At 58.7% G+C, this 180710-nt stretch carries 164 protein-coding genes and 6 pseudogenes (1 of these 170 running past the window's edge); 67 read left to right on the forward strand and 103 right to left on the reverse strand.

From position 1 onward, the window contains the following. Together V6607_RS32275 and V6607_RS32280 are read left to right on the forward strand one after the other, a co-directional pair. On the forward strand, positions 1-56 hold the 3' portion of the coding sequence (locus tag V6607_RS32275; protein ID WP_017476743.1) for a hypothetical protein. The gene continues 142 nt to the left of window position 1, outside the view; 56 of the gene's 198 nt are visible here — the last part of the coding sequence; its start codon lies off the left edge, out of view; it ends in the stop codon at positions 54-56. Positions 57-190: 134 nt separating this feature from the next. After that, complete coding sequence (locus V6607_RS32280; protein WP_134327542.1) at positions 191-565, forward strand: DUF4259 domain-containing protein; 375 nt, start codon at positions 191-193, stop codon at positions 563-565. 109 nt (positions 566-674) lie between these two features. Here the strand turns inward: V6607_RS32280 and V6607_RS32285 are convergent, their stop codons facing one another. The 3 genes from V6607_RS32285 to V6607_RS32295 all read right to left on the reverse strand — a co-directional run bounded on the left by V6607_RS32285 (position 675) and on the right by V6607_RS32295 (position 2506). Next, positions 675-950 (reverse strand): HU family DNA-binding protein, encoded by a 276-nt coding sequence (locus V6607_RS32285; protein ID WP_003213368.1) that lies wholly within the window; start codon positions 948-950, stop codon positions 675-677. A gap of 191 nt (positions 951-1141) precedes the next feature. Beyond that, a complete protein-coding gene (locus V6607_RS32290) occupies positions 1142-2290 on the reverse strand; it encodes an FAD-dependent oxidoreductase (RefSeq protein ID WP_003213371.1) in 1149 nt (382 codons plus the stop codon). 48 nt (positions 2291-2338) lie between these two features. Beyond that, complete coding sequence (locus V6607_RS32295; protein WP_003213373.1) at positions 2339-2506, reverse strand: rubredoxin; 168 nt, start codon at positions 2504-2506, stop codon at positions 2339-2341. 195 nt (positions 2507-2701) lie between these two features. Here V6607_RS32295 and V6607_RS32300 point away from each other — a divergent pair, with 195 nt between their 5' ends. Both V6607_RS32300 and ubiA read left to right on the forward strand, forming a co-directional pair. Further along, entirely contained in the window at positions 2702-3265 is a 564-nt protein-coding gene (locus V6607_RS32300; protein ID WP_008439472.1) for a chorismate lyase, read from the forward strand. Further along, positions 3265-4155: a 4-hydroxybenzoate octaprenyltransferase gene (gene ubiA, locus V6607_RS32305; RefSeq protein ID WP_003213378.1), complete on the forward strand. Its 891-nt coding sequence runs from the start codon at positions 3265-3267 to the stop codon at positions 4153-4155. The genes V6607_RS32300 and ubiA overlap by 1 nt, the downstream gene beginning before the upstream one ends. 33 nt (positions 4156-4188) lie before the next feature. Here the strand turns inward: ubiA and V6607_RS32310 are convergent, their stop codons facing one another. Then, the gene (locus tag V6607_RS32310) at positions 4189-4569 is read right to left on the reverse strand and encodes a hypothetical protein (protein WP_003213380.1); all 381 of its coding nucleotides are present in this window, start codon (positions 4567-4569) and stop codon (positions 4189-4191) included. A 152-nt stretch (positions 4570-4721) separates the two neighbouring features. On the opposite strand from V6607_RS32310, the gene phoB reads away from it, so the two are divergent. The 4 genes and pseudogenes from phoB to V6607_RS32330 all read left to right on the forward strand — a co-directional run. Then, positions 4722-5411, forward strand: coding sequence for a phosphate regulon transcriptional regulator PhoB (gene phoB / locus V6607_RS32315; RefSeq protein ID WP_003195617.1), 690 nt, complete (start codon positions 4722-4724; stop codon positions 5409-5411). 43 nt (positions 5412-5454) lie between these two features. After that, positions 5455-6777, forward strand: coding sequence for a phosphate regulon sensor histidine kinase PhoR (gene phoR / locus V6607_RS32320; RefSeq protein WP_003213382.1), 1323 nt, complete (start codon positions 5455-5457; stop codon positions 6775-6777). 124 nt (positions 6778-6901) lie between these two features. After that, positions 6902-8242, forward strand: coding sequence for a hemolysin family protein (locus V6607_RS32325; protein ID WP_003213385.1), 1341 nt, complete (start codon positions 6902-6904; stop codon positions 8240-8242). A gap of 24 nt (positions 8243-8266) precedes the next feature. Continuing rightward, positions 8267-8353 (forward strand): annotated as a pseudogene (locus V6607_RS32330) (outer membrane lipoprotein carrier protein LolA); the annotation flags it as partial. Between the two features lie 6 nt (positions 8354-8359). Here V6607_RS32330 and V6607_RS32335 read toward each other — a convergent pair. The 8 genes from V6607_RS32335 to V6607_RS32370 form a co-directional block, all read right to left on the reverse strand. Further along, positions 8360-9010, reverse strand: coding sequence for a peptidoglycan DD-metalloendopeptidase family protein (locus tag V6607_RS32335; RefSeq protein ID WP_134327543.1), 651 nt, complete (start codon positions 9008-9010; stop codon positions 8360-8362). A 236-nt stretch (positions 9011-9246) separates the two neighbouring features. Then, entirely contained in the window at positions 9247-10146 is a 900-nt protein-coding gene (locus V6607_RS32340; protein ID WP_003213389.1) for a response regulator, read from the reverse strand. A gap of 124 nt (positions 10147-10270) precedes the next feature. After that, positions 10271-11032 (reverse strand): phosphate signaling complex protein PhoU, encoded by a 762-nt coding sequence (gene phoU, locus V6607_RS32345; RefSeq protein ID WP_003213392.1) that lies wholly within the window; start codon positions 11030-11032, stop codon positions 10271-10273. A 72-nt stretch (positions 11033-11104) separates the two neighbouring features. Further along, positions 11105-11938, reverse strand: coding sequence for a phosphate ABC transporter ATP-binding protein PstB (pstB, locus tag V6607_RS32350; protein WP_003213395.1), 834 nt, complete (start codon positions 11936-11938; stop codon positions 11105-11107). Positions 11939-12077: 139 nt separating this feature from the next. Further along, the gene (pstA, locus tag V6607_RS32355) at positions 12078-13748 is read right to left on the reverse strand and encodes a phosphate ABC transporter permease PstA (RefSeq protein ID WP_008439475.1); all 1671 of its coding nucleotides are present in this window, start codon (positions 13746-13748) and stop codon (positions 12078-12080) included. Between the two features lie 15 nt (positions 13749-13763). Continuing rightward, the gene (locus tag V6607_RS32360; RefSeq protein WP_174717804.1) at positions 13764-15797 is read right to left on the reverse strand and encodes an ABC transporter permease subunit; all 2034 of its coding nucleotides are present in this window, start codon (positions 15795-15797) and stop codon (positions 13764-13766) included. A 430-nt stretch (positions 15798-16227) separates the two neighbouring features. Beyond that, the gene (locus V6607_RS32365; protein ID WP_003213401.1) at positions 16228-17217 is read right to left on the reverse strand and encodes a phosphate ABC transporter substrate-binding protein PstS; all 990 of its coding nucleotides are present in this window, start codon (positions 17215-17217) and stop codon (positions 16228-16230) included. 329 nt (positions 17218-17546) lie between these two features. Then, entirely contained in the window at positions 17547-18836 is a 1290-nt protein-coding gene (locus V6607_RS32370) for an MFS transporter (protein ID WP_003213403.1), read from the reverse strand. A 457-nt stretch (positions 18837-19293) separates the two neighbouring features. Here V6607_RS32370 and V6607_RS32375 point away from each other — a divergent pair, with 457 nt between their 5' ends. Next, complete coding sequence (locus V6607_RS32375; RefSeq protein WP_003176975.1) at positions 19294-19698, forward strand: acyl-CoA thioesterase; 405 nt, start codon at positions 19294-19296, stop codon at positions 19696-19698. Positions 19699-19756: 58 nt separating this feature from the next. Then, the gene (locus V6607_RS32380; RefSeq protein WP_134327545.1) at positions 19757-20656 is read left to right on the forward strand and encodes a D-hexose-6-phosphate mutarotase; all 900 of its coding nucleotides are present in this window, start codon (positions 19757-19759) and stop codon (positions 20654-20656) included. Between the two features lie 120 nt (positions 20657-20776). Here the strand turns inward: V6607_RS32380 and V6607_RS32385 are convergent, their stop codons facing one another. From V6607_RS32385 to V6607_RS32405, 5 genes are all read right to left on the reverse strand, one after another. Continuing rightward, positions 20777-21310, reverse strand: coding sequence for a DUF3299 domain-containing protein (locus V6607_RS32385; RefSeq protein ID WP_023659290.1), 534 nt, complete (start codon positions 21308-21310; stop codon positions 20777-20779). A 78-nt stretch (positions 21311-21388) separates the two neighbouring features. Beyond that, the gene (locus V6607_RS32390; protein WP_003213408.1) at positions 21389-21634 is read right to left on the reverse strand and encodes a GlsB/YeaQ/YmgE family stress response membrane protein; all 246 of its coding nucleotides are present in this window, start codon (positions 21632-21634) and stop codon (positions 21389-21391) included. A 103-nt stretch (positions 21635-21737) separates the two neighbouring features. Continuing rightward, the gene (locus V6607_RS32395) at positions 21738-22823 is read right to left on the reverse strand and encodes a 5-(carboxyamino)imidazole ribonucleotide synthase (protein ID WP_102370181.1); all 1086 of its coding nucleotides are present in this window, start codon (positions 22821-22823) and stop codon (positions 21738-21740) included. Positions 22824-22835: 12 nt separating this feature from the next. Further along, complete coding sequence (purE, locus tag V6607_RS32400; RefSeq protein WP_003213411.1) at positions 22836-23327, reverse strand: 5-(carboxyamino)imidazole ribonucleotide mutase; 492 nt, start codon at positions 23325-23327, stop codon at positions 22836-22838. Positions 23328-23643: 316 nt separating this feature from the next. After that, on the reverse strand, positions 23644-24567 hold the full coding sequence (locus V6607_RS32405; RefSeq protein ID WP_134327546.1) for a LysR substrate-binding domain-containing protein: 924 nt from the start codon (positions 24565-24567) through the stop codon (positions 23644-23646). A gap of 181 nt (positions 24568-24748) precedes the next feature. Between V6607_RS32405 and aspA the strand changes: the two genes are divergently transcribed. The 6 genes from aspA to V6607_RS32435 all read left to right on the forward strand — a co-directional run bounded on the left by aspA (position 24749) and on the right by V6607_RS32435 (position 32392). After that, entirely contained in the window at positions 24749-26173 is a 1425-nt protein-coding gene (aspA, locus tag V6607_RS32410; RefSeq protein WP_003213415.1) for an aspartate ammonia-lyase, read from the forward strand. A 392-nt stretch (positions 26174-26565) separates the two neighbouring features. After that, on the forward strand, positions 26566-28017 hold the full coding sequence (locus V6607_RS32415; RefSeq protein ID WP_003213417.1) for an alanine/glycine:cation symporter family protein: 1452 nt from the start codon (positions 26566-26568) through the stop codon (positions 28015-28017). 77 nt (positions 28018-28094) lie between these two features. After that, positions 28095-29072, forward strand: coding sequence for an asparaginase (locus V6607_RS32420; RefSeq protein WP_134327547.1), 978 nt, complete (start codon positions 28095-28097; stop codon positions 29070-29072). A gap of 50 nt (positions 29073-29122) precedes the next feature. Beyond that, positions 29123-30115, forward strand: coding sequence for an AraC family transcriptional regulator (locus tag V6607_RS32425; protein WP_003213421.1), 993 nt, complete (start codon positions 29123-29125; stop codon positions 30113-30115). Positions 30116-30269: 154 nt separating this feature from the next. Beyond that, positions 30270-31304: a histone deacetylase family protein gene (locus V6607_RS32430; RefSeq protein ID WP_134327548.1), complete on the forward strand. Its 1035-nt coding sequence runs from the start codon at positions 30270-30272 to the stop codon at positions 31302-31304. Beyond that, on the forward strand, positions 31301-32392 hold the full coding sequence (locus V6607_RS32435; RefSeq protein WP_093203570.1) for a polyamine ABC transporter substrate-binding protein: 1092 nt from the start codon (positions 31301-31303) through the stop codon (positions 32390-32392). Before V6607_RS32430 ends, V6607_RS32435 begins: the two co-directional genes overlap by 4 nt. Positions 32393-32413: 21 nt before the next feature. Here the strand turns inward: V6607_RS32435 and V6607_RS32440 are convergent, their stop codons facing one another. Continuing rightward, the gene (locus V6607_RS32440; RefSeq protein WP_134327549.1) at positions 32414-33976 is read right to left on the reverse strand and encodes a PLP-dependent aminotransferase family protein; all 1563 of its coding nucleotides are present in this window, start codon (positions 33974-33976) and stop codon (positions 32414-32416) included. 90 nt (positions 33977-34066) lie between these two features. Between V6607_RS32440 and V6607_RS32445 the strand changes: the two genes are divergently transcribed. From V6607_RS32445 to V6607_RS32455, 3 genes are read left to right on the forward strand one after another with little or no spacing between them, the layout of a single operon-like run. Beyond that, the gene (locus V6607_RS32445; protein WP_134327550.1) at positions 34067-34702 is read left to right on the forward strand and encodes an FMN-binding negative transcriptional regulator; all 636 of its coding nucleotides are present in this window, start codon (positions 34067-34069) and stop codon (positions 34700-34702) included. Continuing rightward, positions 34699-35145, forward strand: coding sequence for a GNAT family N-acetyltransferase (locus V6607_RS32450; RefSeq protein ID WP_003213433.1), 447 nt, complete (start codon positions 34699-34701; stop codon positions 35143-35145). The genes V6607_RS32445 and V6607_RS32450 overlap by 4 nt, the downstream gene beginning before the upstream one ends. 13 nt (positions 35146-35158) lie before the next feature. Next, a complete protein-coding gene (locus V6607_RS32455) occupies positions 35159-35830 on the forward strand; it encodes a GNAT family protein (RefSeq protein WP_087694597.1) in 672 nt (223 codons plus the stop codon). Positions 35831-36052: 222 nt separating this feature from the next. Here the strand turns inward: V6607_RS32455 and V6607_RS32460 are convergent, their stop codons facing one another. Then, positions 36053-36328, reverse strand: a complete 276-nt coding sequence (locus V6607_RS32460; RefSeq protein WP_087694596.1) for a helix-turn-helix transcriptional regulator — start codon at positions 36326-36328, stop codon at positions 36053-36055. Between the two features lie 87 nt (positions 36329-36415). Between V6607_RS32460 and V6607_RS32465 the strand changes: the two genes are divergently transcribed. Further along, the gene (locus tag V6607_RS32465) at positions 36416-39388 is read left to right on the forward strand and encodes an autotransporter outer membrane beta-barrel domain-containing protein (protein ID WP_134327551.1); all 2973 of its coding nucleotides are present in this window, start codon (positions 36416-36418) and stop codon (positions 39386-39388) included. Between the two features lie 111 nt (positions 39389-39499). Then, complete coding sequence (locus V6607_RS32470; RefSeq protein ID WP_134327552.1) at positions 39500-40828, forward strand: autotransporter outer membrane beta-barrel domain-containing protein; 1329 nt, start codon at positions 39500-39502, stop codon at positions 40826-40828. Between the two features lie 70 nt (positions 40829-40898). Here V6607_RS32470 and oadA read toward each other — a convergent pair whose 3' ends face one another. Next, the gene (gene oadA, locus V6607_RS32475) at positions 40899-42707 is read right to left on the reverse strand and encodes a sodium-extruding oxaloacetate decarboxylase subunit alpha (RefSeq protein WP_102370189.1); all 1809 of its coding nucleotides are present in this window, start codon (positions 42705-42707) and stop codon (positions 40899-40901) included. Between the two features lie 11 nt (positions 42708-42718). Further along, on the reverse strand, positions 42719-44134 hold the full coding sequence (locus tag V6607_RS32480; protein ID WP_003213442.1) for an acetyl-CoA carboxylase biotin carboxylase subunit: 1416 nt from the start codon (positions 44132-44134) through the stop codon (positions 42719-42721). Positions 44135-44328: 194 nt separating this feature from the next. Between V6607_RS32480 and V6607_RS32485 the strand changes: the two genes are divergently transcribed. After that, complete coding sequence (locus V6607_RS32485) at positions 44329-45303, forward strand: LysR family transcriptional regulator (RefSeq protein WP_003213443.1); 975 nt, start codon at positions 44329-44331, stop codon at positions 45301-45303. On the opposite strand, the gene V6607_RS32490 is transcribed toward V6607_RS32485, so the two are convergent. From V6607_RS32490 to V6607_RS32500, 3 genes are all read right to left on the reverse strand, one after another. Further along, the gene (locus V6607_RS32490; protein WP_003213445.1) at positions 45233-45430 is read right to left on the reverse strand and encodes a hypothetical protein; all 198 of its coding nucleotides are present in this window, start codon (positions 45428-45430) and stop codon (positions 45233-45235) included. The two genes, V6607_RS32485 and V6607_RS32490, sit on opposite strands and share 71 nt — an antisense overlap. A 221-nt stretch (positions 45431-45651) precedes the next feature. Further along, complete coding sequence (gene hexR, locus V6607_RS32495) at positions 45652-46518, reverse strand: transcriptional regulator HexR (RefSeq protein WP_003213447.1); 867 nt, start codon at positions 46516-46518, stop codon at positions 45652-45654. Between the two features lie 162 nt (positions 46519-46680). Next, entirely contained in the window at positions 46681-49554 is a 2874-nt protein-coding gene (locus tag V6607_RS32500; RefSeq protein WP_134327553.1) for a GGDEF domain-containing phosphodiesterase, read from the reverse strand. Between the two features lie 279 nt (positions 49555-49833). Between V6607_RS32500 and uvrD the strand changes: the two genes are divergently transcribed. The 3 genes from uvrD (at position 49834) to V6607_RS32515 (ending at position 53628) form a co-directional block, all read left to right on the forward strand. Continuing rightward, a complete protein-coding gene (gene uvrD / locus V6607_RS32505; RefSeq protein WP_003213452.1) occupies positions 49834-52017 on the forward strand; it encodes a DNA helicase II in 2184 nt (727 codons plus the stop codon). 191 nt (positions 52018-52208) lie between these two features. Further along, positions 52209-53084: a Tim44 domain-containing protein gene (locus V6607_RS32510; protein ID WP_003213454.1), complete on the forward strand. Its 876-nt coding sequence runs from the start codon at positions 52209-52211 to the stop codon at positions 53082-53084. A gap of 136 nt (positions 53085-53220) precedes the next feature. Continuing rightward, positions 53221-53628, forward strand: coding sequence for an SMI1/KNR4 family protein (locus tag V6607_RS32515; protein ID WP_003213456.1), 408 nt, complete (start codon positions 53221-53223; stop codon positions 53626-53628). Positions 53629-53708: 80 nt separating this feature from the next. Here V6607_RS32515 and V6607_RS32520 read toward each other — a convergent pair whose 3' ends face one another. Further along, entirely contained in the window at positions 53709-55472 is a 1764-nt protein-coding gene (locus tag V6607_RS32520; protein WP_003213459.1) for a cation:proton antiporter, read from the reverse strand. A gap of 295 nt (positions 55473-55767) precedes the next feature. Here V6607_RS32520 and V6607_RS32525 point away from each other — a divergent pair, with 295 nt between their 5' ends. After that, positions 55768-56253, forward strand: coding sequence for an acyl-CoA thioesterase (locus V6607_RS32525; RefSeq protein WP_003213461.1), 486 nt, complete (start codon positions 55768-55770; stop codon positions 56251-56253). A gap of 27 nt (positions 56254-56280) precedes the next feature. On the opposite strand, the gene V6607_RS32530 is transcribed toward V6607_RS32525, so the two are convergent. Continuing rightward, entirely contained in the window at positions 56281-57327 is a 1047-nt protein-coding gene (locus V6607_RS32530) for a hypothetical protein (RefSeq protein ID WP_134327554.1), read from the reverse strand. A gap of 81 nt (positions 57328-57408) precedes the next feature. Further along, positions 57409-58281, reverse strand: a complete 873-nt coding sequence (pdxY, locus tag V6607_RS32535; protein ID WP_003213465.1) for a pyridoxal kinase PdxY — start codon at positions 58279-58281, stop codon at positions 57409-57411. 117 nt (positions 58282-58398) lie between these two features. Between pdxY and V6607_RS32540 the strand changes: the two genes are divergently transcribed. Then, a complete protein-coding gene (locus V6607_RS32540; protein ID WP_003213466.1) occupies positions 58399-58797 on the forward strand; it encodes a DUF3301 domain-containing protein in 399 nt (132 codons plus the stop codon). On the opposite strand, the gene V6607_RS32545 is transcribed toward V6607_RS32540, so the two are convergent. From V6607_RS32545 to dksA, 4 genes are read right to left on the reverse strand one after another with little or no spacing between them, the layout of a single operon-like run. Then, a complete protein-coding gene (locus tag V6607_RS32545; protein WP_134327555.1) occupies positions 58791-59753 on the reverse strand; it encodes a CobW family GTP-binding protein in 963 nt (320 codons plus the stop codon). The genes V6607_RS32540 and V6607_RS32545 overlap by 7 nt on opposite strands. Before the next feature lie 45 nt (positions 59754-59798). Beyond that, positions 59799-60443, reverse strand: coding sequence for a DUF1826 domain-containing protein (locus V6607_RS32550; RefSeq protein WP_134327556.1), 645 nt, complete (start codon positions 60441-60443; stop codon positions 59799-59801). Continuing rightward, positions 60443-61648, reverse strand: coding sequence for a zinc metallochaperone GTPase ZigA (zigA, locus tag V6607_RS32555; protein ID WP_102604033.1), 1206 nt, complete (start codon positions 61646-61648; stop codon positions 60443-60445). The genes V6607_RS32550 and zigA overlap by 1 nt, the downstream gene beginning before the upstream one ends. Before the next feature lie 27 nt (positions 61649-61675). Continuing rightward, positions 61676-62080 (reverse strand): RNA polymerase-binding protein DksA, encoded by a 405-nt coding sequence (gene dksA / locus V6607_RS32560; protein ID WP_003213474.1) that lies wholly within the window; start codon positions 62078-62080, stop codon positions 61676-61678. 127 nt (positions 62081-62207) lie between these two features. On the opposite strand from dksA, the gene V6607_RS32565 reads away from it, so the two are divergent. Continuing rightward, complete coding sequence (locus V6607_RS32565; protein WP_003213476.1) at positions 62208-62576, forward strand: hypothetical protein; 369 nt, start codon at positions 62208-62210, stop codon at positions 62574-62576. Here the strand turns inward: V6607_RS32565 and V6607_RS32570 are convergent. Beyond that, on the reverse strand, positions 62573-63796 hold the full coding sequence (locus V6607_RS32570) for an N-acetylmuramoyl-L-alanine amidase (RefSeq protein ID WP_003213478.1): 1224 nt from the start codon (positions 63794-63796) through the stop codon (positions 62573-62575). The genes V6607_RS32565 and V6607_RS32570 overlap by 4 nt on opposite strands. Before the next feature lie 128 nt (positions 63797-63924). Here V6607_RS32570 and folE2 point away from each other — a divergent pair, with 128 nt between their 5' ends. The 7 genes from folE2 to V6607_RS32605 are packed head-to-tail and all read left to right on the forward strand — an operon-like array spanning position 63925 to position 69567. After that, positions 63925-64821 (forward strand): GTP cyclohydrolase FolE2, encoded by an 897-nt coding sequence (gene folE2, locus V6607_RS32575; protein WP_134327557.1) that lies wholly within the window; start codon positions 63925-63927, stop codon positions 64819-64821. Further along, positions 64818-65486 (forward strand): ATP-binding cassette domain-containing protein, encoded by a 669-nt coding sequence (locus tag V6607_RS32580; protein ID WP_338742808.1) that lies wholly within the window; start codon positions 64818-64820, stop codon positions 65484-65486. The genes folE2 and V6607_RS32580 overlap by 4 nt, the downstream gene beginning before the upstream one ends. Further along, entirely contained in the window at positions 65486-66352 is an 867-nt protein-coding gene (locus V6607_RS32585; RefSeq protein ID WP_134327559.1) for a metal ABC transporter permease, read from the forward strand. Before V6607_RS32580 ends, V6607_RS32585 begins: the two co-directional genes overlap by 1 nt. 11 nt (positions 66353-66363) lie before the next feature. Beyond that, positions 66364-67248, forward strand: coding sequence for a metal ABC transporter substrate-binding protein (locus V6607_RS32590; RefSeq protein WP_003213485.1), 885 nt, complete (start codon positions 66364-66366; stop codon positions 67246-67248). Beyond that, the gene (gene hisI / locus V6607_RS32595) at positions 67245-67670 is read left to right on the forward strand and encodes a phosphoribosyl-AMP cyclohydrolase (protein WP_134327560.1); all 426 of its coding nucleotides are present in this window, start codon (positions 67245-67247) and stop codon (positions 67668-67670) included. Before V6607_RS32590 ends, hisI begins: the two co-directional genes overlap by 4 nt. Beyond that, positions 67667-68227, forward strand: coding sequence for a DapH/DapD/GlmU-related protein (locus tag V6607_RS32600; RefSeq protein ID WP_087694587.1), 561 nt, complete (start codon positions 67667-67669; stop codon positions 68225-68227). The genes hisI and V6607_RS32600 overlap by 4 nt, the downstream gene beginning before the upstream one ends. 2 nt (positions 68228-68229) lie before the next feature. Further along, the gene (locus V6607_RS32605) at positions 68230-69567 is read left to right on the forward strand and encodes a dihydroorotase (RefSeq protein WP_134327561.1); all 1338 of its coding nucleotides are present in this window, start codon (positions 68230-68232) and stop codon (positions 69565-69567) included. Between the two features lie 142 nt (positions 69568-69709). Here V6607_RS32605 and V6607_RS32610 read toward each other — a convergent pair whose 3' ends face one another. Next, positions 69710-70231 (reverse strand): DUF3617 domain-containing protein, encoded by a 522-nt coding sequence (locus V6607_RS32610; protein WP_003213494.1) that lies wholly within the window; start codon positions 70229-70231, stop codon positions 69710-69712. 130 nt (positions 70232-70361) lie between these two features. On the opposite strand from V6607_RS32610, the gene cls reads away from it, so the two are divergent. Further along, a complete protein-coding gene (gene cls / locus V6607_RS32615; RefSeq protein ID WP_134327562.1) occupies positions 70362-71801 on the forward strand; it encodes a cardiolipin synthase in 1440 nt (479 codons plus the stop codon). Between the two features lie 145 nt (positions 71802-71946). Here the strand turns inward: cls and cfaB are convergent, their stop codons facing one another. The 8 genes from cfaB to V6607_RS32655 all read right to left on the reverse strand — a co-directional run bounded on the left by cfaB (position 71947) and on the right by V6607_RS32655 (position 81128). Further along, positions 71947-73131: a C17 cyclopropane fatty acid synthase CfaB gene (gene cfaB / locus V6607_RS32620; protein ID WP_008439517.1), complete on the reverse strand. Its 1185-nt coding sequence runs from the start codon at positions 73129-73131 to the stop codon at positions 71947-71949. 87 nt (positions 73132-73218) lie between these two features. Further along, a complete protein-coding gene (locus V6607_RS32625; RefSeq protein WP_102370194.1) occupies positions 73219-74004 on the reverse strand; it encodes a DNA-binding domain-containing protein in 786 nt (261 codons plus the stop codon). Continuing rightward, positions 73995-74840, reverse strand: coding sequence for a DUF692 domain-containing protein (locus V6607_RS32630; protein WP_087694584.1), 846 nt, complete (start codon positions 74838-74840; stop codon positions 73995-73997). The genes V6607_RS32625 and V6607_RS32630 overlap by 10 nt, the downstream gene beginning before the upstream one ends. 66 nt (positions 74841-74906) lie before the next feature. Beyond that, the gene (locus V6607_RS32635; RefSeq protein ID WP_003213503.1) at positions 74907-75158 is read right to left on the reverse strand and encodes a hypothetical protein; all 252 of its coding nucleotides are present in this window, start codon (positions 75156-75158) and stop codon (positions 74907-74909) included. Positions 75159-75265: 107 nt separating this feature from the next. Continuing rightward, positions 75266-77161: a cation-translocating P-type ATPase gene (locus tag V6607_RS32640; protein ID WP_008439522.1), complete on the reverse strand. Its 1896-nt coding sequence runs from the start codon at positions 77159-77161 to the stop codon at positions 75266-75268. Further along, a complete protein-coding gene (locus V6607_RS32645) occupies positions 77158-78192 on the reverse strand; it encodes a protease modulator HflK (protein ID WP_003213508.1) in 1035 nt (344 codons plus the stop codon). The genes V6607_RS32640 and V6607_RS32645 overlap by 4 nt, the downstream gene beginning before the upstream one ends. Continuing rightward, a complete protein-coding gene (locus V6607_RS32650; RefSeq protein WP_166742208.1) occupies positions 78189-79187 on the reverse strand; it encodes a protease modulator HflC in 999 nt (332 codons plus the stop codon). Before V6607_RS32650 ends, V6607_RS32645 begins: the two co-directional genes overlap by 4 nt. A 9-nt stretch (positions 79188-79196) precedes the next feature. Further along, a complete protein-coding gene (locus V6607_RS32655; RefSeq protein WP_134327564.1) occupies positions 79197-81128 on the reverse strand; it encodes a protease modulator HflK in 1932 nt (643 codons plus the stop codon). 184 nt (positions 81129-81312) lie between these two features. Between V6607_RS32655 and V6607_RS32660 the strand changes: the two genes are divergently transcribed. From V6607_RS32660 to V6607_RS32685, 6 genes are read left to right on the forward strand one after another with little or no spacing between them, the layout of a single operon-like run. Then, positions 81313-81936 (forward strand): CDP-alcohol phosphatidyltransferase family protein, encoded by a 624-nt coding sequence (locus V6607_RS32660; RefSeq protein WP_003213515.1) that lies wholly within the window; start codon positions 81313-81315, stop codon positions 81934-81936. A gap of 10 nt (positions 81937-81946) precedes the next feature. Continuing rightward, positions 81947-83701: a bifunctional alpha/beta hydrolase/class I SAM-dependent methyltransferase gene (locus V6607_RS32665; RefSeq protein ID WP_134327565.1), complete on the forward strand. Its 1755-nt coding sequence runs from the start codon at positions 81947-81949 to the stop codon at positions 83699-83701. Positions 83702-83704: 3 nt separating this feature from the next. Then, complete coding sequence (locus V6607_RS32670; RefSeq protein WP_134327566.1) at positions 83705-85003, forward strand: phosphatase PAP2/dual specificity phosphatase family protein; 1299 nt, start codon at positions 83705-83707, stop codon at positions 85001-85003. Then, positions 84993-85436: a hypothetical protein gene (locus tag V6607_RS32675; protein ID WP_003213520.1), complete on the forward strand. Its 444-nt coding sequence runs from the start codon at positions 84993-84995 to the stop codon at positions 85434-85436. The genes V6607_RS32670 and V6607_RS32675 overlap by 11 nt, the downstream gene beginning before the upstream one ends. Positions 85437-85445: 9 nt before the next feature. Beyond that, on the forward strand, positions 85446-86066 hold the full coding sequence (locus tag V6607_RS32680) for a lysophospholipid acyltransferase family protein (protein ID WP_003213522.1): 621 nt from the start codon (positions 85446-85448) through the stop codon (positions 86064-86066). Between the two features lies 1 nt (position 86067). After that, positions 86068-87000, forward strand: coding sequence for a phosphatidate cytidylyltransferase (locus tag V6607_RS32685; protein ID WP_134327567.1), 933 nt, complete (start codon positions 86068-86070; stop codon positions 86998-87000). A 254-nt stretch (positions 87001-87254) separates the two neighbouring features. Here V6607_RS32685 and V6607_RS32690 read toward each other — a convergent pair whose 3' ends face one another. Next, positions 87255-87728: an Lrp/AsnC family transcriptional regulator gene (locus V6607_RS32690; RefSeq protein ID WP_032899927.1), complete on the reverse strand. Its 474-nt coding sequence runs from the start codon at positions 87726-87728 to the stop codon at positions 87255-87257. A gap of 145 nt (positions 87729-87873) precedes the next feature. Here V6607_RS32690 and V6607_RS32695 point away from each other — a divergent pair, with 145 nt between their 5' ends. From V6607_RS32695 to pbpC, 3 genes are all read left to right on the forward strand, one after another. Next, a complete protein-coding gene (locus tag V6607_RS32695) occupies positions 87874-88503 on the forward strand; it encodes a LysE family translocator (protein WP_134327568.1) in 630 nt (209 codons plus the stop codon). A 79-nt stretch (positions 88504-88582) separates the two neighbouring features. Beyond that, positions 88583-94426, forward strand: a complete 5844-nt coding sequence (locus V6607_RS32700; RefSeq protein ID WP_134327569.1) for an alpha-2-macroglobulin — start codon at positions 88583-88585, stop codon at positions 94424-94426. After that, entirely contained in the window at positions 94407-96704 is a 2298-nt protein-coding gene (pbpC, locus tag V6607_RS32705; RefSeq protein WP_134327570.1) for a penicillin-binding protein 1C, read from the forward strand. Before V6607_RS32700 ends, pbpC begins: the two co-directional genes overlap by 20 nt. Here the strand turns inward: pbpC and V6607_RS32710 are convergent, their stop codons facing one another. The 4 genes from V6607_RS32710 to V6607_RS32725 all read right to left on the reverse strand — a co-directional run bounded on the left by V6607_RS32710 (position 96705) and on the right by V6607_RS32725 (position 100217). Continuing rightward, positions 96705-97871 carry a hypothetical protein gene (locus tag V6607_RS32710; RefSeq protein ID WP_134327571.1) on the reverse strand — a complete coding sequence of 389 codons (1167 nt, stop codon included), beginning with the start codon at positions 97869-97871 and terminating at the stop codon, positions 96705-96707. It lies immediately after the preceding gene. After that, positions 97868-98449: a LemA family protein gene (locus V6607_RS32715; RefSeq protein WP_003213535.1), complete on the reverse strand. Its 582-nt coding sequence runs from the start codon at positions 98447-98449 to the stop codon at positions 97868-97870. Before V6607_RS32715 ends, V6607_RS32710 begins: the two co-directional genes overlap by 4 nt. Before the next feature lie 367 nt (positions 98450-98816). After that, the gene (locus tag V6607_RS32720) at positions 98817-99209 is read right to left on the reverse strand and encodes a hypothetical protein (RefSeq protein WP_143513845.1); all 393 of its coding nucleotides are present in this window, start codon (positions 99207-99209) and stop codon (positions 98817-98819) included. Between the two features lie 369 nt (positions 99210-99578). After that, entirely contained in the window at positions 99579-100217 is a 639-nt protein-coding gene (locus V6607_RS32725; protein ID WP_224793261.1) for an antitoxin Xre/MbcA/ParS toxin-binding domain-containing protein, read from the reverse strand. Between the two features lie 227 nt (positions 100218-100444). Between V6607_RS32725 and V6607_RS32730 the strand changes: the two genes are divergently transcribed. Then, entirely contained in the window at positions 100445-100993 is a 549-nt protein-coding gene (locus tag V6607_RS32730) for a 3'-5' exonuclease (RefSeq protein WP_032856644.1), read from the forward strand. 28 nt (positions 100994-101021) lie between these two features. Here the strand turns inward: V6607_RS32730 and V6607_RS32735 are convergent, their stop codons facing one another. From V6607_RS32735 to V6607_RS32790, 12 genes are all read right to left on the reverse strand, one after another. Continuing rightward, a complete protein-coding gene (locus V6607_RS32735; RefSeq protein ID WP_019334922.1) occupies positions 101022-101504 on the reverse strand; it encodes a Mov34/MPN/PAD-1 family protein in 483 nt (160 codons plus the stop codon). Next, positions 101501-103285, reverse strand: coding sequence for a ThiF family adenylyltransferase (locus V6607_RS32740; protein ID WP_032856643.1), 1785 nt, complete (start codon positions 103283-103285; stop codon positions 101501-101503). The genes V6607_RS32735 and V6607_RS32740 overlap by 4 nt, the downstream gene beginning before the upstream one ends. Next, on the reverse strand, positions 103269-104519 hold the full coding sequence (locus V6607_RS32745; RefSeq protein WP_019334920.1) for a nucleotidyltransferase: 1251 nt from the start codon (positions 104517-104519) through the stop codon (positions 103269-103271). Before V6607_RS32745 ends, V6607_RS32740 begins: the two co-directional genes overlap by 17 nt. Next, complete coding sequence (locus tag V6607_RS32750) at positions 104519-105685, reverse strand: SAVED domain-containing protein (protein ID WP_032856642.1); 1167 nt, start codon at positions 105683-105685, stop codon at positions 104519-104521. The genes V6607_RS32745 and V6607_RS32750 overlap by 1 nt, the downstream gene beginning before the upstream one ends. A 291-nt stretch (positions 105686-105976) precedes the next feature. Then, positions 105977-109120: an efflux RND transporter permease subunit gene (locus V6607_RS32755; protein ID WP_032856641.1), complete on the reverse strand. Its 3144-nt coding sequence runs from the start codon at positions 109118-109120 to the stop codon at positions 105977-105979. After that, on the reverse strand, positions 109117-110601 hold the full coding sequence (locus V6607_RS32760; protein ID WP_032856640.1) for an efflux RND transporter periplasmic adaptor subunit: 1485 nt from the start codon (positions 110599-110601) through the stop codon (positions 109117-109119). The genes V6607_RS32755 and V6607_RS32760 overlap by 4 nt, the downstream gene beginning before the upstream one ends. Continuing rightward, positions 110598-111854 (reverse strand): TolC family protein, encoded by a 1257-nt coding sequence (locus V6607_RS32765; RefSeq protein WP_032856639.1) that lies wholly within the window; start codon positions 111852-111854, stop codon positions 110598-110600. Before V6607_RS32765 ends, V6607_RS32760 begins: the two co-directional genes overlap by 4 nt. A 99-nt stretch (positions 111855-111953) precedes the next feature. Next, positions 111954-112295, reverse strand: coding sequence for a hypothetical protein (locus V6607_RS32770; protein WP_080761980.1), 342 nt, complete (start codon positions 112293-112295; stop codon positions 111954-111956). 74 nt (positions 112296-112369) lie between these two features. Then, a complete protein-coding gene (gene copD / locus V6607_RS32775; protein ID WP_019334915.1) occupies positions 112370-113308 on the reverse strand; it encodes a copper homeostasis membrane protein CopD in 939 nt (312 codons plus the stop codon). A 3-nt stretch (positions 113309-113311) separates the two neighbouring features. Further along, the gene (gene copC, locus V6607_RS32780) at positions 113312-113695 is read right to left on the reverse strand and encodes a copper homeostasis periplasmic binding protein CopC (RefSeq protein WP_017341635.1); all 384 of its coding nucleotides are present in this window, start codon (positions 113693-113695) and stop codon (positions 113312-113314) included. A 339-nt stretch (positions 113696-114034) separates the two neighbouring features. Further along, a complete protein-coding gene (gene copS / locus V6607_RS32785; protein ID WP_032901844.1) occupies positions 114035-115423 on the reverse strand; it encodes a copper resistance membrane spanning protein CopS in 1389 nt (462 codons plus the stop codon). Beyond that, entirely contained in the window at positions 115420-116115 is a 696-nt protein-coding gene (locus tag V6607_RS32790; protein ID WP_032856637.1) for a heavy metal response regulator transcription factor, read from the reverse strand. Before V6607_RS32790 ends, copS begins: the two co-directional genes overlap by 4 nt. A gap of 206 nt (positions 116116-116321) precedes the next feature. Between V6607_RS32790 and V6607_RS32795 the strand changes: the two genes are divergently transcribed. From V6607_RS32795 to V6607_RS32815, 5 genes are all read left to right on the forward strand, one after another. Continuing rightward, positions 116322-116675: a co-regulatory protein PtrA N-terminal domain-containing protein gene (locus V6607_RS32795; RefSeq protein WP_019334912.1), complete on the forward strand. Its 354-nt coding sequence runs from the start codon at positions 116322-116324 to the stop codon at positions 116673-116675. A 163-nt stretch (positions 116676-116838) separates the two neighbouring features. Then, positions 116839-117375, forward strand: a complete 537-nt coding sequence (locus V6607_RS32800) for a plastocyanin/azurin family copper-binding protein (RefSeq protein WP_019334911.1) — start codon at positions 116839-116841, stop codon at positions 117373-117375. A 95-nt stretch (positions 117376-117470) separates the two neighbouring features. Beyond that, positions 117471-117716 (forward strand): DUF2933 domain-containing protein, encoded by a 246-nt coding sequence (locus tag V6607_RS32805; RefSeq protein WP_050587200.1) that lies wholly within the window; start codon positions 117471-117473, stop codon positions 117714-117716. Between the two features lie 89 nt (positions 117717-117805). Further along, on the forward strand, positions 117806-120076 hold the full coding sequence (locus tag V6607_RS32810; RefSeq protein WP_159440117.1) for a heavy metal translocating P-type ATPase: 2271 nt from the start codon (positions 117806-117808) through the stop codon (positions 120074-120076). Between the two features lie 111 nt (positions 120077-120187). Next, complete coding sequence (locus V6607_RS32815) at positions 120188-120388, forward strand: heavy metal-associated domain-containing protein (RefSeq protein WP_074321237.1); 201 nt, start codon at positions 120188-120190, stop codon at positions 120386-120388. A 30-nt stretch (positions 120389-120418) separates the two neighbouring features. On the opposite strand, the gene flgB is transcribed toward V6607_RS32815, so the two are convergent. Beyond that, on the reverse strand, positions 120419-120832 hold the full coding sequence (gene flgB, locus V6607_RS32820) for a flagellar basal body rod protein FlgB (protein WP_080761982.1): 414 nt from the start codon (positions 120830-120832) through the stop codon (positions 120419-120421). Between the two features lie 382 nt (positions 120833-121214). Between flgB and V6607_RS32825 the strand changes: the two genes are divergently transcribed. From V6607_RS32825 to V6607_RS32845, 5 genes are all read left to right on the forward strand, one after another. Then, on the forward strand, positions 121215-121421 hold the full coding sequence (locus V6607_RS32825; protein WP_032856636.1) for a co-regulatory protein PtrA N-terminal domain-containing protein: 207 nt from the start codon (positions 121215-121217) through the stop codon (positions 121419-121421). A 178-nt stretch (positions 121422-121599) separates the two neighbouring features. Further along, entirely contained in the window at positions 121600-123528 is a 1929-nt protein-coding gene (locus V6607_RS32830; RefSeq protein ID WP_032856635.1) for a copper resistance system multicopper oxidase, read from the forward strand. Positions 123529-123540: 12 nt separating this feature from the next. Then, positions 123541-123786 carry a hypothetical protein gene (locus V6607_RS32835; protein ID WP_099170805.1) on the forward strand — a complete coding sequence of 82 codons (246 nt, stop codon included), beginning with the start codon at positions 123541-123543 and terminating at the stop codon, positions 123784-123786. Then, positions 123758-124759: a copper resistance protein B gene (locus V6607_RS32840; protein ID WP_032856634.1), complete on the forward strand. Its 1002-nt coding sequence runs from the start codon at positions 123758-123760 to the stop codon at positions 124757-124759. Before V6607_RS32835 ends, V6607_RS32840 begins: the two co-directional genes overlap by 29 nt. A 162-nt stretch (positions 124760-124921) precedes the next feature. Continuing rightward, positions 124922-125389 (forward strand): DUF411 domain-containing protein, encoded by a 468-nt coding sequence (locus tag V6607_RS32845; RefSeq protein ID WP_032856633.1) that lies wholly within the window; start codon positions 124922-124924, stop codon positions 125387-125389. 319 nt (positions 125390-125708) lie between these two features. Here V6607_RS32845 and V6607_RS32850 read toward each other — a convergent pair whose 3' ends face one another. Genes V6607_RS32850 through V6607_RS32860 form a run of 3 tightly spaced genes read right to left on the reverse strand, consistent with a single transcriptional unit; the run spans position 125709 to position 127187 of the window. Then, positions 125709-125891 (reverse strand): DUF1289 domain-containing protein, encoded by a 183-nt coding sequence (locus V6607_RS32850; protein ID WP_017341650.1) that lies wholly within the window; start codon positions 125889-125891, stop codon positions 125709-125711. Between the two features lie 43 nt (positions 125892-125934). Next, positions 125935-126900 carry a CDF family Co(II)/Ni(II) efflux transporter DmeF gene (dmeF, locus tag V6607_RS32855; protein ID WP_032856632.1) on the reverse strand — a complete coding sequence of 322 codons (966 nt, stop codon included), beginning with the start codon at positions 126898-126900 and terminating at the stop codon, positions 125935-125937. 11 nt (positions 126901-126911) lie between these two features. After that, positions 126912-127187, reverse strand: coding sequence for a metal/formaldehyde-sensitive transcriptional repressor (locus V6607_RS32860; protein WP_025992775.1), 276 nt, complete (start codon positions 127185-127187; stop codon positions 126912-126914). Positions 127188-127546: 359 nt separating this feature from the next. Here V6607_RS32860 and V6607_RS32865 point away from each other — a divergent pair, with 359 nt between their 5' ends. Continuing rightward, positions 127547-128857: an MFS transporter gene (locus V6607_RS32865; RefSeq protein ID WP_032856631.1), complete on the forward strand. Its 1311-nt coding sequence runs from the start codon at positions 127547-127549 to the stop codon at positions 128855-128857. 41 nt (positions 128858-128898) lie between these two features. On the opposite strand, the gene V6607_RS32870 is transcribed toward V6607_RS32865, so the two are convergent. The 4 genes and pseudogenes from V6607_RS32870 to V6607_RS32885 all read right to left on the reverse strand — a co-directional run bounded on the left by V6607_RS32870 (position 128899) and on the right by V6607_RS32885 (position 131531). Further along, positions 128899-129642, reverse strand: a complete 744-nt coding sequence (locus V6607_RS32870; RefSeq protein ID WP_050593284.1) for a TraX family protein — start codon at positions 129640-129642, stop codon at positions 128899-128901. Next, positions 129639-130076 carry a YqaA family protein gene (locus V6607_RS32875; RefSeq protein WP_032856630.1) on the reverse strand — a complete coding sequence of 146 codons (438 nt, stop codon included), beginning with the start codon at positions 130074-130076 and terminating at the stop codon, positions 129639-129641. The genes V6607_RS32870 and V6607_RS32875 overlap by 4 nt, the downstream gene beginning before the upstream one ends. Before the next feature lie 12 nt (positions 130077-130088). Next, positions 130089-131224, reverse strand: a pseudogene (locus V6607_RS32880) (nickel/cobalt efflux protein RcnA). Positions 131225-131231: 7 nt separating this feature from the next. Further along, positions 131232-131531, reverse strand: a complete 300-nt coding sequence (locus V6607_RS32885; RefSeq protein WP_032856629.1) for a metal-sensing transcriptional repressor — start codon at positions 131529-131531, stop codon at positions 131232-131234. A gap of 513 nt (positions 131532-132044) precedes the next feature. On the opposite strand from V6607_RS32885, the gene V6607_RS32890 reads away from it, so the two are divergent. Both V6607_RS32890 and V6607_RS32895 read left to right on the forward strand, forming a co-directional pair. After that, positions 132045-132782, forward strand: coding sequence for a HupE/UreJ family protein (locus V6607_RS32890; RefSeq protein WP_032856628.1), 738 nt, complete (start codon positions 132045-132047; stop codon positions 132780-132782). A gap of 12 nt (positions 132783-132794) precedes the next feature. Continuing rightward, positions 132795-133442: a hypothetical protein gene (locus V6607_RS32895; protein WP_032856627.1), complete on the forward strand. Its 648-nt coding sequence runs from the start codon at positions 132795-132797 to the stop codon at positions 133440-133442. A 265-nt stretch (positions 133443-133707) separates the two neighbouring features. Here the strand turns inward: V6607_RS32895 and V6607_RS32900 are convergent. The 7 genes and pseudogenes from V6607_RS32900 to merR form a co-directional block, all read right to left on the reverse strand. Continuing rightward, positions 133708-134113, reverse strand: a pseudogene (locus tag V6607_RS32900) (potassium transporter Kup); the annotation flags it as partial. A 164-nt stretch (positions 134114-134277) separates the two neighbouring features. Further along, on the reverse strand, positions 134278-135603 hold the full coding sequence (locus tag V6607_RS32905; protein WP_019334884.1) for an OprD family porin: 1326 nt from the start codon (positions 135601-135603) through the stop codon (positions 134278-134280). Positions 135604-135821: 218 nt separating this feature from the next. After that, on the reverse strand, positions 135822-136154 hold the full coding sequence (locus tag V6607_RS32910; protein ID WP_019334883.1) for a DUF2790 domain-containing protein: 333 nt from the start codon (positions 136152-136154) through the stop codon (positions 135822-135824). A 318-nt stretch (positions 136155-136472) separates the two neighbouring features. Then, positions 136473-137735, reverse strand: coding sequence for a hypothetical protein (locus V6607_RS32915; protein ID WP_032856625.1), 1263 nt, complete (start codon positions 137733-137735; stop codon positions 136473-136475). A 2-nt stretch (positions 137736-137737) separates the two neighbouring features. Next, positions 137738-138871, reverse strand: coding sequence for a nucleoid-associated protein (locus V6607_RS32920; protein WP_034152178.1), 1134 nt, complete (start codon positions 138869-138871; stop codon positions 137738-137740). Between the two features lie 1455 nt (positions 138872-140326). Then, the gene (locus tag V6607_RS32925) at positions 140327-142000 is read right to left on the reverse strand and encodes a TniQ family protein (protein WP_080761983.1); all 1674 of its coding nucleotides are present in this window, start codon (positions 141998-142000) and stop codon (positions 140327-140329) included. A gap of 466 nt (positions 142001-142466) precedes the next feature. Further along, positions 142467-142898 carry an Hg(II)-responsive transcriptional regulator gene (gene merR, locus V6607_RS32930; RefSeq protein ID WP_003425050.1) on the reverse strand — a complete coding sequence of 144 codons (432 nt, stop codon included), beginning with the start codon at positions 142896-142898 and terminating at the stop codon, positions 142467-142469. Between the two features lie 71 nt (positions 142899-142969). Here merR and merT point away from each other — a divergent pair, with 71 nt between their 5' ends. From merT to merB, 5 genes are read left to right on the forward strand one after another with little or no spacing between them, the layout of a single operon-like run. After that, positions 142970-143320, forward strand: a complete 351-nt coding sequence (gene merT / locus V6607_RS32935; RefSeq protein ID WP_003425049.1) for a mercuric ion transporter MerT — start codon at positions 142970-142972, stop codon at positions 143318-143320. A 17-nt stretch (positions 143321-143337) separates the two neighbouring features. Next, the gene (merP, locus tag V6607_RS32940) at positions 143338-143613 is read left to right on the forward strand and encodes a mercury resistance system periplasmic binding protein MerP (RefSeq protein WP_003425048.1); all 276 of its coding nucleotides are present in this window, start codon (positions 143338-143340) and stop codon (positions 143611-143613) included. A gap of 12 nt (positions 143614-143625) precedes the next feature. Next, complete coding sequence (merC, locus tag V6607_RS32945) at positions 143626-144060, forward strand: organomercurial transporter MerC (protein WP_003425046.1); 435 nt, start codon at positions 143626-143628, stop codon at positions 144058-144060. 35 nt (positions 144061-144095) lie between these two features. Continuing rightward, a complete protein-coding gene (merA, locus tag V6607_RS32950; protein WP_003425044.1) occupies positions 144096-145778 on the forward strand; it encodes a mercury(II) reductase in 1683 nt (560 codons plus the stop codon). A 12-nt stretch (positions 145779-145790) separates the two neighbouring features. Beyond that, positions 145791-146429, forward strand: coding sequence for an organomercurial lyase MerB (gene merB / locus V6607_RS32955; protein WP_003425042.1), 639 nt, complete (start codon positions 145791-145793; stop codon positions 146427-146429). 95 nt (positions 146430-146524) lie between these two features. Here merB and V6607_RS32960 read toward each other — a convergent pair. The 25 genes and pseudogenes from V6607_RS32960 to mnmG all read right to left on the reverse strand — a co-directional run. Then, positions 146525-146821 (reverse strand): annotated as a pseudogene (locus V6607_RS32960) (plasmid pRiA4b ORF-3 family protein); the annotation flags it as partial. Positions 146822-146824: 3 nt separating this feature from the next. Then, the gene (locus tag V6607_RS32965; RefSeq protein WP_003425038.1) at positions 146825-148330 is read right to left on the reverse strand and encodes an IS66 family transposase; all 1506 of its coding nucleotides are present in this window, start codon (positions 148328-148330) and stop codon (positions 146825-146827) included. A 37-nt stretch (positions 148331-148367) separates the two neighbouring features. Then, positions 148368-148712 (reverse strand): IS66 family insertion sequence element accessory protein TnpB, encoded by a 345-nt coding sequence (gene tnpB, locus V6607_RS32970; protein ID WP_003425037.1) that lies wholly within the window; start codon positions 148710-148712, stop codon positions 148368-148370. Positions 148713-148909: 197 nt separating this feature from the next. Further along, positions 148910-149098: pseudogene (locus V6607_RS32975) on the reverse strand (transposase); the annotation flags it as partial. A gap of 216 nt (positions 149099-149314) precedes the next feature. Beyond that, entirely contained in the window at positions 149315-150472 is a 1158-nt protein-coding gene (locus V6607_RS32980) for a TnsD family Tn7-like transposition protein (protein WP_306108736.1), read from the reverse strand. Between the two features lie 54 nt (positions 150473-150526). Next, positions 150527-151000, reverse strand: a pseudogene (locus V6607_RS32985) (TniQ family protein); the annotation flags it as partial. 15 nt (positions 151001-151015) lie between these two features. Then, a complete protein-coding gene (locus V6607_RS32990; RefSeq protein ID WP_032857199.1) occupies positions 151016-152485 on the reverse strand; it encodes an ATP-binding protein in 1470 nt (489 codons plus the stop codon). Continuing rightward, entirely contained in the window at positions 152482-154650 is a 2169-nt protein-coding gene (locus tag V6607_RS32995) for a Mu transposase C-terminal domain-containing protein (protein ID WP_032857197.1), read from the reverse strand. Before V6607_RS32995 ends, V6607_RS32990 begins: the two co-directional genes overlap by 4 nt. Next, positions 154647-155504: a TnsA endonuclease N-terminal domain-containing protein gene (locus V6607_RS33000; RefSeq protein WP_032857196.1), complete on the reverse strand. Its 858-nt coding sequence runs from the start codon at positions 155502-155504 to the stop codon at positions 154647-154649. The genes V6607_RS32995 and V6607_RS33000 overlap by 4 nt, the downstream gene beginning before the upstream one ends. Positions 155505-155784: 280 nt before the next feature. Next, positions 155785-157617 (reverse strand): glutamine--fructose-6-phosphate transaminase (isomerizing), encoded by a 1833-nt coding sequence (glmS, locus tag V6607_RS33005; protein WP_003213537.1) that lies wholly within the window; start codon positions 157615-157617, stop codon positions 155785-155787. 10 nt (positions 157618-157627) lie between these two features. Further along, complete coding sequence (locus V6607_RS33010; RefSeq protein WP_003213539.1) at positions 157628-158395, reverse strand: DeoR family transcriptional regulator; 768 nt, start codon at positions 158393-158395, stop codon at positions 157628-157630. A gap of 228 nt (positions 158396-158623) precedes the next feature. Further along, a complete protein-coding gene (glmU, locus tag V6607_RS33015; protein ID WP_102370203.1) occupies positions 158624-159991 on the reverse strand; it encodes a bifunctional UDP-N-acetylglucosamine diphosphorylase/glucosamine-1-phosphate N-acetyltransferase GlmU in 1368 nt (455 codons plus the stop codon). Between the two features lie 115 nt (positions 159992-160106). Continuing rightward, positions 160107-160532 (reverse strand): F0F1 ATP synthase subunit epsilon, encoded by a 426-nt coding sequence (locus V6607_RS33020; RefSeq protein ID WP_008439541.1) that lies wholly within the window; start codon positions 160530-160532, stop codon positions 160107-160109. 44 nt (positions 160533-160576) lie between these two features. Continuing rightward, entirely contained in the window at positions 160577-161956 is a 1380-nt protein-coding gene (gene atpD / locus V6607_RS33025) for a F0F1 ATP synthase subunit beta (protein ID WP_003213545.1), read from the reverse strand. A gap of 27 nt (positions 161957-161983) precedes the next feature. Further along, on the reverse strand, positions 161984-162844 hold the full coding sequence (atpG, locus tag V6607_RS33030) for a F0F1 ATP synthase subunit gamma (protein ID WP_003213547.1): 861 nt from the start codon (positions 162842-162844) through the stop codon (positions 161984-161986). 50 nt (positions 162845-162894) lie between these two features. Continuing rightward, positions 162895-164439: a F0F1 ATP synthase subunit alpha gene (atpA, locus tag V6607_RS33035; protein ID WP_003213549.1), complete on the reverse strand. Its 1545-nt coding sequence runs from the start codon at positions 164437-164439 to the stop codon at positions 162895-162897. 21 nt (positions 164440-164460) lie between these two features. After that, on the reverse strand, positions 164461-164997 hold the full coding sequence (locus tag V6607_RS33040) for a F0F1 ATP synthase subunit delta (RefSeq protein WP_003213551.1): 537 nt from the start codon (positions 164995-164997) through the stop codon (positions 164461-164463). 12 nt (positions 164998-165009) lie between these two features. Beyond that, a complete protein-coding gene (locus V6607_RS33045) occupies positions 165010-165480 on the reverse strand; it encodes a F0F1 ATP synthase subunit B (RefSeq protein WP_008439543.1) in 471 nt (156 codons plus the stop codon). A gap of 56 nt (positions 165481-165536) precedes the next feature. Then, a complete protein-coding gene (atpE, locus tag V6607_RS33050; protein ID WP_002555987.1) occupies positions 165537-165794 on the reverse strand; it encodes a F0F1 ATP synthase subunit C in 258 nt (85 codons plus the stop codon). Positions 165795-165927: 133 nt separating this feature from the next. Beyond that, entirely contained in the window at positions 165928-166797 is an 870-nt protein-coding gene (gene atpB / locus V6607_RS33055) for a F0F1 ATP synthase subunit A (protein ID WP_003213554.1), read from the reverse strand. A 16-nt stretch (positions 166798-166813) separates the two neighbouring features. Next, on the reverse strand, positions 166814-167221 hold the full coding sequence (locus tag V6607_RS33060) for a F0F1 ATP synthase subunit I (protein ID WP_134327609.1): 408 nt from the start codon (positions 167219-167221) through the stop codon (positions 166814-166816). Between the two features lie 148 nt (positions 167222-167369). Then, positions 167370-168242, reverse strand: coding sequence for a ParB/RepB/Spo0J family partition protein (locus V6607_RS33065; protein WP_063033750.1), 873 nt, complete (start codon positions 168240-168242; stop codon positions 167370-167372). A gap of 9 nt (positions 168243-168251) precedes the next feature. Further along, complete coding sequence (locus tag V6607_RS33070; RefSeq protein ID WP_003213559.1) at positions 168252-169049, reverse strand: ParA family protein; 798 nt, start codon at positions 169047-169049, stop codon at positions 168252-168254. 18 nt (positions 169050-169067) lie between these two features. Beyond that, positions 169068-169712: a 16S rRNA (guanine(527)-N(7))-methyltransferase RsmG gene (gene rsmG, locus V6607_RS33075; protein ID WP_003213561.1), complete on the reverse strand. Its 645-nt coding sequence runs from the start codon at positions 169710-169712 to the stop codon at positions 169068-169070. Next, complete coding sequence (gene mnmG, locus V6607_RS33080) at positions 169709-171601, reverse strand: tRNA uridine-5-carboxymethylaminomethyl(34) synthesis enzyme MnmG (protein WP_003213563.1); 1893 nt, start codon at positions 171599-171601, stop codon at positions 169709-169711. Before mnmG ends, rsmG begins: the two co-directional genes overlap by 4 nt. 586 nt (positions 171602-172187) lie before the next feature. Here mnmG and V6607_RS33085 point away from each other — a divergent pair. The 3 genes from V6607_RS33085 (at position 172188) to V6607_RS33095 (ending at position 176173) form a co-directional block, all read left to right on the forward strand. Then, a complete protein-coding gene (locus tag V6607_RS33085; protein ID WP_008439546.1) occupies positions 172188-172694 on the forward strand; it encodes a sigma-70 family RNA polymerase sigma factor in 507 nt (168 codons plus the stop codon). Then, the gene (locus V6607_RS33090) at positions 172694-173638 is read left to right on the forward strand and encodes a FecR domain-containing protein (protein WP_087694576.1); all 945 of its coding nucleotides are present in this window, start codon (positions 172694-172696) and stop codon (positions 173636-173638) included. The genes V6607_RS33085 and V6607_RS33090 overlap by 1 nt, the downstream gene beginning before the upstream one ends. 93 nt (positions 173639-173731) lie before the next feature. Then, the gene (locus V6607_RS33095; protein ID WP_134327610.1) at positions 173732-176173 is read left to right on the forward strand and encodes a TonB-dependent siderophore receptor; all 2442 of its coding nucleotides are present in this window, start codon (positions 173732-173734) and stop codon (positions 176171-176173) included. 22 nt (positions 176174-176195) lie between these two features. Here V6607_RS33095 and mnmE read toward each other — a convergent pair whose 3' ends face one another. From mnmE to rpmH, 5 genes are all read right to left on the reverse strand, one after another. Beyond that, a complete protein-coding gene (gene mnmE / locus V6607_RS33100; RefSeq protein WP_134327611.1) occupies positions 176196-177566 on the reverse strand; it encodes a tRNA uridine-5-carboxymethylaminomethyl(34) synthesis GTPase MnmE in 1371 nt (456 codons plus the stop codon). Positions 177567-177646: 80 nt separating this feature from the next. Then, on the reverse strand, positions 177647-179329 hold the full coding sequence (yidC, locus tag V6607_RS33105; protein ID WP_003213572.1) for a membrane protein insertase YidC: 1683 nt from the start codon (positions 179327-179329) through the stop codon (positions 177647-177649). A 2-nt stretch (positions 179330-179331) separates the two neighbouring features. Continuing rightward, on the reverse strand, positions 179332-179577 hold the full coding sequence (gene yidD, locus V6607_RS33110; RefSeq protein WP_003213574.1) for a membrane protein insertion efficiency factor YidD: 246 nt from the start codon (positions 179575-179577) through the stop codon (positions 179332-179334). Next, a complete protein-coding gene (rnpA, locus tag V6607_RS33115; protein ID WP_010168490.1) occupies positions 179570-179974 on the reverse strand; it encodes a ribonuclease P protein component in 405 nt (134 codons plus the stop codon). The genes yidD and rnpA overlap by 8 nt, the downstream gene beginning before the upstream one ends. 16 nt (positions 179975-179990) lie before the next feature. Further along, positions 179991-180125 (reverse strand): 50S ribosomal protein L34, encoded by a 135-nt coding sequence (gene rpmH, locus V6607_RS33120; protein WP_003213577.1) that lies wholly within the window; start codon positions 180123-180125, stop codon positions 179991-179993. Positions 180126-180710 lie beyond the last annotated feature (585 nt).

Genomic DNA, 180710 nt, shown 5'->3' on the forward strand with positions numbered 1-180710 from the left:
GGACTGCTGAGTTCATCGCCGACAAAATTATTTCGTACATCCCCATAGTATTATAAAGTGCAATCCTTATAGGGTGAGCACTAGGCCTGAGAACTATAAAATGGGCAGATTTATTTAGGCCAATCATCATCAGGTAAATTAAATAAATCCGTGCCGGTCACCGGCGGAAAAGTTTTCTGAGAAGTAAAAAATGGGCACCTGGAATTACAATCCTTGGGAAAACGATGAAGCCGCCGACTGGTTTCAAGAATTTTGGAAACAACAGAATTTCGCAGTCCTGATCAACGAAATTAACCAGTTTGATCCCACTGAAGAACGTTATGACGCCTTTAGGGCTGCCTGTTATCTATTACAAACCCTGGGCAACCCCTATATATGGCCAGCGGAGCATTTGGCAGAACTGAAGCCCCTGATCCAGCACGCGATTTCAATACTGACCCAAATGATTGACCCAACCAATGAAGACTGGGGGTTTCTTGATATGTGGGGAGGCAGTGCTGATGTCATCAAGGCAGTGGAAGAGCAAGTCGACGCTCTAAAAACGCGTTTAGGCGAACTGGCTTAATCTGGCATACGTACCAGCCCCCAACAAAAAATGGGCACCCGACCCAGTCGGCGTGCCCATTTTTCATCCCGCGTTCACACTCGCATGTGCGTAGCGCAGGCTTCTTTACTTACGGATTGACGCTGTCTTTAAGCGACTTGCCTGGCTTGAACGCAACGGTGTTGCTCGCCTTGATTTTCACCGGCTCGCCGGTTTGCGGGTTTTTGCCGGTGCGGGCGCCGCGGTGGCGCTGCAGGAAGGTGCCGAAGCCTACCAGGGTGACGCTGTCCTTGCGATGCAGCGCGCCGGTGATTTCTTCGAGTACGGCGTTGAGTACGCGGTTGGCCTGTTCTTTGGTCAGGTCTGCTTTTTCTGCAATAGCGGCTGCGAGTTCTGGTTTACGCATAAGTGAAGCCTCTTTGACGGTTTTTTGTTGTTATGTCCGTGCTGCTCTCTATCGGAGCAGCGCCCAAGGCGCCGCAGGCTCTACTCTGCGGCAGACGGGAGTGAGGATGGCATGCCATCGGGGCCTGCGCCAGTCTCACGGCGACCTTTCTACGGTCAAAATGATGCTTATTCCGACAGAACGACCAGCATTTACGCCAGCAGCGGCGGAAGTTCTTTGTTGAGGGCCAGTTTTTCCATCACGGCCGTGCCGGTCAGGGCGTACCCCAGCAGGCGCCCGCTGGCGTCGCGGCACAGGGCCTTGATGTCGCCGCCCTGCCCTTCGACGCTCCACACGCCTTCGGTGCCCCGTGGCGGTGGCGAGACGACCAGCGGGCAGATCGGGGTTTTTACCGTGACGGGCATAGGGCCGTAGCTGACGGCCGTCGCGTTACCCGCCAGGGTCTGGGCCAGGGCGCGGGCGCAGCTCATCAGGGGCATCACGTACAGCAGGTTCAGGCCATCGACCTCGGCGCAGTCGCCCAGGGCGTAGATGTTGGCGTGGGAGGTCTTGAGGTGGCGGTCGACCATGATCCCGCGGTTGATCTGCAACCCGGCGGCGGCGGCCAGGTCGACACGCGGGCGCAGGCCGATGGCAGATACCACCAGGTCGCACTGGATCACTTCGCCATCAGACAAGTGGGCTTCCAGGCCGTCAGCGGTGCGCTGCAGGCGATTGAGCACCGGGCCCAGGTGGAAACGCGCCCCCAGGCCTTCCAGACCGGCCTGCACCGCTGCGGCGGCGGCCGGGTGCAGCAGGGTCGGCATGACTTGCTCGCACGGCGCCACCAGGTCGATCTCGTAGCCGCCGAGGATCAGGTCGTTGGCGAACTCGCAGCCGATCAGCCCGGCCCCCAGCAACAGCACCCGGCGTTTTCCGGCCGCAGCGGCACGAAAGCGTGCGTAGTCTTCGAGGTCGTTGATCGGGAAAATCAGCTCGGCGGCGTCGCCCTGTACCGGCACCCGCACGGTTTCTGCGCCCCAGGCCAGGATCAGGTCGCGATAGGCCACCGCTTCCTCACCGATCCACAAGCGCTTGTGGCCCGGGTCGATGCCGCTGATGCGGGTGTGGGTACGCACTTCGGCCTTCAGTTGCTCGGCCATGGCGCCCGGTTCAGCCATGCTCAGGCCATCGGCTTCCTTGTTCTTGCCAAAACCGGTGGAGAGCATGGGCTTGGAGTAGGAGCGCCCGTCATCTGCGGTGATCAGCAACAGCGGGGTTTCGCTATCGAGCTTGCGAAACTCCCGAGCCAGGTTGTAACCGGCCAACCCCGTGCCGACGATCACGACAGGTGCGTTCATTCCTTTCTCCTTGTAGTACGTTTCTTGAATTGCGATTTAAATCAGCAATCAGCCGATTTCGATCATTTCGAAATCCATTTTGCCCACGCCGCAGTCCGGGCACAGCCAGTCTTCGGGGACGTCCTGCCACAGGGTGCCCGGCGCGATGCCGTCATCCGGCCATCCGTCTTTCTCGTCGTAGATCAGGCCACAGACGACACATTGCCACTTCTTCATTACTTGTTTCCTCAGGTCCAGGCGCGTTGGCCGACGGTCGATAGATGCAACCTTGCCGTGCGGCTCAGGGCGTTTTGTACTGATCAGCAGGCGCAGATGCAAGCATGATCGACGCATGGGCCTGGCGCACTCCGGCAAAAGTCCAGGGCACCATGGTAAGCTCGCCGCCTCATTAACTGCCAATAATGACCCTCCGTGCCGCATTCAAACGCCCTTCCCGATGCTTGCCGATGGCTGACCCAGAGCCTTCTGAGCCCACTGCCCGCGCCGCTGACACTCAACTGGCTGTTCGATGAAGGTTCGCTGACCCGGCGCCTGACGCGCCTGTCCGACGATGGCTTCAGCGTGACGCCGTTGTTCGAAGGCTGGCAGCCACTGCGAGACGACGAATGCGCCACCCTGGACTTGCCCGCCGCCAGCATCGGCTGGGTGCGCGAGGTGTATTTGCGTGGCCATGGCCAGCCGTGGGTGTTTGCCCGCAGCGTGGCGGCCCGCAGCGCCTTGCAGGGCGACGGCTTGCACATGGATGAGTTGGGCAGCCGGTCTCTCGGGGAATTGCTGTTTTGTGACCACGCCTTCACGCGCCAGGCCATCGAGGTACGCCGCTACCCACGGGAATGGCTGCCCCCGGCGGACCAGGCCGATCACCTGTGGGCACGCCGCTCGCGCTTCGACCGCGGGCCGCTGAGCGTGCTGGTGGCCGAGATCTTCCTGCCCACCCTGTGGCAAGCCGTGCACGACCATCCGGAGCGTTTCTGATGTACCAGCGCCTGCTCAAATCCCTGAATCACCTGAACCCAAGGGCCTGGGACTTCATCCAGTTGACCCGCATGGACAAGCCCATCGGCATTTACCTGCTGCTATGGCCCACGCTGTGGGCGCTGTGGATAGCCGGCAAGGGTTCGCCATCGCTGCTCAATATCCTGATCTTCGTGCTCGGCGTGGTACTCACCCGGGCCGGCGGTTGCGTCATCAATGACTGGGCCGATCGCAAGGTCGACGGCCATGTGAAACGCACCGAGCAGCGCCCGCTGGTCAGCGGCAGGATCAGCTCGAAAGAGGCCCTGGTGTTCTTCGCGGTGCTGATGGTCATCAGTTTCCTGCTGGTGTTGCTGACCAACTCCATGACGATCTGGCTGTCCCTGGGCGGCCTCGCGCTGGCGGCCAGCTACCCGTTCATGAAGCGCTACACCTATTACCCGCAGGTGGTATTGGGCGCGGCGTTCTCGTGGGGCATGCCGATGGCGTTCACCGCCGAGACGGGCAGCCTGCCCGCCGCGGCATGGCTGTTGTACATCGCCAACCTGTTGTGGACGGTGGGTTACGACACGTACTACGCGATGACCGATCGCGACGATGACCTGAAAATCGGGGTCAAATCCACCGCGATTCTGTTCGGCGATGCCGACCGGGTGATCATCCTGACCCTGCAGGGCCTGGCACTGGTGTGCCTGTGGCTGGCGGGGATGCGTTTTGAGTTGGGCGGCTGGTTCCACCTGGGCTTGCTGGCGGCGGCCGGGTGTTTTGCCTGGGAGTTCTGGTACACCCGGGACAAGGACCGGCTCAAATGCTTCAAGGCGTTTTTGCACAACCACTGGGCCGGGTTGGCGATTTTTGTCGGGATTGTCGCGGACTACGGATTTCGGTGAGAGGCCAAGCCCCTCACCCTTATCCGGCTCACATCAAGGCTTGGCGACCTTCCACGCCCCGTCCATTTTGCCTTCGCCGGTCATGTCACCGGCCTTCTTGTCCATGATGAAGGTGTAGAGCGGCTTGCCGCTGTAGGCCCACTGGCTTTTCTGGTCGTCACGGGTGATCACGGTCCACTTGCCCATGGGCTTGTCGGTGGATTCTGCCATCAACGGCGGCCAGTTGGTGGCGCACTTGTCGTTGCACATGGATTTGCCATCAGCGTCCTTGGCAAAGGTGTAGAGGGTCATGCCGTTGTGGTCCACCAGCATCCCGTCCTTGGTCATCGCCGGGTCTGCCGCAAACGCCAGTGTCGGCAGCGTTAACGCGGCCGTTACCAGCAGGGCTTTCCAGGAAAAAGTACTGTGAGTCATGGGAACCTTCCTTTTGTGGTTGTCAGGATTCGGACCCAAAGCGTAGTCCAGAGAGGCAAGGATTGCCCAAGCGACTAAATTACTGTCACACGACTGCAATAATTCCGTTATCTAATGCGGCGCAAGACAGTTAAATGACAAGAGGATTTAGCATGGTTGGCAGGAGCATTCTGATCGTTGACGACGAAGCGCCCATTCGCGAGATGATCGCCGTTGCGTTGGAAATGGCCGGCTATGACTGCCTGGAGGCGGAGAACTCCCAGCAGGCCCATGCCATTATCGTCGACCGCAAGCCGGACCTGATCCTGCTGGACTGGATGCTGCCCGGCACCTCCGGCATCGAACTGGCCCGCCGCCTCAAGCGTGACGAGCTGACCGGGGATATCCCGATCATCATGCTCACCGCCAAGGGCGAAGAGGACAACAAGATCCAGGGCCTGGAAGTCGGCGCCGATGACTACATCACCAAGCCCTTTTCCCCACGGGAACTGGTCGCCCGTCTGAAAGCCGTTCTGCGCCGTGCCGGCCCCACCGATGGTGAAGCGCCTATCGAAGTCGACGGCCTGATCCTTGACCCGATCAGCCACCGCGTAACCATCGACGGCAAACCCGCCGAGATGGGCCCCACCGAATACCGCCTGCTGCAATTCTTCATGACCCACCAGGAGCGCGCCTACACCCGCGGCCAACTGCTGGACCAGGTCTGGGGCGGCAACGTGTATGTGGAGGAGCGCACCGTCGACGTGCATATCCGCCGCCTGCGCAAAGCCTTGGGCGACGCTTACGAGAATCTGGTACAAACCGTGCGCGGCACCGGCTACCGGTTTTCCACCAAAGGCTGAGCCAGCCCGAACTGCCCAGACAGCTGAAAGGACGCGTGTTTAAGTGAACCAAAACTGGCATGGCACCCTGATCCGCCACATGCTCCTGTTGATCACCGGCTGCCTGCTGGTGGGCCTGGTCAGCGGCTATTACGGCTGGAGCCTGGCCGTCGGCCTGGGCCTTTACCTGGGCTGGACCCTCAAGCAACTGCTGCGCCTGCACGAATGGCTGCGCCAGCACAAACCCGACGAAGCACCACCCGACGGCTACGGCCTGTGGGGCGAGGTGTTCGACAGCATCTACCACCTGCAACGCCGCGACCAGCGTGTACGCGGGCGCCTGCAAGCGGTGATCGACCGGGTGCAGGAGTCCACCGCCGCACTGAAAGACGCGGTGATCATGCTCGACAGCGACGGCAACCTGGAATGGTGGAACCGCGCCGCAGAGACCCTGCTGGGTCTCAAGACGCCCCAGGACAGCGGCCAGCCGGTAACCAACCTGGTGCGCCACCCGCGTTTCAAGGAGTATTTCGAGCAGGACAACTACGAAGAAGCCCTGGAAATCCCGTCACCGACCAACGACCGCGTGCGTATCCAGCTGTACCTGACGCGCTACGGCAATAACGAACACTTGATGCTGGTGCGTGATGTCACACGCATCCATCAGCTGGAACAGATGCGCAAGGACTTCGTCGCCAACGTCTCCCACGAACTGCGCACACCGCTGACAGTGATCTGCGGTTATCTGGAGACGCTGCTCGATAACGTCGAAGACGTGAACCCGCGCTGGACCCGTGCCCTGCAACAGATGCAGCAGCAAGGCTCGCGCATGCAAACCCTGCTTAACGACCTGCTGTTGCTGGCCAAGCTGGAAGCCACCGATTACCCCTCGGACAACCATCCGGTGCCGGTGCAAAGCCTGTTGCAGACGATCAAGAGCGACGCCCAGGCATTGTCCGGGCAGCGTGAACAGCAGATCACCCTTGAAGCCGACCCATCGATACTGCTCAAGGGCAGCGAGGGCGAGTTGCGCAGCGCGTTTTCCAACCTGGTGTTCAACGCCGTCAAATACACCCAGGACAAAGGCAACATCCGCATCCGCTGGTGGGCCGACGACCAGGGCGCACACCTCAGCGTGCAGGACTCCGGGATGGGCATCGACGCCAAGCATTTGCCGCGCCTTACCGAGCGTTTCTACCGCGTCGACTCCAGCCGCAACTCCAACACCGGCGGCACCGGGCTCGGCCTGGCCATCGTCAAACATGTGCTGCTGCGCCATCGCGCGCGGCTGGAAATCAGTAGCGTGCTCGGCCACGGCAGTACCTTTACCTGCCATTTCCCGCCGGCCCAGGTGACACATTCCCGGGTCCTTCATCAGGACGAGTGACCCTCCGCCCGGCAGCCGCCACTAGGCAAGCGCCCCGTCAGCCGCTACATTGGCGGACTTGCGCCTGCCTTTCAGGCCCACCTGCTCACCCTTTTCGATTAGACGGAACCCGCAAAACCCCATCATGGACCCTTCCCCTGGCATCACCCTCGCGACACTCTTCGCCGACTTCGGCATGATTCTTTTTGCACTGATCCTGGTACTGCTCAACGGCTTTTTCGTTGCGGCGGAATTTGCCATGGTCAAACTGCGCTCGACCCGGGTCGAGGCCATCGCCCACAAGAACGGCTGGCGCGGGCAGATCCTACGCACCGTACACAGCCAGCTCGACGCCTATCTGTCGGCCTGCCAGTTGGGTATCACCCTCGCCTCCCTGGGCCTGGGCTGGGTCGGTGAGCCGGCCTTCGCGCACATCCTCGAGCCGTTGCTGGGGGCGATCGGTGTGCAGTCGCCGGAAGTGATCAAGGGCGTGTCGTTCTTTGCCGCCTTCTTCGTGATCTCGTACCTGCACATCGTGGTTGGTGAACTGGCGCCCAAGTCCTGGGCCATTCGCAAGCCCGAGTTGCTGTCGCTGTGGACCGCCGTGCCGCTGTACCTGTTCTACTGGGCCATGTACCCGGCGATCTACCTGCTCAACGCCAGTGCCAACGCCATCCTGCGCATCGCCGGCCAAGGCGAGCCTGGCCCGCACCACGAGCACCATTACAGCCGTGAAGAACTGAAACTGATCCTGCACTCCAGCCGCGGCCAGGACCCGAGCGACCAAGGCATGCGCGTGTTGGCCTCCGCCGTGGAAATGGGCGAGCTGGAAGTGGTGGACTGGGCCAACTCCCGGGAAGACTTGGTGACCCTGGACTTCAACGCACCGCTCAAGGAAATCCTGGCGCTGTTCCGTCGCCACAAGTTCAGCCGTTACCCGGTGTACGACGCCGTGCGCAACGAGTTCGTCGGCCTGCTGCACATCAAGGACCTGCTGCTGGAACTGGCGGCCCTGGACCACATTCCCGAGTCGTTCAACCTGGCCGAGCTGACCCGCCCGCTGGAACGCGTATCGCGCCATATGCCGCTGTCGCAACTGCTCGAGCAGTTCCGTAAAGGCGGCGCGCACTTCGCCCTGGTGGAAGAGGCCGACGGCAAGGTCATCGGCTACCTGACCATGGAAGACGTTCTGGAAGTACTGGTAGGCGACATCCAGGACGAACACCGCAAGGCCGAGCGCGGCATCCTCGCTTACCAGCCGGGTAAATTGCTGGTGCGTGGCGACACGCCGCTGTTCAAGGTGGAGCGCCTGCTGGGCGTCGACCTGGACCACATCGAGGCCGAAACCCTGGCCGGGCTGATCTACGACACCCTGAAACGAGTGCCGGAAGAGGAAGAAGTGCTGGAAGTCGAAGGCCTGCGCATCATCATCAAGAAGATGAAAGGGCCGAAGATCGTGTTGGCCAAGGTGCTATTGCTCGACTAGGGCACACCCCCTGTAGGAGCGAGCTTGCTCGCGAAGGACGTTAACGATAACGCTGGGATCCTGACACCCGGCAGCGCCCTCAGGTTTTTCGCGAGCAAGCTCGCTCCTACAAAAGCCTTATCGCGTGCCCAATGCAAAATTGGGCAACGCCTGCACCGGTTGGTTGAATTCATAGGGAATCGACACCAGCCCCGACGCCGTCGTGCGCTGCACCACAAAATGCAGATGCGGCCCGCTGCTGTTGCCGGTATTGCCCGACAGCGCCAGCGGGCTGCCCACCGCCACGCGCTGCCCTTCCCTGACGCTGACCGACCCTTGCTTGAGGTGCAGGTACACGCCTTGCGTGCCGTCATCGTGCTGCACCCGCACGAAATTGCCCGATGGATCGCTGCCGCGCCCGCTCTGCTCGTTCTCGGTTTTCAGTACGACACCGCCACGTGCCGCGATGATTGGCGTGCCTTCAGGCATGGCAATGTCCATCGCATAACGGCTTTTGAGCTCGGAGTGGCTGAAGGTACCGTTGGGGCCTTGGGTGAGACGGAACGGACCGCCACGCCAGGGCAAGGGATAACGATAGGAAGCGGGTTGCGACGGATATACAGGCCTGGGAATCACCCGCTCCTGATACACAAACGCCTGCGCCCCGGGCGTGTACCGGTCGCTGAAGACCACAGCGCCGTCGGCGTCGATGGATTTGTAGAGGGTCATGGACATCGCCGGCATGACAACGGCGAACAGTCCACACAGCAGCAGTGAGCGCACGAGCATCGGGTTGGCCTGCCAGGGACGACTGAATGGCAGGCTAACAAGGGATCATGACAGTGCTATGTGAACCAAACACTAACCCTGTGGCGAGGGGGCTTGTCCCCCGTTGGGCTGCGCAGCGGCCCCAGTAGAGTTATCGCGCAGGGTCAGGCAGAACTCAATTACAGGGTTTGGGGCCGCTACGCAGCCCAACGGGGGACAAGCCCCCTCGCCACAGGTTTTTTGGAGACCCCATCAAGTCACGCACCCGGCACAAAATGCTTCTGTGCGGTCCCGCGGGCGATCAGCCGCGAAATGTAGTCAAGCTTCTGCGCATCCTGGTCGATAAACCGGAAGGTCAGTTGCAGCCAGTCACTGTCGGGCTTGGGCTCGTAGGCCACCACGGCATGCAGGTAGCCATTCAGACGCGCCACTTCAGCGTTCTCACCCTGCTCCAGGTCGAGCACGGCGCTTTCCAGTACCTGAGGCAGGATTTCACCACGACGTACCACCAGCAGCGCCTCCTTGATACTCAGGGCCTTGATCACACACTGCTGGGTGCCACTGGACAAGCGCAGCTGGCCCTGGCCACGACCGCTGGCAGGCGACGCTGCCGCAGCCACCTGCACCGGCGGGCTGTTGAGCAGGCCTTTGCTGGGCGCGGCCACCGGGGCCGGCTTGACTGCGTCAGGCTTGCCACCAGTGAGGGCGCTGAGGGAATCGTTACCGAACGCCGAGTTCATCTTCGTCGGTGCGCTGGCGATCAGCGCGTCGAGGCGGCCAATCTTGTTCAGTGCCTGCTTGACCTTGTTCAGCAACTGCTCGTTGGTGAATGGCTTGCTGACGTAGCCGGAAACCCCGGCCTGGATCGCCTGCACCACGTTTTCCTTGTCGCCACGGCTGGTCACCATGACGAAAGGCATGGCTTTGAGATGAGGCTGTTCACGGCACCAGGTCAACAGTTCCAGGCCGGACATTTCCGGCATTTCCCAGTCGCACAGCACCATGTCGAAGGTTTCGCGCATCAGGATGGCCTGGGCCTTTTTGCCGTTCACCGCATCTTCGATCTTGATCCCCGGGAAGTAGTTACGCAGGCACTTCTTCACCAGGTCGCGAATAAACGAGGCGTCATCCACCACCAATACACTGACTTTGCTCATCGACCCTTCATCCTATAAAAACCCCGGCAAGCATAACGCTTCGCTGATGGCGTTTTGCCAAAAATTCCAACACCACAAACGAAAACGCCCGACCAAAGGCCGGGCGTTTATTTCTCGGGCAATCTTACTTATCGTCAGGAACGCCCGGAACATTAGGGATTTGATCGGTCGTACCTTCAACTTCTGCTTTCATCCGCTTGAGGCCCATGTGCCGCACGTCGGTACCCCGCACCAGGTAAATCACCAGTTCCGAGATGTTGCGTGCGTGGTCGCCGATGCGTTCCAGCGAACGCAGTACCCAGATGATGCTCAGTACCCGTGAGATAGAGCGCGGGTCTTCCATCATGTAGGTCGCCAGTTCGCGCAGCGCCGTCTTGTATTCGCGGTCGATGGTCTTGTCGTATTGGGCCACCGACAACGCCAGCTCGGCGTCGAAACGGGCAAACGCGTCGAGGGCGTCGCGAACCATGTTGCGCACCTGGTCACCGATGTGGCGCACTTCGACATAACCACGCGGCGCTTCGCCTTCCTCACACAACTGGATGGCGCGGCGGGCGATCTTGGTGGCTTCGTCACCGATGCGCTCCAGGTCGATCACCGACTTGGAGATGCTGATGATCAAACGCAGGTCGGACGCCGCCGGCTGACGACGGGCCAGGATGCGCAGGCATTCTTCGTCGATGTTGCGTTCCATCTGGTTGATCTGGTCATCGATCTCGCGCACTTGCTGGGCCAGGCCCGAGTCGGCCTCGATCAGCGCGGTGACGGCGTCGTTGACTTGCTTCTCCACCAGCCCGCCCATGGCCAGGAGGTGGCTGCGCACCTCCTCAAGCTCGGCGTTGAACTGCGCGGAGATGTGATGGGTAAGGCCTTCTTTGCTAATCATGTTGGCGTCCTTGGAACGTCCAGTAAGGTGCGGTCGACCGCAGCATCAGTTCAGTGAGCAACCAGCCACCTGCTAGCCGTAGCGACCGGTGATGTAGTCTTCGGTCTGCTTCTTCGCCGGGTTGGTGAACAGGGTATCGGTGTCGCCAAATTCCACCAGCTTGCCCATGTACATGAACGCGGTGTAGTCGGAAACCCGCGCCGCCTGTTGCATGTTGTGGGTCACGATGACGATGGTGAACTTGGATTTGAGTTCGTAGATCAGCTCTTCGACTTTCAACGTGGAGATGGGGTCGAGTGCCGAGCACGGTTCATCGAGCAGCAGCACTTCCGGCTCCACGGCGATGGTGCGGGCGATCACCAGACGTTGCTGCTGGCCGCCGGACAAACCGAGGGCCGACTCGTGCAGGCGGTCCTTGACCTCGTCCCACAGCGCCGCGCCTTTCAGTGCCCACTCAACGGCTTCGTCGAGGACGCGCTTTTTGTTGATGCCCTGGATGCGCAGGCCGTAGACCACGTTTTCGTAGATGGTCTTGGGAAACGGGTTGGGCTTCTGGAACACCATGCCCACCCGGCGCCGCAGCTCGGCTACGTCTTCGCCCTTGCGGTAGATGTTGGTGCCGTACAGGTTGATCGCGCCCTCGACGCGGCAGCCGTCCACCAGATCGTTCATCCGGTTGAAGGTGCGCAGCAGGGTCGACTTGCCGCAACCGGACGGGCCGATGAAGGCGGTCACGCGCTGCTTCGGAATGTTCATGCTGACGTCGTACAGCGCTTGCTTGTCGCCGTAGTACAGGCTCAGGCCCGGGACTTCGATGGCCACGGTTTCCTGGGCCAGGCTCAGGCTCTGCTTGTCGCGACCCAGGGCTGACATGTTGATGCCGTGGGAATGGGTTTCATGTTGCATGGGATGCTCCCTGTGCTACCAATTCGTTTTGTGGGAGCGGGCTTGCTCGCGAAGGCGTCAGGTCAGTTGACCCATGTATGACTGATACACCGCATTCGCGAGCAAGCCCGCTCCCACATTTAGTCCGCGTTCACTTCAATTAACTGTCCAGCGCTTTGTATTTTTCGCGCAGGTGGTTACGAATCCACACCGCCGACAGGTTGAGCGTGGCGATCACCAGCACCAGCAGCAAGGCGGTGGCGTACACCAGCGGCCGCGCGGCTTCGACGTTGGGGCTCTGGAAGCCGACGTCATAGATATGGAAGCCCAGATGCATGATCTTCTGGTCCAGATGCAGGTACGGGTAGTTGCCGTCCACCGGCAGCGACGGCGCCAGTTTCACCACACCCACCAGCATCAGCGGCGCCACTTCACCGGCGGCGCGGGCCACGGCGAGGATCATGCCGGTCATCATCGCCGGGCTGGCCATCGGCAGCACGATCTTCCACAGCGTTTCCGCCTTGGTCGCGCCCAGTGCCAAAGAACCTTCACGTACGGTGCGAGGAATCCGCGCCAGGCCTTCTTCAGTGGCCACGATCACCACCGGTACCGCCAGCAGCGCCAGGGTCAGGGATGCCCAGAGCAGGCCAGGCGTACCAAAGGTCGGTGCCGGCAAGGCCTCGGCGAAGAACAGCCGGTCAACCGAGCCGCCCAGTACGTACACAAAGAAGCCAAGGCCGAACACGCCGTAAACGATGGCGGGTACACCGGCCAGGTTGTTCACCGCGATGCGGATGATCCGCGTCAGGGTGTTCTGCTTGGCGTATTCACGCAGGTACACCGCCGCCAGCACGCCGAACGGGGTCACGATCATCGCCATGATCAGGGTCATCATCACGGTGCCGAAGATCGCCGGGAAAATCCCGCCTTCGGTGTTGGCTTCCCGTGGATCGTCGCTGAGGAATTCCCAGACCTTGCTGAAGTAGAAGCCAACCTTGGTCATGTAGCCCATGGCGTTCGGCTGGTAAGCGTGCACCACCTTGCCAATGCCGATTTCGATTTCTTTGCCGTTGGCATCGCGGGCGGTCAGGCTGTCGCGGTTGAACTGGGTGTGCAGGTCGGCCAGGCGGGCTTCGATGTCCTTGTAGCGGTTGTTCAGTTCGGCGCGGCCGCTGTCCATGTCGGCCTGGGCGGTGGCGTCCAGCTTGCCTTCCAGCTCCAGCTTGCGACCGTGCAGGCGGATGCGTTCGAGGCCGGCGTTGATGGCGCCGATGTCGGACTTCTCGAGGGTCTTGAGCTGGGCCGCGAGCTTGTTGACGCGGTCTACGCGGGCTTGCAGTTCCGGCCAGGCCGCCTCGCCTTCGGCGATCACCTTGCCGTCCTGCTTGACGTTGACCAGGGTGCCGTAGAAGTTGCCCCACTCACGACGCTCGATGGCCATCAACTCGACCGGCTTGGTCTGGTTGGTCAGCCACTCGCCGACGATCCAGGTGAAGTCATTGCCGTTCAAGTCACGGTTGCCGACCTTGATCAGCTCGCGGGTCATGAACTCCGGGCCTTGGTCCGGCACCGGCAAGCCAGCGCTTTTCAGGCGCTCGCGGGGCACTTCTTCTTTCTGCACCACTTCGCCGACGACGATGTGATTTTCCTGGCCCGGCACGTTGTAGTTGGCCTGGATCAGGTCGGCCGGCCAGAAGTGGCCCAGGCCACGCACGGCGATCACGGCCAGCAGACCAATGGTCATGATGACCGCGATGGACACCGCGCCACCGCTGATCCAGACGCCTGGGGCGCCGCTCTTGAACCATCCATTCAGGGAGTTCTGTTTCACAGACTTCTACCTTTCTTAAAGCGACGAGTATTTCTTGCGCAGACGCTGACGAATCAGCTCGGCGAGGGTGTTCATGATGAAGGTGAACAGCAGCAGCACCAGCGCCGAGAGGAACAGCACGCGGTAGTGGCTGCCGCCGACTTCCGATTCGGGCATTTCCACCGCGACGTTGGCTGCCAGGGTTCGCAGGCCTTCAAACAGGTTCATCTCCATCACCGGCGTGTTGCCGGTGGCCATCAGCACGATCATGGTTTCACCGACCGCGCGGCCCATGCCGATCATCAGCGCCGAGAAGATGCCCGGGCTGGCGGTCAGGATCACGACGCGGGTCATGGTCTGCCATGGCGTGGCGCCCAGGGCCAGGGAGCCCAGGGTCAGGCCGCGCGGCACGCTGAACACGGCGTCTTCGGCGATGGAGTAGATGTTCGGGATCACCGCGAAACCCATGGCCAGGCCGACTACCAGGGCGTTGCGCTGGTCGTAGGTGATGCCCAGGTCGTGGGAGATCCACATGCGCATGTCGCCGCCGAAGAACCAGGTTTCCAGGTACGGGCTCATGTACAACGAGAGCCAGCCCACAAACAGGATCACCGGGATCAGGATCGCGCTTTCCCAGCCATCCGGGACCCGCAGGCGGATCGACTCAGGCAGGCGGCTGAAGACGAAGCCGGCCACCAGGATGCCGATCGGCAGCAGCATCAGCAGGCTGAAAATCCCCGGCAAATGCCCTTCGACATACGGCGCCAGGAACAGGCCGGCGAAGAAGCCGAGGATCACCGTCGGCATCGCTTCCATCAACTCGATCACCGGCTTGACCTTGCGGCGCAGGCTCGGGGCCATGAAGTAAGCGGTGTAGATCGCAGCGGCAACGGCCAGTGGCGCGGCCAGCAGCATGGCGTAGAACGCGGCCTTCAGGGTACCGAAGGTCAGGGGCGCCAGGCTCATCTTGGGTTCGAAGTCGGTGTTGGCGGCGGTCGATTGCCAGACGTATTTAGGTTCGTCGTAGTTTTCGTACCAGACCTTGCTCCACAGCGCGCTCCAGGAAACTTCAGGGTGCGGGTTGTCCAGCAGCAGCGGTTGCAGCTTGCCGCCGGCCTCGACGATCACACGGTTGGCCCGTGGCGACATGCCGAAGATACCGTTGCCGTCGACCACCTGGTCCACCAGCAACGTACGGTGGGCAGTGCTGTGGAACACACCGAACTTGCCGGAAGCGTCGAGGGCGGTGAAGCCTTTGCGACGTTCTTCAGCAGTGATTTCAACGATAGGCGCGGTGCCCATCTGGAAGGTACGGATCTGCTTCAGGCGTTGTTCGCCGTCCGGGTCGCGGGCCATGAACCACTGCGCCAGGCCACCGCTGGAGTTACCGATGATCAGCGAGATGCCGCCCACCAGTTGGGTGCTGGCCGTGACTTGCGCCACGCCGTCTTCCAATAATTTGTAGCGACCGTTGAGGCTGTTGTCCCGCAGGCTGAAAACGTCGGCCTGGGCGCGACCGTTGATCACGTACAGCCACTGCTGGCGCGGATCAACGAAGATGGCTTTGACCGGCTCGGTCATTTGCGGCAGCTCGATGCGTTTCTGCTCGGTGGTGACTTCCTCGGTCATCATGTTTTCTTCACGGCTGATGGACAGCACGTTCAGATGGGCACCACTGGAACCAGCCACCACCAGCGTCGAGTCGGTCGCATTCAAGGCGACATGCTCAAGGGAGCGGCCCTGTTCGTCGAGGACGATCGGTGTTTCGCCGTAAGGGTATTCGACGGCGGGCGAGATGGTCTTCTTGCCGTCCGGGTACGACACTTTATAGGTGTGGCGGAACACCAGGGACTGGCCGTTGGACAGGCCCAGGATCACCAGCGGGCTGCCGGGCTGGTCTTCACCAATGGAGGCGACTGTCACGCCCGCCGGCAACGGCAGGTCAACGCGCTTGAGTTCGGCACCCGTGTCAACGTTGAAGAACAGCGCCTGGCCCTTGTCGGAAACCCGCATGGCGACCTGGTTCTGTTCTTCCATGGAGATCATCAGCGGCTTGCCGGCGTCCTGCAGCCAGGCAGGCGCGAGGGCCTCTTCCTTGGTCAGGTTGGCGCCGTGGAACAGCGGGGCGACCACGTAGGCGAGGAAGAAGAAGATCAAGGTGATCGCGCCCAGGACGGCGAGGCCGCCAATCAGCACGTACCAGCGGGTCAGGCGATCCTTGAGCGCGCGGATGCGGCGCTTGCGTTGCAGCTCAGGCGTATTGAAATCAATGCGCTTGGGGGGAGAAGTCGTCGTCATGGTGGAATTGGCCAGATCATTCATGCGCACACCCTAGCGATCCTGTATGACAGAAAGATGACAATGCAGTGACGCAAGAAATCCGCCGCGTAGCAGGGCTGGCAGCGGATTAAAAAATGGGAGGCGAGGTCCAGGTCTTACAGACCCCGCCCGGGCCTTGAACCGTGGGTAAACCGCGGTTCAAGGCAGGTTTACCGGCGGCTTATTTGCCACCTTCTTTCAGGCCCAGGTCAGCCAGTGCCTTGGCGGCAACTTTGGCTGGCAGCGGGATGTAGCCGTCTTTCACTACCACTTCCTGGCCCTGTTTGGACAGAACCAGCTTCACGAACTCGGCTTCCAGCGGGGCCAGAGGCTTGTTCGGGGCTTTGTTGACGTAGACGTAGAGGAAGCGCGACAGCGGGTATTTGCCGTTCAGGGCGTTTTCTTCGCTGTCTTCGATGAAGTCAGTGCTGCCTTTCTTGGCCAGGGCCACGGTTTTCACGCTGGCGGTTTTGTAACCGATGCCCGAGTAACCGATGCCGTTCAGCGAGGAGCTGATGGACTGCACAACCGACGCCGAACCAGGTTGTTCGTTCACGTTAGGCTTGTAGTCGCCTTTGCACAGGGCTTCTTCCTTGAAGTAGCCGTAGGTGCCGGATACCGAGTTGCGACCGAACAGTTGCACTGGCTTGTTGGCCAGGTCGCCGGTCACGCCCAGGTCGCCCCAGGTCTTGACGTCAGCCTTGGCGCCGCACAGACGAGTCGAGGAGAAGATCGCGTCGACTTGTTCCATGGTCAGGTGCTGGATCGGGTTGTCCTTGTGCACGAACACGGCCAGGGCATCCACGGCAACCGGGATCGCGGTTGGCTTGTAGCCGTACTTCTGCTCGAAGGCAGCCAGCTCGGTGTCCTTCATCTTGCGGCTCATCGGGCCCAGGTTGGAGGTGCCTTCAGTCAGTGCAGGAGGTGCAGTGGCGGAGCCGGCGGCCTGAATCTGGATGTTGACGTTCGGGTATTCCTTTTTGTAACCCTCAGCCCACAGGGTCATCAGGTTTGCCAGGGTATCGGAACCAACGCTGGACAGGTTGCCCGACACACCAGTGGTCTTCACGTAAGCCGGAATCGCCGGGTCAACACCAGCGGCTACCGCGTTAGCGGTCGCAACGCCAGCAGCGACAAAAGTCATTGCCGCCATCAAACGTTTCAGTTTCATGCCTTGCTCCTAGCAGATAGGGATAGTTGGATCGGGGCCAAGTATCGGTAGGCCGTGTGAACACTCTATGTCTGGAATATGACAATTAGATGAAAGGCCAGCATTTATGAAAAAGCTGACAGGAAGGAGAAACGCCAATAAATCCGGGGCTTGCGAGGAGGTTGGAGCGATTTCGTGGAAACAATCTGTAATCGTTGTAAGGCAAAATCTGTGGCGAGGGAGCTTGCTCCCGTTGGGTCGCGTAGCGGCCCCCAGAATGGAACGGCTGCGCAGTTCAACGGGAGCAAGCTCCCTCGCCACAAGGTTGTCCGGCAGTTTTCAAAAACGTGTCAGCGCCCGCGCTTCCACAGGTACCCACCCACCGCCATCCCCATCACGCACAGGGCCGCCACGTAGTAAGCAGGGCCCATCGGGCTTTCCTTCATCAGCAGCGACACCGCTAACGGCGTCAGGCCACCGAATACGGCGTAGGCGACGTTGTAGGAGAACGACAAACCGCTGAAACGCACCACCGGCGGGAACGCTTTCACCATGACATAGGGCACCACGCCAATGGTGCCTACAAACAGGCCGGTCAAGGCGTACAGCGGGAACAGCCAGTCCGGGTGAGCCATCAGGCTGTGATAGAGCGTCCAGGACGTTGCCAGCAACAAGGCACAACCGATGATCAGCACGCGCCCGGCACCAAAACGGTCGGCCAGGGCGCCGGAAGCAATACACCCCAGGCTCAGGGTGACGATGGCCAGGCTATTGGCCTGCAGCGCCACCGTTGGGCTGAAGTGGTAGATCGTTTGCAGCACGGTCGGCGTCATCAGGATAACCACGACCACACCGGCCGACAGCAGCCAGGTCAACAGCATCGACAGTACGATGGCGCCACGATGGTCACGCAACACCGCGCGCAACGGCAGCTCGGCCGCCAGGGTCTTGCGCTGCTGCATCTCGGCGAAGATCGGGGTTTCGTGCAGCCAGCGACGCAGGTACACCGACAACAGGCCGAACACACCCCCCAGCAGGAACGGAATGCGCCAGGCGTAATCCGACACCTGTTCCGGGCTGTAGAGCGTGTTGATGGCGGTGGCCACCAGCGAACCCAACAGAATGCCGGCCGTCAGGCCGCTGGTCAGGGTGCCGCAGGCATAACCGATGTGACGGGGCGGCACGTGCTCGGACACGAACACCCACGCGCCCGGCACTTCACCGCCAATCGCCGCGCCCTGGATCACGCGCATCAGCAGCAACAGGATCGGCGCCCACAGGCCGATCTGCGCGTAGGTCGGCAGCAGGCCCATGATCAGGGTCGGCACGGCCATCATGAAGATGCTCAGGGTGAACATCTTCTTGCGCCCCAGCAGGTCGCCGAAGTGCGCCATGATGATCCCGCCCAGCGGCCGCGCCAGGTAGCCGGCGGCGAAGATGCCGAAGGTCTGCATCATGCGCAGCCATTCGGGCATGTCCGCCGGGAAGAACAGCTTCCCGACTACCGTCGCAAAAAATACGAAGATGATGAAGTCGTAGAACTCCAGCGCCCCGCCCAAGGCAGACAGCGACAGGGTTTTGTAGTCGTTGCGGGTCAGCGGGCGCGAAGGTTGCGCACTGCTTGCGGGCACGGAGGACATGGCAAGGCTTCTCTTATAGTAGTCAGGACGGCAAGCCCGGGACTTGCGGCAGGCTTGGCAAGATAGCAAATCGCTTGAAAAAGCACAGCGTTGAGCCGTTAACAGTTCAGATCCGCGAAATATTTCCGTAGCAGACGTGCAATTAATATGAGCAGGAGCACAGTTGCCGGAAAAAGCCGCGATACAGCGTCTATTTACCGACCAAATGAGCGACGGGAGGTCGTCGTGGCGCCGACGGCTCGATATACTCGGCCCTTGCAAGCGCCAGACCCGCATCCTTGAGGGGCTGCTGTGCCAAAACGCCGTTGGTTATACACCAGCCGATTTGGCAGAGTTTCCCTTTAGTACGCCTTACGAGAAACGCATCGAGCGGTGTATGTTGGTGCTGAAACGTTTTTCCAGAAGACGGCTATCCACTTGAAATACCCATGAAGCGTCACGGGTCAGAGGCACCGGCATGATCGAACTCGAACAAGAAGATCCTATCCCGCAAGGCGATCTCGCCCTGCAAATCACCGCACTCCCGCGTGAGACCAACGGTTTCGGCGACATCTTCGGCGGCTGGCTGGTCGCGCAGATGGACCTGGCCGGCACCGCCATGGCGAGCAAGGTTGCCGGTGGCCGCGTAGCCACCGTGGCGATTGATCGCATGGCATTCCTGGTGCCCGTGGCCGTCGGCGCACAGTTGTCCTTCTACACCCAGGCCCTGGAAATCGGCCGCAGCTCGATCCAGATGATGGTCGAAGTGTGGAGCGACGACCCGCTGTCCAGCGAATGGCGCAAAGTCACCGAGGCGGTGTTTGTGTTCGTTGCCATCGATGGCAGCGGCCGCACCCGCTCGGTTCCGTCGCGGGCGCGTTAAACATCGCGACGTTTTGACGGTCCATTGCCCCATTGTCTGCCATTGAGAGCGCGCGCCTATGTCTACGCCCAACGTTGAAACCGTAAAACTGGATGAGCTGAACGCTTGGCGCATCCGCCACAACGGCGCCGAATTGGTGGTGGCCCAGCAAGGCGCGCATATCGTCAGCTACCAGCGCGCTGGCGAGAAGCCAATCATCTGGCCCAACGATCAGGTGGTGTTCAAGAAAGGCAAAGGCATCCGTACCGGCGTGCCGGTGTGCTGGCCGTGGTTTGGTGTGTTCGATCGCAACCCGCAGAGCGTCAAGGCCATGTACCAGGGTGCCGAGCCGGCCGGTGCCCATGGTTTCGTGCGGACCGCTGACTGGACGTTGGCTGGCGTTGAGGCTGAAGGCACAGCGCTGAGGGTTGAGCTGGAACTGCCAGTGCCTGAAGGTGGCTTCCCGGGTTGGCCGCATCAGGTTGACCTGAAGATGAGCATCCTGCTGGATGATCAACTGCACATCCGCCTGACCAGCCACAACCACGGCGCCGAGACCGTCAGCCTCAGCCAGGCGCTGCACAGCTATTTTGCGGTCAGCGATGTACGCAACGTGCAGGTCGACGGCCTGGACGGGCGGGACTATATCGATACCGCCGACGGCTGGACCCAAAAGCAGCAATCCGGGCTGCTGCACTTCACCGCCGAGACCGACCGCATCTACCTCGACACCCCGGCTCAGCTGAACATTGTCGATAAAGACTGGCAGCGCCGCGTTCAGCTCACCAGCACAGGCTCGCGCTCGACGGTGATCTGGAACCCGTGGACTGAACGCGCCAAGGCTTTCAGCGACATGGCCGACGACGGCTGGCAGGGCATGTTGTGTATCGAGACCGCGAATGTGCTGGACGATGTGGTGACGCTGGCGCCGGGTGAAAGTCATACCCTGGGCGTGAGCATCGCCGGTATTGCCCTGTAACCCCAATCAAAAATGTGGGAGCGGGCTTGCTCGCGAATGCGGTGTTCCAGTTAGTGCATGTGCTGACTGACACACCGCATTCGCGAGCAAGCCCGCTCCCACATTAGGTGCTGCGTCAGATCAGAGATCCGATTCCTTGACCGCCCGCACCTTCCCCGCATCCAACGCATACGCCGCATCGGCCAGGTCATTGTTGACCTTCTCCACCTTCAGCGTGCCCGTCACCCACAGCGGCGTGTAGATGTCATCCAGCTTCAAGCCCTTGGGATAACGCACCAGCACCAACTGGTTGGGCGGCGGTGGCGGCACGTGGATGCAGGCGCCCGGATAAGGCACCAGGAAGAACAGCGTGCTGCGGCCCTTGGCGTCGGTTTCCAGCGGCACGGGGTAGCCGCCAATGCGAATATTCTTGCCGTTCATGGCAGCCACCGTCTTGGTGGAATACATAACCGCCGGCAAACCCTTGCTCTGCTTCAGGCCACCCTTTGCGGTGAACGTGCCTTGGGCTTCCGGGGAGTTGTGGTCGATTTCCGGCATTTCTTCGAGGGCTTTCTGGTCCGACTTGGGCATCAGTTCCAGCCAGTCGGTTTCCGGCAGTTCGCCAGCGTGGGCCAACCCGGTGCATAGAAGAAGGGATAACAGAAGACGGCGCATGGAGAGGCTCGGCAAGGATTACAGTGCCGGCATTCTAGCCCTCTGCGCCTGCGCAGCGCAGAGGGCCTGGTCGCTAAATTACTTCTTTTTCAGCAGACCGTAGATCACCAGCAGCACCACGGCACCCACCAGCGCACCAATGAAGCCTGCGCCCTGGCCCGCCTGATAGATACCCAGTGCCTGGCCACCATAGGTCGCAACCAGCGAACCGGCGATACCCAGCAGGATGGTCATGATCCAGCCCATGCTGTCGTCGCCTGGCTTCAGGAAACGCGCCAGCAGGCCGACGATCAAACCGATAAAGATGGTCCCAATGATACCCATGGCATTTCCCTCTGATTGAAGTGAATTCAGTCAAAGCCTAGTCAGACTTTGGCTTCCTGCAATCAGAGGGTGGCGGGTACCAATGGTTCCGCCCGGCCTTGGGTTATTGCTCGGCGATCAGCGCTTCGACCTTGAGGATCTGCGCTTGCAGCGTCGCGCGATCCTTGCAGCGCAGGTTGGCGTGGCCGACCTTGCGCCCGGCCTTGAACGCCTTGCCGTAGTGATGCAGATGGCAGTCATCAATCGCGATCACGCGATCAACCGGCGGCACCACGCCGATGAAGTTGAGCATGGCGCTCTCGCCGACTTTTGCCGTGGAGCCCAATGGCAAGCCCGCTACCGCCCGCAGGTGGTTTTCGAACTGGCTGCACTCGGCGCCTTCGGTGGTCCAGTGCCCGGAGTTGTGCACGCGCGGGGCGATTTCGTTGGCCTTGAGGCCACCGTCGACTTCAAAGAACTCGAACGCCATCACGCCGACGTAATCCAGTTGCTTCAGCACACGGCTCGAATAATCTTCGGCCAGGGCTTGCAGCGGGTGATCGGTGCTGGCCACGGACAGCTTGAGGATGCCGCTGTCGTGGGTGTTGTGCACCAGCGGGTAGAAACGCGTTTCGCCATCGCGGGCACGCACGGCAATCAGCGAGACTTCACCGGTGAACGGCACGAAGCCTTCCAGCAGGCAGCCGACGCTGCCCAGTTCGGCGAAGGTACCGACCACGTCGGCGGCGGTGCGCAGGACTTTCTGGCCCTTGCCGTCGTAACCCAGGGTGCGGGTCTTCAACACGGCCGGCAGGCCGATGGAGGCGACCGCGGCGTCCAGGTCAGCCTGGGACTGGATGTCGGCGAAAGCCGGTGTCGGGATGCCCAGGTCCTTGAACATGCTCTTCTCGAACCAGCGGTCACGAGCGATGCGCAAGGCTTCGGCGCTCGGGTATACCGGCACGAACTGCGACAGGAAGGCCACGGTTTCAGCCGGGACGCTTTCAAACTCGAAGGTCACCAGATCGACTTCATCGGCCAGTTGGCGCAGGTGATCCGGGTCGCTGTAGTCCGCACGCAGGTGTTCACCCAGGGCAGCTGCACAGGCATCTGGTGCCGGATCCAGGAAAGCGAAGTTCATCCCCAGCGGCGTACCCGCCAGGGCCAGCATGCGGCCCAGTTGGCCGCCACCGATTACACCGATTTTCATCAATCAACCACCTCAGGCAATGCGTGGGTCTGGATTGTCCAGGACGCTGTCTGTCTGCTCAGCACGGAATTTTTTCAGCGCCGCGTGGAACTGCGGGTGCTTGGCGCCGAGGATGCTGGCGGACAACAAGGCAGCGTTGATCGCGCCGGCCTTGCCGATCGCCAGGGTAGCCACCGGAATACCGGCGGGCATCTGCACGATGGACAACAGCGAATCCACGCCCGAGAGCATCGACGACTGCACCGGTACGCCCAGCACTGGCAGGTGAGTCTTGGCCGCACACATGCCTGGCAGGTGAGCTGCGCCGCCGGCACCGGCGATGATTACCTCGATGCCACGGGATTCTGCTTCATCGGCATACTGGAACAGCAAATCCGGAGTGCGGTGGGCGGAAACCACCTTCACTTCGTAGGGAATGCCGAGTTTTTCCAGCATATCGGCGGTGTGGCTAAGGGTGGACCAATCGGACTTGGAGCCCATGATCACGCCAACCAATGCACTCATCGTCGTGCCTCTTCTCTCTGGGCGCCCGCAGGCGCGTCAAAAAACAACAAGCCACGCGGGAAATCCAGCGTGGCTTGTTGTACGAATTAAGGCCGGTTGGACCGGCCGAAGGCCGCGCAGTATACCGTAATAACGCAGATAAACAGCCCCTGGAATGACCATCTGTCTTACACCTCAAACAGGCGGTTTTATTGACTTCCAGGTCAGCGAACACACCACAAAATACTGTGGGAGCTGGCTTGCCTGCGATGGCGGAGGGTCAGTGCCTGAAATGTCAGCTGATACACCGCTATCGCAGGCAAGCCAGCTCCCACATTTAACCGCGTTCAGCCGCCGGTGCCTGCGCCGCGCCGCCTTCCAGCTTGCGCCACAACAACCGCACGTTCGCCTTGCGCACCAACGCACAGCGATACAACCGGATCTCCAGCGGCACATGCCATTGCGGGCCGCCGCACACCACCAGCTCACCCCGGGCCAGCTCGGCGCGCACGCTCAACTGCGGCACCCAGGCAATGCCCAAGCCCTCAAGGGCCATGCTTTTCAGGCTGTCGGCCATGGCCGTTTCGTAAATCGTGGTAAAGCGCAGCGCCCGCTGGCGCAGCAGCAGGTTTACCGAGCGCCCCAGGAAAGCTCCGGCGCTGTAGGCTAGCAGCGGCACGCTGCCCTCGCCTTCCAGGTCGAACAACGGCTTGCCGTCGGCATCGGCGGCGCACACCGGCAGCATCTCGGTGTTGCCCAGGTGCAGCGACGGGAAGATCTCCGGGTCCATCTGCATCGCCGCATCCGGGTCGTAGAACGCCAGCATCAAATCGCAACCGCCTTCACGCAGCGCATGCACGGCGTCGCCCACGTTGGTGGCGACCAACCGCGTGGCGATGTTCAGCCCTTCGTTGCGCAACTGCGCGATCCAGCGCGGGAAGAAACCCAGGGCCAGGGAGTGCGCCGCCGCCACTTGCATGACTTCGCCCTGCCCGCCTTCCAGGTGATGCAGGTGGCGCAGCACCTCGCCGAGTTGCTCGACCACGGTCCGCGCGGTGACCAGGAACAACTGCCCCGCCGCCGTCAGTTCGACCGGCGTGCGCGAGCGATTGACCAAGGTCAGCCCCAGCGCCGCCTCCAGGCTGCGGATGCGCCGACTGAACGCCGGCTGGGTGACGAAGCGCCGCTCAGCCGCCTGGGAGAAGCTGCGGGTGGCAGCCAGGGCGCTAAAGTCTTCCAGCCATTTGCTTTCAAGGTTCATCACATCCTCCCGGGGCACGCACCATTTTGGCACACACGTCCGTCATGGTAACGGGGTCACACCGACATTATGCCGTTTATGCATAGGCCAGTGTTTAACAGCATTGGCCCAAAATCTCCTGCAAGCCTAGCATTCACAGCGTTCCGGCCTAGCCCGGGTCCATATCGAGATGATTTCCGTCATGTCCTCCGCTGCATCTTTCCGCACAGAAAAAGACCTGCTTGGCGTACTCGAAGTACCCGCTCAAGCGTATTACGGCATCCAGACCCTGCGAGCGGTGAACAACTTCCGTCTCTCGGGCGTTCCGATTTCGCATTACCCGAAATTGGTGGTCGGCCTGGCAATGGTCAAGCAGGCAGCTGCTGACGCCAACCGCGAGCTGGGCCAACTCAGCGAAGCCAAGCACGCTGCCATCAGCGAAGCCTGTGCCCGTCTGATCCGCGGCGATTTCCACGAAGAGTTCGTGGTGGACATGATTCAAGGCGGCGCTGGCACTTCAACCAACATGAATGCCAACGAAGTCATCGCCAACATCGCGCTGGAGGCCATGGGCCACAGCAAGGGCGAATACCAATACCTGCACCCCAACAACGACGTGAACATGGCGCAGTCGACCAACGACGCCTACCCGACCGCGATCCGCCTGGGTCTGCTGCTGGGCCACGACGCGCTGTTGGCCAGCCTCGACAGCCTGATCCAGGCGTTCGCTGCCAAGGGTGAAGAATTCAGCCACGTCCTGAAAATGGGCCGTACCCAGCTGCAAGACGCCGTGCCGATGACCCTCGGCCAGGAATTCCGTGCCTTCGCCACCACCCTCGGTGAAGACCTGGCCCGCCTGAAGACCCTGGCGCCTGAGCTGCTGACCGAAGTGAACCTGGGCGGCACCGCCATCGGTACCGGCATCAACGCCGACCCGCGTTACCAGGCCCTGGCCGTCCAGCGCCTGGCGACCATCAGCGGCCAGCCGCTGGTACCGGCTGCCGACCTGATCGAAGCCACCTCCGACATGGGCGCTTTCGTGCTGTTCTCCGGCATGCTCAAGCGTACCGCGGTGAAGCTGTCGAAGATCTGCAACGACCTGCGCCTGCTGTCCAGCGGCCCACGCACCGGCATCAACGAAATCAACCTGCCGGCGCGTCAGCCAGGCAGCTCGATCATGCCCGGCAAGGTCAATCCGGTGATCCCGGAAGCCGTGAACCAGGTGGCGTTCCAAATCATCGGTAACGATTTGGCGCTGACCATCGCGGCCGAAGGCGGCCAGCTGCAACTGAACGTGATGGAGCCGCTGATCGCCTACAAGATCTTCGACTCGATCCGCCTGCTGCAACGCGCCATGGACATGCTGCGCGAGCACTGCATCGTCGGCATCACTGCCAACGAAGCCCGCTGCCGCGAGCTGGTGGAACACTCCATCGGCCTGGTCACCGCGCTGAACCCGTACATCGGCTATGAAAACGCCACCCGCATCGCCCGTATCGCCCTTGAAAGCGGCCGCGGCGTGCTGGAACTGGTGCGCGAAGAAGGCTTGCTCGACGACGCCATGCTCGACGACATCCTGCGCCCCGAAAACATGATTGCCCCACGTTTGGTCCCCTTGAAGGCCTAAGCGTTTGTTGCACCGCTCACCAGGTTGAGGGACTAGACACCTCTCACCTTTTGAGGGCCTGAAGGCTCGTTCTTCAGGCCCTTTTTTTTGCCTCAAGGTTGTGAAATGACGCCAATAAAAACTCCAAGATCGCCCAACAAACCCGCCTTGCCCGTAACGCCTTGGCTGAAACCTTTAATCGCCTCGTGCAGACGGATCACCCACTCCTAGGTATAGTGCCGCCCCTCTTCGCGTCAGCGGTCGTCGGTAACGAGACCCTGGGAAGCGCGAAACCGCATGAATAACAACACCCGCAAAAGGATTGGGGTCGAAGCGTCGTGCACTGCCTGGTGCCGAGCGATGCGTCGGACCGTCCTGCGTTTGCCATTAGAAAAATCAGCGAGGAACACTCCATGCTAGAAGTCATCAACGACTTCCTCTCAGGGAAAGTATTGATCGTGCTCATTGTCGGGCTCGGTGGTTACTTCACGATCCGCTCGCGTTTCGTTCAGTTGCGTCACTTTTTCCACATGTTTTCGGTGTTTCGCGACAGCCTGAAAAGCAGCGCCGGCCAGCTCAGTTCGTTCCAGGCGCTGATGCTCAGCCTCGCCGGGCGCGTGGGTGCCGGCAACATCGCAGGCGTCGGCATTGCCGTGACCCTGGGTGGCCCGGGCGCCGTATTCTGGATGTGGGTCACCGCACTGGTGGGCATGTCTTCGAGCTTTATCGAGTGCTCCCTCGGCCAACTGTACAAACGCACCGACGCTGAAGGCACCTACCGTGGTGGCCCGGCGTATTACATCCAGCACGGCCTGCACAAACGCTGGCTGGGCATGGTGATGGCGTTCCTGCTGCTGGTGACTTTCGGCTTCGCCTTCAATGGCCTGCAAGCCCACGCCGTAACCCACTCGCTGAACAACGCATTTGGCCTCGACACCACCTACACCGGCCTGGCCCTGGCGGTGTTGCTGGGCCTGGTGTTCATCGGCGGGATCAAGCGTATCGCCTCGATCGCCGACCTGCTGGTGCCGGTCAAGACCCTGGTCTACATCGCGGTGACCCTGTACGTGATCGTGCTGCAATTCGACCACGTGCCGGCCATGCTCGCGACCATCGTCAAGAGCGCTTTCGGCCTCGACCAGGCCTTCGGTGGCCTGGTGGGCAGCGCGATCATCATGGGTGTGAAACGCGGCGTGTTCGCCAACGAAGCCGGCCTGGGCAGTGCGCCTAACGTGGCGGCAGTCGCCTCGGTTGAACACCCGATCGCCCAAGGCGTGGTTCAGGCGTTCAGCGTGTTCCTCGACACCTTCGTCATCTGCACCTGCACCGCGCTGCTGATCCTGCTCTCGGGCTTCTACACCCCGGGCTTTGAAGGCGACGGCATTGCCCTGACCCAGAACTCCCTGGCGGCGGTGGTCGGTGACTGGGGCCGAATGTTCATCTCGGTGGCCCTGGCGTTGTTCGTGTTCACCTCGATCATGTACAACTACTACCTCGGCGAGAGCAACCTGCGCTTCATCGTGGGCGACAACCGCAAGGTGCTGATGGGCTACCGCGCGCTGGTGCTGGTGCTGATTTTCTGGGGTTCCATCGAGAACCTGAGCACCGTGTTTGCCTTCGCCGACATCACCATGACCATGCTGGCGTTCGTCAACCTGTTCGCCCTGGCGTTCCTGTTCAAGATCGCCATGCGCATCCTGAATGACTACGACGGCCAGCGTGCTGCGGGCATCAAGACCCCGGTGTTTGATTCCAGCAAGTTCCCGGACCTGGACCTGGACCGCAAGGCCTGGCCGGCAAATCCGGTGAAGCCTGAGCCAGCCGCTCAAGCGACGGCAGAACTTAACGCTCAAGCGCAACGCTAAACCTAGATAGATGACACGCCGCCCGGCCTTGGGCATGCTCTGGGCCCGGCGGCGTTTTTCGTTCAGGAGATTCTTCAATGCAACCAGCCAACAACGTCATGGTGCTCTACACCGGCGGCACCATCGGCATGCAGGCCAGCGCCAACGGCCTGGCCCCCGCTTCGGGGTTTGAAGCGCGCATGAGCGAAGCCCTCGCCCAACTGAATATGCCAGCCTGGCGCTTTCGGGAAATGTCCCCGCTGATCGACAGTGCGAACATGACCCCCGCCTATTGGCAGCGCCTGCGCGCCGCCGTGGTTGAGGCGGTGGACGAGGGTTGCGACGCCGTACTGGTGCTGCACGGCACCGACACCCTGGCCTACAGCGCCGCGGCCATGAGTTTCCAACTGCTGGGCCTGCCCGCGCCGGTGCTGTTTACCGGCTCGATGCTGCCGGCCGGTGTGCCCGACAGCGATGCCTGGGAAAACGTCAGCGGTGCGCTGGCGGCCCTGGGCGCTGGCCTGGCGCCTGGCGTGCAACTGTACTTCCACGGTGCACTGATGGCCCCGACCCGTTGCGCGAAAATCCGCAGTTTTGGTCGCCACCCGTTTGCCGCGTTGCAGCGTAACGGCGGCGTCGCCCAAGCCGAGTTGGTTCCGGCGGCGCTGCATTACCGCCAGGCCAAGGCGCTGGCCAATGTGGGTGTGCTGCCACTGGTGCCGGGCATCGCACCCGCGCAATTGGACGCGTTGATCGACAGCGGCATCCAGGCGCTGGTGCTGGAATGCTTCGGCAGCGGCACCGGGCCGAGCGACAACCCGCAGTTCCTCGCCAGCCTGCAGCGCGCGCAGGATAACGGCGTGGTCGTGGTGGCAATCACCCAATGCCATGAAGGCGGTGTGGAGCTGGACGTGTATGAAGCCGGCAGCCGCCTGCGAGGCGTCGGGGTGTTGTCGGGTGGCGGGATGACCCGTGAAGCCGCGTTTGGCAAGCTCAATGCGTTGATCGGCGCCGGGCTGGACACCGCCGAAATCCGCCGCCTGGTCGAACTCGACCTGTGCGGCGAACTGAGCTGACCGGCATATAACTTGCTCCTCTTCCAGCCATCCCCTGGCTGGAAGCACCCATGCTGCACTCCCACCTCACCACCCTCAATGCCGTCTCGTTGGTGCTCAATACCTTCAAGGCCGAAGGCCAACCCGCCGAGGCCTTGCTGGCCGGCAGCGGTATTTGCGCGGCGGACTTGAGCCGCGCCGACACCCGCATCACCACCAACCAGGAGATGCGCGTGTGTGCCAACGCCGTGGCCCTGCGCCGGGATATCGGCCTGGAGCTGGGCCGGCAAATGCACGTTTCTTCCTATGGCATGCTCGGTTACGCACTGCTCACCAGTGCCACCTTCGGTGACGCTTTGCGCCTGGCGCTGCGGTATCCGGCGCTGCTGGGAACACTTTTCGAGCTGGACCTTGAGGAAGACGGCACGCGCATCTGGTTCAGCGCCGCGGATTACCGGGAAAATCCGGCGCTGGAAACGTTCAACGTCGAACTCTGCCTGGCCTCGTTGAAGGTGATCTGCGACGACCTGCTGGGGCATGCCCTGCCGCTGCTGGGGGCGCGCTTTGAACACGACGCCCCGGATTACCGCGCACGGTACGCCGAAATCTTTGCCTGCCCGCTGCAATTCGGCGCCATCGCCAACGCGTTTGCCTTCGACCGAAGCTGGCTGGACCAGCCCCTGCCATTAGCCGACGCCGTCACCCACCAGGCCATGGCCGAGCGCTGCCGCAAGCAAAACACCGAGTTCACCGGGCGCCAGGCCTGGCTGGGCAAGATTCGCCACCTGCTCGCCAGCCAACTCAGCGCCGCGCCGGGCCTCGACGGCCTGGCCGAGCAGATGAACTGCTCCCCGCGCACGCTACGCCGGCACCTGCATGACTTGGGCTGCAGCTATCAGGAGTTGCTGGACGAGCTACGCTTCGAGCGGGCCAAGCGATTGCTGGGCGAGGATGAGCTGCCCATTTACCGAATTGCCGAGGCGCTGGGCTTCAGCGAAACCGCGAGTTTCCGTCACGCCTTTGTCCGCTGGAGCGGCGTAGCACCCAGCCAGTTCCGCCCCTGAAGCCACTTGCTGGGGCGTGGCCGCGCCATTTCGGGGCGAATTGCGGTCACACACTTTGGCCATATTTATCCCCTTTTGGCCGCTCCTGCCATTCTCATTAATCCCACCCGCCGCAAGACTGGACTCACCGATTCAGCCTGCGGAGAACAACAATATGCTGACGATCTACTCGGACGATCACCACCTGCACCATGGCCGGTGCGAGTTGATGGACGGGCAACTGATGCCCTGTTTTGAAATGCCCGCGCGCGCCGACCATGTGTTGCAACGGGTCAAGGACCGCGAACTGGGCCCGGTGCAAGCGCCTGAGGATTTTGGCCTAGCGCCGCTGCAACGTATTCACAGCCCCGCGTACCTGGACTTCTTCAAAGGCGCCTGGCAACGCTGGACGGCATTTGGCCAGGACGGAGACTTGCTGCCCTACACCTGGCCCGCACGCACCTTGCGCCGGGTCATCCCCACCAGCCTGCACGGCCAGCTCGGCTATTACAGTTTCGACGGCGGCGCGCCGATCACCGCCGGCACCTGGCAAGCGGCCTACAGCGCGGCGCAAGTCGCTCTCACCGCGCAACAGGCGATCCAGCAAGGCGCCCGCAGTGCCTTCGCCCTGTGCCGTCCGCCCGGGCACCACGCCGCCAGCGACTTGATGGGCGGATATTGCTACCTCAACAACGCGGCGATCGCAGCCCAGGCGTTTCTCGACCAGGGCCACACAAAGGTGGCCATCCTTGACGTGGACTACCACCACGGCAACGGTACCCAGTCGATTTTCTACGAGCGCGACGATGTGCTGTTCACCTCGATCCACGGCCATCCGGAGGCGGAATTTCCGTTCTTCCTGGGCTACGCCGACGAGTTGGGCGAAGGCGCCGGTGAAGGTTTCAACTTCAATTACCCGCTGCCCGCAGGTTCTGGCTGGGACCGCTGGAGCGCCGCACTGGAGCAGGCCTGCGGGGATATCGAGCGCTACGGCGCCGACATCATCGTGGTCTCGCTGGGCGTCGACACCTTCAAGGACGACCCGATCTCCCAGTTCAAGCTCGACAGCCCCGACTACCTGGCGATGGGCGCGCGAATCGCCCGCCTCGGCAAACCGACGCTGTTTGTGATGGAAGGCGGCTACGCCGTGGAAGAAATCGGCATCAATGCCGTCAACGTTCTCGAAGGTTTTGAGGGATTCGCCCAATGAACATGCTCAAGCATCTCGTCCTCTGCGCCGCCGTGCTGAGCGGGGCCGCGCACGCCGAAGAAAGAACCCTGCGGGTCTACAACTGGTTCGACTACATCACGCCCAAGGCCCTGGAAGATTTCAAGGCGCAGAACCCCAGCGTCAAGCTGGTCTACGACATCTTCGACACCAACGAAGCCCTGGAGGCCAAGCTGCTGACCGGCAACTCCGGCTATGACGTGGTGGTGCCGTCCAACGTGTTCCTGGCCAAGCAGATCGAAGCCTCGGTGTTCCAGCCGCTGGACCGCAGCAAACTGCCCAACTGGAACCACCTTGATCCCAAGTTGATGAAGCTGATCGAGGCCAACGACCCCGGCAATAAATTCGCCGTGCCCTACATGTACGGCACCATCCTGATCGGCTTCAACCCGGACAAGGTCAAGGCCGCGCTGGGGGCCAACGCCCCCGTGGACAGCTGGGACCTGATCTTCAACGTCGAGAACATCAGCAAGCTCAAGCAATGCGGCGTGGCGCTGCTGGATTCGCCGTCGGAAATCCTGCCCCTGGCCTTGCAACACCTGGGCCTGGACCCCAACAGCAGCAACCCGGCGGACTATGTCAAAGCCGAAGCACTGCTGATGAAGATCCGCCCGTACATCACCTATTTCCATTCGTCCAAGTACATGGCTGACATTGCCAACGGCGACATCTGCGTGGCGGTCGGCTATTCCGGCAGCTTCTCCCAGGCCGCCAACCGCGCCAAGGAAGCCAAGAACGGTGTGACCGTGGACATGCGGCTACCCAAAGAAGGCGCGCCGATCTGGTTCGACATGCTCGCGATCCCCAAAGGCGCCAAGGACCCGGAAGACGCCTACGCCTTTATCAACTACCTGCTGCAACCGGGCGTGATCGCGCCGATCAGCGATTTTGTCGGTTACCCCAACCCCAACAAGGACGCCACCGGGTTGGTGGATCCGGCGATTCGCAACAATCCCAACCTGTACCCGACCGAGGCGGCCATGGCCACGCTGTATACCCTCAAGCCCCTGGGACGTGACGCCGAACGTGCCAGGACCCGCGCCTGGACCAAGATCAAGTCCGGCACCTGATCGGTTGCCGCCGGTTGCGCCTCAGTGCGCAACCGGCGCGCGCCAAACCTGGCCCAAGCGCTTCAACGCCTGGCTGATCTGCGCCTCGGGCACGGCAGCAAACCCCAACACCAATCCGGCACGCTGATCCTGCGGCGTGAGTGACTCCGGCAGCCAATAGCTGCTCAAGCCATTGACCTCCACACCCACTGCCGCCGCCTGTTGGATCAGCGCCTGTTCCCGCGCCAAGCTGTCGACCCGCACGGTCAGGTGCAGCCCGGCCGCCACCGACGGCAGGCGGCCAACACCTTCAACGCCGGCGGGCCATTCGGCCAATAGCGCATTGAGCCGGCTCTGCGCGGCGCGGCGCATGCGGCGTACATGACGCTGGAAATGCCCGGTCGCCATGAACTCCGCCATCACCGCCTGGGTGCTGACTTCCGAGTGGCGCACATCCACCGCGCGGCGCCGGGCAAAGGCCTGGACCAGGCCGGCCGGCAACACCAGGTAGCCCAGGCGCAGCGCCGGAAAGGCCACCTTGCCGAAAGTCCCGACATACAGCACCCGCCCCGTGCGATCGAGGGCCGCCAGTGGCGCCAGGGGCGCGCCGCTGTAGCGGTACTCACCGTCGTAGTCATCCTCGACGATCCAGCCGCCCGTACGCTCGGCCCAGGCCAGCAGTTCCAGGCGCCGGGCCAGGCTCATCACCACGCCGGTGGGGTATTGATGGGACGGGGTGACGTAGGCCAGGCGGCAACCGCCGAGGCGGTTCAAGGCAGCGCAGTCGATGCCCTCGCTGTCCACCGTCACGCCATGCAATTGGCCGCCCGCCACCGCGAACGCATGGCCTGCTGCCCGATACCCCGGATTCTCGATGGCAACCTCATCGCCGGGCTCCACCAGCAGCTGTGCACAAAGGCTGATTGCCTGCTGCGCGCCACTGGTGATCACTATTTGCTCAGCCGTGCACTGCATACCGCGAGAACTGCGTAGATAGGCCGCAATCAATCCACGCAGGCGCGCGTCGCCCGCCGGGTCGCCATAACACAGTTGCTGCAAGTCCGGCTTGCGCCAGAAAGCCGCATTCAGCTTGGCCCACACGTCAAACGGGAACAGATCGAAAGCCGGTACGCCCACCCTGAAAGCCCTCGGCGGACCACTGGGCGGAAGCGCCAAATGATTGTTTTCCACCCGCGCCAGCGCACCGCTGTGGATAACTTGACTGGACGAAAACACAGGTAAATCCGGGCGCTTTGTGGATAAACCTGGGGATAAGCCTGTTGATAACCCTGTGGACACTTTTGTGGATAGTTTTTTTGCGGGCGTCGACGTCTGCGGCAATTGCGCCACATAGGTGCCATCACCCACGCGGCCTTCGATAAATCCTTCGGCATACAGTTGGTCGTAGGCGCGAACCACACTGTTGCGCGAAATCGATAGTGCCGCCGCCAGGTCACGGCTGGCGGGGAGCCGGGTGCCACTGACCAACCGGCCATCCAATACTCGCTGGCGCAGCGCCTGATAAAGCTGGCGGGTGAGTCCCTGGCGTCGGTCCAACTCGATACCCGCCGGGTTGAACGAGAGCGGTGGTTCTAACGCAGGCATGGAATTGGACCTATAAAATTGACTGTAGATGGCTCTTACAACGAACCAATAGCCTGCCTAGGATGCAGGCATTCGCCAAGGAAAATCTTCATGTACACACCACGCGCCTTTGCCCTCGATGACTTGCCCGAAATCCAGCAACTGATCCAGCACACGCGCCTGGCGCAACTGGTGACCTTGGGCGAACAAGGCCTGCAAGCCAGCCATTTGCCGCTGCTGCTCAACCCGGATGAAGGGCCCAACGGCACCCTTTACGGGCACATGGCCAAAGCCAATCGCCAATGGCAGGACCTGCAAAATGGCGGCGAGGCCCTGGTGATTTTTGCCGGGGCCGAGGCCTACGTCAGCCCGGCGTTCTACCCGGCCAAGGCCGAACACGGCAAAGTGGTGCCGACCTGGAATTACATCGCGGTACACGCCTACGGCACCGGCGAAGTGTTCACCGACGCCGAGCGCCTGCTCGAGCTGGTCAGCGCCCTCACCGACCGCCATGAAGGCAATCGCGCCCAACCCTGGAAAGTCAGCGACGCCCCGGCCGACTACATCGACGGCATGCTCAAGGCCATCGTCGGCTTTGCCCTGCCGATCCAGCGCCTGGAAGGCAAACGCAAACTCAGCCAGAACCGCAGCCCGGCGGACATCGCCGGCGTTCGCGACGGCCTGGCCGCCAGCACCGACGTGCGCGACCAGACCCTCGCCCGCTTTATTCCCAAGGAGCCATCATGAGCCAGATCGAAATCCGCCAGGTCAGTGCCGCCGACCACGCCGCCTGGTTGCCCCTGTGGCAAGCCTACCTGCGCTTCTACAACACCGAGCTGCCCGACGCCGTCAGCCAGAACACCTGGCAACGCTTGATCGACGCCAATGAGCCGACCCACTCGGCCCTGGCCTGGCAGGACGGCAAGGCCGTAGGCATGGTCAATTTCATCTACCACCGTTCCAACTGGAGCATCGAGAACTCCTGCTACCTGCAGGATTTGCTGGTAGATCCGGCCCAGCGCGGCACCGGCGTCGGCCGAAAGCTGATCGAATTCGTCTACGCCACCGCCAAGGCCGACGGTTGCTGCAAGGTCCACTGGCTGACCCACGAGACCAACGCCACCGCCATCCAGCTGTACGAACGCATCGCCGAACGCCCCGGTTTTATCCAGTTTCGCAAAGGTCTTTAAGGAGAAGCACAGCATGACGACATCATTGGCCGACTGGAAAGGTGTCCCGGCGCCCACCGTCACCCTTATCGAAGGGCGCTTCGTGCGCCTGGAAAAACTCGACCCCGCCCGCCATAGCGATGACCTGTTCAACGCCCTGCAAGGCCCCGGCGCGGATCCGAAGCTGTGGGACTATTTGCCTTACGGCCCATTCCCCGAGCGCGCCGCCTTCGACGCCTGGCTGAACAACCACGCGTCCCACAGCGACCCGTACTTCTTCAGTGTGATCGACAAGGCCAGCGGCGAGGTGCAAGGCATCCTCAGCCTGATGTCCATCGTGCCCGAGCAAGGCCGCATTGAAATCGGCCACGTGACCTTCGGCGCCCCGATGCAACGTTCACCGAAAAGCACCGAGGCGGTGTACCTGCTGGCCAGGCACTCGTTTGAGCTGGGCAATCGTCGCCTGGAGTGGAAGTGCAACAACGCCAACGCCCGCTCCAAAAACGCCGCCGAGCGGTTGGGTTTCAGTTTTGAAGGGGTGTTTCGCCAGCACACCGTGGTCAAGGGCCGCAACCGGGATACGGCGTGGTATTCGATCCTGGATGGGGAGTGGCCGGCGATTGGGGCGGGGTTTGAGCGGTGGCTGTCAGATGCCAACCAGACCGGTTCGGGACAGTTGAAAACGCTGGTGGAATGCCGTACCTAATCCACCCTGCCCCCCCCCCTGACAAATGTGGGAGCGGGCTTGCTCACGAAAGCGGTGTATCAGTTACAAATGTATTAACTGACCCACCGTCATCGCGGGCAAGCCCGGCTCCCACATTGTATCTTCAGCGTATCCGGGCCTTGTGCTCAGCCGAGGCGAATAGGCGAGCATCTATACCTTGAAATACTTGCTCACGATCAAACACCACGCCATCGCCTTTTCCTACAAGCTTCTGCGAACCTTCACCACTCCCATCTTCAACCCAAACGGCCTGAACACTGCGTTCAACGACTTCAGCGTCTGATTGCCCTCGCCATGTTCGATATGCACCAGCGTGCGTACGGAGATTTTGCACATCTTGGCAAACTGGCTCTGATGCAACCCAGTGACTTCCGTTCGCAGCCGGCGTACCGCCTCGGCTATTTCCAGCGTTCCCTCGGCCAATGCATCCTGAATGCTTTCGATCAACCGGGTTCGTTCTTCAACCGTCAGGCTCATTTCAATCCCCGTCACCTCCCCGCCATCATTCTGTAAAAAACCTCCGCTATACAGGTCGACTCTTTTCCTAAAACAAGGTCGCCCGCCATGCCCCCTTCGCCCCAGCGCCTTGCGCTCACTCTCGGCCTGCTGGTCAGCAGCGGTTTTGTCGATGCGGCGCCCACGCCAACCAAGACGCTGCAGATCGACACGCCCACCACCACCGGGCAAACCCTGGGTGGCAGTGACTCGTTGACGATTTCGGCACCGGGCAGCATTACGACTTCCAAAGTCGCGGTGACCTTGAAAGACGGCACCAGCGGCAACGGCGTGCGGATCGATAACTCGGGCACTATCGCCTCCACTGGCGGCCGCGGGATCGACAGCAGCGGCGACCTCACCGCCGCTCGCAACTACAGCATCTACAACCGCGCAGGCGGTGTGATCCAGGGCGCCAACGACGCGCTGCGCATCGACAGCAACTTCGCCAGCGGCAGCCTGCTGATCGACAACAGCGGCACCATTCGCTCTGCCACCGGCCAAGGGCTGGACCTGGATGCGATCCGCAGCTCCAACGTCACCACCACTATCATCAACCGCCAGGGCGGGCTGATTCGCGGTGACGCCAGCGACGGCATGAAGACCGGCGGCAACGCTACGATCACCAACTACGGCGAGATTTCCACCGGCGACACCCACTCGCGCGATGACAAATTCGACGGCGTCGACATCGACTCCGCTACTGGCGTGACCGTCACCAACTACGGCCTCATCTCCGGCGGCCGCCACGGCATCACCACCGACCTGGGCGCCACGCTGACCAACTACGGCACGGTAATCGGCCGCAACGGCTCGGGCTTTGGTTCCGACGGCGATGGCACGGTGATCAACCACGGCACTATTACCGGCGCATTTTCCGGACTGCAGCCGGACGGCGATGGTGACGGCGTGGACATCGACAAGATTGCCCACATTGAAAACTACGGCATCATCCAGGGCGTCGGCGCCGGTGGTGTCGACAAGAACGGCTTTGCCAACGGCAGCGAAGGCATCGCCCTCGGCGGTGGCTACGTGTTCAACGGCGCGGGTGCATTGGTAAGCGGTGCCAACAACGCGGTGCTGGTGGACGACGGCAGCGACGGCCCGGGACTCGCTGCAACCACCCTGATCAACCATGGCACCATTCAGGGCCTGAACGGCTTCGGCGTGAAGTTCGTCGGCGAGTTTGCCGACACGGTGGTCAACGCCGGCTTGATCAGCGGCAGCAACGGCCTGGCCCTGGATTTGGGCGGCGGCGATGACACGCTGACCCTGCTCGGCGGCAGCCGCTTTGTCGGCGTGGTGGATGGCGGCACCGGATATGACCGCGTGATCATGGACGACGCCGCCGGCGGCAGTTTCGGCGACAGCCGCAACTTCGAATGGCTGGACGTGAAGCAAGGCACCTGGACCCTCACCGGCAGCGGCGACTTCAGCGACGGCGGCGAGATTTTCAGGGGCGCCAAGCTGATCAACCAGGGCGGGATCGCTGGCAACCTGACCGTCGATGAAGGCGGTATTTATGCCGGTGGCGGCAGTGTCGGCAGCCTGTTGGTCAAAGGCACCTTGCAGACCAACACCGCCCTCGGCACCGCCAGCATCACCCGCGACCTGACGATGACCAGCGGCTCGACCCTGGCCTATGGCGTGAATGCCGACGGCAGCAGCGCACCGGTCCAGGTCGGCGGCACCGCGTACCTGAATGGCGCGACCCTGGCGGTCAATCCCGGCACCGGCACCTACCCGTGGCAGAGCCACTACACGGTACTGCAGGCCGGCAGCATCAATGGCACGTTCGGCAAGGTCACCAGCGACTATGCCTTCCTCACCCCCACATTGGATTACAGCCCTACCCAGGTCGGCCTGACCTATTCCCGCAATGACGTGGCGTTCAATCAGTTCGCCAACACCGGCAACGGCACCCGCGCCGCCAACGCCCTGGCGAGCCTGGGCAAGAACAACGCGTTGTACAACGCCTTGCTCAACACCACCAACAGCAGCGCCGGTGCCGCCATCGAGCAATTGGCCGGCAGCAGCACCGCCAACCTGACCAGTGCCACCCTCGGCGCCAGCGCCCAGGTCGGCAACAGCATGTTGAACGCCATGCACCAACTGGGCGGCGGTGCCGGACTGCTGGTGGGCCTTGATCAAAAAGACACACCCGTACTGGCCGCCACCGGCGTACCCGCCGAAGCCCGCAACCTCAACGATCCCAATGCCCGGGGCCGCCTGTGGCTGCAAGGTATCGGCAGCTACGGCAAGCTCGACGGCGACCACGGCAGCAATGGCCTGACCCAGCGCACCAAAGGCAGCGTGCTGGGGGCCGATTGGGCGCTCGATTCGGACTGGCGTGTGGGCGTGCTGGGCGGTTATTCGAAGACCGACCTGGACACCACCGGCGTCGACGGCAGCGTCGACAGCTGGCACGCCGGCGTCTACGCCATGCGCCAGAGCGGACCGCTGGCCTTGCGCCTGGGTGCTGCGTACAGCGGGCACCAGGGAGACAGTAAACGTACGGTGGCCTTTGACGGTTTCAACGATCGGCCCAAAGGTGACTACGACGCCAACAGCCAACAAGCCTTCGCCGAACTGGGTTATGCCATGGGCAGCGGGCGCCTGAGCGCCGAGCCGTTCGCCAACCTCGGCTACCAGCGCTACCACCGCGACAGCTACAACGAAAAAGGCGGCGCCGCCGCCCTGCATGTCGAAGGGCAAACCCAGGACAATTTCAGCAGCACCTTCGGCCTGCGTCTGGCGCACTTGAGCCAGCTGGACAACGGCATCAGTCTCACACCGCGGGTCAGCGCCGGCTGGAAGCACACCTACGGCGACGTGGACAGCAGCACCCGCCAGGCCTTCCTGATGGGCGGCACCGCGTTCAACGTCGAAGGCAGCGCCCTGGACCGCGACAGCCTGTTGCTGGAAGCCGGGCTGGATGTAGGCCTGTCGGCACGCCATACCCTCGGCGTGGGCTACAGCGGCGAAATAGGCAGTAACAGCCGCAATCACGGGCTGATCGGGCAATGGCAGATGAGTTTTTAATCGCGGCCCACTAGAGACATCTCTGGCAGGCAAAGGGTGGATGGCCTGACATTTATCCGCCCTTTACCCCGCTAGATTTCCCGACCTCATACATCAAGAGGTCGGACCTGCATGCCACTCCTTCAGAAACAACTCGCACTCGCCATCACCTTCGCGCTGGGTGCCACCAACGCTCAATTCGTCCAGGCGCGAGGGGACATCGATCCAGACAGCGAGTGGTTCATCCCGGCGCCAGAGGCCGGCCAGCAAGGCCACCAGCGCCCCAAGCCACCCAAGCCCACTCCCGACTTTTACTTCAACGACCACGCCACCACCCGTAACGGCCAGCAGGTTGCCCGCGTACTGGACTCTGCCGTGGACACCCTCATCAAGTCGGGCGAACTCAATGACTGGGAGGAGTACGAACTGGACAATATCGCCCGGGAACTTGGCAGGCTGGCACCGGGCCGTGTGGGTGCAGTTCTGGAGCAACTGGCAGGCAGCCAGAACGCCAACCTTGGCGCCGCCACTCAAGACAGCATGAAACAGCTCAACAGCAGCCTGCTTTCAGTCATGCGCCGGACAGGCGACGAACGCAACCTTACGGATGCCGAAGGCAATGGCCACGTATGGCTCCAGGCCCTGGGCAACGCTGGCAAGCTTGAAGGACAGCACGGTAGCGTGGGCCTGCAGCAACACACCCAAGGCCTGATGCTGGGCGGCGACTGGGCAGTGGACGATGCCTGGCGGGTGGGTGTGATGGGCGCCAAGTCCGCCAGCGACCTGAACGCCAAACGCTTCAAGGGCGAACTGGACAGCTGGCACCTCGGCGGTTACGCCGTGCGTCAGGACGGCCCCCTTGCATTGCGCCTGGGGGCGATCTACAGCAGCCATGCCGGCCAAACCCAACGCACCGTAGACTTTGATTTCGTTGAGCGCCGCGAGCAGTCCAAAGGCAAATACAACGCCCAAAGCCAGAACGCTTTCGCCGAGCTGGGCTATCAACTGGACAAGGGCAGTTTCAGCGTCGAACCCTATGCGGGGATCGGCTACCAGCGCTATCACCGCGACCGCTACAAGGAAAAAGGCGGCTTTACAGCGCTGAATGTCGGCGCCCAGACCCAGGAAAACCTCAGCAGCACCTTCGGCTTGCGCCTGGCCAGTGCCTTTACGCTGGACAACCAGATGGCCCTCAAGCCGCACCTGAGCACAGGCTGGAAGCACCTCTACGGTGACGTGAGCAGCACCGTGCGCCAGTCCTCCGCGTGGGTAAAACGGCCGGGCTTCAATAGTGACTTCACCATCGAAGGCACCTCCCTGGACCGCGACAGCCTGGCGCTGCACACCGGGGTGGACCTGGCGCTGTCGACCCGGCACACCGTGGGCCTGGCCTATACCGCCGAGGTCGGCACCCACAGCCGTAACCAGGGTTTGCTGGGCCAGTGGACCCTGGCGTTCTGATTATTGCGGGCGAAAAAAAAGGGGGCACATGCCCCCCCGAGGTTTAAGCGGTAGTTTCGAAGGCTGTTGATCAGCCTTCGATTTCAATCAGGATTTCACCCGGGTTGACCCGGTCGCCCTTGGCCACGTGTACGGCGGTGACCTTGCCGGCGATCGACGCCTGTACTTCGGTCTCCATCTTCATCGCTTCAGTGATCAACACAGCCTGGCCGGCCTTCACCACGTCGCCTTCCTTGACCAGCACGTCGACGATGTTGCCCGGCATCGCCGTGCTGACATGGCCTGGCGCGGTGGCGTGCTTGCGCTTGCTGCCGCCACTGCTGACAAACTCGTTGAGCGGCTCGAACACCACTTCTTCCGGCATGCCGTCGATGGACAGGTAGAAGTGGCGCTTGCCTTCGGCCTTGACGCCCACCCCGGTGATGTCCACGCGATAGCTTTCGCCGTGCACGTCGATCACGAACTCGGTCGGCACACCTTCACCACCGGCACGGGCCACGCCGCCGGCTTCAGGAATCGGCAACAGCACTTCAGGGCTCAAGGTGCCAGCGTCGCGCTCTTCAAGGAATTTGCGCCCGATGTCCGGGAACATCGCGTAGGTCAGTACGTCTTCTTCGGACTTGGCCAACGCGCCGATTTCGCCGCGCAACTTGGTCATTTCCGGCTTCAGCAGATCTGCCGGGCGATGGTCGATCACCTCTTCGCTGCCGATGGCCTGGCGCCGCAGTTTTTCATTCACGGTGCCCGGCGCCTTGCCGTAGCCGCCTTGCAGGTACAGCTTCACTTCGTTGGTGATGGTCTTGTAGCGCTCGCCGGCCAGCACGTTGAAGAACGCCTGGGTACCAACGATCTGCGAAGTCGGGGTGACCAGCGGCGGGAAGCCAAGGTCTTCACGAACCCGCGGGATTTCGGCCAGCACTTCGCTCATGCGGTTCAGCGCGCCCTGCTCTTTGAGCTGGTTGGCCAGGTTGGAAATCATCCCGCCCGGTACCTGGTTGACTTGCACGCGGGTGTCGACAGCGGTGAATTCGCTTTCGAACTGGTGGTACTTCTTGCGCACAGCGTAGAAGTACAAACCGATTTCCTGCAGCAGTTCCAGGCTGAGGCCGGTGTCGAATTCGCTGCCTTTGAGGGCCGCGACCATCGACTCGGTACCCGGGTGGCTGGTGCCCCAGGCGAAGCTGGAAATGGCGGTGTCGATATGGTCGGCACCGTTTTCGATGGCCTTGAGCTGGCACATCGAAGCCAGGCCCGCAGTGTCGTGGGAGTGGATGAAGATCGGCAGACTCTGCTCGGCCTTCAGCGCCTTGACCAGCTCGCCGGTGGCGTATGGCGTCAGCAGGCCGGCCATGTCCTTGATCGCCACCGAGTCGCAACCCATGGCTTCCATTTGCTTGGCCTGGGCCACGAACGCCTCGATGGTGTGCACCGGGCTGGTGGTGTAGGCGATGGTGCCCTGGGCATGTTTGCCGGCGGCTTTTACCGCTTCGATGGCCACTCGCAGGTTACGCACGTCGTTCATCGCGTCGAAGATGCGGAACACGTCGATACCGTTGACAGCGGCCTTGGCGACGAAGGCTTTGACCACGTCGTCGCTGTAGTGGCGGTAGCCCAACAGGTTCTGGCCACGCAGCAGCATTTGCAGGCGCGTGTTGGGCAACGCCGCGCGCAGTTTGCGCAGGCGCTCCCACGGGTCTTCTTTCAGGAAGCGTACGCAGGCGTCGAAGGTCGCGCCGCCCCAGACTTCCAGGGACCAGTAGCCGACTTTGTCGAGCTTGTCGCAGATCGGCAGCATGTCGTCGGTGCGCATGCGGGTCGCCAGCAACGATTGGTGGGCGTCGCGCAGGATGGTGTCGGTTACGAAGATCTTCTTGCTCATTCTTATATTCCTCACAGGCCTGCGTGGGCGGCGATGGCGGCGGCGATGGCCAGGGCCAGCTCTTCGGGTTTGCGCTTGATCGAGTAGTTGGTCAGCTCAGGGTGGCTTTCCACAAAACTGGTGTTGAACTGGCCGCTGCGGAATTCCGGGTTGCGCAGGATTTCCTGGTAATAGGCGGCGGTGGTCTTCACGCCTTGCAGGCGCATGTCGTCCAGGGCGCGCAGGCCGCGGTCCATGGCTTCTTCCCAGGTCAACGCCCACACCACCAGCTTCAGGCACATCGAGTCGTAGAACGGTGGGATGGTGTAGCCGGTGTAGATCGCCGTGTCGGTACGCACGCCGGGACCGCCGGGTGCGTAGTAACGGGTGATCTTGCCGAAGCTGGGCAGGAAGTTGTTCTTCGGGTCTTCGGCGTTGATGCGGAACTGCAACGCAAAACCCCGGTGCTGAATGTCTTCCTGCTTGACCGACAGCGGCAGGCCCGACGCAATGCGGATCTGCTCACGCACAATGTCGATGCCGGTGATTTCTTCGGTAATGGTGTGTTCCACCTGCACCCGGGTGTTCATCTCCATGAAGTACACCTCGCCCTCGGCGAGCAGGAACTCCACGGTGCCGGCGTTCTCGTAGCCCACGGCCTTGGCCGCGCGCACCGACAGGTCGCCGATGTAGGCGCGCTGTTCAGGGGTCAGCTGGGGGCTAGGGGCGATTTCGATCAACTTCTGGTTACGGCGCTGGATCGAGCAATCGCGCTCGAACAGGTGCACCACATTGCCGAAGCTGTCACCGAGGATCTGCGCCTCGATGTGCTTGGGATTGACGATGCATTTTTCCAGGAACACTTCCGCCGAACCGAAGGCCTTGGTGGCTTCGGAAATTACCCGGGGGAAGGCTTGTTCGAGTTCTTCACGGCTGTTGCAGCGACGGATACCGCGACCGCCACCACCGGAGGTGGCCTTGAGCATCACCGGGTAACCAATGCGGTCGCCTTCGGTGAGGGCTTCAGCGATGTCGGCAACGTTGCCTTCGGTGCCCGGGGTCACCGGTACGCCGGCCTTGATCATGCTGCGGCGGGCTTCAGTCTTGTCGCCCATGCGGCGAATCACTTCTGCGGACGGGCCGATGAACTTGATCCCACGTTCGGCGCAAATGTCTGCCAGCTCGGCGTTTTCCGAGAGGAAGCCGTAGCCGGGGTGCAGCGCGTCGCAACCGGTTTCCACCGCCAGGTTCACCAGCTTGCGCGGGTTCAGGTAACCGGCCAATGGCTCGGCACCGATGCTGTGGGCTTCATCTGCACGCTTTACATGCAGGGCATGGCGATCGGCATCGGAATAGACCGCGACCGAACGAATGCCCATCTCGGCGCAGGCACGCACGATACGTACGGCAATCTCACCACGGTTGGCGATCAGGATCTTTTTTATCACTTGGAAATTCCCTTGAGCCGATTGCTACCTACTTCGACCCTGGAAGCGGGTCGGCGCGTGACCAAATGTTTCATGGCAGTCGCGTGACACACACTATGCCCCTGCAGGGATTAACAAAAATCAATAATTATTGGGTTGTGTATAAGCAAAGACTTATAGTCGTCGCATCAAGGGTCGGCGGGAGTGCTTGAACTATGCGTAAGTCATTGATGCGTATGACATTGCGTCAATTGCAGATTTTCAATGAAGTCTGTGATTTGCGTTCCTACAGCCGCGCAGCCGAGGAAATGTCCCTCACGCAACCGGCCGTTAGCCTACAAATCAAGCAGCTGGAAGAGCTGCTGGGCCAGCCATTGTTCGATTACGTCGGCAAAAAGCTCTATATGACTGAAGCTGCTGAAGCCTTGCAACGGGCCAGCCGGGACATTTTCGGCCGCCTGGAAAACCTCGATATGCAACTCTCCGACATGCAGGGCTCATTGCAGGGCCAGCTGAAACTGGCGGTGGAATCCAGCGCCAAGTACTTCGTGCCGCACCTGTTTGCCGCCTTCAAGCGCCAGCATCCGGAGGTCAACCTGCACCTGACGGTGGTCAACCGCGCCCAGGTGATTCGCCGGCTTTCAGACAACCGCGACGACCTGGTGATCATGTCGATGGTGCCCCAGGACATGGGCCTGGAATTCCTGCCGTTCCTGAACAACCCGATTGTCGCGGTGGCGCCCCACGATCATCCGCTGAGCCATCAAGGGCCGTTGCGCCTGCAGGACCTTGAGCCTTACACGCTGCTGTTGCGCGAGCCGGGGTCCGGGACGCGGATGGCGTGCGAAGAGTATTTCAAGGAGAAGCGCGTGCACTTCACCCAGACGGTGGAAGTGTCTTCGGCCGAGGCGCAGCGCGAGTGCGTGACCGCTGGGTTGGGCGTGGCGCTGCTGACGCGCCACGCGGTCAACCTGGAACTGGCCACCGGCGGGCTCAGGGAGCTGCCGGTGGAAGAACTGCCGCTGTACCGCAGTTGGTGCCTGGTGCAGGCCAAGGCCAAGCGCCTGTCACCGGTGGCCCATGCATTCCTGGGCTTTATCCGCAGCGAGCGGCTGCAGATCAGCGCGCTGGCTGAACGCTTCGCTGGGCAGCCGCGGGTGCCTGCCAGTGGAGTTCCGGATAGTCACTGATGCTCTGTTGCAATTGACGCTGATCGCAGCGGTCTTCAATTGCGCGACGGAAGGCCATGCGGCGCTGGTCTTCCTGCTGGCGGCGGGTCTTGACGGTGCTGTTGCTTTCTTCGTATTGCCGAGCCATTTCGAGTCTCCCAATGCGAGTAAGGGGAGTTCAGGATGGGCTCGGGCAATGACGGTTTAGCGGCATGGGGATGACAGGACGATGAATCTTGCGGGGCTCAATACGATCAACTGTGGGAGCTGGCTTGCTCGCGAATGCGGTGGGCCAGCCAGCATATTCAGTGACTGACACTCCGCATTCGCGAGCAAGCCCGCTCCCACAATTGGTCCGCGTACAAACTATCAGTCGTCGAGGGCTTTTACGGACTTGGGTGACAACCGAAGGCTGCGCAAGCTGCGCTTCACGCTCTTGAGGTGGTTGACCAGGCTCGGGCCGCGCGCCATGGCCACGCCCATCGCCAGCACGTCGATCACCACCAGGTGGGCGATACGCGAGGTCAGCGGCGTGTAGATCTCGGTGTCCTCGTGTACATCGATCGCCAGGTTGACGGTCGACAGCTCTGCCAATGGAGTCTGGCTCGGGCACAGCGTAATCAGGGTCGCGCCGCTTTCACGCACCAGGTTGGCGGTGATCAGCAAATCCTTGGAGCGGCCGGACTGGGAAATGCAGATCGCCACGTCGCTGGGCTTCAACGTCACCGCCGACATCGCCTGCATGTGCGGGTCGCTGTAGGCCGCCGCCGTCAGCAGCAAACGGAAGAACTTGTGCTGGGCATCCGCCGCCACCGCGCCGGACGCGCCGAAACCATAGAATTCCACGCGCTGGGCCTGGGACATGGCGGTCACGGCTTTTTGCAGCTCCACCGGGTCGAGCTTTTCGCGCACTTCCATCAGGGTGTGCAGGGTGGTGTCGAAGATTTTCAGGCTGTAGTCGGCGACGGAATCGTCTTCGTGGATCGCAAACTGGCCAAAGCTCGCACCGGCCGCCAGGCTCTGGGCCAGCTTGAGCTTCAAGTCCTGGAAACCGGAGCAACCGATGGCGCGGCAGAAGCGCACGATGGTCGGCTCGCTGATGCCCACGCTGTGGGCCAGGTCGGCCATGGAACTGTGCATCACGGCCGCAGGGTCAAGCAGCACGTGATCGGCAACCTTGAGTTCCGATTTGCGTAACAGGTGGCGCGACTGGGCGATATGTTGCAACAGGTTCAAAGGGCTGGACTCTTGTTATTGGCAGACGCCAGGGATGTAGCAAGCTTGTAGTTATACTACAAGAATTACCGATTTGCCCGTTCGATGCATCACTTAATCACGCTGCTGCCCGCTGATTCAGCGGGCAGGCTCGATGTAGCCCCGCGTGCGGCTTGGGCTCAACTATGGAAAATCGGCATTTTTTCGTAACAAATCCGCCAAGCCATCCGCTTCCACCGGCCGACTGATCAAATAGCCCTGCACCTCGTCGCACTGCTCATCCCGCAAAAAGTCCAGCTGCTGCTGATCTTCCACACCCTCGGCCACCACCTTGAGCGACAGCCCGTGGGCCATGGCAATGATGGCGCGGGTGATCGAGGCATCTTCGCGTCCCTGGCCCAGGCCGCGAATGAACGTCTGGTCGATCTTCACGTAGTCCACGGGGATGCGCTTGAGGTAACTGAGGGATGAGTAACCGGTGCCAAAATCATCAATCGCCAGCTTCACCCCCAGGTCGCGCAGTTGCTGGAAGGTCGAGATGATGTGCTCGACGCTGTCGAGCAGCTGGCTTTCGGTCAGTTCCAGCTCCAGGTATTGCGGATCAAGCCCGGTTTCTTCCAGCACCTGGCGCACCAGGCTGATCAGCTTGCCCTGGCGCAGTTGGTGCACCGACAGGTTGACCGACACCCGAATCGGCGCCAGCCCCTGGCGTTGCCATTCACAAGCCTGCCAGCACGCCTGGCGCAACACGAACTCCCCCAGCGGCACGATCAGGCCGGTTTCTTCGGCCAGCCCGATAAAGTCGCCGGGCGGCACCATGCCCCACTGCGGATGTTCCCAGCGAATCAACGCTTCGGCCGCATTCAGCTTGCCACTGGCCAGGCACAGTTTGGGTTGGTAGAACACCGTAAGCTGGCGCTCATCAATCGCCTTGCGCAGCTGGTTTTCCAGCTGCAAACGTTCCAGGGTGCTGGCCTGCAGGCTGTCGGTGTAGAACTGGAAGTTATTACCGCCCAGGTGCTTGGCGTGCTGCATGGCCATGTTCGACTGGCTGACCAGCGCGGATATTTCCCGCGCATTGTCGGGCAACAGGCTGACGCCCATTGAGGCACTGACCACCAGCTCGTGCCCTTCCACCGTCACCGGCACCCGCAACTTGGCCAGCAACCGCGTGGCCACCCGCGCCAGGCTCGACAGGTTGCCGTAGGCGTCGAACAGCACGGCGAATTCATCGCCAGAGAGCCGCGCTATGGTGTCGGCCTCAGGCAAGGCGTTGATCAAGCGGCGGGCCATTTTCTGCAACAACTGGTCGGCCACTTCATGCCCGAGGCTGTCGTTGAGCAGCTTGAAACGGTCCAGGTTGATATGCAGTAAAGCCAGGCTGCGGCCACCCTGGCGCACCCGCTGATGGGCTTCGCGCAACCGCTCGCGGAACAGCGAGCGGTTGGCCAGCCCGGTCAATTCGTCGTAGTGCGTGAGATAGCGCATGCGCTCTTCGGATTCGCGCCGCGCAGACAGATCGGCGAAGAAGCCCACGATATGGCTGACGTTTCCCCGAATATCCCGGACTACATTCAGTTGTAGCCATTGCGGGTAGAGTTCGCCGTTCTTGCGGGTCTCCACGAGCTCGCCCTGCCAGGTGCCGTGGCTGAGCAACGCCTGGCGGATCACCGGGAAGTGGCGCCGTGCGTCGCGGCTGCTGGGCAGCTCCACGACATTGCGCCCGATCATGTCGTCAATGTCGAAGCCGGTGACGCGGCTGAATGCCTGGTTGACGGCTATCAGCACGTAGTCCGGATCGAGGATCACAATGCCTTCGCTGGCCGCCTCGAACACCGTCGATGCCAGGCGCTGCTGTTCTTCCAGGACCTTGCCGGCGCTGATGTCGCGGCGGGTGCCGAGCATCCGCGTGACGCGCCCGCCTGTCGAGCGCTCCACGGCGCGGCCACGGTCCTGGATCCATACCCAATGGCCATCGCCATGGCGCACCCGGTATTCCACCAGGTAGTCCTCGCTGCGGCCTTTAAGGTGCTCCACCAGCGCGCGCTTGAGCAGCGGCAAGTCGTCCGGATGCAGGCGTGGCTTGAGGTGGCTGAGCATCGCCGTGACGTATTCCGGCTCCAGGCCGAACAACTCCTTGAGCTGGGTATGGTGGACCTCATCGGTTTGCAGGTTCCAGTCCCACAGCCCCAGTTCGCTGGCCTGCAGCGCCATGGCCAGACGCGCCTCGCTTTTGCTCAGGGCCAGGCTGGCCGCGTCCAGTTCCTGACTGCGCTGATCGACGCGTTGCTGCAGGCCGATCTGTGCTTCGCGCAACTCTTGTTCGACCTGGCGCCGCTGCTCCACCTCACGCACCAGTTCCTGGTTCAGTTGCTCGCTGCGTTGCTGCGCTTGCTGCAGATGCTCGATCAACGCCTGGTTCTGGAAGCGCCTGAGCAGCCCGCGCTGGATCAGGCGATTGACCTGCCATGCCACCAGGCTCAGGGATGCCAGCAGAATCAGGCCCAGGCAACCCCAGCCTTGCTGTTGCGGGTCGCCGCTCCAGAATAAATAGAGGATGGCCGGCACCAGGCAGGGCACGGCAAACGACAGGAAAGCCGGCAGACTGACGGCATAGGCCACACTGGCGGACAAGGTCGCCGCGCCGAGCAGGCCGAACACCCAGGCCTGTTGCGCAAAGCTGTCCACCGGTACCAGGGCGATGGCAGCACTGGCCAGCGTCAAGCCGCTGACGGCCGAGCCCAGCATGAACATGCGTCGCCAGATCGGCTGCGCCTGGCGGCTCGGCATGGCGGAATCGAACGCCGCCACCTGAATTACCCGCAAGGCCACCAGCGCCAGCAGCCATACCAGCCAAATGCTGTCCAGCAGATAGCGCTGCGGGCTCCAGAGCAACCAGGCGCAGACCAGTCCATTCACCAGCATCAATAAAGTAGGCAGCAGGGAGCCTTGGTAAAGCAGGCGCGTGCGCTCCACCGCCATCTCCATGGCGTAGTGCTTGCGGATAACCTGCGCCGGCGCCACGGAGGGTCCCGCCAGGTCAATGCTAAGGGTCATAGGCAGTGTTCTTATAATGGTGAGCCCGAAACGTCGACGGAGCATACACAAGCAAACGCTCGGGCCAAACTGCCCCAAGTCATAAAAACAGCGCGACAATCAGGCGCAAACCTTGGAGCCAGACAGCTTGAGTGAGACAGGGCGCGGGCTGTGGGCGATGACCGACCGGTCATCACCGTGAATAGATTGTTGCCTTATCCTGTGTCGACGCAGAAGTTTTCCCGTGACCACCCGGCATTGGGATTTGCCCGACTCCCCCGGGCACCCTAGAATGCGCCGATGCGCGATGATCTCTCTCTTTTGCTGAACTCCCTCAACGATGCCCAACGCCAGGCCGTAGCGGCCCCCGTTGGCCGTCAGTTGGTCCTGGCCGGTGCTGGCTCCGGTAAAACCCGAGTGCTGGTGCACCGTATCGCCTGGTTGATCCAGGTCGAGAACGCCTCACCGCATTCCATCCTGTCGGTGACCTTCACCAACAAGGCCGCTGCCGAGATGCGTCATCGCATCGAGCAGTTGATGGGCATCAGCCCGGCCGGCATGTGGGTGGGCACCTTCCACGGCCTGGCGCACCGCCTGTTGCGGGCGCATTGGCAGGAAGCCGGCCTGAGCCAGACCTTCCAGATTCTCGACAGCGACGACCAGCAACGCCTGGTCAAGCGGGTGATCCGCGAGCTGGGCCTGGATGAACAACGCTGGCCGGTCCGTCAGGCCCAGTGGTTCATCAACGGTCAGAAAGATGAAGGCCTGCGCCCGCAACATATCCAGGCCAGCGGCGACCTGTTCCTGGCCACCATGCGCAGCATTTATGAAGCCTATGAAGTGGCCTGCCAGCGCGCCGGCGTCATCGACTTCTCCGAACTGCTGCTGCGCGCCCTCGACTTGTGGCGCGACAACCCGGGCTTGCTGGCGCACTACCAGAAGCGCTTCCGCCACATCCTGGTGGACGAGTTCCAGGACACCAACGCCGTGCAGTACGCCTGGTTGCGCCTGCTGGCCAAGGGCGGCGACAGCCTGATGGTGGTGGGCGACGACGACCAGTCGATCTACGGCTGGCGCGGCGCGAAAATCGAGAACATCTACCAGTACAGCGACGACTTCCCGGACGCCGAAACCATCCGCCTGGAACAGAACTACCGCTCCACCGCCGGGATCCTCAAGGCCGCCAACGCCTTGATCGCCAACAACACCGGGCGCCTGGGCAAAGAGCTGTGGACCGACGGCGGCGAAGGCGAAGCGATCAACCTGTACGCCGCCTTCAACGAACACGATGAAGCGCGGTACGTGGTGGAAACCATCGAAAGCGCCCTGAAAACCGGCCTGGCCCGCAGCGATATCGCGATTCTCTACCGCTCCAACGCCCAATCACGGGTATTGGAAGAGGCCCTGCTGCGCGAGCGCATTCCGTATCGCATCTATGGTGGCCAGCGCTTCTTCGAACGTGCCGAAATCAAGAACGCCATGGCCTACCTGCGCTTGCTGGAAGGTCGCGGCAACGATGCGGCGCTGGAACGGGTGATCAACATTCCGGCCCGTGGCATCGGCGAGAAGACCGTCGAGGCGATTCGCGACCACGCACGCCACAGCGATGTGTCGATGTGGGAAGCGATGCGCCTGCTGATCGCCAACAAGGGCCTGACCGGCCGTGCGGCCGGTGCCTTGAGCGTGTTTGTCGAGCTGATCGAGAACCTGGCCGCCAAGTGCATGGAAATGCCCCTGCACCTGATGACCCAGACCGTGATCGAGCAGTCCGGCCTGATCGCCTACCACGAAGCGGAAAAAGGCGAGAAAGGCCAGGCCCGGGTAGAAAACCTTGAGGAACTGGTCAGCGCCGCCCGCGCGTTCGAAAACACCGAAGAAGACGAAGACCTGACGCCACTGGCGGCATTCCTCGGCCACGCGTCCCTGGAAGCCGGCGACACCCAGGCTGATGAGCATGAAGACAGCATTCAGCTGATGACCTTGCACAGTGCCAAGGGCCTGGAATTCCCCTACGTGTTCCTGGTGGGCATGGAAGAAGGCCTGTTCCCCCACAAGATGAGCCTGGAAGAACCCGGCCGCCTTGAGGAGGAACGCCGCCTGGCCTACGTGGGCATCACCCGGGCGATGCAGAACCTGGTGATGACCTACGCCGAAACCCGGCGCCTGTACGGCAGCGAGACCTACAACAAGGTGTCGCGCTTCGTACGTGAAGTGCCGAAAGGGCTGATTCAGGAAGTGCGCCTGTCCAACAGCGTCAGCCGACCGTTCGGCGGCGGCCAGCAGCAGAACTCCAGCAGCATGTTCGCTGGTTCGGAAATCCCCGAGACGCCGTTCAGCCTTGGCCAACAGGTCAAGCACGCGATCTTCGGCGAAGGCGTGATCCTCAACTTCGAAGGCGCCGGTGCCCAGGCCAGGGTGCAGGTGAACTTCGCCGAAGGCAGCAAGTGGCTGATGATGGGCTACGCCAAGCTCGAAGCAATCTGAAACAACTGTAGAACATGAAGGATGTTGCCCCACCCTTGTATTTGGCAGCGGTGGGGCCAATATCTGTAATAAGTCCTACAGACGATTCGGTATTGGCCCTACGCAAAAGCCCGAAACACTATGCCGCTAGCCACTGACATCACACCTGTGCAACATGGCGCGCGTGCAATCCACAAATGGGAATTCCCTTTATGAAACGTTTTCTTAGCATCGCCATGGCGTTGTGCATCGGCCTGACGATGAGCCTCGACGCCAACGCCAAGCGCTTCGGTGGCGGCAAATCCATGGGCTCGGCGCCGAGCCACCAGACCAGCCAAATGGCCCCATCCGGCGGCGGCATGGGCGGCGCAGCTGCGACCGCTGGCGCTGCCGGTGCCGCAGGCGCTGCTGCCAAGGCTGGCGGTGCTTCGCGCTGGTTGGGCCCTCTGGCCGGTATCGCGGCCGGCGGCCTGCTCGCCTCCATGTTCATGGGCGGCGGCTTCCAGGGCATGCAGATCTTCGACATCCTGATCATGGCGGTCATCGCCTTCCTGATCTTCCGCTTTATCGCCGCCCGTCGCCGCAAGCAACAGGAGCACATGGCTCCAGCCGGCGCGCCGATGCAGCGTGAAGTGTTCGAGCAAAAGCCTGCTGCCATGGGTTCGATCTTCGGCGGTTCGGCTGCTCCTGCCGCCGCTCGTCCGGTGATCAACGCACCCGCCTGGTTCAACGAAGAGCGCTTCGTCGAAGCGGCCCGCAGCCACTTCCAGTCCCTGCAGCAACACTGGGACGCCAACGAAATGGACAAGATCGCCGAGTTCGTGACCCCGCAACTGCTGGAGTTCCTCAAGCGCGAACGTGCCGACCTGGGCGACGGCTTCCAGTCGACCTACATCGACGACCTGAAAGTGCAGCTTGAAGGTGTGGATGACCGCGCCGACAAGACCATCGCCACCCTGACCTTCAGCGGTGTGTCGAAGACCTCGCGTTTCGACCAGGGCGAAGTGTTCAGCGAAAGCTGGAACATGGAGCGCCCACAAGGCGAAAACCAGCCTTGGCTGGTCGCCGGTATCCGCCAGAACGGCTGATCCCTGCCCGCTTTGAGTACGCAGTAACAAAAACCCCGGACTTGTCCGGGGTTTTCTATTTCACGGTTGCACTTATAGCGAGCTACTGTATAAAACGCCCCTATAAACCGCGCCATCTAGCAAGAGGATCCCGGCCGTGGAAGAAGTTATCGAACAATTGCGTGAAGCCAACGAACCGGTACCGGTTCCTCTGGAGCTGCCTGACGAAGATCAACTGGTGGAAATCGAGGAACAACTGTTCATCGATATTCCGTTCGTCTTCCGTGAATTTCTGCTGACCGTCAGCGATGTGGTCTACGGCAGCCTGGAGCCGGTGACCGTCACCGACCCACAGTCCCACACCTACCTGCCGGACGTTGCCGCCAACGCCTGGGATGCCGGTGTTGACCGCAGCATGATCCCGATCTGCCAGGACGGCGACGACTACTACTGCGTCGAGGAAGACGGCACCGTGGTGCTGTGGTCCGGCGAAGAAGAGCTCGTCACCGAAGAAACCTGGGAATCGGTGTGGCACTGGGCACGGGACGTCTGGCTGGAAAGCTGAGACCCCTGTGTGCCGAGGGCGCTTGTTGTGGCGAGCGAGCTTGCTCGCGCTGGGCTGCGAAGCAGCCCTCTGCGACCCACTCAGTGCTCCGGCGTATCCTTATGGTTATCCAGGGTCTCCAGCAAGGCGACCTGCATCCGCGTATGCACGCGGATGAACCAGCGCCACAGCACGGCGGCCACCGCGGCCGTCACCACGGCGATCAGCACCAGCAACTTGTTGGTCGGCAGGATACTGGCCGACAAGGCTGCCAATAGCAGGAAAATCACCAGCAGCGAAAGAATCGGGATCACTTCGGCGATCACCCGGCGCACGCGCTGAGTGTGGCGCCCGGCCATTTCCGGCTTCACGCTCATCTCCGCCAGCAGCATCGACAGCGCCTTGAGCTTGCGGTACGCCGCAATCAAAAACGGCAGCGACAGCAGCAACGCCCCACCCCAGATCAATGCCTTCTGCCAGCTCGGATCGCTGACCCAGCCTTCCAGGTAGCTGCCAATACGCGCCGCGAAAAAGCTGCCGGCAAAGAAGATCGCCACCACCAGCGCCAGGTTCACCCCCACCTGCAGAATGATCTTGCGGATCATCGACGCCAGCATCGCACCCTCGCCCTGGGGCTGAATGCTGCGCAGCCACTCGCCATACATCCCGAACACCCGGCTCATGCGCTTGGGCATCACTGCGGCAATCTTCAGCGACAGCGGGTCTGCGCCACGGATCAGATAGGGTGTGAGCAGTGTGGTAATCGCAGAAACAGCCACCGCCACCGGATACAGAAAGTCGCTGGTGACCTGCAACGTCATCCCCAGCGCGGCGATGATGAATGAAAATTCGCCGATCTGTGACAGCCCCATCCCCACTCGCAATGAAGTGCGGCCATCGTTACCCGCAATAAACGCCCCCAACCCACAGGACAACATCTTGCCCAGCACCACGGCTACGGTAATTACCGCAATCGGCCAGGCGTATTGCAGGAGGATCTGCGGGTCGATCATCAAGCCAATGGCGACAAAGAAGATCGCGCTGAACATGTCGCGAACCGGTTCGATCAGGCGCTCAATCTTCAGCAATTGCCGGGATTCAGCCATGATCGCGCCGATCAGGAATGCCCCCAGCACCATGCTGTATTCCAGCTTGACCACCAACAGGCAGAAACCGAAGCACAGACCCAGCACGGTGATCAGCAGCATCTCGTTGCTTTCGAATTTGGCCACGTACTCCAGCAGGCGTGGCACCAGCAAAATCCCGATCACCAGCGCGACAATCATGAACAGCGAGAGCTTGCCGACGGTGGAGAACACCTCGCCGGAGCTGACCGTGCCGCTGACGGCAATGCTCGACAGCAAGGCGATGATGCCGATGCCGAGGATGTCTTCGACGATCAGCACCCCGAAAATCAGCTGGGCAAAGCGCTGGTTTTTCATCTTCAGGTCATTGAGCGCCTTGACGATGATGGTGGTCGAGGAAATCGCCAGGATCGCGCCCAGGAACAGTGAGTCCATGGTGTTCCAGTCGAACCAGCGGCCGATTTCGTAGCCGATCCAGATCATCAGGATGATTTCGAGGAACGCCGCGATAAAGGCGGTGGCGCCAACCTTGAACAGCTTGCGCAGGCTGAACTCAAGGCCCAGGCAGAACATCAGGAAGATCACCCCAAGCTCGGCCAGGGTCTTGATCGTGTCTTCGTCGTGGATCAGGCCAAACGGTGGGGTGTGCGGGCCGATGATGAAGCCGGCGACGATATACCCCAACACCACCGGCTGCTTGAGCCGATGGAACAGGATCGTCACCACCCCGGCCACCAGCATGATCACGGCCAGGTCCTGGATAAAGCTGATGGCGTGCATGGCGAGGGGCTCCTTGAGGGGTACTGGCGCTTTTCCCATTTCCACGCATGCACCCCGAAAGGTCGCAATGAACGGAAAGAAAAGTCTGCCTTGATCGTAAGAATTGCCTTTGAGACGGGCTTTTGAAGGGTAACACCGCGACTTGCGGCAGAAAGCCGGTGCAATATATGGAAACAGATCGCCCCGGGCGTGACGGCAAGCCGGGGCCCAGCGTCCCGTTATGAATGGCTCTGCAAAGATTCCAGCACCCGCAGAGGTGCCTCCCCACCCAATGCCTACAACCCGTGAGTGTGCTATGGAACCCGGAAACGCCCAGCTGTCGATGACAGTATTGATGACCCCTGACATGGCCAACTTCTCTGGCAATGTGCACGGCGGCACGCTGCTCAAGTACCTCGACGAAGTGGCCTACGCCTGCGCCAGCCGTTATGCCGGGCGCTATGTGGTGACGTTGTCGGTGGACCAGGTGATTTTTCGCGAGCCGATCCATGTCGGCGAGCTGGTGACCTTCCTGGCCTCGGTCAACTACACCGGCAACACGTCGATGGAAGTGGGGATCAAGGTGGTCACCGAGAACATCCGTGAGCGTTCGGTACGCCACACCAATAGCTGCTTCTTCACGATGGTCGCGGTGGATGACCAGCGCAAACCGGCCGCCGTGCCGCCGCTGCAACCGCAGAACAGCGAAGACAAGCGCCGGTTTGTGCAGGCTCAACAGCGCCGGCAGATTCGCCAGGAGCTGGAAAAGCGCTATCAGGAAATCAAGGCAGACGGCCCGTAAGAGCCCGCCAGGTTTCTGGATGACCGCTTAGTAACGCGAGCACTTGTCAAAGTGCGCACACACATCAAAGCGCTGGTCCAACTGGGCCATGCGCTCCATATGGTGATTGACCACCTCCATCGTCACGCTCTTTCGGGTATTCACGTAGTACTGCACCATAAGCTTGTCGTTCTCCGCTACGCGCGATTTGATCGCACTGTCCGTAGGCTGCATCCATTGCTCCAGGACGGCATCCTCAGTTCCCCGCAGGCGCTGGCGGTACACCTCAGTGTAAAACCCCAGAGCCCGGGCCGGACGACCGGCAGACTCTTGATTCGACAGCTCGTAGTTCTGCCGAAACTGGTTCCAATAATCCGGCGGCAAGTTATACGAGCCCATCAACGCCTTGCGCTTGCTGATCAACTCATCAAGCTCTTGAGGCGAGGTTTGCATTCGGTCGACTTTATTCTCTGACACGATGGCCGTGATCGACTGCGCACGCGCGTCAAGAATGCGATCAATCAACACCATTCGCTGCGGAGTATCCGGTAACAACTTGCCGAATATCGGACCTTTGCCCTCGCAAGACGGCATGCCGGTCTCGAACAGCGGCTGCGGGATCCGCACGTCCTTGCCGTCCAATCGCGTAAGACGCTGGAGCAGCGTGCTGCATTGGCGGCCCTGCAATTCGAAGGTCACTTCGTACTCTTCACCCGCCTTGGGCGTTAGATTGAACGCTTTGCCACAGACATAGGAGCTGCCGTTGGTGTTGATCATCAACATAGTGTCCTTTCCGGGCGCCAGCTTGATCTCCAGCAGCCCACGAGCCGTGGGCGGTGGCGGCACAAGCATGTCTACCCGCCGCTTGGTGTCCACCAGGAACATGTTGTTGAGAATGCCTGTGGTCTCACCCATGCAGTGCTGTGCGTCATAGACAAAAAGGGTGCTGTTGGTGGTGTTGGAGATGAACCGCAGCTTCGCCGCATCGGGCTCGGCTGCGTCAGGATAGGTACCGTGGACGCTGCAACCACTGAGCAGCGTAACCAGGGCCAATGCGATAAATGCCCGTGGCGAATGGAGCAGGGATAACGACATGATCTTCCTTGATGAACGCAGAGGGCAAAAAGACGGCCGGTAGTAACGGACGCCCTTTGCGTCGCTCAATCAGGAATAGTCCTACAGCCCGATTGGGGTTGCCTCGAAGCGAACTCGCGGATGGGCAATCCGGTCCTGGGCGCGCACCAGTTCCAGCTCATAGCTGGCGCACGCCTGGGTTTCCAGCAGTACTTCATGCACCGCTGCAGCAGTGAACTCAAAGGCCGCCACCAGGCTATCGCCCAACAACACCCGCGCCAGGAACAGGCCCGACGTCAGGTCGCCCACGCCCACCGGCTGACGCGGGAATGCCAGCAGTGGCCGACGCAGGTGCCAGCTGCCTTCAGCCGTCACCAACAGCATTTCGAAGCCGTCCGGCAGCTTGCCGGGATAATCCAGGTGCTTGACCAACACCGCTTTCGGCCCGCGGGCCAGTAACGCACGGGCCATCCCCAGGCAATCGAACAGCGACTGCGGCTTGCGCCCGGCAAAGCTGTCCAGCTCCAGCTGGTTGGGGCACAGGAAGTCGGCCATCGCCGCCGCTTCCTCCAGCAGGAAGTCGCTGACCTCCTGGGGCACGATGCAGCCTTTTTCCGGATGCCCCATCACCGGGTCACACAGGTAAAGAGCCTTGGGGTTGATCGCCTTGATCCGCGCCACGCCGGTGAGGATCGCCCGGCCCTGGGCCGCACTGCCCAGGTAGCCCGACAGCACTGCATCACAGTTGCCCAGCTCGCCAATCGCCGCGATGCCTTCCACCAGCGCAGGAATTTGCTGCGGCGCCAACACTTCTCCCGCCCACTGACCATACTGAGTGTGGTTGGAGAACTGCACCGTATTGAGCGGCCACACGTTCACCCCGACCCGTTGCATGGGGAACACGGCGGCGCTGTTTCCGGCGTGGCCGAAGACCACATGAGACTGGATCGCAAGCAGATGGGGCGTACGTTTCATGCAGGGGATTTCCGTAAAGCCGTTGATATTCTGGCTGCGCAGTATGCGACTAAACGCGGCCTGTACGACAGACCGGAGACGCAGTTAAGCTGGCCCTACTTTGTTGGAGTTCATCGAATGCTGACCCTCGGAAATATCTTCGTGCTGATGCTGCTGGCGACCGGTGCCGCCTGGCTGTGGCACAACCACGGCCTGCGCGAGCGGGCGCTGGAACGGGTCAAGCAGCACTGCGCCAAGCTCGACATCGAGCTGCTCGATGGCGCCGTGGCGTTGAAGCGCATCGGTTTTGTGAAAGATGCCAGCGGGCGGCGGCGCCTGGCACGGATCTACAACTTCGAATTCACCGTGACCGGCGAAACGCGGCACCCGGGTACCATCACCCAATTCGGCGCCCACAGTGCACAAATCGAGTTGGCGCCCTACCCGTTCGAGATCAAGACGCCATTGCCCAGCGCCGAGATCATTGAGCTAAGCCAGTGGCGCCAGGAGCATGGCAACAGCAAGACCCGTCACTGACGGCAAGCGGTTAACCCACCCTGTAACTGCGCAACGTCCTGCACTTCGCTGAAGATCAATTCGATACGCGAATCCCGCCGCCATTCGCTGGGCTGCCAGGCCAATGCTGCGTTATCCACAGCGTTGGCCGATGCCCAGCCATCCAGGCTGTGGATAACCAGTTTTGCCCGTCGCCAGTCCAACGATTGCAGCCATTGCTGAATGCGCCGCGCGTCGAATCGCTGACTCGGATGCCAGCGCCAGCCAATGCTCCAGCCATCCTCCTGGCCCTGGCTGAGGCAGATCGGCGATGCCGGCTCCGTCCAGATGGCCGGCATTTGCCCCATGCCTTTGGGCAACTCGAAGTTATCCACAGCCGCTGCCGCTTGAGCATTCACACCCGGTAACCGGGCCAAGGGCAGTTGCGCCTGCTGCGTCCAATAGATCGGCCGGTCGGGCAGTTGTCCTTGAATCAACAGGCGCTGCGCATCACTTAAGGCTTCATTCTTGTTCAATACCAACAGCCCGGCGCTGGCTAATGCCTCCCGTTGGGCATTGGGTAAAGGTTTGCCCGCCGCCAACGCCTGGGCGTCCAGTACGAGTACGCAAGGCTGCACCGCCAGTACCTGCTGCCAGGGCGCTTCCCGCAGTTGCTTGAGCAATTGAGCCGGATGCCCAAGCCCGGACGGCTCGATAAACAGCCGATCGGGCTTTGCCTTACGCAACAAACGCCCCAGCCCTACCTGGAACGGCGCACCATTGACGCAACACAGGCAGCCACCCGCCACTTCACCGAGGGCAATCCCGTCGTCATCACGGGTGAGCAACGCGGCATCCAGGCCAATCTGCCCGAACTCATTGATCAACACCGCCCAACGCTCGTTGGCCGGGCGCTGGGCCAGCAGGTGCTTGATCAGGCTGGTCTTGCCGGCGCCCAGGGGCCCGGCAATCACGTGGGTGGGAATGTTCTGCAGCATGGTGGGCATCATTCAGACCGTGTAGAGAGGTTCGATCCTACCCGGTTACGCCAACCAATCCAGCGTCAGGATCAACCGTCGCTCATCCGCTTGCAGCGGCGGCGAGCGATGGATCAGGCCAAAGCCTTCGTTGCCGTGCCATTTTTCGCCCTTGAGCAACGCCACTTCACCGCAGTGGATTTGCTCAATGCGTTCTTCCGGCTCAGCACTCGCCTGGCTCAGGTGTCGCCGCTCCATAACCCCCTCGCGCAACCACTGGCTGCCGATGCCGGCGTAGGTGGTGATCAGCCGCACCGGCACATGATCCACATGAAAACGCGGGCACATGGCCTTGTCCAATAGCCGCAAACGCACGCCGATACGCTTGGCTCCGAGCAAACAGGCAAAGGCGCTGACCAACCACGACACATCGGCGATAAAGCCTTCGTAGCCTTCAAGGTCACGGCAACCCGATGCAAATTCCTGCAGGTTTGGCTCGGCGTCTTCGCTGTTCAGTTCAACCACCATCGACTCGGCCAATGGCTCATTGAGTGCCACCAGTAACGCGCCGAACTCGGCGATGTGCAGGGGCAACTGACGCTGCCACACCGCTAGGTTCACGCCGTCCTCAAGGATATCGGAGAGCACGGCCGGGGTTTCGCCGTGGGTCTGGCGTACCACCGGGCGCAGTTTCAGGGTCGGTGCCAGCATCAGGCAGCCTCTTCGAACCAAGGGCCAAAGGGATCGGCCAACAAGCGCCAACCTTCGACACCCGTGGCCATTTCATCGTCGGTCAGCAAACAAGCGTCCAGCTCGGCGGTCATCTGGGCGAAGTCGATGTTCTGGCCGATAAACACCAGCTCCTGCCGGCAATCGCCGGTGCTCAGTTGCCAGTTTTTCATGATTGCGGCGATGCCTTCCTCGTCCTGGGGCCACTGGGTTTTCGGCACGAAACGCCACCAGCGCCCGGCAAACCCATGGCGCATCAGGCCGCCAGCCTGGGACCAGCTACCGGCGTCCTGGTGTTTGCTGGCCAGCCAGAAAAAGCCCTTGGAACGCAGCAGTTTTCCATTCACCCAAGGCCGGTCGATAAAGTCGAAAAACCGCTGCGGGTGGAACGGGCGGCGGGCGCGATAGGCGGTGGAGGCGATGCCGTACTCTTCGGTTTCCGGCAGGTGTTCGCCACGCAGTTCCTGCAACCAGCCCGGCGCCTGGGAAGCACGCTCGAAGTCGAAACGGCCGGTGTTGAGGATCTTCGCCAACGGCACTTCGCCCATGACCATCGGGATGATTTCAGCCTGGGAGTTCAAGCGCTCCAGGATCGCCATCAACTCCTCGCGCTCACTGCTGCTGATCAGGTCGATCTTGCTGATGAGGATCACATCCGCAAATTCGATCTGCTCGATCAGCAGGTCGGTGATCGAGCGCTCGTCCTCTTCACCGAGGGTTTCGCCCCGGGACGCCAGGCTTTCGGCAGCCTGGTAGTCGAGCAGGAAGTTCATGCCGTCGACCACGGTGACCATGGTGTCGAGCCGGGCAATGTCCGCCAGGCTCTGGCCGTCTTCGTCGCGAAACGTGAAGGTTTCGGCCACCGGCAACGGCTCGGAGATCCCAGTGGACTCGATCAACAGGTAATCGAACCGACCTTCCTTGGCGAGCTTTCCGACTTCTTCCAGCAAGTCTTCGCGCAAGGTGCAGCAGATGCAGCCGTTGCTCATCTCCACCAGTTTTTCTTCGGCGCGATTGAGGGTGACGTCGCGCTGGACCTCACTGCCATCGATGTTGATTTCGCTCATGTCGTTGACGATCACCGCCACCCGCAGGTTTTCGCGGTTGCGCAGGACGTAGTTGAGCAGCGTGCTTTTGCCGGCGCCGAGGAATCCGGACAGCACAGTAACGGGGAGACGATTGGGCATCAGGTATTCCTCATCAGGGTTGGCCGGTCAAATCGCCCGTTGATGGCGTTCGCGCAGCTCTTCACGTTCTTTGGCTTCGATACACAGGGTGGCCGTGGGGCGCAGCAGCAGGCGCTTGAGGCCGATGGGTTCGCAGGTTTCACGGCACCAGCCGTATTCACCGCGGGCCAGGCGTTCCAGGGCTTCGTCGATCTTGTCCAACAGCTTTTTTTCGCGCTCCAGCAGGCGCAGTTGCCATTGGCGCTGTTCTTCGGCGCTGCCGACATCGGCGGGATCGCTGTTGGGCTCCTGTTCGCGCAGCACCATGAATTCAGCGTCGATACGCGCTTGCAGCTCGTTGCGCTGGGCCAGCAGCAGCTCGCGGAAGAAACCTTGCTGGGCTTCATTCATGTAGTCGGCGCAGGGTTGGGCGAGAAGGTCTTGTTCGGTCATCGGAGGTGGTTCACGGGTCAGGCTGTTTTTTAATGTTATAGTATAACAATGCAAATAAGCCAATCCCCCTTGCTCGTGACGACGAAGGGCGCAATGCTGGCAGCCGAATAACGCCCCGAGAGCCTCTATGAAATACCTGCTGTGTGCTGTGTTGCTGATGCTGGCGAGCCTGGCCAACGCCCAGGTGCCCAGCCTGCTGGCCAACTGCACCCGCAGCGCCAACCTGCTGGCGTGCGTCGACGCCCAGGGCAATGCCTACAGCGTCGCGACGGCAGGCAGCACTACGTATTTGCGGGGCTTTGAAGTGATCGGAAAACGCTATTGGGCACAAACCAGCAGCCGCTACGGGCAACTGACGTTCTTTACCGGGTTGGCTTCCGATGGTGAGGCGTGGGTGGGCTACACGCGGCGAGTGGGCTGGACCACCCTCAACCGGTTTTCCAGTTCCGGTGGTGCCAGCGCCAAGTTCACCTGTAGTCGAATCACCGGCTGTTAGACCTGGCCGGTTTTCTGTTCCTGAACCCAGGCCATGTAGCTGTTCATCGGCGGGTTCTTCTGGAAGTAGTTCTTCAACCCTTCAAATAAACCGTCTGCCACCGCCTGTTGATGGCGTGCGGTGACCAGTCGCTGGGCGTCCTGGGTGTTGGAGATAAACCCGGTTTCCACCAGGATCGACGGCACGTCCGGCGACTTGAGCACCGCAAAGCCGGCCTGTTCCACGCGTTTTTGATGCAGCGTGGTGATGCTTTGCAGGCTGCCCAGTACCGAGCTGCCCAGTTGCAGGCTGGAGGCGATGGTGGCGTTCATCGACATGTCGAGAATCACCCCGGCGAGCATCGGGTCCTTGTCCTTGAGATTGAGCAAGGTGGTGGCGCCCAACAGGTCGGCGCCGTTTTCCCGCTGCGCCATGAACCGTGCAGTGGCGGAGGTGGCGCCGCCTTCAGACAGCGCATAGACAGAGGCGCCGGACGCCGTAAGCCGTGGCGCGGCATCGGCGTGTACCGAGATAAACATGTCGGCTTTGTGCTGACGGGCGATGTCCACACGTTTACGCAGCGGCACGAAGAAGTCGTCGTTGCGCACCAGCTTCACATCGAAGCCCTTCTCGCGCTTCAGACGCTTGGCCAGCAACTGGGCGATGGACAGCACCACGTCTTTTTCGCGCTGGCCCTTTGAGCCAATCGCGCCGGGATCCTTGCCGCCGTGCCCAGGGTCGACCACCACGATGATGTCGCGTTTTGGATGAGCCCTGTCCACCGGCGCCGGCACGGGTGCAGCCAACGCGGCCGGTGCCGCAGCGATTTGCATAGGCGCATGAGTGGCGCTTGTCAGGTCCAGCACGAGGCGGTGGCCCTGGCCATCCTGCGGCGGCAGGAGAAAGCTGTTGAGCTGCATCGGCGCCTTCAAATCCAGCACGATCCGCGTATCGCCCTGCCCGAAATGCCCCGAGCGAATCGAGGTAATGCCGCTGTTGGTCAGGGCCAGTTGGCTGAAATCACCGGTCAGCTTCGCGCCGCTCAAATCGATGATCAACCGCTCCGGCGCGGTCAGGGTGAAGGTCTTGTATTGCACCGGGCCGCTGAGGTCCAGCACCAGCCGCAGCTTGTTATCCGACCGCCACAGCCGTGCATTGCGGATCTGCGCGGCAGACACGCCCAAGGGCAAGGTGAACACCGCACTGGCCAGCAGCAGGTTGAGGAGTTGACGTCTGTGCATGACTTACACCGCAAATAAAGGAGCTTCCGTACTCGACATGACTGAATAAAAGACAGAACAGAAAAACTTTCGTCGTTTCAATTGTAATAATATAACATGTCTTTTTATTTCCAACGATGGACCTGCTCATGAACGCGCTGACTCTGCCCGATATCGCCGCGCAGGCTTCACGCCAAGCCTTGCCGCTCGATTGGGTGGGCATGTGCGGCATTGCCCTGCCCATTCTGATCGACGGCCAAAGCCTTAGCGCCACGGCTGATGCCGGCGTCAGCCTGGACGACGGCGAGGCCCGTGGCATTCATATGTCACGGCTTTACCTGGCGCTGGAAATGCTTGAACAGCAACCGCTTTCGCCAGCACTGCTGCGCAGTGTATTGCAACGTTTTCTCGACAGTCATGAAGGTTTATCCACAAATGCCTACCTGCGAATTCATGCAGGTCTGCTGCTGAAACGTCCGGCGCTGGTCAGCCCGTTGGCCGGCTGGAAAAGCTACCCGGTGAGCATCGAGGCGCGCCTGGAAAACCAGATGTTCCACGTGGAACTAAAAATTGACGTTACTTACTCTTCAACCTGCCCTTGCTCCGCTGCCCTCGCCAGGCAATTGATTCAGCAGCAATTTATCGAGGACTTTGCCGGCACACCGCTGCAGCACGAAGACGTACTGACCTGGCTCGGCAGCGCAAACGGCATCGTCGCCACGCCCCACAGCCAGCGCAGCAGCGCGCTGTTGCAGGTCCGGCTTCAAGGCGATCAGCCAACACTGCCGCTGACCCAGTTGATCGACGAAACCGAAGCCGCCCTCGGCACTGCCGTGCAAACCGCCGTAAAGCGTGCAGACGAACAAGCCTTCGCCCTGGCCAACGGGCAGAACCTGATGTTCTGCGAAGACGCCGCCCGCCGCCTGAACCTCGCCTTGAAACGCTCGGATGCGGTCAATGCCTTCCACTTGAGAGTGATCCACGCCGAAAGCCTTCACGCGCACGATGCCGTGGCCGAAAGCCGCTGGACGAGACCTTCCGAATGATCACCTGCACCGCTTTGCGCTGGGGCGCCCCCGGCCAACCACTGACCCCCGCCGTGGATTTCACCCTGGAAAAAGGCAGCCTTACCGGCATCATCGGCGCCAACGGCACCGGCAAAAGCAGCCTGCTGAAAGTTATCGCCGGCTTACAGAAGCCGCTGGCGGGGAAAGTGACGATCGATGTTCCACGCAGAGGTGGCCTGTCGTTTATGCCCCAGCAACAGAACCTCGATCGCCAGTTTCCTATCAGCCTTGAAGAATTGGTGGCCGCCGGTTTTTGGGGCAGCAGGCAAACCCCGCAACAACGTACCGAACGCCTGAGCGCCGTGCTCGAAGACTGGTGCCTCAGCGGCCTGGAGCATCGGCCGTTGATGGCCTTGTCGGGCGGCGAACTGCAACGCGCCCTGCTCGCCCGCATGAGCCTGGCCGAGTCGCCGATATTGCTGCTGGACGAACCCCACGCCGCCCTCGACGAAGACGGCCAGGCGCTGTGCTGGAAACACATCCACGCCTGGCACGACGCAGGCCGCACGGTGGTCGTGGTGTGCCATGACCTCGGCTCCGTACGCCAACACACCCAGCAAGTGGTGCAGATCAAAAGCAGTGGCTGCGTGTTCGGCTCCAGCAAAGAACTGATCCGCCCGCAGCCGCAAATGCAGGTGGCCTGATGCACTTCGCCGCCCACCTGTGGATGCCGTTTCTCGATTTCGTTTTCATGCGCCGCGCGCTCGTCGGCGGTCTGGTATTGGCATGCAGCACGGCGCCGCTTGGGGTGTTCCTGATCCTGCGCCGCATGAGCCTGATCGGTGACGCGGTGTCCCACGGCATCCTGCCCGGCGCCGCACTGGGCTTCTGGTTTGCCGGCCTGAGTTTGCCCGCGCTGACCATCGGCGGCCTGGGCGCCGGCCTGAGCATGGCCGGCCTCGCCGCCTGGATCACCCGTCGCACCGGGCTGAAGGAAGACGCCAGCCTCGCCGCCATCTACCCGATCTCCCTGGCCAGCGGCGTGCTGATCCTCGGCCTCGCCGGAAAACGCCTGGACCTGCTGCACCTGCTGTTCGGCTCGGCCCTGGCGGTAGACGGCCCGACCCTCACCGGCATGCTGTGGGTCTCGGGCTTCAGCCTGGTCGCCATGGTGGTGATCTACAAACCGCTGCTGCTGGACACCCTCGACCCGCTGTTCCTGCAAACCGTCAGCCGCCTCGGCCCGCTGGCCCACGGCCTGTTCCTGACGCTGGTGGTGCTGAACCTGGTGATCGGTTTCCAGGCGATCGGCGCGTTGATGGTGGTCGGCCTGATGATGTTGCCGGCGATTGCTTCACGTTTCTGGAGCCGGCGCCTGCCGGTGTTGATCGCCATATCAGCGGTGCTGGGATGCCTGTCGGTATGGCTTGGCTTGTTGCTGTCGTTCTACTACTCGCTGCCCAGCGGCCCGGCAATTGTGCTGGTGGCTGGCGGCTGGTACCTGCTGTCCGTGGTCTTCGGTCCGGTGCACGGCTTGCTGCGCCGCCCGCCTTTGCTTACATCCCAATGAGGTGTTTCCCGATGCGCGCTCTACTCGTGCTGTTCAGTGTGTTGCTGCCGCTGTCGTTCGCGACGGCCCAGGCTGCCGACAAGCTTCAGGTGGTTACCAGCTTCAGTATTCTTGACGACATGACCCACCAGGTCGGTGGCGATCATATCCAGATCAGCAACATGGTCGGCCCCGACGCCGACGCCCACACCTACGAACCAACACCGGACGATGCCAAGGCCCTGCTCAAGGCCAAGGTGATCATCAAGAACGGCCTAGGCTTCGAGCCGTGGCTGGATCGCCTGGTCACCAGCACCGAGACCAAGGCCACTGTGGTCACTGCGAGCAAAGGCGTGCTCTCCCACACCATGGAAGAGGACGGCGAAACCATCCCCGACCCGCACGCCTGGCACAACCTGGCCAACACCGTTATCTACGTGAACAACATCACCAAGGCGCTGATCGCTGCCGACCCGGCCAACAAGGCCGACTACGAGCACAACAGCCAGGTGTACCTGAAAGAAATCTACCGCCTGCTGGCTGAAGCCAAGGCCAAGTTTGGCGCGCTGCCACCGGGTAACCGTCGCATCGTCACCTCTCATGACGCCTTCGGCTACCTGGGCCAGGCCTACGGTATCGAGTTCCTGTCGCCTCAAGGTTTGTCCACCGAACGTGAACCGTCGGCCGCCGAAGTCGCCACGCTGATCACCCAGATCCGCAAGGACAAGGTCAAGGCCGTGTTCATGGAAAACATCAAGGACTCGCGTCTGCTCCAGCAGATCGCTGATGAGAGCGGCGCGCAGATCGGCGGCACGCTGTATTCGGACGCCCTGGCTGCAGAAGGTCCGGCCAGCACCTTTACCGGCCTGTTCGAATACAACCTCAACACCCTGTGCGCGGCCCTGAGCAAGCCGTGAGCCTGAGCATGCTTGACCTGGAAGAGGCTGCCATCGGCAGCCGCTTTCCACTCGATAGCGTGCTCGACGCCCTGCCGTGGACCAGCGATGGCCTGATCGCCGCCATCGCCCAGCAACACGGCAGCGGCGAAGTGTTGATGCTGGCCTGGATGAACCGCCAGGCCCTCGACGAAACCCTGGCCACCGGGCACGTCTGCTACTGGTCCCGCTCGCGCCAGCAACTGTGGCGCAAGGGCGAAACCTCGGGCCACTGGCAACTGCTGGTGGAGGCCCGCCTGGATTGCGACGGCGACGCGGTATTGCTGATCGTCGACCAGCAAGGCCCGGCCTGCCACACCGGCCGGCCCACCTGTTTCTACAACGCCATCGACGGCCATCACGTCAACATCATCACCGCGCCTCTCAAGGAACCTGACCCATGATCCGCAAGAACCCTTCCGGCGATCTGCCCGTGATTGCCGAATCGGCCTACGTCGACAAAACCGCAATCATCTGCGGCAAGGTGATCATCGGCGAAAACGTATTTGTCGGCCCTTACGCGGTGATCCGCGCCGACGAAGTCGACGCCAACGGTGACATGGACCCGATCACCATCGGTGCCAATTCGAATATCCAGGACGGCGTGGTGATCCACTCCAAATCCGGCGCCGCCGTAACCATCGGCGAGTTCACCTCCATCGCCCACCGCTCCATCGTCCACGGGCCCTGCACCGTTGGTGACCGTGTGTTCATCGGCTTCAACAGCGTGCTGTTCAACTGCGTCGTCGGCGATGGCTGCGTGGTGCGGCACAACTCTGTAGTCGACGGCCGCGATTTGCCCGACGCGTTCTACGTGCCCTCCACCACCCGCATCGGCCCCAACACCGACCTGTCCCAGTTCCCGCCGGTGAGTGTCAGCGCTTCGGAGTTTTCCGAAGACGTGGCACGCACCAACGTCGACCTGGTGCTGGGTTACAAAGCCCTGCAAAACGAGTTCTGACCATGAGCCGCCTGCTGATCCGCAACGCCCGCCTGGTGAACGAAGGCGAGGAATTCGAGGCTGACCTGCTGGTCGCCAATGGCCGTATCGAGAAGATCGCCGGCAGCATCGACAACGCCAACGCCACCGTGGAAATCGACGCCCAAGGCCAGTGGCTGCTGCCGGGAATGATCGACGACCAGGTGCATTTCCGAGAACCCGGCGCGCCGGACAAAGGCAGCTTCTACAGCGAGTCCCGCGCGGCGGTGGCGGGTGGCATCACCAGTTTCATGGACATGCCCAACACCAACCCGGCGACCCTGAACCTGGAAGCCCTGGCCGACAAGAAGCGCCGCGCGGCGCTGCATTCGGTGGCCAACTATGGCTTTCACTTCGGAGTGAGCAACGACAACCTCGACACCGTCGCCGCGCTGGACCCGCGGGAAGTCGCCGGGGTCAAAGTGTTCATGGGTGCGTCTACCGGCAATATGCTGGTGGATGATCCGAAGATCCTCGAGCGTCTGTTCGCCGAGGTGCCGACCATTCTCCTGGCCCACTGCGAGCACACCCCCAGCATCCTGGCCCGCGAGCAAAGGATGCGCGAGCGTTTCGGTGAGCACATTCCTGCCGTGGCGCACCCGCTGATCCGCGATGCCGAGGCCTGCTATCGCTCCTCGTCCCTGGCGGTGGAACTGGCCAAGCGGCACGGCACGCGCCTGCATGTGCTGCACATCACCAGCGCACGGGAGTTGGTGCTGTTCGAAGACAAACCCCTGGCGCAAAAACGCATCACGGCGGAAGTCTGCCTGCATCACCTCTTGTTCGATGACCGCGACTACGCCCGCCTCGGCCACCAGATCAAATGCAACCCGGCGATCAAGACACGCGCCGACCGCAACGCCTTGCGCCTGGCATTGTTGAGTGATCGTCTGGATGTAATTGGCAGTGACCATGCGCCGCACACCTGGGCGCAAAAACAACTGCCCTATCGCGAAGCGCCGTCAGGCTTGCCGCTGGTGCAACACGCCCTGCCGGCGCTGCTGGAATTGGTCGCCGACGGCCTGCTGCCGCTGACCACGCTGGTGGCGAAAACCAGCCATCGGGTCGCGGACCTGTTTGCGATCCCCGACCGTGGCTACCTGCGCGAAGGCTATTGGGCCGACCTGGTGCTGATCAAACCCGAGCCTCACGGCAAACCCGTCAGCAGCCAGCCGGTCCTGGCCCGCTGCGGCTGGACGCCCTTTGCCGGGCGCAGCCTCCGGCACAGCGTCAGCACCACGCTTGTGTCCGGCCACCTGGCCTGGCACGACGGGCGCGTGCACGACAGTTGCCAGGGGCTGCCGCTGCATTTCCAGCGTTGAAGAGACTCTGTACCTGGCAATCCAATCAAATGTGGGAGCGGGCTTGCTCGCGAATGCGGTGGGTCAGCCAATACACCTGTGACTGATTCACCGCATTCGCGAGCAAGCCCGCTCCCACATTTTGATCGGGGTATGTCTTAGGTTAAGCGCGGGGTTTGACCGTGCCGCAGTTGCTGCCCAACCACTGCGCATGGGTGTCCAGGCTGCCCTTCTGCTGTACGCCGGTGGCGTTGAAGGTACCGTTAACCGTAGTGGTGAATTCCTGCTGGCTCTGGAACGTCGCCACGCCAGTGCCCTGGGCTTTCGGGCAGCTGAAACGGAATTTCCATTGGTTGCCGGTCTTGTCCGTCACTTCCTGCTTGCAACCCGATTGCGGGTCGGTCAGCGGGATGGAATCGGACGCCACCTGGGCCGGGGTCAGGCACACCTGCACGCCTTTGCCGGCCATGGTGATGCCTTGCTTCTCAAGCATCGCGCGTTGTTCCGGGGTCATCTGTTGCTTGAGCTGACCGAGGATCAGCGACAAGTCCGGCAGGTCCTGGTTATCGACCTTCATGTTGCTGGTGGTCAACTCCCACAAGCCCGGCGCCAACATCTGCGCTTGCGCCGCCACAGGCAGCGTCAAACCAACAACCATGGCCAAACCAAGCAGACGAGCATTCATCGGGTAACTCCTGGGCAATTGTCGGCGTTAGACGCCGCAAAAGCGCCAGTGTTGCACAGCAAATAAAATAGCGACATTCGTGGCCGAACATGGTCTGTTAGGCACTTGTTCGTCAGGAGTACCGTTGTCCATGGATTTCTTTGGCCCGCACCTGCTCGCCTATTTCATTGCCACCCTGCATTTTCTGGGCACCCTCGCCGCCATCCATGCGGTGCTGACCGTCAGGACCGCCCAAGGCTCGATTGCCTGGGCATTGTCGCTGATGTTCATCCCCTACCTGACGCTGATTCCCTACCTGATCTTTGGCCGGAGCACTTTCGACGCCTACATTCAGGCGCGGCGCCAGGCCAACCAGGAAATGCACAAGGCGATCACCGAGCTGAACTGGCGCCCATGGGTTGAAGAGGCATTGGCCGCGCGCAACTCCCAGGCCTACGCTTCGCTGCGGGCCATGCCCAAGCTGGGGCGCATGCCGTGCCTGGCGAATAATCAGGTGCGTTTGCTGATCAATGGCGAGGCTACGTTCAGCGCGATTTTCGAGGCGATTCGCTCGGCAAAGACCGCCGTGCTGTTCCAGTTCTTCATCATTCATGACGACGAACTTGGCCGCCAACTGCACACCTTGCTCAAGGAAAAAGCCGCCGAAGGCGTAGCCATTTTCGTGCTGTACGACCGTATCGGCAGCCATGCCCTGCCCCATCGTTATGTGCAGTCGCTACGAGACGCCGGGGTGCAGGTCAAGGCCTTCGCCACGCGCAGCGGCTGGCTCAACCGCTTCCAGGTCAACTTCCGCAACCACCGCAAGATCGTGGTGGTGGATGGCATTACCGGGTTCGTCGGTGGGCATAACGTCGGCGATGAGTACCTGGGCAAGAAACCGCCGCTGGCGCCATGGCGTGACACCCATGTGCAAGTCAGCGGCCCAGTGGTGGCGTGCTTGCAGGAGTCGTTTGCCGAGGACTGGTTCTGGGCCGCGCGGGAGTTGCCGCCGCTGCTGCTGCCGGATACCTACCCGGACGACGGCGTACTCTGCCAGTTGCTGGCCAGCGGCCCGGCGGATCCCTACGAAACCTGCTCGCTGTTTTTCGTCGAGGCCATTCATGCGGCGACCGAGCGGGTGTGGATCACCAGCCCGTATTTCATTCCCGATGAGGCGGTGTTTGCGGCTTTGAGGTTGGCGGTATTGCGCGGTGTCGACGTGCGCCTGCTGCTGCCGTCACGGCCGGATCACCGCATCGTCTACGCCGCTTCCAGCCTGTATGCGATCGAAGCCGTGCGCGCCGGGGTGCGGGTATTTCGCTATACGCCAGGGTTCCTGCATCAGAAAGTGGTGTTGGTCGACCGTGAAATCAGCGCCATCGGCAGTGCGAACCTGGATAACCGCTCGTTCCGGCTGAATTTCGAAGTGATGTTGCTGACGGTAGATGACACTTTCGCCAGCCAGGTGGAGCACATGCTGCTGGAAGACTTCGCCCTGGCCCATGAAATCAGCCAGGAAGAAAACCGCCAGACCCACCGCCTGCAACAATTGGGCATGCGGATCGCGCGGCTGATTTCTCCAATTTTGTAAGGCTTGCACCGAACCCAATGTGGGAGCGGGCTTGCTCGCGAAAGCGGAGTGTCAGTCACTGAATGTGTTTCTGATACAACGCCTTCGCGAGCAAGCCCGCTCCCACACAAGCCCGCTCCCACATTCAGATCACCGGTAACATTGCTTACTGGTACAGGTCATCCCGCGTCCACGGCAGCTCATGGCTACCATCGGCATGGGGTTTCACCGCCAGAATCTGATGCAGGTTGATCCAGCCCCGGGCAAACGCATACGCACAGCCGGCCAGGTACAGGCGCCAAATGCGCAAGGCTTGCTCCGGCACCATCTTGCCCGCCGCTTCCAGGTTGTCTTCGAGGCGCTCGCTCCAGTGATCCAGCGTGCGCGCGTAATGCAGGCGCAGGCTTTCGACGTCGACTACTTCCAGGCCCACGTCGCTGATCTCGGCGGTCATCATCGACAGATGCGGCAACTCGCCGTTGGGGAACACATAACGCTCGATAAAATCCCCGGCGCCACGGCCTACGGGCCGGCCATCAATGTGCTTGGCGGTAATCCCGTGGTTCATCACCAGGCCGCCCTCACGCACCGCGCCGTAGAGAATCTTGCAGTACTCAGCCAGGTTGGCGTGGCCAACGTGTTCAAACATCCCCACGCTCACCACCTTGTCGAACCGGCCATCCTGGGGCAAGTCGCGGTAGTCGAGCAGCGTCAGCTCTACCTGGTCTTCCAGGCCTTCGGCCTTCACCCGCTCCTGGGCCAGCGCCAGCTGTTCCTTGCTCAGGGTGATACCGAACACCTTGACCCCGAATTCCCGCGCGGCATACCGCGCCAGCCCACCCCAACCGCAGCCCACGTCGAGCAAATACTCCCCCGGCTGCAGCCGCAATTTGCGGCACAGGTGGCGGAATTTGTCTTGTTGGGCTTGATCAAGGGATTCGCTGCCGGTTTCGAAATACCCGCAGGAATAGGCCATGTCGCGGTCCAGCCACAGCTGGTAGAACTCGTTGGACAGGTCGTAATGGTAGGAAATAGCAGCTGCGTCGGTGGCCTTGTCGTGGATCGAGCGCACCGGACGACTCCCCTCGTCGTCATCAACCAGGGCATGACTCAACTCGTCAACGACCCTGATCACTTCGGAAATGGAGCCTTCCAGCTCCAGTTTGCCCTCGACGAAAGCTTCGCCCAGTGAGTCGAGCGTCGGATGGCTGAGCTTTGAAACCATCATGGGGTCCTTGACCACAATGGTGACGCTGGGATCCGGGCCCAGGTTGAACTCATGGCCGTCCCAGAGTCGAAGACGCAGCGGTAGCTTGAGATTCTGTAAGGCCGGTGGAAGTTGCGCGAGCATGAGTAGTCCCCCCTTGTTTCAGACGTCTGAAATGAGGGTAGACCATCCACGGAAAAATTAGCAGGCTATCGAAACAATAGCGCCTTTCTATGGTGCCCGCCGCTGGAGCAAACCCTCCTGGACCCACTGTTTCAGCCAGGTAACCGCTTGCAATGGCGCGCCCTCCTGGTAAGTGACTGCCAACTCGGCACACAGTTCGGAAAAACTCCAACCGTTGGCGACCATGCCTGTCAGCGCGCTGGCTTGCGCCGGTTCAACGCTGCGGTATTGGCAGACATTCTGATGGCGCCAGACCAGGCACACCTGCGCCAATGGCAGGGCTTCGCTGCCGGGAAAGTCCCACTCGCCCTTGCTCGCACGCCAGATGCCCAGGCTGTTGAAATCACACAGCACCTGCTGCACCGAGGGCACGAACTGCACCTGCAGCCCTGGCCAGTCTTCGGGCGGCAGCGTTGCCATGTCTTGCAGGGCCAACGGCTCGCCCTGCGGTGCATCAAAGGCCAGGGTGAATGCCCATTCGAGCCGCGCCAGCTCGGCAGGCGCCAAACCTTGCTCGCCATAATGCTCAACGATAAACCCGGGGAACCGCTCGCCAAACCAGCGCAGGCTGTAATGGGCCGAGGGATAACGGCAGATATAGGCCGAACCCAACGCTGCAAACTCCTCGTCCCCCAGCCAATACCAGACGGCGCTGAAGTCATCGCGCAGCACTTCCTGCAATCGGGCGTGATAGGCGTTGTGGTAAATCGCCAGGCCCGTCTCGACATCCAGGGTCGGGCCGCCGATCAAGGTGGCGCTGAAGCTGTTGCTGGCAGTGGAAGATTCGGCCAGCAAATGCCGCTCAAAGGCCAATTGCCAATCGATCAGGCGCATAACGCTCTCCTGTCCAGCGCGCTCGCGCCCAGTTCGCGGGCCTTGTTCAACTCGTCGAGCAGCTCCTGGAAAGGCGGGAAATGGTCATCGCGTTCGAGCAAGGTCGAGACTGGCCCGAGGTGCTCCAGGGTCCGCTGGTACAGCGCCCACACCGGATCGCATACCGGATGGTCATGGGTGTCGATCACGTAGTCGCCGTAATCCATATGCCCGGCCAGGTGCAGTTGGCGGATGCTTTCGGGCGGCAGGTTGCGGATAAATTCCCAGGCGTCGAACCCGTGATTGCGCGAGCTGACGTAGACGTTATTCACGTCCAGCAGCAACTGGCAGCCGGTGAGGTGGCTCAGGGCGTTGAGAAATTCCCACTCGGTAAACTCATCCGCCTTGGAGCGCACGTAGCTGGAGACGTTTTCCAGCACGAACGGGCGCTGCAACACATCCTGCACCTGCCGCACGCGAGCGGCGACGTGGTACAGGCTTTCTTCGGTGTAGGGCAGCGGCAGCAAGTCATGCAACTGGTGCGCGTTGCCACGGCTCCAGCACAGGTGATCGGAAATCCACGCCGGCCGGATGCGCTCGGAGAGCTGCTTGAGTTGTTTCAGGTAATCGGTATCGAGGGCATGGGGCCCGCCGATAGACAGGGACACGCCATGCATCACCAGGGGATAACGCTCGGCTATCGCATCCAGGTAGTACAAGGCCTTGCCGCCCTGCACCAGATAATTCTCGGAGATCACTTCGAACCAATCCACGGCGGGCGATTGTTCAAGGATCTGCTGGTAGTACTCGCTGCGTAAACCCAGGCCGTAACCCAGACTCGGAAGGGAAGCGGACATAAAAACACTCCTGGGGAAAGTGTCCGCAGCGGAGGGGGGCCCGCTGCGGTTGCACTCGGTTGTCGGTTATTCGCCGACTTTGCCGCCTTTCTGATCGCACATCGCTTTGCTCATCGACAGGAAGCCCTGGCCTTTGCAAGAACCCATGCCTTTGCAGGCGTGGTCTTTGGTTTTGCAGTCGTTCTGGCCTTTGCAGGCGTTGACGCCATAGCAATGGACCTGTGCGTCTGCTGCCTGTACCTGAGTGGCAACACCGGCAAACATGCCAGCAGCGGCGATAGCGAGGGCGGCACCAGCAGCAGCGGATTTGATGTTCATTGTGTATTCCTCATGATCGGTAGTGGAGCCGGTCTGAACGGATTGTTCAGTCTCGACATAGCACTAGAGTGAGGTCCCCCCATGGCGTTACAGCGCGACTGAAAAATTTATTCCTCGAGTTTCAATAGCGGCTCCTGGAACCGCAACAGACGCCCCGCATTGCCCAGCACCAGCAGCGTACTGAGGTTGTGCAGCACCGCCGCAATCATCGCTCCCGCCGCGCCCAGCCAGCCAAATGCGGCGAACACCACGATCGCCAGCGTCCAGCCCAGGCCGATGATCACGTTAACCTGCAACGTGTGCCGGCACTGGCGACTCAAGCGCACACAGGTGCCCAGGCGCCGCAGGTCGCTGCCGATCAGCACCACGTCCGCCGATGCCAGCGCGATATCCGCCCCGCCCGCGCCCATCGCCACGCCGACCACACCCGCCTTGAGCGCCAGGGAATCGTTGATCCCGTCGCCCACCACCATCGGCCGGAAACCGCTGCCGATTTCCCCCAGCACGCGGTTGAGTTTGTCCTCCGGCAAAGCCTGGGCTTCGACGTCGCTGATGCCCACTTCCAACGCCAGGCTATCGGCCACGCTCTGGCGGTCGCCGGTCAGCAGCAGTTGGCGCCCCAGGCCCAATTCACGCAGCTCTTTCATCGCTTGGCGCGCTTCAGGTTTCACGCTGTCCGCCAGCAACAGCCAGGCAAGGAACTGCCCGTTCAACGCAAGCCCGGCAATCGGGCCGTCGTGATTGGGGACCGCCGTGGTCGTGATGCCCAGTTGCTCAAACAATTCCGGCCGGCCGAGGGCGGCTTCGCCCTGCCCGGTCTGCGCGACCACACCGAGGCCCTGGCGCTCGCGAATATCCGACAACACCAGCATCTGCTCTTGAGTCGCCAGCCCCGCCAATGCCCGGCTGACCGGGTGGCTGCTGGCCGAGCCGAGGCTGGCCGCCAGGTTGAGCAGCACTTGCCGATCCGGCTCGCGGGTGTCGATGGACTGCAAACGCAGGGTGCCAAACGTCAGGGTGCCGGTCTTGTCGACCACCAGCGACGTCAGGTCCGCCAGCTCTTCGAGAAACGCCGAGCTGCGAATCAGAATGCCGTGACGCGCCGCCACCGCAATGCCCGCAATCGCCGTGGCCGGCGCCGACAACACCAAAGCACACGGGCACGCCGCCACCAGCACCGCGAGCATCGCCTGGGCGTCATTGGTGACAAACCAGGTGACCGCCGCCAGCAACAGCACCAGCACCATGTAGCTGCCGGCGTAACGCTCCAGCAACCGGGTGATCGGCGGCTTCGAACGTTCGGCGCTCTGCATCAGGGCGATGACTTTACCCAGCGTCGACTCATTGCCAGTGCGGGTCACTTCCAGGCGCAGCAAACCGTCGAGGTTGATCGCGCCACCAAACACCTGCACGCCGACACTCGCTTCCAGCGGCACCGATTCACCGGTAATCGGCGCGGTGTCCAGGCTGGCCTGGCCCGACAGCACCACGCCGTCAGCGGGCACGCGGTCACCGGCGCGCACTTCGACGATATCGCCGGTCTTCAGGATGCCGTTGTCCACTTCCAGGATCGTCCCGTCCGCCTGCACCAACCGTGCGTGGCTACGGGTCAGCTTGCCCAGGGCATGAATCGCTTCCTGGGAGCCGATGACGCTACGCTCTTCCAGCACATGGCCGAAGATCATGATGATCGGCAGCAGCGCGGCGGTCAGCAGGTCACCGGTAGCCCAGGCGCCAAGCATGGCCAGGGCGATCAGTTGGTCGGTGATGCCATGCAAACTTGGATACCGCAGGCTGTACCAGGCCGAGCGCATCACGGGCACGGCCACCAGCAACGAGGCGACGCCCAGCAGCAATTGGCTCACGCCGGTCTGGTCCGGCGCCAGCCAGCGCCATACCAGGCCCAGGCTGAGGAGGCCCAGGGCGAGCATCGCCAGGGTCAGTTGCCGGGCGGCGCTGCGTTGTTCGGCCGATGAGAGCATCGGGGCGGCGTGGGCGGTCATTGTTCGGCTCCCTGAATGATCAGGCGGGAATCGTCTTTAGGGTCAACCGTGGTCACGGAGCCGGCCTGCCCGAGAATCTTCGGCAGGCGTTCGCGGTACAGGCGCAGCAACAGGCCGGGGTCTTGGACCTGGGCCAGGCTGGCGACGGTAGCGGTTTGCGCCTGGGCGTTGGACAGCCGTTCGCTGGCCTGGGCGTGAGCCACTTGCACGGCGCGGTCGGCGTCCTGGTTGGCGGTCTGGGTAAGCTTTTCGGCGTCGGTGCGCGCATTGGCCACCGCCTTGTCGGCTTGCTGGCTGGCGGTCAGCACTGCGTTGAAGGCATTGACCGCCGGGCCCGGCAAGCTCGATTGCACGTCGACCCGGGTGACTTCGATGCCTAGGCCAAGGCCGGTGGACGCCAGGTCAGCGAGGCGTTGATTGATGCCGCGCACCAGGTCGCCACGCAGCCGTTCGCGGCGTTCGGCGGCCTGGTTGTCGGCGCCGATCAACTCGGGGCGCGCCACCAGAATCGTGTCCAGATCCCGCGCCGCAGTCAGCACCACGGCGCTGCGAGTGACCAGTCGATCCAGCGCCGGCAGCACGTGATCGCCCTGCAACACAAACGCGTAGGGCTCGGTGACCTTGTAGAAGACCCGCACATCCAGTTGCACCACGCCGGCATCGCCGGTCAGCAGGTAACCGGAGCCGGCCAGGGCATCGCTCAGCGGCGTGGCAAAACTGGCCACGCGATCGGCTTGGGTGGCCGCATCGGAACGCAGCAGGTTTTCCACCCGGCGCTCGATCACCCGGTCCGCGGCGGGCAACAGCACCACTTGTTCAAACGGACGCGGCCAGGCCAGCAGCAGCCCGGCATTCTGGATCCGGTCCAGCGCGCCGAAGTGCAACACCACGGCACGGTTCTGCGGGTCGATCTGGCGCACGTTGGAAAACGCCCACGCCAGCGCGGCCAATACCGTCACCGCGTACAGCGCCAGGAACGTCAGCCGTCCAGCCTGGATCCACGGGCTGTCGAGGCTTTCCCGCTCACTCATGGCTGGACATCCTTCGGCCCATCCACCAGCGCGCGGAAAGGCGCGGCGTCGGTGCGCAGGATGATCTTGGTGCCCGGCGTGACCACTGTGCCAAGGGTGTCGAGGGAACGCAGCAGGTTATACAGCTGCGGATTGCCGGCGTAGGCACGGCCATAAATCTGCGCCGCTTCGACCCGGGATTGCGCTTCGATGTCGGCGGCTTTCACCGTGGCGTCGGCCTGGACGATCCGCGCATCACGCTCGGCGGCCGAACGAATCTGCGCAGCTTCACGCTTGCCCACGGCGGTGCGTTCCGTGGCGATGGTCTCGCGCTCGGCACGCATGCGGTCGACGGTGGCGGCGAGGGTCACCGACGGCAAGGTCAGCCGTTCAACGCCCACCTGCACCACACGCACGCCATAGGTGGTGAGCAATTGTTGATCAATCTGCTGGCGCAACTGCGCTTCAAAATCGGCAATGCGCACCTGGCTGGCATCGGTGTTCACCAGGTTGGCCAGGTCGAAACTGGCGGCGGTGGTTTCCAGCGCCGAGCCGACAAAGGTGCGAATCTGCCGCGCCGCTTCATCCGGCTGGTTCTGCACCGCGCGCATAAAGCGCTGCACATTGTCGGGGTCGCCCTGCACCTGCCAGGCCACGTAGGCTTGCACGATGATCCGCAGGCCATCGCGGGTGCCCACATCCTGCAAACCGCTGGAGGTGGTGCGCAGGCGCAGGTCCACCGGAATCGCCGCCTCGAACGGCGCCGGCCAGCGCCAGCCCAGGCCCGGCTCCAGCAATACCCGCGACGGGTTGCCGAAGCGAGTAATCACCGTGGCTTCACCGGAACGCACCTGCACCAGGCTCGCCGCGGCGATCGCGAACAGCACCAGCAATACCGCCCAGCCCATACGCCGCCAGGGGAACGGGCCGGCTTCGTGCTCATCGCCATGATGGTGATGATGGTGGCCGTGGTGGTGACCATGGCCTGCGTGATCGTGAGAATGAGCGCTCAACAGATGAACTCCTTATTGAACGGCTTTACGCGGCACCGCAGGGTCGGCCGGTAAGGTAAAGGAACGCAGATCGATGGTCGGTGCGCCACTGGCGCCCAGGCGATGATCAAGAATGAGTAACTTGGCGTGGGCCAGGCCTTGGCTCAGTTGGCTCAGGTACTGCTCCAGCACGAACGCCTGGCCGGCTTGTTGATAGGCCTTTTGTTCGGCGCTGAAGCGCAGGTCCGCCGCTTGGGCGCCGGCGCTGACCTCATGGGCCGTGGCCTGGGCCTGGTCGCGGGCGGTACTGGCTTGCAGCAACGCCTGGTTGGTCTGCTCACTGGCAGCGCCGCGCTCCCGGGAAATCAGCGCCTGGGCGCCGATCTGCGCAGCTTGCACCGCGTGGTAGGCATTCGCCGCACCGGAGGGCGGGTGAATGGCTTCCACCACGGTGGCGAGAATTTCCACGCCGCTGTCGAGTTTCTTCAGGTCCGCTTGCACCGCCTGGCCAATTTCATCGGCGAGGCTGTTGCGTTCCTCACCCAGCAATTCATCAAGGGTTCGCGAGGCAAACTCGTGGACGAGGATGCGGCTGGCGGTGCTGCGGATCAGCGTGGGCACATCGGCGCTGTTATAGGTGGCGGCGAGTGCGGCCTGGTCGGTCAAGCCGATGCGGTACACAAAGCGCACGTCCATATTGACGATCTGGAAGCTCTGTTTGTCGCCGCTGCTGCTGGCGATCACCTGGGATTTGTCATTCACATGGCTGGCGTCCCACAGGCGGTTGGCGATCAGCGGCGCCGGGCCCTCGGCCGGAGCGACGTCGGTGTTTGCCGCTTCGCCAACGCTGGTGGCCAGCTCATGGACCACGCCGTTTTCCACGTTCAGTACGCGACCCAGCGGCCACGGCAAACCGGCATGCAGGCCAGGCCCGAAGACCTCCACCGGCTTGCCAAAGCGTTCATAGATCCCACGGCTTTGCAGGGCGACTTCATGCACGCCGGTCAGCAACCAGCCTACGGCCAGCACCACCACCAGCACTGGCAGGAATGCCCGGCGCATATAGGTGAAGGCCCAGATCTGCCGCAGGTCGATGCCGAAACGGTTGTGCAGTTCGTGCTGCAAGGCGAGCAACGGTTGCGGCGGCCAGCGCAGCATCCCGGCGATAAAACTTTGCGCCATCAGGCGCGGTTCAAGCCGCCCCTGGCGCGGGCTGAACAGCGACAGCAGGCCTCTTAGTAGAAACTCCAGCGCCACCAGGGCCGGCAACAGGCCGATCAACACGGCCAGGCGCAATGGCCACACGGACTCTTCACCGGCAAACAGCAGACAAATCGCACTGATCACCAGGCAGATAATCGCCACCCGGCTCAGTTGCGCCAGTTGCACCGCTTCCGGCCATTGGGCGGTGCTTTCCTGGGCCATGCGCCGTTCAAACACCAGCAAGCCGAACGCCAGTGCCAAGGCAATGGCGGCGCCCACACTGGCAGCCTGGCCCAGCGCCGCGGCGGGCAAGGTCAAGCTCCAGAATTCCAGAACGCTGAAGAATGCCAGCAACGACCAGCCGCACAGCCAGAACACCGGTGCGCCAATCTGCACCAGCAAGCCGTTACCGACGCGACCGAACTGCCGGTTTAGCCAGCCAGGTTCTTCTTGTGGCAGCGGCGGTTCGATCAGCCGTGCAGCCGGCTCCTCCAGCGCCATGGCCCGCCAATCCGCGACCCACCACGCCGATTGCAAGCCAGCCACCAGCACCAGCAACGCCGAGGCGCAGTTGATCAGCACCACCGGCCAGATCGACAGCGGGGCGAACAGCGCCACAAACAGCGCCAGCATCCAGCCGCCGACCGCCAGCACCGTCAGGCCAATGCCGGCCTGCCTTAACCGGCGGGCATGAAACAACCCCTGCTGAAAACGCGGCAGCCCTTCGATGGCCACGTCATCAGCGTCTAGATCCACTCGCATCCCCAAACGCCCACCCAGAAACAATTAGTTACTCTATAACCCGAAGCGTGAAATTTTTGTTTGGTTTCACACAGATAGTGACGAAAGCCCCAGAAACACGAGCCATCACTGGTTTCAGCGGTGATAAATCGGCACACTCCCCAGAGTTTTTCGCGGGCTTACGGACAAGGAAGCGTCACTCCCCATGATTTCGATCTATCAGCTTAAGCCGCGTTTTCAGAACCTGCTGCGCCCGCTGGTGCAGCGCCTCTACGACAACGGCACCACCGCCAACCAGATCACCGTGCTGGCCGGGGTGGTTTCCCTGCTGGTGGGATTGCTGATTGCCGGCTTCGCACAACATGTGTGGCTGTTTGCGCTGATCCCGCTGTGGATGATCCTGCGCATGGCCCTCAATGCCATCGACGGCATGCTCGCCCGGGAATTCGGCCAGCAGTCGCGACTCGGCGCCTACCTCAATGAACTGTGTGACGTGATCGCCGACAGCGCACTGATCCTGCCGTTTGCGCTGATCCCCGAGGTCAGCCTGGCGCCGGTGTTGCTGGTGACGCTGCTGGCGGTGTTCAGCGAATACGCCGGCGTGCTCGGGCCGATGGTCGGGGCCTCGCGGCGCTACGACGGCCCGATGGGCAAGAGCGATCGGGCATTTGTGCTCGGGGTGCTGGCCACCGGCGTAGCGCTGGGTTGGCTGGGTGCCGGTTGGGTCGAAGCGGTGATGTGGCTGGTCGCCGCCTTGCTGGCCTACACCCTGGTCAACCGCGTGCGCCAAGGCTTGAAAGAAGAAACGAACACCTCCCCTTCTGCATAAGGATTTTGCGATGCGTGAACAGCAAGAGCACACCTTCAGCACCCATGACGGGGTGGAGCTTTTCTACCGTCATTGGCCCGCCACCGCACCCGCGGGCTTTGCGCCGCGCAAGGCGATCTTGCTGTTCCATCGCGGCCACGAGCATTCCGGTCGTATCGCCCACCTGGTGGACGAGCTGAACCTGCCGGAGTTCGACTTCTTCGCCTGGGACGCCCGTGGCCACGGCCAATCCCCCGGCGCGCGCGGCGACAGCCCGAGCTTCGCCACCAGTGCGCGGGACGTGCAGACTTTCGTTGACCATATCCGCAGCGCCTACAACATCGAGGAAGAACACCTCGCAGTGATCGCCCAAAGCGTCGGCGCGGTGATCGCGGCCACCTGGGTGCACGACTACGCGCCGAAGATTCGCTCGCTGGTACTCGCCTCCCCCGCATTCAAGGTCAAACTCTACGTGCCCTTCGCCCGGCCGGGCCTGGCGTTGATGCGCAAGTTTCGCGGCAACTTTTTCGTCAACAGCTACGTCAAGGCCAAGTTCCTGAGCCATGACCCGGAGCGCGTGGCGTCCTACGACAGTGATCCGCTGATCACCAAAGCCATTTCCGTGAATGTGCTGCTGGGCCTGTACGAAGCGGCCGACAGGGTTGTAGCCGATGCCCAGGCAATTCAGGTACCGACCCAACTGCTGATCTCCGGCTCGGACTTTGTGGTGCACCGCAAACCCCAGCAGCAGTTTTTCGACCGCCTCGGCAGCTTGAAGAAAGAGCTGCACATACTCCCCGGCTTCTTCCACGACACCCTCGGTGAACGTGACCGCGCCGTGGCCTTGAGCAGCGCCCGGCGCTTTATCCTGCAGAACTTCGAACACCCGCTGGACCGCGCCTCCTTGCTGGATGCCGACAGGATTGGCCTGACCTGCGCCGAATCCGAATCCCTCGCCGCGCCGTTGCCACGCAACTCCCTGCGCGACCTGTACTGGCGCATGACCCGCGCCAGCATGGGCCTGGGCAGCAAACTGTCGGATGGCGTGAAGCTCGGTTTCGACACCGGCTTCGACTCCGGCAGCACCCTGGACTACGTGTACCGCAACAAACCCACCGGCAAAGGCGGGCTGGGGCGGATGATCGACACCAATTACCTGAACTCCATCGGCTGGCGCGGTATTCGTCAGCGCAAGTTGAACGTGGAAGAGCTGCTGCGCCTGGCGATGGCCAAACTGCGGGACGAGCAGCGGGAAGTGCGCATCGTCGACATCGCCGCCGGGCATGGTCGGTACATTCTGGAAGCCTTGCAGGGCGTTTCGCCGTTGCCGGAATCGATCCTGCTGCGGGACTACAGCGATATCAACGTGCGCGACGGTGGCGCGCTGATTCGTGAAAAAGGGCTGGGGGATATCGCCCAGTTCGTCAAAGGCGATGCGTTTGACCGGGCGGACCTTGCGGCGCTGGAACCCAAGCCGACGCTGGCGGTGGTGTCCGGGCTATATGAACTGTTCGCGGATAACGCGATGGTCGGTGGCTCGCTCGCGGGCTTGGCCGAAGCCGTGGAGCCCGGTGGTTATCTGGTGTACACCGGCCAACCGTGGCATCCGCAACTGGAACTGATAGCCCGCGCCCTCACCAGCCACCGCCAGGGCCAGGCCTGGGTAATGCGCCGGCGCAGCCAGGCGGAAATGGATCAACTGGTGGCAGCCGCCGGTTTCCGCAAGATCACCCAACGCGTGGATGAGTGGGGGATTTTCAGCGTGTCCCTGGCACAGCGAGTCTGACCCATGCGTGAACCGGGCCTGTTGAAACCGGCGGTGCTGTGGCTGCTGCTGTTGGCGCCGCTGTTTTTCAGCACCTACGGCTTTGCCACGTGGGTCACCAGCCAGCGCAGCGACGTGGGCACGATGGTGTTCGGCTGGGAAACCCATATCCCGTTCTGGGCCTGGACCATCGTGCCCTACTGGTCGATCGACCTGCTCTACGGTTTCTCCCTGCTACTGCCAAGCACCCGCCATGAACTGAAACAACATGCCTTGCGCCTGCTGACGGCCCAAGTGATTGCCGTCACCTGCTTCCTGATCTGGCCCTTGCGTTTCACCTTCGAAAGACCGGAGCTGGACGGCGTGTTTGGCTGGCTGTTTGCGGTACTCGCCGGGTTCGACAAGCCGTTCAACCAGGCGCCGTCGTTGCACATCGCGCTGCTGGTGGTGCTGTGGATAATGTATCAGCGGCATAGCCAGGGCCTTTGGCGCTGGCTGGTGCATGGCTGGTTCGCGTTGATCGGCCTTTCGGTGCTGACCACTTATCAACATCACTTTATTGACTTACCCACAGGCGCCCTCGCCGGCTGGATGTGCGTGTGGCTGTGGCCGCTGGAACATCCGAGCCCGCTGCTGAATGCCCAGCTGACCAGGGATCGCCAGCGTTGGCGGCTGGGGCTGCGCTATGGCTTCGGGTCGCTGGTGTGTTTGATCCTGGCGTTTTCCCTTGGCGGCGGCTGGTTGTGGCTGCTTTGGCCGGCGGTATCCCTTGGCTTGATGAAGGCGAATTACCTGGTACTGGGCGTTTCGGGATTTCAGAAACGCGCCGACGGACGACTCACTCCGGCGGCGCGCTGGTTGTTGGCGCCTTATCTGGTGGCCGCCTGGATCAATTCCCGCCTGTGGACACGTAGACATCCACAGCCCGATCAGGTTGTGGATAACGTTTGGCTGGGGCGAATTCCCACCAGCGGTGAGCTGGGATCATTCAAGGCGGTGGTCGATCTGTGCGCCGAATTGCCGATTAATCCACAGGGTCGCGCCTACTACAGTCTGCCAGTGCTCGACCTGACGGCGCCCACTGCAGCGCAATGCGTGGAAGCCGCCCAAGCGATAGAGCGGCTACGCTCAGCCGGACCCTTGCTGGTGTGCTGCGCCCTCGGTTACTCACGCAGCGCCACCGCCGTGGCTGCATGGCTGCTACATACCGGGCGCGCAGGCAATGTCGACGAGGCGGTGGCTATTATTCGTACAGCACGCCCACGTGTGGTCCTGCATTCCGCGCACCGTGAAGCCCTGGAGGGTTTAGCCCATGCCCGCTGATATGGAATTACAGGTCGTCGCCAGCCTGCTGCGGCGGGGCCGTTCCCTGGATCAGTTATCCACAGGCCTGACCTTGCTCGGCGTACTGTTCGGCCTCGCTCAACTGCTGATGGCCAGCATCACGCCGGTCTGCCTGATCCTCAGCCTGTGGATGATTGTGCTCGGGCTGCTGGAAAAATATTGGGCGCTGCGGGTGGCCTTCGACGCCGACCTGTTCGCCCTGCTCGCCCGCGACACCGACCGCACGCCCGACTTCGACCAGGCCATGCAAACCCTTGGCCTGCAATCCGCCAAACGCGCAGGCCGCCCCTGGACCGAGCGCCGTCGCGGCGCCCTGAAACTGTTGCGCAAGCAAGCCTACCTGCTGGCGGCGCAAGTGCTGCTGACCGTGGCCGTCATCCTGGCCAGCCCCTGGCTGCCCTTCGCCGGATAAGGAATCCCCATGTTCGAACCCGTGGTCGCCACCCTGATTACCTCCATGGCCCGCACCGTCACCGGCGCCCGCAGCCTGTGGCTTGGCTGCGCGCCGGTGCCGGTGCAACGCATCTACTACGCCAACCACAGCAGCCACGGCGATTTCGTGCTGCTGTGGGCCTCGTTGCCGCAGAACCTGCGTAAATTCACCCGCCCGGTGGCCGGCAGCGACTACTGGAACACCAGCGCCCTGCGCCGCTACATCATCAACCGGGTGTTCAACGGCGTGCTGATCGACCGCGAGCGCAAGGACCCTGTGGATAACCCTCTGGCGCCGATGCTTCAGGCCCTGGAAAACGGCGACTCGCTTATCATCTTTCCCGAGGGCACGCGCAACCTGGAAGACGGCCTGTTGCCGTTCAAAAGCGGGCTGTATCACCTGGCCAAGAGTTATCCACAAGCCGAATTGATCCCGGTGTGGATCGCCAACCTCAACCGGGTCATGCCCAAGGGCCGTGTGCTGCCGCTGCCCTTGCTGTGCACCACCAGCTTCGGCGCACCGCTGCAACTGGAGGACGGCGAAGACAAGGCGCTGTTCCTCGCCCGCACCCGCGACGCCTTGCTCGCCCTTGCCCCGGAGCATTCCTGAGATGGATAGCCAAACCCTGATGTTGTTCGGCGGGATCGGCGCGATCCTCGTGCTCGCCTCGCTGATCGGCCTGATCCTCAAACTGCGCACCGGTGGCACACCCAACGCGGTGATCGACAACCTCAACGCCCGCATCAATGCGTGGTGGGTGATGGTGGTGGTGATTGGCATTGCGTTCTGGCTCGGCACCGGCGCGGTGATCCTGCTGTTTTACGCCGTGTCGTTCTATGCGCTGCGGGAATTCCTCACGCTGACACCCACCCGGCGCAGCGATTACCCGGCGCTGGTGGCGGCCTTCTACCTGGCGCTGCCACTGCAATACCTGCTGATCTACTTCGACTGGTACGGGCTGTTCTCGATCTTCATCCCGGTGTACGTGTTCCTGCTGCTGCCGATCCTCGCGTCACTGGGCGGCGACAGTACGCACTTCCTGGAACGGGCATCGAAGGTGCAATGGGGGCTGATGATCGCGGTGTTCTGTGTGTCCTTCGTGCCGGCGCTGCTGACCCTGGATATCGTCGGCTACGAAGGCCGCAACCTGCTGCTGATTGCCTACCTGGTGATCGTGGTGCAACTGTCGGACGTGTTGCAGTACGTGTGCGGGAAGCTGTTCGGCAAACACAAGATCGCGCCCAACTTGTCGCCATCGAAAACCGTGGAAGGGTTTGTCGGCGGGATTCTGCTGTCATCCCTGATCGGCGCGGCGCTGTGGTGGACCACGCCGTTCAATCCCTGGCAGTCGTTCCTGATTGCACTGTTGATCAACCTGCTGGGATTTGCGGGCGGGATCGTGATGTCAGCGATCAAGCGCGACCGCGGCGTGAAAGATTGGGGGCACATGATCGAAGGGCACGGCGGGATGCTGGATCGGCTGGATTCGGTGTGTTTTGCCGCGCCGATCTTCTTTCATCTCGTGCGCTACTGGTGGACCTGACGACCACCTCCCTCCCCAAATCCACACAACCCCAGTGGCGAGGGAGCTTGCTCCCGCTGGAGTGCGCAGCGCTCCCAAGATTTTGGGGCCGCTACGCAGCCCAGCGGGAGCAAGCTCCCTCGCCACAACAAGCGTCCTTATCTGATCGCTCCCACGCTCTGCGTGGGAATGCATCCGGTGACGCTCCGCGTCACGACTTTAAAGCGGACGCGGAGCGTCCAGGGCGGCATTCCCACGCGGAGCGTGGGAACGATCTAGCCGGGAAGGTGACTCAGCGGCAATGCCCCGGGCGTCTTCACCGTCTGAATCGCGAAGTTACTGCGGATATCACTCACCCCCGGCAACTTCAACAAGCTCCCGGTCAGGAACCGTTCATACCCGCGCAAGTCCGGCACCACCACTTGCAGCAGGAAATCCGACTCCCCCGACACCAGAAACGCCGAAATCACCTGGGGCAGCGCCGTCACCGCCAACCGAAACGCCTCCGCCTGCTCGTCGTTATGCCGCTCCACTTTCACCCCGACAAACACCGTCAGCCCCAACCCGACTTCATCCCGGTCCAGGCTTGCCTGGTAACCACGAATCACCCCGGCCTCTTCCAGCAGCCGCACACGCCGCAAGCAGGGCGAGGCCGACAGGCCAATCTCGTCCGCCAGTTGCACGTTGCTCAGCCGGCCATCCCGTTGCAGGGCTTCAAGAATCTTGCGGTCAAATGCGTCCAGCTTCAGATTTGGCATAAGTGAAATGTTTCGCCCGAAAAAAGTGGCAGATTGTGCCAGGACTAGACGCTTTTCCGGCTGACTACGCAAGCACCTGCCCCGGCCTTCACCCCTAAAATTGCCCTACGAATCACCTACCGCAAGGGGCAGGCACATGGCAGAACTCTGGTTGTTTTTAGTCGCGTTGGCAGTGGTGTACCTGCTGCCCGGCCCGGACATGATCCTGCTGCTGCAAACCGGCGCCCGCCAGGGCAAGGCGATGGCACTGGCAACCGCAGGCGGCTTGGGCCTGGCGCGAGCCTGCCACGTGGCGCTGGCGGGGATGGGCCTGGCGACCCTGTTCAAGGTCGCACCCTGGACCTTCGATGTGGTGCGCCTGGGCGGTGCGGCATATCTGCTGTGGATCGGCGTGCAGTGCCTGCGCTCAAACCTGCTGCCCAACCTGAACGCCGGGCACAGCACGGCGCCGGCGCATGCCTGGCGCGAAGCCTTCCAGCGGGGGTTGCTGACCAACCTGCTCAACCCCAAGGCGCTGCTGTTCTGCTCCGTGCTGCTGCCGCAATTCATTGATCCACATGGCGCATCGGTGACGGCGCAGTTTGCGCTGCTGGGGGCGATTCTGGTGGCGGTCGGCCTGGGATTCGACAGTTGCTATGGATTGGCCGGCGCAAGAATCGGCCGCTGGCTGGAGCGCAGCCCGTCCGCCCAGCGCCTTCAGCAATGGCTGTTTGGCAGTCTTTTGATCGGTTTTGCGATACGCCTCACCTTCGTACAGCAAGCCTGAGCTTTGCGGCGCATTTGCCGTCATCTTTTGTATCAAAGAGACGTGTAAGATACGCGACACATTGCCAGGGATGCTCACCATGTTTGATTCGTTAAAAGCGACCAGCCGCCGTTTTTTCGGGGCCTTGATCTCAGTGGTGAGTGTCCTGTTCAGCGCCGTTCGATGGCTGGCACGCAGCCTGTTCGGCCAGTGGCAGCCGCCGCGTTGGCTGCAAGCCACAGGCAACGGCCTGGTCAACGTCGGCCACAAGGCCCGGGCTTATCCGCGCCAGGCTGCGGGCGGCGCGCTGGCCCTGGTACTGGTGCTGGCCGCGGGCTTTTACGGCTGGCACTGGTATTCCCACCTGCCTCAGCCCCACACCGTGGGTTATTCGCTGCACAAGCCCAACCTGACGGATTACACCCAGCCGCAACCGGTTGTGGATAACTTGCAGGTACGCTTCGCCGAATCCGTGGCCCCGCTGGCGGCCATCGGCAAGCCGGTCACCGAAGGCATCACCCTCAAGCCTGCCATCGCCGGCGCCTGGCGCTGGGCGGATGACCGCAGCCTGGTGTTCACCCCGGAAAAAGACTGGCCCGTCGACGCCCACTACACCATCGACCTGGCCAAGAAAACCCTGTTGGCCGACGGCGTACTGCTCAGCCAATACACCAGCCAATTCTCCACCCAGCCGTTCCGCGCCACCTTGACGCAAAACGAGCTGTACCAGGACCCGAGCAACCCGACGCAGAAACAGCTGGTAGCGACCTTCCACTTTTCCCACCCGGTAGACGAAGACAGCGTACGCAAACGTGCCTCGGTCACCCTCGGCAAAGGCTTGGCCTACCGCGATGCGCAACTGCCCAATCGCCCGGAAATCACCTTCGACGAACACAAGCTCAACGCCTTTGTGCGCTCTGCCGCCCTGGCCACCCCACTGGAAAGCACCCCGGTCAGCGCCAAGCTCGATGAAGGCCTCAAGGCCCGTGATGGCGGCAATCCCAGCTCGGCGCCGCTGGTGGCCGAAGTCACCGTGCCCGGCCGCTATCGCCTGACCTTTACCGGCGCCGAAGTCAGCTTTGTCGACAACGAGCGCGGCGAACCCGAGCCGGTGTTGATGTTCAGCAGTTCCAGCGCCGTGGCCGACGAGACCATCGCCAACAAGGTGCAGGCCTGGATGCTGCCGGAAAAAGCCGAGGACGATACCCGCCCCTGGAACCTGCAAGACATCGACGACAAGCTGTTGGCCAGCAGCACCAAGGTCAAGCTGACCCACGTGCCGAGCGTCGAACCGCTGAACACCCTGCACGCCTTCAAGTTCAAGGCCCCGCCGGGCCGCGCCCTGTATGTGCGGGTGCCGGCCAACCTGGAAGCCATCGGCGGCTACCTGGCGAAAAATCCGACAGCCTCTCTCGTGAGCATGCCGGCTTATCCACGCACGCTGCAGTTCCTGTCCGACGGCGCCCTGCTCAGCCTCACCGGCGAAAAACGCCTGGGCTTCATGGCCCGTGGCGTACCCGGCGCCCATGTGGAAATCGCGCGCCTGCTGCCCAACCAGTTGCAACACCTGGTGGACCAGAGCAGCGGCAGCTTTGCCCGACCGAATTTTGCCAATGACTACTTCGACCGGATGGTGGAGCGTCAGAGCCTGGACATTCCGCTGTCGGCTGGCGACCCGTCGAAAACCGTCTACGACAACGTCGACCTGAGCAACTACCTCACGGCCAACGGCGGCCGCCGGGGGATTTTTGTGCTCAAGCTGAGCCCGCAGGACGACCCGGCCGATCGCACCTTCGACTACTCGCGCAACACCACCAGCGACCTGCGTTTCATCGTGGTCACCGACTTGGGCATCATCGCCAAGCGCTCCAGCGATGGCAGCCACGATGTGTACGTGCAGTCCATCGGCAACGGCTCGCCGGTGTCCGACGCCCAGGTCGATATCATCGGCCGCAACGGTTTGCCGGTCGCCAGCGGCCATACCGACGCCGAAGGTCACGCGCACTTCGCCAAGCTGGATGAACTGCGCCGTGAGAAAACGCCGTTGATGTATGTGGTCAGTCGCGGCAATGACCAATCCTTCCTGCCGATTGCCCGTCAGTCGCAACAGCTGGATTTGTCGCGCTTTGATGTAGGCGGCCTGGAAGAAGACGGTGCGATCAATCGCCTCAGCGCCTACCTGTTTACCGATCGCGGCCTGTACCGGCCCGGCGAGACCGCGCACCTGGGCATGATCGTGCGCAGCGGCGACTGGAAAGGCGCCCTGCAAGGCCTGCCGGTTGAGTTGCAGATCACCGACCCCCGTGGCCTTGAGGTGATTCGCCAGCCGTTGAAACTGTCGGCCAGCGGTTTTGAAACCTTCGATTTCCCAAGCAGCGAAGTAGCGCCATCCGGCGATTACACCGCGACCCTGCAACTGATCGGTGAGAAGCAGCGTCGTACCGACCTAGGCAGCGTCAGCTTCAAGGTCCGCGACTTTGAACCGGACCGGATGAAAGTCAGCCTGAGCCTGCACGATACACCGGTGCTGGGCTGGATCTCGCCGGACCAGGTGGTGGCCAAGGTCACCGCGATGCACTTGTTCGGCGCTCCGGCGGCGGGTCGTCGCGTCACGGCGAAAATGTCTCTGAGCCCGACGCTCGCGGCCTTTGATCGCTACCCGGATTACCGCTTCCGCCTGAATGACTCGCTGGAAGAAGCCAGCTCCGAAGACCTGGCCGAAACCACCGTCGACGACAATGGCCAGGCGGTGCTGGACCTGAACCTGCAACGCTTCGCCAACAGCACCTACCGCCTGCAAGTGATGACCCAGGTGTACGAAGCCGAAGGCGGTCGCAACGTCGCCGCACAAAGCGCATTGCTGGTGTCGGCGGCGCCGTACCTGGTGGGTGTGAAGAGCAAGGATTCGCTGTCTTTCGTCGCCAAGGACGCCCCGCGTGAAGTGCAATGGCTGGCCGTGGCGCCAGACCTTACGCCAGTCGCAGTCGACGGCCTGACCAGTGAAGTGGTCGAGCACCGCTACGTCTCGGTGCTGGTGAAGCAATCCAACGGCACCTACAAATACGAGTCGCGCATCAAGAACATCAGCCAGCCTGCCTCGCCGCTGGTGATGACCAAGGACGGCGCCAAGCAAACCCTGAACACCGGCGCCCCGGGCGATTTCACCCTGCAACTCAAGGACGCCAACGGCAACCTGCTGAACCAGATCGACTACAGCGTCGCCGGCCGGGGCAACACCTCGCGCTCCCTGGAGCGCAACGCCGAACTGCAACTGCGCCTGGATAAACGCAGCTACGCCACCGGTGATGAGATCGCCATCAGCATTCGCGCGCCGTACACCGGCGCCGGGTTGATCACCATCGAGCGGGACAAGGTCTACACCCAGCAGTGGTTCAAGGCCGACAGCACCAACAGCGTGCAACACATCCGCGTTCCTGCGGGGCTTGAGGGCAATGCCTACGTCAACGTGCAGTTCGTACGGGACATTGGTTCGTCCGAGGTCTACATGAGCCCGCTGTCGTACGGCGTAGTGCCGTTCAGCATCAACCTCGACGCGCGGCGCATGGCGCTGAAAGTCGAAGGCCCGGCGAAGATCGAGCCGGGGCAGACCCTGGATATCAAGGTCAACGCCGACCGCCCTGGCCGCGCAGTGGTCTACGCGGTGGACGAAGGCATCCTGCAAGTGGCGCGCTACCAGACGCCGGACCCGTTGGGCTTCTTCTTCCAGAAGCGGGCGCTGGAGGTCGGTACCAGTCAGATTCTTGACCTGATTCTGCCGGAATTCAGCCGCCTGCTCAGTGGGGCAGCGCCGGGTGGCGATACGGAAGGCGCCCTGGCCAACCACCTCAACCCGTTCAAGCGTAAACATCAGCCACCTGTGGCCTGGTGGTCTGGCCTGGTGGACTTGCCGGCCGGTGAAACCGTGCTGCACTACCAGGTTCCGGACAGCTTCAATGGCAAGTTGCACCTGTTTGCGGTGGCCGTGGACAGCGACAGCGTGGGCGTCAGCGAGGCCAACACCGAAGTGCGCGGGCCGCTGGTGATCACTCCGAACGTGCCGGCCTTTGTCGCACCGGGGGATGTGTTCAGCGTCAGCGCCGGGGTGTTCAGCAACCTGGACGCGGCGGCAGACGTGAAGTTTGAAGTGCAGACCAGCGATGGCCTGCAGGTGCAAGGCGACAAGGCCAGCACCCTGGCCCTGCAACCGCGCAAGGAAGGTGTTGCCGAGTTCAAGATCAAGGTTGGGGAAACCCTAGGCTCGGCCGACTTGCGCTTCGTCGCGGTGCTGCCGGATGGCAAGCGTATCCAGGTGGCGGAAACCACTTCGATCCGACCCTTGAGCGAGCATCGGGTGGCCCTGAGCCTGGGCCGTTTCGACAGCGCCAGCAAAGAGCTGAAACCGACCCGCGAGCTGTTCAGCCAGTTGCGCGATGTGCAGTTGGGCGTCGCCGCTTCGCCGCTGGTATGGGCCAACGGCCTCAAGCATTACCTGGATGACTATGGCTACGCCTGCACCGAGCAATTGGTGTCCAAGGCCATGCCGGCGTTGATCTGGGGTGGTAACGCGCCGGAGGCCGAGCAGGCCTTCAGCGGTGCGGTGCGCATGCTGCGTCAACGGCAGAACCAGGCCGGCGGTTTCGGCTTGTGGGCGGCCAACCCGGATGTGGCGCCGTATGCCAGCCTGTACGCCACCGACTTCCTGATCGAAGCCAGGGAGCGCGGGCTGCCGGTGCCGGAAGACCTGCTGCAACGTTCCAACGCGTACCTCACCGACCTGGCCAACGGCCCGAGCGAAGGCCTGTCGGAATTGCGCAACCGCGCCTACGCCAGTTACCTCCTGAGCCGTCAGGGGATTCTGGTGAGCGGCGCCTTGAGCGATATCCGCGAGCGCTACGAAAGCTACTTCAAGGACACCTGGCAGAACGACATTGGCGCGGCGTACCTGGCTGCCAGCTACAAGCTGCTCAAGCAGGATCGTCAGGCCGATACCCTGTTCCGCAAGGTGCCGTGGCTTTCCCTGTCGGATAAATGGAACAGCGACGGCCTGTATTACGACCCGCTGGTGCACGACGCCGAGCACCTGCATTTGCTCGCGCGGCACTTCCCGGAAATGCTCGACGATGTGCCGACAAGCCTGCTGGATAAACTCGGCAAGCGTCTCAACGAGCAACGCTACAACTCGCTGTCGGCGGCACTGTTGCTGCGGGCCCTGGACAATTACGGCCAGCGCGCCCAAAGCGACATGAACCTCAAGGCCACCGCATGGCTCAGCGACAAGCAGCAACAGTTGTTGCAGATGGCCGGCCAGCCGCCACGTGCGGCGGTGCCTGCCGGTACGCAAAAACTGCAGATGGAAAAATCCGACGGCCCGGCGGCGTTCTACATGCTGAGCGAAGCCGGCTACGACAAGGGCGCCAACCTCAAGCCAATCAACAGCGGCCTGGAAATCATCCACGAATACCTCGACCTCAAAGGCAACCCAGTCAGCAAGGTCGCGGTAGGTGATGAGTTCCTGGTGCGCCTGCGCTTGCGGGCTACTGACCGTGATCAGGTGCAACAAGTGGCCGTGGTCGACTTGCTGCCGGGTGGTGTCGAACCTGTGTATAACTTGCCGCCGGAGCCGGAAGCGGCCAGCAGCGAGGAAAGCGAAGGCGACGATTCGGAGTACGTTGAAACCAGCGAAGACACCGAAGAAGCCGACGCCTGGCAGGCGCCGATTGGCGAGACCGACTTGAGCAACTGGCAGCCGGACTACGTCGACGTGCGTGATGACCGAGTGGTGTTGTACGGCACCGCGCTGCGGGATGTAGGCACCTTCGTGTACCGCGTGCGCGCCACCAACGCCGGTACCTTCAATACGCCACCGGCCTACGCCGAGGGCATGTACGAAACCACCCTGCAAGGACGCGGCAAAGTAGGCCAGCTTGAAATTACCAAGCCTTAAAAGCCTCACGCCGCTGCTGGCAGCGGCGGTGATTCTGGCGGGGCTGCGCTTGTGGCCCCATGCACCGCTGGAACAGGCGGCCAGTTCATCACGGGTGGTTTTGGCCGATGACGGTTCGCTGCTGCGCATGACCCTGGCGGCTGACGGGCAATATCGCCTGTGGCTTCCCCTGGAACGGATTTCTCCGTCACTGGTGGAGGCGTTGCTGCTCAAGGAAGACCGCAATTTCTACTGGCACCCGGGGATCAATCCCCCGGCGTTATTGCGAGCGGCCATGGCCACCTATAGCGGCGGCCAGCGCCAAGGCGGCTCGACCTTGAGCATGCAGTTGGCCAGGCGCCTGTGGGATATCAATACCCGCCAGGTACCCGGCAAGCTGCAGCAGATGGCCCTGGCACTGTGGCTGGAGGCGCGTTACAGCAAGCACGACATCCTTGAGGCCTACCTCAACCTGGCGCCCATGGGCGGCAATATCGAAGGTGCCGAAGCGGCCAGCCGGATCTATTTTGGCAAGTCAGCGGCGCAGTTGTCCTTGTCTGAAGCCCTCGCGCTGGCCGTGATTCCCCAGCAACCGGGTCGTCGGGCGCGCTTTGGGCCTTCCCTGCAAACCGCCCGGCAACGGCTGATGGCCGACTGGCGGGAAACTTATCCACAGGACCCGCGTAACGACAGTTTGCTGGACCTGCCGCTGGAAGCCCGCAACCGCCAGCAGATCCCGTTTCTCGCGCCGCACCTGAGCGAACAGTTGCTGGCCTCGCAAACCGGCAATGAGTTGAACAGCACCCTCAACCTGGCGCTGCAACAATTGCTGGAACGGCTGATCACCGGCTTCATCGCCGAGCGCCGCAGCAGCGGTGTGGAAAACGCCACGGCGATCCTGATCGACAGCCGCGACCAGAGCGTAAAAGCCCTGGTGGGCTCGGCAGACTACTTATCCACAAGCATCCACGGCCAGGTCAACGGCGTGTTGTCGCGGCGCTCGCCGGGCTCCACCCTCAAGCCATTCCTGTATGGGCTGGCGCTGGACCAAGGGGTGATCCACCCCATGAGCATCCTCAAGGACATGCCGAGTAACTTCGGCTACTTCCAGCCGGAAAATTTCGACGGCAGTTTTGTCGGGCCGGTGACAGCCCGTGACGCGCTGATTCGCAGCCGCAATATTCCGGCTGTCTGGCTGGCCAGCCAAACCCGCTCGCCGTCACTTTACGGATTGCTGCAACGGGCCGGGATCAAGGGCCTGCGCGGCGAAAGCCATTACGGCTTGGCGCTGGCCTTGGGCGGCGGCGAGATGACGCCCGAGGAGCTGGCGCGGCTGTATGTGATGCTGGCTGGTGACGGGCATTTGCGGCCGCTGCGCTATTTGCAGGAACAGCCGCAAACCACTGGCGCCCAGCTACTCACGCCGCAGGCCGCGTTTATGGTGCGCGACATGCTGCGGCGCAACCCGCGCCCGGACGGGCTGCCGGGGCGCCACTGGCGTACGGCCTGGAAGACCGGCACGTCCTGGGGTTTTCATGATGCATGGAGCGCCGGCCTCGTAGGCCCGTACGTGCTGGTGGTGTGGGTGGGCAACTTCGATGGCCGTCCGAATCCTGAGTTTATCGGTGCGAAAACTGCGGCACCGTTGTTCTTCCGTATCGCCGACGCCCTGCCGCTGGCCTTGCCCAATGTGGTGATCAAGCCCGACAAGCCGCCCGCCGGGCTGATCCGCATCGACGTCTGCGCGGCCTCTGGTGACTTGCCCAACCGTTGGTGCCCACGTACCCGCAAGACCTGGTACATCCCCGGCGTGTCACCGATTCGGGTGTCCAACCTGCACCGCCCGGTGCTGATCGACACCCGCACCGGCAAGGCCGCGTGCCCGCCGTTCGACCCGCAGTACACCCGTGAAGAAGTCTTCGAGTTCTGGCCCAGCGATGTGCAGCGGCTGTTCCGCGCCGCCGGACTGCCCCGGCGTACGCCGCCCAATGTGCAGAAAAGCTGCCAACCCAACCGTGTCGGCGATCAAAGCGAAGCGCCACAGATTCGCTCGCCGCTGACCCAGGTCAGCTACCACCTGCGCCTGTCCCAGCCCCAGGAAAGCATCCCGCTGAACGCCAACGCGGCCAGTGATGCACTGACGCTGTATTGGTTCGCCGACCAGACCCTGATCGGCCAGGGCCCGCCGCAAACCACGCTGAACTGGCGGCCGGGTAAGTCGGGGGAGTACCGGTTGCGGGTGACTGACGATCAGGGCCGCAGCGCCAGCCGAGGCTTGAAGGTTGAGTTTGTACCCTGATCAGGCGTCCTCGTCGCTTAAACCGGCAGTGCCGGCATCTTTTGCGAAATGCTTGTACGCCACCCCCAGCTTGCGTTGCTCAAAGATCGAAAACACCAGGGTGCCCAGCAGAATCATCATCCACACCAGGAACACCTTCATGGTGTCCACCTGGGCCACCACCAGCAGCAAGGTCACTACGCCGCCAATCACCATGCCCAGGCCCATCCAGGCGCCCAGCACGCGGCCTACCGCCAGGCGCATGCCCGTGGGCAGCAAGAGCCGCAGCGCGAGCAACACCACAAACATCGTCAGCAAGAAGCCAAACGCGGCCATGAAAGGAATCACGAAGCCATTGTCACGGTACAACCAGGCCAGAAACCGATAGGCGGGATTCAGCTCTGCCATTTGCTGGTAGGTGGCAGGGCCCGGCAAATGCAGTTGGGCAAAATGTTCCGGCGTCATGGCCATGATGCCGACGCCGATCAAACCCACCACCACCGCGTAGAAACCACCGGCGCGCCACAGCGGCGCCAGCACACGGCGGTTTTCCACCTCCTTGGTCTCGGCCAGGCCGAACACCGCGTCAGGTTGCCGGCCCTGGGCAATCACCGTCTTGCCCGCACGCTCGCAGGCGTCGCCAATCAGCATCACCTGCATATCCTGGGTGAGGAGCAGTTCGCCCTGGCGGCGGGAGCTGCTGATCCATTCATGGTCGTCAGGGCGCTTCTTGCCGAACAGGTCGATACCCTCGGCAATCACTGTCACTTCACCGGTGGCGTCCTGCAGGCGGAAGTCATTGCAGCGAGCCTCGGCCGAGACCTGGCTCCAGCTCCAATCGCCATCCTTGTCTTTGGTGCCTTCTTCGATGACCCACACGTAACCCGCGCAAGGCTTGCCGTGGACCGGGGAGATCAGCGGCGTGTCGACGATCACCTTGCCGTTCACCTCCACCAGCCCCATGGCCAATGAGCGTATCTGGCTGGTGGCCAGGCGCTGTTCGGTGCGATAGAAATTGGGGCCGAAGCTGGCCAGCAGTCCGATCAGGATGCACACAGGAAAAAACAGCGCCACCAGGATCGTCGGGGCGTAGACCATCAGGCCAATAAAGCCGGCGAGAAAGACCAGTGCCACCAGGGTTTTCCACGCTGGTTTTTTTGTGACAACCCCTGCCTGGGTGGTTTTCATGCCCCCGGCACCTCAAGCTTCACGCCGTCGTAGCGGGTTTCTTCGGCGCTGATGGCCAGCAGCGGAATGCGCTGATAGCCGAGCATCTTGGCGAAGAACAGATCAGGAAAAATCGCGATGGCGATGTTGTAGAGGTTGACCGACTCATTGAAGAACTCGCGACGGTCGGCGATGCGTTCCTCCACTGCCGAGATCGCCTGCTGCAACTCGACCATGTTGGGGCCGGAGATCAGCGTCGGATAATTCTCGGCCACTGCAATCACCGACTTGAGCGCCGTATTGAGCTGGTTGGAGGCATCGACTTTATCGGTGAGGCTGCTGGCGTTGAGGTACGCGGTGCGGGCGTCGCTGAGGCGGGTGAACAGCGCGTTCTCATGGTTCATGGCGGTTTGCACCACGCGCATCAGGTCGGGAATCTGGTCTGCCCGCTGCTTGAGCAGCACGTCGATGTTGGCGAAGGCTTTATCCACATCGTTGCGGCGCATCACCAGGCCGTTGTAGACCCCCACCAGCCAGCCGACCAGGCCGACGACAATAATCAGCACGACGATACCGGCGATCAGCAGTTCGATGTTCATGGCGGCGGCATTCCCTGGCTAGTTATCCACAGGGCGCATTCTAGGGGTAAAGCAGGGGAATACTCCCGGAATTAGTCCACAGAAACGGCAAGACCCGATATCCGGTAGCCTGAAAAAGCAAAACCCCCGAAGAACGGGGGTTGGTTACCAACAACATAGTTTGACACAGCCCCTCTCGTAAATCGGGGCCTGTAGGATGATCCGGGGGCCACACAACAGCAACATAGACTGACACAGACGGGTCGCACTTCAAATACGGGGCTCGATTGGTAACAACATAGTTTGACACAACAGCGAGAGCAATCATTTATGCCGAAACACCATGTGAGCGCGACCGGTCAATCACCTGTGCGGAAATAGTCTTTTTTCAACACAGGCTCAGTGCGATGTCTAAATCCGTGCGCAACCTTCGACCGGTCCCCATCAGCACATACACTGTGTTTTTTGTTCGAAATAAGCAGTCATTGGTGAAGGAAACACCCAGCGTTGATCGGACCCAATCACCAGGCGGGAAGCGGCCTTTACTGTCTTGGATAACGGTCAAAGCGTAAACGAGAGCAGGAATTAGCTGTCTATCCGTAATGGCTTTTCGCTGACGTGTTGTAATGTCGAGATCCAATATTGCCCAATCAGCAACAAGACAATAGGCACGGGAAGGAAAATGCAGACTGGCGAAAGCCACTGCATCTGAGGGGGCGAGTTGGCATCCGTCTATTTTCTCGCCTGCAGAAAGCACTGAAACATAATCTGCCAAATTCATTTGTACCTCCTGCCGATCCAAAAAACCGATTCGAACGAGAAGCATCATTCAGCTTAGCTCCCAGCGGATCACCAGGTTCCGATGCCGACGGATAGCAGCAGGGTGATCTCATGGCTGTTCCGTCTTCTCCCTTCATCTCACTGAACGGGATGATTTCTATCGAGTTGTCACCGGATAAAGTGGTTTGCGCCAGTACACAGCTATACCATTGCCGTGCGTGAACCCTACCTAGCGGTAGGTGCCGATGCGGGTGAAACCTAGTGCTTCATGGATGCCCGTGCATGCCGTATTCGGCTATGCGACGCCGGTATTGGTGCATGAAATCCATGTTACTCAAGGAGCGGTAGAGTCCGTTTGGCTGCGACTGAATCAAAATGACATGCCCTCAGACACTTGAATCAGCATTTCTTCGACTAGATGTGTGCCAAAGGTTGTAGTGACCATCGCCAATGGGCTTTCTCCTAAAAAACGGGCTTTGGGTTTGGAAAGCCAATGTTTGGCCTTCCCTTTGTCACCGAAGACCACCTCGGCCATAGCGGTAATATGTGCAAAACGGAACAGGCGATCGCTCTCATGCGACGTTAAAAGCTGATTGGCTGACAGTTTTGTTTTGAGCGTTTTGGGTTGAATGATTCTGTCGCGTTCTTCGTCGCTGAGGGTTCCATCATCACAAAGCATTTTGATCAGGCTGGCCGAGAAGCCAGCTACTATCATGTCGTGAATGTCCAGATCCGAAGCATTGACAGAAATATGAAGAAGCGTCTCCAGACGCATGCGGTAAGCATGACTGGCATCCTGACGCAGGACGCCAGCAAACATGGGCCGCACTGATGTTGCGTTGCGGACGGGCGTCAGGACTAATGTGCCATTCAATACCGTTAGCTCCAAGTCGTCCCCAACACCTAACCTCATTTGGTCAAGCAACTCTTGAGGCAGATCAATGATGATGTCGCCAGTTCCGTCCTCAGTTTTCTGGGATTTTACTATCCAACGCTCAGTTTCACTCATGATCGTCCGGCCCTCATCCGCCATCAGAGAATGACACACATCATCATGGTTGGGCCCAGAGCTGACCAAAGGAACGCGCAATCCGCTGGTAGACAGGCACTGCCGCTGCTCGAACGCCGGATAGCGAGTGAAACAGCAAAAAATGGGGCAATGGATATACCTGCCTTTCCACCTTCACATGGCTAAGAGCCTGAGCGTGATCAGTTAACTACACGAAAGGATATGACATGCACCCTAATGAGCTTTATGTTTCCGTCGACGTCGAGACTTCTGGGCCTATACCAGGCGATTACAGTCTGCTTTCCATTGGAGCTTGTCTTGTAGCCCAACCTGAAACGTCCATATATCTTGAACTACGGCCTGACAGTCCGAAACACGACCCCGAAGCGCTGGCAGTATCGGGGCTGAGTCTGGAGAAGCTGGAGCGCGAGGGTCTCGCTCCGCAACAGGCGATGCTGACATTTGATCAGTGGCTGAGATCGTCCTGCCAAACGGGGCAAAAGGTCATTTTCGTAGGACTCAATGCACCGTTTGACTGGTCATTCGTCAATTACTACTTCCACAAATACCTGGAAACCAACCCCTTTGGTTTTACCGCTATCGACATGAAGGCCTACTTTATGGGCGCTGTAGGTTGCAGCTGGAAGGAAACAAAATCATCCAAAATGACCGCTGCGCTGAAGCCACTCAGCGAACCGAACCATAACGCATTGGATGATGCCCGCTTTCAGGCAGAGCTCTTCGCCCTAATGCTAGCGGGTAACTATAAACGCTGACCTGCCTTCCACCGCACTGACTTGAAGTTCATCTGACCCAGGTTGCCTCAACATATCTGCCGTCCCTGAACGACCACGCCTTGATACCTTCTGGTTTTTCGGACTTGCCGACAATAATGGCTATTGGGTGCGGCAGATCCTGCGTGTAACGTGCAGCAAATTTGGAGAAACTACCGATGTCTGCCGGAGAGATCACCGGAACGGATTGGGGATGCGTATGCCAATAGCCCACCAGGCGTAACCCTTGTTCGTTGGCAGCCTGGATCTCCTGACGGCACCGCGCCGCATCCAACTCTAGCCAAGACCAGCCTGACCGATCGGCGCGATGAGGCAACGTGGCCAAGGCCAGCAGCAAACCTTTCGGATCAACAGGGTTGACGAATAACTGTCCACCTCGCTCCACGCCAAAAAGGCCCTGCCGATGACTATCCAAGATGTCCGCGACCGCCTGGGACACCAATAGCTCGGAGTCCACCTCCGGCCATCGCCAGCGCCATGCGATATCCGTCATACCATTTCGTCCTTATCTTCCGGCCATCCGCGTTCGAGTAGGATTTGCTGCGTCCCCTCTGGCAGTTTGGGCCCATGGTATTGGCCTCCTAGGCTCAGCACATCTTCAGGCCTATAAATGCTGCTGACCCAAGATGCAGTGGCGATCTTGCCGGTCAATGCGCGTAAGGCCGTGTGCGACACCATAGAGGCGATATTGGTCATTCCCAGCGAGCCGCCTGGGATAAAGCTCTCGCCACACGCGGGCAGTGGAACAACACCGCCTCCCGGCCACTCTGTAAATCTATGCAAAAAATCGCCGACGTCCGTGAACAACTGACGGCCATCAAAGGTGCCGCCTGGTGCGAATAGAGCATGGCCGACCTGGGTATACGGTTCGCTCCAGGCTTGTAAAAGCCCCCAAGGAGCGCCGCTGGATTTGGTTCGCCATACAGTGACCTCCGACTGCCAGTCTGCTGTCGTGATCACCACCAGATCTGCGTTATCGAACACTTCTGGTTTGCTACTCATCACTACTTCGGCAAAAGTCGAATAAGCGGTGCATTCTGTCGTCGGAAGATCTAACAGAATCTTGTCCCTCAACGCTGAGGCTTTCAGCCTCCCTAGGCTATCCGCTCCCAGAACGTGCCTCCCCAGATTGGCTGACACCAAAGTGTCAGGATCGATGAGGGTAAGGTGGCCGACACCGGATCGTGCCAATTGTATTGCCACCGTACTGCCTAATGAGCCAACGCCAACACAAACGACTCGAGCATTTTCAAGGTGCTGTGCAGTGCCGCTTATATCGCGGGACAGGATAGACGCTCGATCAAGCACATCCAGGGCAGTTGCTCGGACGAGCGCCGGAGGATGAGCATTTGCGATAGCTGGCCGCCGGCGAGCTGTACGCAAGCCAAACTTTGCCCCCCGCTCCTGCTGTACACCGAGCGAACGCACATTGAGACAATATGTTGGAGCATCTGCGCCTCCTGGAAGCTCCAGAACAATCCATCGACTCGCCAACGTTCCATGCAGCTCAAACCATGCCAGCAATTGCTCGGCATCGTCTGGTTGAAGGTGTGGCTTTAGCCACAGCAATAAATCTTCTGGATCCGGGGTGCGGATATCCGGATAAGTCTGAAGCTTGACGTAAAAACCGGGAGTTTCGGCCGCACGAATGACAGCAGAGCGCCCGACGACCCGTCGGTAATGCCCTTTGAGTGCAGCTACATTCGATGCTAACCAAACCGTTTCCTGACCGGATGGCACAGCTCGGCGCGGATCGCTGAGCGCAAACAACTGCGAGGCAGCCTGAGGTCGATCCAACAGTAAGAGGTTCTGGAATGACTGCCCGTGCTGAAACGACCAGTAGGTAGTGATCTCATTCTGAAATTCGATATCGCGTGTTGCCTGGTTTGATCCCATCTTGGACAACGAAACGATCTGGGCCAAGCGAGCAAGGCTGTCCTCTACCACGACCTCCGGGGAGCCCATGATGGGGCGTTCCTGAAAGCCATGAAGGCAAAGCCCCGACTTAGTGGCATGCGGCCAAACCAGCCATGGAGAGGGTTCGACGTTCAGCCGCAAGAGCCCGCGGGGAAAGTTGGAGGGGAAACCTATACGCAGTCGCCGCTCCTGCCCCGTGTAATCGGTGGGCAAGGGGAAGTGAAAGCACGCCGCTTCGTCAGCCCGCATGGGTGCGGGCTGGAGCAATGCATCGGCAGCATCCTGACCTAGGGTGTTACGCAGTGCGGCGATTCCGCGCTGCAATGGTGTCTTAATAGGATCAGCCAAGGCGTCCAACTGGCTTTACGCTCGACTGAGAGGTTCCGCCACCGCTGGCCCCTCCGAAGAGCGAACCCATCGAAGCAGAGTTTCGAGTAGTGCCATCCGGTCGACCGGGCATCGTCCAATTCGCAGGGATTTCATTGTTCACTGCCGTGATGAACGCCGGCGCAATACCGAAGTTCTTTTTCACTGCCTCGGCAAAGGAGTCATTGGATTCAAAACTTTCCAAACCTAATGACACAGATGCACTGGCGTCCGCATGCCACTTGGCGAATGCCTGACGGTAGCCTTGCCCCTCGCCCGGTCGATTCCACTTCTCTGCAAAGTTTTCGCCGTTATCGGCAGGGTTGCAGACATAGCAGTCGCTACCTCTATGCGCGATGTGCTGCGGCATTCTGCGAACGATTTCCAAAATTGCATCGAGCGGTGCCAGAGGCTTCGACTGCGACTCCTTTACGACATCCAGGTATGCGTGCGTGGCTAGAGTGGTGATGACCGCAGATATTGGGCGAGTATCAGCGCTCCTTGTCTTGATGGCCCATTCATCGCGATGCCGCTTGAGCAGCTTAATGGTCGCACGCAGGGGATCTTGATCGATGTAATCCTGATAATGCGGCAAAGGATCTTGGGTCGCGGCATCAAGCATCCGCTGGCTTTTGGCAACCACTAAGCTTTCCAGAGAGATTTCCTGGGCGGAAGCGACCTGCAACCAATTCGAGTAAGGAATAGGGCTGCTCGCTTTCCATCCTGTGACTCGATCCGGAACCTCAAGCTTACCCTCGCCGTTTGCTTCGCCATTTCCGTTGATCGCCCGGGCAGGTGTGACATCGATGTGGAAACCTGGATTTTCGTCTGCATAAACGATTCGAATACCACGACGTAGTTGCTTAACTTCTTCCTGAACGCGGGAGCCTTCCCTAAAACGCTGCTCAATCGCCTCTAGAACTTCCTTCGCACCAGCGCCTTGAGCGTGAGGGAGCCAGATAATCGCGTCCGCATCAATGGTGTCCAGATCCGCAGGCGCCCCGGGAATTGGCTTAATGGTCGTTTTCAGCCGCATTGAGCCCTGAACGAAAATATGAGCCTCAGCGAGCAACGGATTGTCGGAAGCCGAGAGGATTTTTTCCAGTTGGGAGTAGCGGTCATTGATTTTTTCGTACTGCGCTTCCGACAGCGAGATCTCCCTCGCGGCGCGAAGCAGAAAATATTCCCAACTGCTGCGCTTGGTCTGTTCGTTGCTCAAAAGCATTACATAGCCTCCTGGGCCACGGGACCCAATTGCAGTGTTTGCGTAAACCGATCTTGGTTTTCTTTGTCCCGATCGAAGATCAGGTATGTATGTTGATGCTGTGTTGTGAGCAACGCGCCAAACTCGATGGCCAATGCCGCAGGAATGGCGGCGAAGACGTGGATGGGGTCAGGAGTCAGAGCCTCAAGCTGGCTCAGTCGTATTTGAAGTGCGTCGCGAAAAGCATGAATCACCCGACGGTTCTGTACCATCGCGTAGCTTGGTTCTGGGATCGACAGCTCTGCAATACGTGCACCGGGTAGAGCGTCGGTCACGTCGCGTACTGGAACTTGCGCAGAAATGGAGAGCACCAACGCCAGTGGGCCATCGCCGTTGGGTGGAGGCGTAAACAGAAAACTAGGCGGCTCAGCAGACTGATCGGGCCAGCGCAAAAGATGCTCGCGATGAAAAGAGAAGATCAAGCGTTTGGAACGGTCGCCGATACTCTGGCCCAACATCATCAAGGCCGGAATGTCGGCCAAGCCGACTACTGCTAGCGCGGGCGAATCGCCATAAGTGCCGCCGCGACGTTTGAGTTGCTGCTCCAGCTCATACTGGACGCTGTCTTTGACGTTCTGCCAATAGGTAGTGTCCCTGCCACGTGGTCCGGGCGCAGCGAAGGCGATTTTGATGCCTTGATCGAAGGCGGTTAATCCCTCGGCGGACATCGCAGCCAACAGATCGCGAACGGGGATATCGTTGATCGTCTGAAAGTGCTGACTCTGGACGATGAGAGGAATGGCTCTGCCACCATCGGGGGTCGTTGCGGCGAGTCGGATGCGTTCAAGGTACGCTTGGTGCAAACCGCTCAGATCATTTTCAGGGTAGCCATCTGCGTCACGATCAATTTTGTCATGACAGCCTGGGCACAGGAGCATCAGGTTAGCAGTATCGTTAGTGTGCGCCTCAGCATCATGATCCGCGCGTCCCCGAGGCCCCTTGGGACTGGCGGGTAAGATATGCGCCACTTCGCCCCATTTCATTGGCTTGCCGGCACGATAGTCGAACGTTAGATCCGTACCGCACAGTTCACAATGACCAGCGGTCTGTGTCCATACGATCCGCTTCGTCTCATCATTCGTGTTAAAGCGCCCGCTCGCGGGCTTAGCGTCTTCTTTTTCTGCCATTTCGACCGACCCCCGAAAAACATCCATGATTGAAAACGATGATGGCAAGATAAGATCATATTAGGGTCATTCGTCCCGATTTCAAGAGAGATCTGAGGGTGACGAATGCTGAGTCGCCTTTTAGCAGGATGCTTTTTTGGCTCATCGAAAGGCGGTGGTGGCGGCGTTCGTTTTCTGGCAAGTGCTGGTGGGTAATGGCACTGACCACAGCGCATGTAAGACTGATGAAAACGAGCTGTGCAGCTCAAACGAGGCTGCAAGCGCAGCCCCTTTCGTATGCGTTTTTACGCGTCAGTGCTTGCCAGGCTCAACGGACAAGTGTCGACGACGCATGAGGTGATAGGCCGCCGGGATCACAAACAGCGATAGCAAGGGTGCCGTAACCATACCGCCAATCATCGGGGCGGCAATGCGGCTCATAACCTCGCTACCGGAACCGCCTCCCAAAAGTATAGGTAACAAACCAGCGATAACCACTGCCACGGTCATAGCCTTAGGTCGAACGCGCTGGACAGCGCCTTCACAAATCGCGGCCATCAACCCGCGTTCTGTGTTGTCACCGAGGTCTTGACGCTCGGTCCATGCATTTTTCAGGTAGAGCAGCATGATCACGCCAAATTCGGCAGAAACACCGGCCAAGGCGATAAAGCCGACCCCGGTGGCAACCGACAGGTTGAATCCCAACAGATAGAGAAACCATGCCCCGCCCGTGAGAGCGAATGGCAGCGTGGCCATAATCAGCAAAGCCTCATCAAGGCGTGCAAATGTCAGGTAGAGCAACACGAAGATGATCAACAGCGTGGCAGGCACCACCAGTTTGAGTCGTGCGTTGGCCCTTTCGAGAAACTCGAACTGACCTGAGTAGCTCAGGCTCATGCCGGGCTGCAACTTGACCTGCTCACTGACGACCCGGCGTAGATCGGCGACTACGGAGGCAATGTCCCGGCCACGCACATCGATGTACACCCAGCCTGAAGGCCGTGCGTTCTCACTCTTGAGCATTGGCGGCCCGTCGTTGACCTTGATCTTCGCCACGGTGCCAAGGGTGATCTGGCTGCCTAGCGGGGTGTAGATCGGCAACTGCTCCAAAGCGCCGAGCGAATCCCGCCACTCACGAGGGTAACGTACGTTAATTGGGAAACGAGCCAACCCTTCAATCGTCTCCCCGACGTTTTCACCGCCGATTGCGCCGGCCACGATTGATTGCACATCGGCAATATTTAACCCATAGCGTGCCGCAGCTTTGCGATCGATATCTACATCAATATAGCGGCCACCGGTCAGTCGTTCGGCTAACGCTGAACTGACACCTGAGACGTCCTTGGCAACACGCTCGATGGCTTGGGTGACGGCATCGATCTCCGTCAGGTTGGTACCGGCAACCTTCACGCCAATCGGGCTTTTTATGCCGGTGGCCAGCATGTCGATACGGTTACGAATAGGCGGTATCCAGATGTTGGTTAATCCTGGGACACGCACCACTTGTTCTAGCTCCTCAACGAGCTTTTCCTGGGTCATGCCTGGGCGCCACTGCTCGCGTGGTTTGAATTGAATGGTGGTCTCGAACATTTCCAACGGTGCCGGGTCAGTCGCGGTTTCAGCGCGGCCGGCTTTTCCGAAAACGTGTTCGACCTCTGGAACTGTCTTTATTAGACGGTCAGTCTGCTGAAGCAGTTGCGCGGCCTTCTGCGCCGATAATCCAGGCAGAGCTGACGGCATATAGAGCAGGTCCCCTTCGTCCAACGGGGGAAGAAACTCACCACCCAGACGAGAGATCGGCCACAACGCGCTGACAAAGACTAGCAATGCAACCAGCAGCGTTACTTTAGGTCGACGTAATACGGCGTCCAGAGCGGGCTCGTAGATCCGGATCAACCAGCGATTTAGCGGATTCTGTTGCTCATTAGGAATTCGTCCGCGAATCCAATACCCCATCAACACCGGAACTAGAGTTACCGACAGTCCAGCCGCTGCGGCCATAGCGTAGGTTTTGGTGAACGCCAATGGACCGAATAGACGTCCTTCCTGAGCCTCCAGCGTGAACACCGGAATGAACGACAGGGTGATGATCAGCAGACAGAAGAACAATGCGGGTCCTACCTCGGCAGCCGCTTCAGTCATCACGTGCCAATGACGTTCACCTTTCAGTTCCTCCCCAGGATTAGCCACGTGCCAAGCCTCGACCTTCTTGTGGGCGTTTTCAATCATCACCACGGCAGCGTCGACCATGGCGCCGATGGCGATGGCAATCCCGCCAAGGGACATGATGTTGGCGTTGATACCCTGATAGCGCATTACGATGAAGGCGATCAGCACCCCAACCGGCAGGGAGATGATTGCCACCAGAGATGAACGCAGGTGCCAGAGAAAGATTCCGCAGACCAACGCGACGACGATGAACTCTTCGATCAGCTTGTGGCTGAGGTTTTCCACGGCACGATCAATCAACTTGCTGCGGTCGTAGGTGGTGACGATTTCTACCCCCGCCGGCAGACTGCTTTTCAGCTCGTCGAGTTTGGTCTTGACCGCCGCAATGGTTTCTCGAGCATTCTTACCGCTGCGCAGAATTACCACGCCGCCGACGGTCTCACCTTCGCCATCGAGTTCGGTGATGCCTCGACGCATCTCAGGCCCCATCTGAATCGTGGCAACATCGCCCAGAGTGACCGGCACACCACCCGTGCCCAGTTTGAGTGGGATAGCACGAAAGTCATTGAGGGTCTTCAAGTACCCGGAAGCCCGCACAATAAACTCGGTCTCCGCCATCTCCAGCACCGCCCCACCAGTTTCCTGATTGGCCTTGCCGATCGCCTCGGTCACTTCAGACTGCGTGATCCCCAAGCTGGCCAACTTCACCGGATCAAGCTGCACCTGGTACTGCTTTACCATGCCACCCACCGTGGCCACTTCCGCAACGTTCGGTAGGGTCTTAAGCTCGAATTTGAGGAACCAGTCCTGCAAGGCACGTAACTGCGCCAAGTCATGCCCGCCGCTTCGGTCTACCAGGGCGTACTGGAAAATCCAGCCAACCCCAGTGGCATCAGGTCCTAATGCGGGCTTGGCACTGGCCGGAAGCCGGCTTTGTATCTGGCTCAGATATTCCAATACGCGCGAGCGGGCCCAGTACAAGTCAGTTCCGTCTTCGAATAGTACGTAAACGAAACTGTCGCCAAAGAAGGAATAACCGCGCACAGTCTTGGCACCAGGCACAGAGAGCATAGTGGTTGCCAATGGATAGGTGACCTGGTTTTCTACGATCTGTGGGGCTTGGCCTGGATATGGTGTACGGATAATTACCTGAACATCCGACAGGTCTGGCAATGCGTCAATGGGCGTACTTTGAACCGCCCAGATCCCCCATGCCGTGACAAACAGCGTCGCCAGCAACACAAGAAAGCGGTTAGCCACCGACCAGCGAATAAGGGCCGCGATCATGGCTGGCTCCCAAAGCGTTCCAGACGCTCAACTCGCAGACCATCTTCCGTCTGGCTGACAGCGATCCGAACCTTGTCGCCCGTTTTAAGACCCTTCATCAGAGCTGGAGCGGCGAGAGGGAAAGTCATCGTCATGCCTGACATACCCAATGTTCTGAAGGGACCGTGGGCGAGCGTGACTTCTTTGTCGTTGATCTCAACGATCTGACCATCGGCCTCATGCAAAGCGCCTGCGGTTACAGTAGATGGCGAAACGTCCAGTGAGCTTGCGACAACGCCCTTGAGACTGGCCTCCGAGTCGAGAAGGAACTGGCCAGAAGTCACCACTTTTTGCCCCTCTTCCAAGCCTTTCAATATCAGCGTTTTGCCATCGTTATCTTGGCCTAACTGCACCTCCACCGGGCGATATCGACCAGCGTCTTCAGAGAGCATGACCAACGTACGTCGACCGGTACGAATGACGGCCTCGCTCGGCACCCACAAAACACTTTGCTCCGTCGAACGATTGAGACTTACCTGCGCGGTCAAACCTGGCCTGAGTCGGCCATCCGGATTGGGTAACTCAACTCGAACGCGAAGTGTGCGACTGTCCGAACTGGTTTCCGGAAGAATCGCACTGACGACGCCCTTGAGCACAACTCCAGGGAGCGCGGACAAACGCGCTTCGGCTGCTTGCCCTACGACGATTGACCCAGCCTCCGACTCTGGTACCGCCACGGCCAGCCAGACACTGCTCAAACCATTAACACGCGCGAGCGTCTCGCCTGCGGCCACCGTCATACCTTCACGCACACTCAGCTCTTGAAGCACACCACCAATAGGGCTGGTCAGAGTCAGGTTCGGTTGAACTTTGCCACTGCGCTCAACTTGAGCAATTAACTTAGTTGGCATTCCGGTGAGCCTCAATCGCTGGCGGGCCGCTGTCAGCAAGTCAGCATCGCCACTACGCTTGAGGGCGAGAAATTCCTCTTGAGCAGCTGCCCAATCCGGCACCAAGATATCTGCCAAGGCTGCATTCACTTTCAGCACATCACCAGGTGCATGGGCGTACACGCGCTCGACAAAACCCGCCGTACGGGCCTGAATGACTGCAACGTCCCGTTCGTTGAAGGCCAGAACACCTACCACGTTCAGTGTCGAGGCAAATACCCCTCGACTGACACTAGCCAGTCGCACACCAAGGTTCTGAGTCAGGCTTGGATCAATTCGAATGCCGCCGCTGTCCCCCTTGGTATCTGCGTATTGGGGGATCATCTGCATGTCCATGAAGGGTGACTTACCCGGTTTATCGAATTTCTGTTGTGGGTACATGGGGTCATACCAATACAGAACCTTTCGATCGGGAGAGGCTTTGGCTTCCTGATCCGGCTCGACACCAGCTACTTCGCTCATTCGCGGTTGGGCTAACCAGTAACCTCCGGCAACACCCAAGGCAATCGAGATGCCGACAACTAAAGTCCCTTTCCATACTTTGAAATTCATTGAGCGGGCTCCCCGTAAGAGAAATACAAGCGAGCGCTGGTGAGAGCACGTTGCTCTTCAACGTCAATCTGCTTGAGACGGGCTTCGATGAGTTCGCGTCGGGCGGCCACAACCGAGTTCAAATCACCTTTGCCGGAACGGTAGCTAGCCATGGTGAGTTCAACCTTTTCTTTAGCCAGCGGCAACAAGCTTTCCTGATTACGGGTGACTGCACGATTGAGTCGCTCGTAGTCGGCCAACTCATCCTCCAGTTGCTGGGTATGCTCGCGCGACAGAGCTTCCCGCTCAGCTTCAAGTTGGTTGAGTTCGGCGTGCTTTGCCGCAATTTTGGGGTTTTGCCGAGAGTCAGGAAACAGCGGGAGATCCCATGAAAACTGGACGCTAACCATGTCACCGAATTGTTTGCCTCGATGCTGATAGTCGAATTCCCAGCTCCAGTCAGATTGCTTTTCCGCCTCAGCTTCACGGATCTTGGCTTGTGCTTCACGGGTCATCGGCACATACGCCGCCAATTCAGGGTGATGTTGCAGCTTATGGGAGTATCCAGAGGTTTCAATGGGCCAATCAGGCAAGCTGCCCGCCGGTTTGTCATTGGCAGCTGGGCCAATCCAGCGCTTGAGGGCCGCCCGGGCCTGTGCACGTTGGCGAACTAAATCATCCTGCTGCTCCGCCAGTTGGGCAGCTTCCTGTTTAGGTGTCACCGCATCGGCGGGTTGGGCGCGGCCACCCGCAATCTGAGATCTGACGGTATCGGTCAGAAGACGGTTTTCTTTGTAGAAGTCCTGGAACATCGCATCTTTACGCTCAACCGAGTAGCTACTGATCCAGGCCAATGCCGTGGACTGTCGGACGTTCAGACGCGCCACTCGACGCTCAGCGGACGCTCGATCAACAGCCGCATCCGCGACCTCGATACGTGCTTTGCGCTTATCGCTGTTGGGCATCTCCTGTCTGATCCCGACCACTTGCATGGTCATGAAGTCCTGGTCGATGCTCCATCTGTCGGCACCACCAATGGGGTAGTTCTGCAAGCCCAGCAGTAGCTTGGGATCGGGTAGTTCGCCGGCGGGAATGGCCGCACTGGTGGCTGCTTGAATTTTGGCGTCTTGTGCGGTCAACGACGGTGCATTGTTTTCGGCCAGCCGCAGCGCTTCATCGAGTGTCAATGCACCAGCAAGGCTCGGCAATGCCAGTACGCTTGCCGCCAGGCCGGCCACGAGGGACCAACCTGTGCAAAAGCAGTTGGAGTTCATGTTCACGATTCCTGTGATGATCCACCGCGCGCTTCATAAGACATGCGCGCAGATATGCCATCCCGCTAACGCGGAATGAGGCTCAGTGTGGTACAGGAATCAAGTACGGGGAGGTCGCCATAACCCAGAAGGGGTTTGTACGAGTGGGAAATGGCTGGAGAAGGGCAGAACGATTGGACTGGACAAGGTAATAGGAGGCTTGATGATCGAGACTTGCAGCATGCCGCCCGTTTTGCATTCCTGGCCCGACTTACAAGGTTTGCCATGCTCAGCGGTACTTTTCATGTCGTGGCAGCAGTCTTGACCCATACCATCCATCATCGCTATACCCATGGTTTTCATCGGGCATGGTTCAGTCGATGCCTGAACACCCGCCATCCCGCTAAGGGGAAGCGCCAAGCTAATTAGGAAAATCAGGCAACACCGCACATAGCGTTTCATGGGCTAAAGTGTAGACGGTGCAAATGGCCCTTACAATTCACCCTTAAGACTCCTGTATTGGCTGTTACCAACGTCTATGCTGCGCTCATTTCCATGACAGGGCTTAAAGTACCTAACCATGCGACAAGACAGATAATGATGACCGCCATTGAAAACTCAAGTTTCATGCTACGGCGCAAGGCATTCACCGCGACAGCGTATTCGCCATTGCGAACTGATCGCTCCAATAAGGGGCTTAGATGAAAACGGTTAAGCGTGGCTAATACGATCATCCCTGCAAATAGCAGGATTTTCAAAAATAGCAACTGGCCATAAGTGCTGAGCATCACCTCATCGAGGCTCGGTCCTACGATAAATAGATAATTCACCACGCCCGTTATACTGATGATCACTACAATCACCGCGCCGGCCGATTCAAACCCTGTCAGTACCCGAGCAAGAACTCGTACTTCCTGATCACCTTTCAGCGATTTTAAACGCAGCAGCAGTGCAAATGCTGCCAACGCACCCAACCAACCGCCTGCGGCCAAGAGATGGAAGATGTCGCTAGTAAAATGCCAGTAACGACGGCTCCCTTCGTCCATCGCACCATGCCCTGTCCATGCCAGCGTCGCTAGCGCAATGGCGCCACATACAGTGACAATCCAAAGACTGAGTGTCGGAAAGCGCTTGCTCAGAGCAACGCCGAGAACAGCCGTCAGCAACGCCACTATCCGGACCATCCAGGTCAAACCGACGTCAGTCCCCATGAGAACCATTTGAAAAATATGGTGATGTAGCTCCATGAAGCCCGACACACCACTCATAGCTTTCGCAAGCAACAACATGGCTGCTAGAGACAGAGCTACACCTAAAACAGATGTACTGTAAAGAAGCGACTCAAAATTTAAAACCGCTCCCGATACTCTCTCTTTTCCCCTCAGGCTATAAAGACCAAATATTGCCAGTCCAAATAACAGCATCAGATCAAAATATAGAGCAAAGCGAACAGCTATATTTATTGAGTCGCTCATGAATCATTTCACTTTGAAAGAAAAATTGCCGGTGATTGGATGAGTGTCAGACGAGACGGCACGCCACTCAACTTTATAAGTACCTGTGGTCAATGGCGATGCAGGCGTAATAACCATCGTCTTAGGATCTCCACCGCCTGCAACGGCTGCTTTAACGCCCATTGGGGAGTTAGGCATGCCAGGCATATCGGTCATGATCAGCTTAGCACCGGAAAACTGAGTCGTTAGATTCTCAGAAAATTGCAGTTCAATTTTCGCAGGAGCAGCAACATCCGACCCTTCTGCTGGAGTAGAAGAAAGCAGCTTTGGATGTGCTTGAGCAACTGCACTCAAAAGCAAACCCGCTGTCAGTGCTACAGCTACGGTGGTGGTTTTAAGGAATGACATGCAAGACTCCTCACAGCAAAAGCTGTTGATTCTAGGTTTTTGATGAGTATCTAGTTATTACTTTTACGCTTATTAAAAACACTGGCGAGCTACCTAGCAAATTCCGTGTTCTAGGGCGGGCTGGACAGGAATAATCACAAGAATTCCAACGTCACAGCGCAAGTACACGATGCCACACGAACGCAAACTATTCGATTACATTTCAGTCAGCTTGGACCTGCTTTGGGACGCTGAATTTCTTGAAAAAATGGTTAAAACGGGCTTCCGTTTTGCGACGTTCACACCGTGAAAACCGTTCGCAAGACCACATAGCTGCTCGGGTGTATATGGTGTCGTTGATTAGGCATTTTCTGCACTCGCACATGGGAGCTGTATATGAAAGGCTGTTTTTCCATCTGACGACGTGCACCATATCTTGCCGCCATGCGACTCGATAATGGATCGAGTGATTGATAAGCCTAGCCCCGCATTACTTGGGTTTCCTTCTCTACGAGCGGGGTCCACTCGATAAAATCGATCAAACAGTTTTTCAAGGTGCTCAGGAGCGATAGGTTCTCCAGGGTTTTCCACGGAGACAGAGATTGACGTCCCTTCCTGCCTTATATCGACGCTGATACATTTCCCTGCGGGGGTGTACCGGAGGGCATTCGAGAGCAGATTAGAGATAGCCCTGTCGAGCATAAGAACGTCACCTCGGACGCTGCCCCTCCCTGTCACCTTAAGGTCGATGCCTTGCTCATCAGCCAACAAGCGGTAGTACTCGAGTAATTTTTCTACTAGCGCTACCAAGTCTATCGGTTTGTTTTCATGAGTAATCAGACCATTATCTGATTTCGCTAGAAAAAGCATGTCATCGATCATCCGCCCCATACGCTTCAGGTCATCAAGATTCGAATACAAGTTGTCTTCGTAATCTTCAATATTCCTTTTTCGAGAAAGCACCACTTCGGTGTGTGTCATCAAATTGCTGACTGGTGTTCGTAGTTCGTGAGCAATGTCCGCAGAGAAGTTTGATAAGCGAACAAATGCATCGTCAAGTCTAGATAACATTGCATTGAAAGAAAGCACCATCTGCTGAAGCTCTTTAGGCACGGCCGCTAAAGGAATCCGTTCTTTGAGCGATTTAGCAGACATTGACGCAGCGACTTGAGTAACCTGGCGAATAGGTCTTAGTCCACTGCTCGCGACCATCCAGCCCAGCGCCGCACTGACCAGCGCGCTTATAAACAACCCTATCAAAAACCAGCGTTCAAGCGTCTCAAAGAACGCCATATGTTGCGTAACGTCAAAGATCAACATAACGGTCAGCGGTTTTTCTTGTCCAGTCACAATCGCCTGCGCCGTTATTCCCCGGAACGTTTGCTCATCATCACGCCACTCCCAAACGTTGTTGTTTGAGGTCGTGCGAAAGTCTTCAGGAATATCGATTGGACCTGGATCAGCAAAAAGGGTCTTGCCGTGACCATCGAAGATCAGGGCTGTCAAATCTCGGTGAGCACCCAGCAGCGCCTCCAACTCAGGCTTAACATCACTGAACTGGTCAATGCTACTCAATCCCGTCAAAATTCTTTGGGTCGAGTGTAGCTTCTCGTTTAGCGCCTGCTGATCTAGCATTTTGAAATGATGCCGGCTAAGGCTGTTAAAACTGAGTCCAGCGACGGTGAGCACCGCCGTTACAGCTAGCATGAACATCAGGCTCATGCGGGTAGTCAGAGACATTCGCTTCATTCCAGCCCCGTCCCAGAATCCGGCGCATCTAGCATGTAGCCCATGCCTCGGGAGGTGTGGATAAGCTTGACCTCAAAATCATCATCAATCTTTGCTCTGAGCCGCCTTACGGCGACCTCGATGACGTTCGTATCGCTGTCGAAGTTCATGTCCCACACCTGGGAAGCGATAAGCGACTTAGGCAGCACCTCACCTCGACGACGGAGCAGCAATTCGAGTAACGCAAACTCTTTGGCCGTGAGATATATACGTTTGCCTCCACGGACAACCCTGCGCTTGAGCAGGTCAACCTCAAGATCAGCCAATTTCATATGAGTTTGGGAGGGGGCTGTACTCCCTCTTCGCAGCAGCGTTCTGACGCGGGCAAGCAATTCAGAAAAAGCGAAGGGTTTTATGAGGTAATCGTCTGCCCCCAGCTCAAGTCCTTTGACGCGATCCTCGACGCGGTCTCGCGCCGTGAGAAAAAGCACGGGGACATTTTTTCCGGATGCCCGCACCTTCTGAAGTACTTCCCATCCGTCCAGCCCAGGCATCATCACATCGAGAATCAGCAGGTCATAAGCCTCGCTCAACGCGTGTTGAAGCGCCTCCTTACCATTGGTAAAGCGATCAACATTGAACCCTGCCTCAGCAAGACCTTGCTGCAAATAAATGCCTATTTTGGGTTCGTCTTCCGCAACCAGAAGTCTCATGGGGGTGGCTCTCGAATGATTGTGATGATGAGTCTGCAAGGAAATGCTTCTGCCAACCAGCAACTGACAGAAAAGTAATATTGGCTTCAGGTAGATGTCAGCGAGTGCTGTCTAGGGTTCGAGCATGGGTACTCCCTAGTACTCGACCGACGCCTCCGCATGAAACCTTGGGGGAGCCGGAAAACAGATCAAAAAGGAGCTTCCTCATGAATCATCTAAAAATCCTTTTCTTTGTGGGTTCGATACTCATCTCAGCGTCTGCTTTGGCTGAAGGTGGCGCAGATCGGATTGCGGAGCGTATGGAAAGCCTACGCGACAAAGCAGAAGCGACCTTGGTGCAAGCTGAAAAAGCCCCAGAGGGAGAGCGCCATGTACACATGGCCGAGCATATGAAACTGCTGGGCGAAATCATGAACCAACTCCATCAGGATCACCCAAAAGCATCAATGTCGCCTCAGGAACATCTTTCCTGGATGGAAAAGCACGACGCTATGGTTGATGACGTTTTGAACCAAATGCAGCGCGAACACAAACTGATGCTTTCTGAGAACCATCAGTAACCGGGTACCTCCGATGGGCTGTTTGATCCGCTCGGTTGGTACGGCGTCATATGCGCGCCGTACTACTCTTGGAAACTGACAGAAATGTAGTGTTCACGTCAGTTAGCTGGCAGCTCTATCCGTTTAGCATAGCTAGTGTTTTCCATTTGCTCTTGAGGTCATCATGAAAGCTAAGCTCGTTACCCCAGTTATTGCGGCGATCACCTTATTCTTCGGTGCGACGGCCATGGCAGACGTAGGTCATGGCAAAGAGGACATCGGCCAGCCTGGCGTCGCTTCTGCGGTGACCCGTACGGTAGATGTGGAGATGGGTGATATTTTCTTCATGCCTAAAAACATCGATGTGAAGCCTGGTGAGACTATTCGTTTTGTCCTTCGTAATAAGGGCGCACTGCTGCACGAATTCAATATCGGCCAAGCCGCCGCTCATGCGGCGCACCAAAAAGAAATGGCGAGCATGTTCCAGAATGGAACGCTTACACCCACCGGGTCAGGGAAAATGACGGGCAGCATGGGTCACAGCATGGGAGGGATGAAGATGGTTGGAATGGAACACAACGACCCGAACAGCATGCTGATCGAGCCAGGAGCAACAAAGGAATTGATCTGGACCTTCAACAATACAACTGGACTTCAATTTGCCTGCAACGTGCCAGGTCATTACCAGTCTGGGATGGTCGGTCAATTTGACCTGAAGTGAGCCTGAACTGACCGCTAAACCCGCGTCTCCTCAAGAGTTGGCTACGCTCTGAGGCAGACATCAGAGCAATTCGCTCACACGCTGGGGTCTAGATCATGAATAACCATCAGCATCCGGCTGGAAGCATCACCACCCCATTTTGGACGCGCAAAACAGGCGTTGTGCTGATTATGTTCATTGTGATCGGCGCCTTCTACGTGGTGCGGGAGCATTTCAGCCACGTCTATCCATACTTGCCCTATCTCATTCTGTTGATCTGTCCATTGATGCATTTTTTTGGGCATGGACATGGCGCACATGACCATGGCAATCAGGCGCAAGCCAACAAGGAAGAGAAATAGCTATGCCCAATAAACCGAGCCACCACGATCACGGTCCTACCCACGCAGCCTCGCCCCCTGACGCTGATCTACGTGACCCGGTGTGCGGCATGACGATTACGCCTCCAAGTAAATTTGGCGAGTCTTATCAGGGACAGATTTATCAGTTTTGCAGCCAGAAATGCCAAGAGAAATTTCGGGCAGCTCCAGAGCACTACAGCGGTATTCATCCCAGCACTGAACCCAGCATCGCGGCTACAGAGCCCGCGCTCCAAGTAGCCACTGAATTTACCTGCCCGATGCACCCGGAAATAAAACAGCCAGGGCCCGGCAATTGCCCAAAATGTGGCATGACATTAGAACCTGTCATTCCGGCGCTAGATGACGATGACAAAACCGAGCTCCGTGATTTCGCGCGCCGCTTTTGGTGGTCTCTGCCTTTAACCGTGATAGTGACCGTTCTAGCCATGGCGGGCCATTCATTACAACTCTTCCATGGCTCGGTTCAAAACTGGATCGAGTTTGCTCTTGCGACACCGGTCACCTTATGGGCAGGGTGGCCCTTTTTTGTAAGGGGCATAGCATCTGTTAGAAATCGCAGTCCAAATATGTGGACTCTGATAGGTTTGGGTACTTCCGCAGCTTATCTTTACAGCGTCGCAGCAACCCTCTTTCCCCAAAGTTTTCCCACCACCTTCATGCAAGATGGACGCATCGGCGTTTACTTCGAAGCCGCTGCAGTCATCATCTCGCTCACCTTGCTTGGGCAGATTCTTGAGCTAAAAGCACGGTCACAAACCTCCGCCGCCATTAAGTCCCTTCTAGGCCTATCTCCCAAAACTGCACGCAAGATCAACGCCGATGGTCAGGAGGAAGACATTCCTCTTACCCATGTTCACTTGGGCGACCATTTGCGGGTCAGACCTGGTGAAAAGGTGCCAGTTGATGGCTCTGTGCTCGAGGGAGAAAGTGCGGTGGATGAGTCCATGCTCACTGGTGAACCTGTGCCGGTAATGAAAAGACCAGGGGATAGTTTGATCGGCGCCACGCTTAATACTCACGGGAGCTTGGTGATGGAGGCGCAAAAGGTCGGCGCCGACACCATGCTATCGCAGATAGTGCAAATGGTTGCTCTAGCCCAACGCTCCAAAGCGCCAATGCAAAGAATGGCCGACTCGATCGCCGGCTACTTTGTGATGGGGGTTATCGCGATTGCGTTGCTGACATTCTTAGGCTGGGGACTATTCGGCCCGGAACCCAGCTGGGTCTTCGGCCTGATCAACGCTGTCGCCGTACTTATCATCGCTTGCCCCTGTGCACTTGGTCTCGCAACGCCCATGTCGATCATGGTTTCGACGGGTAAAGCGGCCAGTATGGGTGTGCTGTTCAGGGACGCCAGTGCTATTGAAAACCTTTGCAAGATCGACACGCTGATTGTCGATAAAACGGGGACCCTGACAGAGGGACGGCCGGTATTTCACAGTGTGGAGGCCACACCAGATTTCAACCCACACGATGTTCTTCAACTGGCCGCTAGCCTTGATCAAGGCAGCGAACATCCTTTGGCGCACGCCATCGTCGATCACGCCCGAACTGAAAATATCGCGCTCACCAAGCCTGAATCGTTTGAGTCCGGGTCTGGGATTGGAGTCAGTGGCCTTGTTGATGGCAAGAAGGTACAGCTGGGCAACACAGCACTGATGGACGCTGCCGGTGTAAGCACTAAGGTCTTACAGTACCGTGCAGAGTTGTTGCGCCTTGAAGGCATCAGCATCATCTATCTAGCAGTTGACGGGGTTCTGGCAGGATTACTGGCGGTCTCAGATCCGATAAAACCGACCTCCAAAGAAGCAGTCACCAAGCTTAAAGCTGATAACGTAAAAATCATCATGGCCACCGGAGACGGGCTCACCACCGCACGTGCTGTCGCCAAGGAGATGGGTATTGAAGAGGTTCATGGAGAAGTTAAACCTCAGGACAAAGAGCGCCTGGTGGCGGACCTCCAGCGATACGGTCGAAAGGTTGCCATGGCCGGCGACGGTATCAACGACGCACCGGCCTTGGCGCGTGCAGATGTGGGCATTGCCATGGGTACAGGGACTGATGTCGCGATGAATAGCGCTCAGCTCACGCTGGTAAAAGGCGACCTGATGGGGATTCTACGGGCACGGGCACTTTCGGTTGCGACAGTAAAAAACATGCGGCAAAACTTGGGTTTCGCCTTCCTTTACAACTCAATGGGTATTCCCTTGGCCGCAGGCCTACTCTATCCGCTGACGGGGCACCTTCTGTCGCCAATGATCGCTGCGTTAGCCATGAGCGTCAGTTCTGCGTCTGTAGTTTTCAATGCTTTGAGACTGAGGAATACCCATATAGCTTGAGCGAAACCGTTGCTCGCACCCCACAAAACATAACTCTTGACCTTACCGCGGTGTCAACGTTGATGCTGTCATCGCGGTGAAAAGAGACCGCTCAGCACAAGAGGAATAACCATGTTCGTCTTAAACGTATCAGGCATTGGTTGCGGTAGCTGCGTCAGCAAAATCACTAAAGCGATTCAATCGTTGGACAGCGAGGCTAAAGTTTCCGTGGATCGCGCGGCAGGTAAGGTAAGCGTTGAAAGTAGCGAAAACCCAGAGCAAGTTCGTAAAGCTGTCGAATCACTCGGTTTCCCATCGCAAATCAGCGCTTAAGGCGCTGATTTCATTGTTGGGTAAATTTTACTAATCACCTCGCAGAGCTTTAAGCAGCCCCTTAAATGCTCCGTTCAATCTATTAAAAGCGCTTTCAAAATGAATTTCGTTCTCAGTAAACTTTGCAACTTCAAGCTGTGCATCCACAGTATTTTGATCAATTGAAGGTTGGTAAGGCGTGCTGTAAAACAAAGCATCACGTTGACCATCACTTGCTGATTCGTTAATGGCAATATGTTTTATGTTTGTTGTTTTCAAAGAGAATGGAGAATTCAAGCCTCGTGTTGTCTGGCTGGCGAGCACAGCAGAAAACTCCAAATCTCTAGCCTTAAAGTTAGGAGTATCGGCGTTAGCGATATTATTGCTAAGTACCTCGGCTCTTTGGCTGCGATAAACTAACGCTCTTTCGGCGGAGCCAAGCGCTTTTTCAAAATTAATGCTCACAAGCGGCCACCTTCCGTTACGCTACTATTTCCAATTTTCACCTATATCAAACACTTATGTGTTGAATGTGGTGCGTCTAAGTCGACTTATAACTCCGGTGCAAATTCAAAAAACGTCAAGCCCTGTGAAAGTGACCGAAAGCACAGAACACCGAACGGCTAAATTTTAGGAGATTGGTTTCAGCGAACTCCGACAGTGGATAGACCATACGGATTAAGTACATCGCACCTCAAGAGAAATATCGGAACCTGACACAACTGTAATATTGGCCTAAGCTGCCTGACAGGGAATCAGTCTTATAGTCTTATTGAGCCTTAAGCTCTTCCCTGAGCATCAACTTTGTTGTGGATTCAGGGGCTACCATCTATCAGAGGAAACCCAAATGAACCCTATCAAAACCTTGTTCGTCATCGCTGCTCTGACCGTATCTTCTTTTGCTATGGCTGAAGGCGGAGGTGACCGCACTTTCGAACGTATGGAAGCGGCCAGGAGTAACTCGATGGAATCGTACCAAGTAGCCCAAACGAAAAATGCCCAGCCTCCTGTCGCGGAAAGCAAAGCCAGGGCGATGGACCACAAAAATTGCTAAATATTTGAGCTACGCTCACAAGCTGACAGAAATGTAATCACTGTGGTGGTTTAAATGTGGCAACTTCTGAGCTCGCTTACCGTTTGAGTTCGTCTTTTGTAACGGTGAGTGAGTCTCATCCAGACAATTCATTTGTTGTTTCGCGCGGCTTCCCTTTTGACTGATTGGACATAACGGCATGCACTCCAAAACCTCTAGGCGGACATTCGTGAAAGGCTTGGCCGCTGGTGGCATTCTCGGCGGCCTTGGCCTTTGGCGCACTCCTGTATGGGCGGTGACAAGTCCTGGTATGCCGAGCGTACTCTCCGGTAACGAATTTGATCTGTTTATTGGTGAAAGCCCTGTAAACATCACAGGCTCGCCTCGCACAGCTATGACCATCAACGGATCATTGCCCGGACCTTTGCTGCGTTGGCGTGAGGGGGAGACCGTCACTCTGCGTGTAAAAAACCGTCTAGACCAAGACACATCAATCCATTGGCACGGGATCATCCTACCCGCCAACATGGACGGTGTGCCTGGCTTGAGCTTCCATGGCATCGCACCCGATGGCATGTACGAATACAAATTCAAGCTTCATCAGAACGGAACCTACTGGTATCACAGCCACTCGGGTTTGCAGGAGCAGGCAGGCGTTTACGGTCCAATCGTCATCGATTCGAAAGAACCTGAACCGTTTCAATACGATCGCGACTACGTGGTGATGTTGACTGACTGGACCGACGAAGATCCCAGTCGCGTTATGGCGAAGCTCAAGAAACAATCGGGCTATTACAACCATCACAAGCGCACCGTCGGAGACTTCATAGACGATGTCAGCAGCAAAGGTTGGTCTTCGACGGTAGCAGATCGAAAGATGTGGGCTGAGATGAACATGAGTCCTACTGACCTCGGCGATGTCAGCGCGGATACCTATACCTATCTCATGAATGGCCAGGCACCCAACGGTAACTGGACTGGTATTTTCAAACCGGGTGAGAAACTCCGTCTGCGCTTTATCAACGGCTCCGCCATGAGCTATTTCGACGTCCGCATTCCTGGGTTGAAGATGACCGTGGTTGCCGCAGACGGTCAACATGTCAAGCCGGTGAGCGTCGACGAGTTTCGTATTGCGGTAGCTGAAACATATGACGTTATTGTGGAGACTGCTACTGATGAGGCTTACACCATCTTCGCTCAGTCTATGGATCGCACAGGTTACGCCAGCGGAACACTTGCAGTGCGTGACGGCCTAAAGGCACCGATACCTGCGATTGACCCACGTCCTATAGTAACTATGGATGACATGGGGATGGGCGGTATGGCTGGTATGGACCATGGCAGCTCGGGTGGAATGGGCGGCGGCGACATGGCCGGCATGGATCACAGCAAGATGGCAGGGATGAACCAAGGTGACATGACCGGGATGACCGGCATGGACAGCGGTGACATGACTAACATGGCTGGCATGGACCACAGCAAGATGGCTGGCATGGACAAAGGCGACATGTCCAACATGGCTGGCATGGACCACAGCAAGATGGCAGGAATGGGCAGTGGCGATATGTCAGGGATGGCTGGCATGGGCGGTATGGGTGGAGAAATGCAGACTCACCCAGCCTCTGAAACCAACAATCCCTTGGTTGACATGCAAGCCATGAGTCCAACGCCAAAGCTGAACGATCCTGGCATAGGCTTGCGGAACAATGGTCGTCGAGTGCTCACTTACTCCGACTTGAAAAGCACTTTCCAAGATCCTGACGGCCGCGAGCCAAATCGTACCATCGAGCTTCACCTGACCGGTCACATGGAGAAGTTTTCGTGGTCGTTCAACGGCATCAAATTCTCTGACGCCGAACCGCTGCGCCTGAAGTATGGCGAGCGTCTGCGCATCACCTTGGTGAACGACACCATGATGACCCACCCCATCCACCTTCACGGCATGTGGAGTGACCTCGAGGATGAGAACGGCAAGTTCATGGTGCGCAAGCACACGATTGATATGCCACCAGGTACCAAACGCAGCTATCGAGTCACCGCTGATGCCTTAGGCCGCTGGGCATATCACTGCCATCTGCTTTTCCATATGGAAATGGGCATGTTCCGTGAAGTACGGGTTGATGAGTAAAGGAGACGATCTGTGAGCACATACCTAAATCGTAATTCCCTCGTGGGTTGCCTCTTTGCCGCTGTCCTGCTGAGTGGACTCTCGTCCACGGTGCTGGCAGAGGAAAATGGCAGCGATCATTCAACCACTGTTCCTGCTACAGCAACGGACAAGCCAGCAGCGGCAAACGATTCGAAGCTAGATCACGGGTCAATGGACCATAGCAAGATGAGCCATGAGTCGATGGATCATGACCAAAAAACCAAAAAGGCAGATTGAGATCATGACCAGTAAGTTTTTACGCCCAACGCTGATGGCACTTGCAGTCTCCACCGGTCCAGCATTCTTTTTTATGGCTCAAGCCGCTGAAGAGATGGATCCGTCGATGGCGATGCCATCAAGTGCGGACGCAAAGCCTTCAACTGCACAAAAATCCAAACCAGCCAAAGCGAAAGATGCCGCGATGGATCACAGCAAGATGAGCATGGATAACGGGCAAATGGACGGTATGCAAAGCATGGATGGAGGGGCGACTACCACAAGCCGAACCCCGATCCCCGTACTTACCGACGCTGACCGGGCCGCCGCTTTTCCAGACGTACCAGGCCATGGTGTGCACGATAAAAAAATTAACTCGTTCATCCTCCTGGATAAATTTGAGTACCAAGACGCTGACAACGGCAGTGCGCTGGCTTGGGATGCAAAAGGGTGGATCGGCGGTGACGTCGACCGCCTCTGGTTGCGTTCGGAAGGTGAACGTACAAATGGCGTAACCGAAAACGCTGAACTTCAGGCTCTGTGGGGACACGCCATCGGTCCATGGTGGGATGTCGTCACCGGTATTCGACAAGATTTCAAACCCGGGTCACCTCAAACCTGGGGAGCGCTCGGTATTCAGGGCATGGCCCTCTATAACTTTGAAGCTGAAGCGACTGCTTATATTGGTGAGAACGGTCAAACCGCTGCTCGATTTGAAGGCGATTACGACATCCTGTTGACCAATCGCCTGATCTTGCAGCCGACCGCCGAAGTAAACTTGTACGGGAAAAATGATCCTCAGCGCGGCATAGGATCTGGATTGGCCAACACCGAACTAGGCCTGCGGTTGCGCTACGAAATTACTCGTCAATTCGCACCCTACATTGGTGTTAGCTGGAATCGCTCATACGGTAAAACGGCTGACCTGGCCAGCGATGAAGGGGAAAAAACAAACGAGGCCCGATTTGTAGCTGGTATTCGGATGTGGTTCTGAGCGATTTGAGCACTAGCCCTACGGATTCAAATGATCGGGGAGTTGGCTCCCCGACTCTAAAGTAGATCCTTCAATGTAACCTTTGCAGCGGCATAAACGCTTGAGTGGGGTTCTATTGCTTCATGGAACATCTCGCCGTCTCCGAGGGAAAAGGAAATATTCATGACAGGTAGCTTCCGACTTTCAAGTCGATTTCTGCGTATCGCAACATTCGCCGCGCTGTTCATTGGCTCAACGGCTCAAGCGGCGCAGGCCCTCACCATCGATGTGCATCGTGATGCAAACTGCGGATGTTGCAAAAAATGGATTCAGCATCTTGAGGCCAATGGCTTCACCGTCATCGATCATGAAGAAACCAACATGAGTGCTCTCAAACTAGATCTGGGTGTCGCTCCACGACTCTCGTCTTGTCACACCGCGATGATCAACGGGAAGTTTGTTGAAGGCCACGTGCCAGCTGAGCAAATAATTGCGATGAGTAAACGCGACGACCTTCTCGGGATCGCTGCTCCTGGCATGCCACCTGGTTCTCCAGGAATGGAAGTCGACGGAGTGCATGAGGCCTACCAGATAATCGGCCTGACCAAAGCTGGCACAGATCAGGTCATTGCTGAGTACCCTCAAAACTAATCCCACCCCATCCCTCCCGTCACAGCATGGTCAGCGTTCATGACCATGCAGCGGGACATGCTCCTTCGATTTCATTCTCAAGCCATGGCTAAAGACGATCAACAGCCGTCGTAAAGGCATGCTTGTGCCTAATCAGATAACCCCGAACCGCAGTCCTCAATAAGAATTTGAGATGACCCCATCCTCCGCATGCTGACAAGCACTGCGCAGTTGATCGCGATAGTGTTAAGTTCGGAGATGGCGTTGCACCCTCAGCGTACCTTCCCGAATCAGGACATCTGTCTCGGCTGAAACAGTAGAAAACGTAAATGACGGTGGCTTAAGAGTTCTTTTTTTGAAGGCTCTTCAGACGCAGGGTCGCGCGTTGTACAGCGGCCATTTTTTCTGGACGCTTCATTCGTTTCCATTTTCTGATGTCTTCCTTGGTGCGACCGCAGCTAACGCACAGTTCGCTGTTCAGCTGGCAAACAGAAATACAGGGATTTTCGATGTCCTTTGCCATTGTTCAATTCCTCGTCGAACTTATGCGTGCTGCGGTTTCATTGCTAAGCCAGAACGGCGATCTGATCGGGTGCGTCAGCGCCCAACTTCGTGCGGTACTCAACTGTCAGATGAGTGATCTCATGAACCGTCGCAAGCCGTTCTCGTATGTTTTCTGCATTGACTGCTGGGCTGCCCAGAACACTCACAATCGCGGCGCGGGCTTGCGGCCCAACCTGCCAGACATGAAGATCAATGATCGAAGCATCTCCCGGTCGCTCAACCAGTTCACGAATCTCTTCAGCGACATGATCATCTGTCTGGTCGAGCAATACACCCGAAGTCACCCGCATCAACGACCAAGCCCAGCGTGCAATCACAACGGCACCCACAATCCCCATTGCAGGGTCGAGCCATACCCAACCAAGGTATCGACCAGCAAGAAGGGCTGCGATGGCCAGAACTGATGTCAGTGCATCTGCAATGACGTGAACGTAAGCAGAGCGCAAATTATTGTCGTGGCCATGCGCATGGTGAGATTCATCGTGATCGTGGTCATGCCCATGGTGATGATCATGACCGCCAGACAGCAAAAGCGCGCTCACCACATTCACTGCTAGTCCGACAATCGCGATTAGAGTCGCTGTCCCGAATTGCACTTGAGTCGGTTGAAAGAGACGAAACAGCGACTCTCCAGCAATTCCCAAGGAAACCAGTCCCAAAATCAGAGCAGAAGCGAAGCCACCCAAGTCTCCCACCTTGCCAGTTCCAAAACTGTAGCGAGCACTTGAGGCATGTCTTTTAGCGTAAGCGTAAGCAGCTGCGGCTATGCCGAGTGCTCCTGCATGCGTTGCCATGTGAAAACCATCGGCAAGCAACGCCATTGAGCCAGTGAGATAACCTGCGGTGATTTCAGCAACCATCATTACGACGGTCAGGGCCACCACCCACAAGGTTCGCTTGGCGTTTTCTTCATGTGATTTCCCAAGGAACATATGGTCGTGGGAATACTCGGCGTACGAATTACTCATCTGGGCAAATCCTATTTGGAATAGCGGCGAATGGCTTCGAGCAGCTCGTCGACACCTTTCGCTCTTTCGTCATTGCTGAGTGTCGGATTCGCGACGTGTTCACGAGCGTGGTCTTCGATAATTTCATCCATCAGCCCATTGATAGCGCCACGGGCAGAAGCGACCAAAAGCAGGGTTTTCGAGCAGTCATCATCAGAGTCGAGTGCTCGCTCAATCGCCTGGACTTGCCCAGCGATTCGCTTTACGCGCTTAAGAAGATTGTCTTTGCTTGATCTCATGTGACTCATACCATACCCCCCCTACCTATTAGAACAATATAATCACACGTTCCAATTGGCCATACAACCCAGGGAGGGAATCCATCCGACCAGCAGCGTTGCAGCATCTGAATGCTGCATTCGAAACATTCAGCACGTCGCCTCGCCGCGCAGTACCAATACAAGCCGTATGGGCGGCCCGGCACTTCAATAATTCGATAGATGGCGTAGCGCCTATCTCTTGAGCTGCCTAGGTCTATGGTTTAGGATCGAACCACATCCCCCCTGGGAGGATGCAGCAATCAACAGAGACGAAACCAGCTGATTGCGTCTCTTCGTGGAAAGTTCGGTAACCACATGGTTACGCACTTCGCTATTTGAGATATTTCATGCTGAAAATCCTAGCCAACCGTACCTACCGCCACCTCTTCTTGGCTCAAGTGATTGCGCTCATTGGGACGGGTCTTGCCACTGTTGCATTAGGCCTATTAGCGTTCGACCTTGCAGGTGCCAATGCGGGCGCTGTGCTCGGTACGGCGTTGGCGATCAAAATGACGGCCTACATTGGCGTTGCGCCAATCGCAGCCGCTTTTGCAGAGCGTTTACCCCGCCGGGCAATGCTGGTCTCTCTGGATCTGGTGCGAGCACTGGTCGCACTGGCTCTTCCGTTTGTGACGGAAGTCTGGCAAATCTACGTGCTGATTTTCGTCCTTCAGTCCGCTTCGGCAGCGTTCACTCCGACGTTCCAGGCGACCATTCCAGACATACTGGTGGATGAAGACGACTACACCCGTGCCTTGTCGCTATCACGTCTGGCCTATGATCTTGAAAGTGTCGCGAGCCCGATGCTTGCCGCTGCACTGTTGACGGTGATCAGCTTCCATAGCCTGTTCGCCGGCACGGTCATTGGGTTCCTTGCCTCAGCGGCCCTAGTCGCCACAGTGCTGCTGCCTAAGGCGAAGCAGATACCACGACGCAGCATCTACGAACGAACCACCCGTGGCATGCGCATATTTCTGGCCACACCTCGCTTGCGAGGGCTGTTGGCTCTCAATCTTACGGTTGCGGCCGCCAGTGCTATGGTCATCGTCAATACGGTGGTGCTGGTGCAGTCGCGCTTCGCTCTGCCGCAGAGTTCTACGGCATTGGCGCTGGCCGCGTTTGGTGGCGGTTCCATGGTGGCGGCCCTGGTCTTGCCTCGACTGTTGAAAAATATCAAAGACCGAACGGCCATGTTGTTTGGTGGAGGAGTATTGGTCGCAGGCTTAGCAGTTGGCATCAACCTAACCACCTATAACTTCCTGCTACCGCTGTGGGTGGTGCTTGGGGTGGGCTACTCCTTGGCTCAAACCCCGAGCGGTCGACTGTTGCGTCGCTCGGCACATGCCGAAGATCGCCCAGCGTTGTTTGCCGCCCAATTTGCGCTATCCCATGCTTGCTGGTTGATTACCTACCCATTGGCGGGATGGTTGGGTGCGAACATCAGCCTCACTGCGTCGTTTGTTGGGCTCGCTGTCGTGGCAGGTAGTGCGCTGGTGGTCAGCATCGTGATCTGGCGTCCAGCTCATGACCAAGACTCTATCAAGCACACCCATGAGAATCTGCCGGGCGATCACACGCACGTCGACGGCCAGGAAGGTGCGGATCACGAACATCCATACGTGATCGATGATCAACATCGCCGATGGCCCAACAAATGATTGTAAGTTCCTAAGATTTGCTAAGGCTAGCTGTCGGACATTCAGACTAGGAGCCGTAGGGCTTGCAGAGCGGCAAGGTGCCCCGGATAGAACCAGTAGCCCCATTGCCCGACCGGCCAGATCTTGAAGGAGAAGGTCTGACGCAGAAGCCAAAGTCCGATCAAGGGGGCCGCGAATGCGGTGCTCAAAGCCAGCATTGAATAGATTTCCAAGTCCAACGCCCTGGTTACGATGCTACTGCGGGTATTGCTCAACAGGCATAGAGCCGCTGGCAGCAGCCAAAGAACACCTGGGTTCTTTATTGCTACTAAGACAGCCGCTGGAACAAGTGCACCGTAGAAGCCGTACATCAGAGGATCATCCAGCACGTAGGCAACTGCAGCGGCCATCAACGCCATAGCGCCGCTCAACAAAGTGCGATGTTGCCACCCCCAGGCAATCACCAGCCCTAACGCCAGGGTAACCAACACGTTGAATGATCCCGAGGTGCTGATGTAGCGATAAGGCACTTCTGAAATGGCGGCGAACAACAGCATCAAGGCGAGGTAGCGTCCGTTCGCAGCAGTCAGCCACTCACCCGGTTTGGAGCGCGCCACGTTGGCCGCAATGGCGAGACAGAACAGCGGAAAAGACAGCCGCCCCAGAATGAACAGATTACTCATCTCCGGCCACACCAAGCGTAAGTGATCGATAACCATGGTCAGCATCGCCAGCCACTTGATCAGATCCAGACTACTGCTTCGGCTCTTGAGTAAGGAATTCTGGGCTGTATGAGCAGTCGTCATACCCACCCCAGTGTGACGGCGGTCAGCACGAGATAACGCACGCCCTTGGCCAGGGTGACAATCAGCAGAAAACTCCAAAGTGGCTCGCGCATGACTCCGGCGACGACTGTCAGCGGATCGCCAATGATCGGCACCCAGCTCAGCAGCAACGACCAGCGCCCGTAGCGCAGGTAGGAGTTCCGGGCCTTTTCAAGCTTGCTCTCGCTCACCGGGAACCAGCGCTTGTGGCGCAATCGCTCAATAGAGCGACCTAGAATCCAGTTCAGCGCCGATCCGAGCACGTTGCCGAAGGTGGCGACCGCCAAAAGCGTAGAAACGACGTACTGGTCGGAAAGCAGCATCCCGACCAGCACAGCTTCAGATTGCATTGGCAGTAACGTGGCGGCACCGAATGCCGCCAGGAACAGACCAACGTAGCTGGTGAGTTCAAACACTCGGACGTCGCCTCATGCGTTCAGGCCGATCCAGCCATGAAAGCCGACGTACAGACCAACACCGATGATCAACACGCTGGACAGGTAAGGTGCACGACGCGCAACGGCGCCCATCCAAGGCCAGCGATTCGAGGCCTGCTTGGCGCCAATAGCGGCTGCTGCACCGACGGTAACCAGTGTGAGCGCCAGACCAATGCTGAAGCACAGGACGAGCACGCCACCCAAGGCGACTTCTTTGATCTGAAGGCAGAGCAGTAGAACGGTGATGGCCGCAGGGCAAGGAATGAGCCCCCCCGTCAAGCCGAACATAATGATCTGTCCCGTGGTGACCTCACGGTTGGTAAAGCGCTTGCGGATATCGTTGGCATGGGCGCGCTCATGCGCATCCTGATAGCCATCAATCGACAACTCCAGGCCTTCCAGTTCGGAATGCGCGTGCCCGTGATCATGCTCTTGGTATTCTAGGTCATAATCATGGGAATGACCCGCATGGCCCAGACTCAAGCGGGCACTGAACTCATGAGGCTCCGGGATATCGACTGCCGACTCCAGGAAGCCTTCGCGCTCGACGAAAGAGAACGATTGAGTGCTGCCGTCCGGACGGGTAGTCATCAGGCGAACATCTGAGGCTGCCCAGGCGTGTCCGGTCAATGTCTTCAGGCGCCAGTGCGGTGGCATGCCTTCTTCGAAGATTGACAGCTCAACACGGCCATGGCTGGTATCGATTCGGTGGGTCTCATCATGATGACCATGGTCATGCTCGTCGTGGTGGTGATCATCACCTTGCTCGAACTTGAACATCTGCTCACCACGCCAGGTACGCCACAACATCCAGAGCGCAATCACAATGATCAGCGCGGAGGACGCGAGCTGGAAGTAAGGTTCTGTGGTTTGAGCATCCAGACCTTTGCCCAGGTACATTCCGCCGATTGCAACCAACCACACCACTGCGGTGTGCGAAAGCGTCGCGGCCAAGCCCAACAAAACGGCCTGTTTGACCGAGCCACGGATAGCCACGATGAAGGCCGCCATCATGGTTTTTGAATGGCCCGGCTCCAGGCCATGTAAGGCACCGAGCAGAATAGCGCTCGGAAAATACAGCCAGGCGTGTGAACCACCTGCTGCAAGAGTTCAGCGAAGTTGGGCATGTCAGACCTAAAGGTACTTGGTGATTTGCTTGAAGGCTTCCAGTGGTGCGCGCTCGCCATTGTTCAACGCCGAGACGGTGTCCTCCAGGCAGTGATCAATGTGATCCTGGATGAGCGTGCGCTTCGCTTGGCACACCGCTTTTTCAACAGCATGCAGCTGCTGGGCGATGTCCACGCACTGACGACCCTCTTCGATCATGGTGATGATGCCGCGTAAATGGCCGTCCGCCCGCTTGAGCCGCTTGATGATTGCTTCATGACTTTGGTGGGTATGCGCATGGCTGTGTTCGTGTTCTTGCTCACTCATGACTTGAGCCTCAGGCCTCAATGAATTAGGCTGGCATCCTATCCCCCCTAGGGGGATGCGGTCAAACGCATCAAAGCCCCACAAAACGAGTTGAAAGCCGAACACTATGTTCAGTAGAACACTGACAATGACGGTGGTAATCGCACTTGCTCTGGCCATGTTTGTGGCTTGGGCCGGGCATACCTATACGTTGTCGGTGACATCGAAACAGCCAGCCTGGGAGATTGCGCAAGATGCCCATCACTCCAATGAGCAGCAGGCAGAGATGTCGAGCGCGAGCTACTCGGATCACTACCACTCGCCGTTGACCCCTGACCATCAGCACGAAACGCCACAGCTCACGTCCGCGTTGAGTTTGGCTGCACAGCCGAAGCTGTCCATACGAGTTGATGCACGCCGATATTCCGTTCCTCGTCCGCCGATTTTCTTGATCGAGCGTCCACCCCGTCCTTCGTTCGCATCCTGACCATGGCCGCACCGCGGCCTTTGATCCCTGCAACGTAGGATTGATCTATGCATTCGCACTCGATGAGCGGCGTTGTCGCATTCACTGCGCCATCGCACCGCCCGCTACTGCTGTTTTTTTTACTTGTCACTGCACTTTTCCTCGGGATGCCCGAGGCGATGGCTCACGCCGTCGCGGAAGGAGACAAGGGCTTCATCCAGGAAAGTTCCGGCGTCTTGTTGCTGCCCTTCATCTACATGGGAGCCAAACACATGATGACAGGCTACGACCACCTGCTGTTTCTGTTCGGGGTGATCTTCTTCCTCTACCGCCTGAAAGACGTGGGGCTCTACGTCACGCTGTTCGCTGTAGGCCACTCGGTCACGCTGCTGCTTGGCGTACTGACCGAGATCAGCATCAGCTCCTACATCATCGACGCCATCATCGGTTTCTCGGTGGTGTACAAGGCGCTCGATAACCTGGGTGCATTCCAGCGCTGGTTCGGTTTCCAACCCAACACCAAGGTGGCCACGTTGATCTTCGGACTACTCCACGGTTTTGGGCTGGCAACGAAGATTCAGGAGTACGAGATCTCGTCTGATGGCCTGATTCCGAACCTGATCGCCTTCAACGTAGGTGTTGAGATCGGCCAATTGCTGGCCCTTAGCGCGATTCTCATTTTGATGGGGTATTGGCGGCGCACCGGCGGTTTCTGGCGCCACGCCTACGCCGCCAACGTCGCCATGATGAGTGCCGGTTTCCTGCTGATGGGTTACCAGATCACCGGCCTGTTTGTCTCTGCGTAAGGAATTCTGACCATGTTCAATACTCCGCTTCCAACTGTTAATGAATTGCCCAGCACTCGCAAACTGGTGCGTTCGACTGTCATTGCACTGTTGACTGCGGTCGTCCTGCTGGTGACCGTTGTCATGCCTTCGGAATATGCCGTTGATCCAACGGGTGTGGGCCGAGCACTGGGGCTGACCCAAATGGGCGAACTGAAGATCATCCTGGCCCAGGAGGCTTTGGCGGATGCAGCACCACCTCAACCAGCAACTTTAGCTCCAGCTCCAGCTTCGCAGGTTGCACAGGCTGAACCTGTTGCGACACCTGTTACTCCGCCAGTGGCGACACCTCCCCCAGCTCTGAAGACAAATCAAATGAGCGTCACGCTCAAGCCAGGTGAAGGGACAGAAATCAAACTGAAAGTGCTGAAGGGCAAGACGGTCAGCTATGAATGGACAGCGGCTGGTGGGCCTGTGAATTACGACACCCATGGCGAGCCTTACAACGGTGAAAAGGGTTACTTCCACAGCTATACCAAGGGCAAGCAAGTCAAAAGTGACAAAGGTGAATTCACCGCCATTTTTGACGGCACCCATGGTTGGTTTTGGCGTAACCGCAGCAATAGCGACGTGACCATCTCACTGAGAACGGCCGGCGATTACTTGAGCGTCAAACAGTAATCCGAAGCAGCGATGGCTGTTCTATTGCCGAAAATGCAGCGATCAACCTAGATAAAGACCATTTATCTCATCCATTTTTTGAAGAGTCATTCCATGAAAACCCCAGCAACGCTGATTCGTTCGATGCTCCTGATTTGCTTTATTGGCCTGATGACCGCATGCGGTGGCGGTGAGAAAGGAACAACATCCAAGACCGCTGAGCACGGACACTCACACGAGTAACACCCTGAATAAAACATGGCCGCATTTGCGGCCTTGTTTGCTTCTATATCTCAACCTGCGCACCCAGTTCGACCACTCGGTCAGCGGCAAATGGAAGTATTTGAGGTTGCTGTTGACGTGCTTCAGTAAAAAAGTGAACAAGCTTTCTCGCCGACGAGCCATTCCGATACGCTTGATCGGGATATCCGTCTCGCGGCTAAGGAAGTAGGTGGATTGCTTCGTGCAGAAATCCAGCTCATTCAAGTGTAAGAAACTCAAGGCTACGGCTAGGTCAGGCTCCCCGATAAGACCAAAGTGCGGGTTAACCCGGAAAAATTATTCGTCATAAGCCTAGACCTCAAACCGCCGATCATCTGGTACGCGCAGCTGTCTTCAGACGCCACAGTTAGCAACACCACCTGCTCGTGCAGAACCTGTTTATGCAATAGATTGTGCGAGAGCGCATGAGGGGCTGTATCAGCATTGTAATAACTGCCGGGTCATACCAACATTTATGTCAATCCACAAAAAAAGGCGCCACTAGGGCGCCTAAGCCGTCTCTAAACCAAAGGAGAAACAAAGAGACGGGGGTGTATTTGGCAATTGGACACCTGATGCCGATGGCTAGCGTCCGTTAAAGCAGTTGCAATGGGTATTCGACAATCAGTCTGACTTCGTCCAAATCAGATTCGAAATCGGTAGCTCGTGTCGTTGCTTGGCGAACACGCAAAGACATGTCCTTCAGAGAGCCTGACTGGATGACGTATTTGGCCTCTATGTCTCGCTCCCAACGCTTTTGGTCCTGCAATGGGGCACCATCCGCGCCGCGACGCATGTACACGCTGTTCGCGTTGGAATAGTCCGCATCCCAGCCCTTAGCGTAGCGGGTCATGAAGCTGAGACCGGGGATGCCGAAAGCCTGCATATCTAGATCGTAGCGCAGCTGCAAGGATTGCTCTTTCGGTGAGTTGAAATCGCTGTATTGGATAGAGTTATCCAAGAAAATTGAGTCGGACTGGCGAAGGTAGTCAAAGTCGTCGTTACCATTATTGCGCTGGTAACCAACGGTCACGGCGTGCGCTCCGAATTTGACCCCGGTCTTGCCGCTCCAGATGTTGTTATCGAAGCTTCCCAGAAGTTTTTTACCCTCATCAACCGCTCGGTAGTAATTAAAGCCGCCGATTAGCGATACGCTTTCTGAGAGTGGATAGCTCAATGTGGTGCCCGCGTAGTATTGGTTCCACACATCCTTGAATTGGCTGGTGTAAAGACTCACACCTACGTGCTCATTGACCGTGTAATCGCCCCCTAGATAAGCGATCCATGGAGCATCTACTGCACCGGCGTAAAAAGTTGAAAAGCCGTCACGCATGCTACTGGAATTGGGTTGGCTCATCGCATGCAGCCGGCCCCCCTGAAGGGTCAGGCCTTTGATGCTGGTATTAGTGAACGTTGCACCACGGAAACTCTCCGGGAGAAGTCGGGAATCCCCATAGGCAACGACAGGCGTCGATGGAAATACGTCGCCTACCTTGACGACTGTATCCAGGAAACGCACTTTTGCGGCCCCGCCTACTTTTGAGTAGGAGTCTTCAGGTTGGCCTTTGCTATTGTGCGGCAAGACATCGACTGAGCTTCGGGCTCCCGAGCGACCATCACCTGAATCGAGCTTGAGGCCTTCCATTGCAAACGCATCAATGCCGAAGCCTACGGTACCTTGAGTAAAGCCTGATTCGAATCGGCCAATAATGCCATGAGCCCATTCGGCTGAGTAACCATTGCCCGTGGGGCTTGACTGGCCCTTTCGATAATCACGATTGAGATAGAGATTCCGATTGAGAATACTAAAGGTGCTCCCCTCAATGAACCCTTCAGGCTTTTGCTCCACAGCTACTGCAACTTGCCCCATGCTCATGCCAAGGGCAATTAGAGAAAGACCATAAATGCTTTTATTGTTCATTTAACACTCCAGGCTTTAGCTTGGCAGAGTTTCTTTATGAAATATTTTTTATAATTATAAAAAGCCACCAGCACGTGAGGATTTCTCCTACGTGCCGGCAGACATAATTTCATACAATAGATAACTCCAGCGTGACCTGAAAATTACTTCTATGTCAGCGAACAGTAAGCAGGCTCAAAACATACCGAACAAACTGGCGCAGCTAGGGCCAACGCTAACTAGCTTCCGTGAGGGCAGTTAGTACCCATAACCTTGTATTCCAGGGTGTTGAGCTTGCCCGCCGAATCTTCATAGGTCATGCGCGAAGGAGCTACGCCACAGGTTTTATTGGCTTGAGTGGTACTGATTACCTTCTGGACATCGAGGTTCATTCCATATTCATAATGAACAACTTCAGGTGTCGTCTTTCCATTTTCTAAGGCGTACTGTTCCATCGCCTTCTGGTTCTCTTGCATCATTCGACCATAAACACGGTCACCACCGCCTTCAGCCATGGCCAAAGAAGACAAGGTCAAGATGGAAACGGCAAAAAAAGCTTTTAGTGATTTCATGATTTTCTCCTAGTGTTCACTTACTTCTGACTAGAGGATAACCAGTGATGCCTTTCAGAAAGCTGCCGCGAATATTACATATGCGTAAGGTGTCCCTCAGCACTGGTGAGCTCGACTATTAGAATTTTAACTTATTGGCGGAGTAGGCTGAATATGTTAGATAAGCATTAAAGATCAACTCGAGTTTCTCACGAAATACCCAAGTATTTTTTATTAAAGATACATCTCATCTATATTATGGACAGCTGCTTGGACTGCTCCATATGGATGAGTGGTTTGAGCGCAGTAAGATGAGACGAGGAACGTGTTACAAAAGCCTTATAGGCTGAGAATATTAGGGGCTACGTTGAGTACCGAAAATACCATCGCTAGGATAGCCTTTAACAGCCATAAGAAATCGTCCCGGTATTTTATCGCGGCTAGCAGCAAAGCACCGACGATTGGAAGCAGGGACAACCCCTTCAGCAACCGAAAGGTCCTGGTGAGGGTTAGGCCTTGCTTGTCGACTTGATCGATGGTGATCCTGAGCAGCCCCTGAAGTTTCGGGGGATATGTTTTTATCTTGTCCTTGAAATCATCGAAAATGACATTGAAGCTGTGTAGGAGGCGCTCCGTTTGCAGCATTTGGTTGTGAAGGATTGCAAGCAGAACCACAGAAACCGCTGCCAACCCAAGGACAAGGATAAAACCTTCGAATCTTGAGGTTGTTTTCTCCAGCACGACCAAACCCGCTAGCGATATCGGCAGGGCGAGCATCTTGCCGGCGATGTCGCCCAGCACCCCGCTAAGCTTCGTGCCATAGTCGATTTCAGCTTGGGCCACCTCCCGCCGGGCCCGCTCAAACGAGAAGCTATAGACGTAGGTTTGCAGATTAGCGCGGTATGTGGCGAGGACCTCCCGCCACTCCCGCACGATCACCAAGAACAGATTGGGCTCGCTCTCAAACTTCTCGATGACGCTAGCCACCGCCATCCGAATCATTAATTTTCGTTCGGAGAGGTGTGCCTTATTTTCGTTTTTTCGATTGAGTATTTCTTCCAACAAGCTCAGGTGATTGAGCTCATAGTCAAGGACCTTGACGTCAACCTGGGTAGGTAACAGAAAAGTTCTCGGAGGCTTAGCCCCATCGGGAGGCAAGGCAAAGAACAGATTAAAACCATCTTGGCTGCTGTCTTTGTCGACACCGATCGCTAGCAGTGCAAGCAGCTCGATGAGCCGGCAGACGCGCCTGAGCGCCTTAATCGCCGGAGGCTCGATGTCATCGCTATCTGCCCAACAGAGCTCAACAATGTATACGTTGCTCGGGAATTGCCCCTTGCCCAATGAGCCATTGCGAGCGACAAACTCGCCTAGGTTCGCGTAGAACCGGCCAGACTCGTTCGATGGCAAGCGAAACTCAATATCGAGAGAGTCTGCTTCTTCAGAGCAATGCTCGAACTTGCCATAGGCTGCGGGCAGGCCATCGCACATTCGCAACGCACCGATAATGTCGGGCGTTGGCATCCCCTCATAGCGGATGACTCCGTCCTCAATGGTGGGCGCTCCAATGGCGCGGTAGAGAGCTACCACATTAGAAAACATTCTTAGCCGACCCTGGCCAGCAGTTCTTTCTCGATCACACCAACCAGTTCGGCAGTCAGATTGGACAGCGTCAACTTTTTCCGTCCCTCATCATAATAAACGTCTGCGGCCGGATCCTTACCTAACGCTCCACGCTCGAATTGCAACGACCAGTTAGCCGCGTCCCCCTTGATACGGGTCTTCTCTTTCAGCGATTTCGCATTGACCGTAAAGTCGTCTGGCACCTTATGTTTCTCGCTATTCAAATAGTCTTTCAGCCCAACAATTTCATCCACTAAGTCAGCGGGTACGTGTGCGACAGCGACGTGGCAGATAGCGTCCAAGCGCGCAGATTTGCCTGCGGCCAACTGCTCCTCCAGATACTTGATCACCGCCTCTTTGGCCTTGTAACCAAAGCCTTTTAACGTTTTGTTGTCGCGAAAAAACCGTGCAACGTTATCAATGGCATTTTTGGTAGCGCGTCCGGAAGCTACTCCTTTCGCGCATCCCAGTGCAGAGATGAAATAATCGGATGCCTGACTATCACGGCCCCGGCTGATGAAGCACAGGTAGGTTGAATCCACTTCATCCTCCGCGTCATCTTCATTCTGCTCAGGCGCAGCAGCGGCCGCAGCAGCCATAGCCTTTATGGCCACGAAACTCGCTAAATTGATCCTGGCGGCCTGCTGAACCTTGTTGAGATCGACCTCTTGAATTTCCTTGGGCACATAGTTCTCGTCCAGCTGTATACCGCCGCGTTCCTTCATGCTGGCGACCAGGAAAAAGTCGGTTGCACCTGCGGTGTACTGAGCGCAAAGGATGTGTCCACCGGTCGATAAGACTTGATTACCGGCTTGCTCCACCAACTGGTCCATTGCCAAGTGGGTCAAGTCGATAAATCGCGCTTCATCATCTTGTACTTCTACGAACGCGGTGAAGCGCTCTGGAAACGGTCCCTGACGGTCATCATTGGCAAACTGGCCGTAGACCACGCTGTTGCCTTCTTTGCCGATGAGGCCGTGGATACCATTGACCAGAAAATGCAACGCGGGATTTTCAGTATCGAGCGCCACATCCTTCTTGACCACCTCGGAGATAACGCTGGTCTTGGCCAGCTTCTTGAAGCTGTGAATAATGGCAGTTTTCAGCGTAATCATAGGTCGAATTCCGTTCCGATAGTATCAATATGGAATCACTGAAAATAGCACCTTACCCAGCAAACTTCAGGGCTTATCTCGATATCAGATATCACCTAAGGGCTCCAACACCTAGTGATCAGTAAGGCTGCACGAACCCAATAACTGTATATGCATACAGCATAATACTCTATGCCATTCATCAGCACGAGGGTCTGAGCGTCGAAACGCGGACAGCATCATCTAGGCTTGTCACAGACCATAGTCTCTAACGTAGACTCAGTCTGAAAAGTTTTTCCAATCTTATCCGTCAGCGCTGGAGCACAGCTGAAGAGCGGGGACCGCCCACGCTGGATCGATCAGATCCTTCGTTTGAAGCAATTCTTCGAAGGAATCTATCCCAAAGATTACCCGAGGTTCTAGGTAATGCGCAGGAGGCCTTTTACCTACTGAAGAACAGATTTTTGGAGGGTTTGATCTCAAGACAGGTCACACAAGAACTCGACTGTCTGGACGATAGTCCGGGTAATGGTCATGTGTCGCCACTCCGCTATAGGCCTGGTTCTGGGGACGATTGTTACGAACGCCATGTCTCAGTAAGCACCGAGACAGTACCGCGATGGTTGAGTGGGACGGCGCCCAAAACATTGAGCGTCGATAAATACCACATTACGCGTCCGTGACTCTCAGTACAGGCTCAAAGCGACATCTAGGTCCGTCTGTACCCTTCGGCCGGGTCCCATCAACACATAAACGGTATTTTTGGTCTCGAACAGGCAATCGTGGGTGAAGGAAACTCCCAATGAGGTTCTTACCCAGCGGGCGCGATGGAAACGTCCTCAGCTATCGTGGAGAACAAACAAAGTGTTGACCAGTGTAGGAGTAACTCCTCCTCTAACAACGACCTTTAACTGACGGGGGGAGACCACTAAATCAACCATTATCCAGTCAGCGACTAGGCAATAGGTCCGTCCAGGGAAGTAAGATCCGATCAGAGCCACGGCGTCTGAATGAGGAAGCTCACATCCAGGTATTTTTTCACCACCAGAAACCAGTTCTGCTAGGCCCGCCAGATTCATTCATCCCTCCGACCCACTTCATAAATCGAGTCGAATGATTAATCACACCAGTCAGCATAGCTGCCCGTAAATCGCCCGACTTAAACCCCGATGAACAGCACGCAAAACTTGGCTCATCTGCTCAAAAGCTAACGTTTAGCCCTTTAGCTATGGTCTGATTTATGCCATTGCTCATGCTTGAATCCGACGTCAAAATAGATGCCGGTGTCTGCGGTACGTGAGCGATATCTGCTTCTGCGGCATAAATCCCGTATATGCGTAAACCGCTGCTATCGGTGCACATCCAATGCCCGATCAATACGCAATAGGCGTCGGTATTAACAATGACATCCAACGCCCAGCAATAAGCCACAAAAATCACCGGATCCAGAGCAACTGCGCCACGCCATAAAAATATCTACTGGAGCTTTGAATTGGACGCGATCATCTCCATGTATGCATTGCCACCCATGGGAATATCATAACCTGGTGGCCCTTCCCATTGCCGCGAGACACCGGTATTTCTAAGCATAACGTCAACCTTAATGCCGTCCTTAACCATGCTGTCTAAATCCCACTCGAAGTGATTTATGAGAGCCTGGCAGGCCACATGAGGCACTGTTGTCAATAATCTCAAGCTGGAGTTGTTTGGGGGTAACTTAAGCCTCGCGATCTCCGACATCGTCCATATAAATCTCCGTAACCTAAAATGCCAAAGAGACTCAAGATGAAGTTCAAGTTGAGCTGACAGCAATGGGAAAGACTTACGAGTCGCACGCTCCCTACTTACTTTTCGCGGCAAAAGTGCAAGCATGTTACTGATATTTACTCGCACCTGTTTTTGGGTGATGCGGTACAAGTTCTCAACGCCCTCTATAAGAATAGTTGCGTATTTTTCGTCCTCATCATTTACCACCGGCTCGACACTACTCTTCTGCATTAAGTTCCCTGTAATTTTACTCAACAACCAGTCCTTATCGTTTTCGTTGAGCCAACGGGTTACTTGATAAGCACTTACCCAAAGATAGTCCATACCAATGCCTGGCTTCACTTCAAGTAGCATTGAGATTTTTTCTCGATAAGCCTTTTTCTTATGTTCTGGCAAAGTTTTCTCTTTAAGACGGACCGTCGGGTTTGCCGAGCTAGCAAGTAGAGACTCTTCTGCCAAGCATTTCTCAAACTTTTCTGCACATCCAAAAAGATGGAGAGATATTAAAAGATGCCTTGCCAACGGCATATCAATTTGACCTCTTGTTGTCGATAGCCTAATCCATTGACTTCGAATTCCAGCTGCGTATGCCAAATCAATTTTCGAAATAATTTCATCGCTGAACTTATCACGAATACTGCTAAATAATTTAGCTGTGCCAATTAGGTTCCCATGAACAAACCCTTGCTTCTTTGCTTGACGCCGATAACAAGCAGCCAAAACCGTATATTCTATCGATGGCAGATTGCGTTGCAGAATATCATTTACAAAAACTGCAAACTCGCGCTCTTCATTTGAGGCGAGTGAGCGGTTCGTAGGTTTAACAGCGTTCCACCCGCAAGCACAATCATCGGTCAACCCCGGTAACAATCGGTTTTTACGATAGAAAGGGTGAGAGCAATTAGGGCAAGATTTAAGAAGTTCTTCACCGTGTCGCCAGCACGCTGTAACGCCCGGTACATGATGAGCTCGGTGCCAATATGCGTAGCCACACTCTATGAGGTCGGCCTGCACACAGGCCAAGCAAATTTTAGCTCTGCTATTCCTCGTACCTTCTCTCCTAGGCACTCGAGCGACATCAGATAAAACCTTGTCAAATTCCTTAGAGGATTCTTTTGATAATCCTATAAAAGGTTTGTAGGCTGGGAACGTAGTGTTAATCTCAAGCAACTCAGCCAAGTTGCCTTCTTTAACTCCCGGCAATCGAGAAGCAAGGTTTTCTAATTGCTTTGGTATGATAGATAGTTGGAATGGCGCAACGCCAAAAAGATCACGGAAAGTTTCTGCCTCGGTTTTGTTTCCGGACAAAAAATGGTATCTCGTAATACGAGATAATAGTGTCTCGTCTGGCATAGACATTGGGAAAAACAGAATACTGGACATGAGTAGCCGACTTTCTAGCGTGGGTCTGGTAGGACGCGAGTCCTGTGGATGGTGTTCTTTTATCACATATCACCGTGTACCCGGGTAAGGATTTTAAAAATGAACGCCATACAGTAGCGAACAGCCAGCAACTGTTTTATTAGAAAACAGCAGTTTTTACGCCAAAGTCAAAATACAAGTAAGCGTCCGAACTACACCGCCTTGCATCTCAGACCTTAATCCCCTTTAACCGCTGATTGACGCGCTCACACTCAAAAACTGCGAAATTGCACCCCACTTGACCACCCATTTGCGTTGCAACTGACCAATCATTTGCATTCGAAGTGATCAGGACTCTCGGCTCTGTAGGGTAAGAGCGTGGCTAAAAGCAGACCGTAGGTTTGGCCAGTCAACGGGGCTCATTGAGCGCCGCTCTTTTCCTGTTCAAGCCGACAAACAGGGGGGCAATGAAACGGGAAATCGTAGGCTAAGGCGCGAAGTTTTCGTGGCTATCTATTCCATGCAGCGAATCGATCAGCGGGCAGCTAACCGTCCCGTGGCTCGCGCAACAGTCATCAACCAACTGCGCCAGGACCAACTCGATCCGCCGCAGATCCGCAAGTTTCCCCCGCACGTCTTCGAGCTTCTGCTCGGCGTGCACACGCGCATCATTGCAGTGCGTACCGTCATCGAGCCGCAACAGTCCGGCCACTTCATCGAGGCTGAAGCCCAGCCGTTGTGCGGACTTCACGAATTTCACCCGTGCAATATCCGCCTCGCCGTAGCGACGAATGCTGCCGTAGGGCTTGTCCGGTTCGGGCAACAGCCCTTTGCGTTGATAGAACCGAATGGTTTCCACGTTAACCCCGGCTGCCTTGGCAAAGACGCCAATGGTCAGGCTTTCCGCAGTGTTTTTCATACCGCTTGACTCCGTACCTGACTACGGAAATAACCTTAACCCATCGATCAAACATTCGAAAGGTTGAACCCATGTCTGAATCACAAAAGGGCCGTGGTGCACTCCTCGCTGGAGGTCTGGCGGCGATCCTTGCGTCCACCTGCTGCCTGGGCCCGCTGGTGCTAATTGCCCTGGGCTTCAGCGGCGCCTGGATCGGTAATCTCACCGTTCTGGAGCCCTACCGCCCGTTTTTCATCGGCGCGGCATTGTTGGCGCTGTTCTTCGCTTACCGGCGCATTTTCCGCCCGGCTCAAGCCTGCAAACCCGGTGAGACCTGCGCAATTCCGCAGGTACGAACTACCTACAAGTTCATTTTCTGGCTCGTGATGGCACTCGTGCTGGTCGCGCTCGGTTTCCCCTACATCCTCCCGTTGTTTTACTGATCAGGCAGGAGTCTCCCATGAAAAAGCTGTTTGCCGCTCTCGCGCTCATTGCCGTGGTTTCCCCGGTGTGGGCCGCCATCCAAACCGTCACCCTGTCGGTACCGGGCATGACCTGCGCCGCCTGTCCGATCACGGTCAAGAAAGCGCTGACCCAGGTCGAGGGCGTGACCAAGACCGAGGTGAGTTTCGAGAAACGCGAAGCCATCGTGACCTTCGACGATGCCAAGACCAACTCCGAGGCCCTGACCAAGGCGACCGAGGATGCCGGCTATCCATCTACCATCAAGCAATAGGAGGAAATACCAATGAGAAATCCTCTCAATCTGTTCACGCGGATCGGTGACAAAGCCAGTTCCGTCGGTGTGCTGGTTTCAGCCCTAGGCTGCGCCGCGTGTTTTCCTGCTCTGGCTAGCTTAGGCGCTGCAATCGGTCTGGGCTTTTTGAGCCAGTGGGAAGGCCTGTTCATCACCACGCTACTGCCCTTGTTTGCGGCCCTGGCGCTGCTCGTCAATTCCCTTGGCTGGCTCAAACATCGGCAGTGGCAGCGAACTGCACTCGGCCTGATAGGCCCTGTCCTGGTCTTGGCTGCGGTGTTTTTGATGCGGGCTTATGGCTGGCGGAGCGGTTGGCTGCTCTATATCGGTCTGGCCCTCATGCTTGGGGGCTCGATCTGGGATCTCGTGTCGCCCGCCCACCCCCGTTGCGCCCCGGGTGCCTGCCCACCACAGCCAAAACAGTAATGCCGCAAAGAGACCCATTTGAGGAAGTAAACGCTATGACCACACTGCGAATCCACGGTATGACCTGCGCCTCCTGTGCCGACCGCGTCAGAGATGCTCTGGAGGGAATCTCCGGCGTGCACCGGGCGGACGTCTCCTACGCCGGTGGGAAGGCCGAAATGACGGCCGACGCGGCTGTCAGCCGTGAACAAATGCAAGCCGCCGTCGAGGCCCTTGGGTATCAAGCGTCGTTCGAAGTCGCCTCGCTACAACCGCGCCCCGGCCAGCTCGATAAGGCGCTGGGCTGGTTGCGCAGCGACACCGAGGTCGGCAAAAACGGCGACGCGCTACACATTGCAGTCATAGGCAGCGGCGGTGCGGCAATGGCGGCCGCCTTGAAGGCGGTGGAAGCCGGCGCCCGCGTCACTCTGATCGAGCGCGGCACCATCGGCGGCACTTGCGTCAACGTCGGCTGCGTGCCGTCGAAAATCATGATTCGCGCCGCGCATGTGGCTCATTTGCGCCGCGAGAGTCCGTTCGATGACGGAATGCCCGCCACGCCGCCGACCGTCCTGCGCGAGCGGCTGCTCGCGCAACAGCAAGGCCTTGTCGACGAACTGCGTCACGCCAAGTACGAAGGCATTCTGGAGAGCACACCAGCCATCACCGTGCTGCGTGGCACCGCTCGCTTCCAGGACGGCCACACGCTCAGCGTCGAACTGGTCGAGGGGGGCGGGCGCGAAGTCGCGTTCGACCGCTGCCTGATCGCTACCGGCGCCGGTGCGGCCGTGCCGCCGATTCGCGGGCTGCAAGACACCCCCTATTGGACCTCGGAGGAGGCACTGGCCAGCGCCAGTATTCCGCAACGGCTCGCCGTGATCGGCTCATCCGTGGTGGCCTTGGAGCTGGCGCAAGCCTTTGCCCGGCTGGGTAGCCGCGTCACCATCCTGGCGCGCAACTCGCTGTTCTTCCGCGAAGATCCGGCCATCGGCGAGGCGCTGACCGCAGCCTTCCGCATGGAGGGCATCGACGTGCTTGAGCAGACACAAGCCAGTCAGGTGACCCACGCCAACGGCGAATTCGTACTGACCACCAACCACGGTGAACTGCGCGCCGACCAACTGTTCGTCGCCACCGGCCGCACGCCCAACACCCAAAGCCTGAACCTGGAAGCGGCGGGTGTACTGTTGGATGAACGCGGCGCCATTCAGATCGATCAGGGCATGCGCAGTAGCGCAGTGGATATCTATGCAGCCGGCGACTGCACCAACCAGCCGCAGTTCGTCTACGTCGCGGCGGCGGCTGGCACCCGTGCGGCGATCAACATGACCGGCGGCGAAGCTACGCTTAATCTCGATGCCATGCCGGCGGTGGTGTTCACCGATCCGCAGGTGGCCACCGTCGGTTACAGCGAAGCGGAAGCACAGCGCGCAGGCCTCGAAACCGACAGTCGCACGCTGAGCCTGGACAACGTGCCGCGTGCGCTGGCCAACTTCGACACGCGAGGGTTCATCAAGCTGGTCGCCGAAGCGGGTTCTGGTCGGTTGCTCGGCGTGCAGGCGGTGGCCCCGGAAGCGGGCGAGCTGATTCAGACGGCGGTGCTGGCTATTCGCAACCGCATGACCGTGCAGGAGCTGGCCGACCAGTTGTTCCCCTACCTAACCATGGTCGAGGGCCTGAAGCTCGCGGCGCAGACTTTCACCAAGGACGTAAAGCAATTGTCCTGCTGCGCTGGATGAATGGAGAGCACCATGAAATTTGCCCGCTACATTACCGAGATCGCCGAACGTCTCACCCCGACCAACCGGCCCAAAGGTTTTGCGGAGTTCTTGGTCGCGCTACTGGGTGAACTTGCCAAGGGACGCCCGATTTCGCGAACTACGCTTGCCAGGACTCTTGGCTGGCCCGCTGAGCAAGTGGCGGCTGTGCTCGAACAAGCCACCAGTACCGAATACGACAACGATGGGAACATCATCGGCTATGTCCTCACCTTGCGCGAGACGTCGCATGTCTTGGAAATTGACAACCGCCGGCTGTATGCCTGGTGCGCGCTGGACACCCTGATGCTCCCGGCGTTAATCGGCCGTACAGCTCGCGTCTCGTCGCATTGCGCTGCAACTGGAGCACCCGTTTCGCTTACGGTTTCACCCAGCGAGATACAGGCTGTTGAACCTGCCGACGTGGCAGTGTCACTGGTATTGCCGCAGGAGGCGGCCGACGTTCGTCAGTCCTTCTGTTGCCATGTGCATTTCTTCGCATCTATCCCAGCGGCAGAAGATTGGGCCTCCAAGCATCAAGGATTGACTATCGTAAGCGTCCAAGAGGCGTTCGGCGTGGGCCAGGAGCTTAATCGACATCTGTTGCAGACCCTTCCAATGAGAACATCGTGATTGGATTTCGACTCAATGTCCTACGGAGTGGGCATCGGATTTCTCTTTCCGACTTTGATCCGGTGATCCCAGCCATCGCCAAAGTCATAGACCTAGCGGAATGTCCTTTTCCCGTTCAACGCTTTGATCAGAGTCTTGCGGGTCTCCGAGTTCACGGGAGGCCCCCATCCATCGGAGTCGGGAATACCGTAACTCTCACCAGCTATTTCAAACTCATGCAGATGGTCATCGTGCCAGCCCATTGCGATCTGGATCACCGCGTGCAATTTGCCTAAGGTGATGTTCTCGGGCACCGCCACACGGCGCCAGATGGCAGGTTCGATCCACTTCAATTCAATGTGCAGTAGCAACAAATCAGGTTCGGGTTTTGGCAAGCGAACAGTTTTGACCATGGATCAGGCGGCCTCGCAGAGTTCCGTGGAGGCGAGAGAAACGTTCCAGGGCAGCAGTTCGTCGACCCGATTGATCGGGTGGTCGGCGATGCGCTCCAGCACGTGTGTCAAATAGGCTTGCGGGTTCAGGTCGTTGAGTTTGGCTGAACCCACCAGGCTGTAAATCGCAGCCGCTCGTTCGCCGCCGGCGTTGGAACCGACGAACAGATAATTTTTTCTGCCTAGCGCGACAGCACGTAGCGCGCGTTCGGCAGCGTTGTTGTCGATCTCAATTCGCCCGTCATCGCAATAGCGCACCAAGGCCTGCCACCGATTGAGGGCATAGAGAATCGCACCGCCCAATGCCGATTTTTTCGACAGTTGAGTCAGCGTCTGGTTGAGCCACGCGTGGAGTTGTTCCAGCAGCGGACTGGCTCGGCTTTGCCGAACCACTTTTCGCAGGTTGGGCGGTTGCCCTCGAATCTCGCTTTCGATGGCATACAGGGCCGCAATCCGTTGCAGCGCCTCGGCGGCAAGTGGTGAAGCCAGGTCTTTGTAGACCTCGTAAAACTTGCGCCGGGCGTGAGCCCAACACGCCGCTTCCTCAATGGTGCCCGTGGCATATAGTTGAGCAAAACCGGCATAGCCGTCCGCCTGCAAGATCCCGCTGAAGCGCTTGAGATGCGCGCGGGGATGTTGCCCCTTGCGATCCGGCGAGTAGGCAAACCAGACCGCCGCCGGTGTCGCGTCCCCCGTAGGTCGGTCGTCCCGCACGTACGTCCACAGGCGCGCCGATTTGGTCTTGCCGTTGCCCGGCGCGAGCACGCCAATCGGCGTGTCGTCGGCATGGACTTTGTGTCCGCTCATGACGTGGTGCTCAAGGGCGTTGATCAGTGGTCGCAGCAACTGACTGCTCTGGCCAACCCAGTCGGCCAGGGTTGAGCGCTCCAGCTCCACGCCCTCACGGGCGTAGATCTCGGACTGCCGATACAACGGCAAATGATCGACAAACTTCGAGACCAGCACATGGGCCAACAACCCTGGGCCGGCAAGACCTCGGGCGATCGGGCGACTCGGTGCCGGCACCTGGGCGAAGTGCTCGCAGCAGCGGCAAACCCACTTCGGACGGACATGGCGAATGACTTTGAAACGTGCCGGAACGTACTCCAGCACTTCGGACACATCCTCACCTAAATGGCGAAGCGTCCCACCGCAGCCAGTGCATTGCGACTCGGGCTGATGAACGTGGGTTTCGCGAGGTAGGTGTTCAGGCAATGGTTTACGGCGCGAAACTGCGCGAGGTGCCGGCTCGACTGGAGGTGTCATTTCGGCTTGGCTGATTTGCAGCTCATCAAGGCTCAACTGGAGCTGGTCGATCATCGCTTCCAGTTGCTCGGAGCTGCGACCGAACTGCGTACGACGCAGCTTGGCGATCATCATCTTCAAGCGCTCAATCTCTGCGTGCTGGGCAGCGATCAGCGCCTTCAAGGCTTGAAGATCATTCGGCAGGGAGTCGGTCACGAGGGTCATGCCCGAATATTACTGGGGATTTTTTCAGCGCGGCAAGTCAGACCGCGAGGACGGGTGCTGTACGAATTGGCCGGCGCCAATCAATGCCCTCCAACAGCATCGACAACTGCGCGGTCGTCAGCGACACGCTGCCGCTGGTTGCTTGCGGCCAGACAAAGCGTCCTTGCTCCAACCGTTTGCAAAACAGGCACAAGCCGTCGCCATCCCACCACAACAGTTTGATCCGGTCACCACGCCGTCCGCGAAAGGCGAAGATCTGACCGGAGAAGGGATCGGCTTCCAGTTGAGTCTGCACCATGGCCGCCAAACCGTCGAAGCCACGACGCATGTCCGTGACGCCAGCGGCGATCCAGATACGGGTTCCAGCGGGAGGGGCAATCATCGCACTAACTGCTGCAAGACGAGTTGCAGCGTCTGCGGGTCTGGTGCTCCGGTGATACGCAACTTGGCTTTTCCTACCTCAACTGCGATCTCGGAATGACACTCTGCCTGTGGCTGGAAGACTGGCGGCAGATCCATTGGCGCCTCGATCACCTGGACTGGCAAAAACGAAGCACTCTGGCTGACCGGGCCGAATAGCCCTTCTTGGTATTGCTGCCGCCAGCGAAAGACCAGATTGGCATTGACGTCATGTTCGCGAGCGATCAATGACACGGAGGCGCCAGGCTGGAAGGTGGCCTCGACGACTTGGCGTTTAAAGTCCAGCGGAAAGTTGGGGCGGCGACCGGCTCGACGGGCTGGGGCAACTGTATCCAAGATAGTGTCCACTAAAAAATGGTGTCCACTATCTTGGCCAATTTGGAGGGCTGTCAGGAGAGGGTGCTGGCCGGACGGTTACAAATACAATACACCACACATATAAATACTTTCACTGCACGCCTCGTCAAAATTCACACATCGAATCCACGCACAGCTCATATATATAGAGGCTTGTGCCGACGGCGTTACAGAGCAATATTCATACGCGGATCAGGGTGCCTTCACTCATATTTGGAGTTTTCTGAGACACGCTGTTCGATACAGCGCTGATTGAGTGATTGGCTTGCCGTCAAGTTTTAGCTTCCGCTCGGCCCAGCTCAGGCGCCGCCGATGGAATGCATCAAGGGTTTCGCATTCGGCTGCCAGTGCAGCCGCACAGTGCGGCAGCTTGTTGAGCTGCTTTTCAAACCTAGATAACACATGAAGCTCTCTGCCTATTTTTGTCCGTGAGATGCGGACAGGTTTACCTGGAAGCGCTCGTAACATTTCAGCGCATTGAACCACTTCGTTGGCAAGGTCAAGGTCGAGGTCTTTGAATCTTTCTGCCTGCTGTCCGCGCGGTCTGTGGGCTTTTCCTGGCTCTTGTGTAAGCTCGGACAGCCATTGCCGATCGTTTCGATGAAGCCACACATAATCTCGACACTCATGAGCTAGGCGAGCTCTGTATTCCCCGTCAAATCGGTTCCTCCTATCAACCAGCAGTTTCGAAAGCCTCGCCTCTTTCCATAGGTCAGGTCCATACGAAATCGCGCGTATCATTCGGTAGACGCATGTAACCGAGCTCCTTGTTTCTGACGCTATGGTCTTAGCGTTAGCCCCCATGAGCGCCAGCGTCCAGATCGTTTCAGATGCCTCACTCATATACTCATTGGTGCTTGAGCGATTGGTTGGAGATCTGTTGGCAGCTCGTCCACCAGGAGTTTCGCTATTGGCTGTTCGACTAAGCGACTCGGTAATAGGCCCGTTTGGCCGCAGTATCCTTTCCATATCGACCTTGAGCGCACAGGCCAGCAGGATGAATTTCAGCGGATGATGGGTGCCCCTCGGCTTACGCAAAAGCTTCACAATCCAGGCCGCCGGTATATCCGCAGACGACTTGCTCAGTATCGAGTATTCCCCTGAGGAGGGGAGCGCCTCAAAGAACGCAGACATGTGTCGCGCCAAAATGCCTAAGTGCAGCCGACCAGTATCGGAAGCCATTTTCAAGGCAATAGCGCTATCCAGAAACACCGAGCGAATCGCATCAGGACATAATGGCGGAACATCGGTCTCAAGCACCTGCATCGAACGCTGCGCTATTTCTTGCAGAGCACTTTGTAGATTTTGAGGGATGTCTAGCGAAATGGAGTGAGACTGAACGTCCTCATCGTCCGGTAAATGCATTCTTCGAGAGTTTCTGCTCAACCAGCGGTAATCAAGGAACCTCAACGGGGTTCCATGGTGGGGACAGATCAAAACGCCTGGAAGCTGATGCACACGGTGCCAGTACGCTGCTCCCACACAGGCCATGTCCTGTTGGACACAGTCGAAGCAAAATCGCACTCTCGAAGCAAACTCGAGTCGGCTCGCGATTAACCCCAACCTTAGCATCAACCCCTTGCCGTTTCCCGCCATCAAGATATTGGCGTCGTCCACCTGTTGCGGGGTCAAAAAAGGTTCGTAGTAGGGCAGTTGCGTATGGCGCTTTATAACAGCGGCTAGCGATAAGCCTGTATCACACGGCAGCGCCTCGACAAGCTCAGCTAGTCGACATGGAAAAGCAACGTTCTGCGAAAAGCATTTCGCGGACTGCGCTCCATCGAAAACTGCTGCGCAACTACGTACGCCACAGAGCCGGGCGTATCTTGAGAGAACGCTGTGAAGCGTCTCATCGTGGAAAACGGCCGGAAAGAAATGGAATTTGAGCCCCATTTCGTCACCCTTAATTCACCCCTTCCGATACAACGGAGAAAACTCAAAGAGATCACTGCTTATCCAACCGGCGCTCTTCAACGCCTCAATGGAGTCTTCACTTTCACTTAGCGCCTGTGCCTCTGAGGTCTCAACCGCCACCGCCGCAGGTGACTGCGATTTGACTTGGTTAACGGCCGCCACATTAGGTTTGGTAGCACTATTGTCGCTGCGACTGATGACACTGCGCAGCAATGCCAGTCGCTCCGGCCGAGCCACACCATCGAACGCCATCATGTCGCTTAGTTGGTCTTCAATCGGAAGCAAATCATCGAACTGCCGCATCCGTTTCGGATCTCGGCTTCGCAGAGCGGACAAAGCTGGCTTCAATATCTGCATCTTGGTGTTGCTCACCAACGCAATTGTCTCGGCGGTAACGCATTCCGAACCACTCTGGATCGCATACCTTTGACTGAGCACCAAAAGCTTCACCAAAAAGTCGGTGACCCCTTGTGTATGCTCATACAGCGCATCAAACACATCCTCTGTCAGTTCGACCGGCTGCTGGTACCACTGATAGCTCCAGAGGTTTTCAACAAGCATGCGCCACTCGTCATCGTCCTTCTCAAAACGTTTAAATTCGAGTACCCCGACGCCGCAGCAACGCCTTGCGTTGCGCATGACGTCCGAAAATAGGCTGATCATCGAATTTGTCCCGATGAACACCACAGGAATTCCGATGTTGTTCACTAGATGGAGGAAGAAATTCAGCATGTTGTCCTTGCCCCCAGTTTTCGCGAGGTGCAGGTTCTGAAGTTCGTCGATCAGCAAAGCTCCGATGAAAAATGTACTCGCAACCTGTTCCATTTGTTGCAACGAGTCATTGATGTTCCGAGCCCTATACCGCTTGTAGTAATCCTCATCACCTAAAGCTCGCCCGACCGCATAGAAAAATTGCTGACAGAAGCCTGCCAGCGAACCATCTCGGGGGCAGTCAAGCTTGAGCCAGGTGATCTGGGTATGAACGAACTGCTTTCCTTCATAACGCTCGTGGCGAATCGTTTGAGGGTAGAGACTCAAAATGGCTTCGAGTGCGGTGGACTTTCCAATGCCACTAAGGCCAACCAGACTGAACGTTTCGGCAGTGGACTTAAATCCATCGTGGTAGCGCTGTGCGCCCGAAAGTGAGTGAAGATGTCTGACAGTGTCTGGAGAGGTCGGGTTGCGTCCGACGTACCCACGTCGTACCAGCAATGAAAATACGGACTCCAGATCCATGTGGACCAACAAAGGCTGGACCACCGTTCTCAACCGGTCGATGCAGTGAACCCGAGTCGATCGGTCGAGGGTCAGCTCTTCTGGATCAACAGGACGGGGGAAGTTCGAGATTAGTTGCATTGCCACCTCTTCTGAGAAGATCGGTGGCAGCGCTTCGATGAGTGGATTTCCCGCGTAGTCCGCTATCGCCTGCTTCGTGTAGCTTGCGAAAACTTGGGCGCCTTTCATGAGTTTTGTCCTGGGCGCAGGCGTTTGAGCATATCGATAACCTGAGCGCTGCGAGGGCCGGCAAAGTTTTCTGAGCGATCTTGGGAGATCTCTGTCTTGAGCACAGGCGATTCAATCCTTACACCCTCTGGCACATGGGCGGTCTCACGCTCCTTGAGGCGCTCAACGGCGCGATTCTCACGAATATTTCCAATCATCTCAGCTTTGGTCGCAGGCGCTGGCTCATCATTTCGCTCAGCGATCGCACCGCTGACGACTTGATTAACTTCCTCCAGCAGCGAAATCCGACTCTCCAACTCAGCGCGTTTATGAGTCGGTGGAGTCTGGCGGTAAGCTTCGAGCAGATCGAAAATCTCATCGGATCGATAACCAGCATACTTGCTATCAGACTTACGCAAATCGCAACGGATGAACTGTTTGTTGTCTCCCCGAATCCAGATATGTGCTGAGGAATTTGGGTCATACCAACACTCTATCGACCAAACCCCGCGGCTACGGGCCTTCGCAAACCAGTTGTTCTCGATCGCTACATCACAGACATAGTGCATCCCTCGGAATAGCACACCACCCTTTTGCACCGTCGCTTGCTCGCGCGGAAGCAAATGGAGATAGACCAGCTCGTCGGGATGATTGTTTGGTTCGACATGACCATTTTCTAATGCCCAAGTCCAGATACCTGACGGCGTCGGATCGACACCGTCGTTCATCATCTCTTGAGTGAGCCTGTCGGGCTGCCTGTTGAAGCGGTTATAGTGAAGGACACACTGGATGATAATCTTGGTGAACTCTTTAATGCTCAGCGTTGCATCGAGTCGGTAATCTCGCTCGCCACGTTCCTTCTCCCTAGCAGCTACACCACCAGGAAGCCACCTGATGCCTGTCAGGTTGTTCAGGATACCGAACCGGCTCTCAACCATCGACTTCCAGTCAGGGCGGTAAGGCGGAGCGATTCCCAGCTCGATATTCAGGCCAGTGGCAAGACCCTCAGCTGCTTTCCCCAACATCTCGCCTCGATCAGCGTAGATGTGATGTGGGAGGTGATGACAGGCCCATTCCCCTGAATCGATTGTGACCCCATTGGTAGCGCAAAACTCAACCTTCGAAGTGAAAGCGTTGAAAAGCGCTTGCCTGGCTCCGTTCCAACTCGGGCCCTCTAATCCGATGTAGAGACCGACGATCATGCCGGAAAAGCTATCAATGACGACGTACACAACCGGCCGTCCAATGAGCATTCGCCTGGAGTATCCGTTCACGAGATAAATGTCCGCAATGGTGGCATCGATCTCAAACTGATGGCAGGGGCCACGAAGCCAGTCACGGACGGTTCCAGAAAGGGGGCGGCAATCTTTTAGCCACTTACGCATTCCCTTACGGCCACGTTCAGTTTCAACCTCGTCGAAATATTGCTTTCCCCAATAATCGAACTGTCTAAAGGAAGGAATTTCCGATTCGGGTAGCAAACGACCGCCTGATTCTGGATTTTTCGACAGGTCTTTCGCGGTATAGAACCTCCTGAGCATCTCAACATAGGCGTTGGTTATCGTAGAAGTCTTATCCCCGACAAATAACGAGTAGCCGATACGGATACAGCGCTTATCCACGGCATCGATAACCTTGGTCGGTGAAACGGCAATACCTTGATACCTTGGCTTCCTACCTGGGGGCTTTGCGGGATCATACTTGCGCTCAGGAACTCCGACGCCCGCATAGTTTTTCAAGAGCGCATTTCGAACTTGGCCATTGATCCAGTAACGGTACAGAAGTCGATAGATGCTCTTGCGCTGTATACCGAGCTCAACAGCTCTAGCGCCGACCATTTGACCCATCTCACCAGGAGCGAATATCTGACCTGGATAATCTGAGTCGATCAGGGGTGCGATGATGTTCCACTTTTCATCCCTTTCCCGCTTCTTTTTCTCATCCAAGTCATCCTCTAACACTAAGAGAAACTCAGGCGTAACGACCTTGGCTAGCTTCGTATCACCTGCAATGACGGATCCGCGAAGCTCCTCCAGGCCTAAACCAATCGGCTGGCGGGGCGGATCCGTTAATTGGATCAAAACGACCGCATCGTATCGCTCATTGAGGTACAAGACCCTAACGAAGCCCGGCACGACGGAAAACTCAGTAAGCGGTTCGAAACAATCATTGACTTGGACTTTCATGATAGGCCCTCCGCCGTCAGTGAAATTTTCATTGGTTTCTCAATGATTTCAAATGTTGGTAGTGGCGCAGTCATTTGAATGGGAGTACCAACCAAATCTACCTTGATCGACTTAGCCCATATCAGGTGATGATATAAAGCCCGAGAGTCTTGATAGGAGATAAATAAACGTGCGGCAATCTTTCGCAGAGATTCAGCAGTACTCCACGGGTAGGGACGACAGCTCGCTAAGTGCCCCAGAAAATCTGTGTGTAATGATGGCTCTGCCAAGGCGCGCGGCAGTTGAGCGAACTTCCTGAGTAAGCCTAAATTCTTGATCAAATCGGGGCTGAACATTTCTTCAGTGACAATGGCCCAATCAACGTGTTGGCCAGTCCAGAAACGCTTTTCGATCTCAAATTTTTCCAACGTCCTCCTGGCTTTTTTGCCTTCGAGGTCAGTGCGGTATTTAATTGTTCTGGCTACGGATTTAAAGCTGCCATCGGGCTTTTTTATCGTTAATAAAAAATCCGTGGTCATAACGTAAGGAAGCACTGTCTTCGGATACTTCGGGTATCGCACTCCCATAGAGCTCGCGATTGCTTGAGCACTTTCTCGCGGTAGCAATGGATACTGCTCGCGTATATCCACAACATTTTCCGAAAATTCACATACCAAAAAATAGGCGCGCTCTAGGTCGGAAAAGAGGTGATGGAGGCGATCGATCTTCACACCTTGGATCTTGTGGGAGCGTCCTCTGGAAGGCACGTCTTGGACGCGCAGCCACGGCAGATAACTGGCACCAGCTCCGCTACCGAATCCATTCGAAATATGCCGCTGAATATCTGTCTCAGACGAAAACCTACGACCGCGCAATGCTACCTCCTTCGTCCGCCGGGACCGCCTCTCCTCGCCCTGAAAAATAGTTATAGGAAAAAATCGCCCACCACCTGTTCATGGTACAGCCCTCTTTAGCCTACTCCCGGAGCGGAACGAAGCGGAGAATCTAGACCGATGGCTCAGCCAAAAAATGGAAAACCCCGTAAATACGGGGGTTTCGGCCTTGTGTCAATCTATGTTACGGCGTGTCAATCTTTATTGTTAAGTGTCAATCTTTATTGTTAGTAGCCAGGGGTTTTGGTGGTTCGGGTGCGGCTTATTCCACCGTCACCGACTTCGCCAGGTTACGCGGCTGGTCAACGTCGGTGCCCTTCAGCACAGCCACGTAATACGACAGCAGCTGCAGCGGGATGGTGTAGAGGATCGGCGACAGGGTGTCGTGGATGTGCGGCATGTTGATGACGTGAGTGCCTTCGCCATTGGTCATGCCGGCCTTCTCGTCCGCGAACACGATCAATTGGCCGCCACGGGCGCGCACTTCCTGCAGGTTGGACTTGAGCTTCTCCAGCAGTTCGTTGTTCGGCGCGACGGTAACGACTGGCATGTCGTCATCCACCAGGGCCAGCGGACCGTGCTTGAGCTCACCGGCCGGGTAGGCTTCGGCGTGGATATAGGAGATTTCCTTGAGTTTGAGCGAACCTTCCATCGCCACCGGGTATTGCGCACCACGGCCGAGGAACAGGGTGTGGTGTTTGTCGGCGAACAGCTCAGCGACTTTCTCCACAGTGCTGTCCATGGCCAGGGCTTCACCCAGGCGGGCCGGCAGGCGGCGCAGTTCTTCGACCAGGTGTGCCTCGACGCCTTCGCCCAGCGTGCCGCGAACCTGGCCCAGGGACAGGGTCAGCAACAACAGGCCGACCAACTGGGTGGTGAAGGCCTTGGTGGATGCCACGCCGATTTCACGACCGGCCTGGGTCAGCAGGGTCAGGTCGGACTCGCGCACCAGGGAGCTGATGCCGACGTTGCAGATCGCCAGGCTGCCGAGGAAGCCCAGTTCCTTGGCGTTGCGCAGGGCGGCCAGGGTGTCGGCGGTTTCACCGGACTGGGAGATGGTCACGAACAGAGTGTCGGGCTGCACCACCACCTTGCGGTAGCGGAATTCGCTGGCGACTTCGACCTGGCACGGGATGCCGGCCAGTTCTTCCAGCCAGTAACGGGCGACCATACCGGCGTGGTAGCTGGTGCCGCAGGCGACGATTTGCACGTTGCGCACTTTGGCGAACAGCTCGGCAGCTTGCGGGCCGAAGGCTTGCACCAATACCTGGTTCTGGCTCAGGCGACCTTCCAGGGTGCGTTGCACCACGGCCGGTTGCTCGTGGATTTCCTTGAGCATGAAGTGGCGGAACTCGCCCTTGTCGGCGGCTTCGGCGCCGTCACGATACTGCACGGCCTCACGTTCCACGGACTGGCCGTCAACGTCCCAGATCTGCACGCTTTCACGGCGGATTTCGGCGATGTCGCCTTCTTCCAGGTACATGAAGCGGTCAGTCACCTGACGCAGGGCCAGTTGGTCGGAGGCGAGGAAGTTCTCGCCCAGGCCCAGGCCGATCACCAATGGGCTGCCACTGCGGGCGGCGACCAGGCGGTCAGGCTGGCTGGCGCTGATCACGGCCAGGCCATAGGCGCCATGCAGTTCCTTGACGGTGGCCTTGAGAGCGTTGGTCAGGTCGCCGATGTCCTTGAGCTTGTGGTTCAGCAGGTGAGCGATGACTTCGGTGTCGGTGTCCGAGGTGAAGACATAACCCTGGCCCTTGAGTTGTTCACGCAGCACTTCGTGGTTTTCGATGATGCCGTTGTGCACAACCGCCAGGTCACCGGAGAAGTGCGGGTGAGCATTGCGTTCGCACGGCGCGCCGTGGGTGGCCCAACGGGTGTGGGCGATACCCAGGCGGCCTACCAGCGGCTCACCGGCCAACGCTTGTTCGAGTTCGCTGACCTTGCCCGGGCGACGCATGCGCTCAAGCTTGCCGGCGTTGGTAAAGAGCGCCACACCGGCGCTGTCGTAGCCACGGTATTCCAGGCGTTTGAGGCCTTCGAGCAAAATGGCAGTGACGTTTCGTTCAGCGACTGCGCCAACAATTCCACACATGGTTTCTCTCCTAGATGACTGCCGCGCAAATCAGCGTGATGCCGCGGGCTTGAATCTGGTCGCGGGCCTCAAGTGGCAGGCGATCATCGGTAATAAGGGTATGGACGCTGCTCCAGGGCAGTTCCAGGTTGGGGATCTTGCGGCCAATCTTGTCGGACTCGACCATCACCACCACTTCGCGGGCGACTTCGGCCATGACGCGGCTCAGCCCCAGTAATTCGTTGAAGGTGGTGGTGCCGCGCTCCAGGTCGATGCCATCGGCACCAATAAAGAGCTGGTCGAAATCGTAGGAACGCAGTACCTGTTCGGCGACCTGGCCCTGGAACGAGTCCGAATGCGGGTCCCAGGTGCCGCCGGTCATCAACAATACCGGCTCGTGTTCCAGGTCGCTCAAGGCGCTGGCCACGTGCAGGGAGTTGGTCATCACCACCAGGCCGGGCTGGTGGCCCAATTCGGGGATCATGGCGGCGGTGGTGCTGCCGCTGTCGATGATGATGCGCGCGTGTTCCCGCAAACGCCGGACGGCCGCACGGGCGATGGCGCGCTTGTAGGCCGAAATGGGCTGTGCCGGATCACCGACCAGTTCCTGAGGCATGGTGATGGCGCCACCGTAGCGACGCAGCAACAGACCGTTACTTTCGAGGGCCGCCAGGTCCTTGCGGATGGTGACTTCCGAGGTTTCGAAACGCTTGGCCAATTCGTCCACGCTGACTTCACCTTGCTCGGTGAGCATGGCAAGGATGTTGTGGCGACGTTGGGGTGTATTTCGTTTCGACATGGTGATGATAAGTTTCGTTTCGAAAGATAACGAAGGCAATCAAAACCTATTCATTCAAAATGGTCAAGCATGCGACTGAGTTTTTTGAATCAACACAGATAAAAATGTGGGAGCGGGCTTGCTCGCGAAGGCGGTGTGTCAGTCGGCGCATGTATCAACCGAAAGACCGCCTTCGCGAGCAAGCCCGCTCCCACATAAGTATCGCAGTGTTTCAGGGTTGTGGATAACTCAGGTCTTTTTGATTTTGACCGGGCGTTTCCAGCCGTCGATGTTGCGCTGGCGGGCGCGGGCGACGGCCAACTGGGACTTATCCACATCCTGGTTGATGGTGGAACCTGCGGCGGTGTTTGAACCATCACCGATAGTGACGGGGGCGATCAGCGAGTTGTTGGAGCCGATAAACACGTCTTCGCCAATGGTCGTCTGGTACTTGTTGGCGCCGTCGTAATTGCAGGTGATGGCGCCTGCGCCGATATTGCTGCGGGCACCGATCACTGCATCGCCGAGGTAAGCCAGATGGCCGGCCTTGGCGTCGTCACCCATCCGGGCGTTTTTCAGTTCTACAAAGTTACCCACATGGGCGCGAGCGCCCAGCACGCTGCCCGGACGCAAACGCGCGAACGGACCGGCATCACTGCCCTCGCCCATCACCGCACCGTCGATATGGCTGTTGGCCTTGATCACCACACCCTTGCGCAGGGTGCTGTCCTTGATCACGCAGTTCGGCCCGATCACCACGTCGTCTTCAATGACCACGCGGCCTTCGAGGATCACGTTGATATCGATCAGCACGTCGCGGCCAACGGTGACGTCACCCCGCACATCGAAACGTGCCGGATCACGCAGCGTCACGCCCAGCGCCATCAGGCGGCGGCCTTCACGCAGTTGGTAGTGACGCTCCAGCTCCGCCAGTTGCTTGCGGTCGTTGGCGCCCTGCACTTCCATCGGGTCGTGGGGCTGTTCGGTGGCGACCACCAGGCCATCGCTGACGGCCATCTCGATGACGTCGGTCAGGTAGTACTCGCCTTGGGCATTGTTGTTGGACAAGCGGCTCATCCAGTCAGCCAGGCGGTCAGCCGGCACAGCGAGGATACCGGTGTTGCCTTCAGTGATGGCGCGCTGGGCTTCGCTGGCGTCTTTATGCTCGACGATGGCGGCGACCTTGCCGTCAGCGTTGCGCACGATGCGACCGTAGCCGGTCGGGTCGTCCAACTCGACAGTGAGCAAGCCCATCTGGCCTGGCACCACGTGCTTGAGCAGGCGCTGCAAGGTTTCCACTTCGATCAGCGGCACGTCACCGTAGAGGATCAGCACGGTGTCGGCCTTGATGAACGGCACGGCCTGCGCGGTGGCATGCCCGGTACCCAATTGCTTGTCCTGCAATACGAAATTCAGGTCATCCGCCGCCAGCCGCTCACGCACCACATCGGCACCGTGGCCGATCACCACATGAATGCGCTGTGGATCCAGCTGCCGGGCGCTGTGGATAACATGGCCAAGCATGGAGTTGCCGGCAACCGGGTGCAGCACCTTGGGCAGGGCCGAACGCATACGGGTGCCCTGGCCTGCGGCAAGAATTACGATTTCGAGAGACATGAATGGCTACCAATCCTGGGCGGTCAGACTTCAGACCAAAGAAGTGTTTTGCAAAAAAAGAAAAAGGGTAGCCGAGGCTACCCTTTTTAATCAATCACGCATGAGGCTTGACGGCTTAGCCGCCAAACTTCTTGCGGATCTGCTGGACGGTGCGCAGCTGAGCTGCGGCCTCGGCCAGACGTGCAGCAGCAGAACCGTAGTCGAAATCTGCGCCTTTTTCGTTCAGGGCCTTCTCGGCAGCCTTGACGGCTTCCTGAGCGGAGGCTTCATCCAGGTCGGCAGCACGTTGCACGGTGTCGGCAAGTACCTTGACCATGTTCGGCTGAACCTCGAGGAAACCACCGGAGATGTAAAACACCTCCCGTTCCCCGCCCAGCTTGGTCAGAGTGATCGGACCAGGCTTCAAGGATGTAATCAATGGCGCGTGGCCAAAGTTAATACCCAGGTCGCCCAGTTCGCCGTGTGCAATCACACTCTCGATCTGACCGGAGAAGATTTCCCCTTCCGCGCTGACGATATCGCAATGGAATGTCATAGCCATCTGCTTGCCTCAACCTGATTAGCGCCCGTTACCGGGCGCCGGAATTACAGTTTCTTGGCTTTCTCGATCGCTTCTTCGATGCCGCCGACCATGTAGAACGCTTGTTCTGGCAGGTGGTCGTAGTCACCGTTGAGGATGCCTTTGAAGCCAGCAATGGTGTCTTTCAGGGAAACGTATTTACCCGAGGCACCGGTGAAGACTTCAGCCACGAAGAACGGCTGCGACAAGAAGCGCTGGATCTTACGAGCGCGGGATACCAACTGCTTGTCGGTTTCCGACAGCTCGTCCATACCCAGGATCGCAATGATGTCCTTCAGTTCTTTGTAACGCTGCAGAACGTACTGGACGCCGCGAGCGGTGTCGTAGTGTTCCTGGCCGATGACGTTCGGGTCCAGCTGGCGCGAAGTCGAGTCCAGTGGATCGACCGCTGGGTAGATACCCAGGGAGGCGATGTCACGGGACAGTACGACGGTGGCGTCCAAGTGGGCGAACGTGGTCGCTGGCGACGGGTCAGTCAAGTCATCCGCAGGTACGTATACCGCTTGGATCGAGGTGATCGAACCGTTTTTGGTCGAAGTGATACGCTCTTGCAGAGTACCCATCTCTTCGGCCAGGGTCGGCTGGTAACCTACTGCGGAAGGCATACGGCCCAGCAGTGCGGATACTTCAGTACCGGCCAGGGTGTAACGATAGATGTTGTCGACGAACAGCAGAACGTCGTTACCTTCGTCACGGAACTTCTCGGCCATGGTCAGGCCGGTCAGTGCTACGCGCAGACGGTTACCCGGCGGCTCGTTCATCTGACCGTAAACCAGTGCCACTTTGTCCAGAACGTTGGAATCCTTCATCTCGTGGTAGAAGTCGTTACCCTCACGAGTACGCTCACCCACACCGGCGAACACGGAATAACCGCTGTGCTCGATGGCGATGTTACGGATCAGTTCCATCATGTTTACGGTTTTGCCTACACCGGCACCACCGAACAGACCGACTTTACCGCCCTTGGCGAACGGGCAAACCAGGTCGATAACCTTGATGCCGGTTTCCAGCAGGTCGTTGCCGCCTGCTTGTTCCGCGAAGGAAGGCGCAGGACGGTGAATGCCCCAGCGCTCTTCGGTGTCGATTGGACCGGCTTCGTCGATCGGGTTACCGAGGACGTCCATGATCCGGCCCAGGGTCGCTTTACCGACCGGTACGGAGATGGCTGCGCCAGAGTCAGTGACTTCCAGACCGCGCTTCAAGCCTTCGGTGGAACCCATTGCAATGGTACGAACCACGCCGTCGCCCAGCTGCTGCTGAACTTCCAGGGTGGTGCCTGCATCGCTTTTGACTTTCAAAGCGTTGTAGATGCTCGGTACGCTGTCGCGTGGGAATTCCACGTCGATAACGGCGCCGATGATTTGAACGATACGTCCGCTACTCATAGCTGGATCCTCTGAATATTTGAACCGTTAAACCGCGGCAGCGCCGCCGACGATTTCCGAGATCTCTTGGGTGATCGCAGCCTGACGCGCCTTGTTGTAGATCAGCTGCAAATCGCTGATCAAATCACCGGCGTTGTCGGTAGCGTTCTTCATCGCGATCATCCGCGCAGCTTGTTCAGCCGCGTTGTTCTCGACCACCGCCTGGTACACCTGCGACTCCACGTAGCGCACCATCAAGCCGTCAAGCAGCTCTTTGGCGTCTGGTTCGTAGAGGTAGTCCCAGTGGTGCTTGAGTTCTTGTTCCGGGGCGGCCACCAATGGAATCAACTGCTCCACGGTAGGCTGTTGCGTCATGGTGTTGATGAACTTGTTGGATACCACGGAGAGGCGGTCAATCCGGCCTTCCAGGTATGCATCCAGCATCACTTTGACGCTGCCGATCAAATCATTGATCGACGGTTCTTCACCCAGGTGGCTGATAGCTGCAACGACGTTACCGCCGAAGTTGCGGAAAAAGGCCGCACCCTTGCTACCGACCACACACAGATCGATCTCGACGCCTTTTTCGCGGTTTACCGCCATGTCCTTGACCAGGGCCTTGAACAGGTTGGTATTCAAACCACCGCACAAACCACGGTCACTGCTCACCACGACATAACCGACGCGCTTTACTTCGCGATCGATCATGAACGGGTGGCGATATTCCGGGTTGGCGTTGGCCAGATGACCAATAACCTGGCGGATACGCTCCGCGTAGGGACGGCTAGCAGCCATGCGCATTTGTGCCTTGCGCATTTTGCTGACCGCCACTTTTTCCATGGCGCTGGTGATCTTTTGCGTGCTTTTGATGCTCGCAATCTTACTGCGAATCTCTTTTGCGCCTGCCATGTAACACCTATCAGGTTAGCAAGCGGGAGCCTCGCGGCCCCCGCTGCGGCTTACCAGGTTTGGGTGGCCTTGAACTTCTCGATACCGGCTTTGATGCCAGCGTCGATGTCGTCATTGAAGTCACCCTTCACGTTGATCTTCGCCATCAATTCGGCGTGATCGCGGTTGAAGTAAGCAATCAGCGCTTGTTCGAAGCTGCCGACCTTGGTGATTTCAACGTCGGTCAGGAACCCACGCTCAGCGGCATACAGCGACAGCGCCATGTCAGCGATCGACATTGGTGCGTATTGCTTCTGCTTCATCAGCTCGGTAACGCGCTGACCATGCTCAAGTTGCTTACGGGTCGCTTCGTCCAGGTCAGAAGCGAACTGAGCGAATGCCGCCAGTTCACGGTACTGAGCCAGAGCGGTACGGATACCACCGGAGAGCTTCTTGATGATCTTGGTCTGAGCGGCACCACCCACACGGGATACCGAAACACCGGCGTTCACTGCAGGACGGATCCCGGAGTTGAACATGGCCGATTCCAGGAAGATCTGACCGTCGGTGATGGAAATCACGTTGGTCGGAACGAACGCGGAAACGTCGCCAGCCTGGGTTTCGATGATCGGCAGTGCGGTCAGGGAACCGGTTTTGCCGGTCACTGCGCCGTTGGTGAACTTCTCTACGTATTCTTCCGAAACGCGGGATGCGCGCTCCAGCAGACGGGAGTGGAGATAGAACACGTCGCCTGGGTAAGCTTCACGGCCTGGTGGACGGCGCAGCAGCAGGGAAATCTGGCGGTAAGCCACTGCTTGCTTGGACAGATCGTCATAAACGATCAGCGCGTCTTCACCGCGGTCGCGGAAGTATTCGCCCATGGTGCAACCGGAGTACGGTGCCAGGAACTGAAGTGCAGCGGATTCGGAAGCACTGGCGGCCACGACGATGGTGTTAGCCAGGGCGCCGTTTTCTTCCAGCTTGCGAACCACGTTGGCGATGGTCGATTGTTTCTGACCGATGGCTACGTAGACGCAGAAAATCCCGCTGTCTTTCTGGTTGATGATCGCGTCGATCGCCAGAGCGGTTTTACCGATCTGACGGTCACCGATGATCAGCTCACGCTGGCCACGGCCGACAGGAATCATGGCATCGACAGCCTTGTAGCCAGTCTGTACAGGCTGGTCTACCGACTTACGCCAGATCACGCCTGGAGCAACTTTCTCGACCGCATCGGTCTCGGTGTTGTTCAGCGGACCTTTGCCGTCAACTGGGTTACCCAGTGCGTCGACAACGCGACCCAGCAGTTCCTTACCAACCGGAACTTCCAGGATGCGGCCTGTGCACTTGGCGCTCATGCCTTCGGCCAGAGTCTGGTAGGAGCCCAATACAACGGCACCTACAGAGTCTTGCTCCAGGTTGAGGGCCATACCGTAGACGCCGCCCGGAAACTCGATCATCTCGCCGTACATTACGTCGGCCAGACCGTGAATCCGCACGATGCCGTCAGATACGCTGACGACAGTGCCTTCGTTACGGGCTTGGGAGGTCACATCGAGCTTGTCGATGCGGCCCTTGATAATTTCACTTATTTCGGAAGGATTGAGTTGCTGCATTGCTCTGCTGCCCCTTCAAACTCAAGATTTCAATGCTTCGGCAAGATTCGCGAGTTTGCCGCGAATCGAGCCATCGATAACCAGGTCGCCGGCGCGAATGATGACACCACCAATCAGGGTGGCATCCTCCGCAACTTGCAGGCGCACTTCCCGGTCGAGTCGTGCACTGAGAACCTTGGCGAGTTTGTCTTGCTGTTCTTGGTTCAATGCAAAAGCACTGGTCACTTCAACATCTACCGATTTCTCTTGTTCGGCCTTGTACAGGTCAAACAGAGCGGCGATCTCCGGCAGAAGCGGGAGACGGTCGTTTTCGGCAACGACGTGGATGAAGTTCTGCACTTTTACATCAAACTTGTCGCCGCACACGTCAATAAACGTGGCGGCCTTGTCTGCGCTCGTCAGTCGCGGGGCCTTGAGCACGCGCTGCATGGTGTCGTCTTGCGACACTGCTGCAGCCAGGCCGAGCATGGCTGACCAAGAGGCCAGCTGCTGGTGGGCCTGGGCGTGCTCGAAGGCTGCCTTAGCGTAAGGTCGGGCCAACGTGGTCAATTCTGCCATGATCGCCCTCGCTTAAATTTCAGCAGCCAGTTTGTTTACCAGCTCCGCGTGCGCGTTTTGATCGATTGTGGCACCCAGGATCTTCTCAGCACCGCCGACGGCCAGAGCACCCAGTTGGGCACGCAGCGCATCTTTGACACCGTTCAGTTCCTGCTCGATCTCGGCTTGAGCCTGAACCTTCACACGGTCAGCGTCGATACGGGCTTTTTCAACAGCCTCTTCAACGATCTGGTTACCGCGTTTCTTGGCTTGCTCAATGATTTCAGCTGCCTGAGCTTTCGCTTCGCGCAGTTGTTGACCCGCTTTATCTTGGGCCAACTCCAGGTCGCGAGCTGCTCGTGCGGCAGCGTCCAGTCCGTCTGCGATCTTCTTCTGACGTTCGTGCAAAGCCGCGATGACCGGAGGCCATACGAACTTCATGCAGAAAACTACAAAAATCAAGAACGCTAAGGACTGACCAATAATGGTTGCATTAATGTTCACGCCAATACCTCGCTCGTTCGTTGCACAACACACCAATCACTCGAAAAAACGAGTGATTAACCGGCGAGTTGACCAACGAAGGGGTTCGCGAAGGTGAAGAACAGAGCGATACCAACACCGATCATGGTCACGGCGTCGAGCAGGCCGGCGACGATGAACATTTTAACTTGCAGCATTGGAACCATTTCTGGCTGACGCGCTGCGCCTTCCAGGAACTTGCCGCCCAGCAGGCCGAAACCAATGGCAGTACCCAGGGCGCCCAGGCCGATCAACAGTGCAACAGCGATAGCGGTTAGACCAACTACAGTTTCCATCTTTCCTCCCGACTTTTACGTCGTATGGTTTAGGTTTTTTAGATTTTAAAGCGGTAAAACAAATCGTTTCATAGCCCTTCAGGGCTACCCTCCCGTTTGACCGGGAGGGACATCAGACTAGTCGAGACTGGTCTTAATGGTTCTCTTCGTGCGCCATCGACAGGTAGACGATGGTCAGCATCATGAAGATAAACGCCTGCAGGGTGATGATCAGGATGTGGAACACAGCCCACGCCCACTGCAGAACAATGCCCAGGCCGCTAAGCCAGAGCAGACCACTGCCGAACATCACAGCGATCAGAATGAACACCAGCTCGCCGGCATACATGTTGCCGAACAGTCGCAGGGCCAGGGAAATCGGCTTGGCGACCAGGGTCACGAACTCCAGCAGGAAGTTCACCGGGATCAGCAGCGCTTGAACGAAGATGTTCTTGCTGCCGAACGGGTGCAGGGTCAGTTCGCCGATGAAGCCGCCGATGCCCTTGATCTTGATGCTGTAGAAAATGATCAACGCGAACACCGACAGGGCCATGCCCAGGGTGGCGTTAGGGTCCGTGGTCGAAACCGCACGGAATGGAATGTGGTGATCGCCGGAGATCAGGATGGCCAGCTGAGGAATCCAGTCGACCGGGATCAGGTCGACGGCGTTCATCAGGAACACCCAGACGAAGATGGTCAGTGCCAACGGTGCAATCACCGCGCTACGACCATGGAAGCTGTCCCGCACGCTGCCATCGACGAATTCGACCAATACTTCAACGAAGTTCTGCAAAGCACCTGGCTGACCGGAAGTCGCCTTCTTTGCCGCCATGCGGAAAATCAGGACGAAGATCAGACCCAATGCGACAGACCAGCCCAGAGTATCCAGGTGGAATGCCCAGAAGCCCATTTCTTTGGCTTCTGCTGCGGAGTGGGCAAAGCCCCAGCCGCCGTTGGGAAGCTGACCGAAGGTCAGGTTCTGCAAGTGGTGCTGGATATAGCCCGAAGCGGTTGTTTCTGCCATGGTTGCCTCAAACGCCCTAAGGTTTCGAAAGTCTTGTTTTCATTAGCAGGGGAGCGAACCAGCTGACCAGTTGGGTCAACACGAAGACGCCGAATACAGCCAGCGGCGCCAATGGCTTCACACCTGCAAAGGTCAGTGCAAACAGCACTGCCGTCAAAATCAATTTCCCCGCCTCGCCGGCATAAAAAGACCGGACGATAGCCTGGGCTGCTCGGGCGCCGGAAAACCGAAAGGCCCTGTGAGCAAAATACATATTGGGCAGCAAGGCTATCAGGCCTCCGCAGAGTCCCGAGTATCCGGCTACGACTCCATGCCAATACCAGAGCGCCAAAGAGGCGATCAGTAAAATGACAAATTGAGCCACTAAAACCGGGAAAACGGCCAAGCGATGGAACGGCAACGTGTTTGGCGTGCGGGTTTCCATCACTCTTGCTCCTCAATGGTCGGCTGCCGGAAATCAATAACTTGGCATAATTTGTGCCGACAAAATGCGCGCAGAGTATAGGGGCGGTTCTGCCCCTATTCAACTGCCGGGTAGTGATTTCCGACTGCGCGCTACAGAAGCAATTGTTTCAGCGGATGTGGGCAAGGACGCCCTGAAGCTCATCCAATGAGTTATATCCGATGACCAATTGCCCTTTGCCTTTCTTGCCATGACGAATTTGCACCGCAGAGCCTAGGCGTTCGGCCAGGCGCTGCTCCAGGCGTGCAATATCCGGATCAGGTTTGGCGGTTTCGACCGGTGCAGGTTTGCCACTGAGCCACTGGCGAACCAGGGCCTCGGTCTGACGAACGGTGAGGCCTCGTGCGACAACGTGTCGCGCCCCCTCAACCTGTTGATTTTCCGGCAAACCGAGCAAAGCACGGGCATGACCCATTTCCAGGTCGCCATGGGAAAGCATGGTTTTGATGACTTCCGGCAGCGCGATCAGGCGCAACAGGTTGGACACGGTAACCCGGGACTTGCCCACCGCATCCGCGACTTCCTGCTGAGTCAGTTTGAATTCCTGCTGCAAACGCTGCAGGGCGATCGCTTCCTCGATCGGATTGAGGTCTTCACGCTGGATGTTCTCGATCAACGCCATGGCGATGGCGGTTTCATCCGGCACATCGCGCACCATTGCCGGAATGGTTTCCTTGCCGGCCTGCTGGCTGGCGCGCCAGCGGCGCTCGCCGGCGATGATTTCAAAGCGGCCTGCACCAATCGGGCGCACCACGATCGGCTGCATCACGCCCTGGGCCTTGATCGAATTCGCCAATTCCTCCAGCGCCTGCGGGTCCATGTCCCGGCGCGGCTGGTATTTGCCGCGCTGGATCAGGTCCAGCGGCAGGTGCTGCAGCTCGCGCTCGTCGGCCTGCACTGCCTGTTCTTCAAGCGAAGTGACAGTCGGACCACTCAGCAGTGCATCCAGTCCACGTCCGAGACCTCGTTTCTTGACGGCCATGGGGATTCCTTAAGTTGGCTGGGCTGCAGCGGTGCGTGAATTGCGGCGTTGACGGCGAACCATCTCGCCGGCCAGCGCCAGATAGGCAATGGCGCCGCGGGAAGACTTGTCGTACGCCAGCGCGGGCATGCCATAGCTTGGCGCTTCGGCCAGGCGGATGTTGCGTGGAATCACGGTGTCGTAGAGCTGATCGCCGAAGTGTTCCTTGAGCTGTGCCGACACATCGTTCATCAGGCTCAGGCGCGGGTCATACATGGTCCGCAGCAGGCCTTCGATTTGCAGGTTCGGGTTGAGCAACTCGGCGATACGCTTGATGTTATCCACAAGGTCGCTCAAGCCTTCGAGCGCGAAGTACTCGCACTGCATGGGGATAATCACCCCGTCGGCCGCAACCAGTGCGTTCAACGTCAGCATCGACAGCGACGGCGGGCAGTCGATCAAAATGTAGTCGTAATTCTCGCGAATCGGCGCCAGAGCGCTGCGCAGACGGCTTTCTTTCATCTGCATTTCCAGCAGCACCACTTCCGCCGCGGTCAAATCGCGGTTGGCCGGCAGCAGTTGATAACCGCCGTGCTCGGAGAAGTGCATGGCCTGGGCCAGGTCGCACTCGCCAATCAGCAAGTCGTAGACCGAGTTTTCCAGGCCGTGTTTATCCACACCGCTACCCATGGTGGCGTTGCCCTGTGGATCGAGATCGATCAACAGCACCCGACGCTTGGTAGCGACCAGGGATGCTGCGAGGTTGATGCAGGTGGTGGTTTTGCCCACGCCACCTTTCTGGTTCGCTATCGCGAATACCTTAGCCATTCTTGCTTGTGTTCCCAATCATGCCGTGCGGCGCAGTATCAGCAGATGGCGTTGGCCTTGGCAACCGGGTACGGCCAAGGCGTGTTCGCTATCGAGGTGGAAGTCTGCCGGCAATGCTAACAGCTCGTCGCTTGGATGAACGCCCTTCATTGCCAGCCAACGGGTATCGCGGTCGCCGAGGTGGCGGGTCCAGTTGCTGAAGTTCTCCATGCTGCTGAACGCCCGGGAAACAATTCCGTTGAAAGGCTGCTCAGGCGTAAAGGCTTCGACGCGACTGTGGATAACTTGCAGGTTATCCAGCTTGAGTTCGAGTTTGACCTGGGTCAGGAAGCGGGTTTTCTTGCCGTTGCTGTCCAGGCAGGTCACTTGCGACTCCGGAAACAGGATCGCCAGCGGGATGCCGGGCATGCCGCCGCCGCTGCCAACGTCGAGCCAGCGGCCGTTTTCGATAAACGGCATGACACTGAGACTGTCGAGCAGATGGCGGGAGACCATTTCGTCCGGGTCACGCACCGCAGTGAGGTTGTAAGCCTTGTTCCATTTGATCAACAGGGCCAGATAACCCAGCAGCAACTCGTGCTGGGCTTCGGTCAGGTTGACGCCAAGCTGGCGAGCACCTGTGGATAACTCTTCGGCGTGTTGCGAGGTGACCAACGAACTCAAGCGCTTTGCTCCAACTGACGGCCCGCGCCGCGTTTTTTCAAATGAATCATCAACAGCGAGATGGCTGCCGGCGTGACGCCCGGGATACGGGACGCCTGGCCCAGGGTCTCAGGTCGAGTTATCCCCAGCTTGCCTTGGATCTCTTTCGACAGCCCGGAAATGTTTGTGTAATCGATATCCACAGGCAGCTTGGTGTCTTCGCTGGCCCGCAGACGAGCGATCTCATCCTGCTGACGGTCAATGTAACCGGCGTATTTGGTCTTGATTTCGACCTGCTCGGCAACCTGTGGATCTTCTGCGCCACCGCCGGTGACCGAGATCAGACCAGCGTAGTCGATTTCCGGCCGGGACAGCAGGTTCAGCAAGTTGTATTCGTGAGTCAGCGGCGTGCCGAATTTTTCGGCAATCGCATCGCCTTGCTCGGTGCCCGGGCGAACCCAGGTACTTTTCAGGCGTTGCTCTTCCAACTCGATACTTTCGCGTTTTTTGCAGAAGGCCGCCCAACGCACGTCGTCGACTAGGCCCAATTCGCGACCTTTTTCGGTCAAGCGCAGGTCGGCGTTGTCTTCCCGCAGGATCAGGCGGTATTCGGCCCGGGACGTAAACATCCGGTACGGTTCCTGGGTTCCGAGGGTGATCAGGTCGTCGACCAACACACCGATGTACGCCTCATCGCGACGCGGACACCAGCTGTCTTTGCCCTGTGCACGCAGTGCCGCGTTGGTTCCGGCCAGCAAACCCTGGGCGCCAGCTTCTTCGTAACCGGTGGTGCCGTTGATTTGCCCTGCAAAGAACAAACCGCCGATGACCTTGGTTTCCAGGCTGTATTTCAGGTCACGCGGGTCGAAGTAGTCGTACTCGATGGCGTAGCCAGGACGCACGATGTGCGCATTTTCCATACCGCGAATCGACTGCACGATCTGGATTTGCACGTCGAACGGCAGAGACGTGGAAATTCCGTTCGGGTACAGCTCATGGGTGGTCAGACCTTCCGGTTCGATAAAAACCTGGTGGCTTTCCTTGTCGGCAAAGCGGTGGATCTTGTCTTCGATCGACGGGCAGTAGCGCGGGCCAATACCTTCGATCACCCCGGAATACATCGGCGAACGGTCGAGGTTCGCAGCAATGATTTCGTGGGTGCGGGCGTTGGTATGGGTAATCCAGCAACTGACCTGCTTCGGATGCTGTTCCTTGGAGCCCATGAACGACATCACCGGGATCGGTGTATCGCCGGCTTGCTCGGTCATCACCGAGAAATCCACAGACCGGCCATCAATTCGCGGCGGCGTGCCGGTTTTCAGGCGACCAACACGCAGTGGCAGTTCGCGAAGGCGCTGAGCCAAGGCGATTGACGGTGGATCACCGGCGCGGCCACCGGAATAGTTCTGCATACCGATGTGGATAAGTCCGCCGAGAAAGGTACCGGTGGTCAACACCACGGATTCTGCGAAGAAACGCAGGCCCATTTGCGTGACAACACCGCGTACCTGGTCTTGTTCGACGATCAGGTCATCGGCTGCCTGTTGAAATATCCACAGGTTCGGCTGGTTTTCCAGGGTTTCGCGGACAGCGGCCTTGTACAGGATGCGGTCGGCTTGAGCACGTGTGGCTCGTACGGCCGGGCCTTTGCGACTGTTCAATACGCGAAATTGAATACCACCTTTGTCGGTAGCCATGGCCATCGCGCCGCCGAGGGCATCGATTTCCTTGACCAGATGGCTTTTGCCAATCCCGCCAATCGCGGGGTTGCAGCTCATGGCGCCGAGGGTTTCCACGTTATGCGTCAGCAACAGGGTTTTTGCCCCCATGCGTGCTGACGCCAGTGCTGCCTCGGTACCGGCATGACCGCCGCCGATGACGATCACTTCAAAACGGGAAGGGAAATCCACCACGCACCTCGTGCCTGCTTCTGTAGGTAATTAGGAATGAGCGTTCGAGATCAGGTTTTCGAACGAGTCGGCAAGTATAGGGACTTCGCCCTTCCTAAAGAACCCTTTGCACAAAATTTAACCAGCTGTGGATGAATCACGAACAATAGAAATTAAAAGAGAGAAATTTATTAAATCTTTGTTTTTATGTTTATTTCTACTGAGGCATGTTTCTGTGGATAGATCTCTACAGGCCTTTATTTACGATATGTACAGAGATTCTAAAGTCTGTGGTTAGGTGCCAATGAGGCCCTTGGATAAGTGCTTTAAGCCTGTGGATTAAACGGGTGGTTATCCACAGAGGGGTTTTTACTCAGGTTTCAAGCCTGGTTATCAACCGGGCACAGGGGCGGTTATTCACAGGGCTTAATCCACAGAAAATACGGATCCCGATAAGTTTCAGGCAGGCAGATGCCTCCGAAAATCCTCGGTCAGGCAGGAAACAGTTCATTTGCATTTGTGAAACGGGTTGATGGAACGCCTATTGTGAGAAAGCGTCACGGCAGTTAATAATAGTTATTATCATTAACCTGCCTCGTCACCTCTCATGGCCCTTCCCTCGCATACCGTTGCAGTCCAACACATCTATGAGCAGCACCATTCGTGGTTGCACAGCTGGCTCAAGGGAAAGTTGCATAACGCCTGCGATGCAGCTGACGTGGCACACGATACGTTCGTGCGGATCCTGGGGGGCCGCAATGCGACGCAGATCCTCGAGCCCAGGGACTATCTGGCCACAGTTGCCCGGGGACTGGTGATTGACCGCTATCGTCGCCGCGCCATTGAGCAGGCCTATCTGCAAACCCTGGCAGACCGGCCCGAAGCGATCGCAATCAGTGAAGAAGACAAGGCCATCATCATTGAAACCCTCGTTGCTGTGGATAAAGCCTTGTGTGGGCTGGGGGAGCGGGCCAGGCGAATTTTCATGCTGTCCCAGGTCGAAGGCCTGACTTATCAACAGATCGCCGATCAGTTGCGTGTCTCGCTGACCACCGTCAAGAAACATATGGTTCGGGCCCTGACTGAATGCGCCTTGATCATGGCGGGCATGTAATGGCTGCCCCGGATCGCAAGACGTTCGAAGCCGCCGCCAGTTGGTACGTGCAATTTCAATCGCAGCCACCGACACCCGCGCAACAAAGTGCCTGGCAGCAATGGCTCAACGGCGATCCCTCCCATCAGGCGGCCTGGAACCAGATGGAGCAGTTGCAACGTGGCCTCGGTGCGCTACCCAAGGACTTCACCCGTCGTGCGCTCTCGGCCAGTCAACAACGGCGGCAAGTGCTCAAGCTGATGCTGATGCTCGGTGCCGCCGGGTACTTGGGGTGGAACGTTCAACAACACACATCCCTGGGCAACCTCTGGGCTGACTATCGGACCAAGGTCGGCGAACGACGGCGAATCGGGTTGGCCGACGGCACTCAAATTGACCTCAATACGAACACGGCTATCGACGTACTTTTCGATGGGCAGCAGCGACTGGTCCGTTTGCGTGAGGGGGAAGTACTTATCCACACCGGAAAGTCGGGCCGGCAAACACCGTTTTATGTCGAAACCCATGAGGGTCGTGTTCAAGCCTTGGGTACGCGGTTCACTGTTCGCCAACTGCAAGGGTCGACGCGGGTTGGTGTGCTGGAAGACCGGGTCAGCGTGCAACCCGTCGACCAGCCGGCCCATAGCCGAGTGCTCGGACCTGGTGAGAGTGTCGACTTCGGCACGCAAGACGTAGGCCCCAGTCATATCTATCGCGGGAACCAAGCCGCATGGGTCGACGGCCAACTGATCGTTCTGGATGCGCGACTGGGGGATGTCATCGACGAACTGGCGCGCTATCGGCCGGGCGTTATGCAGTGCGATGCCGCATCAGCGCGGCTGCGGGTGTCCGGCACTTTCCGTCTTGATTCCACCGACGCCGTATTGGCCAACTTGCAGGTCACGCTGCCGATCCACGTGAAGTATTTCACGCGCTATTGGGTCTCCGTAACGCTTACAGCTTGATACTGAAAAAATACTCTCAACGGGGGTTATCTTTTTTTTACCTGGCGCGGCCCTACAGGTAATCACGATGCTACCTTCAGGGCTTACTCACACATGCGCCTTCCTACAAAACTTCGCCAGCGTCTCTCCCATCACGGCATCACGTATGGCTTGCTGCTGGCCACGGCCGCGACTGCCAGCACCTTGCTATGCACTCGGGCCATTGCTGCCAGCCCAGTGCAACATTACGTGATCGCCTCCGGGCCACTCGACAATGCCTTGAGCCAATTCGCATCGAAGGCCAATGTGATTTTGTCATTCTCGCCGCAGCAGACGGCGCGCCTGCAAAGTCCTGGGCTGGAGGGTGACTACTCGGTGGAGCAAGGGTTTGCGTTATTGCTGCAAAACTCGGGATTGCAGGCGGCGGTTCAAGGCCCCGGCAGCTACGCGCTGCAGCCGGCTACGAGCGGGGAACAGCTCATGTTGGCCCCCACTACTGTCAGCACTTATCAACAGACTGGATTCAATCAGGAAATTGCCGGGGACGTAGGTTACAAGGCGCAAAACAGCCGAATCGGTACCAAGACCAGCACACCATTGTCGGAAACCCCGCGCTCGGTGTCGGTGGTGACCGGCCAGCGCATCAAGGATCAAAAATCCCAGACGCTCACCGAAGTGCTGGGCTATGTGCCGGGAATCTTTGCCCCTCCCTTCGCTGCGGGCGACGGGCTGGCCGGTGACTTGTTCTTCATTCGCGGTTTCAACGCCACGGATTATGGCTACGGCCTGCTGCGCGATGGCTTGCGAGTCCAAGGCAACCGGTATGACACCACCAGCGAACCTTATGGCCTGGAACGGGTGGAGATATTCCGTGGCCCTTCTTCCCTGCTCTACGGCGAAAACGCACCCGGTGGCCTGGTCAACCTGGTGAGTAAACACCCGACAGCTACACCACAAGGCGAAGTTCAGCTGACCTACGGTTCTAATAACCGGCGCCAGGTGGGTGTGGATATCTCCGGTCCCTTGGATGACAGCGGCAATATCCTTGGACGGGTGGTGATGCTCGGCAGGAAGTCCGACACCCAGACCGATCACGTTCCCGATGACCGTCTGTATATCGCACCGTCCCTGACCCTCAATTTCGACGACTACAACACCCTGACGCTGCTGGCCAACTACCAGAAAGACCACACTAATCTTGAACTTGGCCTACCTGCAGCAGGCACGTTACTGACCAACCCCAACGGAAAGCTCTCCAAGCACACCATGCTCGGTGACCCGGATTGGAACACCTTCGAACGGGAAACCTGGAGCACCGGCTACGAGTTCAGCCACAGCTTCAACGATGACTGGCAGTTTCGGCAGAACTCGCGCTACATGCAGTCGCGAATCACCCGCCATGAAACCTGGCCAGGCAACCTGAATAATGCGGGGTTCGGCACACAGCTGAACATGAATGCCTACGACCGCTACAACAAATCGATGGTCTACTCGCTGGATAACCAGTTGGAAGGCAAATTCCAGGTGGGCGGGCTGGAAAATACCGTGCTGTTCGGTGCCAGCTATGACCGTACCTCGTTCAGCCAGGATTGGAATGCCGGATTTGCAGGCACGATCAATGTGTATAACCCGGTGTACCTGAGGGACCCATTGACGCCTCTCGCAGTGCAAAACACGTTGCTCGAACAGCAGATGAAAGGTGTTTATGCACAGCTTCAGAGCAAGTATGACCACTGGTTATTCTTGCTCGGCGGGCGGCAGGACTGGGTCGACAGTGATTTTCGCGACAAGGTGGCCAAGGCCGGCAACATCAGCTCTGAAGACCGCAAGTTCACCTATCAGGGCGGGATCATGTACCAGTTCGACAATGGCCTGACGCCATATGTCAGCTACTCGACCGCGTTCGTCCCGGTACAGCAGATCTCCAATGCCGGCACACCGCTGGACCCGATCACCAGCAGTCAATACGAAGTAGGCCTCAAGTACGAGCCAACCGGCTGGGACACGGCGATGACGTTGTCGGTCTATGACTTGCGCAAGCAGGACGACACGTACCTCGACGCCACGACCAATACCTACCGCCAGGTCGGCGAAAGCCGGGCCAAGGGTGTGGAAGTGGAGGTCAACAGCAACCTCACACCTAATTTGAACGTGACTGCGGCCTACACCTACACCGATGCTCGGATTACCAAGGATTCGGCAACGTCGCTCGTGGAAGGTCACCAGATGACCGGTGTTCCGCGTAATCAGGCTTCGGTCTGGGGCAAATACCGCTTTCTTGATGGCCAGCTCAAGGGCTTGTCCGTCGGCGGCGGCGTGCGCTACTTCGACAGCACTTTCGCTTACACCGCGCCTTCTCTATACGGGAAGCTGGATGCTGGAAGCGTGACGTTGGTGGATGCCGCCATTGGTTACCAGATTGACCAGCACTGGTCGGTAGACGTGAATGCGAAGAACCTGTTCGACAAGGAGTATGTGTCCGGCTGCAACGATGCGGGCCGCTGCTACTGGGGTGAAAGCCGGACGCTACTCGGAACTGTTTCCTACAACTGGTAACCAGCCAGCTGTGGATAACCGCCTATTTCCCGATACAGAAGCTTGAAAAGATCCGCCCCAACAAATCATCGGAGCTGAATGCGCCGGTGATCTCACCCAACAGCTGCTGCGCCTGGCGTAAATCCTCAGCCAGCAGCTCACCGGCTCCTGCCAGCGTCAGTTGCGCACGGCCATGCTCGAGGGCGGCGCTGGCATGCCGCAGTGCCTCCAGGTGCCTGCGACGAGCGCTGAAGCTGCTTTCCGAAGTCTGCTCGTAGCCCATGCACGCTTTCAGATGATCGCGCAGCAGTTCCAGCCCTTCTCCTGCAGCCTTGGCACTCAAGCTGATTGTCACGTGGCCATCTTCACTGACTTCCAGGGCAATTGCCTCGCCCGTCAGGTCAGCCTTGTTGCGAATCAGCGTGACCTTGGCCGGGTCCGGCCGTTGTTCGAGGAATTCCGGCCACAGTGCGAACGGGTCTGCAGCCTCTGGCGCGGTGGCATCCACCACCAGCAACACGCGGTCAGCTTCCGTGATGGCCTTCAACGCGCGTTCCACCCCGATCTTTTCCACCTGGTCATCGGTGTCACGCAGTCCAGCGGTGTCCACCACATGCAGGGGCATGCCATCGATGTGGATATGTTCGCGCAGGATATCCCGCGTGGTGCCGGCGATCTCGGTGACGATCGCGGCCTCTCGCCCGGCCAGGGCATTGAGCAGGCTCGACTTGCCGGCGTTGGGACGGCCGGCAATCACCACGGTCATACCGTCACGCAGCAAGGCACCTTGCCCGGCTTCGCGCAGCACTGTGGATAACTCATCACGAACCTTATCCAGCATCGCCAGGACATGGCCATCGGCAAGGAAGTCGATTTCTTCCTCCGGGAAATCAATCGCGGCCTCCACGTAGATGCGCAAGCTGATCAATTGCTCGGTGAGGTTATGCACACGCAGGGAAAACGCGCCCTGCAACGAGCGCAACGCATTGCGCGCAGCTTGTGCAGAGCTGGCTTCGATCAGGTCGGCAATCGCCTCGGCCTGGGCCAGGTCGAGTTTGTCGTTGAGGAACGCGCGTTCGCTGAATTCACCCGGACGTGCCAGGCGGCAACCCAACTGCAGGCAACGCTGCAGCAGCATGTCCAGAACGATCGGGCCGCCGTGGCCTTGCAGCTCGAGGACGTCTTCGCCGGTAAAGGAGTTCGGCCCCGGGAAATAAAGGGCGATACCTTCATCCAGCACTTCTTCATCAGCACCTAAAAACGGCCCGTAATGCGCATACCTCGGCTTCAGTTCCCGCCCGCTGATGGCCTGGGCCGCCACGCTGGCGAGCGGCCCGGAAATACGAACGATACCGACACCACCACGACCTTGAGCGGTGGCGACAGCGGCGATGGTTTCACGAGGAGCGCTCATGGCGGGTACCCGGATAAAAGTGACAGAAAGCAAAACGCCCCACTAGGGGGCGTCTTGAGTGGTGTTATCCACAGAGTAAATTACGCCTCGGCTTTTTTGGTAGCCGCTTCGATTTTACGTGTGATGTACCACTGTTGGGAGATCGACAGGCAGTTGTTGACCACCCAGTACAGCACCAGACCAGCCGGGAACCACAGGAAGAAGAAGGTGAAGATGATTGGCATCATTTTCATTACCTTGGCCTGCATCGGGTCCGGCGGAGTCGGGTTCAGGCGCTGCTGGATGAACATGGTCGCGCCCATGATGATCGGCAGGATAAAGAACGGGTCTTTGATCGACAGGTCAGTTATCCACAGCATGAACGGAGCCTGGCGCATTTCCACGCTTTCCAGGAGCACCCAGTACAGCGACAGGAACACCGGCATCTGCACCAGAATCGGCAAGCATCCACCCAGCGGGTTGATCTTCTCTTTCTTGTACAGCTCCATCATGGCCTGGGACATTTTCTGCCGGTCATCGCCATGTTGTTCTTTCAGCGCAGCCAGTTTCGGGGCCACGGCACGCATACGCGCCATCGACTTGTAGCTGGCGGCCGACAGTGGGAAGAAGATCCCCTTGATCAGCATGGTCAGCAGGATAATCGAGAAGCCCCAGTTACCCACAATGCTGTGGATATGTTGCAGCAGCCAGAAAATCGGCTGGGCAATGAACCACAGAATGCCGTAATCCACAGTCAGTTCCAGACCTGGGGATAACTCTTTGAGGACTGCCTGGCTCTTCGGACCGGCGTACAACGTGGCGCTGGCTTCAGCCTTGGCACCCGGCGCGACGGTCAACGTCGGGCCAGTAAAGCCAATGATGTAGTTGCCTTGGCTGTCTTTGCGGGTTTGAACCAGGTTGGCATCACCTTTGTTCGGGATCCATGCGGTCACGAAGTAGTGTTGCAACCAGGCAACCCAGCCACCTTGAACGGTTTCTTTCAGCGCGCCCTTGTCGATATCTTTCATCGACACTTTTTTGTACGGCTCGCTACTTGTCCACAGGGCTGCGCCCAGGTAAGTCGCGGTGCCGGTGGCGGTGCTGGAAGAAGGATCGGCGCTGTTGTCACGCTTGAGCTGGGCAAACAGGTTGCCCGTCCACGGCTTCGCGCTTTCGTTGTCGATCAGGTAAGTGACTTTCAGATCGTACAAACCGCGGGTGAAGCTGAAACGCTTGATGTAGTTGACGCCGTCGTGACTGAATTTCAGGTCGACGTTCAACTGGTTCTGGCCATCGGCCAGTTGATAAGTCTTCTGTTCGGTCGAATAAACCGGACGACCGGTAGCACGAGCATCCGGACCGTCAGTACCGGTCAGGCCACTTTGCGCCAGATATACACGTTCGCCACCGTTATCGAACAGTTGGAACGGAACGTCCGGATGGTCTTGGCGACGTGGATACAGCGGCAGCTTCAGCTGGGCGATATCACCACCCTGTGGGTCGATTGCCAGGTCCAGTACATCCGTTTTTACATGGATGAGGTCTTTATTGGTGACGACCGGGGTTTCTACCGGGGTACTGGTATCGGCATTCGCGCTGGGTACATCGGCACTGGCGGCAGCATTGTTACCCAGTGGCGTATCCGGAATAGCCGGCGCCGACTGATTGGTAGCAACATTCTGAGTCGGCAGGGCAGCTTGGCCATAATCCTGGTTCCACTTAAGAACCATAGAGTAGGACACGATTGCCAGGGCGACGATCAGGATCGTGCGTTTAATATCCATGATTACTCGGCCATCGAAGAAGAACGGGAGGTAGGGATAGGCGGAACCGGGTCATAACCACCGGGATTCCACGGATGACAGCGACCTAAACGACGAAAGGTCAGCCAGCCACCGCGCAGAAGGCCATGATTTTCTATGGCTTCCAACGCGTAGCAGGAACAACTGGGGTAGAAACGACAGTGGTTTGCCATCAGGGGACTAATGGCATAGCGGTAAAACTGGATCGGAACGAGGGCCAGTTTACGCATCAGTACTGTCTACCCCTACAGTTTCGGTGCTGACAGCTGGTGCTGGCTTGTTGGTACGAGCCAAACGTTTCCAGAGCTTGCCGAAATGCTGAATCAATTCGGGGTTTTCTACGTCCCCCAAGCCTTTGCGCGCGACGATAACAATATCCCAACCAACCAGAGTTTCCTGGTGGAGGCGAAACGATTCGCGCATCAGACGCTTGAGGCGATTGCGCTCAACGGAGAGCTTTACGCTCTTCTTGCCGATCACCAACCCGAGACGGGGGTGATCCAGATCGTTGTTACGCGCAAGGAGCAGGAGATTTTTCCCCGGAACCTTGCCGGTGGGGGAGTCAAAGACTGCCTTGAAATGCCGGGGGGTTAGCAGACGCTTTTCCCGACTGAAGTCCTGACTCACCACCAGTACCGGATTATCAAACTGCCAGACGCGCACGACCTTTGGCGCGGCGACGCGACAGGACAGCACGGCCGTTCTTGGTGGCCATGCGAGCACGGAAGCCGTGAGTACGGGCGCGTTTGATGGTGCTTGGTTGGAAAGTACGTTTCATGGCGTGTTACCTGGTTCGTCCACAACGGGCCGGAATGGCCCCCGTTTTAAGAGACCGGCGATTCTAGAGAAAGCAAGCCTCTAGGTCAATTTCCAACCAGCTTTTCCTTTAATTAGATATCTGGAGGCCTGCGGACCGAATCCGGGCGATTCGCCTTTGACGAGCAATGCCATAGATATAAAAATAAAGAAGGAAGTTATTTAAAGCTTTTCTGTAAAGCTTATAAAAGCTAGCCACCCCATCTTCTGTGGATAACTGCCTTGAGGCCATATTCTACGGGCTGTACAGAGAATGACAACACGGGGGAGAAACGGTGCTCTGCCTGTGCTGCGCTATCGGATAAGCTGTGTGTGGAATGGCTAGTTATCCACAGGCCAGTTACCCACAGACTTTCGACCCCACTTGTACAACGAGCTTAGGGGCGCTTATCCACAGAGCTTATGCACAGACCATTTGTCGCCTTTTTTACGGTTAAGGCATTGATTCTTGGCGCCCTGTGAGCAACCTACATGTGGATAAGTGGGCGGCTGGCCGCTACAATGGCGGCTGTTTTTGCCTCACCGGCTTTCAACTTAGGGGATATCC

The organism is Pseudomonas sp. KK18, from assembly GCF_037094675.1.
Classification (GTDB): Bacteria; Pseudomonadota; Gammaproteobacteria; order Pseudomonadales; family Pseudomonadaceae; genus Aquipseudomonas.

Bases quoted from the DNA above. Each gene is read 5' to 3' on its own strand.
- V6607_RS33020 (WP_008439541.1), bottom strand. From the start codon at position 160,532: ATGGCTATGACATTCCATTGCGATATCGTCAGCGCGGAAGGGGAAATC.
- V6607_RS32865 (WP_032856631.1), top strand. From the start codon at position 127,547: ATGCTGAAAATCCTAGCCAACCGTACCTACCGCCACCTCTTCTTGGCT.
- V6607_RS32470 (WP_134327552.1), top strand. From the start codon at position 39,500: ATGCCACTCCTTCAGAAACAACTCGCACTCGCCATCACCTTCGCGCTG.
- V6607_RS32390 (WP_003213408.1), bottom strand. From the start codon at position 21,634: ATGGGTATCATTGGGACCATCTTTATCGGTTTGATCGTCGGCCTGCTG.
- V6607_RS32530 (WP_134327554.1), bottom strand. From the start codon at position 57,327: ATGTCGTTATCCCTGCTCCATTCGCCACGGGCATTTATCGCATTGGCC.
- V6607_RS32640 (WP_008439522.1), bottom strand. From the start codon at position 77,161: ATGACCGCCCACGCCGCCCCGATGCTCTCATCGGCCGAACAACGCAGC.
- mnmE (WP_134327611.1), bottom strand. From the start codon at position 177,566: ATGAGCGCTCCTCGTGAAACCATCGCCGCTGTCGCCACCGCTCAAGGT.
- V6607_RS32285 (WP_003213368.1), bottom strand. From the start codon at position 950: ATGCGTAAACCAGAACTCGCAGCCGCTATTGCAGAAAAAGCAGACCTG.
- V6607_RS32605 (WP_134327561.1), top strand. From the start codon at position 68,230: ATGAGCCGCCTGCTGATCCGCAACGCCCGCCTGGTGAACGAAGGCGAG.
- V6607_RS32570 (WP_003213478.1), bottom strand. From the start codon at position 63,796: ATGCACAGACGTCAACTCCTCAACCTGCTGCTGGCCAGTGCGGTGTTC.
- V6607_RS32680 (WP_003213522.1), top strand. From the start codon at position 85,446: ATGTTCGAACCCGTGGTCGCCACCCTGATTACCTCCATGGCCCGCACC.
- V6607_RS32735 (WP_019334922.1), bottom strand. From the start codon at position 101,504: ATGACGGATATCGCATGGCGCTGGCGATGGCCGGAGGTGGACTCCGAG.
- V6607_RS32425 (WP_003213421.1), top strand. From the start codon at position 29,123: ATGCTGCACTCCCACCTCACCACCCTCAATGCCGTCTCGTTGGTGCTC.
- V6607_RS32830 (WP_032856635.1), top strand. From the start codon at position 121,600: ATGCACTCCAAAACCTCTAGGCGGACATTCGTGAAAGGCTTGGCCGCT.
- V6607_RS32720 (WP_143513845.1), bottom strand. From the start codon at position 99,209: ATGAATTTGGCAGATTATGTTTCAGTGCTTTCTGCAGGCGAGAAAATA.
- V6607_RS32550 (WP_134327556.1), bottom strand. From the start codon at position 60,443: ATGCTGGCACCGACCCTGAAACTGCGCCCGGTGGTACGCCAGACCCAC.
- V6607_RS32445 (WP_134327550.1), top strand. From the start codon at position 34,067: ATGTACACACCACGCGCCTTTGCCCTCGATGACTTGCCCGAAATCCAG.
- V6607_RS32910 (WP_019334883.1), bottom strand. From the start codon at position 136,154: ATGAAATCACTAAAAGCTTTTTTTGCCGTTTCCATCTTGACCTTGTCT.
- V6607_RS32905 (WP_019334884.1), bottom strand. From the start codon at position 135,603: ATGAACAATAAAAGCATTTATGGTCTTTCTCTAATTGCCCTTGGCATG.
- V6607_RS32430 (WP_134327548.1), top strand. From the start codon at position 30,270: ATGCTGACGATCTACTCGGACGATCACCACCTGCACCATGGCCGGTGC.
- pdxY (WP_003213465.1), bottom strand. From the start codon at position 58,281: ATGAAACGTACGCCCCATCTGCTTGCGATCCAGTCTCATGTGGTCTTC.
- V6607_RS32340 (WP_003213389.1), bottom strand. From the start codon at position 10,146: ATGAGCAAAGTCAGTGTATTGGTGGTGGATGACGCCTCGTTTATTCGC.
- V6607_RS32695 (WP_134327568.1), top strand. From the start codon at position 87,874: ATGGCAGAACTCTGGTTGTTTTTAGTCGCGTTGGCAGTGGTGTACCTG.
- V6607_RS32655 (WP_134327564.1), bottom strand. From the start codon at position 81,128: ATGCGAGTGGATCTAGACGCTGATGACGTGGCCATCGAAGGGCTGCCG.
- phoB (WP_003195617.1), top strand. From the start codon at position 4,722: ATGGTTGGCAGGAGCATTCTGATCGTTGACGACGAAGCGCCCATTCGC.
- V6607_RS32520 (WP_003213459.1), bottom strand. From the start codon at position 55,472: ATGCACGCCATCAGCTTTATCCAGGACCTGGCCGTGATCATGCTGGTG.
- V6607_RS33065 (WP_063033750.1), bottom strand. From the start codon at position 168,242: ATGGCCGTCAAGAAACGAGGTCTCGGACGTGGACTGGATGCACTGCTG.
- V6607_RS32635 (WP_003213503.1), bottom strand. From the start codon at position 75,158: ATGAACATCAAATCCGCTGCTGCTGGTGCCGCCCTCGCTATCGCCGCT.
- V6607_RS32500 (WP_134327553.1), bottom strand. From the start codon at position 49,554: ATGACCCTTAGCATTGACCTGGCGGGACCCTCCGTGGCGCCGGCGCAG.
- atpB (WP_003213554.1), bottom strand. From the start codon at position 166,797: ATGGCAGAAACAACCGCTTCGGGCTATATCCAGCACCACTTGCAGAAC.
- V6607_RS32525 (WP_003213461.1), top strand. From the start codon at position 55,768: ATGGAACCCGGAAACGCCCAGCTGTCGATGACAGTATTGATGACCCCT.
- V6607_RS32710 (WP_134327571.1), bottom strand. From the start codon at position 97,871: ATGAAAACCACCCAGGCAGGGGTTGTCACAAAAAAACCAGCGTGGAAA.
- V6607_RS32920 (WP_034152178.1), bottom strand. From the start codon at position 138,871: ATGATTACGCTGAAAACTGCCATTATTCACAGCTTCAAGAAGCTGGCC.
- purE (WP_003213411.1), bottom strand. From the start codon at position 23,327: ATGAGTGCATTGGTTGGCGTGATCATGGGCTCCAAGTCCGATTGGTCC.
- V6607_RS32450 (WP_003213433.1), top strand. From the start codon at position 34,699: ATGAGCCAGATCGAAATCCGCCAGGTCAGTGCCGCCGACCACGCCGCC.
- V6607_RS32750 (WP_032856642.1), bottom strand. From the start codon at position 105,685: ATGGCAGAAAAAGAAGACGCTAAGCCCGCGAGCGGGCGCTTTAACACG.
- V6607_RS32770 (WP_080761980.1), bottom strand. From the start codon at position 112,295: ATGAAACGCTATGTGCGGTGTTGCCTGATTTTCCTAATTAGCTTGGCG.
- V6607_RS32295 (WP_003213373.1), bottom strand. From the start codon at position 2,506: ATGAAGAAGTGGCAATGTGTCGTCTGTGGCCTGATCTACGACGAGAAA.
- V6607_RS32715 (WP_003213535.1), bottom strand. From the start codon at position 98,449: ATGAACATCGAACTGCTGATCGCCGGTATCGTCGTGCTGATTATTGTC.
- V6607_RS32850 (WP_017341650.1), bottom strand. From the start codon at position 125,891: ATGGCAAAGGACATCGAAAATCCCTGTATTTCTGTTTGCCAGCTGAAC.
- dksA (WP_003213474.1), bottom strand. From the start codon at position 62,080: ATGACCGAACAAGACCTTCTCGCCCAACCCTGCGCCGACTACATGAAT.
- V6607_RS32700 (WP_134327569.1), top strand. From the start codon at position 88,583: ATGTTTGATTCGTTAAAAGCGACCAGCCGCCGTTTTTTCGGGGCCTTG.
- V6607_RS33070 (WP_003213559.1), bottom strand. From the start codon at position 169,049: ATGGCTAAGGTATTCGCGATAGCGAACCAGAAAGGTGGCGTGGGCAAA.
- V6607_RS32625 (WP_102370194.1), bottom strand. From the start codon at position 74,004: ATGCGCCTGATCGATTGGCAATTGGCCTTTGAGCGGCATTTGCTGGCC.
- V6607_RS32440 (WP_134327549.1), bottom strand. From the start codon at position 33,976: ATGCCTGCGTTAGAACCACCGCTCTCGTTCAACCCGGCGGGTATCGAG.
- V6607_RS32455 (WP_087694597.1), top strand. From the start codon at position 35,159: ATGACGACATCATTGGCCGACTGGAAAGGTGTCCCGGCGCCCACCGTC.
- V6607_RS32685 (WP_134327567.1), top strand. From the start codon at position 86,068: ATGGATAGCCAAACCCTGATGTTGTTCGGCGGGATCGGCGCGATCCTC.
- V6607_RS32795 (WP_019334912.1), top strand. From the start codon at position 116,322: ATGAATCATCTAAAAATCCTTTTCTTTGTGGGTTCGATACTCATCTCA.
- merA (WP_003425044.1), top strand. From the start codon at position 144,096: ATGACCACACTGCGAATCCACGGTATGACCTGCGCCTCCTGTGCCGAC.
- V6607_RS32760 (WP_032856640.1), bottom strand. From the start codon at position 110,601: ATGAATTTCAAAGTATGGAAAGGGACTTTAGTTGTCGGCATCTCGATT.
- V6607_RS32995 (WP_032857197.1), bottom strand. From the start codon at position 154,650: ATGAAAGTCCAAGTCAATGATTGTTTCGAACCGCTTACTGAGTTTTCC.
- V6607_RS32990 (WP_032857199.1), bottom strand. From the start codon at position 152,485: ATGAAAGGCGCCCAAGTTTTCGCAAGCTACACGAAGCAGGCGATAGCG.
- V6607_RS32485 (WP_003213443.1), top strand. From the start codon at position 44,329: ATGCGTAAGTCATTGATGCGTATGACATTGCGTCAATTGCAGATTTTC.
- V6607_RS32580 (WP_338742808.1), top strand. From the start codon at position 64,818: ATGATCACCTGCACCGCTTTGCGCTGGGGCGCCCCCGGCCAACCACTG.
- V6607_RS32415 (WP_003213417.1), top strand. From the start codon at position 26,566: ATGCTAGAAGTCATCAACGACTTCCTCTCAGGGAAAGTATTGATCGTG.
- rpmH (WP_003213577.1), bottom strand. From the start codon at position 180,125: ATGAAACGTACTTTCCAACCAAGCACCATCAAACGCGCCCGTACTCAC.
- V6607_RS32870 (WP_050593284.1), bottom strand. From the start codon at position 129,642: ATGACGACTGCTCATACAGCCCAGAATTCCTTACTCAAGAGCCGAAGC.
- V6607_RS32280 (WP_134327542.1), top strand. From the start codon at position 191: ATGGGCACCTGGAATTACAATCCTTGGGAAAACGATGAAGCCGCCGAC.
- merR (WP_003425050.1), bottom strand. From the start codon at position 142,898: ATGAAAAACACTGCGGAAAGCCTGACCATTGGCGTCTTTGCCAAGGCA.
- folE2 (WP_134327557.1), top strand. From the start codon at position 63,925: ATGAACGCGCTGACTCTGCCCGATATCGCCGCGCAGGCTTCACGCCAA.
- V6607_RS32600 (WP_087694587.1), top strand. From the start codon at position 67,667: ATGATCCGCAAGAACCCTTCCGGCGATCTGCCCGTGATTGCCGAATCG.
- V6607_RS32365 (WP_003213401.1), bottom strand. From the start codon at position 17,217: ATGAAACTGAAACGTTTGATGGCGGCAATGACTTTTGTCGCTGCTGGC.
- V6607_RS32660 (WP_003213515.1), top strand. From the start codon at position 81,313: ATGATTTCGATCTATCAGCTTAAGCCGCGTTTTCAGAACCTGCTGCGC.
- V6607_RS32965 (WP_003425038.1), bottom strand. From the start codon at position 148,330: ATGACCCTCGTGACCGACTCCCTGCCGAATGATCTTCAAGCCTTGAAG.
- copS (WP_032901844.1), bottom strand. From the start codon at position 115,423: ATGAAGCGAATGTCTCTGACTACCCGCATGAGCCTGATGTTCATGCTA.
- V6607_RS32725 (WP_224793261.1), bottom strand. From the start codon at position 100,217: ATGAGTGAAACTGAGCGTTGGATAGTAAAATCCCAGAAAACTGAGGAC.
- V6607_RS32825 (WP_032856636.1), top strand. From the start codon at position 121,215: ATGAACCCTATCAAAACCTTGTTCGTCATCGCTGCTCTGACCGTATCT.
- V6607_RS32610 (WP_003213494.1), bottom strand. From the start codon at position 70,231: ATGAATGCTCGTCTGCTTGGTTTGGCCATGGTTGTTGGTTTGACGCTG.
- glmS (WP_003213537.1), bottom strand. From the start codon at position 157,617: ATGTGTGGAATTGTTGGCGCAGTCGCTGAACGAAACGTCACTGCCATT.
- V6607_RS32385 (WP_023659290.1), bottom strand. From the start codon at position 21,310: ATGCGCCGTCTTCTGTTATCCCTTCTTCTATGCACCGGGTTGGCCCAC.
- dmeF (WP_032856632.1), bottom strand. From the start codon at position 126,900: ATGAGTAATTCGTACGCCGAGTATTCCCACGACCATATGTTCCTTGGG.
- V6607_RS33095 (WP_134327610.1), top strand. From the start codon at position 173,732: ATGCGCCTTCCTACAAAACTTCGCCAGCGTCTCTCCCATCACGGCATC.
- V6607_RS32375 (WP_003176975.1), top strand. From the start codon at position 19,294: ATGATCGAACTCGAACAAGAAGATCCTATCCCGCAAGGCGATCTCGCC.
- V6607_RS33040 (WP_003213551.1), bottom strand. From the start codon at position 164,997: ATGGCAGAATTGACCACGTTGGCCCGACCTTACGCTAAGGCAGCCTTC.
- V6607_RS32665 (WP_134327565.1), top strand. From the start codon at position 81,947: ATGCGTGAACAGCAAGAGCACACCTTCAGCACCCATGACGGGGTGGAG.
- copC (WP_017341635.1), bottom strand. From the start codon at position 113,695: ATGTCATTCCTTAAAACCACCACCGTAGCTGTAGCACTGACAGCGGGT.
- V6607_RS32420 (WP_134327547.1), top strand. From the start codon at position 28,095: ATGCAACCAGCCAACAACGTCATGGTGCTCTACACCGGCGGCACCATC.
- oadA (WP_102370189.1), bottom strand. From the start codon at position 42,707: ATGAGCAAGAAGATCTTCGTAACCGACACCATCCTGCGCGACGCCCAC.
- V6607_RS32565 (WP_003213476.1), top strand. From the start codon at position 62,208: ATGAAATACCTGCTGTGTGCTGTGTTGCTGATGCTGGCGAGCCTGGCC.
- atpA (WP_003213549.1), bottom strand. From the start codon at position 164,439: ATGCAGCAACTCAATCCTTCCGAAATAAGTGAAATTATCAAGGGCCGC.
- V6607_RS32465 (WP_134327551.1), top strand. From the start codon at position 36,416: ATGCCCCCTTCGCCCCAGCGCCTTGCGCTCACTCTCGGCCTGCTGGTC.
- yidD (WP_003213574.1), bottom strand. From the start codon at position 179,577: ATGCGTAAACTGGCCCTCGTTCCGATCCAGTTTTACCGCTATGCCATT.
- V6607_RS32765 (WP_032856639.1), bottom strand. From the start codon at position 111,854: ATGAACTCCAACTGCTTTTGCACAGGTTGGTCCCTCGTGGCCGGCCTG.
- V6607_RS32790 (WP_032856637.1), bottom strand. From the start codon at position 116,115: ATGAGACTTCTGGTTGCGGAAGACGAACCCAAAATAGGCATTTATTTG.
- V6607_RS32895 (WP_032856627.1), top strand. From the start codon at position 132,795: ATGTTCAATACTCCGCTTCCAACTGTTAATGAATTGCCCAGCACTCGC.
- V6607_RS32800 (WP_019334911.1), top strand. From the start codon at position 116,839: ATGAAAGCTAAGCTCGTTACCCCAGTTATTGCGGCGATCACCTTATTC.
- uvrD (WP_003213452.1), top strand. From the start codon at position 49,834: ATGCGCGATGATCTCTCTCTTTTGCTGAACTCCCTCAACGATGCCCAA.
- V6607_RS32730 (WP_032856644.1), top strand. From the start codon at position 100,445: ATGCACCCTAATGAGCTTTATGTTTCCGTCGACGTCGAGACTTCTGGG.
- V6607_RS33085 (WP_008439546.1), top strand. From the start codon at position 172,188: ATGGCCCTTCCCTCGCATACCGTTGCAGTCCAACACATCTATGAGCAG.
- ubiA (WP_003213378.1), top strand. From the start codon at position 3,265: ATGTACCAGCGCCTGCTCAAATCCCTGAATCACCTGAACCCAAGGGCC.
- V6607_RS32805 (WP_050587200.1), top strand. From the start codon at position 117,471: ATGAATAACCATCAGCATCCGGCTGGAAGCATCACCACCCCATTTTGG.
- V6607_RS32645 (WP_003213508.1), bottom strand. From the start codon at position 78,192: ATGAGTGAGCGGGAAAGCCTCGACAGCCCGTGGATCCAGGCTGGACGG.
- merT (WP_003425049.1), top strand. From the start codon at position 142,970: ATGTCTGAATCACAAAAGGGCCGTGGTGCACTCCTCGCTGGAGGTCTG.
- phoU (WP_003213392.1), bottom strand. From the start codon at position 11,032: ATGATTAGCAAAGAAGGCCTTACCCATCACATCTCCGCGCAGTTCAAC.
- copD (WP_019334915.1), bottom strand. From the start codon at position 113,308: ATGAGCGACTCAATAAATATAGCTGTTCGCTTTGCTCTATATTTTGAT.
- V6607_RS32510 (WP_003213454.1), top strand. From the start codon at position 52,209: ATGAAACGTTTTCTTAGCATCGCCATGGCGTTGTGCATCGGCCTGACG.
- V6607_RS32925 (WP_080761983.1), bottom strand. From the start codon at position 142,000: ATGTCCAGTATTCTGTTTTTCCCAATGTCTATGCCAGACGAGACACTA.
- V6607_RS32745 (WP_019334920.1), bottom strand. From the start codon at position 104,519: ATGCTTTTGAGCAACGAACAGACCAAGCGCAGCAGTTGGGAATATTTT.
- V6607_RS32545 (WP_134327555.1), bottom strand. From the start codon at position 59,753: ATGCTGCAGAACATTCCCACCCACGTGATTGCCGGGCCCCTGGGCGCC.
- V6607_RS32460 (WP_087694596.1), bottom strand. From the start codon at position 36,328: ATGAGCCTGACGGTTGAAGAACGAACCCGGTTGATCGAAAGCATTCAG.
- V6607_RS32915 (WP_032856625.1), bottom strand. From the start codon at position 137,735: ATGTTTTCTAATGTGGTAGCTCTCTACCGCGCCATTGGAGCGCCCACC.
- V6607_RS32290 (WP_003213371.1), bottom strand. From the start codon at position 2,290: ATGAACGCACCTGTCGTGATCGTCGGCACGGGGTTGGCCGGTTACAAC.
- V6607_RS32810 (WP_159440117.1), top strand. From the start codon at position 117,806: ATGACGATTACGCCTCCAAGTAAATTTGGCGAGTCTTATCAGGGACAG.
- pstB (WP_003213395.1), bottom strand. From the start codon at position 11,938: ATGCAACATGAAACCCATTCCCACGGCATCAACATGTCAGCCCTGGGT.
- V6607_RS33060 (WP_134327609.1), bottom strand. From the start codon at position 167,221: ATGGAAACCCGCACGCCAAACACGTTGCCGTTCCATCGCTTGGCCGTT.
- cfaB (WP_008439517.1), bottom strand. From the start codon at position 73,131: ATGCTCGCGCAACTTCCACCGGCCTTACAGAATCTCAAGCTACCGCTG.
- V6607_RS32585 (WP_134327559.1), top strand. From the start codon at position 65,486: ATGCACTTCGCCGCCCACCTGTGGATGCCGTTTCTCGATTTCGTTTTC.
- V6607_RS32885 (WP_032856629.1), bottom strand. From the start codon at position 131,531: ATGAGTGAGCAAGAACACGAACACAGCCATGCGCATACCCACCAAAGT.
- V6607_RS33090 (WP_087694576.1), top strand. From the start codon at position 172,694: ATGGCTGCCCCGGATCGCAAGACGTTCGAAGCCGCCGCCAGTTGGTAC.
- V6607_RS32980 (WP_306108736.1), bottom strand. From the start codon at position 150,472: ATGCATTTACCGGACGATGAGGACGTTCAGTCTCACTCCATTTCGCTA.
- V6607_RS32540 (WP_003213466.1), top strand. From the start codon at position 58,399: ATGCTGACCCTCGGAAATATCTTCGTGCTGATGCTGCTGGCGACCGGT.
- atpD (WP_003213545.1), bottom strand. From the start codon at position 161,956: ATGAGTAGCGGACGTATCGTTCAAATCATCGGCGCCGTTATCGACGTG.
- V6607_RS32590 (WP_003213485.1), top strand. From the start codon at position 66,364: ATGCGCGCTCTACTCGTGCTGTTCAGTGTGTTGCTGCCGCTGTCGTTC.
- V6607_RS32405 (WP_134327546.1), bottom strand. From the start codon at position 24,567: ATGAACCTTGAAAGCAAATGGCTGGAAGACTTTAGCGCCCTGGCTGCC.
- glmU (WP_102370203.1), bottom strand. From the start codon at position 159,991: ATGTCTCTCGAAATCGTAATTCTTGCCGCAGGCCAGGGCACCCGTATG.
- V6607_RS32325 (WP_003213385.1), top strand. From the start codon at position 6,902: ATGGACCCTTCCCCTGGCATCACCCTCGCGACACTCTTCGCCGACTTC.
- V6607_RS32380 (WP_134327545.1), top strand. From the start codon at position 19,757: ATGTCTACGCCCAACGTTGAAACCGTAAAACTGGATGAGCTGAACGCT.
- V6607_RS32335 (WP_134327543.1), bottom strand. From the start codon at position 9,010: ATGCTCGTGCGCTCACTGCTGCTGTGTGGACTGTTCGCCGTTGTCATG.
- V6607_RS32755 (WP_032856641.1), bottom strand. From the start codon at position 109,120: ATGATCGCGGCCCTTATTCGCTGGTCGGTGGCTAACCGCTTTCTTGTG.
- V6607_RS33010 (WP_003213539.1), bottom strand. From the start codon at position 158,395: ATGTCGAAACGAAATACACCCCAACGTCGCCACAACATCCTTGCCATG.
- yidC (WP_003213572.1), bottom strand. From the start codon at position 179,329: ATGGATATTAAACGCACGATCCTGATCGTCGCCCTGGCAATCGTGTCC.
- V6607_RS32815 (WP_074321237.1), top strand. From the start codon at position 120,188: ATGTTCGTCTTAAACGTATCAGGCATTGGTTGCGGTAGCTGCGTCAGC.
- aspA (WP_003213415.1), top strand. From the start codon at position 24,749: ATGTCCTCCGCTGCATCTTTCCGCACAGAAAAAGACCTGCTTGGCGTA.
- zigA (WP_102604033.1), bottom strand. From the start codon at position 61,648: ATGCCCAATCGTCTCCCCGTTACTGTGCTGTCCGGATTCCTCGGCGCC.
- merB (WP_003425042.1), top strand. From the start codon at position 145,791: ATGAAATTTGCCCGCTACATTACCGAGATCGCCGAACGTCTCACCCCG.
- V6607_RS32630 (WP_087694584.1), bottom strand. From the start codon at position 74,840: ATGTCCGCTTCCCTTCCGAGTCTGGGTTACGGCCTGGGTTTACGCAGC.
- merC (WP_003425046.1), top strand. From the start codon at position 143,626: ATGAGAAATCCTCTCAATCTGTTCACGCGGATCGGTGACAAAGCCAGT.
- cls (WP_134327562.1), top strand. From the start codon at position 70,362: ATGGATTTCTTTGGCCCGCACCTGCTCGCCTATTTCATTGCCACCCTG.
- V6607_RS32890 (WP_032856628.1), top strand. From the start codon at position 132,045: ATGCATTCGCACTCGATGAGCGGCGTTGTCGCATTCACTGCGCCATCG.
- V6607_RS32395 (WP_102370181.1), bottom strand. From the start codon at position 22,823: ATGAAAATCGGTGTAATCGGTGGCGGCCAACTGGGCCGCATGCTGGCC.
- V6607_RS32490 (WP_003213445.1), bottom strand. From the start codon at position 45,430: ATGGCTCGGCAATACGAAGAAAGCAACAGCACCGTCAAGACCCGCCGC.
- V6607_RS32845 (WP_032856633.1), top strand. From the start codon at position 124,922: ATGACAGGTAGCTTCCGACTTTCAAGTCGATTTCTGCGTATCGCAACA.
- V6607_RS32670 (WP_134327566.1), top strand. From the start codon at position 83,705: ATGCGTGAACCGGGCCTGTTGAAACCGGCGGTGCTGTGGCTGCTGCTG.
- V6607_RS32860 (WP_025992775.1), bottom strand. From the start codon at position 127,187: ATGAGTCACATGAGATCAAGCAAAGACAATCTTCTTAAGCGCGTAAAG.
- atpG (WP_003213547.1), bottom strand. From the start codon at position 162,844: ATGGCAGGCGCAAAAGAGATTCGCAGTAAGATTGCGAGCATCAAAAGC.
- atpE (WP_002555987.1), bottom strand. From the start codon at position 165,794: ATGGAAACTGTAGTTGGTCTAACCGCTATCGCTGTTGCACTGTTGATC.
- V6607_RS32675 (WP_003213520.1), top strand. From the start codon at position 84,993: ATGCCCGCTGATATGGAATTACAGGTCGTCGCCAGCCTGCTGCGGCGG.
- merP (WP_003425048.1), top strand. From the start codon at position 143,338: ATGAAAAAGCTGTTTGCCGCTCTCGCGCTCATTGCCGTGGTTTCCCCG.
- V6607_RS32370 (WP_003213403.1), bottom strand. From the start codon at position 18,836: ATGTCCTCCGTGCCCGCAAGCAGTGCGCAACCTTCGCGCCCGCTGACC.
- V6607_RS32840 (WP_032856634.1), top strand. From the start codon at position 123,758: ATGACCAAAAAACCAAAAAGGCAGATTGAGATCATGACCAGTAAGTTT.
- tnpB (WP_003425037.1), bottom strand. From the start codon at position 148,712: ATGATTGCCCCTCCCGCTGGAACCCGTATCTGGATCGCCGCTGGCGTC.
- V6607_RS32310 (WP_003213380.1), bottom strand. From the start codon at position 4,569: ATGACTCACAGTACTTTTTCCTGGAAAGCCCTGCTGGTAACGGCCGCG.
- V6607_RS32435 (WP_093203570.1), top strand. From the start codon at position 31,301: ATGAACATGCTCAAGCATCTCGTCCTCTGCGCCGCCGTGCTGAGCGGG.